The 177808-nt window shown below is 72.0% G+C and carries 129 protein-coding genes, 3 pseudogenes and 1 CRISPR repeat array (1 of these 133 cut by a window edge); of the genes and pseudogenes, 71 read left to right on the plus strand and 61 right to left on the minus strand.

What is annotated here, in order from left to right:
- On the plus strand, window positions 1-865 hold the 3' portion of the coding sequence (locus ACIBK8_RS18365; RefSeq protein WP_399042893.1) for an aldehyde dehydrogenase family protein. Its footprint begins 464 nt before the window's first position; only the last 865 of its 1329 coding nucleotides appear in the window; its start codon lies beyond the left edge, outside the window; it ends in the stop codon at window positions 863-865.
- Window positions 866-925: 60 nt separating this feature from the next.
- Here the strand turns inward: ACIBK8_RS18365 and ACIBK8_RS18370 are convergent, their stop codons facing one another.
- Complete coding sequence (locus tag ACIBK8_RS18370) at window positions 926-1300, minus strand: glyoxalase superfamily protein (RefSeq protein WP_399042894.1); 375 nt, start codon at window positions 1298-1300, stop codon at window positions 926-928.
- 45 nt (window positions 1301-1345) lie between these two features.
- The gene (locus ACIBK8_RS18375) at window positions 1346-1978 is read right to left on the minus strand and encodes a flavodoxin family protein (RefSeq protein ID WP_399042895.1); all 633 of its coding nucleotides are present in this window, start codon (window positions 1976-1978) and stop codon (window positions 1346-1348) included.
- A gap of 58 nt (window positions 1979-2036) precedes the next feature.
- Here ACIBK8_RS18375 and ACIBK8_RS18380 point away from each other — a divergent pair, with 58 nt between their 5' ends.
- Window positions 2037-2381, plus strand: a complete 345-nt coding sequence (locus ACIBK8_RS18380) for a MerR family transcriptional regulator (protein WP_393681878.1) — start codon at window positions 2037-2039, stop codon at window positions 2379-2381.
- Window positions 2382-2394: 13 nt separating this feature from the next.
- On the opposite strand, the gene ACIBK8_RS18385 is transcribed toward ACIBK8_RS18380, so the two are convergent.
- Window positions 2395-2928, minus strand: a complete 534-nt coding sequence (locus ACIBK8_RS18385) for a GNAT family N-acetyltransferase (RefSeq protein ID WP_399042896.1) — start codon at window positions 2926-2928, stop codon at window positions 2395-2397.
- Window positions 2929-3025: 97 nt separating this feature from the next.
- Window positions 3026-4465: a CoA transferase gene (locus tag ACIBK8_RS18390; protein ID WP_399042897.1), complete on the minus strand. Its 1440-nt coding sequence runs from the start codon at window positions 4463-4465 to the stop codon at window positions 3026-3028.
- 344 nt (window positions 4466-4809) lie between these two features.
- Between ACIBK8_RS18390 and ACIBK8_RS18395 the strand changes: the two genes are divergently transcribed.
- Window positions 4810-5997, plus strand: a complete 1188-nt coding sequence (locus ACIBK8_RS18395; protein ID WP_399042898.1) for a cytochrome P450 — start codon at window positions 4810-4812, stop codon at window positions 5995-5997.
- A 68-nt stretch (window positions 5998-6065) separates the two neighbouring features.
- Entirely contained in the window at window positions 6066-6260 is a 195-nt protein-coding gene (locus tag ACIBK8_RS18400; RefSeq protein WP_393681885.1) for a ferredoxin, read from the plus strand.
- A gap of 21 nt (window positions 6261-6281) precedes the next feature.
- Here ACIBK8_RS18400 and ACIBK8_RS18405 read toward each other — a convergent pair whose 3' ends face one another.
- The 7 genes from ACIBK8_RS18405 to ACIBK8_RS18435 form a co-directional block, all read right to left on the minus strand.
- Entirely contained in the window at window positions 6282-8171 is a 1890-nt protein-coding gene (locus tag ACIBK8_RS18405) for a CocE/NonD family hydrolase (protein ID WP_399042901.1), read from the minus strand.
- A 117-nt stretch (window positions 8172-8288) separates the two neighbouring features.
- On the minus strand, window positions 8289-9215 hold the full coding sequence (locus ACIBK8_RS18410) for an LD-carboxypeptidase (protein ID WP_399043013.1): 927 nt from the start codon (window positions 9213-9215) through the stop codon (window positions 8289-8291).
- A 2-nt stretch (window positions 9216-9217) separates the two neighbouring features.
- Window positions 9218-11260, minus strand: a complete 2043-nt coding sequence (locus tag ACIBK8_RS18415) for a prolyl oligopeptidase family serine peptidase (RefSeq protein ID WP_399042902.1) — start codon at window positions 11258-11260, stop codon at window positions 9218-9220.
- A gap of 72 nt (window positions 11261-11332) precedes the next feature.
- The gene (locus ACIBK8_RS18420; RefSeq protein WP_399042903.1) at window positions 11333-12667 is read right to left on the minus strand and encodes a M20/M25/M40 family metallo-hydrolase; all 1335 of its coding nucleotides are present in this window, start codon (window positions 12665-12667) and stop codon (window positions 11333-11335) included.
- Complete coding sequence (locus ACIBK8_RS18425) at window positions 12660-13493, minus strand: M55 family metallopeptidase (RefSeq protein ID WP_399042904.1); 834 nt, start codon at window positions 13491-13493, stop codon at window positions 12660-12662. The genes ACIBK8_RS18420 and ACIBK8_RS18425 overlap by 8 nt, the downstream gene beginning before the upstream one ends.
- Before the next feature lie 163 nt (window positions 13494-13656).
- The gene (locus ACIBK8_RS18430; RefSeq protein WP_399042905.1) at window positions 13657-14640 is read right to left on the minus strand and encodes a helix-turn-helix domain-containing protein; all 984 of its coding nucleotides are present in this window, start codon (window positions 14638-14640) and stop codon (window positions 13657-13659) included.
- Between the two features lie 315 nt (window positions 14641-14955).
- The gene (locus ACIBK8_RS18435) at window positions 14956-15552 is read right to left on the minus strand and encodes an HAD family acid phosphatase (RefSeq protein ID WP_399042906.1); all 597 of its coding nucleotides are present in this window, start codon (window positions 15550-15552) and stop codon (window positions 14956-14958) included.
- Between the two features lie 598 nt (window positions 15553-16150).
- Here ACIBK8_RS18435 and ACIBK8_RS18440 point away from each other — a divergent pair.
- The 3 genes from ACIBK8_RS18440 (at window position 16151) to ACIBK8_RS18450 (ending at window position 23095) form a co-directional block, all read left to right on the plus strand.
- Window positions 16151-16933 (plus strand): sigma-70 family RNA polymerase sigma factor, encoded by a 783-nt coding sequence (locus tag ACIBK8_RS18440; RefSeq protein ID WP_399042907.1) that lies wholly within the window; start codon window positions 16151-16153, stop codon window positions 16931-16933.
- On the plus strand, window positions 16930-18366 hold the full coding sequence (locus ACIBK8_RS18445) for a hypothetical protein (RefSeq protein ID WP_399042908.1): 1437 nt from the start codon (window positions 16930-16932) through the stop codon (window positions 18364-18366). Before ACIBK8_RS18440 ends, ACIBK8_RS18445 begins: the two co-directional genes overlap by 4 nt.
- Window positions 18367-18457: 91 nt before the next feature.
- Window positions 18458-23095, plus strand: coding sequence for an FtsK/SpoIIIE domain-containing protein (locus ACIBK8_RS18450; RefSeq protein ID WP_399042909.1), 4638 nt, complete (start codon window positions 18458-18460; stop codon window positions 23093-23095).
- Between the two features lie 75 nt (window positions 23096-23170).
- Here ACIBK8_RS18450 and ACIBK8_RS18455 read toward each other — a convergent pair whose 3' ends face one another.
- From ACIBK8_RS18455 to ACIBK8_RS18465, 3 genes are all read right to left on the minus strand, one after another.
- The gene (locus ACIBK8_RS18455; protein ID WP_399042910.1) at window positions 23171-23482 is read right to left on the minus strand and encodes a hypothetical protein; all 312 of its coding nucleotides are present in this window, start codon (window positions 23480-23482) and stop codon (window positions 23171-23173) included.
- Between the two features lie 60 nt (window positions 23483-23542).
- Window positions 23543-23851 (minus strand): hypothetical protein, encoded by a 309-nt coding sequence (locus ACIBK8_RS18460; protein WP_393681901.1) that lies wholly within the window; start codon window positions 23849-23851, stop codon window positions 23543-23545.
- Window positions 23852-23942: 91 nt separating this feature from the next.
- On the minus strand, window positions 23943-24884 hold the full coding sequence (locus ACIBK8_RS18465; protein WP_399042911.1) for a serine/arginine repetitive matrix protein 2: 942 nt from the start codon (window positions 24882-24884) through the stop codon (window positions 23943-23945).
- Between the two features lie 288 nt (window positions 24885-25172).
- Here ACIBK8_RS18465 and ACIBK8_RS18470 point away from each other — a divergent pair, with 288 nt between their 5' ends.
- The 6 genes from ACIBK8_RS18470 (at window position 25173) to tpx (ending at window position 42709) form a co-directional block, all read left to right on the plus strand.
- Window positions 25173-36386, plus strand: coding sequence for a hypothetical protein (locus ACIBK8_RS18470; protein WP_399042912.1), 11214 nt, complete (start codon window positions 25173-25175; stop codon window positions 36384-36386).
- Window positions 36383-39049: a right-handed parallel beta-helix repeat-containing protein gene (locus ACIBK8_RS18475; protein ID WP_399042913.1), complete on the plus strand. Its 2667-nt coding sequence runs from the start codon at window positions 36383-36385 to the stop codon at window positions 39047-39049. Before ACIBK8_RS18470 ends, ACIBK8_RS18475 begins: the two co-directional genes overlap by 4 nt.
- A 79-nt stretch (window positions 39050-39128) precedes the next feature.
- Window positions 39129-39998: a ricin-type beta-trefoil lectin domain protein gene (locus ACIBK8_RS18480; protein WP_399042914.1), complete on the plus strand. Its 870-nt coding sequence runs from the start codon at window positions 39129-39131 to the stop codon at window positions 39996-39998.
- A gap of 254 nt (window positions 39999-40252) precedes the next feature.
- Entirely contained in the window at window positions 40253-41131 is an 879-nt protein-coding gene (locus ACIBK8_RS18485) for an AraC family transcriptional regulator (protein ID WP_399043014.1), read from the plus strand.
- A 268-nt stretch (window positions 41132-41399) separates the two neighbouring features.
- On the plus strand, window positions 41400-42083 hold the full coding sequence (locus ACIBK8_RS18490; RefSeq protein WP_399042915.1) for a dioxygenase: 684 nt from the start codon (window positions 41400-41402) through the stop codon (window positions 42081-42083).
- Between the two features lie 125 nt (window positions 42084-42208).
- Entirely contained in the window at window positions 42209-42709 is a 501-nt protein-coding gene (tpx, locus tag ACIBK8_RS18495; RefSeq protein WP_399042916.1) for a thiol peroxidase, read from the plus strand.
- A gap of 98 nt (window positions 42710-42807) precedes the next feature.
- On the opposite strand, the gene ACIBK8_RS18500 is transcribed toward tpx, so the two are convergent.
- Window positions 42808-43251: an SRPBCC family protein gene (locus tag ACIBK8_RS18500; RefSeq protein ID WP_399042917.1), complete on the minus strand. Its 444-nt coding sequence runs from the start codon at window positions 43249-43251 to the stop codon at window positions 42808-42810.
- A 196-nt stretch (window positions 43252-43447) separates the two neighbouring features.
- Between ACIBK8_RS18500 and ACIBK8_RS18505 the strand changes: the two genes are divergently transcribed.
- The 4 genes and pseudogenes from ACIBK8_RS18505 to ACIBK8_RS18520 all read left to right on the plus strand — a co-directional run bounded on the left by ACIBK8_RS18505 (window position 43448) and on the right by ACIBK8_RS18520 (window position 47021).
- Window positions 43448-44011 carry a DUF4352 domain-containing protein gene (locus tag ACIBK8_RS18505; protein WP_399042918.1) on the plus strand — a complete coding sequence of 188 codons (564 nt, stop codon included), beginning with the start codon at window positions 43448-43450 and terminating at the stop codon, window positions 44009-44011.
- Between the two features lie 203 nt (window positions 44012-44214).
- Window positions 44215-44334: pseudogene (locus ACIBK8_RS18510) on the plus strand (short-chain dehydrogenase); the annotation flags it as partial.
- Between the two features lie 146 nt (window positions 44335-44480).
- Entirely contained in the window at window positions 44481-45248 is a 768-nt protein-coding gene (locus tag ACIBK8_RS18515; RefSeq protein WP_399042919.1) for a S1 family peptidase, read from the plus strand.
- Between the two features lie 285 nt (window positions 45249-45533).
- On the plus strand, window positions 45534-47021 hold the full coding sequence (locus ACIBK8_RS18520) for a M1 family metallopeptidase (RefSeq protein ID WP_399042920.1): 1488 nt from the start codon (window positions 45534-45536) through the stop codon (window positions 47019-47021).
- Here ACIBK8_RS18520 and ACIBK8_RS18525 read toward each other — a convergent pair.
- The gene (locus ACIBK8_RS18525; RefSeq protein ID WP_399042921.1) at window positions 46982-47329 is read right to left on the minus strand and encodes a hypothetical protein; all 348 of its coding nucleotides are present in this window, start codon (window positions 47327-47329) and stop codon (window positions 46982-46984) included. The genes ACIBK8_RS18520 and ACIBK8_RS18525 overlap by 40 nt on opposite strands.
- Before the next feature lie 87 nt (window positions 47330-47416).
- Window positions 47417-48367, minus strand: coding sequence for a RimK family alpha-L-glutamate ligase (locus tag ACIBK8_RS18530; protein WP_399042922.1), 951 nt, complete (start codon window positions 48365-48367; stop codon window positions 47417-47419).
- A 179-nt stretch (window positions 48368-48546) separates the two neighbouring features.
- On the opposite strand from ACIBK8_RS18530, the gene ACIBK8_RS18535 reads away from it, so the two are divergent.
- Window positions 48547-49113, plus strand: a complete 567-nt coding sequence (locus ACIBK8_RS18535; RefSeq protein WP_399042923.1) for a GNAT family N-acetyltransferase — start codon at window positions 48547-48549, stop codon at window positions 49111-49113.
- 40 nt (window positions 49114-49153) lie between these two features.
- On the opposite strand, the gene ACIBK8_RS18540 is transcribed toward ACIBK8_RS18535, so the two are convergent.
- A complete protein-coding gene (locus ACIBK8_RS18540) occupies window positions 49154-49765 on the minus strand; it encodes a HEAT repeat domain-containing protein (RefSeq protein WP_227047577.1) in 612 nt (203 codons plus the stop codon).
- 380 nt (window positions 49766-50145) lie between these two features.
- Between ACIBK8_RS18540 and ACIBK8_RS18545 the strand changes: the two genes are divergently transcribed.
- The 9 genes from ACIBK8_RS18545 to pssA all read left to right on the plus strand — a co-directional run bounded on the left by ACIBK8_RS18545 (window position 50146) and on the right by pssA (window position 61147).
- Complete coding sequence (locus tag ACIBK8_RS18545; protein WP_399042924.1) at window positions 50146-51966, plus strand: 3-hydroxyacyl-CoA dehydrogenase family protein; 1821 nt, start codon at window positions 50146-50148, stop codon at window positions 51964-51966.
- A 115-nt stretch (window positions 51967-52081) separates the two neighbouring features.
- A complete protein-coding gene (locus ACIBK8_RS18550) occupies window positions 52082-52882 on the plus strand; it encodes a TetR family transcriptional regulator (RefSeq protein ID WP_399042925.1) in 801 nt (266 codons plus the stop codon).
- A 521-nt stretch (window positions 52883-53403) separates the two neighbouring features.
- On the plus strand, window positions 53404-54741 hold the full coding sequence (ccrA, locus tag ACIBK8_RS18555; RefSeq protein WP_399042926.1) for a crotonyl-CoA carboxylase/reductase: 1338 nt from the start codon (window positions 53404-53406) through the stop codon (window positions 54739-54741).
- 39 nt (window positions 54742-54780) lie between these two features.
- Window positions 54781-56793, plus strand: coding sequence for a protein meaA (locus ACIBK8_RS18560; RefSeq protein WP_399042927.1), 2013 nt, complete (start codon window positions 54781-54783; stop codon window positions 56791-56793).
- Window positions 56790-57755, plus strand: coding sequence for an HpcH/HpaI aldolase/citrate lyase family protein (locus ACIBK8_RS18565; RefSeq protein WP_399042928.1), 966 nt, complete (start codon window positions 56790-56792; stop codon window positions 57753-57755). The genes ACIBK8_RS18560 and ACIBK8_RS18565 overlap by 4 nt, the downstream gene beginning before the upstream one ends.
- 5 nt (window positions 57756-57760) lie before the next feature.
- Window positions 57761-58285 (plus strand): MaoC family dehydratase, encoded by a 525-nt coding sequence (locus ACIBK8_RS18570; protein ID WP_399043015.1) that lies wholly within the window; start codon window positions 57761-57763, stop codon window positions 58283-58285.
- Window positions 58286-58288: 3 nt separating this feature from the next.
- Window positions 58289-59494 (plus strand): acyl-CoA dehydrogenase family protein, encoded by a 1206-nt coding sequence (locus ACIBK8_RS18575; RefSeq protein WP_399042929.1) that lies wholly within the window; start codon window positions 58289-58291, stop codon window positions 59492-59494.
- 170 nt (window positions 59495-59664) lie between these two features.
- Window positions 59665-60312: a phosphatidylserine decarboxylase gene (locus ACIBK8_RS18580; RefSeq protein WP_227047570.1), complete on the plus strand. Its 648-nt coding sequence runs from the start codon at window positions 59665-59667 to the stop codon at window positions 60310-60312.
- Entirely contained in the window at window positions 60299-61147 is an 849-nt protein-coding gene (pssA, locus tag ACIBK8_RS18585) for a CDP-diacylglycerol--serine O-phosphatidyltransferase (RefSeq protein ID WP_393681935.1), read from the plus strand. The genes ACIBK8_RS18580 and pssA overlap by 14 nt, the downstream gene beginning before the upstream one ends.
- A 103-nt stretch (window positions 61148-61250) precedes the next feature.
- On the opposite strand, the gene ACIBK8_RS18590 is transcribed toward pssA, so the two are convergent.
- Window positions 61251-62375, minus strand: a complete 1125-nt coding sequence (locus tag ACIBK8_RS18590; protein ID WP_399043016.1) for a glycerate kinase — start codon at window positions 62373-62375, stop codon at window positions 61251-61253.
- A gap of 171 nt (window positions 62376-62546) precedes the next feature.
- On the opposite strand from ACIBK8_RS18590, the gene ACIBK8_RS18595 reads away from it, so the two are divergent.
- From ACIBK8_RS18595 to ACIBK8_RS18605, 3 genes are all read left to right on the plus strand, one after another.
- A complete protein-coding gene (locus ACIBK8_RS18595) occupies window positions 62547-63059 on the plus strand; it encodes an NUDIX domain-containing protein (protein ID WP_399042930.1) in 513 nt (170 codons plus the stop codon).
- A gap of 84 nt (window positions 63060-63143) precedes the next feature.
- Entirely contained in the window at window positions 63144-63626 is a 483-nt protein-coding gene (locus ACIBK8_RS18600) for a GNAT family N-acetyltransferase (protein ID WP_399042931.1), read from the plus strand.
- Between the two features lie 53 nt (window positions 63627-63679).
- Window positions 63680-64489 carry a nucleotidyltransferase domain-containing protein gene (locus ACIBK8_RS18605; protein ID WP_399042932.1) on the plus strand — a complete coding sequence of 270 codons (810 nt, stop codon included), beginning with the start codon at window positions 63680-63682 and terminating at the stop codon, window positions 64487-64489.
- A 54-nt stretch (window positions 64490-64543) separates the two neighbouring features.
- Here ACIBK8_RS18605 and ACIBK8_RS18610 read toward each other — a convergent pair.
- From ACIBK8_RS18610 to ACIBK8_RS18630, 5 genes and pseudogenes are all read right to left on the minus strand, one after another.
- Window positions 64544-65065: pseudogene (locus ACIBK8_RS18610) on the minus strand (methylated-DNA--[protein]-cysteine S-methyltransferase); the annotation flags it as partial.
- 10 nt (window positions 65066-65075) lie between these two features.
- Window positions 65076-66548 (minus strand): AlkA N-terminal domain-containing protein, encoded by a 1473-nt coding sequence (locus tag ACIBK8_RS18615; protein ID WP_399042933.1) that lies wholly within the window; start codon window positions 66546-66548, stop codon window positions 65076-65078.
- A 113-nt stretch (window positions 66549-66661) separates the two neighbouring features.
- On the minus strand, window positions 66662-67633 hold the full coding sequence (gene pip / locus ACIBK8_RS18620; protein ID WP_399042934.1) for a prolyl aminopeptidase: 972 nt from the start codon (window positions 67631-67633) through the stop codon (window positions 66662-66664).
- 46 nt (window positions 67634-67679) lie between these two features.
- Window positions 67680-68066, minus strand: coding sequence for a 5-carboxymethyl-2-hydroxymuconate Delta-isomerase (locus ACIBK8_RS18625; RefSeq protein WP_399042935.1), 387 nt, complete (start codon window positions 68064-68066; stop codon window positions 67680-67682).
- Between the two features lie 84 nt (window positions 68067-68150).
- Window positions 68151-69215, minus strand: a complete 1065-nt coding sequence (locus ACIBK8_RS18630; protein WP_399042936.1) for a hypothetical protein — start codon at window positions 69213-69215, stop codon at window positions 68151-68153.
- A 258-nt stretch (window positions 69216-69473) separates the two neighbouring features.
- Between ACIBK8_RS18630 and ACIBK8_RS18635 the strand changes: the two genes are divergently transcribed.
- Complete coding sequence (locus ACIBK8_RS18635; protein WP_399042937.1) at window positions 69474-70118, plus strand: response regulator; 645 nt, start codon at window positions 69474-69476, stop codon at window positions 70116-70118.
- A gap of 10 nt (window positions 70119-70128) precedes the next feature.
- Here ACIBK8_RS18635 and ACIBK8_RS18640 read toward each other — a convergent pair whose 3' ends face one another.
- Window positions 70129-71436 carry a sensor histidine kinase gene (locus ACIBK8_RS18640; RefSeq protein WP_399042938.1) on the minus strand — a complete coding sequence of 436 codons (1308 nt, stop codon included), beginning with the start codon at window positions 71434-71436 and terminating at the stop codon, window positions 70129-70131.
- 282 nt (window positions 71437-71718) lie between these two features.
- Between ACIBK8_RS18640 and ACIBK8_RS18645 the strand changes: the two genes are divergently transcribed.
- On the plus strand, window positions 71719-71988 hold the full coding sequence (locus ACIBK8_RS18645) for a PLD nuclease N-terminal domain-containing protein (protein WP_399042939.1): 270 nt from the start codon (window positions 71719-71721) through the stop codon (window positions 71986-71988).
- A 26-nt stretch (window positions 71989-72014) separates the two neighbouring features.
- On the opposite strand, the gene ACIBK8_RS18650 is transcribed toward ACIBK8_RS18645, so the two are convergent.
- The 5 genes from ACIBK8_RS18650 to ACIBK8_RS18670 all read right to left on the minus strand — a co-directional run bounded on the left by ACIBK8_RS18650 (window position 72015) and on the right by ACIBK8_RS18670 (window position 82942).
- On the minus strand, window positions 72015-72551 hold the full coding sequence (locus ACIBK8_RS18650) for an O-acetyl-ADP-ribose deacetylase (protein ID WP_399042940.1): 537 nt from the start codon (window positions 72549-72551) through the stop codon (window positions 72015-72017).
- Between the two features lie 44 nt (window positions 72552-72595).
- Window positions 72596-74017, minus strand: coding sequence for a phytoene desaturase family protein (locus ACIBK8_RS18655; RefSeq protein WP_399042941.1), 1422 nt, complete (start codon window positions 74015-74017; stop codon window positions 72596-72598).
- Window positions 74018-74057: 40 nt separating this feature from the next.
- Window positions 74058-74975 (minus strand): inositol monophosphatase family protein, encoded by a 918-nt coding sequence (locus tag ACIBK8_RS18660; protein WP_399042942.1) that lies wholly within the window; start codon window positions 74973-74975, stop codon window positions 74058-74060.
- A gap of 126 nt (window positions 74976-75101) precedes the next feature.
- Entirely contained in the window at window positions 75102-76961 is a 1860-nt protein-coding gene (locus tag ACIBK8_RS18665) for a gamma-glutamyltransferase family protein (RefSeq protein WP_399042943.1), read from the minus strand.
- Between the two features lie 146 nt (window positions 76962-77107).
- The gene (locus ACIBK8_RS18670; protein ID WP_399042944.1) at window positions 77108-82942 is read right to left on the minus strand and encodes a TIR domain-containing protein; all 5835 of its coding nucleotides are present in this window, start codon (window positions 82940-82942) and stop codon (window positions 77108-77110) included.
- A 153-nt stretch (window positions 82943-83095) separates the two neighbouring features.
- On the opposite strand from ACIBK8_RS18670, the gene ACIBK8_RS18675 reads away from it, so the two are divergent.
- The gene (locus tag ACIBK8_RS18675) at window positions 83096-84286 is read left to right on the plus strand and encodes an SLC13 family permease (RefSeq protein WP_393681957.1); all 1191 of its coding nucleotides are present in this window, start codon (window positions 83096-83098) and stop codon (window positions 84284-84286) included.
- 18 nt (window positions 84287-84304) lie between these two features.
- On the opposite strand, the gene ACIBK8_RS18680 is transcribed toward ACIBK8_RS18675, so the two are convergent.
- The 3 genes from ACIBK8_RS18680 to ACIBK8_RS18690 are packed head-to-tail and all read right to left on the minus strand — an operon-like array spanning window position 84305 to window position 86760.
- Window positions 84305-85147, minus strand: coding sequence for an inositol monophosphatase family protein (locus ACIBK8_RS18680; protein ID WP_399042945.1), 843 nt, complete (start codon window positions 85145-85147; stop codon window positions 84305-84307).
- The gene (locus tag ACIBK8_RS18685; RefSeq protein ID WP_399042946.1) at window positions 85128-85790 is read right to left on the minus strand and encodes a hypothetical protein; all 663 of its coding nucleotides are present in this window, start codon (window positions 85788-85790) and stop codon (window positions 85128-85130) included. The genes ACIBK8_RS18680 and ACIBK8_RS18685 overlap by 20 nt, the downstream gene beginning before the upstream one ends.
- A gap of 19 nt (window positions 85791-85809) precedes the next feature.
- Complete coding sequence (locus ACIBK8_RS18690; RefSeq protein ID WP_399042947.1) at window positions 85810-86760, minus strand: hypothetical protein; 951 nt, start codon at window positions 86758-86760, stop codon at window positions 85810-85812.
- 200 nt (window positions 86761-86960) lie between these two features.
- On the opposite strand from ACIBK8_RS18690, the gene ACIBK8_RS18695 reads away from it, so the two are divergent.
- The 3 genes from ACIBK8_RS18695 (at window position 86961) to ACIBK8_RS18705 (ending at window position 90275) form a co-directional block, all read left to right on the plus strand.
- Complete coding sequence (locus ACIBK8_RS18695; RefSeq protein WP_399042948.1) at window positions 86961-88022, plus strand: biotin/lipoate A/B protein ligase family protein; 1062 nt, start codon at window positions 86961-86963, stop codon at window positions 88020-88022.
- 88 nt (window positions 88023-88110) lie between these two features.
- Window positions 88111-89385: a VWA domain-containing protein gene (locus ACIBK8_RS18700; RefSeq protein WP_399042949.1), complete on the plus strand. Its 1275-nt coding sequence runs from the start codon at window positions 88111-88113 to the stop codon at window positions 89383-89385.
- Window positions 89385-90275 carry a hypothetical protein gene (locus ACIBK8_RS18705; protein WP_399042950.1) on the plus strand — a complete coding sequence of 297 codons (891 nt, stop codon included), beginning with the start codon at window positions 89385-89387 and terminating at the stop codon, window positions 90273-90275. Before ACIBK8_RS18700 ends, ACIBK8_RS18705 begins: the two co-directional genes overlap by 1 nt.
- A gap of 82 nt (window positions 90276-90357) precedes the next feature.
- Here the strand turns inward: ACIBK8_RS18705 and ACIBK8_RS18710 are convergent, their stop codons facing one another.
- Both ACIBK8_RS18710 and ACIBK8_RS18715 read right to left on the minus strand, forming a co-directional pair.
- Window positions 90358-91359 carry a TIGR03842 family LLM class F420-dependent oxidoreductase gene (locus ACIBK8_RS18710; protein ID WP_399042951.1) on the minus strand — a complete coding sequence of 334 codons (1002 nt, stop codon included), beginning with the start codon at window positions 91357-91359 and terminating at the stop codon, window positions 90358-90360.
- A gap of 451 nt (window positions 91360-91810) precedes the next feature.
- Window positions 91811-92575: an NDP-sugar synthase gene (locus ACIBK8_RS18715; protein WP_399042952.1), complete on the minus strand. Its 765-nt coding sequence runs from the start codon at window positions 92573-92575 to the stop codon at window positions 91811-91813.
- Window positions 92576-92749: 174 nt separating this feature from the next.
- On the opposite strand from ACIBK8_RS18715, the gene ACIBK8_RS18720 reads away from it, so the two are divergent.
- Window positions 92750-93970, plus strand: a complete 1221-nt coding sequence (locus tag ACIBK8_RS18720) for a S8 family serine peptidase (protein WP_399042953.1) — start codon at window positions 92750-92752, stop codon at window positions 93968-93970.
- 115 nt (window positions 93971-94085) lie between these two features.
- On the opposite strand, the gene eccCa is transcribed toward ACIBK8_RS18720, so the two are convergent.
- A complete protein-coding gene (eccCa, locus tag ACIBK8_RS18725) occupies window positions 94086-98054 on the minus strand; it encodes a type VII secretion protein EccCa (protein WP_399042954.1) in 3969 nt (1322 codons plus the stop codon).
- Between the two features lie 451 nt (window positions 98055-98505).
- Here eccCa and eccD point away from each other — a divergent pair, with 451 nt between their 5' ends.
- The 11 genes from eccD to ACIBK8_RS18780 all read left to right on the plus strand — a co-directional run bounded on the left by eccD (window position 98506) and on the right by ACIBK8_RS18780 (window position 124885).
- Window positions 98506-99900 carry a type VII secretion integral membrane protein EccD gene (gene eccD, locus ACIBK8_RS18730; protein WP_399042955.1) on the plus strand — a complete coding sequence of 465 codons (1395 nt, stop codon included), beginning with the start codon at window positions 98506-98508 and terminating at the stop codon, window positions 99898-99900.
- A gap of 120 nt (window positions 99901-100020) precedes the next feature.
- The gene (eccB, locus tag ACIBK8_RS18735) at window positions 100021-101541 is read left to right on the plus strand and encodes a type VII secretion protein EccB (RefSeq protein ID WP_399042956.1); all 1521 of its coding nucleotides are present in this window, start codon (window positions 100021-100023) and stop codon (window positions 101539-101541) included.
- A 105-nt stretch (window positions 101542-101646) separates the two neighbouring features.
- Complete coding sequence (locus tag ACIBK8_RS18740) at window positions 101647-101952, plus strand: WXG100 family type VII secretion target (RefSeq protein ID WP_393681973.1); 306 nt, start codon at window positions 101647-101649, stop codon at window positions 101950-101952.
- 75 nt (window positions 101953-102027) lie between these two features.
- Window positions 102028-102339: a WXG100 family type VII secretion target gene (locus ACIBK8_RS18745; protein WP_393681974.1), complete on the plus strand. Its 312-nt coding sequence runs from the start codon at window positions 102028-102030 to the stop codon at window positions 102337-102339.
- Between the two features lie 156 nt (window positions 102340-102495).
- Window positions 102496-102951 carry a hypothetical protein gene (locus ACIBK8_RS18750; RefSeq protein WP_399042957.1) on the plus strand — a complete coding sequence of 152 codons (456 nt, stop codon included), beginning with the start codon at window positions 102496-102498 and terminating at the stop codon, window positions 102949-102951.
- A gap of 82 nt (window positions 102952-103033) precedes the next feature.
- Complete coding sequence (locus tag ACIBK8_RS18755; RefSeq protein WP_399042958.1) at window positions 103034-105136, plus strand: WXG100 family type VII secretion target; 2103 nt, start codon at window positions 103034-103036, stop codon at window positions 105134-105136.
- Complete coding sequence (locus ACIBK8_RS18760) at window positions 105093-105389, plus strand: YbaB/EbfC family nucleoid-associated protein (protein ID WP_393681979.1); 297 nt, start codon at window positions 105093-105095, stop codon at window positions 105387-105389. Before ACIBK8_RS18755 ends, ACIBK8_RS18760 begins: the two co-directional genes overlap by 44 nt.
- Before the next feature lie 134 nt (window positions 105390-105523).
- On the plus strand, window positions 105524-105853 hold the full coding sequence (locus ACIBK8_RS18765; RefSeq protein ID WP_399042959.1) for a hypothetical protein: 330 nt from the start codon (window positions 105524-105526) through the stop codon (window positions 105851-105853).
- Window positions 105854-105857: 4 nt separating this feature from the next.
- Window positions 105858-119696, plus strand: coding sequence for a hypothetical protein (locus tag ACIBK8_RS18770; protein WP_399042960.1), 13839 nt, complete (start codon window positions 105858-105860; stop codon window positions 119694-119696).
- A 46-nt stretch (window positions 119697-119742) separates the two neighbouring features.
- On the plus strand, window positions 119743-121332 hold the full coding sequence (locus ACIBK8_RS18775) for a hypothetical protein (RefSeq protein WP_399042961.1): 1590 nt from the start codon (window positions 119743-119745) through the stop codon (window positions 121330-121332).
- A 55-nt stretch (window positions 121333-121387) separates the two neighbouring features.
- Entirely contained in the window at window positions 121388-124885 is a 3498-nt protein-coding gene (locus tag ACIBK8_RS18780; protein ID WP_399042962.1) for a right-handed parallel beta-helix repeat-containing protein, read from the plus strand.
- A gap of 61 nt (window positions 124886-124946) precedes the next feature.
- On the opposite strand, the gene ACIBK8_RS18785 is transcribed toward ACIBK8_RS18780, so the two are convergent.
- Entirely contained in the window at window positions 124947-125138 is a 192-nt protein-coding gene (locus tag ACIBK8_RS18785) for a DUF1059 domain-containing protein (RefSeq protein ID WP_399042963.1), read from the minus strand.
- A gap of 98 nt (window positions 125139-125236) precedes the next feature.
- Window positions 125237-126643, minus strand: a complete 1407-nt coding sequence (gene hydA, locus ACIBK8_RS18790) for a dihydropyrimidinase (protein WP_399042964.1) — start codon at window positions 126641-126643, stop codon at window positions 125237-125239.
- Window positions 126644-127129: 486 nt separating this feature from the next.
- Between hydA and ACIBK8_RS18795 the strand changes: the two genes are divergently transcribed.
- Window positions 127130-128008 carry an ABC transporter substrate-binding protein gene (locus tag ACIBK8_RS18795; protein WP_399042965.1) on the plus strand — a complete coding sequence of 293 codons (879 nt, stop codon included), beginning with the start codon at window positions 127130-127132 and terminating at the stop codon, window positions 128006-128008.
- A gap of 64 nt (window positions 128009-128072) precedes the next feature.
- On the opposite strand, the gene ACIBK8_RS18800 is transcribed toward ACIBK8_RS18795, so the two are convergent.
- Window positions 128073-128984, minus strand: a complete 912-nt coding sequence (locus ACIBK8_RS18800) for a YceI family protein (protein ID WP_399042966.1) — start codon at window positions 128982-128984, stop codon at window positions 128073-128075.
- A gap of 322 nt (window positions 128985-129306) precedes the next feature.
- On the opposite strand from ACIBK8_RS18800, the gene ACIBK8_RS18805 reads away from it, so the two are divergent.
- From ACIBK8_RS18805 to ACIBK8_RS18825, 5 genes are all read left to right on the plus strand, one after another.
- Entirely contained in the window at window positions 129307-131115 is a 1809-nt protein-coding gene (locus ACIBK8_RS18805) for a helix-turn-helix domain-containing protein (protein WP_399042967.1), read from the plus strand.
- A 168-nt stretch (window positions 131116-131283) separates the two neighbouring features.
- Entirely contained in the window at window positions 131284-132123 is an 840-nt protein-coding gene (locus tag ACIBK8_RS18810; RefSeq protein WP_399042968.1) for a heparin lyase I family protein, read from the plus strand.
- Between the two features lie 220 nt (window positions 132124-132343).
- Window positions 132344-132658 (plus strand): hypothetical protein, encoded by a 315-nt coding sequence (locus tag ACIBK8_RS18815; protein ID WP_399042969.1) that lies wholly within the window; start codon window positions 132344-132346, stop codon window positions 132656-132658.
- Window positions 132655-133677 (plus strand): WXG100 family type VII secretion target, encoded by a 1023-nt coding sequence (locus tag ACIBK8_RS18820; protein WP_399042970.1) that lies wholly within the window; start codon window positions 132655-132657, stop codon window positions 133675-133677. The genes ACIBK8_RS18815 and ACIBK8_RS18820 overlap by 4 nt, the downstream gene beginning before the upstream one ends.
- Window positions 133674-134357 (plus strand): hypothetical protein, encoded by a 684-nt coding sequence (locus tag ACIBK8_RS18825; RefSeq protein WP_399042971.1) that lies wholly within the window; start codon window positions 133674-133676, stop codon window positions 134355-134357. The genes ACIBK8_RS18820 and ACIBK8_RS18825 overlap by 4 nt, the downstream gene beginning before the upstream one ends.
- 78 nt (window positions 134358-134435) lie before the next feature.
- On the opposite strand, the gene ACIBK8_RS18830 is transcribed toward ACIBK8_RS18825, so the two are convergent.
- Both ACIBK8_RS18830 and ACIBK8_RS18835 read right to left on the minus strand, forming a co-directional pair.
- Window positions 134436-135749 carry an aspartate aminotransferase family protein gene (locus tag ACIBK8_RS18830; RefSeq protein WP_399042972.1) on the minus strand — a complete coding sequence of 438 codons (1314 nt, stop codon included), beginning with the start codon at window positions 135747-135749 and terminating at the stop codon, window positions 134436-134438.
- Complete coding sequence (locus ACIBK8_RS18835) at window positions 135746-136588, minus strand: nitrilase-related carbon-nitrogen hydrolase (protein ID WP_399042973.1); 843 nt, start codon at window positions 136586-136588, stop codon at window positions 135746-135748. Before ACIBK8_RS18835 ends, ACIBK8_RS18830 begins: the two co-directional genes overlap by 4 nt.
- Window positions 136589-136782: 194 nt before the next feature.
- On the opposite strand from ACIBK8_RS18835, the gene ACIBK8_RS18840 reads away from it, so the two are divergent.
- The 3 genes from ACIBK8_RS18840 to ACIBK8_RS18850 all read left to right on the plus strand — a co-directional run bounded on the left by ACIBK8_RS18840 (window position 136783) and on the right by ACIBK8_RS18850 (window position 139270).
- The gene (locus ACIBK8_RS18840; RefSeq protein WP_399042974.1) at window positions 136783-137214 is read left to right on the plus strand and encodes a MarR family winged helix-turn-helix transcriptional regulator; all 432 of its coding nucleotides are present in this window, start codon (window positions 136783-136785) and stop codon (window positions 137212-137214) included.
- The gene (locus tag ACIBK8_RS18845; protein ID WP_399042975.1) at window positions 137211-138647 is read left to right on the plus strand and encodes an MFS transporter; all 1437 of its coding nucleotides are present in this window, start codon (window positions 137211-137213) and stop codon (window positions 138645-138647) included. The genes ACIBK8_RS18840 and ACIBK8_RS18845 overlap by 4 nt, the downstream gene beginning before the upstream one ends.
- A gap of 71 nt (window positions 138648-138718) precedes the next feature.
- On the plus strand, window positions 138719-139270 hold the full coding sequence (locus ACIBK8_RS18850) for an isochorismatase family protein (RefSeq protein WP_399042976.1): 552 nt from the start codon (window positions 138719-138721) through the stop codon (window positions 139268-139270).
- Here ACIBK8_RS18850 and ACIBK8_RS18855 read toward each other — a convergent pair.
- Together ACIBK8_RS18855 and ggt are read right to left on the minus strand one after the other, a co-directional pair.
- A complete protein-coding gene (locus ACIBK8_RS18855; protein WP_399042977.1) occupies window positions 139251-140756 on the minus strand; it encodes an amidase in 1506 nt (501 codons plus the stop codon). The genes ACIBK8_RS18850 and ACIBK8_RS18855 overlap by 20 nt on opposite strands.
- 130 nt (window positions 140757-140886) lie before the next feature.
- Entirely contained in the window at window positions 140887-142713 is a 1827-nt protein-coding gene (ggt, locus tag ACIBK8_RS18860) for a gamma-glutamyltransferase (RefSeq protein ID WP_399042978.1), read from the minus strand.
- 248 nt (window positions 142714-142961) lie between these two features.
- Between ggt and ACIBK8_RS18865 the strand changes: the two genes are divergently transcribed.
- The gene (locus ACIBK8_RS18865) at window positions 142962-143705 is read left to right on the plus strand and encodes a hypothetical protein (RefSeq protein ID WP_399042979.1); all 744 of its coding nucleotides are present in this window, start codon (window positions 142962-142964) and stop codon (window positions 143703-143705) included.
- Window positions 143706-143787: 82 nt separating this feature from the next.
- Window positions 143788-144888: a calcium:proton antiporter gene (locus ACIBK8_RS18870; protein ID WP_399042980.1), complete on the plus strand. Its 1101-nt coding sequence runs from the start codon at window positions 143788-143790 to the stop codon at window positions 144886-144888.
- A 227-nt stretch (window positions 144889-145115) separates the two neighbouring features.
- On the opposite strand, the gene ACIBK8_RS18875 is transcribed toward ACIBK8_RS18870, so the two are convergent.
- Entirely contained in the window at window positions 145116-145853 is a 738-nt protein-coding gene (locus tag ACIBK8_RS18875) for an SDR family NAD(P)-dependent oxidoreductase (protein ID WP_393682015.1), read from the minus strand.
- Between the two features lie 222 nt (window positions 145854-146075).
- On the minus strand, window positions 146076-147296 hold the full coding sequence (locus tag ACIBK8_RS18880) for a glycosyltransferase (RefSeq protein ID WP_399042981.1): 1221 nt from the start codon (window positions 147294-147296) through the stop codon (window positions 146076-146078).
- Window positions 147297-147615: 319 nt separating this feature from the next.
- On the opposite strand from ACIBK8_RS18880, the gene ACIBK8_RS18885 reads away from it, so the two are divergent.
- Together ACIBK8_RS18885 and ACIBK8_RS18890 are read left to right on the plus strand one after the other, a co-directional pair.
- Complete coding sequence (locus ACIBK8_RS18885) at window positions 147616-148062, plus strand: RrF2 family transcriptional regulator (RefSeq protein ID WP_393682018.1); 447 nt, start codon at window positions 147616-147618, stop codon at window positions 148060-148062.
- 133 nt (window positions 148063-148195) lie between these two features.
- Window positions 148196-149410 carry a globin domain-containing protein gene (locus tag ACIBK8_RS18890; protein WP_399042982.1) on the plus strand — a complete coding sequence of 405 codons (1215 nt, stop codon included), beginning with the start codon at window positions 148196-148198 and terminating at the stop codon, window positions 149408-149410.
- Here ACIBK8_RS18890 and ACIBK8_RS18895 read toward each other — a convergent pair.
- A complete protein-coding gene (locus ACIBK8_RS18895; RefSeq protein ID WP_399042983.1) occupies window positions 149398-150231 on the minus strand; it encodes a class I SAM-dependent methyltransferase in 834 nt (277 codons plus the stop codon). The genes ACIBK8_RS18890 and ACIBK8_RS18895 overlap by 13 nt on opposite strands.
- Window positions 150232-150539: 308 nt before the next feature.
- Between ACIBK8_RS18895 and ACIBK8_RS18900 the strand changes: the two genes are divergently transcribed.
- Complete coding sequence (locus tag ACIBK8_RS18900) at window positions 150540-152135, plus strand: CocE/NonD family hydrolase (RefSeq protein ID WP_399042984.1); 1596 nt, start codon at window positions 150540-150542, stop codon at window positions 152133-152135.
- A gap of 468 nt (window positions 152136-152603) precedes the next feature.
- Here the strand turns inward: ACIBK8_RS18900 and ACIBK8_RS18905 are convergent, their stop codons facing one another.
- Complete coding sequence (locus ACIBK8_RS18905; RefSeq protein WP_399042985.1) at window positions 152604-153197, minus strand: TetR/AcrR family transcriptional regulator; 594 nt, start codon at window positions 153195-153197, stop codon at window positions 152604-152606.
- 217 nt (window positions 153198-153414) lie between these two features.
- On the opposite strand from ACIBK8_RS18905, the gene ACIBK8_RS18910 reads away from it, so the two are divergent.
- Together ACIBK8_RS18910 and ACIBK8_RS18915 are read left to right on the plus strand one after the other, a co-directional pair.
- Window positions 153415-154197 carry a DUF998 domain-containing protein gene (locus ACIBK8_RS18910; RefSeq protein ID WP_399042986.1) on the plus strand — a complete coding sequence of 261 codons (783 nt, stop codon included), beginning with the start codon at window positions 153415-153417 and terminating at the stop codon, window positions 154195-154197.
- Between the two features lie 69 nt (window positions 154198-154266).
- Window positions 154267-155481: a GDSL-type esterase/lipase family protein gene (locus ACIBK8_RS18915; protein WP_399042987.1), complete on the plus strand. Its 1215-nt coding sequence runs from the start codon at window positions 154267-154269 to the stop codon at window positions 155479-155481.
- A gap of 408 nt (window positions 155482-155889) precedes the next feature.
- Here ACIBK8_RS18915 and ACIBK8_RS18920 read toward each other — a convergent pair whose 3' ends face one another.
- Together ACIBK8_RS18920 and ACIBK8_RS18925 are read right to left on the minus strand one after the other, a co-directional pair.
- Complete coding sequence (locus ACIBK8_RS18920; protein ID WP_399042988.1) at window positions 155890-156312, minus strand: hypothetical protein; 423 nt, start codon at window positions 156310-156312, stop codon at window positions 155890-155892.
- Window positions 156309-156832 (minus strand): annotated as a pseudogene (locus tag ACIBK8_RS18925) (transposase); the annotation flags it as partial. The gene ACIBK8_RS18920 and the pseudogene ACIBK8_RS18925, both read right to left, overlap by 4 nt.
- A gap of 329 nt (window positions 156833-157161) precedes the next feature.
- Here ACIBK8_RS18925 and ACIBK8_RS18930 point away from each other — a divergent pair.
- From ACIBK8_RS18930 to ACIBK8_RS18940, 3 genes are all read left to right on the plus strand, one after another.
- On the plus strand, window positions 157162-157899 hold the full coding sequence (locus ACIBK8_RS18930) for a TetR/AcrR family transcriptional regulator (protein ID WP_399042989.1): 738 nt from the start codon (window positions 157162-157164) through the stop codon (window positions 157897-157899).
- A 25-nt stretch (window positions 157900-157924) separates the two neighbouring features.
- Window positions 157925-159229: a cytochrome P450 gene (locus tag ACIBK8_RS18935; RefSeq protein WP_399042990.1), complete on the plus strand. Its 1305-nt coding sequence runs from the start codon at window positions 157925-157927 to the stop codon at window positions 159227-159229.
- 77 nt (window positions 159230-159306) lie between these two features.
- Window positions 159307-159759 carry a hypothetical protein gene (locus ACIBK8_RS18940; protein ID WP_399042991.1) on the plus strand — a complete coding sequence of 151 codons (453 nt, stop codon included), beginning with the start codon at window positions 159307-159309 and terminating at the stop codon, window positions 159757-159759.
- A gap of 22 nt (window positions 159760-159781) precedes the next feature.
- Here the strand turns inward: ACIBK8_RS18940 and ACIBK8_RS18945 are convergent, their stop codons facing one another.
- The 12 genes from ACIBK8_RS18945 to ACIBK8_RS19000 all read right to left on the minus strand — a co-directional run bounded on the left by ACIBK8_RS18945 (window position 159782) and on the right by ACIBK8_RS19000 (window position 169613).
- Window positions 159782-160660: an amino acid ABC transporter permease gene (locus ACIBK8_RS18945; RefSeq protein ID WP_399042992.1), complete on the minus strand. Its 879-nt coding sequence runs from the start codon at window positions 160658-160660 to the stop codon at window positions 159782-159784.
- Window positions 160657-161301 (minus strand): amino acid ABC transporter permease, encoded by a 645-nt coding sequence (locus ACIBK8_RS18950; protein ID WP_399042993.1) that lies wholly within the window; start codon window positions 161299-161301, stop codon window positions 160657-160659. Before ACIBK8_RS18950 ends, ACIBK8_RS18945 begins: the two co-directional genes overlap by 4 nt.
- Before the next feature lie 19 nt (window positions 161302-161320).
- Window positions 161321-162250, minus strand: a complete 930-nt coding sequence (locus ACIBK8_RS18955; RefSeq protein ID WP_399042994.1) for a glutamate ABC transporter substrate-binding protein — start codon at window positions 162248-162250, stop codon at window positions 161321-161323.
- 14 nt (window positions 162251-162264) lie between these two features.
- Window positions 162265-163008: an amino acid ABC transporter ATP-binding protein gene (locus ACIBK8_RS18960; RefSeq protein ID WP_393682033.1), complete on the minus strand. Its 744-nt coding sequence runs from the start codon at window positions 163006-163008 to the stop codon at window positions 162265-162267.
- A gap of 204 nt (window positions 163009-163212) precedes the next feature.
- Window positions 163213-163653, minus strand: a complete 441-nt coding sequence (locus ACIBK8_RS18965) for a DUF6278 family protein (RefSeq protein WP_393682034.1) — start codon at window positions 163651-163653, stop codon at window positions 163213-163215.
- 263 nt (window positions 163654-163916) lie between these two features.
- A complete protein-coding gene (locus tag ACIBK8_RS18970; RefSeq protein WP_399042995.1) occupies window positions 163917-164696 on the minus strand; it encodes an exodeoxyribonuclease III in 780 nt (259 codons plus the stop codon).
- Window positions 164697-164739: 43 nt separating this feature from the next.
- Entirely contained in the window at window positions 164740-165378 is a 639-nt protein-coding gene (locus ACIBK8_RS18975; RefSeq protein ID WP_399042996.1) for an MBL fold metallo-hydrolase, read from the minus strand.
- 300 nt (window positions 165379-165678) lie between these two features.
- Window positions 165679-166956, minus strand: a complete 1278-nt coding sequence (gene pcaD / locus ACIBK8_RS18980) for a 3-oxoadipate enol-lactonase (protein ID WP_399043017.1) — start codon at window positions 166954-166956, stop codon at window positions 165679-165681.
- Between the two features lie 34 nt (window positions 166957-166990).
- Window positions 166991-168133 (minus strand): tyrosine-type recombinase/integrase, encoded by a 1143-nt coding sequence (locus tag ACIBK8_RS18985; RefSeq protein ID WP_399042997.1) that lies wholly within the window; start codon window positions 168131-168133, stop codon window positions 166991-166993.
- Between the two features lie 343 nt (window positions 168134-168476).
- Window positions 168477-168656, minus strand: a complete 180-nt coding sequence (locus ACIBK8_RS18990; protein ID WP_399042998.1) for a MarR family transcriptional regulator — start codon at window positions 168654-168656, stop codon at window positions 168477-168479.
- Between the two features lie 419 nt (window positions 168657-169075).
- Window positions 169076-169306, minus strand: a complete 231-nt coding sequence (locus tag ACIBK8_RS18995) for a hypothetical protein (RefSeq protein ID WP_399042999.1) — start codon at window positions 169304-169306, stop codon at window positions 169076-169078.
- Window positions 169281-169613, minus strand: coding sequence for a hypothetical protein (locus ACIBK8_RS19000; RefSeq protein WP_399043000.1), 333 nt, complete (start codon window positions 169611-169613; stop codon window positions 169281-169283). Before ACIBK8_RS19000 ends, ACIBK8_RS18995 begins: the two co-directional genes overlap by 26 nt.
- Window positions 169614-170036: 423 nt before the next feature.
- Here ACIBK8_RS19000 and cas7u point away from each other — a divergent pair, with 423 nt between their 5' ends.
- Genes cas7u through ACIBK8_RS19020 form a run of 4 tightly spaced genes read left to right on the plus strand, consistent with a single transcriptional unit; the run spans window position 170037 to window position 176868 of the window.
- Window positions 170037-171230 carry a type I-U CRISPR-associated RAMP protein Csb1/Cas7u gene (cas7u, locus tag ACIBK8_RS19005; RefSeq protein WP_399043001.1) on the plus strand — a complete coding sequence of 398 codons (1194 nt, stop codon included), beginning with the start codon at window positions 170037-170039 and terminating at the stop codon, window positions 171228-171230.
- A 4-nt stretch (window positions 171231-171234) separates the two neighbouring features.
- On the plus strand, window positions 171235-172761 hold the full coding sequence (gene csb2 / locus ACIBK8_RS19010; protein WP_399043002.1) for a type I-U CRISPR-associated protein Csb2: 1527 nt from the start codon (window positions 171235-171237) through the stop codon (window positions 172759-172761).
- Window positions 172758-175811: a type I-U CRISPR-associated helicase/endonuclease Cas3 gene (gene cas3u, locus ACIBK8_RS19015; protein WP_399043003.1), complete on the plus strand. Its 3054-nt coding sequence runs from the start codon at window positions 172758-172760 to the stop codon at window positions 175809-175811. The genes csb2 and cas3u overlap by 4 nt, the downstream gene beginning before the upstream one ends.
- Before the next feature lies 1 nt (window position 175812).
- Window positions 175813-176868, plus strand: coding sequence for a hypothetical protein (locus tag ACIBK8_RS19020; RefSeq protein WP_399043004.1), 1056 nt, complete (start codon window positions 175813-175815; stop codon window positions 176866-176868).
- 112 nt (window positions 176869-176980) lie between these two features.
- Window positions 176981-177748: a CRISPR direct-repeat array (repeat unit 36 nt; unit sequence GCATCTCTGCGACTACGAGTCGCAGCACCATTGCGG).
- The last annotated feature ends 60 nt before the right edge of the window (window positions 177749-177808 follow it).

Genomic DNA, 177808 nt, shown 5'->3' on the forward strand with positions numbered 1-177808 from the left:
GGCGGCGCTCGCCAGGCTGCTGCCGCGCCATCTGGACGACGCGGCGGTGGCCGTCGTCGAGGGCGCGGTCCCGGAGACCACCGCCCTCCTGGAGCAGCGCTTCGACCACATCTTCTACACCGGCAACGGCACCGTGGGACGGATCGTGATGACCGCGGCGGCCCGCCATCTGACGCCGGTCACCCTGGAGTTGGGCGGCAAGAGCCCCGCTGTCGTGGACGAGGGCACCGACCTGGCGACGGTGGCCCGGCGGATCGTCGCCGGCAAGTTCCAGAACGCCGGCCAGACCTGCGTCGCCCCCGACTACGTCCTGGCCGTCGGCGACACCGCCGGCGCCATCGAACCGCATCTCGCCGCGGCGGTGACCGACGCCTACGGCACCGATCCGGCGGCCACCGCGGAGTACGGACGGATCGTCAACGAACGGCACTTCGACCGGCTCACCGGCCTCCTCGGCAGCGGCCGTACGGTCATCGGCGGCGGCCACGACCGCGCCGCCCGCTACCTGGCGCCCACCGTGCTCGCCGATGTCACCGCCGATGCCCCCGTGATGCAGGAGGAGATCTTCGGCCCGATCCTGCCGATCGTGTCCGTACCCGACCTGGACGCGGCGATCGCCTTCATCAACGCACGCGACAAGCCGCTGGCGCTGTACGCCTTCACCGGATCCGACGAGACCAAGCGCCGGCTGCTGGCCGAGACCTCGTCCGGCGCGCTCGGCTTCGGCCTGCCGGTCGCCCATCTCGCGGCGCCCGGCCTGCCGTTCGGCGGCGTCGGCGAGAGCGGCATGGGGCGGTACCACGGCGAGTACTCGCTCGACACCTTCAGCCACACCAAGGCGGTGCTCGACAAGCCGCTGGGCTGACGGGCGTCCGGCCTTCCGCCCCGGCGGACCGGCGCGGAAGGCCGCGGGCCCGCCCGGCCGTCATGCGCCGCCGTCGGGTTCGGTGAAGCGCAGCCGGTTGCCGAACGGGTCAGTCAGGGTCAGCGTGGTCCCGGTCTCGTCGTGGTCCAGCCCCGGCCTGAGGTACGGGTAGTTCTTGGCCGCCAGTTCGGCGTGGAGTTCGCGGACGCCGGTCAGCTCCAGGTACAGCCCGGAGCCCGGCGTGGCGTCCCCGTGGTGCTCGGACAGATGCAGCACGAGGCCGCCGCGCGAGACCTGGGTGTACAGCGGCATGCCGGGCTCGAAGCGGTGTTCCCAGTCGACGGCGCAGCCCAGGTAGCCGACGTAGAACTCGTGCGCCGTGGCCACGTCGAAGATGCGCAGGACGGGCACGGTGCGGTGAAAGACGATTGCCATGCGTCCACTGTGCTGCACCGGCGCGCACCGCCCCCGGCCGGTCGGCTACCGCGCACCCTCCCCCGCCTCGTGCGGGAACCGGGCGAACGGCGCCTCCTGCTGGAAGAAGGTCTTGGCGCGCAGCTCCGCGCGCTGGTCGTCCCGCACCTGTCCCGGCCGGGAGCCGTTGCCGAACAGCACCCCGCCGAAGCGCATCCCCAGGTACGCGGCCGTGTGGCGGAGGGTGGTCACCAGCCCGTCGGCGACGGCCTCGTCGTGGTCCGCCATGACCGTCACCCCCCACAGGGTCCGGCCCGCCATCCGCTCCTTGAAGTCCGAGCCCGGCACCGTCAGCCAGCCCGACCAGTAGTCGAGGTAGCGCTTGGTCTGCGCGGAGAGCGTGTACCAGTACAGGGGCGAGGCGATGACGATGTCGGTGGCCTCGCGGGTGGCCTGCCGCAGCACCTCCTCGTTCTCCCCGCCCGGCGTGGCGTCCCTCTCGTGCCGTCCGTCCTGGAAGTCGGGCAGCGGCAGCCCGGCCAGGTCCACCCAGCGCTGCGGTATCCCGGTGGGCAGTTGCCCGGCGGCGGCCCGTGCGAGGGTCTCGGTGTTGCCGTCGGCGCGTGAGCTGCCGAGGACGAAGAGGAACGAGCGGGTGTCGGCCGGCGGCGCGCCGTCGACCTGGAATGTTTCGGTCATGACGCGACGTTAAAGGTTCACATCGGTGGGAAGGTCAAGCTCGGATGGGGGCGGTCGGATGCTGATCGGTGAGTTGTCCCGGCGCAGCGGAGTCAGTCCGCGGCTGCTGCGGTACTACGAGGAACAGGGGCTGCTCGACACCCGGCGCGGCCCGAACGGCTACCGCACCTACGACGAGGACTCGCTGGTCAGGGTGCGGCAGGTGCGTGCCCTGCTGGAGGCGGGGCTGCCCACCGCGGTGATCCGTTCGGTGCTGCCCTGCGTCCGGGGCGAGGGGCCGTGGTTCGAGTGGTGCCCCGACCTGCGGGCCACCCTGGAGCGGGAGTTGCGGGCCGCGGACGAGCGGATCGACGGCCTCCGGCGCAGCCGCAGCGCCCTCGCCGGCTACCTGGCGCAGCCCTGAACCAGCCCCGGCGTCAGAGCATTTCGCTGGTGAGCGCCCAGCGCTCGTGATCGCGCCAGGTCCCGTCGATGAAGAGGAAGTCGGGCGAGAAGCCCTCAAGGCGGAAGCCGGCGCGCCGGACCAGAGCGAGGGAACGCTCGTTGCCCGGCTGGATGTTGGCCTCCAGGCGGTGCAGCCCGAGCACGTCGAAGGCGTGCCGCAGGACGAGGTGCAGGCCCTCGGTCATCAGACCGCGCCCGGCGGCGTGCGCGAAGGCGCCGTAGCCGATCGCGCCGCACCGGAAGCCGCCGTGCACGATGTTGTTGATCGTGAGGTAGCCGGCCAGCGCGCCGTCGTCGCACGCGCAGATCAGGTAGCCCTCGCGCACCGGCTCCTGGAGTTTCGCCAGGTAGGCGTCGTACCCGGCGGTGTCGGACGGCGGGAACAGCCACGGCCGGTGCAGGGCGGCGCTCTCCTGTGCCCGCCGGGTGAACTCTTCCCGGTCCTCCGGGGTGAACGGCCTGATGCCCGCCCGGGGGCCCTGCGCGAGGTAGCGATCGGTGATCATCGGCCGATCGTACGGAGATCCGTACGCCGCTGACCAGGTCCTGGTGCGGTCCGGCCGGGTCGCGCCGCCGGTCCGCACGGCCGTGCGGCGCGGGCGGTCAGCGCCACACAGGAGTGTCCGAGCCGCAGCGTCCCGGCGGTGTGGCCCAGGTGGCGGGCCCGCCGTCGAACGCGACCGGTGACAGGGCGTGGCGCAGCCGGCCGGCCGGGCTGCCGACGGTGCTCAGGTGGCGGTCGGCGTCGTAGGGCGCCGCGGTGGCGCGGTCGTCCGGCGCGTGGCCCTGTTCGTGGTCCGTGCCGCCGGGCTCGTGGTCGGCGATGCCGTGCAGGAGCCAGTGTGCGGTGCGGGCCAGGGCGAGGGTGGTGAGCGTCGAACCGCCGTGCCCGGCCTGTTCGGTGAGGGAGCGCAGGACCGCGGCGGCCAGCAGGTAGCCCGTGCCGTGGTCGAGTGCTTGGGCGGGCAGCGCGCCGGGGGTGCCGTCCTCGTGCGCTTCGACGGCGGCGATTCCGCAGGCCACCTGCACCAGGCTGTCGAAGCCGCGGCGTCCGCCCCACGGGCCGTCGTCGCCCCAGGCGGAGAGCCGCGCGATGACGAGCCCCGGGCGGCGTTCGGCGAGCGCTTCGGGCGCCAGGCCGAACCGGTCGAGGCAGCCGGGACGGTAGCCGGTCACGACCACGTCCGCGTCGGCCAGCAGGTCGTCGAAGGTGGCGCGGCCGGAGCGGGCGGCGAGGTCGAGAGTGGTCGAGCGCTTCCCGAAACCCGTGTCGTTGTGCGCGTCCTGGCTCTCCGGCAGCTGCGGCGCGTCGATGCGCAGCACATCGGCGCCGAGCAGCGCGAGCGTGCGGGTGGCGACAGGACCCGCGATCACCCGGGTCAGGTCGAGCACCCGCAGGCCCTGTGCGGGCAGCAGCGGATCGCCTGCCAGGGCGGGCAGCGGGCGCGGCGGGGCGCTCGGGCCGATGTGCTGGCGGGTGAGCAGCGGGTGGGTTGCCACCGTGGCGCCCTGTCCGTGTGCGGCCCACTCCTCCGGGCTGCGGGCGGCGACCGCGAGCCCGCCCGCCGCGTACACGGTCTCCTGGATCTCCTCGGCCCTGCGCCCCGCGAACTCGGCCTCGACGTCGGCGGGTTGGACGGTGGGTGGCAGGCCGAGCGCGTGCAGCAGCCGGTCGCGGTGGTGCGGGTAGTTGGCGTGGGTGCGCACCCAGCCGTCGGCGGTGCGCCAGAAGCGGGAGAGGGGAGCGAAGCTGGACGGGGCGCGGCCGTCGATCCGCAGGTGGCGTTCGCTGACGAAGGCGGTGGCGACCGCGCCCTCGTCGACCCGCACCGTGGGCAGCGGCCGGCCGGTGCGCAGGGCGGCCAGTTCGGCGGCGGCCAGCGCGCAGCCGGCGACGGTGGCGCGGGCCAGCGCCCGCACCGGCAGCCGGGCCGGGAGCAGTCCTGGCGGCCCGCCGTACACGATCCGCTCCGTCAGCTCCGGTGCGCCGCCGAGCGCCGCCCAGACCTGATCCGTTCCCCCGTTGCCGTGTCGTTGCGCCATGTGCGCAGTGTGGCACCGGGTGCCGGGCGGTGGGTAGCAGGGGCCACCGGGGCGGGCCTGGCCGTTCGGCCGCCGTCGCGCCGGGGCGGATGCCGCGCGGCCGGATCCGTACCCCTTTTCGTGGACGCGTCCGCCCCAACAGGGCGGTACATGGCCGGACATGCCGCACGGTGGCCGAAGATGGCCGAACTGCGGGTAGACGATCGAGGTGCGCGCGGCATGGAGTGGAGATCGGCACGGCGGGGCCACGCCGCAGCGGCCCGCCACCGGATCCCCCCACCCGCAGCACGCCCGGACTCCCCCCACCACCGAGCACACCGGGCCCTTCACCAGGGAGGCACCTCTTGTCCGAAGCCGTTTCCTTCCCGCAGGACCGGACCTGCCCCTATCACCCGCCGGCCTCCTACCAGCCGCTGCGCGAGCAGGGCCCGCTGGCCAAGGTCACCTTTTACGACGGACGTGCGGTATGGGCGGTAACCGGCCACGCCGAAGCGCGGACGCTGCTCGTCGACCCGCGTCTGTCGTCGGACCGGCAGAACCCGGCGTTCCCCGTCCCGATCGAGCGGTTCGCCGCGATCCGCCGGGTCAGGTCGCCGCTGGTCGGGGTGGACGACCCCGAGCACAACACCCAGCGGCGGATGCTGATACCGAGCTTCAGCGTCAAGCGGATCGCCGCGATGCGGCCGGAGATCCAGCGGATCGTCGACGAGCTGATCGACCGGATGCTCGCGCAGGGGCCGCCGGCCGAACTGGTCTCCGCCTTCGCGCTGCCCGTTCCCTCCATGGTGATCTGCGCGCTGCTCGGTGTGCCCTACGGCGATCACGAGTTCTTCGAGGAGGAGTCCCGCCGGATGCTGCGCGGCCGTACGGCGGAGGAAGTGACGGACGCCCGGCTGCGGTTGGAGGCGTACTTCGACGAGCTGCTCGCCCGCAAGGAGAAGGACCGGGGCGAGGGGCTGCTGGACGACCTGGTCACCGAGCGGCTGCAGAACGGCGATCTGGAGCGCGAGGAACTCGTCAGGATGGCGATGATCCTGCTGATCGCCGGGCACGAGACGACCGCGAACATGATCTCGCTCGGCACCTTCGCGCTGCTCGAACACCCGGACCAGCTGGCGCAGTTGAGGTCCGACGACAGTCTGATGCCGACCGCGGTCGAGGAGTTGCTGCGCTTCCTGTCCATCGTCGACGGGCTGCTGCGGGTGGCGACCGATGACGTCGAGATTGCCGGGCGGACCATCCGGGCAGGTGACGGCGTGATGCTGGCCACCTCCCTGATCAACCGCGACGAGGCGGCCTACGCGGACCCGGACGCACTGGACCTGAACCGTTCGGCCCGGCACCACGTGGCCTTCGGGTTCGGCATCCACCAGTGCCTGGGCCAGAACCTCGCCCGCGCGGAGATGGAGATCGCGCTCCGCTCGCTCTTCCGCCGGATACCGGAGCTGCGGCTCGCGGTACCCGCGGCGGAGATCCCGTTCAAGCCGGGCGACACCCTCCAGGGCATGGTGGAGCTTCCGCTGGCCTGGTGAGCGCGGCGGAACCTGTTGACGAGACCCGGTGGTTCACCGGGAGACCGACCGAAAGAAAGGGGTCCGGGATGCGGATCACCATCGACAAGGACGTCTGTATCGGCGCCGGGCAGTGCGCCCTGACGGCGCCCGGCGTGTTCACCCAGGACGACGACGGCTTCAGCGCGCTGCTGCCGGGGCGCGAGGACGGCGCGGGCGACCCGCTGCTGCGGGAGGCCGCCCGCGCCTGCCCGGTGCAGGCGATCGAGGTCGCCGAGGGCTGACGGGCCCTGCGCTCCGGCGCCCTACCCCACCGTCCCCTGAGTGACGGGGAGTTCGATGACGCCGGTGTCGTCGGGCGCGCTGGTGACCGTCACCGGCTTGATGCCGCGGTTGCCGGTGTAGGCGGCGTCGCTCGCGGCGATGACGAAGCGCAGCCGGTGCCCCGGCAGGTAGCGGTGCACGAGACCCGGGAGCTGCACGGTGAACTTCCGGGTCACGTCGGGCACCCTTGCCGGGGCCACCAGCCGGTGCACCAGCGTCTTGCTGCCGTCCGGCGCGATGTCGTAGAGCTTGGCGAACAGCACCAGCCGGTTGGCCGCGTCCGGGGAGTTCTGCACCTGCTCGGTCTTCGGCGAGACGACCTTCAGGGTCGCCTTGGGGGTGCCCACCACGTCCAGCGGCTTGCCGGTCACCGGCTCGGACGTCCAGTCCAGGTACGTGCCCTTGATGTCGTAGGGCGCCGGGTCGGGCAGTTTGAGCAGGCCGGCCAGCGAACTCTCCGAATGGCTGGTGGGCACCAGCCAGTTGCGGTATTCGCGGCTGCCGCGGGCGACCTTCTTGCGGTTGTCGACGAGCTTGCCGTCGCCGGAGAGGTACAGCTTGCGGCTGCCGCCCGCGGGGAAGGCGGGCGCGGTGCCGTACGCCGGGCCGTCGCTCGCCCAGTCGCGGTAGTAGGCGAAGGCGGGCCCGGTGTCGGTGCCGGTCTTGTGGTGCAGGTAGCGGTCGAACCAGGCGAGGATCCGCTGTCCGACGTAGCTGGTGTCCAAGTTGCCCTTGCCCAGGTCGAGTTCGCCGGGTGCCGGGTCGGCCATGCCGCCGCTGTGGCCCCAGGACTGCCAGATCATCTTGGCCTCGGTGCCCTGGGCGGTGAGCGTGCGGTAGGTGGCGGCTGCCTCGTTGAGGTTGAAGAGGGTGTCGGCCTGCCCCTGGACGAGCAGGGTCGGCGCCTTCACCGACTTCAGGTACGAGACCGGCGAGACGCTGCGCGCGTAGCGCTGCATCTTCGCGGTGCGGTCCGCGGGGTAGCGCCCGGAGTCCAGCAGCCGCTTGGTCCGGCAGGCGTCGGCGACGAAGTGCAGACAGCCGGCGCCGCCGATCCTGGAGGGGTCAAGGCTCGGGTTGAGCAGCCCCTGCGCCTCGCCTATCAGGAAGAACCCGCCCGTCCACTCCTTCTTGTACGCGCCGGGCAGCGGTCCGCTCACCCCGTGCGTGCGGCCCGCGTTGTTGGGGTCGAGGGAGTAGGAGAGGTCGTTCCAGGTGATGAGCGGGACCAGCGCGTCGACGCGGTGGTCGACGGCGGCGGTGGCCATCTGGATCGCGCCGCCGTAGGAGCCGCCGATCATGCCGACGCGGGGGTCGCGCGGGGCGTCCTTGGTGACGAAGTCGACGCGGGTGCCGTCGTCGGCGGTGCGGGTTCCGGCGAGGAAGTCGATGAGCCCGCTCGCCGCCTTGCCGTCGATCTGCGGGTCGTCCAGGGAGATCGGGCAGCCGCTCTTGCCGAAGCCGAGCCCGGAGTAGGACAGGGCGACATAGCCGCGGGCGGCGAACGCGCCGGCGGTGGCCGCGGTGGAGCCGTCGTCCTTGCTGCCGCCGAAGCCGTTGGTGGTCAGCACGGCGGGCGCCGGGTGGGCGGCGTCGACGCCTGCGGGGCGGTAGAGGTCCGCGTCGACGGTGCAGTCGCGGTCGCCTGCCCGCACCGTCACTTTCAGCGCGGTGACGGTGAACTGCCCGGCCTCGGCGGCTGCCGGAGTGGCCGTCAGGAGCGGCGCGGCGAGGGCTGTGGTGGCCAGCAGGGTCAGGGACGTGCGGAGAGCGGAGCGGGATACGACGCGGGACACTGCGCGGGACACGCTGGGCACGAAGACCTCCACAAGGACATGTCGTACCGACCAGTCGGTAACGGGCGGGCTCATGGTGTGTCCTGGTCAACAGTCGTGTCAACGACGCGGACACGAGTTGTTACGCCGATTGGGCGGGGTGCAGCGGACACACACGGGAGGCGCCCCGGGAGCGTCCGCCGCGCTCCCGGCTCAGCTCAGCGCCGGCCCGTCCAGGGTCAGCGTTCCCGCGTCGGCGTCCAGCGTGGCGGCGACGCCCAGCGGGACGGTCAGCGCACGGTCGCCGTGCCCGAAGCCGAACTCCTCGACGACCGGCACCCCCAGACCGCCAAGACGGTCCGCCAGCACCTCACGCACCTTGGGGTACGGGCCGCAGCGGGCCCAGGAGCCGAGGACGATGCCCGCGACGCCGTCCAGCCAGCCCGCGCGCAGCAGTTGGGTCAGCGCCCGGTCGATGCGGTACGGCGGCTCCGCCACGTCCTCCAGGAGCAGCAGCCCGCCCGCCGCGCCGGGGCGGGCCTGCGGGGTGCCCAGTTCGGAGGCGAGCATCGCCAGGCAGCCGCCGAGGGTGACGCCACGGGCCCGCCCCGGCACCAGCGCGGTGGTGGACCCGGGCGCCAGGGTGCGTACCGTCTCCGGCGCGAAGAGCGTGCGCCGCAACTGCTCGCGGGTCGGCTCGTCCTTGAGGAACACCTCGCCCGCGACGGCCGGGCCGTAGAAGGAGACCACTCCCGCGCGGACCGCGAACGCCTCCTGAAGGACCGTCACATCGCTGAAGCCGATGAGGGGCTTGGGGGCGGCGGCCCGGATGGCGTCCCAGTCGAGCAGGTCGACCATCCGCTGGGCGCCGTAACCGCCGCGGGCGGCGAACACCGCGGCGACGCCCGGATCGCACCAGGCGCGCTGGAGGTCGGCGGCCCGCCGGGTGTCGTCCGCCGCGAGGTGGTGCAGGGTGGCGTGCCTCCCGGCGGCGTGCGGCCCGGCGACCGGGTCGAGACCCCAGCCGCGCAGGATGTCGAGGCCGCCGTCCAGGCGTTCGGGGGCGATCGGGCCGCTGGGGGCGATCACCGCGACCCGGTCGCCCGGCCGCAGCCGGGGCGGCCGGGCGAGGCCGGTCACGGTCACGAGCGCAGCTCCAGGGGGACGACGTCGGGGCGGCTGATGCCGAAGGTGTGGGCGTAGAGGGCGAGTTCGGCCTCCATCGTGCGCACCAGGGTCGCCTCCTGGCGGAAGCCGTGGCCCTCGCCCGCGAACGAGAGGTAGGCGTGCGGCACGCCGCGCCCGGCGACCTCGGCGAGGAAACGCTCGCACTGCGCGGGCGGGCAGATCACGTCGTCCAGGCCCTGGAGCAGCAGGAACGGCGCGGTGATCCGGTCGGCGCGGTGCAGCGGCGAACGGTCGCGGTAGCGCTCGGGCACCTCCGCGAGCGGGCCGACGAGCGACTCCAGATACTGCGACTCGAAGTCGTGGGTCTCGCCGGTCGCCCACCCGGCGAGGTCCAGGATCGGGTAGCTGATCGTGCCGCAGGCGTAGAGGTCGGTGGAGGTCAGCGAGGCGGCGGTGGTCCAGCCGCCCGCGCTGCCGCCGCGGATGGCCAGCCGGGCGCGGTCGGCGGTGCCTTCGTCGGCGAGCGCACCGGCGACGGCCGCGCAGTCCTCGACGTCCACCACGCCCCACTGGCCGCGCAGCCGCTCGCGGTACGCGCGGCCGTAGCCGGTCGAGCCGCCGTAGTTGACCTCGGCGACGCCGATGCCGCGGGAGGTGAAGTAGGCGATCTCCAGGTCGAGTACGAGCGGGGCGTGGCCGGTGGGGCCGCCGTGCGCCCAGATGACGTAGGGCGGCAGTTCGCCTTCGGGGGCGGCGTGGTCGGGGTTGTGCGGCGGGTAGAGGTGCGCGTGGATGTCCCGGCCGTCCGGCCCGGTGAACGTACGGGCCAGGGGCCTGGGGTAGTAGGCCGGGTCCAGGACGTCGACGTGCCGGGAGGCGATGACGCGGGTGCGGCCCGTGCAGGTGTCCAGTTCGGCGATTTCGTATCCGCTGTGCGGGCCGGCGGCGACGCCGACGACCCGGCTGCCGTGCACGGCGAGGGTGGGTGCCCACTCCGTCCACGGGCCCACCGCGTCGACCAGTTCGCCGGTGACCGGGTCGAGGATGCCCAGGGCGGTGGCGCCGCGGCCGTGGATCACGGCGATCGTGCCGCTTTCCAGGGGCAGGAACCAGCGCTGGCCGACGTTCCACAGCGGGCCGCCGAACTCCTCCTGCCGGGCGGTGCACAGGGCCCGGCCGCGCGCCGCGCCGCCGGCCGCCGCGTCCGGGTCGATGCTGTGCAGCTGCCACCAGCCGCTGAGGTCGGATGCGTACAACAGCGAGCCGTCCGGGGCCCATTCGATCTGGGCGACCGATTCGCCGGTGCCGTCGCGGGGCGCGGTGGTACCGGGGTCGTCGGGGTCGCCGGAGCCGCCGAGAAGCGGCCGGATGCCGGTGAAGGCGCCGTCGGCCGTGATCCCCGCGGTCATCACGAGGGTGTGGTCCCACGGCATCTGGGGGTGGTCCCAGGCGATCCAGGCCGCGCGGGTGCCGTCCGGCGAGATCCGCGGGCCGGTGACGAAGCGGTGCCGGTCGTCGCTCAACTCCCTTACGGCGCCACGGTTCTGGGCCGCGGAGCCGTCGAGCGGTACGGCGGCGATCACCCGCCGCACGTCGGTGGGCCGCTCGCCGGTGAACTCCTCCAGGACGCACCACACCTCGCCCCGCTCGGGGCACAGCACCGGGTCCACCCAGCGAAGCCCCTCGCCGACCTCGGACAGCGGGGTGAGAGGGCGGGGGGACGCGCCGCCGTCCGGTTCGCAGGCGTAGAGCCGCTGGTCGGCGAAGTCGCTGAAGACGACCAGCGGGCCGCGGTCGGTGACCGTGCCGGCCCAGGGCTGGCCGCCGTATTCCAGGACCCGGCTGCGGACGTTCCACGGCGCGGGCAGCACGGATTCCTCGGTGCCGTCGGGGCGCCTGCGGATGAGGGCCCGCCGGCCGCCCTCGGCGGGCCGCGGCGCGGTCCACCAGACCTCGTCGCCGACCACGCCGACGAAGGCCGGGCGACCGTCGTGGGCGGCGACGGTCCGTGCGTCTATCGGGGAGCGCCAGGCGCCGTAGGGAGCCGTCGTCACCATGCGGGGTGTTCCTCCTTCACCGGGCGGGGCCGGGTCCTTGGGGTGCTGCGCGGGGGCGGTCACGGTCGCTCCCTACGCCTGTCGCAGGAAGTGGTCGAGCACGCGGACGCCGAAGTGCAGGGCGTCGACGGGCACGCGTTCGTCCACGCCGTGGAAGAGCGCCTGGTAGTCGAAGCCCGGGGGGAGCTTGAGCGGGGAGAAACCGTATCCGGTGATGCCGAGACGGGAGAACTGCTTGGCGTCGGTGCCGCCCGACATGCAGTACGGCACGACGTGGCCGTCGGGATCGAAGCGTTCGAGCGCGGCCCGCATCCCGGCGAACACCGGGGAGTCGACCGGGGCTTGCAGGGCGACCTCGCTGTGCTGGAACTTCCAGGTCACGTCGGGTCCGGTGAGCCGGTCCATGGTGGCGTGGAACTCCGCCTCGCCGCCGGGCACGACCCTGCCGTCCACGTGGGCGACGGCGCTGCCCGGGATCACGTTGACCTTGTAACCGGCGGCCAGCATCGTCGGGTTGGCGCTGTTGCGGACCGTCGGCTCGACCAGGTGAGCGGCGGTGCCGAGCCGGGCCAGCAGGGCGTCGACGTCGAAGCCGGGCGCTTCGGGGTCGACGGATTCGCCGTGCAGCGCGGCCAGTTCGCGCAGGGCGGCGACCACGGTCGGGGTGAGCCGGAGGGGCCACTCGTGCGCGCCGATCCGGGCGACGGCGGCGGCGAGGCGGCTGACGGCGTTGGCGCGGTTGACCTTCGAGCCGTGCCCGGCCCGGCCGTGGGCGGTCAATTCCAGCCAGGCCGTGCCGCGTTCGCCCGCGGCGACCGGGTACAGCTGGAGTCCGCTGTCGGTGTGGAAGGAGAAGGCGCCGGATTCGCTGATGCCTTCCGTGCAGCCGTCGAACAGCGCGGCGTGCCGGTCGGCGAGGAAGCCGGAGCCGTCATCGGCGCTGGCCTCTTCGTCGGCGGTGAAGGCCAGCACGATGTCCCTGCGGGGCCGCACACCGGCCCGCGCCCACCTGCGGACGGTGGCGAGCACCATCGCGTCCATGTTCTTCATGTCGATGGCGCCGCGGCCCCAGACGACGCCGTCGCGTACCTCGCCGGAGAAGGGGTGCACGGTCCAGTCCGCCGGTTCGGCGGGCACCACGTCCAGGTGGCCGTGCACGAGCAGGGCGTCGGCTCCGGGGTCGCTGCCCTCGATCCTGGCGACGACGTTCGTACGGCCCTTGCTGCGCTCCAGCAGGGCCGGTTCGAGTCCGGCGCCGGCCAGCCGCTCGGCGACGTACTCGGCGGCCGGGCGCTCCTGGCACTCGCCGTCGCCGCGGTTGGTGGTGTCGATGCGGATGAGGTCGGAGGTGAACTGCACGACCTCGTCGAGTGCCTGCGCGTCGACCGGGCCTTTCCCCTCAGCCATACTGCTCCTCCACGGCGGACGAGACGAGGGTGGTGACCGCCTTGAAGCAGCGGATCCCTTCGTACATGTCGTCGGTCGTATAGGCGACGCGGCGCTCTCCGCAGCGCTCCACTCCCGGCACGCAGGTGGCGGCGCCGACCAGATGCTCGGCGTCGAACTCCATCTCCACCCGGAACGGGCCGCCGCGGGCCGCTTCCTTGCGGACGGCCAGGGGTGCCGCCTCGCGGGCCGCGGCGCGGATGGCCGCAGCGGTGCGGGCCGGCGGGCGGCAGACGGCGGCGTAGCGCGACACGTAGTCCTTGACGGCCACCCCGAGGGCCTGCGGCGCGTAGGTCAGGGCGTCCTGGCAGGTGCGGTCGTCGCCGGTGACCAGCACCACGGGGACGCCGTACTCGGCCACGACGAGGGAGTTGAGGTGCCCCTCGCTGGCGCGGGCGCCGTTGACCCACACGCCGGTCAGGGTGTTGGCGAGGTAGGTGTGCGCGAGGACGCCTTCGGTGCCGGCTCCGGTGTGGTAGCCGACGAAGGCGATGCCGTCGACGTCGCCGTGCTGGACGCCTTCGACCATGCTCAGCGACTTGTGCCGGCCGGTGAGCAGCTGTGCGCGTTCGTCGAGCTTTTCCAGCAGGAGGTTGCGCATCGTCCAGTGCGCCTCGTTGACGAGGACCTCGTCGGCGCCGCCGTCGAAGAATCCGGCGATCGCCGCGTTGACGTCGGAGGTGAACATGTGGCGGCAGCGTTCCCACTGGGGAGTGCCGGGCAGCACATCGGCGGGCCAGGTCACGCCGGTGGCGCCCTCCATGTCCGCGCTGATAAGGATCTTCATGCCCGGCACGGTACGCGCTCGGCAGCGTGCCGGACAGACCTGTGGATAAGTCCAGAGGTCTACTCCACCGAAGGGGTGGACCGGCTCGCCCATCCGCCCTCCACCAGCGGGTTCCCGCGGGAGTCCGGGCACGCTGCGGGACGCGCCGGGTGGTGGCCGCCGGTCAGATCCATCCCTTGTGCGCGGCGTGCAGGGCGAGTTGGAAGCGGTTGGTGGCGCCGGTGCGCTGGTAGAGCTGGGCCAGGTGGCGTGACAGGGTGCGGCGGCTGATGCCGAGCAGTTGCGCGATGGTGTCGTCGGTGACGCCGGTGCCCAGCAGTTCCAGGATGCGGCGGTGCGTGGGGCGCAGGGTGGGCGGGATCTGGTCGCCGAGGTGCATGGGGTAGGCGGAGCGCCAGGAGGACTCGAAGAATCCCAGGAGGGCGGAGAGCAGGCTGGAGGGGTGCACCAGCAGCAGCGAGTCGTTGGCCTCGGTCTCGACCGATGACATCGAGACGATGGCCAGGCGCTTGTCGAAGACGGTGAGTTTGACCGGGACGGTGGTCAGCACCCGCGCCTGCTCGCCCGCCGCGATGCACGGCTGGATGTTGGCGGCGTAGTAGGCGGCGTTCTGCACCGCGGCGGCGGAGTACACCACGCGGTAGCCGACGCCGCGTTCGAGGTTGCGGATCTCCAGCGGGTTGGCGCTGCCCCTGATGTGGTACGGCGGGGAGTCGAAGCGGACGATCTCGTGCTCGGCCGCGCCCTCGAACTGGCGGATGCGGTCGGCGATCCGGGGCCCGCTGACGACCTCGACGAGGTCGCCCGTGGCCTGCCGGTGCACCGCGCGCCGGTGGTCGCGGTAGGCGTTGGCGGCGGCCAGGCGGGCCTGCTGGAGTTCCGCGGCCCGCGCGTGGGAGAGCTGGTCGAGCGCGAGGGTCGGCTCCACCGGGGCGAGGCAGGCGTGGTCGGGGCAGCCGGTGGCGGCGAGGCCGCGTTCGATGAGGCGCTCGGCGGCCCGTTTCACCTCGTCGGGGGTCCGGTCCGTCCGGTGGGCCAGTTCCTCGACGGTGCGGTGGCCGTCTTCGAGCAGCCGCAGCCACACCTCGGCCTCGGTGGGTGTCAGTCCGAGACGCCGCAGCGATGCCGTCATGTCCGATGCAGCCACAGAGGTCCCCAGCTCCCGGTGCGGCCCGCGGCTGCGGGCGGGCAGGAACGCGACGCCGGACCGGCCGGCTGTCGCGGAGGGGACACATGTTGCCATGGGCACGCCATCGGGCAAAGGTTCCGTCGGCGGGGAACCGGCCCGCCGCCCACGGCGTTCCGGAAGGCCGACGCGGCGGCGGCCCCGGCCCGACGCGAGTGCGCGGGGCCGGGGACGCCGCCGGGTCGCGGGGCGCCGGGACACCGGTGGCCGCGAGCTGCGGTGGCACTCGGTGGTGGGGGTTCCCGGACACCCCCGCTCAGCGGCGCGTGCGCGCCGTCAGCTCAAACCCCCGTCGTAGTCGGGGAGCTTGAAGCCCTTCTCGTAGTGGCCGCCTTCGAAGTCGGTGCTGCGGTTACCCACGTTGGCGACGAGCGTGTAGCCCTGGCCCTCGAAGGTCTTCCGGCACCCGAGCTTGACCGCGGCCTTTCCGGGGCTGTCACCGTGCGGCTTGAGGCAGAGGCCGTCCACGGTGTACCCCGCCGAGGTGAGCCGCTCGGTGGTGGAGTCCTGCGAGCTGGCGCTGCGGTAGGAGGCGAAGAGGACCGCCGCACCGTGGTCGTGGGCGTACCGCGTGGCCTCCAGGACCGCCTCGATCGGCTGCCCCTTGTCGTAGTGGGTGGCCAGCGAGGTGTTGTCGATGTCCAGGACGACGGCGGGCCGTTCGGTGGCGCCCGCGTCGCCGAGGCGCTGTTCCAGATAGCTGCGCAGCGAGGCGGCGACCGGCGCCACGTCGTCGAGCCACCGGCTCTCGCTCGGCAGCGACCCCGCCGCCGTGGTGGCGGGAGTGGCCGCGGCGACCACCGGTGCCGGGGCGGCGGCGACGGCGCACAGCACGGCACCGACGACGAGGGCGGACTTCCTACCGTGGGCCATGCCGGCTCCTCCCGAGACGAACTGAGGCGGCGGGTCGGCGGGATGCGGGAGCCGCGGCTACTGTCCCGCTTCCGGGGCAGGCGTCGGCGCTCCCGCGGTTCCGTGCTTCCCCGGTTCCGCGGGAAACGTTGTACCCGAGCGGCCCGCCCCGTTGTGGCCAGTTGGTGCCAGTGGCGTCAACGGGCGGCGAAGGGAAGGATTCCGGCCAGGCCGTACGGCGCCGTACACGGTGGCTGCCTCCGGGTCGCAGGGGTGAACTTCTCGTTAACCTCGTGACGTTCACGTCGCGCACGGGCCGGGGAGCGGCAGGCTGCGGCGTTCCGAGGCACGTCACAAGGCCGGAAGTGGGCAGAACACGATTACCCATTTCACGTATTCTCTGAGAAGTTCAGAGGGTCTCTTGAGGTTGCCGGGGCGGTCTGTGCGTCAAGCTCGCGCAGAGGCCCGCGCTCGCCCCGGGTGACCCGCGCGCATGACGGAGTGTCCGAAAGCCGACCGAGGCCGAGGGGCTTCCCTCCTGCTGCGGCGAACGACACGAACTGACGGCGCGGAGAAGACCCTTCACCGATTCGTCCATGTCCGAGGAGGAGTGCCCGTTTTGCCAACGGCTCGCCCGTCCACACCTCGCGCAGTCTGCGGGCGCCCCGGCGCCGCCAGGCCCCCGTCCCTCGCCGCCCCACGACCCGACGGGCAGCGCGGTGCCGACACCCCCGCCAGGAGGGCGGGCGCGAACCCGCAGGACACCAGGGCGCGCCCGCCGGCCGACACCGAAACGCTGCTCCGCCGCGTCGTCGAGCGCTACCGCCCGTCCCTGCTGCGCTACGCGGGCCGTCTCACGTCCGGCGACCCGTACCGCGCCGAGGACATCGTCCAGGAGACGTTCCTGCGCGCCTGGCTCGCCGCCGACCGGCTCGACCTCAGCGAGGGCGCGGGCCAGGACGGCGGCGAACCCCGGCTCGGGTCCTGGCTGTTCACGGTGGCGCACAATCTCGCCGTGGACGCGCACCGCCGCGAGCGGGCCGTACCGGTGGGCCCGACACCCACCGAGGTGCTGCTGCGCCCGGCCGGCGCGGACATGGCCGACGCCGTCATCGACCGCTGCGTCCTGACCCAGGCACTGCACCGGCTCTCCCCCGAACACCGCGATGTGCTCGTCCACGTCCACCTGATGGGCCGCTCCGGCGCCGAAGCGGCGCAGGCCATGGGGATACCGCGTGGCACGGTCAAGTCCAGGACGCACTACGCTCTGCTCGCGATGCGACGTGAACTCGCCAAGCCCCCGAGGCAACCCGTTCCGCCCCCCGGTGCCCCGGGACCGACCACGAGGACAGCCACGAACGCGACGCCCCCTCACCCCGCCGCCGAAAGCGCCGCCGCATGAACCGCAACAGCGATCCGTTCGCCTTCATCACCGCCCACCAGAACCTCATCTTCACCATCCTCGGCGTGCTGGGGATGCTCCTGCTGCTGTTCCTGCTCATCCGGATTCCGGTGCGGCGGGCCGGCGGCTGGAAGGCGTCCTGGGCCGCCGTACGCCGGGAGGCCGCGGCCACCGCCCACGCCTTCGTCGCGCCCCTGGCCGCGCTGCGCGCACACCGCAGGGCGCTGCGCCTGCTGCTCCGTCACCTGCGCTCCCCGCACAGCTGGCGGGACGCCGAACGCGCCGTGACCGCCGCCCGCCTGGCCGCCGCCCACCGGGCGCCCGCCGACCGTGCCCCCCGGCCGTACGCGGCGCTGGTCGACGACGAATCGGTCACCGTGCTGCTCGCCGGCACCGCGGCCGACGCGCCGGACGCGCCCTGGACCGAGGACCTCGACGACCCGTCCCGCTGGACGGTGCGCCGCCAGGACCTGCCCGCGGTCACGCCGTATCCGGACGACGGCCCGCCGGTGCTCGTCGCGACCGGCTCGGCCGACGGCAGCTGCGTCTTCGTCGACCTGGCCTGCGGCCCCGCCACCACGGCGGTGGAGGGCGACACCAGGACCGCGCAGGCGCTGGTGCGGGTCATCGCGGCACAGCTCGACACCAGGCTGCCCGACGGTCTGGTGACCGTCGCCGAAGGGGTGCACCCGCGGCACCCCGGCGCTCCGGTGCGCGAGGCGTTCCGGGCCGCGCGGGACACCGAACCGCGGCACGGCATCGCCCCGGTGCTGGTCGCGGCCGAGCTGCCCGACCCGCTGCCCGAGGACTTCGCGACCAGCCCGTCAGGGCCGCCCCGGCCGCGGATCCTGGTGCCAGGCCGCGCCCGCGGGCACACCAGGCGCCTGGTGACCGACCGGCACGGCCAGGTGCTGCTCGCCGGCTCCGGCCTGCTGACCGCGGCGAACGCGCTGGGCCGCGCGGTGGCCAAGGCGCTGCCGCACATCCCGCCGGTACTGCCGCCGCCGCCCGCCGGGCAGACGTCCGACCCGGGCGCCGCTTCCCTCTTCGACGAGTTCGACGAGGAGGCGTACGCGGGTCCGGCCGCGGTGAGCGGCAGGGCCGCGACCGGCGCCGCGGAGCCGGCCCCGGCCCCGGCCCGCACGGCGCCGGGCCTGCCGCGGCAGAGCCGGGCCGCCGCGTCCGACGAGCCGTCGGTCCCGGTGGCATCGGCCCGCGCCGGCGGCACCGCGGCCGGTCCCGCCGCTTCGGCCGCTTCGGGTGCCGCGGACGGTTCCGCCGCACCCGGTGACGGCGGCGCGCAGGCGCCCCCCGACGGCGTCCCCGGGAAGTCGGCCGCCCCCGGGGACGACACCCCCGGGAGCGCCGCGCCCCCGGCCCGTGGTGACGCGGCGGACCCCGCAGGGGGACCGCTGTCCGCGCCACGCTCCTGAAGCGCCCGACGCGCCGCGAGGGGCCCGCCGCACCGGCCGGCCCCTCGCCCCGCTCCCCCGCCCCTGACGGCACCGATCAGTTGGATCCCCCGTGAAACTGACCCTCACCACCTCCGACGCCGGACGCCTGACGGACCATCTGCTCGATGTGCCCGAGCAGGCGACCGTCGCCGACCTCGCCGCCTCCCTCACCCCGCCACCGCCCGACGCGGCCGACTCCCCCGCCCCGCCCCCGCAGGTCTTCCTCGGCGACCGTGCCCTGGACGGCGGGCTGCCGCTGCGCAGTTCGGGCATCCGCGACGGCGCGGTCATCGGCCTGGGAGCGCCCTGTACCGCCGAACGCCGGGCGCGGGCCTGGGATCCGGCGCCCGGCGACCCCGTCCTGGTGGAGATCAGGCATGTCGGCGGCCCCGGGGCCGGCCGGGTCTGGCGGCTCGGCGCGGGCAGCCACGAGATCGGGACGGAGCGCGGCTGCGCCCTGCGGCTGACCGGCGGCGGCGCGCCGGAGCGCGGCGTGTGGATCACCGTGGGCCCGGAAGGATCGGTTTCGTACCTGCTGCCCGACGACGCGGACGAGGACAGCTGCGGGCTGCGCAGCCTGACTCCCCCGCCGCCGGTGGACCCGGAGACCGGCACGCCGCTCACCGCCGAGGAACCCGCGGGGCTGCGGGACGGCGGCACCGGCGGGCATTCCGTGGCGCCAGGACCCGACGGCCTGCCGCCGGCGGAGCCCGAGCGGCCCCCGGGTCACCGGCCGCCGCCCGACGACGGTTCCCAGGAGTGGCCCGACTTCGCCGACCTCTCCCTGGGCGAGCATCTGCTGCGCCGTACCCCGCCGTTCCAGCCGGACGCCGCGGTCAACCCGTCGGCCGACGGGATGGCCGTCGAGTACAACAGGCCGCCGCGGATCGCCCCGCATCTGGACGCCGAGACGATGCGGATGCAGGGCCCGCCCGCCCGGCCGGGCCCGCGCGCCTTCCCGCTGCTCTTCGTGCTGGCGCCGCTGATGATGGGCCTGGTCATGATGGGCCTGTTCCGGTCCTTCTACTTCATGATCTTTATCTTCTTCAGCCCGATGATGGCGGTCAGCAACTGGATCATCGGGCGCCGCACCGGACGCAAGCAGTACGAGGAGTCCCTGCGGCTCTACCGGCTGCGCAGGGCCGCGCTCGAACTCGAACTGCGCGAAGCGGCCGTCGACGAGCGGGAGTTGCGGAACACGACGTTCCCCGACCCGGCGACGGTGCTGCTGACCGCCACCGGCCCGTCCGGCACCCTCTGGGAGCGGCGCAGGCGCGACCCCGACCGGCTGACGGTCCGCCTCGGCACCCTGACCCGCCCCTCGCTGCGGCGCATCGAGGACCAGGCGCGGGAGAGCAACCACCGCACCGTCCACTGGCGGCTCGCCGACGTGCCCTACGGCCTGGAGATGGCCGACCTCGGCGTCGTCGGCCTGGTCGGGCCCGGCGCCACCACCCGTTCCGTCGCGGCCTGGACGGTGGCCCAGAGCGCGGTGCTGCACAGCCCGCGTGACCTGCGCATCGTGGTCCTGACCAGCGACGAGAACGCCGAGTCCTGGGCGTGGGTGCGCTGGCTGCCGCATCTGAACACCGGCCGGGCGACCAGTGTCGTGGCGCTCGGCAACGACCCGGAGAGCACCGCGCACCGCGTCAACGAACTCGTCTCCGACATCCAGGCCCGCACCGCAGCCGCCGCGTCCGCGCTGGGCCGGACCCTGCTGGACGAGCCCGACGTGCTGGTCATCGCGGACGGCGCCCGCCGGCTGCGCGACGTGCCCGGCATGGTGCAGGTGCTCAAGGCGGGGCCCGCCGTGCACATCTACAGCCTCTGCGTCGACGAGAAGGAGCGGCTGCTGCCCGAGGAGTGCACCTCCGTCATCACCGCGACGGGCAACCGGCTCGCGGTGCACACCACCGGCTCCCCCAAGGTCAGCGGCGTGCGCGCGGACCTCGTCGAGCCCGCCTGGTGCGAGGAGGTGGCGCGGGCGCTGGCACCGGTGCGCGACGTCACGCTGGACGGCGACTCGGGCCTGCCGGACGGCGTCAAGCTGCTCGGCCTGATCGGTCAGGAGCCGCCCAGCGCCGAGGCGCTGCTGCGGTCCTGGGCCAAGCGCCCGGCGTCGACGACGTTCGTCCTGGGCGCCGGATACGACGGGCCGCTCCGGCTCGACCTGGTGCGCGACGGGCCGCACGGTCTGGTGGCCGGCACCACAGGAGCGGGCAAGTCCGAACTGCTCCAGACGATGATCGCCTCGCTCGCCGCCGTCAACCGGCCCGACGAGCTGACGTTCGTCCTGATCGACTACAAGGGCGGCAGCGCGTTCCGCGAATGCGCCGAACTCCCGCACACCCTGGGCATGGTCACCGACCTCGACGGCCACCTCGTGCAGCGGGCGCTGGCCTCGCTCGACGCGGAACTGCGGCGCCGCGAGCAGCTGCTCGCCGACACCGAAGCCAAGGACCACGCCGACTACCGCGCCAAGCGGGCCAGGAACGGCGAACTGCCCGCACTGCCCCGGCTGCTGATCGTCATCGACGAGTTCGCCACCCTGGTGCGCGAGGTCCCCGACTTTGTGCCGGGGCTGATCAGCCTGGCGCAGCGGGGCCGTTCGCTCGGCCTGCACCTGATCCTCGCCACCCAGCGGCCCGGCGGTTCGGTCAGCACCGACATCAAGGCCAACACCAACCTGCGGATCGCGCTGCGGGTCACCGACAAGACCGAGAGCCAGGACATCATCAACTCCGGTGACGCGGTGAGCATTTCCTCCGCGACCCCCGGACGCGCCCTGGTGCGCCGCGGCGAGCACGCGCCGACACCGTTCCAGACCGCCTGGGTGGGCGCCGCCCGCGCCTCCCAGGACCGTACGGGCGAGGACGCCGCCCCGGCGGAGCCCGGTGTGGCCGCGGCGCCGCGTCCGGTGCGCGGTGTGGAACTGTCCTGGAACCGCCTGGGACGGCCGGTGGACCTGTTCGACGAGGAGGACGGCGAGCCGGAGCCGTCCGGCGAGGAGGCCGTCACCGACCTGCTCGCGCTGGTCGAGACGGTCAAGGAGGCCACCGCCGCGCTGGAGGACCACAGCGAACAGCCCAGCCCCTGGCTGCCCGCGCTGCCCGACACCGTCACCCTCGACGACCTGCCGGCCACCGTCCCCACCCCTCCCGGCCGTCCGGCCGCCGTCCCGTACGCGCTGCTCGACCTGCCCAGCCTCCAGGAACGCCGGGTGTGCAGCATCGACTTCGCCACCTTCGGCCACCTGTACGTCATCGGCGCCCCGCGCTCCGGACGCACCCAGGTGCTGCGCACCCTCGCGGGCTCGGCCGCCCGCACCCTGCCCAGCAGCGAACTGCACCTGTACGCGATCGACGCGGCGGGCGGCGGCCTGTCGTCCCTGGAGGCGCTGCCGCACTGCGGCGCGGTGGTCTCCCGCTTCGACATCGAGCGGCTGGCGCGCCTCATCGGCCACATCACCCGGGAGTTGACTGAGCGTCAGGAGAAGATGTCCGCGCACGACTGCGCGGGACTGACGGAGCTGCGGGCCGCGCTGCCCGCGGCCGAACGCCCGGCCCACGTGCTGCTGCTGATCGACGGCTGGGACGGCATCGCGTCGATGCTCGACGAGTACGACGGCGGGCGGCTGTTCGACGAGATCACCCGGCTGCTGCGGGAGGGCGCAGCGGCGGGCATCCACCTCGTGGCCTCGTCCGAACGCGGGCTGCTCGGCGGCCGGCTCTCCGCGCACAACGACTTCCGGCTGCTGCTGCGCCAGTCCGACAAGGGCGACTACTACCTGGCGGGAATGTCCCCGAACCGGGTGCCGAGCCACATCCCGCCGGGCCGTGGCTGGCACACCCCGGCATCCGTCGAGACGCAGATCGCGCTGCTGCCCACCGGGGCGGCGGACGGCAACGGCGGCCAGGGCAGCGTCGACCAGGCCGACGCGCTGCGGGAGATCGGCCGGATGGCCACCGAACGCGACGCCCATCTCCCGGTGCAGCGCAGGCCGTTCCGGGTCGCGGAGATGCCGAAGGTGATCGGCTTCCAGGAGGCCATGGACCAGGTGCCCGAGGAGTCAAGGCGGCCGATGTGGGCGCTGCTCGGCATCGGCGGGGACGAAGTACGGCCGCTGGGCTTCGACTTCCTCTCCGGGGGCGGCAGCTTCGCGGTCGTCGGCCCGCCCGGGTCGGGCCGCAGCACCACGCTCGCCGCGATGTCCGTCTCGCTGATCACGGGCGGTACCGCCCTGGTGGTGCTCGCGCCGCGCGAGTCGCCGCTGCGCAGGCTCGCCGACCACGGTCTGGCCCAGGTCATCACCGACACCGACCCGTCGGCCGACACACTCACCGAAGCGCTCCGCGCGGTCGGCGACCGGCCGGTGGTCGTGGTGGTCGACGACAGCGACCTGGTCGCCAACTGCGGCGCGGACCAGGTGCTGCGGCAGATCGCCTCGTCGGGCCGTGACCGCAACCAGGGCATCCTGATCGGCGGTCCTTCCGAGGGGATGAGCGCCATCGGGTGGATCGGTATGGTCCGCAGGGCGCGGCGCGGTCTGCTGCTCGGCGCCCGCGCGATCGGCGACGGCGACGTCATCGGCGCGCGCATCAACGCCGAGCACATCCGCACCCGGCTGACCGTCGGCCGCGCCTGGACGGCGGGCCCCGCGGGGACGGCGGTGCCGGTACAGGTACCGCTGACGGTCCTGGAGAGCTGAGGTTCCAGGAGCCGCTACGGGTTCGGGCCCGGCACCCACGAAGGGTGCCGGGCCCGAACCCGTACAGCGGGGTGCTCAGTGCTGGCCGGAGTTGCGGACACCCGCCGCGATCTTGCCGTCCGAGTCGGTCATCGTCTTGACGATGTCGGTGAAGGAGTGGGCGAACACCTTGATGTTCGCCGACGACTCCTTCATCTGCTTGCTGAACGCCTGGTACGCCTGCTCCAGGGCGGGGCTCGACTGCTCGAAGACCAGGCCGTCCTTGAGCAGCGTGCTCACCGTGGTCTCCAGCTGGCTCAGCTCGCTGGCGATGTCGGTGAACTTGTTTTCCATCGTGGTGGCGACGCGCTTGATGTCGTCGTAGTCGAGAAGTACGTCCTGCGCCATCGTTCCTCCGGGGTGTGCGTGCGTCGGTGCGTGCGGGGGCCGCCGGTGGCGGCGCGGGTATCAGCCGCTGGAGCGGATCTTGTTCGCCATCTCGTCGTCCATTTCCTTCATGGACTGGACGATCTTCTGGAACTGGTCCGCGAAGTCCTTGATGCTCTGCGTGGCATCGGTCAGGGACTTCGTCAGCTTCTCGTAGGACTGCTGGAGCGCCGGGCTGGAGTTGTTGAACTTCAGCGTCGAGTTCAGCATCGTGTCGACCTCGTTCTTGGCCTCCGTCATCCGGGGCACGAGGGTGTTGTCGGCACTGTTGTTGAGGACGTTCGACACACGGTCGATCTCCGCGAAGTCCAGGCTGATGTTGGCGGGCAAGGGGTCTCCTTCGGGTGTGCGGGGGGATGTTGCGGGTCAGGGGCGGGACGGCGGCCGGACGCCGCGGCGCGCGGGTGGGCGGGGACGCGGCTCAGTCGTCGTCGCCGCCCTCCTTGTCCCATGGCTTGTCGGGGCCGGAGCGCGTGTACTTCGTCTCCTTGCCGTCGCTGTCCGTGACGGTCTGCGTTCCCGTGCCGTCGTCCTCGATGACGTAGCGGCTGGTGGTCTTCGAACCGTCGGGTCCTGTCGTCACCGTCGTGTAGTCCCGGGCGTCGAACGTCTTGCCGCCTTCCGGGGTGATGGGCCGCGGCGCGGTGTCGTACGTCGTCTTGCTGGTGTACTTCTGCTCGTCCGCGCCCTTGCCGATGGTGACGGTGCTCTCCTCGGTCATGACGTTGTTGTCGTCGTCGAGGGTCACCTTGACGTGGGTGCTCCCGGAGTCCGAGGTGATCGTCTTCTCCGTGGGCGGGGTGTCGCCGGGCCGTTCGCCCTCCGGGTGGGGGCCGGGCGGCGATGGCACGTCCTTGGCGTTGTTGTACGTCTCGCACCAGCCGGGCGCGCCGTCCGCCGAGCAGACGTCGTTGATGTCGGCGTCCGGGTGCTCCTTGAAGTAGCCGGACGCGCCGATCTTGTCCAGGTAGGCGTTCCAGTCCTTGGTGTCCTGGTCCCAGGCGTCCCACTTGGCCTTGTTGTTCTTCCACTCGTCCAGGCCGAGGCTGGTGCCCATCACACCGGCGCTGTCCGCCATCCCGGCATCGACCTGGAAGTAGTTGTCGGAGACCGACTTGAAGATGTCGGCGAGCTTGTTGAGGCCGTCCTTCGCGTCCTTGGCCCGGCTGCTGGACCGCTGCGAGAAGCCCCACATGGCGGTGCCGAGGTCGCTGAACCCCATCACGCTCTTCGCGTCGTCGGTGGAGGACGACAGTTCCTTCAGCGCGCCCTTGGCGCCTCCGGAGTCGGCGGTGTCGGCGAGTTCGCGCATCCGCGTCTGCACCTGGTTCAGCAACTCGTAGTCGATGGAGAAGTCGGGCATGGGCACCTCTCGGGCCTGCGGCCGGGCGGCGTAGCGGCAAATCCTTGCACTGTGTCCACGCACGGCCGGGCCGGATGGTTCACACCGTTTCGGAATTCTTGTCGATCTTTTTGAACCCCACTGCCCTGTGGCGCGTGTATTCCAGTACAGCCCGCTGTACCGACCCCGCACGCACCCACCACCGCACGATCCGGCCACGGCCCCTGTTCACCCCTCCCCCGCACATCACCCCCGCCCCACACACCCCTGCCGCGCCGCCCCGCGCCGGCAGTCGACCAAGGAAGGCCGGTGCCGGCGTTGCCTCGCGAAACGGACTGGAGCGCTCTGGGCCTCGACGCCGACCCCACCCCGGGTGACCCTGCCCGGATCCGGGAGGTCATCTCGGCCCAGGACGAACTGGTGCGGCTGGCCGACACCATCGACTCCGGGCTCACGGAGGTCAAGAACACCTCGGGCGGCGCCTTCGTCGGCAAGACCGGCGACGCGCTGCGCGAGGTCATCGACGGCCATCTGCGCAAGTTCGTCTCGTCGTTCCGCGAGGCGCAGGAGGACGTGCAGGGCGCGCTGCGCACCTACAAGGCGGTCATGGAGGAGCAGCAGGGCCGCGCGGACACCGCGCTCCAGCAGGCCAAGGCGCTGGCCGATGACGACGACGAGGGACGCGAGTCGCTGAAGTCGACGGCCAAGGACGCCGGGGACACCCAGCGCAGCGCGTCGAAGACGGCGGCCAGTACGGTCCGGGCGGCCGGCCAGAAGATCGCCTCGCCGATCGACGCCTGCGACGAGATCATGAAGGCGCTCAGCTGGCTGGCCATCATCCTGATCATCCCCGCCATCATCTTCGGCGGCCCGATCGCGCTGTTCGCCATCGCCCTGAACGTCGCCATCTTCATCAAGACCGCGGTGGACTTCGCCAACGGCGACGCCAGCGCGCTCGATCTGCTGCTGTCCGGGCTCGGCATGATCGCCCCCAGCACCCGCGGCATCCAGCTCACCAAGGTCTTCCAGGGGCTGCGCGGCCTCGGCGCCAAGGGCATCACCGGCATCAAGACGGCGTTCGACTCGTTCAAGAACGTCTTCACCGGGCGCAACTTCCTCAACCTGTCGATCCGGCTGTTCTTCGGCACGGCGGACTTCGCGCGCGGCGCGGCGAGCTGGAGCCGCGGCCTCAACGGCCTCTTCACGCACACCCCGTTCTCACACATCCCGGGATTCGGCGGCCGGGTCTTCACCGGCGGGCTGAACGGCGGCATCCACATCGTCGCGCCGTTCAAGGCGCTCCCGATGATGCTCCCCCAGGGCCTGACCGGCCTGCACTTCGCGGGCGCGCTGGCGTACGGAGCGGTGAAGGGCATCGGCAACGGCGCCAAGTGGATCGGCTCGGGCCTGGCCGCGGCCGGCCGGGGGGTGTGGAACGGGCTGTCCGGGTTCAAGGCCCTGCGGCTGGTGCTGCCCGTGGACGCCGCCGAGATCCAGGCGCTCGGCATCGGCAAGGCCCTGAAGATCGGCTTCATCGACCGTGGTGTGTTCGGCAAGTTCCGCTACGGCGCGCTCGACGCGAGCGGGCGGCTGCTGGGCGGCGCCGGGCCGATCCACCATCTCGCCGGCATCGGCGGCGGCCCGCCCTCGGTGCACATCGACCCGATGAACGACCTGGCGATGGTGCGCTCCGGCGGTTTCGCCGGGCCCGGCACGTTCACGCCGTCGCTCTCGACGCACGGCACGATGACGCCGCCCGCGATGCACTTCGACGGCTCGATCTCGGGCCTCGGCTCCACCAACCTGTCCCTGAACGGTCTCGGCGGCGGGCTCCCCGGCGGGCTCGACCTGCCCGCGGTGCACATCGGCGGCCTGGACGGCGCCCTCGGCGGACTGCCGTCACTCGGCCACCCCGGCGGGCTCGGCCAGTTGCCGACCATGGGTCCGGTCACCCACCTCTCGCCGCCGGCCGGCCTGCACGGCTCGCTGACCGGATCGCTGCCGTCCGGCGTGTCCGCGCCCGTGGCACCCGGCGGTGTGACCGACCTCGGCACCCACGGCCTCGGCTCGGTGTCGGCCGGCCACTTCGGCGTCCCGAGCGGCCTCGGCGACCTGGGCAACATCGGTTCCGGCGCGCGGATCGCGGACGTGCCGGCGATGCGGATGGACGTCGCAGCGCCGACGTCCGCGGTCCCGCACGCACCGGCCGCGGGCCTGGTCGACCTCGGTCACGTCGAGGCGCCGGCCCACGGCATCGGCACCCCCGGCTCGCTCGACCTGCACGCCGGGTCGCTCGCCCCGCCGCCCGCGGTGAGCCGCATCGACCTGCCGGCCACCGGCGGCCAGGCGTCCATCACGCCGCCGGCCGTCGGCCGCATCGAGATGCCCACCACCGGGACGGTCGCATCCGACCTGACCGCACCCGGCCAACTGCACCTGCCCTCCCACGGTTCGGTGACACCGGGCCCGGTGCACGGCATCGGCACCGTCGACCTCGGCGCGGGCGCGGGCGCCGGCCGGGTCGTCGACGTGAACACGGGCCGGCAGTTCGGCGCGGGTCTGGACACCCACGGCGTCACGCCCCCGGCCACGCAGGGCATCACCCCGCCGGCCACCGGCGGCCACGGCATCACACCGCCCGCCGCCACCGAAGGCATCACACCCCCGGCCGTCGCCACCCACGGCATCACGCCGCCCGCCGTCCAGCACGGCGTCACCCCGCCGCCCGCCACCCACGGCATCACCCCGCCCGCCACCGGCGACCGGCTCGCGCCGCCGCCCGCCGTGGGCAGGACGGGCAGCCAGGTGGAGGTGCCAGGGGCCGGGACCACACCGCACGTCCCGCAGCCCGCGGCGGGCGGCACCGACCTGGCCGGGCTCAGCGAACGGCCGGTGCCCACACCTGCCCCCGCCCACAACGCCCACCACGCGCTCGACGCTCCAACAGGCGCTCCCGGCCACCCCGTTGACACCCCTGCCACCGGCGCAGGGGCCTCCGTCCTGGAACCGCCGAAGCTGCCTGACCTGCCCGGAACCGGCGCGCCCGGACACGGCACCCCCGCGCTCGACGGCGCGACGGCCCCGGCCGTACCGCACGCCGTCGGCGGGGTGGAGGCACCCGTCGCCAGGGCCGTCGCCCCGCACACACCCGCCCCGCACACTCCGCAACCGGGCGGCGCGGGCGGCCACGGCCCCGGTGTCGGCTCGGGCGGGGACGTCAAGGGCAAGGCCCCGGTCCGCACCCTGGACACCTTCGCGCAGTGGCGCGAGGACGCGCTCGCCAAGGCCGACGTGTTCCGCAAGCCGGGCGACACCCCCACGGCGTTCGAGGCGCGCAGGGATGCCTGGACGCGGGTGCAGCAGGCCCGGATCGACCACCGCCTGGCGCAGGACCAACTGGACCTGGCGGGCGCCCGTGTGGACGGCCCGTCCACCGGTCCTTCCGTCGGCGAACAGGCCCTGAACGACTTCAAGGCCGCCGAGCAGAACCTGGCCGACGCCAAGGACGCCTTCCGCGCCCACGGCATGGACCCCGACGACATCGGCAAGAAGCTGGCGGCGCTGGACGACGCCTCGCTGAAGGCCCGCCCGAGGCTGCCGGGCGGCACCGGAGGCAGGCCCCCCGTCACCACGGAACTGCCGGGCCAGGGCGGTGTGCTGCTGACGGTGTCGAGGACCGATCCCCCGAAGGTCATGAACGCCGCCGACGAGAGCCTCTTCAAGGTGCACGGCACCCCGCAGGGCTCGAAGTTCACGGTGGAGAAGCTGGACGCGCCGGACGGCAACACGGTCCGCAGCTGGCACTACGTCCGGCTCGGCGGGCTGCGGCCGGCCGGCGAGGACTTCGTCCTCCAGGGCGGCCTCTTCGACGGCTCGCTGCTCAAGACGAGCAAGTCTGGCGGCTCCCTGCTCGACTCGGCGGGCCGCAGCTGGCCGGCCAGGATCGACGGCGACCACGTCATCGTCGCCTCGCCCGGAGGCCCGCAGCGCTACCACTGGTCCGGCGCCTTCGACGAGGCTCCCCCGGCCCCCGCCCCGCACACCGACCCGCCGCCGGCCGCCGCCGGACTCAGCGGCGAGGCCGCCGCGAACTGGGGCAAACACGTCGACCTGGCCCGTATCCACCTGGACCAGGCCGTCAAGAACAGCGAGATCGCCGCCACGATGCGGGACGTCATCGGGGGCGCCTTCACCTCCAAGCGCGGCTTCGGCGGATTCGTCGACCCGATGGCGCTGGAGCGGGGCGACCTGGTGGGCAAGACGCAGAAGTTCCACCAAGTCACCCAGGACCTGCTGTTCACGGGCCCCAACGAGCGGATCACCGTCTACCGCGGGGTGTCCATGGACCCGGCGAGCCAGCAGGCCGACGTCTTCGTCGAGCGGCTGCCGATCTCGACGTCCAACACCTTCGAGTTCCAGCCCGAGTGGGCGAAGAACGGCGTGCTGAGCAACCGCGTCGTCTTCGAGATCGACGTACCGGCCGAGCACGGCAAGCTGTCCATGTCCTACCCGCCGCACTACAAGCCGGGCGCGGGCGAACCGCCCATCATGAGCCCCGACCAGTGGGAGGTCACCCTCCCCCCGACCACTCTGGTCCGCACCGGCGAACCCCGCGTCGAGGGCGGCCTGACGGTCGTTCCGGTCCGCGCCGAACAGATCACGCCCGACCGCTTCGCCTCGGTGATCGGCGAGAAGTGGCCAGGGCTGCCGTCGGGCACCGCCTTCGACGACTTCGGCCGGGCCTTCGCACCGGAGTCGCTGGGCCGCTGGGGCAGCGACTTCGAGAACGTCACCGCGCATGCCACGTTCAGCGAGGACGGACTGGTCCACACGACCACGGTCAGCAAGCCCGGCTACGCGGACGACCTCACCATCACCGTCACCCACCAGCCGGAGAAGAACACCGTCTCGGTCACCTTCACCGACACGGGCGGCACCAAGCTGCTCAACAAGAGCTGGAGCGGCGACGGATTCCGCTACATCGCCGCCGACCTCCAGGGCAACGTCCTGCACAACGCGGAGGAGTTCGCGAAGCTCCCCACACCGGCGAGCTGGAAGGGACAGCCCGACGCACCCACCCCCGGCGGCGGCCACGGCTCCCGCCCCACCGGCGCGGAGCTGGACGCGATCTGGGCCAGGGAATCCGCAGCCAGAGCCGACGTCTTCCGCAACCCCGGCGACACCGACGACATCGTCGACGCCCGCATGAACGCCTGGAACGACGTCCAACACGCGCAGTCCCAACTCGACGACGCCCAGCTCCGCTTCGACACCGAAGGCACCCGGATCGACGGCTCCTCCCGCGGACCTGCCGTCGGCGACCAGGCACACACCGACCTCACCAACGCCCAGGCCAACCTCGACGACGCCAAGGACGCCTTCCGCGCCCACGGCATGGACCCCGACGACATCGGCACCAAACTCGACGACCTCCTCACCACCTCACTCAAGGAACGACCCCGCCTGCTGGGCGGAGCCTCCGGCGCAGGCCGCAGCCTCGGCCGCTTCGACAAGGAAATCCCGGACCTCAACGGCGCGATCGTGCACGCACCGCGCGGCGAAGCCCCTCAGATCCTGGACGCCGCCGACACCGACCACCTCGTGGTCCACGGCGGACCCACCGACCGCCAATTCACCATCCAGCAACTGGATGTGCCCGGCGGCAACCCCGTCCGAAGCTGGCATTACTCCCGCGGCCTCGGACTCAATCTCACCGGACAGGACATCGTCCTGCACGGCGGACCCTTCGACGGATCGACGATCGGCGCGCAGGCCAAGCTCGGCCGGTACACCGCCGGTCCCCTCGACTCGGCCGGCCACAGCTGGCCCGTCAAGATCGACGGCGACAGCATCACCATCGCCTCGCCCGGAGGGCCGCAGCGCTACCACTGGTCCGGCGCCTTCGGCGACGCGCCGTCGGCTCCCGCCCCGCACACCACACCGCCGCCCCCCGCTGCCGGGCTCACCGGAAGGGCCGCCGAGAACTGGGGGTCGCTCATCGACGTGGCCCGCATCCATCTGGGGCACGCGGTCGCCGAGCCCGAGGTCGCCGCCCTGATGCGGGATGTCATCGGGGGCGCCTTCACCTCCAAGCGCGGCTTCGGCGGGTTCGTCAACCCGAGTGCGCTGGAGGGCGGCACTCTCCTCGGGAAGGTCCAGGAGTTCCACCGCATCACCCAGGACCTCCAGTTCGGGGGCCCCAACAAGCAGCTCACCGTCTACCGCGGGGTCTCCATGGACCCGGCGAGCCAGCAGGCCGACCGCTTCATCGAACGGCTGCCGATCTCGACGTCCAACACCTTCGACTTCCAGCCCGAGTGGGCGAAGAACGGCGTGCTGAGCAACCGCGTCGTCTTCGAGATCGACGTGCCCGCCGACCACGGCAAGCTGGCCATGGCCTACCCGCCGCACTACGAGATCAGCCCGCACGATCCGGTGCCGCGCAGCCCCGACCAGTGGGAGATCACGCTCTCCCCCACCACCCTGGTCCGCACCGGGCCCGCCAGGGTCGAGAGCGGCCTGACGGTCGTCCCGGTGCGTGCCGAGGCCATCTCGCCGGACGACTTCGCCGCCGTGCTGAAGGAGGAGTGGCCTGGACTGCCGTCGGGCACCGCCTTCGACGACTTCGGCCGGGCCTTCGAAGCGGATTCACTGGTCCGCTGGAGCGGCTTCGACGATGTCACGGCGCGCTCGGCGTTCAGTGAGGACGGGCTGGTCCACACGGTCACGGTCAACAAGCCGGGATACGCGGACGACCTCACCATCACCGTCACCCACCAGCCCGACCACAACACCGTCGGCCTGGCCTTCACCGATCCGGCCGGCACGAAACTGCTCGACAAGAGCTGGAGCGGCACCGGATTCACCCACATCGCCGCCGACCTGCGCGGCAACGTCCTGCACAACGCGGAGGAGTTCGCGAACCTCCCCACACCGGCAAGCTGGAAGGGACAGCCCGACGCACCCGCCCCCGGCGGCGGCCACGGCTCCCGCCCCACCGGCGCGGAGCTGGACGCCATCTGGGCCAGGGAATCCGCAGCCAGAGCAGACGTGTTCCGCAACCCCGGCGACACCGACGCGATCGTCGACGCCCGCATGGACGCCTGGAACGACGTCCAGCGCGCACAGTCCCAACTCGACGACGCCCAGCTGCGATTCGACACCGAAGGCGCCCGCATCGACGGCTCCTCCCGCGGGCCCAGCGTCGGCGAACAGACACGCACCGACCTCACCAACGCCCAAACCAACCTCGACGACGCCAAGGACGCCTTCCGCGCCCACGGCATGGACCCCGACGAGGTCGGCACCAAACTCGACGACCTCCTCAACACCTCCCTCAAGGAACGGCCCCGACTCCTCGGTGGCGCATCGCACCACCGGCCCCGGCCTGCCGGCGGCCCGTCGTACGAGATGCAGCCGCTGGATCAGGCGGGTGTCCCCGCCCCCCACGAGACGCCCGGCCTGCCGCACGGCACCACACTCGACCCGGCCGTCACCCCGCACCCGCCCCAGGAGACCGCCCCCGCCGCCGGGCACGCAGGCAACGGCCTGCGGCTGACCGGGCCGGACGGCATGACGCAGTTCCGGTTCGTGCACACGGCGCCCGACGGCACCTTCGGTGACGGGGCGCGGGTCGTCTCGACCGACGGTTCCCCGGTGCCGGGCGCGTCCGTCTCCCCGTACGGCGACGGCTTCCGCGTCGAGACGGCCGGCGGGCACCAGGTCTTCGACGCCACCGGGCGTCACACGGCCGACGCCTTCCGGCTGGCCGACGGCCAGGAGACCGTCGGCTTCCTGCACTCGCCCCCGGCCGGCCACGGCGGCGCCCCCGCCGCCCCCACCGGCACCCTGCACGGCCCGGACGGGCACGTCGTCGCGGGTACCGAAGTGGCCGTGCACGGCGACGGGTTCCGCGTGACGGACAACGGCTCGGTGCGGGTCTTCGACGGCTCCGGCGCCCTCGACTTCCGGGCGCTGCGCCTCCAGGACGCGCCGGGCGCCGCCGGCCGGTCCCTGCGGGTGTACGAGCACGGCGCGCTGGACGTCCTGGACTCCGGTCTCCAGCGGGTCGACGGCCTCAAGACGGCCACCCGGCCCGGCGGCGGCTTCCGGGTCGAGGACGCCGACGGCGGCTTCCGGCTCTTCGACGAGAACGGCGCGGTGACCCACGGCGTCACCGTCGACGGCACCACCTTCCATGTGTCCGCGGGCGACGGCAGTCACCTGTACGACGCCGTGCAGCTCTCCGACGCGGTGGGCACCCGCTTCCTGCCGGACAACTCCGCGCAGTTGGTGGACGCGAACCTGTCGGGGACCGGCACCGTCGTCACCCGGCAGGCCGACGGCGGCTTCCGCGTCGACGGCTCCGGGCCGCTGCGCCAGGGCGAGTTCACCACGTACCGGGCCGACGGCAGCCTGCACTCGATGCGGATCAACGTCATCGAGAACGGCGCGGTGAAGCCGGGGCACACCTTCGATGTGGACTTCCCCGCCGCGGCTGCCGACGACGCCGCCGGGGCGACCTGGCGCCGGATCACCCCGCCGCGCGGCGACGCGACGGCCAGCACGTCCGGTGCCACCACCCCCTGGTTCGACTCCGGCACCGTCGGCGACAAGGGCCTGGGCAACGGCCGGATCCAGCTGCTGAGCCACAGCGGCGCCGAGGTCTTCGAGCGCAGGCCACTGCCGGGCGGCGGCTTCCTCGACGCCCAACGCCCCACCGGAAAGGCCACGTTCGGGCGCTTCACGCACCAGCGCACCGACTGGAACGAGGTGCTGCCCGACGGCACCGCAGGCCGCCACGGCAGCCGGCACTTCGGCGAGAGCGGCCGGAGCTGGTTCGACACGGCCGACGGTGTCCGGGTGCGGCACTGGCGGGAGAACCCCGACGGCGGCCATGTGCTGGCCGACCTGGACCGCAGCCCGCTCGCCCAGGGCCTCGGCGGGGACGCCACCACCTGGCACCGCTACGACGCGGACTACCAGCACCTCGCCCAGGGCTCGCGCAGCTGGAGCCCCGGCCGCGGCTGGACCGACACCATGACCAACCCCCGTACCGGCGCGAGCGACCTGGTCCACGAGAAGTTCGGCCGCTTCCACCTGCCCGACGACAACCGCCGCTACCTCCAGTTCGGGATGGACGCCGACGGGACGCTCAAGCGGGACTGGGTGTCGCACTCCGCGCACGGCAAGGAGAACGGCTCGGGCAAGGTCATCGAGGACGGCGGATTCCTGGAGACGCACCGCGTCACCGAGCAGCGACCGCCCGTCTGGACCCGGCGACTGCTGTCCAGCGTCGACGGGCACACCTTCGACCACACCGCCTGGCTGAAGTCCGACAGCGGCTTCCAGCTGCACACCTGGAAGCACACCCCGGCCGGCGGCACCGCGCCGACCAGCAGCGGACTGCGGCTCGTCGGACGGGACTCCTCCACCCTGGACATCGCCATGGACGGCAGCGTCGTCCGCGGCACCCACCCGCTGTCCAACGGCGCGACGCTGACCGTGGGCGATGTGCCGCTGCCCACGAACGTACGGGCACAGGACGGCTATCTGCCCTGGTCGGAAGGGGAGGACGGGCTCCAGGGGCACCGTACGTTCCACTCCGGTGACTTCCAGGAAACCCCCGCGGGCACCGGGCACGGGGAGCTGCGCTGGCAGGACCGGCACACCGTCGACCCGCCCGGCGGCGACTGGTACACGCCGCACCCGGCGGGCACCGGCGGCGGGCAGGAATGGCACGTCATCCGGGAGGGGTTCGCGGACGGCACGGTCGTCGAGTACCGCAACCCGCCGCGCCCTGCCGTGGCCGCGGACGACGCCGGTGCGGCGCTCGGCCGGGCCGACATCAGGACCGGCGGCGACTGGACCCGCTTCGACCACCAGGGCGCGATCGTCGGCCGCAAGGACAGCTGGCCGAGCGGCGCCGACGGCACGTTCGACAGGACCGTCACCGCGGAAGGGCCCGCCGGTTCGGCGAAGGTCACCTGGGTGGACGACGTCACCGGGGATGAGGGTGTCCGCGTGCAGTCGGCGGGCGGCGGCACCGGGCGCTACTGGGACGCGGCGTCCTACCAGGACTTCGACGCGGCGGGCCAACTGGTCCGCGACCACCGCCTGTTGGGCGACGGTACGCACGTGGACGCCTGGCGGGTGGCGGGCGAGGACGGCGCGCCGCCCACCTGGCACTGGAACAAGGTCGACAAGGACGGCCACGTCATGGAGTTCGGCGGCGGGCCCGGCGACCGGGTGCGCACCTGGAGCGACGCGGCGGGCAACCGCCTCGACGACTGGCGGGCGGGGGCGCGCTGGAGCGACCACGTCGGCGGCGCCGAAGGCCGGGTGGTCCAGGAGATCCCCGCCGCCCCGAGGTCGGGCTCCGCCTTCCAGGACCTGCTCGGTGACACCCCGGTACGGGTGCGCGAGTACCAGGAGACGCCCACCGGGACGCACACCTCAGGTGAGTGGAAGGAGTTCGAGGCCGGCGGCGCCGTCCGCACCAGGACGCGGCTCGATGACGGCACGTTCCTGGAGTCCGACGAGTGGAACAAGCAGTGGCGGCGCTTCGGCGGCTCCGACGGGCACACGCTGCTCTCCGAGCGGACCATGTCCGGGTACGTGTGGGAGCGCGACAGCTTCGGCAGGATGACGCTGGTCGGCCGGGAGAACGACTTCCGCGGCTGGTTCACGGAGTTCCGCGGCAACAGCAGGATGCTGCGCGAGCCGAACCGTTCCCAGTGGTCGGGGCACGCGGCGGGCGAGTCGCTGTACACGCCGTTCGTGCAGAAGGCCGGCACCCAGATGCTGGTGGAGTTCGCCCAGGAGTTCACCCTGGACTTCGTCGTCGGCCTGATCGTCAACGCGATCGCGGCGGAGATCTCCGGCCGCGAGTTCACCTGGACCGACGTCGCCAAGGCCGCGTTCGGCGCCGCCATCGGCTCCACCGTCAAGATCGGGGTGACCGGGATGCACGACATGGCGGGCCGTGGCGGCGCCCTCAAGACCGGTGCGGGCAACGTCGATTCGGGCCGTCCCTTCGCCCGGCCGCCGCAGAGCGACGACACCTGGTCGTCGGAGTGGGCGGGCAACGAGAAGGTCACCCGCTGGCGGGCCGGCACGTACGATTTCAGTGTGGGCATCACCTCGGGTCTGGTCTCCGGCCTCATCGTCGGGGCCGCGGGATCCGCCATCTTCGGCGTGTACGACGCCAACGGCAATGTCGTCCACCTCTCCGGCACGGACGCGCTCACCGAGGGCGGCATCGGCATGGCGTCGGGGCTGGTGGGCGGCATCAGCATGGGCGCGGCGAAGACCGTGCTCCAGCACAGTATGGCGGGCCGGTTCTACCACCGGCAGGGCTTCGCCGACATCTTCCTGGTGGGCGGCGTCAGCAAGTTCGCCGACAAGATGCTCGGCGGCCTGATCATCACGCCCACGCTGCGCGCCGACGACCCGCCGGACTGGCAGCACCCGGACCCCGCGCCCACCGAGGACCCGCACCACCCGCAGGAGAGCACAGGATGACGAACCCCGCCGTGTACCGCGTCGCCGCCCGGGGGCGGGGGACCTACCGGACGATCTCCGACGCGGTCGCCGCCGTCCCCGCGGGCGCCGCCGTCACCGTCGCACCGGGCGAGTACCCGGAGCACGTACGCCTGGAGCGCCGGGTGGTGCTGGTGCCCGAGCAGGGGCCTGGGACCGTCGTCATCCGGCCGTCGCAGGGGCCCGCGCTGAGCGTCGCGGCGCCCGACTGCGCGGTGCGGCAACTGACGCTGCACGGCGCCGATCCCGCCCAGGCGCTGGTGCGCGTCGAGGACGCGGCGGGCCTGGTCCTGGAGGACTGCGCGCTGACCCACGGCCGGGTCGAGGTGCTGGGCCGGCCGGACGGCGCGGACCAGGCCGCGGGCGGCGACACCCCGGACGCGGACGCCGGGGCGCTCGACGCGCTGCGCGGCGACCTCGCCGCCGACCTGGTGGAGGACCTGCGGGATCCCACCACGGGCGGCGTGCTGGTGTGGCGGCGTACCCGGCTGCACGGTGCGCGGCACGCGGCGCTGCACGTCAGCGGCGACGCCAGGGCCCGCATCGAGGACGGCGTGATCGACGCCGTCGACGGCATCGGCGTGGTGCTGTCAGGGACCGCCCGGGTGGTGGCCGACGGGCTGCGGATCACCGCGAGTTCGGGGTCGGCGCTGCGGTCCCGCGGCGCCTCCCGGCTGGCGGTGCGCGACGCGCGGCTGATCAGGCCGGGACGCAACGGGCTGCTGGCCCAGGACCACTCCCAGGTCGTCCTGGACGACTGCCGGATCGAGGGCGCGGCGGCCACCGGCGTGCAGGCCGAGCACGAGGCGCGGGTCGATCTCACCGGGTGCCGGGTGGTGGCCGCGGGCGGCAGCGCGCTGGCGTCGGGCGGCGCGGCCCGGCTGACCGCGCACGACTGCCGCGTCGTGTCGCCCGCGGCCAACGGCGCGCTGGCGCTGGGCGACAGCGCGCTGCGGATGGCCGACTGCTCGGTGTCGGGGTCCGGGTTCAGCGCCCTGCACCTCGGCGAGCGGGCGCACGGCACCTTCACCGGTTGCCGGGTGTCGGGCACCGACGAGCACGCGCTGGCCGTGGTGGACGAGGCCCGCGCGCACGCCGCCGACACCACGCTGGGCGGCGCCGCGATGTGCGGTGTCCAGGTGGCGATGGGCGGCGCGGCGGTGCTCAAGGGCTGCCGCGTGGACGGCGGTGACAGTGGCGTGCGCCTGCTGTCGGCCGAGGAGTCGGAGCTGTCCGAGACCACCGTCACCGGGCAGCGCAGGACCGGCGTCGAGCTGGGCCCCGGCGCCCGCGCCCGGCTGACCGGCACCCGCGTCGCGGACGTGGGCAGCGCCGGGGTGACGGTCGCCACCGGCGCCCGGCTGCGGATGGACGGCGGCGGCGTGTTCCGGGCGGGCGGCACCGCGCTGGTTCTGTGGAAGGACACCGACTGCCAGGTCAGCGGCGTACGGATCGACACCACGGGCAAGAACGGCATCCTCGTCGGCGAGGACGCGGGCGGCACCTTCGAGTACTGCGACGTCCGCGGCAGCACCTTCCCCGCCCTGCACATCGGCGAGCGGGCCGATCCGCTCTTCCGCGGCTGCCGGATCTTCGACTGCGCGCAGGACGTGGGCACCGCGGAGGGAGCGGCGGCGGTCTTCGAGGACTGTGCGGCCCACCGTGTGGAGACGGCGGTGCTGCCGTCCGTGGCCAACGCCGGAGCCGGGGCGCCCGGCAGGCCCGGTGCCGCCGGAGCCCCGGTGGCCGCGACGGGCGGCGGGGACGGCGGCGAGGCGTCCGACGAGGCGGAGCTCGCCGATGAGGGCGCCCCCGAGGAGGAGCCCGAGACCCTGGACGACCTGCTGACCGAGCTGGGCGAACTGGTCGGCCTGGAACGGGTCAAGAGCGATGTCGGCGGCATGGTCAAGCTGATGCAGACGGTCCGCAGGCGGCGCGAGGCCGGGCTGCCCGCGCCGCCGCTCAGCCGCCACCTGGTGTTCGCGGGCAACCCTGGCACCGGCAAGACCACCGTCGCCCGGCTGTACGGCAGGCTCCTCAAGGCGCTCGGGCTGCTGGCCGTCGGGCATCTGGTGGAGGTGGACCGCAGCGCCCTGGTCGGCGAGTACGTCGGGCACACCGGTCCGAAGACCATCGAGGCGTTCAACCGGGCCCGCGGCGGCGTGCTGTTCATCGACGAGGCGTACTCGCTGGCGCCCGCGGTGGCGGGCAACGACTTCGGTACCGAGGCCATCGCGACGCTGGTCAAGCTGATGGAGGACCAGCGCGACGAGGTGGTGGTCATCGCGGCCGGCTACCCGGACGACATGGACCGCTTCATCGGCTCCAACCCCGGCCTGTCCTCCCGCTTCTCGCGCACGCTGCTGTTCGAGGACTACACGTCCGACGAGCTGGTGCACATCGTGGAGCACCACGCCGAGCGCCACGCCTACCGGCTCAGTGAGGACGCCAGGCAGGCACTGTCCGGGCACTTCGCCTCGATTCCGCGCAACGTCAGGTTCGGCAACGGCCGTACCGCGCGCCAGGTGTTCCAGGAGATGACCGAACGCCAGGCGATGCGGGTGTCCGAACTGACCTCGCCGGACGCCGACGCCCTGATGCGGCTGTCCGAACACGACATGCCGGACCGGGCCCCCGCCCCCTGACCCGCGGTCGCCACCCCGACCGCCCCGATCCGTTCACCACTTCCCCGCCCGCCATCCGTCCCGACCGTCGGAGGACCCCGTGCCACCGGACACCCCCAACTCCCCCCAGCCACCCGGGAAATCACCGGACGGCTTCTCCCGCACCTTCGCCCGCGACCCCGGCAGGGCGCGCATCGGCCTGCTCCCCGAGCGGCGGGTGTGGGTCGCCCTCGGCTCGGCCGCCGGTCTTGTCGCCGCCGTCGCGCTGCTCGCCCCGCTGGCCCAGCAGGGCCTGAAGATGAGCGCCGACGACACCCGGGTCGCCGCGGCCGATGTGCAGAGCCCGTCGCCCGAGCCCGTCGCGTCGAAGTCGGCGGGCGCCTCCCCGTCCGCCTCGCCCGAGCACACCAAGGCGTCCCCGAAGCCGGAGAAGAAGGCCACCCAGGAGCCGGCCGAACAGCCGGCCGCGCCGCCCGCGCAGCCGAAGCACAAGGACCCCGCCCCGCCCCCGAAGAGCACGCACAACGACTCCGCGCCCAAGGGCGGCGCCAAGGGGAACCCGCCGCACCCCGCCAAGATCAGTGGCCCGTCCGGCGCCATCACCGGCATGAACGGCACCTGCCTGGACGTGGCCTACGGCAGGTCGGCCAACGGCACCCAGGTCCAGGTGCACGGCTGCAACGGCGCGCCCGCCCAGAAGTTCACCATGGCGTCGGACGGCACCGTGCGCGCCGTCGGCAAGTGCATGGACGTCGTGAACGGTGCCACGTCCGACGGTTCGCTCATCCACCTGTGGGACTGCAACGGCAGCCCCTCGCAGCAGTGGGTGTTCTCCCCGGCCAACGACCTGGTGAACAGGCAGGCCGACAAGTGCCTGGACATCCGTGCCGCCAACACGTCGGACGGCACCCGGGTCCAGATCGCCAACTGCTCGGGGAACCCCGCGCAGAAGTGGAACGGACCGGCCTGACCGTCCGCGCGCCGGGCCGGCCCACCGGCCGGCCCGGCCGCCACGCGCCACCGCTGCCGCCTCCGTGGCCGCCTCCGTGGCCGCCTCCGTGGCCGAGAAGACGGCCTTGCGCCCGCTCGTAGGGTGAGCCCGTGCCCAGACGGAGCGAACAGACCAGGCCCCCGCGCGGCGGACGCGTAGCGGGCCCCGCACCGGACGTCTTCGTGCCGCGCGGCTGTTCCAACGACGAAGGACCGGCGGACGACCCGGTACCGCTGCACCGGCTCGACGTGCCGGCCCCGCATCTCCTCCCGTTCGCCGTCGGCTCGTTCGACACCATCGGCCCGCTCTCCCGCGCCGACTTCCCGCACCGGCACACGTTCTACGAGATCGCGTACGTCACCGGCGGCTCGGGTCACCACGTCATCGACCTGGCCCGGTGGCCGTTACGCCCGCCGCAGTTGAGCTTCATCGTGCCGGGGCAGGTCCACCACTGGGACCGGGTCCGTGACCTGCGCGGCTGGGTGATCCTGTTCACCGAGGACTTCCTGCTGGCGCACCCCGGCGACCGGTACACGCTGGCGAAGCTCGGCGAACGGCCCCCGCTCCAGGTCGATCCCGCCGCGGCGCTGCGGCTGACCGGGCTGGTGCGGGAGATGGTCCAGGAGTGCGCCGAGCGGGCCGACGCGTTCACCTCGGTGCTCCAGGCGCAGGTGCACATCCTGGCGGCACGGGCCCTGCGGCTGCCGGGCGCGTCCCGCCCCGAGCCCGCCACGGGCCGTCAGGCGCCGGTGGCCAGGGAGTTCACCCGGCTGCTCGCCCGACCCGGCTCCGCGGGCAGGACCGTGCAGTCGTACGCCGATGAACTGGGCGTATCGGTGGGGCACTTGGCGGATGTGGTCAAGCGCAGCACCGGCCGCACGCCGGGCCGGATCATCCGGCACGCACAGACGGTGGAGGCCAAGCGGCTGCTCTCCAGCACCCGCCTGAGCGTGGCCCAGGTGGCCCGCCGGGTGGGCTTCGCCGACCCCGCCTACTTCTGCCGCTTCTTCCGCCGCGAAACCGGCGTGAGCCCCGGCGACTTCCGCCGCACGGCGGGCGGGGACGGACCTGACGAAGCGGCGGGCGGGGGCGGCGCGATGTGCCCGGCGTGACCCGTCCGGCTCCCGGCGGAACGGGCACTGCCGTACGGGCTGCCGTACGGGCACTTCCGTACGGGCACTTCGCGCGGCCTCCGGAACGGCCGCCGCGGAATTCACCATGACCCCCGAGGGAAGTCCATGGCCCGGCCCGCGGCGCCGCCCTAGCGTGTGACCTCGTCAGCAAGCGTCATCGGCAGGGACGGCCGGACGTCCGGTGTCCCCGGTGTCCTGCCCCCATGGGCCGGCCCTGCCCCCTCCCCTCGCCCCACAGGAGCGTGTGATGGACGACGAAAGCCGCCGCAGTCAGGACGCCGGGGCGGACCGCCCCAAGAGCCTGATCAGCCGCAAGAACGTGCTCAGGGCCGCCGTCGCGGCCGTGCCGCTGCCGATGCTGCTCGGCGGGGTCGCGCTGGCCCGCGACAACCGGCCCGCCGGCCGCCCGCTCACCCCCACGCCGTACTGCGACGACGGCGACGACCCGACGCCGCCGCAGATCGAGGGCCCGTACTTCAAGCCGGACTCGCCACTGCGGTCCTCGCTCGTCGAGCCCGGCACCGTCGGGACGCCGCTCACGGTGAGCGGCTTCGTCTTCGGACTGACCTGCCGCCCGCTGCCCGACGTGCTCCTCGACTGGTGGCAGGCGGACGACAGCGGCGCATACGACAACGAGGGATTCGGCTTCCGCGGCCACCAGTTCACCGACGAGCGCGGCGCCTTCACCCTCACCACGATCGTGCCCGGCCTGTACCCGGGACGCACCCGGCACCTGCACGTGAAGGTCCAGGCTCCGGGCAACCCGATCCTCACCACCCAGCTGTACTTCCCCGGCGAGCCGCGCAACGAGACCGACCCGATCTTCGATCCCGACCTGCTGATGAACGTGCGCCAGGCGGGCCCGGGGAAGGAGGCCACGTTCGACTTCGTCCTGAAGACGGACGAGGCCGCCGCCCCGCGGCGCCGCTGACCGGGCGGAAGCGCCCGGGGCGCTGCGGGCGGTACCGGTGAGGGTCCGGAGCCCCGGGCCGCCGCTTCCGCAGTAGGATCGACGGCGTTGCTCTGACGATGAACATCGCTGGTAGGAGGCTCTTGATGGCTCAGGTCACGTTGAAGGGAAACCCGGTTCAGGTCGACGGGCAGCTGCCCGAGGCCGGTGCCGAGGCACCGGCGTTCAGCCTGGTCGGCGAGGGGCTGGCGGACAAGTCGCTGAAGGACTTCGCCGGTCTGCGCAAGGTCTTGAACATCTTCCCGAGCGTCGACACCCCGACCTGCGCGAATTCCGTCCGCGCGTTCAACGCGAAGGCCGGCGAGCTGGACAACACCGTGGTGCTGTGCATCTCCGCCGACCTGCCGTTCGCCCAGGGCCGGTTCTGCGGTGCCGAGGGTCTGGAGCAGGTCAAGACCCTGTCCACGCTGCGAGGCCGCGAGTTCCACGAGACGTACGGCGTGGCCATCGCGGACGGCCCGCTGGCCGGCCTGACCGCGCGTGCCGTGATCGTGCTCGACGAGAACGACAAGGTGCTCCACTCGCAGCTGGTCGGCGAGATCTCGGAGGAGCCGAACTACGACGCCGCGCTCGCGGTCCTGGCCTGACACCCGGCCGACAGCCCGCAACGGAGCCCCGCTCCGGCCGGATCCACCGGCCGGAGCGGGGCTCCGTGCTGCGCTGCGTTTCCGCTGTCGCCCGGCGGTCACTTCTCCATGTGGGCGGCGAGGTTGGCGAGAATCTCGTCATAGATCCGGCCAAGGCCCTTGGGCGCGAAGGTCCGCTCGAAGAAGCCGCCGATGCCGCCGGCGCCCTGCCAGACCGTGGTGACGGCGACCTGGGCACGCTTCTCGCCCGCCGGGGTGACCACCCAGGTCGTGACCATGGAGGAGTTGCGGTCCTTCTCGACGAGCTGGCCGTCGGTCGGCTCGTCGACCTCCAGCAGGCAGTCCCGCACCCGCTTGCTGGTGGCCTGGAGCTTCCAGTGGACGAGCGTGCCCTTGCCGTCGCCGCCCTCGCGGACCTCGAACTCGCTGAACTGTCCGGGCAGCAGCTGTCGGCGCGTGCCGCTGTAGTCGGCGAGCGCGTCGAACACGTCCTCCGGGTCCGCCGCGATCTCGCGCTGCGTGGTGGCCTCGACCTGACCCATGTGTGTCTTCCTCCAGTATTCGGCGCCGGTCCTGCGATGCGACGCCAAGCCAACCACCACTGGGCTGCGCGCCCAAATTGGGGGCGTGACACCCGGCTTGCGGTCGCGGGCCCGCGCGGAAGACCCGCCTCCGGCATGCCGTAACCTGGCGCTCACTCGTGGGCAGGTGAGCCCGCCATGAACCTCGGGAACGCCCATGCGCCCATCCGCTCGCGTCGCCGCACTCGCCGCAGGCGCGCTGGTAACCGCCGTGCTCGCAACGGGTTGTTCGTCATCGGACGACACCCCTGACGCCGCCCACCCGGCCTCGGGGAAGGCGGCGGACAAGCCCGCGAAGACACCCGATGTCACCGTCGGCGAATCCGGCACCTACACGGCCGTCGACAGCGCCACGGGGACGGAGAAGAAGATGTCCGTCACGTTCAAGGACCTGCGGGCCGTGACACCGTCGGAGATCCACGCCACGAAGCAGCCCAAGGGCCAGTACGTCGTCCTCACACTCACCGTGAAGAACGTCGGGAGCAAGGACGGCGGTTTCCATCCGCAGGGCGTGCTGAAGTGGTCGGACGGCCAGGCAGCCGAGCAGGACGTCTCCACCCGGCAGAAGTCCGGCACCGGCGACAACCTCGACGCGACGTACCGGCCGGGCCAGAGCGTCACGGGCGATGTCGTCCTGGACATCCCGGGAGCGGGCGGCAAGGTGAACCTCTACGACGGCTCGAAGAGCCCGGCGGTCACCTTCGAGCTGCCGGCGGACTAGGTCCTGTCCGGAGTTGTGATCCTCGGGTTCCCGGCCCGTCCGGGCCGGGAACCCGGTAGGAACGTGGTGTGACGCGAGCGCAACTGACGGATGCTGAAGGGGAGTTCGCCTCGCCCTTCCCGCCGGTGTGTTCGCCGCGGTCCTCCACGGCGTGATCAACGGGGCCGCCCTGCGGGCCTGACCGGCCGGAAAGCAGCCGGGACACCCTGCTGCGCCGCGTCGGCACCGAGAAGGAGGTCGCCGAGGCGGCGGTCTTCCTCTTCCTCAACACGTACATGACGGGTTCGACGCTGATCCCGGATGGGGGATACGCGTGGCGTTGACGGGCACTCGTGCACGCGAGGCCGTCCCCGCGTGCGGTGGCGGGGACGGCGGAGATCTCTGACGCGGGTGCTGCTGGAGTCCCCCGTTACGAACCGCTCACATCGCGCGAGTCCGGCCATCACATCCCTTGCCCACGCTTGCGCACATGACACGGCTCAAGCGCGGCGCCCTGTGCGCCTTTCTGGCCTCCGCGACGGCATTACTCGTGGCGGCCCCTCCGGCCCAGGCCATCATCAATGGCGAAAAGGCCACGGAGAGCTACCCCTTCATGGGGTCGCTGCAGAACCCCCAATCACCCCGCCCCGACGGACATGCCTGCGGCGCGACCCTCGTGGACAAGGAATGGATGGTCACCGCCCGCCACTGTGTGGACGGGCGCGGCGGGTTCGACACCATGAAGGTGCGGATCGGTTCTCCGCGTGTGGACCGGGGTGGTGAAGTGATCGGTGTCGAGAAGGCCGTCTGGCCTTCCGGCGGCATCCACGGCGACGACATCGCTCTGATCAAGCTCAAGAGGCCCGCCGCGGCCACGCCGGCGCCCATCGCCACCGATGTTCCCGGACACCATGCCCCGGTGCGCATCCTCGGCTGGGGGCTGACCGGACCGAAGATGATTCCCGCCAACTGGCCCAAGGATCTGCGTCAACTCGACACCGAGCGGCTGCCCGACGGGAAGTGTGACGACTCGGGGATCGTCCACGGCAAGGAGATATGCATCGCCGCCGTCAACGGCCGCGGCGCGGCCACCATGGACTCCGGTGGCCCCGCCCTCATCAAGACCAAGGGCGCCTGGACCCTGGTCGGCGTCACCTCCGGCAGCGGAGCCGACCCCAACGTCGAGCCCGTCGACCCCACCGTCTACACCAACGTGACCATCAGGGCCGACTGGATCAAGTCCGTCATCAACTCCTGATCCCCGTCAACGGGAACGGGAACGAGACCGAGCGCGCGGCCGTCGGCGCCGTACGCCCGACCGCCGCGGCGCCCGTCCACGCCCCTTCATCCCGCCCGCTTCACCCGTCTCCGACGAGGCGCTCGGTGCCACGGGCGACCACAGTCCAGTCGCATTTCGCGATCACTCTCACCACGAAGGAAGACGCTCATGCACGTCGGAACACGTAAACGTACAACCCCTCGCACGGGAGTGTGCCGGGTCGGCCTCTGCTCGTTCACCGCTGCCGCAGCGGCTTTGGCCGTCGTGGTGACGGTAACCGGCGCGGGGAGCGCCGCGGCCACGGAGGACACGGCGAAGCCCGGTGCGCGGAGCATAGGCGACCGGCTGTTCTCCTATGTCGGCAATGGCGGCTACCACGTGCGGTCCTACGACGTGGCATACGACTACCGGCCGGACACCACGAAGATGGCGTCGTCCGTGCGGGTGGACGCGGTGGCCACGCAGGATCTTTCCGAGTTCAGCCTGGACGCGGCCGGGATGACGTTCACCTCGGTCACGGTCGACGGCAAGGCGGCCGCCTTCCGCAGCAAGGGCGAGAAACTCATCATCACCCCCGCACACGCCCTGCCGAACGGGCAGACGTTCCGCGTCGAGGTCGCTTACACCGCCGACCGTTCAGCTCAGCCCCCGTCCCCGGCCACCCCGTCCCCGGCCACCTCGGACCGGACACGCTCCACGCTCCTGTCCCCGGCCACCCCGCCCTCGTCCGAACCGCAGCCGTCGCACCACCCCCTCTCCGGCTGGTGGGACTCCTCGGACAAGGGCAAGGGGTTCGCGGTGCTGGGCCAGCCCGACCGGGCCCACCTGTTCTTCCCGATGAACGACCATCCCAGCGACAAAGCACGTGTCACCTTCCGTATCACCGTTCCCAAGAACCTGACGGCGGTGGCGAACGGCACGCTGCGCCGGACCACCACGAAGGGGGACCGCACCACGTACGTGTACGGCACGCGCGACCCGATCCCCACCGAGGTCGTCCAAGTGGCGGTCGGCCATTACAAGAAGATCTCCGCAACCGGCCCCGGCGGTCTCCCGCTGCGCAGCTACGTGCCCGCGGAAAAGATCGACAAGGCCAGGCCGTACGTGGACCAGATCGGCAAGCAGATCGCCTGGGTACAGAAAAAGATCGGCAGTGCCTACCCCTACGAGACCTACGGTGTCCTGGTTCCCGAGGGGGACTACCCGGGAGCAGCCCTGGAAACAGCGACACGGCCGACCATGGCGCTGGGCGGACCGAACGATGCGCCGACCATGGTCCATGAGCTGGTCCACCAGTACTTCGGCAACGCCGTCTCGCTCAAGAGTTGGGACGACATGTGGATCAGCGAAGGTCACGCCTCCTACTACACGTTGCGCTACATGGACGAAACGAAGGACACCCCGCTGAAGGAGAGCATGGACCGCACCTACGAGTTCGACCAGGAGAAGCGCCCGGTGGCCGGGCCGCCCGGTCGGCTCAAGGACCCCGGTGAGGTCCTTGGCGCTACCAACGCGCCTGGCGTCCTCATGCTCCACGGCCTCGACCTCCAGGTCGGCGACGCGACGTTCCAGAAGATCGAGAAGACCTTCTTCGAGCGTTTCCGCAACAAGACCGCCTCGACCCAGGACTACATCAACGTCGCCAACGAAGTCTCCGGACGAGACTTCAGCGCCTACATCAAGAGCTGGATCTACGGCGCGAAAACACCGCCCTACCCCGCCTCGACACCCGCTTCGACGCAGACCGGGTGACACAAGGTTCCAGCAGCCGGCCCACCGTCCCGAACCTGACCCACCACGACACCTGGGAGCACCACCGGAAACTCGTCCATGACGGCGTGCGCCACGACGTGGAGCTGCACGCCCGGCTGGTCGGTGATCTCGCTCCTCGGGTGTCCGGTGTGATGCAGGCCGGGCGGTAGGTCAGCAGGACGTTGCCGGAACGCGGCCATGTGCGCGTACCCCGCCCGGCCGAACAGCACGGTGTCGATAGAGGCGTTGCCCTGGTTGGCGAACTCGAAGTACTCGGCGCCGATGTCCGGCCGGTGATGGCGATGCACGAGCACGGTGAAGCCGGCAGGAATGCTCGGTCTCCGACATCTTCGGCGACCGGCGGACCTTGAGCGGGCAGGGCGGGCCCGCGAAGCTCAGGGAGACAGGTCCGGGCTCCCGTCGTCCGGGCCGTCGTGCAGCCGGCGGTCGATGCAGTCGATGATGGCGGGGACGACCGCCGTCATCTGCGGGCGCCAGCCCGGGACCGCGTTGACCTCGCAGATGGTGTGGGCGCCGGTGGCGGTGAAGAGGAGGTCGACGCCGGCGATGGTGAGGCCCAGCGCCCGCGCGGCCAGGACCGCGAGGGCTTCGGCCTCCGGGTAGCGGCCGGCGCAGAGGCCGGCGGAGCCGCCTCTGGTGACGTTCGAGGCGAGGGCGCCGTCGCGAGAAGTGCGTACCGCGGCGGCGACGGGTTCACCGTCCACGATGACGACGCGCAGGTCGCGCCCGTGGGAGGAGGCCACGTACTGCTGGAAGAGCAGGGGCACGTCGTGGGCGGCACCGTCAGCCGTCCCCCGCAGCGTGGGGAGGTCCGGCGCGAGGAACACGTCCGTGCCCCCGAAACCGTTGACGGACTTGACCACGCAGGGCACGTCGAGACCGGGGGTGCGGACGACACGGTCCAACGGCGTGGTGGCGTAGGAGAGCGACGCGGGGACCGGTAAGCCGGCCACGGCCAGTTCTTGCAGCTGCCAGAACTTGTTCCGGCAAGTGGCATGCGATTCCTGCGAGTTGATGAGCGTGCTGCCCATGCGTTCCAGGTGGCGCAGGAGCGTCACTTCGTGGTCGTGGCGCGTCGAGCCGGGTACCTGTCGTACGCAGATGACCTTCGGGGCGGGCAGGTCATCGCCGGCCGGTGTGCGCAGGATCAGCCGCCCGTCCTGGACGCCGATGAGCAGCTCGTCCGTGTGCCGGACGGCGAAGCGGGAGCCGTACGCCGCCGCGAGCGCGTCGGCCAGCACACGTGTCGATGCCAACGGCACGGCCGGACGGCTGCGCACCAGCAGCCAGACGTCGGGAACCGACCGCTTCAACGACGCCGCCATGTATCCACCTTCATCTCGGCAAACCCCACCGGAACCGGCGGGACTCTTCCCCGGCCTGCGCCCTGTCCGGTCCGTACGGCGGGCACGCGGGCCACGTGGAGTGTGTCCGGCAGCCGCTCCGCCCCGCCCCGTCGACAAACCACGTGCCGTATCTCCGCCCGCCCCCTAGCCTGCCGCACATGGACGCAGCACGGGAGCGGGCGCCGCAGTGCGTACGCGAGTTGGCCGAAGCCGATATCGACGCGGTCGCCGTCCTGCGGGTGTGCGGGTGGCGGGCGGCGTACGCCGGTCTGATGCCGCAGACGTATCTGGACTCGATGAGCGCGGCGGAGGACGCCGAGCGGCACCGGGCGCGCTTCCGGCGCCGGCCGCCCGGGGTGTCCGAACTGGTCGCGGAACGCGCCGGGCAGGTCATCGGCTGGGCCGCCGTCGGACCCGCGCGCGATCCCGATCTGGCCGCGCCCGGCGGCGGGGCGCCCGACGCCGGTGAGCTGCTGGCCCTCTACGTCGCGCCCGCCCTGATCGGCACGGGTGCCGGGCGCACACTCCTGGCGGCGGCGGAGGAACGGGCGCGGGCCGCCGGCTTCGGCCTGCTCTGCCTGTGGGTGGTGCGCGGCAACGCACGTGCCCGCCGGTTCTACGAACGGGCCGGATTCACACCGGACGGCGCCGAGGAGGCGTCCGATGCGGGCGGCGTGCGCGTCCCCGAACTGCGGTACCGCAGGCCGGTGGTGGCGGCGCCGTAGGGCGGGCCCGTGGGTTCCGCGGCCACCCGCCGCCGCGCCGTCAGCCGCCCCCCTCGTGGACCCCGAGCCGGGCCAGCGAGGCGGCGGCTGCCGCGGCCAGCCGGGGATGGGCCGCGGCGGCGCTCAGGGCGGGCACCGCGCGGCGGTCGCCCAGGGCGCCGAGCCCTTCGACGCAGGCGAGCGCGACCCGCCAGTACGGGTTGTACGGGGTCAGCAGCCGCTCCAGGGTGGCGATCAGCGCCGGGACCGACTGCGGGGCGCGCAGCTCGGCGAGCAGCCGTACGGGGTGCAGCGCGTAGGCGGTGCGCAGCGGGTTGGTGGCGAGCGCGGCGGCGGCGCGGGCGGTGCGCGGGTCGCCGAGCCTGGCCAGGGCGTAGGCGGCGGTGGCGCAGCGCACCGGATCGCGGTAGTTCAGCAGCAGCACCAGCGTCTCGAAGGCCCGCTTGTCCCCGGCGCAGCCGAGGACGAAGGCGGCGATCTCGCGGGTCCACAGCGGGCGTTCGACGGCGACCAGCAGTCCGGCCAGTTCCTCGCGCCCCGCCGGGCTTCCCTTACGGGCCAGCCCGAGCAGCCGTTCGTACGCCAACAGATCCTGTGGGGAGCGGAGTTCGGTCCGCACCCGGTCGGTCAACTCGTGGAATTCCTCTTCCATATGACGCATACCCTCCCGCCTGCCCCCCGGTTCGCGTGATGTGGCCCGCACCACGCCTTCATGCCCCGCACTACCCCTGGACCTTCGGTTACCCACCGGTTAACCTGCTGGAACGAGCAGCACCCCTGCTCCGGGCGGCCTGGTGACGCAGCCGCCACAGCGTGAAGTCGGTTCGGTACACCCAGCACGACACCTGTACGGAGAACACGGCACGGCCCCGGGACAGGGCCCGCCGCCTCTCCTTCCCCGCGCAGCGCTGCCCGCAGTGCTCCGGCCTCCCGTGGCGCCCGCCGCGGACCGGCCGCCGTGCGCCGCCGCGCGGACACACCCCAGTCGTCACCTCTCCCCTGTCGCAGGGGAACACCCTCTGGAGTCTCGCGATGGACCGTCAGTCCACCTCAGACCACTCTTCCGACGCCGCATCCCCGTCCCTCGCCACCGTGGCCGTCGTCGGCCTCGGCACCATGGGCACCCAGATCGCCGAAGTGCTCACCCGCGCGGGGCGCGAGGTCATCGGCATCGACACCGATGACGCGGCGGCCCGTGCCGCCGTCGAAGCCCTCGGCGCCGCCACCGCCCGCGCCGTGCGGCGCGAGCGGATCACCGAGCGGGAGCGGCAGGCCGTCCTGTCCCGTTTCCGTACCTTCTCCGGCCTTGAGGCGGCGGCGGACGCCGACCTCGTCATCGAGGTGGTGCCCGAGGACTACGAGCTGAAGCGGCGGGTCTTCACGGCGCTGGACGGCATCGTGCGCCCCGACACGATCCTGGCGACCGGCACCAACGCCCTGTCGGTGACCCGGCTCGCGGCCGATTCGCTGCGCCCCGAGCGGGTGCTCGGCGTGCACTTCTTCAACCCGGCGCCCGCCATGAAACTGGTCGAGGTGGTCTCGTCGGTGCTGACCGCGCCGACCGCCGTCACTGCGGTCACCGCGCTCGCCCGCGACCTGGGCAAGGACCCGATCGCGGTCGGCGACCGCCCCGGCTTCGTCGCCGACGGCCTGCTCTTCGGCTACCTCAACCAGGCCGCGGCGATGTACGAGTCCAAGTACGCCACCCGTGAGGACATCGACGCGGCGATGCGGCTCGGCTGCGGGCTGCCGATGGGGCCGCTGGCGCTGCTCGACCTGATCGGCGTGGACACCGCGCGCACGGTCCTGGAGGCGATGTACGCGCAGTCCCACGACCGGCTGCACGCCCCGGCGCCGGTACTCGGCCAACTCGCCGAGGCCGGGCTGACCGGCCGCAAGGCGGGCCGCGGCTTCTACACGTACGAGGCGCCGGGCAGCGCCACGGTCGTGCCGGACCCGCAGAGCCCCGACGGGTCGGGCGCGGGCGGCGCGGGCCGTCCGGTGCGCCGCGTCGGTGTCGCCGGTTCGGGGACGATGGCGGGCGGCATCGCCGAGGTCTTCGCGAAGGCGGGCTACGAGGTGGTGCTGGCCGGCCGCAGCGCCGAGAAGGCGGAGCGGGCGAAGGCCGGGATCGCGAAGTCGCTGGGCCGCTCGGTGGACAAGGGCAGGCTGACCGCCGAAGCGCGCGACGCCGCGCTGGCCACGATCACCACGGCCGGTTCCCTGGACGCGTTCGCCGACGTCGATCTGGCCGTCGAGGCGGTGGCCGAGGACCTGGCGGTCAAGCAGGAGCTGTTCGCGGCCCTGGACAAGGTCTGCAAGCCCGGCGCCGTGCTGGCCACCACCACCTCGTCGCTGCCGGTCGTCGCCTGTGCCCGCGCCACCTCCCGGCCGCAGGACGTCATCGGGATGCACTTCTTCAACCCCGCGCCCGCCATGAAGCTGGTGGAGGTGGTGCGGACGGTGCTGACCGCCGACGACGTGCACGCCACCGTGCGGGAGGTCTGCGCCGCGGTCCGCAAGCACCCGGTGGACTGCGGCGACCGGGCCGGGTTCATCGTGAACGCGCTGCTGTTCCCGTACCTGAACAACGCGATCAAGATGGTCCAGGAGCACTACGCGACGCTGGACGACATCGACGCCGCCATGAAGCTCGGCGGCGGCTACCCGATGGGGCCCTTCGAACTCCTCGACGTGGTCGGCCTGGACGTCTCGCTGGCCATCGAGAAGGTGCTGCACGCCGAGTTCCGCGACCCGGGGCTCGCCCCCGCGCCGCTGCTGGAGCACCTCGTCGCGGCGGGCTGCCTCGGCCGCAAGACCGGCCGCGGCTTCCGTGAGTACGCCCGGCGCTGACCGGTGGGGCGGATGGGGCGGGCTGCTGGAGCCTTCCGGCAGCCCGCCCCAGGCCATGGGGCCGCGGGCGGCACCGAATGCCACAGGCCGGATGAATATGCAGTACCGTCCCCACATGTCCCAGCCCGCTCGCCCGCAGTCATCCGACGCACCGGAATCCGCCACTCCCGGTACCCGCCGCGCAGCCGCCCAGCGGCTCAAAATGCGCCGCGAACTCTCGGCTGCGGCTATGGAGTTGTTCGCGACCAAGGGCTACGAAGCGACCACGGTCGACGAGATCGCGGCCACCGCCGGCGTCGCCCGGCGCACGTTCTTCCGCCACTTCCGCTCCAAGGAAGAGGCGATCTTCCCCGACCACGACGACACCCTGGTCCGCGCCGAGGCCGTCCTGGACGCCGCCCCGCCGCACGAGAACCCGCTCGACACGGTCTGCCGCGGCATCAAGGAAGTCATGCGGATGTACGCGGCGTCACCCGCCGTGTCCGTGGCCCGGTACCACCTCACCCGTGAGGTGCCCACGCTCCGGGAGGCCGAGATCGCCTCGGTGGCCCGTTACGAGCGGCTGTTCACCCGCTACCTCCTGGGCCACTTCGACGAGGGCGCGCACCACGAGGGCGACGACGATCCGCTGCTCGCCGAGGTCGCCGCGTCGGCGGTGGTCACCGCGCACAACCACGTGCTGCGGCGCTGGCTGCGGGCCGGTGCCCGGGGGGACGTCGAGACCCAGCTCGACCACGCCTTCGAGATCGTCAGGGAGACCTTCGGCACCGGGATCGGCGCGGGCCGTGCGGCGTCCGGGGAGGCGGCGCCCGCGACCGTCTCGCGCGAGGGCGAGGTGCTGGTGACGGTGGCCCGTACGGACGCCCCGCTGGACGAGATCATGCGCACCATCGAGCGGGCGCTGAAGAAGCGCTGAACGACGGGCGCCAGGACGCCCGTGACGACCCACGCCCCCGGAGGCCGCGCGACCGCGGCCCCGGGGGCGCCGTCTTTCCGGTGCGCGCCGCCCCGCCGGCGACCCCATCTCCCGCCCCGGCAGGGCGATATGAACGATCATCCATCGCTCCGGACCCTCCTTTGAACGATCATCGCTCAGATGTGACGACTTTCTTTCAATTGAGAGAAAGTCATGGCACTCAGTGTCTTGTCGCCTGGCACGCGGTGTCATAGCGTGAAGCCGTCCGGGCGACCGGCGCGCGGCACCTTTCGCGGGCCGGCTGTCCCAGCAGCCCTGCGCGGCTGCCCGCCCGGACGCCTGCGTCACAGGCAACCCCCGCGCCCACCCGCGCTGCCAGGCCCCGCGCCCCGCGCCGCCGCGACCCCGCAGCGGCAACGGAAACGGAGCCACCCCGGCCGAACCGACGGCACCACGCCCCGATCCACCCCCGACGTTCCCTCAAGCCGTTCCCCGAAGACGAGCTTCGCCGGAGGCACACCATGAACGAAATCCTGGACGCGATCCTCGCGCCCGACAGCACCAGCGACGACTTCGCCGCCCTGCCGCTCCCCGAGTCCTACCGCGCGGTCACCGTGCACAAGGACGAGGCCGAGATGTTCGCCGGGCTCGCCACCAAGGACAAGGACCCCCGCAAGTCCCTGCACGTCGACGACGTGGCGGTGCCCGAACTGGGGCCGGGCGAGGCGCTGGTCGCCGTCATGGCCTCCTCGGTCAACTACAACTCCGTGTGGACGTCGATCTTCGAGCCGATGTCGACCTTCGGCTTCCTGGAGCGCTACGGCAAGCTCTCCCCGCTCACCAAGCGGCACGACCTGCCGTACCACGTCATCGGCTCCGACCTCGCCGGCGTGGTGCTGCGCACCGGCCCCGGCGTCAACTCCTGGGGGCCTGGCGACGAGGTCGTCGCGCACTGCCTCTCCGTCGAGCTGGAGTCGTCCGACGGGCACAACGACACGATGCTCGACCCCGAGCAGCGGATCTGGGGCTTCGAGACCAACTTCGGCGGACTCGCCGAGATCGCCCTGGTCAAGTCCAACCAGCTGATGCCCAAGCCGAAGCACCTGAGCTGGGAGGAGGCGGCGGCGCCAGGACTGGTCAACTCGACCGCCTACCGCCAGCTCGTCTCCCGCAACGGCGCCGGCATGAAGCAGGGCGACAACGTGCTGATCTGGGGCGCGAGCGGCGGACTCGGCAGCTACGCCACCCAGTTCGCGCTGGCCGGCGGCGCCAACCCGATCTGTGTGGTCTCCAGCGACCAGAAGGCGGAGATCTGCCGGAAGATGGGCGCCCAGGCGATCATCGACCGCAACGCCGAGGGCTACCGGTTCTGGAAGGACGAGCAGAACCAGGACCCGCGCGAGTGGAAGCGCTTCGGCAAGCGGATCCGCGAACTGACCGGCGGCGAGGACGTGGACATCGTCTTCGAGCACCCGGGCCGCGAGACCTTCGGCGCCTCCGTGTACGTCACGCGCAAGGGCGGCACCATCGTCACCTGCGCCTCGACCTCCGGCTACACCCACGAGTACGACAACCGCTACCTGTGGATGTCGCTGAAGCGGATCGTCGGCTCGCACTTCGCCAACTACCGGGAGGCGTGGGAGGCCAACCGCCTGATCGCCAAGGGCAAGATCCACCCGACGCTGTCGAAGACGTACTCCCTGGAGGAGACCGGGCAGGCGGCGTACGACGTGCACCGCAACCTCCACCAGGGCAAGGTCGGCGTGCTGGCGCTGGCGCCCGAGGAGGGCATGGGCGTGCGCGACCAGGAGATGCGTGAGCGGCACCTCGACGCCATCAACCGGTTCCGGGACGCCTGAGCCCGCCGGGAACCTGAACCACGAGGATACGGGTCAGATATGACTGAGCGTCAGAAGGACCGTCCGTGGCTGATGCGGACATACGCCGGGCACTCCACGGCCGAGGCGTCCAACGAGCTGTACCGGCGCAACCTCGCCAAGGGCCAGACCGGCCTGTCGGTCGCGTTCGACCTGCCGACGCAGACCGGCTACGACCCCGATCACGTCCTCGCCCGCGGCGAGGTCGGCCGGGTCGGGGTGCCGGTCTCCCATCTCGGTGACATGCGGCGGCTGTTCCAGGACATCCCGCTGGACCGGATGAACACCTCGATGACCATCAACGCGACGGCCATGTGGCTGCTGGCGATGTACCAGGTGGTGGCCGAGGAGCAGGGCGCCGACATCACCAAGCTGTCGGGGACGACGCAGAACGACATCGTCAAGGAATACCTCTCGCGCGGGACGCACGTCTTCCCGCCCGGACCCTCGCTGCGGCTGACCACCGACATGATCACGTACACGGTCAACCACATCCCGAAGTGGAACCCGATCAACATCTGCAGCTACCACCTCCAGGAGGCGGGGGCCACTCCGGTCCAGGAGATCTCGTACGCGATGTCCACCGCGATCGCCGTGCTCGACGCGGTGTTCGCGTCAGGACAGGTCCCCGACGACCGCAAGGGCGACGTGGTGGCCCGCATCTCGTTCTTCGTGAACGCGGGCGTCAGGTTCGTCGAGGAGATGTGCAAGATGCGGGCGTTCTCCCGCATCTGGGACCAGGTCACCCGCGAGCGCTACGGCATCGAGAACGCCAAGCAGCGCCGCTTCCGCTACGGCGTCCAGGTCAACTCGCTCGGCCTGACCGAGGCACAGCCCGAGAACAACGTCCAGCGCATCGTGCTGGAGATGCTGGCCGTGACGCTCTCCAAGGACGCCCGCGCGCGTGCCGTGCAACTGCCCGCCTGGAACGAGGCGCTGGGCCTGCCCAGGCCCTGGGACCAGCAGTGGTCGCTGCGCATCCAGCAGGTGCTGGCCCACGAGTCGGACCTGCTGGAGTACGAGGACATCTTCGCCGGCTCGCACGTCATCGAGGCCAAGGTGGACGCGCTGGTCGACGAGTGCCTGGCCGAGATCGACCGCATCCAGGAGATGGGCGGCGCGATGGCGGCCGTCGAGTCCGGCTACCTCAAGTCGCAGCTGGTGTCCTCGCACGCCGAGCGGCGGGCCAGGATCGAGGCGGGCGAGGAGAAGATCGTCGGCGTCAACTGCTTCGAGGGCACCGAACCGAACCCGCTGACCGCCGACCTCGACACCGCGATCATGACGGTCGACCCGGCCAACGAGGCGCGCGTGGTGCGGGCGTTGCACGAGTGGCGCGACAACCGCGACGAGACCCGCGCCCAGGAGTCGCTGTCCGCCCTGAAGAAGACCGCTGCGGGTGACGGCAACCTCTTCGCCGCCACCCTGGAGTGCGCCCGCGCCGGCGTGACGACCGGCGAGTGGGCCTGGGCGCTGCGCGACGTGTTCGGCGAGTTCCGGGCGCCGACGGGGGTATCCGGCGCGCCGCTCGCCGTCACCGCCGAGGCCGGCACTCCGCTCGCCCGGGTCCGCGACAAGGTCGCCAAGACCGCCGCCGACCTCGGCAGCGGCAAACTGCGGCTGCTGGTCGGCAAGCCGGGACTCGACGGTCACAGCAACGGCGCCGAGCAGATCGCCGTACGGGCCAGGGACGCCGGGTTCGAGGTGGTCTACCAGGGCATCAGGCTCACCCCCGAGCAGATCGTCTCGGCCGCCGTCGCCGAGGACGTGCACTGCGTGGGCCTGTCGATCCTGTCCGGTTCGCACGCCGAACTCGTCCCCGACGTGCTGGACCGGCTGCGCCGCACCGGCGTCGACGACCTGCCGGTCATCGTCGGCGGCATCATCCCCTCCGCCGACGCAGCCGCGCTCCGGGAAGCCGGGGTCGCCGCCGTGTTCACCCCGAAGGACTTCGGCATCACGGAGATCATCGGCCGGATCGTCGACGAGATCCGCGCAGCGAACAAGCTCGATCCCCTGGAGGTCACCGCATGACTGCCGCTGTCGGCCGGTTGCGACCGCGCCGCTCCTGTCTCGCGGTCCCCGGCAGCAACCCGCGCTTCCTGGAGAAGGCCCAGGGCCTGCCGGCGGACCAGGTCTTCCTCGACCTGGAGGACGCCTGCGCTCCGCTCGCCAAGGAGGGCGCACGGCACACCATCGTGGACGCGCTCAACAAGGGCGACTGGACGGGCAAGACCCGCGTCGTCCGGGTCAACGACTGGACCACGCAGTGGACCTACCGCGACGTCGTCACGGTCGTCGAGGGCGCGGGCCACCACCTCGACTGCCTCATGCTGCCGAAGGTCCAGGACGCCCACCAGGTCATCGCGCTCGACCTGCTGCTGACGCAGATCGAGAAGACCATGGGCCTCGACGTGGGCCGGATCGGCATCGAGGCGCAGATCGAGAACGCCAAGGGCCTGGTGAACATCGACGCCATCGCCGGCGCCTCGCCCCGCCTGGAGACCCTCATCTTCGGCCCGGCCGACTTCATGGCGTCGATCAACATGAAGACCCTGGTGGTCGGCGAGCAGCCGCCCGGCTACGGCGCGGACGCCTACCACTACATCCTGATGCGCATCCTGATGGCGGCCCGTACCCACGGCCTCCAGGCGATCGACGGCCCCTACCTCCAGATCAAGAACGTCGACGGCTACCGCGAGGTCGCCGGGCGGGCCGCGGCCCTCGGCTTCGACGGCAAGTGGGTGCTGCACCCCGGCCAGGTGGAGGCCGCCAACGAGGCCTTCTCGCCGTCGCAGGACGACTACGACCACGCCGAGCTGATCCTCGACGCCTACGAGTGGTGCACGTCGGAAGCCGGCGGCACGAAGGGCTCGGCGATGCTCGGCGACGAGATGATCGACGAGGCCAGCCGCAAGATGGCGCTGGTCGTCGCAGGCAAGGGACGGGCAGCCGGTCTGACCCGTACGTCCACGTTCGAAGCCCCGGAGGCGTGAGCACCATGCAGTTCGGCCGTACCTACGAAGAGTTCACCGTCGGCGACGTGTACAAGCACTGGCCGGGAAAGACCGTCACCGAATACGACGACCACCTCTTCTGCCTGCTCACCATGAATCATCACCCGCTGCACATGGACAGCAACTACGCGGAGCGGACCACCGACTTCGGAAAGAACGTCGTCGTCGGCAATTACATCTACTCGCTGCTGCTCGGCATGTCGGTGCCGGACGTCTCAGGAAAGGCCATCGCCAATCTGGAGGTGGAATCCCTCAAGCACGTGGCGCCGACCTTCCACGGCGACACGCTCTACGGCGAGACGACGGTGCTCGACAAGACGCCGTCCCGGTCCAAGACGGACCGCGGCGTCGTGTACGTCGAGACCAAGGGCTACAACCAGGACGGCAACCTCGTCTGCATCTTCCGGCGCAAGGTCATGGTGCCCACCGCAACGTACATCCAGGAGCGCGGCGGCGAGCAGCCGGGCCGCCCCGAGCTGAAGGCCCCCGCGGCCAAGAAGGAGAAGTAGCCCATGCCCCGTCTTGCGCAGACCGACGGCCTGACCGACATCCAGCGGGAAATCCTCTCCACCGTCCGCGGATTCGTCGACAAGGAGATCCTCCCGGTCGCCACCGAGCTGGAACACAAGGACGAATACCCCACGCAGATCGTCGAGGGACTGAAGGAACTCGGCGTCTTCGGACTGATGATTCCCGAGGAGTACGGCGGTCTCGGCGAGTCCCTTCTCACCTACGCGCTGACCGTCGAGGAGATCGCCCGCGGCTGGATGAGCGTGTCGGGCATCATCAACACCCACTTCATCGTGGCGTACATGCTCAAGCAGCACGGCACGCAGGAACAAAAGGACTATTTCCTGCCGAAGATGGCGGCCGGTGAGATCCGCGGCGCCTTCTCGATGTCGGAGCCCGCACTGGGCTCGGACGTGTCGGCCATCTCCTCCAAGGGCGTGCGGGACGGCGACAGCTACGTCCTCAACGGCCAGAAGATGTGGCTCACCAACGGCGGCTCGTCCACGCTGGTCGCGGTGTTGTGCCGGACCGACGAGGGCCACCCCGACGGCACCGCGCCGCACAAGTCGATGACGACCTTCCTGGTGGAGAAGGAAGCCGGCTTCGGCGAGGTCAGGCCAGGGCTCACCATCCCCGGCAAGATCGACAAGATGGGCTACAAGGGGGTGGACACCACCGAGCTGATCATGGACGGCCTGCGCATCCCGGCCGACCGGGTGCTCGGCGGCGAGAGCGGGCGTGGCTTCTATCACATGATGGACGGCGTCGAGGTGGGCCGCGTCAATGTCGCCGCGCGCGGCTGCGGCGTCGCCCAGCGCGCGTTCGAGCTGGGAGTGGACTACGCGCAGCAGCGTCACACCTTCGGGAAGCCCATCGCGCAGCACCAGGCCATCCAGTTCAAATTGGCCGAAATGGCAACAAAGGTCGAAGCGGCCCATGCAATGATGGTGAACGCCGCTCGCAAAAAGGATTCGGGTCAGCGAAACGACCTGGAGGCGGGCATGGCGAAGTACCTGGCCTCCGAATACTGCAAGGAGGTGGTCGAGGACGCGTTCCGCATCCACGGCGGCTACGGCTTCTCCAAGGAGTACGAGATCGAGCGCCTCTACCGTGAGGCCCCGATGCTGCTGATCGGTGAAGGTACCGCCGAGATCCAGAAAATGATCATCGGCCGGCGGCTACTTGAGGAGTACCGAATCCAGGGGTGAATATCCCCTTTAGGCCGATTTCATCTAGACGAAGATCACACCGCGTCATCGTTCTTCGGCCATGGATTGGCTCTGGCTCTTGGCCAGTTGCCGCTCGCAACCGATAGCATCCCCGGAAAGCCGCCGTCCCCCGTATCCATACGCGGCATCCTCCGCTACGAAGGTCATCCATGCCCCACAGCCAATCCTCTGCACCACGCGGTCGCGTCCGCCTCGCGCGCGGAGCGTCGCCGTGGCTCCTCCCGACCGTGGCAACGGCAGCGGTCAGCCTGGCCCGTTCCCGTCGCTCGGGACGCTGGGCTGCCGTCGCCGTGCCCACCACCGCACTCGCGGCGGGCATGCTGTGGTTCTTCCGCGACCCCGAGCGCGACATCACCCAGGGCCGCGTCATCTCTCCGGCCGACGGTGTGGTGCAGAGCATCATGCCGTGGAAGGACGGGCGCACCCGCGTCGCGATCTTCATGAGCCCGTTGAACGTCCACGTCAACCGCGCGCCGCTGGCCGGCACCGTGACGTCCGTGGAGCACATCCCCGGCGGCTTCGTCCCGGCGTTCAACAAGGAGAGCGAGAACAACGAGCGGGTCGTCTGGCACTTCGACACCGAGATCGGTGACGTCGAGATGATCCAGATCGCAGGTGCGGTGGCCCGCCGCATCGTTCCCTACGTGCCCGAGGGCACCAAGGTCGAGCAGGGCGAACGTATCGGTCTGATCCGCTTCGGCTCGCGCGTCGACGTCTACCTTCCGGAGGGCGTCGAGGCAGCGGTCGAGGTCGGCCAGGCCACCACCGCGGGGGTGACTCGTCTTGACCGTGATTGATCCCGAGACCCAGGCGAGCTGGGCGCCCGAGACCGAGGAGGACGTCGACGACATGCCGCTGTCCACGCGGCTGTCGATAGCGGACACCCTCACGCTCGGTAACGCCATCTGCGGCTTCATGGCCGTGTACTTCACCACCACCGGCGTCCTCATCCCGCATCTGACGGGCATGGACGACGGCGGGATGGCCCGGCACAGCGCGGCGATGGCCGTGATCCTGATGCTGCTCGCCTCGGTCTTCGACCTCTTCGACGGACTCGTCGCGCGCAAGCTGCGGGCCTCCGCGATGGGCGCCGAGCTGGACAACCTCTCCGACCTGATCAGCTTCGGCCTGGCCCCCGCCTACTTCGTCGTCACCTGGGGCATGGTCGCCCAGGACGCGAACCAGCGGGTGTCGGTGGTGGCCGCGGTCGTGGTGCTGCTGGCCGTGGTGCTGCGGCTCGCGCGGTTCTCGTGCGTGCCGATGCGCGACGGCATGTTCCAGGGCATGCCAGGACCCTTCGGCGCACTGACCGTCGTCGCCATCGTGCTGCTCGAGCTGCCGTTCCTGCCGACGCTGCTGGCGATCATCGGCGTGGCCTGGCTGATGGTGAGCCGGGTCGAGTACCCCAAGCCGCGTGGCCGGCTGGCCGTGGCAATGCTCAGCTGGATCGTGCTCAGCATGGGCATGCTCGCCGCCTGGGCGCTGGACGCCCCCGGAGGCCAGCTGCTGCTGCAGACCGGCTGCGCCCTCCAGGTGGTCCTCGGCGCGATGATCCCGCTGTTCGCGACGGCCCGGAGGGTCAACACCTTCCGCGACAACCGCCGCGAGGCCCGCGCCGCCCAGCTTCCGTAACACCCCGTACGACCCGCCGAGAGCCCCTGGTGCACGATGCACCCGGGGCTCTCGGCATTCCGCTGCCGGGCGGCCCGCGGGGTGCGGGCCGCCCGGATCCGGCTCAGACCAGGAAGTCGCGGGCCAGCCGCTCGGCCGCCCGCTCCAGCAGCGGACCCGCCTCGGCCATACAGCGCGCCGGATCGCTCTCCAGGTCCGTCAGCGCGTACGCCCGCCGGATGCCGGCCGCGCCGAGCGCCTCCGGGGTGAGCTGGAGCCGGCCGCAGACCGCGGCCACGTCGATGCCGGCCGCGCGGGCGGCGGCTGCGACCCCGGCGGGCGCCTTGCCGTGCAGCGTCTGCCCGTCGAGGGAGCCTTCGCCTGTGATGACGAAGGTGGCCTTCGCCAGCGCGGGCGCGAAGCCCAGGACGTCCAGCATCACGTCGATGCCGGGCCGGAAGGCGGCGTTCAGGCCGACCAGCGCGCCATAGCCGATGCCGCCTGCCGCGCCCGCGCCGGGCGCCGACGCGTGCTCGGCGGCCCGCGCGCCGACGGACCGCTCCAGCACCTCGGCGTAGTGCGCGAGCGCCGCGTCCAGCGCGGCCACGTCCGCCTCGGTCGCGCCCTTCTGCGGGCCGTAGACCGCCGGGGCGCCCTTCGGGCCTGTCAGCGGGTTGTCGACGTCGCTGGCCAGCACGATGGCGGTGTCCGCGAGCCGGGGGTCGAGGCCCGACAGGTCGGCCGTGGCGAGGTCGCGCAGCGGGCCGCCGCCCGGTGCCACCGGTGCGCCGTCCGCGTCGAGGAAGCGGGCGCCGAGCGCCGCGAGCATCCCGGCGCCGCCGTCGGTCGTGGCGCTGCCGCCGACGCCGAAGACGATCGAGGTCGCCCCCGCGTCCAGCGCGGCCAGCAGCAGCTCGCCGGTGCCGTAGGTACTGGCCGTCAACGGCGCGAAGACGCCGTCCGGGAGGTGCTGGAGTCCCGACGCCTCCGCCATCTCGACCACCGCGGTGCCGTCGCCGCGCAGGGCGAAGGTGGCGGTCACGGGCGTGCCGGTGGGGCCGCTGACGCGGGCCTCGTGGCGGGTGAATCCGGCGGCCAGCGCCGCGGCGACCGTGCCGTCACCGCCGTCCGCGACCGGGAGGGCCACGACGTCCAGCTCCGGGACGACGCGGTGCAGACCGGCCGTGACGTGCTCGGCGACCTCGACGGCCGTGAGCGAACCCTTGAATTTGTCCGCGGCGATCAGCACCCGTGCCGACCGTGTCCTTGCTGCGTCCGCCACCGTGTTTCCCCTTGCTTTCGAACTGGCAGTCGCGCCGCTGCGACCCTATCCGGCGAGGGGCCGGGCGAACAGAGCACCGGGGAGCGGGCGTGGGCGTCCGCGGGCCGGGCGGGGCTGCGCCGCCTCTACACTCCCGCAATGACGACCAAGGACTACGCCACGTACATCGCGGGTCTCCCCCGGGTGCTCGCCGCGGCCGGCACCGTCTTCCGTGACGGGAGCGGACGGATCCTGCTCGTGGAGCCCGACTACCGCGACACCTGGCTGATCCCCGGCGGCACCGTCGAGTCGGACCGCGGCGAGTCGCCCCGGCAGGCCGCCCGCCGTGAGACCGCGGAGGAGATCGGCCTGGACATCGCGCCGGGCGCGCTGCTCGCCGTCGACTGGGTCCGCAGCGAGCGTCGGCCCCCGCTGGTGTCGTACCTCTTCGACGGCGGGGTGCTGGACGCGGCGCAGCTCGGCGCGGTCCGGTTGCCGGAGGACGAGCTGCTGTCCTGGCGTCTGGTGGCGTGGGACGAGGCCGAGCGGCTCGTCGATGGACGGATGGCGCTGCGGCTGCGGGCCGCGCTGGACGCGCTCGCACGGGGCGCGGGCCCGGCTGAGCTGGAGGACGGGCTGCCGCCCAACGGGGGTGGTGGCGGGCCGGGTTGAGGCTGCTGTAGCCCGCCGGTGTGCGGTGCCGGGCCGCCGGTTTATTCCGTCGAGTTCCCTGAACTCCGCCTGTAGGGTGCCGCCATGCCGCCGTCGCTCCGTCTGGAAGAGATCACGCCTGACACCGTGGAGGCCGCGTGCCGGCTGACGGTCAGGCCCGAGCAGCAGGAGTTCGTCAAGCCGGTCGCCTGGTCGCTCGCCGAGGCGTATGTGCAACCCGGCGTCGCCTGGCCGCGGCTGATCTTCGACGGTACGCAGCTCGTGGGTTTCGTGATGGCCTTCTTCGACGTGCGCTTCGACCCCGACGATCCGCAGGACCGGCTGCGCAGCGGCCTGTGGCGGCTGAACATCGCCGCCGGGCGGCAGGGGCGCGGCTACGGCCGGTTCGCCGTGGAGTCGGTGTGCGCGGAGATCAGGCGGCGCGGCGGGTCACGTGCCACGGTCTCCTGGGGCGTGGGCGAGCACGGCCCCGAGCGGTTCTACCTGCGGCTCGGGTTCCGGCCCACCGGCGAGCTGAGCGGGGACCAGACCGTCGGCGAGCGGGAGTTGGCGCCCGAAGGCCCCTGACCGCGGACGCACCCGTTCGCCCTGACCCTCAACTACCGCACGGAGTACAGGACATGGAAGAGATCGCCGCACGGATCGCCCGGGTGCCGGGAGTGACCGGGGTGATGCTCGGCGGGAGCCGGGCGCGCGGCACGCACCGGCCGGACTCCGACTGGGATCTGGGGGTGTACTACCGCGGCACACCTGACCTGCGCGAGCTGGAGCGGTTGGCGGGCGAGGTCACCGGCGGCCCGGTCGAGGTGTTCGCGCCGGGTGCCTGGGGCGAGTGGGTCAACGGCGGTGCCTGGCTGGTGCTGCCGGACGGCAGCCATGTGGACTGGATCCTGCGGGACGTCGACCGGGTGCGTCGGGTGTGGGATGAGTGCCGGGAGGGACGTTTCGAGATCGGCGCCCAGACCGGCCATCCGCTCGGCTTCTGGTCCCCCGCCTACCCGGGCGAGGTGGCGCTGGGGCAGGTACTCGCCGACCCCGCAGGGGAGTTGGGCCGCCTCAAGGACGCGGCACGCCACTATCCGGAGGCGCTGCGGGCCGCGCTGACCGGCCGGGCCGTCTGGGACGCGGAGTTCTCGGCGGCGATGGCGGGGAAGTCGCAGTCCACCGGCGATGTGCTGCACGCCTCGCTGTGCCTGTCCCGGTCCGTCGGGGATCTCGTCCAGGCGCTGCACGCGCACCACCGCGTCTGGTGCCTCAACGAGAAGGGCGCGCTCGCGGCAGCCGCCGCCCTGCCGGAGACGCCGCCGGGTTTCGGTGCGGACGCCGCCGCCCTGCTGGGTGAACTCGGCCGCACCGGCGTGGAGTTGGGGAATTCACTGAAGCTGGCGGGGCGGCTCGTCGCGGACGTGCGCGCTGTGGTCGGCGGGTAGGCGGCCCGCTCGGGGTCTCCCCCGCCGCCAGCCGGCCTCGGGCGCCGGGAAGAGTGCCGCGTCGGCGCTCTCGAAGGCGAGCAGCCTGCGCTTGCGGTCGAGGCCGCCGCCGTAGCCCGTCAGGCTGCCGTCGGCGCCGACGACGCGGTGGCAGGGCACGATGATGCTGACCGGGTTGCGGCCGTTGGCGAGACCGACGGCACGGGCGGCGGACGGCACACCCAACTGCTCGGCGAGCCGCCCGTAGCTCAGGGTCCGCCCGTACGGGATGGTGCACAGCGCCGCCCAGACGCGGCGTTGGAAGGAGGTGCCGCTCAGGGCGAGCGGCACGTCGAAGACGGTCAACTCGCCGCGGAAATAGGCGTGCAGCTGCTCGACGACCGTGGCGAACGGCGCGGAGTCCTGGCCTGCGAGGTCGCCGAAGGTGTCCAGCGGCGGACGGTGGCGGTGGTCGGTCATGTACAGGCCGGACAGGGCGCCGTCCGTGGCGACGAGGGTGAGCGGGCCCACCGGGGTGCCCTCGATGACGGTGTGCGTGCGGCCGGTGGCCGGGGCTGCGGATGCGTGCGAGGTCATGGCTGGGGGCTCAGTTCGTGGGGAGGAGGTTGATGGGGTGGTCGTCGGTCGCCCAGAGGTACTGGACGGCGTAGGCGCGCCAGGGGCGCCAGGCGGCGGAGTGCCGGATGAGGGCCGCCGGGGTGCCGGGCAGGCCGAGCCGGGTGGCGGCGCGGCGCAGGCCGAGGTCGGTGGGGGTGAAGGCGTCGGGGTCGCCGAGTGCGCGCATGGCGATGCATTCGACGGTCCAGGGGCCGATGCCGGGCAGCTCGGCGAGGCGGGCGCGGGCCTCCTCCCGGTCGTCGCCGACACCCAGCCGGAGCGCGCCGGACGCGAGCGCGGCGATCAGGCCGGTGAGGGTGGCGCGCCGGGTCCTGGGCATCGCCAGCGTCCCGGGGTCGAGTCCGGCCAGCGTCCGCGGGTCGGGGAAGAGGTGGGTGAGGCCGCCCTCCGGGTCGTCGACCGGCTCGCCGTGTGCGGTGACCAGGCGGCCGGCGTGGGTCCTGGCGGCGGCGGTGGAGACCTGCTGGCCGAGTACCGCGCGGACGGCGAACTCGTCGGCGTCGGCGGTGCGCGGGACGCGGCGGCCCGGCGCCTTGCCGACCAGCGGGGCCAGCAGCGGATCGGTGCGGAGCTGGGCGTCCACCGCCTCCGGGTCGGCGTCGAGGTCGAGCATCCGGCGGCACCGTGCAATGGCGCCCGCGAGGTCCCGCAGGTCCGTCAGCGCGAGCCGGCACTCGATGTGCTCGGGGCGGGGTGACAGCGCGACGATGGCGTGCCCGTAGGGGAGGCGCAGGGTGCGGCGGTAGGCGCCGTCGCGCCACTCCTCGACGCCGGGGACCGCGGTGGCCGCGAGGTGTCCGAAGAGGTTGTCGGGGCACAGCGGGCGGCGGAACGGGAGGCGCAGGGTGAGGGTGCCCGGCAGGGCGGCGCGCGGGCCGGGGCGGGCCCGCTGCCGCAGCTCGCCCGGTACCAGCGCGAAGACCTCCCGCACCGTTTCGTTGAAGGTGCGGATGCTGGCGAACCCGGCGGCGAAGGCGACCTCGGCCATCGGCAGGGCGGTCGTCTCGATCAACAGCCGTGCGGTCTGGGCGCGTTGGGCTCGGGCCAGGGCGAGCGGCCCGGCGCCCAGTTCGGCCAGCAGCTGGCGTTCGACCTGCCGGGTGCTGTACCCGAGCGCTCCGGCGAGTCCGGGGACGCCGTCGCGGTCCACGACGCCGTCGGCGATCAGCCGCATCGCGCGGGCGGTGAGGTCGGCCCGCGCGTCCCACTGCGGCGATCCCGGGCTGGCGTCGGGCCGGCAGCGCTTGCAGGCGCGGAATCCGGCCTGCTGAGCGGCGGCGGCGCTGGGGTAGAACCGCATGTTCTGCGGCTTGGGCGGCACCACGGGGCAGCTGGGGCGGCAGTAGATGCGGGTGGTGACGACGGCGGTGTAGAACCAGCCGTCGAAGCGGGCATCCTTGGACTGCACGGCGCGCAGACAGCGCTCGGTGTCGGTGTGCATGCCTCCAGGATTCCGCAGCCGCCGCTCCCCCGCTGGCGGAAATCCGACATCAACGTGCGCCTGCCGGGGCACCCGCGATTCCCCTCCCCGCGCAGGTCCCCCACGCGACGGGCTCAGCTCCGCCCGCCGGCCGCCGCGAACCGGTCCAGGGCGCCGATCTCCGCCTCCCGCATCGCCTCGCTGCCCTTGTGCCCGGCGTCGTCGATGACGATGAGCCGGGCGTCCGGCCAGGCGCGGGACAGTTCCCAGGCGGTCTCCAGCGGGGAGCTGAGGTCCAGCCTGCCGTGGATGAGGACCCCCGGGATCCCGGCCAGCCGGCCCGCGTCGCGCAGCAGGGCGCCCTCCTCCAGCCAGGCGCCGTGCGCGAAGTAGTGCGTGCAGATGCGGACGAGGGCGAGCCGGGCGGCGGACGGCCGTCCCGCGTACGGGTCGGGCGCGCCGTTCGGCTCCATGGACAGCACGGTGTCCTCCCAGGCGCACCAGTCCGCCGTGGCCCGCTCCCGCACCGCGGGATCCGGGTGCCCGGTCAGCTCCGCGTACGCCCCGATGAGGCTCCCGTCCCCCTCCGCCGCGCGGGCACCGTCCCGGAAGCGCGCCCACTGCTCGGGGAAGAACCTGCCGACGCCCCGGTAGAGCCAGTCGATCTCGCGGCGCCTGGTCGTGGTGACGCTCGGGATGACGATCTCCGAGACCCGCTGCGGATGGCGCTCGGCGTACGCCAGGATCAGCGTCGAGCCCCAGGATCCGCCGAACAGCAGCCAGCGGTCGATGCCGAGGTGTTCGCGCAACTGCTCCATGTCGGCGAGCAGGTGGGCGGTGGTGTTGTGCCGCAGGTCGGTCGCGGGGTCGGCGGCGTGCGGGGTGCTCCGGCCGCATCCGCGCTGGTCGAACAGGACGATGCGGTAGCGCTCGGGGGCGAAGTGGCGCCGCGCCCAGGTGCCGCACCCCGACCCGGGGCCGCCGTGCACGACCACCGCGGGCTTGCCCCGCGGGTTGCCGCACACCTCCCAGTGCACGAGGTTGCCGTCGCCCACGTCCAGCATCCCCTGGTCGTACGGCTCGATCGGCGGGTACCTGTCGGTCATCGTCGGCTCCTAGGGTCGGTGCGGAGCGGGCAGCGGGTCCGTCACCTCACGGGCGTCCGGTGCCGCCGCCCCGTTCCACGTGCTTGGTGTAGGCCGCGTCGAGATCGGTCACGTCGACGGACGTGTGCACCACCAGCGTGTCGGGGGCGGCGGCGGTGTGCTGTCGCAGCAGTGCCAGGACCGCGCGGCTCAGCTCGGTCTTGACCTGCGTCGAGCGGCCGGGGAGTACCGCGAACTCCAGGTGGATCAGGGCCGCTCCCGGCTCGTCGTCGGCGATGACGGTCTCGTCGACGCGGCAGAAGCGGGTCTTGCAGCTCTCGACGGTGATGTCGTCGACCGTCCTCGCGGCCAGCGCGTGCAGTTCGCGGGCGAAGCCGCGGCGGTCGATGACGTCGTGCAGGGACGCGTCGTAGGAAACGAGGATGTGGGGCATGGCGTACTCCTGATGCGGACGGGCACTGCGTCCACCCTCTCGTACCGGCGGGCGCGGGACCGGCCCGGGTGCGGGAACCGGCGCTCAGCCCAGCAGCATGAAGACCGCCTTGACCGCCGCCGCGAGACCGATGGCCGCGGCGGTCAGCAGCGCGACGCGGCGGGCCGAAGGCAGTGGCAGGACCCGGCATCCCGCGCTCTCGGGGAAGGCGTAGAAGACCAGGCCCGGCTCCCCTGAGACGGCCACCCGCGCTATCGGCAGGTGGCGGAGCCTGGCCCGCCTGGCCAGTTCGCCCGGCCGCTTGACGATGCCGCGTTCGACGGCGGCGCAATGGGTGTCGGACAGGTCGGCGGGCAGCCGGTCGCCGTAGCCGCAGTCCGCGGTGCGCCACTGGCCGGCTCCCGACGCGATCAGCCGGACGAGGACGGGCGGCTGCGTGGTCGGCATCGGCACCTCGCTCTTCACGCTGCGGTGCTCGATGGTGCCCTCGGTCCAGGTGGTGGTCCGGCCGGCGCCGCCGCACGCCTTGTGGCCGACGCTGCCCTCGCCCTCGCACCCCGGGCAGGCGACCTTTCCGCTGCCGTCGCAGTCGGTGCACCGGACGCGTCCCGCGCCACGGCAGGCGGGGCAGGCGGCTTCGGGCGCCCCGCACTTGACGCAGGTTTCCCGCTCGTCCCGCGCGGGGGCGGCGGCGCTGTGGTGGCCGCGCTGTCCGCTGCCGCCGCACCTGGCGCAGGAGCCGGCGCCGGCGCAGCCCGTGCAGGCGCGCAGCGGCTCGCAGACCAACTCCCCGTGCCCCGTGCACCGGTCGCAGGGCACCCGGCCGTTGCCGCAGACGCAGTGGTGCGCACGTACCGAGTCCTCGCGCACCAGCGTCCACTCCTGCTGGGTATCCGGGTCGGACGGTTCGGGGACCGGGTGGGCCGACAGGTCCTGGTAGGTGGCGTACTTGGAGAGGTCGATGTGCCCGTGCTGTTCCCTTTCCGCTTCCCTGCGGGTCTCGATGCACCGGGTGACGTGGCAGTCGAGCAGCGACCGCCAGGTGACGTCCGCTGCGCCCGGTGCCCGCAGGTCCGTCGGTCCCCTGCGCGCGGCCAGCCGGGCGGTCACCGCGTCGAGAAGGGCTTTCTCGTCCTGCTGCCTGCTCATGCCCGCTCCTCGACTCCGCTCACGCTGCTCGCCGCCCCGTCGGCGGGCCGAGTATCACACCTCAACCCGGCCTCCTCATAGGCCCGTTGGCGGGTAGGTTCCGTCGACTTCCGGCCATCCGGCGGGAGACAGTGCGGACGGCCGCGGGGTGGTGGGGCGGCGGCGGCGACCGCGTGGTGGTCGGCGATGTCCCGGTCTGCGGGCGGCCGATACCGTGGTCACGGTTGTCTGTCCCTTGCACATGGATGAGGTACACGGGTGAGCGTTCGGGTCGTTCTGCTGGAGGACGAAGAGCTGGTGCGGAGCGGGATCCGGCTGATCCTGGACGCCGACCCGGACATCGAGGTCGTCGCCGAAGGACGCGACGGCTCGCAGGCCATGGAGCTGGTGGCCGCGCACCGCCCGGACGTGGTGCTGACCGACATTCAGATGCCGGGTGTCGGCGGCCTGGAGGTCGTCAAGCGCCTCACGGCCCTGCCGGAGCCGCCGGCCGTGGCCGTCCTCACCACGTTCGACCTGGACGAGTACGTGCACGCGGCGCTGCGGGACGGCGCGTCGGGCTTCCTCCTCAAGGACACCCCGCCGCGTGAGCTGGCCGGTGCGGTGCGCACCGTCGCCCGGGGCGAGGCGATGCTGTCGCCGCGGATCACGAAGCGGCTGCTGCGGGCGTTCGCCACGGACGGTACGGCGGAGGAGGCCAGGGCCCGGGTGAAGGTGCTGACGTCGAGGGAGAGCGAGGTCGCCGCGGCGGTGGCGCGCGGGCTGAGCAACGCCGAGATCGCGGCCGGGCTCTTCCTGAGCGCGTCCACGGTCAAGGTCCACATCGGGCGGATCATGACCAAGCTCGGCGCCGCCAACCGCACCCAGGTCGCCATCGTGGCGCACGACGCCGGGCTCGCCTGAGCGGTCCGCCCTACGCGGAGTCCTCCTGGGCGTGCAGGGGGAAGACCGCCCGCACCCAGTACTTCCCGTCGTCCTCCCAGCCGGTGCCCAGGGCGCCGCCGGCCAGCGTGATGCGCTCCCGCATGCCGATCAGGCCGTAGCCCGACCCCGGCACGCCGCCGGAGTCCGGGCCGCCCCCGCGCTCGTTGGCGACGCTGATCATGAGGTCGCTGTCCTCGGCCGTGACCGTGACGTCCACCGTGGCGTGCGGGGCGTGCTTGGCCGCGTTCGTCAGCGCTTCCTGGACGACGCGGTAGGCCGCGCGGTCCACCGCTCCGGAGGGCTGCGGCAGGTCGTCGGGCATCTCCAGCCGGATGGTGGCACCGGAGGCGATCACGTCGTCGACGAGGGTCTTGATGCCGCGGACGGTGACCTCGCCGACGGCGTCGTCACCGTCCTGCGCCGCCGTGCCGTCCTTGTCGTCGCGCAACACCCGTAGCATGCCGCGCAGTTCGGACAGGGCCGTCGCGCCGGTCCTGCGGATCACCTCGGCGACCTCGCCGGTACGGGCGTCGGGCGCGGTCACCGACAGCCCGCCGGCCTGGATCGTGATGATGCTGACGCGGTGCGCGACGACATCGTGCATCTCCCGGGCGATACGGCGGCGCTCGGCGGCCACCGCCCGTTCGGCGAGCAGGTCCCGTTCGCGTTCCGCCTGTTCGGCCCGTCCGTGCAGGGTGGCCAGCAGCACCCTGCGCTGGAAGACCCACTGCCCCGCCAGCATCGCTCCGGCGACGGCGGCCACCGCGAATCCGACGAGGTAGCTGGCGGTGTGGGTCAGGCCGAGGGTGTGGGCGGTGTGGCAGAAGGCCACCGTGCAGGTGAGGCCGCCCGCGACCCACGACCGCTGCTGCGGGCCCCACTTCATGCCCGCGGTATAGGCGGCGATCATGGCGGGGCCCGTCGGCTGGGTCAGGAAGGCCACCGGCACGGTCACGAGGACGGCCGCCCACGGGAACCGTCTGCGCACGAGGAACGCCGGTGCCACCAGCACGCATGCCCAGACCGTGGGGACGGTGTCCGAGCTGGAACCGGTCCACACCGCGAGGGCGGTGACGAGCAGATCCCATCCCAGCGAGCGGAATTTCCCGTTCCACCACGACAGCCAGTGCCGCCGGTTGTCCAAAAATCTCACCGCACGACGGTACCGGCCGCCCGGCCCGGCCCCCGGCCCCACCTGCCGTACCCGCTGCCCTGACCTGCCCGCTTTGGCCGCCGCCCTGCGCAGGTGGTGGTGTGCGCTGCGGGCCGGGTGCCTCAGCCCTGCTGCGCTGATCATGCCTCTCCTCCAGGGTCGGGACGGCGGGACGGCGGATGACCGCCCGTCGGCCCCTCCACGGTCGGCCACCCGGGCCCTCCCCCACATCCCCATTCCGGGCAGCCCCGCATACGACTTTCGGGCAACGGGGACGAGCGGGAAGCGTGATGCGGTCGCCGGAGGTGCGCGGCGAAGGTGGAGCACGTGGCCGGCGAACACGCCCCACGCACCGCTCCGTTCACACGCATGCGGCCGGGCACCGCCGCTCAACGGCAGCGCCCGGCACGAAGGGAAGACCGCACCATGCACGCTCCGCTCGTCCAGCAGATCACCGTGGCCGCCGCAGCATCGGACCCGGGCGCCCTCCGCCTCGGCGCGGCGCTCCTCGTCCTGGTGCTGCTGTGCTACGTGGCCTTCGTCATCGGGGCCCTGGTCGGCATCGTCAGGTCCCGTCTCACCGGCGGCATGAAGGCGGCCTGGGTGGTGTTCACGTGCGTCGCGCCGTTCCTCGGCAGCCTCGTCTGGTTCCTCGTCGGCCGCCGCGACGCGGCCCGCCGCCCGGCCGTGGGCTGAACGCCGGCCGCCGGCGCCCCCGTTCGCTACCCGGCCTGCGCCGTGAAGGCCGCGTACGTGCGCGCGTCGAAGAGGACGAACCTGGCCTCCTCCACCGCCGTTCCGGTCTCGCGCACCGTCTCGACGGCGATCCGCGCGGCGTCGTCGACGGGCCAGCCGTAGGCGCCGGTGGAGATGGCGGGGAAGGCGACCGTCCTGGCCCCGAGTTCGTCGGCGACGCGCAGCGACTCGCGGTAGCAGGAGGCGAGGAGAGCCGCGTCGCCCGAGGCGAAGACCGGGCCGACGGTGTGGATCACCCAGCGGGCCGGCAGGCGGCCCGCCGTGGTCGCGACGGCCTGGCCGGTGGGCAGTCCGCGGCCGTGGTGCGAGGCGCGCAACTCGCGGCAGGCGGCCAGGATTTCCGGGCCGCCGCGGCGGTGGATGGCGCCGTCCACGCCGCCGCCACCGAGCAGCGAGGAGTTGGCGGCGTTGACGACGGCGTCCACGTCCTGCTCGGTGATGTCGCCGCGGACGAACGTCAGGGCCGGGCCGGACGGGGCAGGTGTGGGGCGTGTGGGGCTCATGGGCCGGAGCTTAGAGCCTGTGTCCGCATCCCGGCCGAGGAACGTCAGCGTGCGGTGGCCCGCAGCCTGCGCCAGACCTGCTTCGCGGCGTAGTGACCCGACATGCCGTGCACTCCGGGGCCGGGCGGGGTGGCCTGGGAGCAGAGGAAGACGGCGGGGTGGGCGGTGGTGTAGGGGACGCGGGTGAGCTTGGGGCGGATGAGCAGGCGCAGGCCGGCCGCGGAGCCGGTGGCGGTGTCGCCGCCCACGTAGTTGGCGTTGCGGGCGGCGATCCGAGGCGGTCCTGCGATCGCGCGGGCCAGGACGAGATCGCGGAAGCCGGGGGCGAAGCGTTCGATCTGCCGCTCGATGACCTCCGTCGCGTCGCCATCCCAGCCGTTGGGGACGTGGCCGTACACCCAGAACGTGTGCCGGCCTTCGGGGGCACGGGTGGGGTCGATCAGGCTGGGCTGGGAGGTGATCAGGAAGGGTACGGAGGGGTCCTGGCCCTGCGCGGCGGCGTTCAGCGCGGCGGAGATCTCGCCGCTGGTGGGGCCGATGTGGACGGTACCGGCCTGTCGCGCCTCGGGGGCCGTCCACGGCACCGGGGCCGACATCGCGTAGTCGATCTTGAAGACGCTGGGGCCGTACTTGACGTTGCGGTAGGCGTTGCCGAGGCCCGCGATCCGGGCGAGCGCGGTCGGCGAGGTGTCGAAGACGTAGGCGCGGGCGGGCGGCAGGTCGTCGAGCCGCTTGACCTCGAAGTCGGTGTGCAGGGCGCCGCCGTGGGCACGCAGCAGGCCCGCCAGCGCGTCGCAGATCGCCTGCGAGCCGCCGCGGGGCACCGGCCAGCCCCGTGCGTGCGCGGCCAGCGCGAACATCAGGGCGAGCCCGGAGGTGCCGAAGCCGCCGAGCGGGGCGATGGCGTGCGCCGCGATCCCGGCCAGCAGGCCGGGGGCCTTCTCGTCGTGGAAGCGGCGGTTGAGGAGGGTGACCGGCTGCATGGCGGTGAGCCCGAAGCGGGCGTACGTCACCGGGTCCTGCGGCAGGCCGAGCCACTGGGTGCGCAGGAAGTCGTGGGCCATGCTGTCCCACTTGCCGAGGAACGGCGCGACGAGCCTGCGGTACGTCCCCGCGTCGCGCGGGCCGAAGGACATCGCGGTCTCGCCGACGGAATGGGCGAGCACGGCGGCCGTGCCGTCCGGGAAGGGGTGCGCCATCGGGATCTCGGGGTGCAGCCACTCCAGGCCGTGCCGTGCGAGCGGCATGGTGGCGAAGGCGGGTGAGCCGATGCCGAAGGGGTGCACGGCCGAGCAGGGGTCGTGCCGGAAGCCGGGGAGGGTCAGCTCTTCGGTGCGGGCGCCGCCGCCGATGGTGTCGCGGGCCTCGAAGACCTCGACGGACATGCCGCGGCGGGCCAGTTCGACGGCCGCCGTCAGGCCGTTGGGCCCCGCCCCGATCACCACGGCATCGAGCATCCTCGGCACCTGCGCCACTCCCCTCGTGTCCGGTCCTCGTCGTTGAGGATCAGTTGGCGGCTGCCAGTAGTCCGAGGATACGCCGCGCGGTGTCGGCGTCCCGCGCCGCGGTGAAGGGCAGCGCATTGCCGCCCGCGATACGGAACGGCTCGCCCGCGACGGTGCCGCTCGCGCCGCCGGTCTCCTGCACGAGGAGCAGCCCGGCCGCGTGGTCCCAGGCGTTCTCCCAGCTGAAGGCCACGGCGTCGATCTGGCCCCTGGCTATGTGCAGGTACTCCAGGCCCGCCGAGCCGCAGGGGCGCGGGGCGATGCCGCCGGTGTCCAGGGCGGCGAGCACCCGCTTCTGCTCGTCGGTGGTGAAGTCGTAGTGCGAGATGGCGACGTCGATGCCCGCGGTGGACGCGGCGGGGCCCGGCATCAGCGGTTCGCCGTTGAGCGTGGCGCCGGCGCCGCGGCGGGCGACGGCCATCAGGTCGAGCGCGGGCGCGTACGTCCAGGAGGCCAGCAGTTCGCCGCGGTGGGCGAGGGTGACCAGCGTCGCGAAGCCGGGGTCGCCGTGGACGAACTGGCGGGTGCCGTCGACCGGGTCGACGATCCAGACCGGGGCGTCGCCGCGCAGGGCGTCGAGTATGGCGGGGTCGGCGTGCACGGCTTCCTCGCCGACCACCACGGAACCGGGCAGCAGGGCGGTGAGCGCGGCGGTGAGGTGCTCCTCGGCGCGGCGGTCGGCGACCGTGACGAGGTCGTGCGGGCCGTTCTTCTCGACGATCTCGTCCGCCGCGAGCTGCCGGAACCGCGGCAGGATCTCCTCGGCCGCCGCCCGGCGGACGGCCTCCTCGACGGCGGCGAGGTCGAGCGCCGACAGGTCGGGCGCCGGGGCCGCCGCGGCGTCGGCCGCGCTCGCGTCCGGCGCGGCTTCGGTGCTGTGCGTGAGGTCTCCCTGATGCGTACTGAGTGCTTCGATCATGTATCCATCGAACCACGCCCCACTGACACGGCGCCTGGACCAGAGGTGAATTCCGGATGCCCCGGGGGCCAATCGCAGGTGCGGCGGGGCGGCCCTCCACACCTGCGCGCCCGGTATCGCCGCAGGTCAGCGGCCCACCGCGTAGCCCTGCATGCCGCGCGGGTTCGCGGCCGACGACAGCACTCCGGTCTCCGGGTCACGGGCCACCGCGCACAGCCGCCCCTCCGACCAGGGGCCGCCGACGGTGACGCGGTGCCCGCGGCGGCGCAGCTCCTCGACGGTCCCGGTGCCGATCCGTGATTCGACGGTCACGGCGCCCGGCTGCATCGCCCGGGGGAAGAAGGAGCCGGGGAACGCGTCGTTGTGCCAGTTCGGGGCGTCGATCGCGCCCTGGAGGTCGAGACCGCCGCGTACCTCGGGGCGCAGGGTGACGGCGAGGAAGAAGTGCAGCTGCCACTGGTCCTGCTGGTCGCCGCCCGGGGTGCCGAAGGCCATCACCGGGACGCCGTCGCGCAGCGCCAGCGACGGGGTCAGGGTGGTGCGCGGCCGGCGGCCCGGGGTCAGCGAGTTGGGCAGCCCCTCCTCCAGCCAGGCCATCTGGAGCCGGCTGCCGAGCGGGAAGCCCAGGCCGGGCACGACGGGGTTGGACTGGAGCCAGCCGCCGGACGGGGTGGCGGAGACGAGGTTGCCCCAGCGGTCGACGATGTCGATGTGGCAGGTGTCCCCGCGGGTGGCGCCGCTGCGGTCGACCTCGGGCGCGACGCTCTGCGCGGGCAGGTCGTCCGCGTCGGCGGCGCTGGGCGCGACGGTCGGCTCGCCGATGCCCCCGGTCCGCCCGCCGCCGCCCGCTGCTCCCGCCCGCCCCGCGGCGACGGCCAGCGCGTGCCGGCTCAGCCGCGGGGTGCGGCCGTCCGGGCTGCCCGGCCGCAGCGCGTACGAGGCGTGCTCGCCGATCAGCTGCCGGCGCTCGGCGTTGTACGCGTCGCCGAGCAGGGTGCCGAGCGGGACGTCGGCCGCGTCGCCGTACCACGCCTCGCGGTCGGCCATCGCGAGTTTGCAGCCCTCGATGAGGGTGTGCACGTACTCGGGGCTGCCGTAGGCGGGCAACTCGTCGGGGAGCAGGGCGAGTTGCTGGAGAAAGACCGGGCCCTGGGACCAGCCGCCGGCCTTGGCGACGGTCCAGCCGTGCCGGTCGTAGGTGACGGGGTCCTCGTAGGACGCCGCGTAACCGGCGAGGTCGTCGCCGGTGAGGGTGCCGGCGTGCCGTTCGCCCGAGGTGTCCATGGCGGGGCGGGCCGCGGCCTCGGCGAGTGCGGTGCCGATGAAGCCCTCGCGCCAGATCCTGCGGGCCGCGTCGATCTGTCCGTCGCGGGAGGCCGAAGCGGCCTGTGCCTCGGTGGTGAGGCGGCGCCAGGTGGCGGCCAGCGGGCGGTTGCGCAGCAGGCCGCCCGGGGCGACGGACCTGCCGCCCGGCAGGTACACCTCGGCGGACGAGGTCCACTCCGTCGTGAAGAGTTCCCTGACCGTCTCGATGGTCTCGCCGATCCGCTCGACGGCCGGATGCCCGTGTTCCGCGTAGCCGATCGCGTACCGCAGCACCTCCGCGAGGGTCTTGGTGCCGTGGTCGCGCAGCAGCAGCATCCAGGCGTCGAAGGCGCCGGGCACGGCGGCGGCCAGCGGTCCGGTGCCCGGCACCAGGTCGAGGCCGAGCCCGGTGTAGTGCGCCACGCTCGCCCCGGCCGGCGCAGGACCCTGCCCGCACAGCACGCGCACGGGGCCGCCCGCGGGCGCCAGGATGATCGGGACCTCGCCCGCCGGGCCGTTCAGGTGCGGCTCGACGACATGCAGCACGAAGCCGGCGGCGACGGCCGCGTCGTAGGCGTTGCCGCCGTCCTCCAGGACCGCCATCGCGGACTGGGACGCCAGCCAGTGCGTGGTGGATGCCATCCCGAAGGTGCCGTGCAGGGTCGGGCGGGTGGTGAACACGGGCGGGCTCCTTGTGCGCTGCGGCGGTGCGGACGGGACCGATCAAGGAACCCAGCAGACCGCATGCCGCATCCGGGGGCAAGGGTGCCCGGCAGGCGGGACGGGCCCGCCCCCGGTGGAAACCGCCGCCCGCCCCTACAAATCCGCTACAACTCCGCGTCCAGGGACAGCCGGTGGACGCCGGGGAGATAGTCGTCCAGTTCTCCCGGGGTGAAGCGGGCCATGCCGACGACGTGCCAGAACTCGCCCGCCACATCGCCCTCGTACTTGTAGCCGCCCTCGGGGGTGAGCGCCGCCCAGCCGTCCGGCACGCCGATCAGCGTGGCGCGCAGGGACGGTTCGGGCGCGCTGCCCGCGCCGTCCGGTGCGGGGACGTCCCAGAGGCGGATCGTGCCGTCCTCGCCGCAGCTGGCCAGGCGCGAGCCGTCGGGGTGGAAGGCGAGCGAGAAGATGCGCCCGGTGTGGCCGGTGAGGCGGGCGATGCGGGTGCCGGTGACGGTGTCCCAGAGGCAGACGGTGCGGTCGTCGCCCGCGGTCGCCAGGAGCGGGCGGTACGGGTGCGCGACGGCCGCCCACAGCCGGCCGTGGTGGCCGCGCAGGACGTGCCGGAGCACGCCGTCCTGCCAGATGGCGGCCGTGCCGTCCCAGGATGCGCTGCCGACCCACTCGCCGCCGGCGCCGAAGGTGACCGCGTACACCCGGTCGGTGTGGCCTTCGAGTTCGGTCACCAGGAGGCTGCCCGCGACGTTCCAGAGGCGGACGCGGCCGTCGTCGCAGCCGGTGGCGAGGAGTTCGCCGTCGCCGCGGAAGGCGATGGAGCGCACCCGGCCGTGGTGCTCGTTCAGGGTGGCGACATGGGCGCCGGTGCTGCGCCACCACAGGCGGACCGAGTCGTCGTCGTTGGCGGTGGCGAGCAGTTCGCCGTCCGCGCTGAACGCCTCGGCCCAGGTGTGGTCGGTCTCCACGTCGATCTCGCGGAGGTACTCGCCGTTCGCGGCGTTCCACAGGTAGACGTCGCCGTCGTTGCTCGCCGTGCCCAGGACCGGTCCCGCCGGGCTGAAGACGGCGGAGATCAACCGGTCGCCGCGGCCGGAGAGTTCGGCGGCCCGGCGGCCGGTGCGCGCGTCCCAGAGCCGGACGATGCCGTCGTTGCCGCAGCTGGCGAGACGGCTGCCGTCGGAGTTGAAGGCGACGGTGTTCACCCGGCGGCCGTGGCCGCGCAGGATCCGCTTGCCCTGGCCCGTGTCGGCGTCCCAGATCTGGGCGCCGCCGTCGTTGCCGACGGTGACGAGCTGGCTGTCCTGCGGGCGGAAGCGGCAGGCCCAGGCGGAGCCGCGGTGTTCGACGGGCTGCTGGCGCAGCAGGGTGACGTTGCGGTGGCCGCCGCCCGACGCGACCCGCCACAGCCGGACCGTGCCGTCGCTGTCACAGGCGGCGAGCAGCCTGCCTTCGTTGCCGAACATCACTTGGTAGACCGCGCCGGTGCAGCACTCCAGGGTGCCGGCCGGTGCGCCGACCACCGGATCCCACAGCCGGACCTGGCCGTCGGTGTCGCCGCTGACCAGCAGATTGCCGTCGGGGTGGAAGTCGAGGGTGTAGACGCGTCCGGTGTGTCCGGTGAACTCGTGCAGCAGGCGCGCGTCCGAGAGCCGCCAGACGCGGACCGTGCCCTGCCCTTCGGCGCCCTGGTCCCCGGTGGCCAGCAACGTGCCGTCGGGGCTGAACCGGGCGCGGTAGACGGCCCCTTGGTGGCCGGGCAGGCGGCCGGTGCACGTTCCGGTGCGGGTGTCCCAGATGCGCAGTCCCGCCGCCGCGTCGCCGGTGACCAGGGTGCGGCCGTCCGGGCTGAACACCGCGGTGTAGACGGGCGCGGTGTGGCCGGGCAGGTGGTGCAGCGGCATGCCGCTCGCGGTGTCCCAGAGCGTCACCATGCCGTCGGCGTCACCGGTGGCGACGACGGTGCCGTCCTCGTCGAGCGAGACCGGCCAGACGCCGCCGGGGTGGACGTCGATGCGGTGCAGGCAGCTGCCCGACACCGGATCCCACAGGCGTACCGTGCCGTCGGCGCCGCCGGTGGCGAGCACCCGGGAGCGGAACTTGACGGCGTAGACCCGCCCTTCGTGCCCGTGCAGGGTGCGCAGCGCGCGGCCGGTGTCCGCGGCGCAGACCAGGACCCCGCCGTCCTCACTGCCCACCGCGAGGAGTTCACCTGCGGGGCTGTACGAGATGGGCTCGGGCAGCCGGCTGGTGCGCATGTCGAAGCCGTACGGGACGCCGACGGCCGCCGGGCGGAAACCGGCCTCCACCGGCATGCCGGGCGCGAGGGCCGCGGTGCTCAGTTCGGGGGCCGCGCGGACCTGCGCGTCGAGTACCGGGTCGATGAGGGCGGCGCGGTTCCAGCGGCTGCCGGTGAGGCGGGCGCCGCGCAGGTCGGCGCGGGTGAGGCGGGCGCCGCGCAGGTCGGCGCCGGTGAAGTCGGCGCCGCTGAGGTCGGCGTGGTCGAGGCGGGCGCCGTTCAGCCGGGCGTCCTTGAGCACGGCGCCGGAGAGGTTGGCGCCGATCAGCCGGGTGTCGGTGAGGTCGGCGCCGGTGAGGTCGACGCCGGAGAAGTCCCGCCCGGAGAGGTCCTCGCCGGACAGCCGGGCGGCGCGCAGGTCGGCGTTGGCCGGCACCCGCAGCCGGTCGATGATCCGGACGGCGTTGGCGCGGGCCGCGTCACTGGTGCCGGGGCCCGGGGCGTTGAGGACCGTACGGACCCACTCGGTGCACAGGCCGTGGTCGGCGAGGTCGCAGAAGAACTCGACGGCGAGCGGGCTGAAGGGGCGGGCGGACAGCAGGGTGCCGTCCCCGTGGGCCAGTTGAGCCGCGGCCTCGCGGGCGACGAGCCATTCGACGACGGAGCCGTGGATGAACTGGAAGAGCCCGTCGTCGGTGCGGACCAGGAGGCTGCCCGCGCCGACGGCCTGGGCGCGTTCCTGGGTGGACAGCGTGCCGGCCGACAGTTCGCTGAGCGCGGCGGAGACGGTGTCGGTCAGCTCGTCGAGGCGCAGGCCGCTGCGCCCGCTCTCCCACAGGCGCCTGGCGAGTGCGGTGACCGCGGTCCAGAGGTGGTCGATGCCCAGGCCGGGAGCGGCGCCGGGGCCGCCCTGGCCGCGGCGTTCCTCGTGGGCGAGCCAGGCGGTGAACACGTCCTCGTAGAGCCGGGCGGGGCTCAGCGCGCGGCCGGCTCCGGCGACCGCGCGCAGCTGGTCCTGGTCGAGGTCGGCGACGAAGCTGAGCAGCCGGGGGTTGGCGCACAGGGCGAGCAGGTCGGGGATGTTCTGGAGGAGCTGGAAGCGGCGGTCGGCGGCCTCCTCGTCGGCGTAGCGGTTGACGAGGTAGGCGCGGATCTGGGCCGGGACGAACCCTTCGAGGGAGAGGATGCGGCGCTGCGGGAGCAGGCCGACGCGTTCGCCGAGCGCGGTGAGGATCTGGTCGCGTGACTTGAAGTGCTGGGTGCGGCTGCTCACCACGATCTTGGCGTTGTCGACGGCGGCGTTCAGGAGCACCTGGAGGTGGTCGGCGGCCCGGTCGTAGCTGACGCGGTTGACGAGTTCGTCGAAACCGTCGAAGAGCAGCACGACGCGGCCCTGTCCGAGCATGTAGCGCAGCGCGCGCAGGTCGATGGTGTCGACGTCGTGCCCGGCGAGGTGGGCGGCGACCAGACCTTCGAGGCTGTGCGCGCGGTCGAGGGTGTTGAGCGGGATGAGCAGGGGCGTGAGGTGCGGGAGCCGTTCGGGGATGCGGCGGGCCAGCTCGCGCAGGGCGAAGGTCTTGCCGTGGCCGAAGTCGCCGAGCAGCAGCATGAAGCGGCCGTGGTCGGTCTCCAGGAGTTGCAGCATGGCCTCGACGAGACCCTCGCGTTCCTCGCCGTCGGGGCGTTCGGCGTCGCGGTAGCGCTGCGGGAGGTAGAGGTCGGGTGCGTACCTGTCGTCGTTGCCGAGCCTGGCGGTCTGGGCCGTGACGTAGGCCCGCAGGTCGAGCAGGCCCTGGAATTCGAGAAAGCTGCGCACCCGGATGCCGCGGCGGCCCGCCCGTTCGCGGAGCGCGGGCTCCGGTGGCGGCCCGGCGTGGATCAGTTCGGCGTCGGAGCCGGTGTCGGTGGCGTGCGCCTGGGCGAGGAAACGGTCGAGTTCGCCGTCGGTGGGGGTGCCGGGGTGGACGGCGATCCGCTGCTGCCGTACGACTCCCTCGTCGTTCCAGGTGACCATGATCTGGGTCAGGTCGTCGGGGGCGCCGCGCGGTACGTCCCGCAGGCGTACGCCCTCCTGCCGGGCCCGGCAGACCTCCTTGACGCGTTCGGCGAGCGAGTCGGCGGGCTCATCGACCGAGCGGTTGTCGGCGGGCGCGGCGGCGGGCGGCGGGGCGGCGGGCTCGCCGGGCGGCGTGAAGATGCGGTGGGCGCTGCGCCAGGAGACGGGGAACTCGGCGGGTGCGGTGGGTTCTTCGCCGGTCCAGCGGGTGACCTTGTCTGCGGTGACCCGCAGCAGCTCGAACCTGGCGGGGGCCGCGGAGCCGAACAGCGGCAGCTCGCCCCCGGTGAGCGGCAGCAGGTCGTGCGCGGGCTCGGCGGTGCTGGTGCGGGGGCCGCCGCTGGGGCCGTGCAGCAGGAAGTGCAGCCGGGGTGCGGTGAGGCGGGTGAAGGTGTCGACGTCGCGCAGCGGTCCTGGGCCGCCGGGTGCGTCGCCCGGTCGCCTGCGGCCGGTGAGCGGGTGCCGGAGCGCGCCGATGCGCAGCCAGCCCTCGTCCTCGTAGCCGCGCAGTGCCTCGGCGAACCAGGTGGCCTGGTCGCGTCCGAGGTAGCCGTACTGGTCGTCGGGGCGGTGGCTGTAGGCGATGGAGGAGTTGAACCCGGCGATGACGGTGTGGAGTTCGGGCACCGGGAACAGCGTCCAGGGCTGGTCGCTGTCGAAGACCGTGTCGAGACCTTCGTAGAGGCCGCGGAAGAGCCGGGTGTAGTGGCGCCACTTGGGCCAGTACGGGGGCTGCGGCGGGATCTCGTCCGCCTCGCAGGTGTGGAAGTAGCCGAGGCAGGCGGCCTGGCTGACGTCCTGGTTGCCCGGCACGACGATGACGCGCTGGGGCGGCAGGTCGAGCTGGGAGCGCAGGCCGGTGAGGAAGCTGAGGGCCTGGTCGCACTCGCGGGGGCTGCCGGACGCCGTCAGGTCGCCGGTGACGACGAGGAGGTCGGGGGACGGTGCGCCGGCGTCCTTCAGCTCGACGAGGTCGCTGCGGATCTCCCGGCGCAGGGCGTCGGGTTCCCGGCCGCGGCCGAAGTCGGGGCCCGCGAGGTGCAACACGGTCAGGGCGTCGGGCGGGCCCGCCGCGCCCGGCGCCTGCGGGTACTGGGGCGCCCTGGCCGGGCGGCGGCGCCCCGACCAGCCGGTGCGGCCGAGCGGGCGCTGGCGTTCGTCGGAGTGCCCGTTGGGCGCCGGAATCCTGGGGCGTCCGGTGGCGGTGAGGCTGCCGGGGTAGCCGGGGCGCTGTCCCGGGCGGGCGTGGCCTTCGACGGCCTGTCCGACGCGGGTGAGCAGCATGCCGCGCGCCGTCTCCGGGTCGGCGACACCGACGAGGTCGACGTAGGTGATGGTGGCGAGCAGCCCCTCGATCGGGATGTCCTCGACGCGGACGGTGAGCAGCTTGCGCTCCGGCTCCTCGGGCTCGGCGCGCAGCGCGGCCTGCCATTCCATGCGGCCGTAGGTGGAGCGTCCGTAGTGTCCGGAGAGTACGGCGATGACGGCGACGGACTCGCTGACGCCGCGGTCCATGAAGTCGATGAAGTTGGTGCCCGCGACAAAGTCCCACGCCTGGATCACCGTGCGGTATCCGGCTTCCTCCAGGGTCCAGGCGATCCAGGAGGCCCACTGTTCGTCCGCAGGCGAGTAGCTGATGAAGAAGTCCAAGTCACGTGCGTGGTCCATCAGTTCCCGGTCTGTCGCCATGGCCCCCATCGTAGGAGTTGTGGCCGCGGCTGGGCAGGCCCTTTACGGATCATCAGCACATCGCGACGGCGCGGTGGCGGTGGCACGGGCGGTGCGGGGCGGGCGGCTGCCTCCCACCGTGCCGCCTGTGGCCGGTGTGCGACCCTGTCTGCCGTGCGATTTCTCAAGCGTCTGCATCCCCTGGACTGGCTGGCCGCCGGGCTGCTCGCGTGCGGCCTGGTCTTCGTCGCCACGGGCCTGCTGCCGACCGGCCCCGCCGGGGACGCGATGACGCGCATCGGGCCGCTGCTGGTGTTCCTGGCCACGGTCATCGTCATGGCGGAACTGACCGGCAAGGCCCAGGTGTTCGACGCGGTGGCGTCCTGGGTGTCCCGCGCCGCCAAGGGGAACTATCTGCTCCTGTTCGGGCTCTGTGTCCTGTTCGCCTCGGTCACCACCATCGCGCTGAACCTCGACACCACGGCGGTCCTGCTGACGCCGGTGATGCTGGCGCTGGCCACCCGGGTCGGCATCGCGCCGGTGCCGCTGGCGATGACGACGGTGTGGCTGGCGAACACCGCGAGCCTGCTGCTGCCGGTGTCGAACCTGACGAATCTGCTGGCGTCGGACCGCGTCGGCCTGACCCCCACCGAGATGGCCGCCAGGATGGGGCTGCCGCAACTGGCCGCCATCGTCGTGACCATGGCCTGCCTGTGGGGCTTCTACTGGCGGCGCGGACGCCGCGGAGCCGCGGTGTACGTGCCGCCGCCCCCGCTGAAGCCCGCCGACCCGGTGCTGTTCCGGATCTGCGCCGTGGCCTGTGCGGGGTTCCTGGTGGCGATCCTCGTCGCCGACGTGCCCCTGTGGTCGGCCTCGCTGACCACGATGCTGGTCGTCGTGCTGGCCTTCGCGTTCCGGCGCCGGGCCGACCTGCGGCTCTCGCTGGTCCCCTGGCGGCTGCTGGTGCTGGTGCCGGGGATGTTCCTGGTCGTGGAGACGGTCAACACGCACGGCCTGCACGAGCTGTTGACGGCCGCGGTGGGCCCGGACGGCGGTCTGCTCGGCATGCTGCGCTCGGCGGGGGTCGGCGCCGGGCTCTCCAACGTCCTCAACAACCTGCCGGTCTACATGGCGGGCGAGGCGGCGGTCCCGGTCGGCAACCACGACCAGCTGCTGTCCCTGCTCATCGGCACCAACGTCGGCCCGCTCGTGACCCCTTGGGCCTCGCTGGCGACGCTGCTCTGGTTCGAACGCTGCCGGGGGCACGGCACCGCCATCCCGCTGCGGCGCTTCATGGGGACCGGCTTCGTCCTCGCCGTGACGGCGACGCTGGCGGCCACGGCGGCACTGGCCGTCACCGCCTGACCCGGGCCCGCCCGCCGCTCAGGACACCTCCGCCGCCGCGACCACGTCCAGCAGGTACGCCAGGGTGTCCGCGCGCGCCGCGACGAAACTGCGGTCCGCGTCGGGCCCTGCGAATCCCACACGGAAGTCGCCGCCCGTCAGCGTGCGGAAGGCGACACCCGACTCGGACGCCAGGAGCGCGCCGGGCGGGAAGTCGATGCCCTCGGCGCAGTAGCCGACGAAGCCGTCGATGGTGCCGCGGGCCAGCATGCTCCAGCCCAGCAGCGGTGCCCACAGCTGGAGCACCCGCCGGGAGCGGCGCTCCAGTTGGCGGCGCAGGCCCGCGGCGACGGTGTCGTCCCGGCCGACGGCGTGCCCCTGGGTCCAGGCCACCACAGGCCCTGCCTGCGGCACCCGCCCGGCGGGCCCCGGCAGCCCGCCGCCCGCGCCGTACGCGCCCTGCCCGGCCACCGCGCGCCAGGTGCTGCCGGTGACGGGCTCGTGCACCACCCCGACCACGGGCTCGCCGTCGACGCACAGGCCGATGCCGACGGCGTACGAGGGCAGCCCGATCGCGACGTTGTTGCTGCCGTCGAGCGGGTCCACCAGCCAGGTCCGCCGGCCGACCGCGTCGAAGAGCCCGGCTTCCTCCGACAGGATCCGGTCGTGCGGGAAGTGCGTCTGGAGCCGGGCCAGGACGATTTTCTCGGCGGCCAGGTCGAGGTCGGTGACGACGTCGCCCGCGGCGTCCTTCACGCCCACCGCCTGCGCTCCGGTGAAGCGGGCGCGCAGCATCGCGCCCGCCTCCTCGGCGGCAGCGACGGCCACCCGCTGTTCGCGGGCGTACGGCGCGCCGCCCGGGTCACTCTCGCTGCTCGGCATGGATCCTCCTGAGTGCGGTGCGCACGGTCCGTTCGGTGTGTTCCGCCGCGCACAGCCGGCGCACCGTGCGGTGCCTGCGGCCGTGCACGGGCCCGAGGGAGAGATCGGTGTGGCCCGGCAGTGACCTGCCGAGCACCAGGGTCGCGGTGGGTTCGCCCTCGGCGACGACGGTGGCGTGGAATTCGCCGGCCGGCAGCGCGTAGGTCTCACCGCTGACGCTGGAGTGGGCGGGGCCTGGCTCGCAGCGCACCAGGCGGGACGTGGGCCGCAGTTCGTCGACGCCGGACGGCGCGCTGACGACTTCGAAGACCCGGTGGGTGGCGCCTTCGCCGCCGTCGGTCACCCGCACCGGGAGGTTGCCGACCCGGCCGTAGAGCACGTAGCTGCGCAGCTCCCAGCTGTGGGCGTGCATGGGTGCCGCGGTGGGTTGGGCGTCGGCTGCGCCGCTCTCGAAGAGGTGGACGCAGACGCCGCGGGCGCCGTCGCGGTGGAGCGGCAGGCAGAGGAAGCCGAGCGGGTGCCGCACGGCGCGCAACTCCCGTTTGCCTGCGGCGATGTCCTCCAGTACGCCGGTGACGCGCTCGCGTGGAGCGCCCCGTTCACCGCCGGGCCGGAGAAGGTGATCGAGCGTGTCGTAGTCCATGGGTCGCGCCCGAGGCGTCTCACCTCCGGTAGGGGTCCTCGGCGTGCAGGGCCTTTTCGATGATCTCGCCGACGTCGGCGTCGGTGAAGACCGTCGGGAGCGGGAGGCCCACGTCGTCGAAGACCGTGCGGACCTCGTCGACGGTCGGCTCCTCGCCGAGCGGTGCGATGCCGCGCAGGTCGAGCTTGACGGCCTGTTCCCTGCTCTGGTGCAGCTCGGTGACGTAGTAGTCGTAGAGCGGCTGGTCGCGGGCGACCAGGAGGTTGACGCGGCTGGGGTCGTCCTGGGTGATGATCAGGCAGGATTCGGACAGGTCGAAGCGGAGGGTCGGCACCCCCGAGGAGAGGTGCACGCTGATCTCCAGGGTGTCGAGGCGCTGCCGGAACCAGCAGGCGGCCAGCACGGTGGCGTAGGACTCCTTGCGCGTCCGGTCCGTCGTCCAGGCGTTGGCCGCGGCGACGTTGCGCTGGCGCGCGAACGTCTGGCGGAAGCGGGCGTATGCCGAACAGGTCCGCTCGTCACCGGGGTTGATGATGTCGATCTTGACGCTGAGCTGGGCGCGCTGGCGGGTGGCGGTCTCCACGCAGCGGGGCAGCGTCACGGCCCGCAGGTAGGTGCCCGTGCCGCCCTTGAAGTACCACCGGTTCGTCTGCTGTCTGGCCTTCTCCAGCGCCTCGCCGACCTGGTCGCCGGAGAGCGAGCGGACCATGGCGAGGTCCTCCAGGGCCCGGCGGGTCTCGCCGTTCGCCTCCTGGATGTCGGACTTGCGCCGCAGGCGCTCGGTCATCGAGCCGACCGCCAGGGTGCCGAGTACCAGCAAGGTCGCGCCGGACGAGACGTCGTCGCTGATGACGTCGCCGAAGACGTCCATCATGCCGATGGTCAGACCGAGCCCGACGGCGATGACCACGTCCAGGTTCTTGATCACCCAGGCCACGCCGGTCTCCACACGTCCCACTTGCTGTGCCACGTGTTCATCCCTCCCCGTGATGACGGCATCGTAGGAGCTTCGGGTTCCCGCTGGCCAGGGGCGACGGGCGGGCCCCTGGCCGCGGATGCACCCGGGTCCGCGCGGGGACGCCGGGAATGTCCCGTCCCGCATTACCGTTGGTGACGACCGCGGGGCACCGGCCGGCCGCGGGACGACGTGCGACTTCAGGAGGATGTGCCGTGCAGGGCAAGCACCACGGTGAGTACAAGGTGCCGGGCGGCAAGCTCGTCGTCGTCGATCTGGACGTGGCGGGCGGCGCGTTGCGCGGCGTACGGGTCGCCGGGGACTTCTTCCTGGAGCCGGACGAGGCGCTGGACGCCATCAACGGCGCCTTGGAGGGCGCCCCTTCGGACACCGACGCGCGGGGGCTCGCGGCCCGGATCGACGCGGCGCTGCCGGCCGGCGCGGTGCTGTTCGGGTTCAGCAGCGAGGCGGTGGGCATCGCGGTACGGCGGGCCGTGGCGGACGCGGCCGACTGGACCGACTTTGACTGGCAGATCATCCACGAGGCCCCGCAGCCCCCGGCGCTGCACATGGCGCTCGACGAGGTGCTCACCCAGGAGGTCGCGGCGGGCCGCCGGCAGCCGACGCTGCGGGTGTGGGAGTGGGACCGTCCCGCCGTGATCATCGGCAGTTTCCAGTCGCTGAGCAACGAGGTCGACCCCGAGGGCGCCGCCCGGCACGGCGTGAGCGTGGTGCGGCGGATCAGCGGCGGCGGCGCGATGTTCGTCGAGCCGGGCAACACCATCACGTACTCACTGTGCGTACCCGACGCCCTGGTGCAGGGACTCTCGTTCGCGGAGAGCTACGCGTACCTGGACGACTGGGTGCTGGCCGCGCTCGGCGACATGGGCATCAACGCCTGGTACAAGCCGCTCAACGACATCGCGACCGACGCCGGGAAGATCGCCGGCGCCGCGCAGAAGCGGGTGGCGTCCGGCGCGGTGCTGCACCACGTGACGATGTCGTACGACATCGACGCGGACAAGATGGTCGAGGTGCTGCGGATCGGGCAGGAGAAGCTGTCGGACAAGGGCACCACCAGCGCGAAGAAGCGGGTGGATCCGCTGCGCCGGCAGACCGGGCTGCCGCGTGCCGAGGTCATCGACCGGATGATCGCGTCGTTCCGGTCGCGTTACGGCGGCACGGACGGCGCGGTGAGCCCGTCGGAGCTGGCCCGCGCCCAGGAACTGGCGGCGGGCAAGTTCAGCTCGCCGGAGTGGCTCGGCCGGGTGCCGTAGGGCGGCGGCTGCCGGGAACTGCGGGCCGGTGTCCGGCATCTGACGCCCCGTTTTGGCTTGGCGGGCCGATCCTCCATACGATCCGTCGATGATCATAAGAAAGCGGCTGGCGGCCGGGGTGTGCGGCCTGCTCGCCACCTTGGCCATCGGCCTGCTCCCCACACCCGCAGCGGCCGGTGAGCCGGACGCGAAACCCGCCCCGAAGGTGGAACTGGTCCTCGACGTCAGCGGCTCCATGCGAGCCCGCGACCTCGACGGGCGCAGCCGGATGGCCGCCGCGAAGACCGCGTTCAACGAGGTGCTGGACGCGGTGCCGGACGAGGTACAGCTCGGCATCCGCACCCTCGGCGCGAACTACCCGGGGCAGGACCGCAAGGTGGGCTGCAAGGACACCAAGCTCCTCTACCCCGTCGGCCCCCTCGACCGTACCGAGGCCAAGACGGCGGTCGGGACGCTGGCCCCCACGGGCTGGACGCCGATCGGCCCGGCGCTGCTCGGCGCCGCCGACGACCTCAAGGGCGGCGACGCGACCCGGCGGATCGTCCTCATCACCGACGGCGAGGACACCTGCCAGCCGCTCGACCCCTGCGAGGTGGCCAGGGACATCGCCGCCAAGGGCATCCACCTGACCGTCGACACGCTGGGCCTGCTGCCGGACGACAAGACCCGCAAGCAGCTCAGCTGCATCGCCGAGGCGACCGGCGGCACCTACACCTCGGTGCAGCACACCGACCAGCTGCGGGACCGGGTGCACCAGTTGGTGGACCGGGCGGCTGATCCCGTCGTCACGCCGGTGGCGACGCGGGGCGCGCAGGAGTGCAGCACGGCGCCCGAACTCAAGCCGGGCCTGTACAACGACCGGGAGAAGTTCGCCGAGCACCGCTGGTACCGGGTCGGCGTCCGTCCCGGCCAGGAGCTGCGGGCGTCGGTGAGCATCGGCGCCGACCGCGCCGTGGACAACGACTACGGCGTGCTGCTGCGGGCGGTGTCCACGCACGGCCGGGAGATCGTCCGCGGTTCGGAGGCGGGCGACGGGCGGACCGATGTCGTCTCCACCGGTCTGCGCTATCCCCTGCCGGATGCGGACGCGCCCGACGGCGGCGGTGAGCCGCCGGCCCAGATGATCTGCCTCCAGGTCAGCAACTCCTTCTCGGCTCCCGCGTCGGTGAAGCGGGATCCGGGCCTGCCCGTCGAGCTGGCCGTCGACGTCGTCGACGCGCCCCACGACGCCGCCGACCCGGCCTCCTTCGGTCTCGGCCGCGGCTGGTGGCTGCTGATCACCCTGGCACTCGCCGGTCTGGTGGGCGGCCTGGTGTGGGGCTGGATCTCCCGCTGGCGCATCTCCGTCTGGAGGACCAACTGATGCGGACCCTGCGCACCGTGACGGCCGCCCTGCTCGCCGCCGGCGGCCTGCTCGCCACGGCGGGGCCCGCCCTCGCCGACGACCCGACCCCGGCGTCCGGCAGCGCCACGCCGAGCTCCGGTTCCGACCCGGACGCCCCGCCCGCGCCGACCGAGGCGGGCACCTCGTTCCGTACCGCCACCCTGCTCGCGGCCGGGCAGCGGGCCACCGCCGACGGTTCCACCGGCGACTACCTGTACTGGGCCGTCCCGCTCGACCAGGGGCAGGACGCGACGGTACGGGCGAAGGTGAAGCTGCCGGAGACCGCCGGGCACTCCGCCGCCACCTGGCAGCTCGACGTGTACGACGGGCTGCGCCGCCGCCAGTCGTGCCGCTACGGGATGCAGGCCCGCAAGGTCGCGGCGGACGCCGGTTCGGTGGAGCTGGCGTGCACCCTGCGCACCGTCCGCTCCTGGGCGGAGCCGTGGTCCAACGACCCGCTGCCCGGCCGGTATTACCTGCGCCTGACGGCCACCGACCTGGCGCCGCAGGACCTGGGCCAGCCGGTGCACGCCGAGGTGGAGGCCACCGTCTCCGACGCGGGCGGCGCGCACGCCGTGGACGGTGCGCTGGCCGCACCGCTGGTCCCGGGGGCGGGCACCGCCGACGCCGCGGACGACGACAGCTCGCCCGCGGCGGACGACGACGGTTCGCCTTCCGCGACGGCGAGCGCGTCCCCCGGCCCGCAGGCGGCGGCCGGTGAACCGGACGGCGGCTGGTCGTCGGGCCGCTGGTCCGACCGCTGGATCTGGACCGCGGCCGGCGGCGTGCTGGCCGCGCTCGGCGGCATCGCGGGCTACCGCCTCACCCGGGGCCGCGGGCGCCCGTCCCGGGTGCCTCCTGGCGTCTGAGGCCGGACGCGTACGTCCCGCGCCGCGGCGGTCACGGTGCCTCGCACCGTGACCGCCGCGGCGTTCCCGGTGGCGCCCCGGCTCAGCCGTCCAGCGCCGGGATGATCCGCTCCCCGTAGCTGTCGATGGTGGCTTCCTTCGCGTCGTGCATGGCGTACAGCGCGAACTGGTCGACACCCAGATCCCGCAGCCGTCGCAGCTTGTCGATGTGGGCCTCGGCGGGACCGAGCAGGCAGAAGCGGTCGACGATCGCGTCCGGCACGAACGCGGTGTCGGGGTTGTCCGCCCTGCCGTGGTGCGCGTAGTCGTAGCCGCTGCGGTCCTTGATGTACGCGGTCAGCTCCTCCGGCACCATTCCGGAGTGCTCGCCGTAGCGGCCGACGAGATCGGCGACGTGGTTGCCGACCATCCCGCCGAACCAGCGGCACTGCTCACGGGCGTGCGCCAGGTCATCGCCCACGTAGGCGGGCGCGGCGACACAGATGGTGATCTCGTCCGGGTCGCGCCCGGCTTCGGCCGCCGCGTCCCGTACCGCCTTGATCATCCACTCCGTCAGGAACGGATCGGCGAGCTGGAGGATGAAACCGTCGGCCAGCCGGCCCGTCATGGCCAGCGCCTTGGGGCCGTAGGCGCCCATCCAGACCGGCAGCCGGCCGTCCTTGACCCAGGGAATGCGCAGCATGTGGCCGCCGACGTCGGTCTCCCTGCCCTCGGCGAGGTCCCGGATGGCGGTGATCGCCTCGCCCAGCCTGGCAAGGGTGTTGGGTGGCCGTCCCGCCACCCGCATCGCGGAGTCGCCGCGGCCGATGCCGCAGACGGTGCGGTTGCCGTACATGTCGTTGAGGGTGGCGAAGGTCGACGCGGTGACCTCCGGGGTGCGGGTGGAGGGGTTGGTCACCATCGGCCCGACGATCAGCCGTTCGGTGTGCTCCAGGATGCGGCTGTAGAGGACGAACGGCTCCTGCCACAGCACGGATGAGTCAAAGGTCCAGCCGTAGCGGAAGCCGTTGTGCTCGGCACGGCGCATCAGGCTCACGACGGCCGATGCGGGCGGGTCGGCCTGTAGGACAACTCCGAAGTCCACGCTGCGCTCCTTGGTCGGGGTACGGGCGGGTGCCGCGCGGGAGGGACCGGCCGCCCGCGCGCCCGGCGACATCGCGTCGGTCGATCGCGTCGGTCGCACGCATGACATCCCCGGGACACCTTTCCTTATCAGGCCGTGCCGAGCCGTGCGCAACGACGCTCTGACGCGAGTCGCGAAGGGACAATCCTGGACCGCTTTCCGGAATTTGGGAAGGGCCTTATCGGACGGCCGGGACGCGAAATCCTGACCGTTTCCGAGGGGCAGGACCGGGTAGTTCGCTGATTCGGCTGCTTATTGCCGCCGCCTTTACGGAGCGATTTCCGGGGCCGTCGCGCACTCTTCGGAGTTCCCGTTCCTCACCTCCAATTCCCCCGTCCGGATGTGCCTTACCTGGCCTTTGCATTGGCCGTCTGAATTTCTGGTGGCGGTGTCTCCCGCGGGCCGATGGCCCTCACTGCGGTGCGGCGAGTTCACGCTCGATGTCCGCCAGATCGTGCGGGGTGTTGAGCGCCCGCCAGGGCCCGTCGAACGGGTAGCCCATCAGCTGGCGGGTGCGGACCAGGTGGGCGAGTGCGCTGTGCTCGTGGTCGCCCTCGTCGGGGAGCAGTTCGATGACCTGGGGCTCGAAGACGTAGATGCCGGCGTTGACCCGTAACTGCGGTGGCACCGTCGAGGCGAGGGCCGACACCCGGCCGTGCTCGTCGCAGTCGACGCTGCCCCGGGGCAGCCAGGGGCGGGCGAGGGCGACGGTGGCCAGCGGTGCGTACCGCAGGTGGTGGGCGTACATGTCGGTGAGCGGGAACCGCGTCCAGATGTCGCCGTACGCGGCGAGCCACGGTTCGTCCGGGTGCGGCAGCGTCCCGGCGGCCCGTTTGAGTGCTCCGCCGCGGCCCAGCGGCCGTTCCTCGGCCACGACTTCGGTGCGCAGCGGCAGGTGACGGGAGGCGAGGTAGTCCTTGATCACTTGCGCGCGGTAGCCGGCCGAGACGACGATCTGCTCCACACCGCACTCGGCGAACCAGTCGATCTGGTGCCGCAGGATCGGCGTCCCGTGCACCTCGACCATCGGCTTGGGCCGACTGCGGGTGAGCGGCCACATCCGCCGCCCGAAGCCGCCCGCCAGCACGACGGCCTGGCGTACGACCCGGCACCCGCTCTCCGCGGCCCGGCCCGCTCGGTACCCGCCGGCCTCGTCAACCTCCGTTAAATGCCCCACACTTGCGCACAGTAGATCACGCCCGCTGCGGCTCTCTACGGTGCCTGGAGGGTGTGACCGCCGTGATCCACCTGGCCGTTCTCGCGCCGGTGTGTTCTGCGTATGATCCCGGCATACCGAGGCCGGCCGTCCTGTGACGGCGGCTGTTCGACGACTGCTCCAGGAGGCACCTTCGTGTCCGACCGACGGCGGAAGCTTCCCCTGCGGGCCACGACGGTGGGCTGCGTACTGCTCGTCGGCCTGGGACCGGCCACGGCGGCCGGTGCCGCCCCGCTCGCCGATTCCGCCGTGCTGCCGCAGGTCGTCCCGTCGCTCGACGGGACGCAGTGCGTCAAGCACAGTTCCCGCACGGCCAAGGCGACGCCGTGGCCGCAGAAGCTCATCGGCATCGAGCGGGCGCACCCGCTCAGCGAGGGCGGCGGCGTGGCCGTCGGCGTGGTGGACGGCGGGCTCGACGGCGACGTGCCGGCCCTGTCGGGACGGGTGTCGGGCGCGCACACGGACTGTTCCGGGCACGGGACCTTCCTGGCCGGTGTGGTGGCTGCGGCCCACACCCCGGGCGTCGGCTTCGAGGGCGTCGCGCCGCGGGCCCGCGTCATCGGGGCGACGGCGAAACCCGATGGCTACGGCGGCGACGCCGACCCCGACTCGGTGGCCGCCGGCATCCGCTCGACGATCGACCGCGGGGCGCAGGTGGTCCTGGTGGGCGCGAGCGCCGTCCGCTCCAGCGGCGCCCTGAAGTCGGCCGTCGCGTACGCGCAGGAGAAGAACGTCGTCGTGGTCGCCGGCGCGACCGACTCGGGCAACCGCAAGGTGGCCTACCCCGCCGCGTATCCGAAGGTGGTGAGCGTGGCCGCCGTCGACGTGGAGGGTGCCCCGCTCGGCGCGGGCGGCAACACCGGCCGGAGCGCGGCGGACGGCGGTGCGGTGGCGCGGGTGGATCTGACGGCGCCCGGTGACCGGGTGCTGAGCGTGGGGCCGGGCGGCGGGCACTTCACCGGGAGCGGGGATGCGGTGGCGGCGGCGTTCGTCGCGGGCACCGCTGCGCTGGTCCGCGCGCGCGACCCGCACCTGTCGTCGGACGCGGTACGGGAACGGCTGCGGGCCACCGCGGTGCGCAGCGCAGGCGCGGTACCCGACCCGGTGACGGGCTACGGGACGGTCGATCCGGAGGGCGCCGTGGGCGCGTTGCGGGCCGGTGACGCGGCCGGTGGCGGCACGTCCGCGGGCGGGCGGGACGAGACCGCCGCCTACCGGGCGGACCCGGCGCCCGAGAAGGTCGCGTCCGGGCCGGTGTGGGCGCTGGTGGGCGGTGTCGCCGCGGTGGCGGCCGTGGTGGCGATGCTGGCGGTGCTGATCCCCCGGGGCCGGGCACGGGGCTGGCGCGCGCCGTAGCCGGGTGTCGTACCGGGGACGGACCAGCGTCTGAGCCGAACGAGCCGGGCCCTCCCTCGCAGGCGGGCCCGGCTCGCGCCTCGTCCTCGTCGGCGGCGACAGAGGACACCCGGCGCTACCGCCCCTCGCCCTCCCCCAACAGCGCCGTCTGCACCTGGACGTTGCGGCGGCGGGAGATCCACTGGGCGCGGCCCGGCGGGAGGGTGCGGGGCTTGATGTCGCCGAAGAGGACGCCTTCCGACGGCGGGCAGGACAGCAGGATGCGGTTGGTGTTCGCTTCGACGAGGCGGCGCATCAGCGGGTCGGTCATGGCGCGGCTGATGCCGCCTGCGGAGCGCGCGATGATCAGGTGGAAGCCGATCTCCGCGCCCTGGCTGAGGAGTTCGAGCAGCGGCTCGAACGGCGACTGCGCGCCGATTCCGCCCCCGCCGACGAGGTCGTAGTCGTCCGCGATGAGGAAGACCTGCGGGCCGTTCCACCAGTCGCGCTTGCGCAGCCGGTCGGGGGTGATGTCAGGTCCCGGGACGCGGGGCCGCATCGACGCGGCGGCGTTGCGCACCATTTCGCGGACCGCGTCGAGGGAGACGGCGTAGTCGAGGCGGTAGTCGTCGGGCACCGCGTCGTACAGCTCGCGCCGCAGGTCGACGAAGGCGAACTTGGCCTGGGCGCTGGTGTGGGTGCGGACGATGGAGTCCGCGACGAGGCGGAGCAGGTTGGTCTTGCCGCTCTCGGTGTCGCCGATGACGATCAGGTGCGGGCTGGTGTCGAAGTCCTGCCGGAAGACGGCCAGTTCGTTCTCCTCCAGGCCGAGCGCCACGGCGCGGCCATCGGGCTCGGGGAGTTCGGCGGCCGGCACCAGGTGGGGCAGCATCCGCACGGCGGGGGCGCCCGGCCTCTCGCCCCAGGCGTCGCGCACCGACCTGACGAGTTCCTGGGTGCCGTCGGTGAGTCCGGCGGGGTTGCCGTCGCCGTCGGCGCGGGGCAGCGCGGTGAGGAAGTGGTAGGTGTCCTCGGTCAGCCCACGGCCGGGGATGCGCGGGACCTCCTTGGCCTTGCGCATGTTGACGACGGAGTCCACCGGGTCGCCGAGGCGCAGCTCGAAGCGGCTGCCGATCTGGTCGCGGAGTGCGGACTGGATGTCGGCCCAGCGCGGCGAGGCGATCATCAGGTGGATGCCGTAGTTCAGTCCGCGCGCCCCGAGTTGGGCGATGTCCTGGCTGAGGTCGAAGAAATCGTTGCGGAGCGTCGACCAGCCGTCGACGACGAGGAAGACGTCCCCCCAGGGGTCGTCGGCGAACTCACCGGCGGCGCGGCGCCTGCGGTAGTCGGCGATGCCGTCGATGTTCGCTTCGGCGAACTGTTCCTCCCTGCGGGTCAGCAGCGTGTGCAGCTCGCCGACGGTGCGGTTGACGCGCTCGGTGTGGACGCGGCTGCTGATGGTGCCCACGTGCGGCAGCCCTGACAGCACGTTGAAGTTGCCGCCGCCGAAGTCGAAGACGTGGAACTGCACTTCGCGGGGGGTGTGGGTGAGGGCGAGGGCGGCGATGACGGTGCGCAGCAGGGTGCTCTTGCCGGTCTGCGGCCCGCCGGCCACGCCGAGGTGGCCGCCGGTGCCCGACAGGTCGGCGATCAGCGGGTCGCGGCGCTGGTCGAAGGGCCGGTCGATGACGCCGACGGGCACGCTGAGGGGCCCTGCCTGCTTGCGCTCGGGGTCGTAGAGGCGTGCCACGTCATCGGACTGGGCGGGCAGCATCTCGTCGAGGGTGGGCGGTACGTCCAGCGGGGGCAGCCAGATGCGGCGGGCGTGCGGGCCGCTGCCCAGCAGGCGCCGGTTGGCGGCCTCCAGGAGGGTGAGCTTCTCCTGTTCCCCCTCGGTCTCGGGTTCGACGGGCACGACGGGCCGGGTGGGCGGGACGTAGCCGGAGCGGTACGGCACGGCCACGCCGCCGCCCTGCGCGCTCGGGGCGTTGCGGCGCCTGGCCTCGTAGGGCCCGGAGACGTACGCGGCCTTGAAGCGGGTGAGGGTGGCGGTGTCACTCTTGAGGTAGCCGTTGCCGGGGGCGGGCGGCAGTTGGTGGGCGTCGGGGACGCCGAGGACGCCGCGGCTCTCCATGGCGGAGAAGGTGCGCAGTCCGACGCGGTAGGACAGGTGCGATTCGAGTTGGTGGACGCGGCCCTCGTCGAGGCGCTGGGAGGCGAGGAGCAGGTGCACGCCCAGGCTCCGGCCGAGCCGTCCGATCATGACGAAGAGGTCCATGAACGAGGGGTGGGCGGCGAGCAGTTCGCTGAACTCGTCGACGATGATGACGAGGGACGGCATGGGCGCGAGCGGGGTGCCGGCCAGGCGGGCCTTCTCGTACTCCAGGTTGTTGGTGTAGTTGCCCGCGCTGCGCAGCAGTTCCTGGCGGCGGATCAGTTCGCCGTGCACGGCGTCGTGCATACGGGTCACCAGGGCCGCCTCGTCGGCGAGGTTGGTGATGACGGCGGAGGTGTGCGGCAGGTCCTCCAGGCCGAGGAAGGTGGCGCCGCCCTTGAAGTCGACGAGGACGAGGTTGAGGATCTCGGACGAGTGGGTGAGGGCGAGCGAGGTGACCAGCGTGCGCAGCAGTTCGCTCTTTCCGGAGCCGGTGGCGCCGATGAGCATGCCGTGCGGGCCCATGCCGTTGTGCGCGGATTCCTTGAGGTCGAGTTCGACGGGCGAGCCGTCGGCGGCGACGCCGATGGGGGCGCGCAGCCGGTCGCGTTCGCCGGGGCCGCGGTGCTCGTGGAGCCGTTCCAGCTCGTGGGTGTGCAGGTCCGATATGCCCAGCAGGGTGGTGAGCTGGAAGTTGGACTCCAGCGGCTCGGCGACCTCGGTGGTGACGCTCATGCGGTACGGCGCGATCAGGTGCGCGAGGGCGCGGGACCTGACGATGCTGAGGCTGTCGGGGCTGCCGAGCCGGGAGAGGGTCTCGCGTCCGTTGCGGTCGCGGCCCACGACGCGCAGGTGGCCCGGCTCGACTTCGAGGCCGAGGGTGTGCGGGCCGCCGTTGCTGTCGATGCTGCCTGCGATGTCGATGACGACGCTGTTGCGGTAGCCGCCGCCGGCCAGCCGGTCGTCGGCCGGTACGTGCGCGCCGTCGAGGACGATGACGGTGAACGGGTCTTCCTTGCCCGGTGTGGCCTGGGGGTCGAAGCGCGGGCGGTCGCCGAGGACGCTGCCGAGCAGTTCGGTGAACTCGGTGGTGTCGTCGGTCACCAGACGGCGCTGGCCGGCGCCGTCGTGTTCGGTGGGGTGGAGGGCGTGCGGCAGCCACTTGAGCCATTCCCAGTGCTCGATGCCGCCTTCGTCCGCGCAGACCGCGATGCGGAGTTCCTCGGGGGCGTGGAAGACGGCGAGTTGGCCCAGCACCGCCCGGATCATGGCGCGTGCCGCCTCGTCGTCCCCGCGGATCTGGACGCGTGCGTAGCCGCGCAGGTAGAGGGCGATGGGCTGGTCGGCGACCGAGGTGTAGGCGCGGATGAAGCGGCGCAGGGCGTGGGCCGCCAGCGGTTCCAGGTCCTCGACCGGCTTGGTCTCCATGGGGGCGACGCGCATGCCGAGCCGCTGGTCGCCGACGGCGAGCCTGACCTCGGCGAAGTCCTCGTGGCTGGTGCGCCGTTCCCACAGCCGGGATGTTCGCACGAGCGAACGCAGGGCGTCCGGGTCGGGGTTGCGCCAGGAGTGGGCGTCGCGCTGGCCGACGACGGCCTCCCGGACGCGCCGCCGGTTCTGCGACAGGTAGCGCAGGTAGTCGCGGCGGTCACCGCTGAGGCGCTGCTTGCGTTCCCCCGCCGTGCGCACGAGTTGGCCGATGAGCATGGCGAGCGTGCTGATCAGCATCATGCCGCCGACCATGTACGTGAAGACGCCGCTGCCGCCCCCGGGACGCAGGAAGATCAGCACCATGCCGGTGGAGGCGATGGCCATCGGCAGATACGTGAACAGCGCGGACATGCTGCTGACCCGCTCGGGCAGGACGGGGGGCTCCTGCAACTCCAGCTCGCCGCCGGGGACTTCGGGTCCTGGCCGGCGCGGGGGACGGCGGAAGAGGATGAGGCTCACACAGGTCCTCTCGGTGCGTACGGGGTGCGACCGCCCCCGTGACCGGCCGGCCGTACGGGAGACATACGGGCAGGGGCCGGCCGCTCAAGACGGTCGGAGGGTGGCGCGTCGAGCTAGTGGGCCCCGATGATGCCATGGCGCCTCACGGGCCCCAGTGGCCCCGCTCTCACGAAGATCACACAACTTTCCGTGCAACCGGCCAATACCCGTGCGACTTGTGTTAACTTCCTCTCCACCCGGGCGCCCTCCCCGCAGGCAGAGCGATGCTGTCGCGCCGAGAGCGTGACGTTCCGCGGCCTGTGCAGGGGTTCCCGCTCGACGACGAGGGCACCGGCACAGCCTCCGAATGTCCACTCCTTCCGCATCGTTGCGTCCGAAGCAACTGTTGCCTCGGCACGGAGGGCGTCCCGACCGACGCCCCTCAACGTCGAGGCGGAAGGCGGGAACTGACGTGAGCAGCACCATCGTTGCCGACATCTGCAAGGTCGTCGTCAAGGCACCTGAGCGCTCCTTCGACATCGGTCTGCCGGCCGACATGCCCCTTGCCGAGCTGCTGCCCTCCCTGCTGGAACACGGCTCGGTGCCGGGCGGCGACCTGGACGAGACCGGTCTTGAGCACGGCGGTTGGGTGCTCCAGCGGCTCGGCCACCCGGCGTTCGACGAGGATGCGACACCCGCCGACCTGGGGCTGCGCGACGGCGAAACGCTTCATCTGCGCCCGCGCCGCGAGCAGTTGCCTCCCGTGCACTTCGACGACCTCGTCGACGGGGTCGCCACCGGCATCCGGGAGCGCGCCGACCAGTGGGGCCCCCAGGGCACCCGCAGGCTGGCACTCGGCTTCGGCTCCGCCGTACTCCTCGCCGGACTCGTCCCGTTGGCCACCGGCGACCTGCCCCTGCTGCGCTCAGGCGGCACCGCGGTCGTCGCCCTGCTGCTGCTCCTCGGCGCGGTCTGCGCCTCCCGGGCGGTGGGCGACGCCGTCGCGGGGACCGTGCTCGGCCTGCTGGCCGTGCCGTTCCTCTTCGTGGCCGGCTGGTTCATACCCGCGGGACCGCCGGGCGACGCCCTGTCGGGGGCGCGGCTGCTGGCCGGCTGCGCGGCCGGGTCGGGCGGCGCGATCCTGGCCCTGGCCGCCGCGGCGTCCGCGGCACCGCTGTTCACCGCCGTACTGCTCGCGTTCCTCCTCGGAGCGGTGGGCGGCGTCCTCGGCCTGACGGCCGGTCTCGCGCCGTCGGATGCGGCAGGTCCGGTCGCCGCCGTCACCGTGGTGCTCGGCACCTTCGTCCCGCTGCTGTCCTTCCGCCTCTCCGGACTTCGGCTGCCGCCCCTCCCCACCAACGCCCAGGAACTCCAGGAGGGGATCGACCCCGTCCCCTCGTCCGACGTCCTGGAGCGGACCCGCGTCGCCGACCGCTACATGACCGCGCTCTACGCCGCCTGCGGCCTGATCTGCGCCGGGTGCCTGATCGCGCTGTCCACCGGGCACGGCTGGGAACCGGTCGCGCTCGGCGCCGTGTTGAGCGTGCTGCTCATCCTGCACGCCCGCGCGATGGCCGGCACCCGGCAGCGTCTTTCGGTGGCGCTGCCCGGCTGCCTCGGGCTGCTGCTGCCCGCCTTCGGCTTCGCCTGGGACGGCTCCCCGGGCGCCCGCGCCCTGGTGCTGCTGGCCCTGCTCGTCGTCGGCACCGGCCTGGTCATCGCCTCGTGGTCGCTGCCAGGCCGCCGTCTCGTCCCGTACTGGGGGCGCGCCGCCGACCTGCTCCACTCGGCCTGCGCCATCGCGCTGCTGCCGCTCGTCCTCGTCGACCTGGGCGCGCTCGGTGCGCTGCGCAGCTGGCTGAGCTGACGTCCGCGGCGCGCGGCGGACGACCGGCCCCGCTGCGCGACTCACGCACCCCCGCGTCACCGCGCCCCGCGGGCGACGCCGACCGGTCACCGACGGCACGGCACGGTAGTAGGAGAGCACATGCAGTCACGGCGGGACCAGGTCCAGGCGTACTCCTTCGTGGTGGGACGCCTGACCTCCAGCATGCTCTCCGCCGACCCCGACGCCGTCGACACACACCTGGGCCGCACCAAGCGCGGCACCGTGATCGGCCTGGTCATCGGCCTGTTGCTGTGCGTCGGCTTCGCCCTGTCAGGGCTCCTCTTCCCCGGCGCCTCCACCGCCTGGCGCCAGGCCAACGCGATCATCGTGGAGAAGGAGACGGGCGCCAGGTACCTGTACGGCGACGGTGAGCTGCGTCCGGTGCTCAACTACGCGTCCGCCAAGCTGGCCGCCGGTGAGAAGGGCCTGGTGCAGGAGGTGTCGCGGGACTCGCTCGACGGGGTGCCGCGCGGCACCCCCATCGGCATCCCCGACGCACCCGACTCGCTGCCCGCGGGCGACGCCCTCTCGCAGGGCACCTGGCAGGTGTGCGCCACCAGCAGGCCGGGCGACGACGGCGGCGATCTGGCGACCACTTCGGTCGGCGTCGGCGTCAGCGCCGGCAGCCCGCCGCTGCCCGACGGCAAGGCGGTGCTCGTCCAGGACGCCAAGGAGAACACCTACCTGCTGTGGCACGGCCAGCGGCTGCGCCTGGACGGCAAGAGCGGCGCCGTGCAGGCGCTCGGCTACGGCACCACCGACCCGGTGTCCGTCGACGAATCCTTCCTGGCCGCGGTACCCGCGGGCCCCGACCTGAGCGCGCCCGACGTTCCAGGGCGCGGATCGGCGGGTCCGGTGATCGCCGGCCACAAGCGGCTGGTGGGCCAGTTCTTCGTGGTGCACACGCCCAGCTCGGCCGACCAGTACTACCTGCTGACCAAGTCGGGTCTCGTCCCCTTCACCCTCACCGGCACCCAGCTCCTGCGCGGTGACGCGGCCACCCGCAGCAAGGCGTACGGCGGGGCCGCGCCCACCGCGGTCGAGCTGACCCCCGACCAGGTCAAGTCGGCGCTGGCGAAGGGCAAGCAGCCGGACGTGACCGCCGGGCTGCCGGCCGCGCCGCCCCGCGCGGTCACGGTGGGCGGCGCCGTCCCCTGTCTGACCGTGGCCCCGCACGGCGGCTCCCCGCGGCAGCAGATCACCCTGACCGACCGGAAGCTGGCCGGCGGGCGGCAGATCGTGCCGCGGCAGAGCATCGCGCCCGGCTGCCCGCAGCCTGGTCTGGTGACCGCGCAGCCGGGCACGGCGGTGCTGGCACGGCCGGTGCCCGGCCGTGGCGGCGACGGCAGCGGCGCGGGCGCCGGTGCCCCGTACCTGGTCACCGGGGACGGAACCAAATATCCGCTGGCCGACGACTCGGTGCTGAAGAAGCTGTCGTACACCGAGCAGGAGGCCGTTCGACTGCCGTCAGCGCTGCTGCGACTGCTTCCGACGGGCCCCGTGCTCGATCCGTCGGCCGCCGCGCGGCCCGCGCTGACGGCTCCGCAGGCGCCGCAGGACCCCGAGTGCCGCGCCTCCGGAAGCTCCACCGCAGGTCCAGGGAAGGGAGCGGCCGGATGACCAGCCACCACCGGCCGGGCCCTGACCCGGCACCGTTCACCGATTCACGCTGCCGAGGCACGGACCCCCGTTCCGCGTCCGGCACCAACCTCAAGGAGTGATCGCATGGTTGCCCAGTTCACGAGTACGGAGCACGCCCTCCAGGTCGCGGCCCGCGCCATCGAGAACGTGCATCACAGCTGCGACAACATCCAGACCAACGTCACCAACAGCAAGATGACGCTGGCCGGGGGCTGGACGGGCAACGCGTCGAACGGGTTCGGCGGTGCGCTGGAGACCTGGCAGACGCAGCTCAAGTCGCTGATGGACTCCCTGGAGCAGATGGGGCTGCAACTCGGCGCCACGCACAAGGACTTCGTGACCAACGAAGAGCAGGCCGCGGCGGAAGGCAAGGGCTGGCCGGGCGTCTGACCCGGCGGCCCGCCCCCGAGCCGCCGGCCGGCGGCTGCTCTCTCCCCACCACCCCATCGAATCGAGGATGTCCCCATGGGCGGAAGCTTCGCGGATTTCAGTGCCAACCACGGCGTCATGGACAACACGCGCCAGGAGTTGGTCAACTACACCATTCAGATCGAGAACTACCTGGAGGAGCTGTCCCGCCAGGTCATGACCGTGCGGGGCGAGATGGACGGTCTGACCATCGAGGCGTACAACAACGCGCACCAACAGTGGATGGCCAAGGTCGATGACATGCGCGAGACCCTGGGCATGGGCCACAAGACGCTGACGCGCGTGGCGCAGAACTACCAGCAGGTGGACGGCGACCAGAACAAGCAGTGGCAGAACACCACGGTCTGACCTCCCCCGCGACCGGCGTGCGGGCCACCCCGGTTCCGCACGCCGGCCCGCACCCGGCCCCCGTTCCGTTACGGGCCCTGTCCCCTTACTCTTCGTACTCCGCGCTGATCACCGCGGCCCGCGCCGCGTGCGCGCTCTCACCCCGCAGGAGCGAAAATGGCGGATGACCACGGCACCATCACGTTCTCGAAGGAGACCCTGGAGGGTTTCCGGACGAACGAGCTGACGAACCTGCGCGACGCGGCCGACCAGGCACGCGTCACCCTGAAGGCATTCCAGGGCGCCAACAAGCTGCTGCCCGGCGGGGACAACTACCAGCCGGCCGTCGATCTGAAGACGCGTTTCAACGAGGCGGCGAACGCGCTGCTGACCGAGCTGAACACCGCCTACACCCTCTCGGACAAGATGATGGTGCAGCTGATGAACACCAGCGCCGCCATGAGCAACATCGAGGACGAGAACACCGAGCTGACGGCCCAGCAGCTGCAGAGCATCATCGGCAGCGCACTGGCCACGGGCGGCAAGGGAAGCTCGGGTTCGGGCACCAACTCCGGTGGCACCTCGGGCAACAACTCCGGTCAGACGAACCCCGAGGGCCAGAGCACTCCCTGACCGCCCGTCACGACCGCAGGACCGGTAACGGTGCCTGGTCCGCGTTCCGCTTCCCGCCCGCAACTCACTCAGGAGCAGACCCTTGGCTGACCCCATGGACTGGGCCGACCTGCTGAACAAGTTCGTCAAGGACGGGCAGTCGGCCGGCGCGACCGCGGGACAGATCCCGAAGGCGACCGACGTGACGGCGCCGCGCTGGACCCATGCCTACTGGAACTACGCCCTCGGGCAGGACCCGTGGAAGGGCCAGTGGGTCACGCGGTACGACGACGGGCGCGGCCTCTCGCGCACCGCGGGGATCGCCATGCTCGACGGGGACGAGGGGCCGGACGGCAAGGACGCGGCCTGGCCCAAGTTCAACATGGGCGCGTACCACATCCTCCAGGCGCTGGCCGGCTCGGGGACCGACGTGACCTCGCAGCCCAGCTTCACCAACGCCGAGCAGCAACTCAAGGCCGCCATCCAGTACTTCGACAACTTCCACATCGGCATCGACCAGTGGCGGGCCAAGCTGGACTCCCCCGAGAGCGGCTGGAAGGGCTCGGCGTCCTCCGCGTTCGCCGATGTCCTGCTGCGCCTGTCCCGGGCCTTCGAGGAGATCAACACCCTCACCGGCGGCCCCGGCGGTTCCGGCGGCTACCTGGGCGGCATCGCCCAGGCGCGCGACGGGCTGCGGGCCGCCGTGAACGAGATGCAGAACATCTACAGCACCTGGGGATCCCAGCCGACGTGGTCGCCCGCCGGGGCCCTGCAACAAGTACTGTCCGGCCTGAACGTGGACCACAAGGACAATCCCGGTGGCGGCCTGGGCACCACCAAGCTCACCCTCGACGGGCAGGACATCGGCTACGTCGACCAGCAGGGCACCTGGGACCTGATCGAGCAGAAGGCCAAGGACCTGTGGCTGAAGACCGCCCAGCAGTACCTCGACGGCATGGTGGGTGACGTCCACGTCAAGCTGTCGCAGGCGTACAACGGGGCGGTGCTCTCGCTCAAGCCCGTACCGACGAGCATCGAGAACGCCATCAACGGCGGTGGCTACGGCGGCAATCCGCCGGGCGGCAACGACCAGCCGCCGGGCTCGGGCGACAAGGACCTGCCACCGGGCTCGGATGACAAGGACCTGCCGCCCGGCTCCGACGACAAGGACCAGCCACCGGGCTCGAACGACCAGGACCTGCCGCCGGGATCGAGCGACCTGGACAAGGACCAGCCGCCCGGTTCGAGCGACCTCGACAAGGACCAGCCGCCGGGTTCGAGCGACCTCGACAAGGGTCAGACCGGGGACGGCAACGGACTCGGCGAAGGCCAAACTGGCGACGGCAACGGACTCGGCGAGGGACAGACCGGCAACGGCGACGGCAACGCGCTGAAGAACCTGTTGAACCACGGCTCCGGCGACAACGGCACCGGTGGCACGGGCGACCTCGACAAGCAGGACCTGCCCCCGGGCCAGACCGACACCAAGAACGACCAGAACCACTACGTACCGCCGTACCTGCGCAACCTGAACCCCGGCAACAACGACATCAACCGGCGGAACCCCAACAGCGGCCTCACCAACCCCAACAGGGGCACGGGCAACGGCAACAAGACCATCACCTACAAGCCGCCACGCCCCGGGCAGACCGACCTGAAGCGGTGGACGCCGCACGACATCAAGAACTACACGCCGCCACCGCTCTCCTCCGGCCGCACCGGGACCGGCGCCGGTACGGGGACAGGAACGGGATCCGGTGCCCTGCCGACCACCTCCAGCGGCAACAGCGGCTCCGGGACGAACGGTTCCAACGGCGTCCGCGGGCCGATGTCCACCTCGTCGACCGGCAAGAGCGGCTCGGGCGTCCCGCTGTTCCCGCCGATGGCCAACGGGATGGGCGGGAAGGGCCAGGAGAACCAGGAGCGCGAGCGCACGACCTGGCTCGCCGAGGACGCCTCCGTGTGGGGCACCGACCCGGAACTCGCCCCCACCGTGCTGGGCCGGCCAGGCACCGGCGCCGAACTGTATGCCGACACCTCGTACCTGGGAGAGACCGATGAGTGGCAATCCGCTCCAGGCCCGTATGGAGGACGCCCTGGAACGTCTGGAGGCGGCTCGCGTGCAGGCGAAGGAGGCACGGGAGAGTCTCGGCCGGGTCAGCGTGACGGCCACGGCCAAGGATCATCTGCTCAGCGTCACGGCTGACGCCAGGGGACGGGTGACGGGCATCAAGCTGCACAGCACCCGCTACCGGTCGATGGCCGCCGCTGAGCTGTCGAAGGCGCTGCTGGAGACGGTCCAGCGGGCGCAGGAGGAAGCCTCCGAAGCGGCGCAGCGGACCATGGCGCCGCACATGCCCGAGGGACTCGACCTGCGGGCGGCGGCCGAGGGGCGTTCCACGCTTGACGACGTGATCGCGGCGTTCACCCGAGGGGCTCTGCCGGGCCAGCAGGGATAGCACACCGGTGGCCGCGCCCCGGCCCCGGAAGAGACAGCGGCCGTGCCGCGCGGGCGGCACCCGCGCGGCACGGCGGACCGGCATCCGGATGCCGGACGTACGAGTGGATGTGATGTGGACGAAGGGAGACGGTCATGGCCGATTACATGGCAGCCGATCTGGGCGGCATGGCGCACGGCGCCTTCCAGACGGACGAGTTGTCCCGCATCACCGGCGACATCCTCACCCAGGCGAAGGCGGCCAACCGCCTGACCGGCGCCGCCTGCGGCTACGGCGACGACACCGCGGACCAGCTCAGGAAGACGCTCGTCCCGGCCGCCGACGCGTGCGAGGAACTGCTGACGAACCTGTCCATCGCCTTCCAGCAGACCGCCGAACAGACCCTCGGCACGCAGAAGTCGCTCGTCAACGCCGAGGACCTCAACCTGGCCGAGGCCAACCGCATGAAGCATCGGATGCGGTGACCCCATGACCATCCATGTGTCCGACGCGTTCCGTGGCATCGCCCTCGTCCTGACGGGCTCCCCGCTCCCCAACGCGGACGAGGACGCCCTGAACGCGATGGGCGAGATCTACGGGCACACCCGTCGGCTCCTGGAACAGCTGCCGCACGACGTGGTGCGGGTCACCCAGTCCGTCCGCGACAGCTTCGAGATGGACACCGCCAACGCGTACGCGGAGTCCGTCGCGCAGTTCACCTCGGGCGGCCAGAATTACGTCAAGGCCGGTCAGGAGATCACCGGCGGCCTGGAGAAGATGGCGAAGACCACCGCGGTCAACGTCGAGTACATGAAGATCATGGCGATTCTCCAGATCACCGAGATGCTGATCGAGATCCTGGTCGCGATCGTCACGTTCCAGTACGAGCGGATCCCGGAGATCAAGGCGAAGGCCGGCTTCAGTCTGCAACAGCTGATGCGCACCCTGTTCCAGCAGCTGGTCATGCACGTCGTCATCAACGAGACCATCGGCGTCGCCCTGGACGGCCTGGCGCAGCGCATCCAGATGGGCAAGGGCACCCGCCACGTCTGGGACAAGAGCCTGACCAAGGACGCGGCGCTGGGCGGACTGCTCGACGGCCTTCTGGAGGGGCCGCTGTCGATGTTCGGCGGGAAGGTCGGCAACAAGCTGGCCGACCTGTTCGGCGGCACGGTGGCCAAGGACGTAGCCCAGCAGATCACCAAGGACCTGTCCCACACCATCGACACGGCGAAGGACGCCACCGTCAAGTCGCTGACACACGGCATCCAGGACGTCATCACGAAGAACGCCGACGACCTGCTCCGGCCCCTCGGCGGCTCAGGCCAGGGCAAGCATCTCGGCGCGGCGGCGACGAAGAAGCTCAGCGACGACTTCGGGGACGCCTTCGCCCACGCGTTCAAGGACACGCTGGGCGAGCAGAGCGCCCGCGGTCTCGGCAACGCTTACGGGAACGCGTTCGCCAAGAGCTGGGGCACCGAGAGCCGGCAGACGCTGCGCGACACCCTCAAGAACAACGGCGGCGGGCACATCGACCCCGCGGTGCACCACTCGCTCGCGAAGCTGCCCGAGACCACGCTCAAGAGCATTCAGCAGCACCACGACAACGTCATCACCAAGAGCAGTCACTTCGCCGGGATGAGCGCCGCGGTGGCCGGCCAGGGCTACCTCTCCGAGGGCTTCTACAACCTGCTCTTCTCCGACGAGCACAGCTTCAAGGTCTCCCCGATGACCGGCGCATCGGCCGCCTTCGCCGAGGGGGCCACGCACGGCGCGACCATCGGCGGCATCGCCGCGGCGTCCAAACTGACCGGCGCCGTCAACGGCACGGCGATACCGGCGCCGGTTCCCACCGCATCCGCAGAGGCCGTCTCCGACACCCGCAACCTGGCCACGACCACCGACCAGAACACCTACCCCGCCCAGGACACCGCCGGCGACGGGCAGCAGAACACCACGCCGGACCCCTCGGGCTCGGGCAACGAGCAACAGCAGACCTCCGGCACGCACTCGGGCTCCGGCGCCTCCGGGACGAACAGCCACACCACGCCCACGCAGTCCAACTCCTCGCAGCACAACGGCAGCGGCAACAACAACAGCAGCAGTGGCGGCAGCGACGGCAACGGGAACGGGAACGGCGGGAACGATCCGGGCCGCGGGCACTACGCCGAGGACGAGGACAGCGCGTCCACGCACAGCAGTGAGAGCGAGAAGAGCGAGGGCGGCAGCAGCGAGGAGAGCACGAATCTCCAGCACACGGCCACCGCTCACGCCGCGTCCCTGACCGGACAGCAGACGGCCCCCACGCCGACCCACACGAGCACGACGAACACGGCGAGCACGACGAACGCAGCAAGCACGGCGAGCACGGCGAACACCCCGAACACGTCCCAGAATCAGGACAGTTCAAAGACGGAGTCCACGACCGGTCCGGAACCGGCCACGAGCGAAACCGGTGAGCCGAAGAAGGTCGTGACGTCCTCGTCCCCGGAATCCGACAACAACCGGCCCACGGACCACGAGGACAGCCGGACCCCACAGCAGACCTCGACGACGTCGACCGCATCAACGACGTCAACGACGTCAACGGCATCGACGACGTCCGAGAAGACCTCCGATGAGCAAACGCAAGACCCGCAGTCGCATCCACAGCCGCAGCCGCAGCCGCAGCAGGAGTCGCATCCGCAGCAGGAGACGGCACCACCGCCCGGCAACAAGTGGAGTGATCTGAACCCGCCCGTTGCTGCCACGGAGCAGCACTCCCCGAACGTCCCGCACACGCCGGACCCGCTCCCGCCGCACCCGGTAGCCACCGAGGAGCGCCGCGTCGTCACCGAGCACATGGTGGCGGGCGACGCGTACCACGTGCTGCGGGTGCCGGGGAACGGCGACTGCCTGTTCACGTCCGTCCTGGTGAGCGCGCACCGGCAGAACGTGCTGCCCGACATCCGGCACCTCTCCGTCCAGGATCTGCGCGACCGCGTGGCCACGCACACGAAGGGTGAGACGGATGCGGCCGGGTTCCTCGGTGAGGATCCCGTCGATGTCGTGCTGCACGACCTGTTCCCGGACCAGGGGCAGGAGCGGCAGGCGGCTCGTCAGCTTCTGGACCACGGCGGCGGCGCAAGCCCTGCCGCGCGGCGGACGTGGCAGGAGCTGCTTTCCGGCAGCAACTACGCGCACCTGCTGCAGCTGGCGCCGACCCCGCAGGCGGCGCAGCGGCTGGGAACCAGGCGGCTCATCGTTGAGGCCGCCGCGGAAACCAGGCTGTGGAACTCCCCGTTCGCCGACAACCTCCCGCAGCTCGTGGCCAACGCGCTCGACGTCAACCTCACGGTCGTCGAGAAGGGGCAGCCGATCTACGCGACGGCCCCCGACGCCACGAACGGCCCGCTGTACGTGTTCTTCGAGCGCGGCGGCTCGCACTATCAGGCCATGACCAGGACCGTGTCCGATACGCCGTCGGATGACACACCCCATGAGCTGCCAGGCCCGCAGCAGCAGGCGCAGGTGCCGCAGGTACAGCAGGACGAACAGCACACCGAGCACGACGACGCCACGGACGGCGACCAGACTTCCCAGCACACCCACCCCACCGACGAGGACGGCGACGGCACCCCCGGTGGCGGGCAGCAGGAATCCGCCCCGAAGTCCTTCGAGGTCCCGTACGGCTTCGGGCGTGACGGGCGTTATCCGCTGGGGCAGTTCGGGCACGTGCTGCGCTTCGGGGACATCGCCTTCGGTGGGGGCGGTGAGCGTCCGGCCGGGCTCCACTCGCTGGTCAAGTCGGCGATCGACGGCCGGCCGGGGCGTCTGTCGGCCAAGAACCGCGAGCGGCTGGCGAACCAGCTGTCCGACCGGCTGTGGCGGGAGCTGTCCGGCGACGACGGGCAGGAGCTAGCCAGGCAGCTCTTCGACGAGGGCGGGGTGACGCTGACCGCGCCGGTGGGCCGGTTCAGCAACCCGTACTCGGTCACCCTGCGGCTGTCCGACGTGGACCGCAACACGGCGGAGCACCTCAACGCGCCGCCGCAGCACGCCGCGTCGGCCACCCCGGCGACGGGCGCGGCCACGCACACGAAGGCGACCCAGCAGCTGCTGCACGGCGAGCGCGACAAGGGCCAGCGGGAGGCGTCGGTCAACTACAACTCCGGCGACAGCACGACGGTGAGCAACAGCCGCAGCGTGTCGGTCACCACCACGCACGCCTCGCCCGCGGACGCCGTGGCGGTGAAGCCGAAGGTCACCCTGACCGGCTCCGCCAGCGCGTCGAAGGGGCACAGCAACCTCACCAACACCTATGTGCGCCCGGAGCTGAACTTCGCCGGCACCCGCGAGCACTTCGGCTTCGACGGCGCTTCGCTCTCCGTCGACATCCGCCGCACCGCAGGCGGCCCCACCTGGACGGGCACCACGGAAGGCACCCTGGAGGTGTCGTTCCCGACCGAGCTGACCGACCCGGAGGCGAACCGCACCGACCGCCCCTGGGGCGTGGAGAGCGGCGGCACCCAGGAGGCGCGGCGCAAGCTCGCGGAGGCCGTGCAGAGCACCTTCTTCATCGCCCAGGACAGCTACGGCCAGGCGCCGTTGGCCGCCGAACTGACGAAGCCGTACGCGTCGATGGGGCCGGAATCGGGGCCGCGGCGGCTGCTGGACAACTGGCTCAGCGAGCAGTCGACGCTGTGGAACGTCCACCGCATGCTCAGCGGCACGTCACTGCCGTCCTTCGCCCACAAGGGCACCCACTACACCTCGGAAGTGCGCAGCGGCGTCACGTCCGTACGGCGCCTCGGCGATGCCACCGACGTGGGGGTGGCAGGCAACACCCGCGACTGGAACTCGGTGTTCCACACCACCTCCAAGGGCGGCGGCAAGTCGGTCGACGGCACGGTCGTCCTCGGGCCCGACATGCTGCCGCTGTCGTTCTCGGCAGGATTCAGCCTCGGTACCAGCAACTCGGCCTCGCTGACCGAGGGTTACACCGGCGGCATGGTCAACACGACCCGCTTCAACGGCCGCAGCGTCCCGTACGAGCTGACCTTGAACGTGCAGGCCGGCCTGAACCCGGTGGGCCGCGGGGACTTCTCCCACACCCGGGAGGCCGTCGTCGTCATCCGTGTCCCCGAGCACCTCGCCGACCACTTCGAGCAGCAGTTGGCGACCGTGGCGCAGGAGGGCGGCGGCCGGGTCACCCAGGAGCACGACGCCGGAGGCGAGCACTCCACCGACGGGCAGCAGCACACCCCGCCGCCCACACCCCCGTCCCGCGGGCTCTTCGGCGTCTTCGGCCTCAAGGGGCTCGCCGACCTGCCGCAGACCTTCCTCCACGCCGGCCGGCGCGCCGAGACGCTCCTGAAGTTCGAGCACAGCAGCGTCAGGACGGAACGCGAGTCCCGGCAGGCACTCAAGGAGTTCCTGAACACCCAGTTCCACCCGGACCAGGTCTCCCACCTGGCGCCCGACGTACTCAACGACGGCGTCCAGCGCACCTTCCGCGGCCCGAAGGGCAAGAAGGGCCAACTCCTGCTGCACTTCGGCGTCACGGCACGCCCCGCCGGGCCCGGCGAGGAGGCACACGCGCACGCCTGGCGGCTGCCGGTCAAGGACGCCACCGTGCAGAAGTGGCCGACGAACTGGGCCTGGCTGTCCGACTCGCAGAGCCGGACCAGCAGCCAGTCGTTCACGATCGGCACGACGCTGTCCGGCGACATCACCGACGGCATCACCCTCACCCCGGCCGACGCGTTCTTCTCCCGGGGCCGCGAGCACACCCAGTCCGACGGCATCACCACCTACGGCTTCTCCCACATGGGCGCCAACACCTCCGGGGAGATGTGGCACGACTCCTACCCGGTGGTCTTCGAACTGAGCGTGGACGCCGAGCACGTGTCGGGCACCACGGTGCTGGACGAGAAGCAGGTGCTGAAGAAGCAGGTGGACGGCCGCGCCGACTACCTGGTGCCGAAGTCGCTCACCGTCGAGGAGGACCATGCCTCCCCCACGGCGGACGAGCACCGGGTCACCTCCGTGGACGTGGCGCCCGAAGCGTTCGGCAGGGACAAGAAGTACCCGCCGCTCAAGCCGCCGCAGGACGCGACGGAGAACCGCATCCGGCCCCAGGACCGGATCGACCACGTCCACGGTGCGCGCCGGCTCCAGCGCGAGGCGGCGGAGATGTTCCGGAAGATGGGCATCCCCCGGCAGGACGCGGTCCCTTACGTGGAGAAGCTGCTCACACCCGACCAGCTCAAGGGCATACTCAACCGCGACGCGCAGGCGTCGTCCGGACGTCTGGTGCGCGAGAAGCGGTTCACCGACAACAACGTGCAGTTCGTCGTCCAAGCGATCACCGTCAACGACAGGACCTTCGGCACCACCCAGGAACTGTCGAACTTCACGCTGGACGAAGGCATGAGCCGCTTCACCAGCACCGACAAGACCGTACGCACCAACTCCCACGGGCTCGGCATCTCACTGAGCGGCACGGGCGAGGACGGTGACAAGTCAGGTGGCGGCTCGGGCGACGCGTCCGGAAGCAAGGCCGTCTCGCACGGCAAGGCCACCGTCACGGTGACCGACATCCACCCCGGCCAGTTCGTCGACCAGACGCTGCCGCACCGCCAGCACGAGGCGGACGTCATCTGGCGGCTGAGCGTCATCCAGCGCGACACCAACATGCTCGGCTCGTGGGGAGAGCCGCAGACCCTGGTCAAGGACGTGCACGTCGAGGGCGGCGTCTCGTATCTGCGCCCCGAGTTCACCCACCTGACGGCCGATCAGGCCAAGGTCCCCGAGCGGCTGCCCCACCTCCCGCTGACGGCCATGACCGTGGATCTCGCCCCCCGCACCACCGACGGCGACGGCGACGGCCACGAGAGCCGGGAGGACCTGGAGGAACGGGAGGACGGGAGTGAGCACGAGGGCCGGGAACCGCGCCCCCGGCAGGACGACGTACTCCCCCGGCCCCTGACCGGCACCATCCTGCACAACCTGGGGCAGCTCCTCCAGAAGAACTCACCCAGCGCCCTCGGCCCCGCGCACCACCTGGATTCGCCCGGCACCACGCTGACGAGCATGGGCGACACCCTCTTCGACTCCCGCACCCTGCAAAGCCTCAGCAGCGTGCTGCGCGGTACGGGAGTGCACGTCCGCATGCGGACGGACGGCTTCGGCCACCACACCTACACCAACGTCATCGCCCAGCTGACCCGGGACGACAGCGGCGCGCGCTTCACCGGCAAGACGTCGAAGGGCATGATCTCCCGCTATACGCAGTCCCATACGCGCAGCGAGGAAGCGACCGTCCACTCCGTCAAGAACTCCGGCACGGCGGGCGGCAGCGGCTCCGGCGGTCTCGGCAGCGACGGCGCTTCGCCTTCCCTCTCCTTCGGCAAGTCCACGAGCACCAGCCTCTCGAACAGCGACGCCATCATGATCCGTCGCCACGACGCCTACTCGACCGGCGAGGAAGAGCTGTACGTCTACGAGGTCGACGGCACGATCGACCTCACCGTCGAAAGCGCCCACCACGCCTCCCAGTTGGTCAACACTCTCCTCCTCGGCCAGGCCGCCTCGCTCAAGAGCGGCGCCGATTCGCTGTGGCAGTACGTGACGGCGCACGACGACGGGGCGCACACCCTCTCCCTCCCCGTACGGGAAGAAGTCGTGGTCGCCCGCTCCGAACTGCCCCCGGCCCTCCTCAAGCAAGCCGAGCAGCAGCCCCAGCCACAGCCGCAGCCCCAGACCCCGATGTCCATCGGCAAGGACGAATTCCGCCACCACGGCGTGCTGGTGGACATGAACGAGTCCGCGTCGCGGAAGCTCTTCGACGACCTGATGAAGAAGCTGAGCGAGCACGACGGCGCGCCGCAGAAGTTCGCGGAGAAGGGGCAGGCCGGCCGCGAACAGCTCCGCCAGCTCCTCAACTCCCGCGAACTCGCCTGGCACCTGCACCGCTCCGGTCTCGGCGGCGCCACCAACGAGGACAGCACCCTCGCCCCGCGCCTGACCACCGAAGGCGGTGTCACGACGCTCACCTACGGGAAGCTGCGGGTCACCTTCACCCAGCTCGGGCTCGGTTCGTCGGACGGCTGGATCAAGGGCACCGCCGAACGTTCCGACTACCGGTACCAGTACAACACCCAGTCGTACGCGACCGGGAAGGACGCCGGCATCGGCGGCGGCGTCACCTCCAACTTCACCGCCGCCACGGGAAAGATGACCCAGGGCCTGTCGGGGAAGTTCCGCCAGGGCCGCACCGAGTCCCACGACAGCGGCGGCTTCACCTCGCGCCCCACCATGTCCGTCGACCGCACCGTGCACTGGCTGCGGCACAGCCCCACCGCGGTCAAGGTGGACGTGCACCTGTCGGCCGACAGCAACCTCGACCGCTTCGACCTGGGATCCTTCACCCACAACGACGTCTACCAGGACAGCTTCGTCCTCGACGACATGCTCCAACTGCGGTACTCGCCCGAGGCGGTGCTGCGCGAGGTCGGCGGCATCACCGAGGCGGCGATCCGGGTCGACTCGGGCTGGTACCTCGCACCGCACCACGCGAACGAGCAGCACAACGCCACCATGCTCGAAGCCCTCCATACCGCCCAGGAGACGTCGGCCACGGAGAGCGGCAGCACCTGGCACGTCACCGGCGCGGGCGAAGGCAACGTCCGGGTACGCGATCAGCTTCTCAGCCGGCAGGACTTCATCGACCGGTACGTACGCCCGCACCTGACGCCGGAGCAGTACGCGCATCTGGGCGAACTGTCCCGGTGGGAGGGCGCGGACACCGACGGCTCACCGCTCCGGTTCCATGTCGACGGCCGCGACGGCCACGACGACCGCGACGGCCGCGACGGCCGCGACGAGCACGATGAGCACGCCGGTCACGAGGAGCGGGAGCAGGATCAAGACCAGGACCAAGAGCGGGGCCAGGACCAGGACGACCAGGGCCAGGACCAGCAACAGGAGAGCCCCCACTCCGACCCCGACCCCGACCCCACCCCCGATCCGGACCCTGACCCCAACCCCCGCTCCACCCCCGACCAGAACTCCTCCCTCACCCCCCACACCCCGCAGGTACCCTCCGGTTTCGGGCACGAAGGGCACTACCCGTTGGGGCAGTTCGGCCGGGTGCTGCGGGTCGGGGAGATTCCCTTCGGTTCCCCCGGCCGGCGTCCCGACGCGCTCAAGGCCCTGGTCAAGTCCGCGGTCGTGCGGTCGGGTACGACGCTGAAGGACGGCAGCCAGGAGGCGTTGGCCAACAAGCTGGCCGACGACGTGTGGCGGCAGATATCCGGTACGGACGGCCCGCTGCTGGCCCGCAAGCTCCTGTCGAAGGAGGGGCTGAAGCTCGACCTGGGCGACGACCGGCAGACGAAGTACCGGGCGACGCTGCGGCTCGGCGGACTGTCCCGGGAGCACGTCTCCCCTCTGCCCCGCCGGGCCCCGGGCAACGGCACGGGGGCCGGCCAACCGCTGCCGTACGGCGCGAAGATCAAGGGGCACCGCGAGGCGATCCTCAACCGCCAGGCGGGCGGCACCCATACGACCGGCGAGGCGCGCTCCCTGACCAGCAGCACGACGGTCGCCCCGCCCGCCCTGTCCGCCGCGGTGAAGCTGGCGCTGAAGATCACGGGCTCGTCGAGCGCGTCCCAGGGGCAGAGTTTCCTCACCAACTCCTACGACCGCCCGGAAGTGGTGCTCGGCGGCGACCACGAGCACTTCGCGTTCCAGGACGCCGCCCTGAAGCTGGAGTTGCACGGCGTCCCGAAGGCCGAGCGGCCGGGCAGGAGCGAGCAGACCGTACCGGTGGAGGTGTCCTTCCCGCGCGAGCTGACCGGGCACGAGGCCAACCACACCGACCACGCATGGGAGGTCACCCCCAGGAACGCGGCCGAGCGGCGCAAGGTGAACCGCGCGCTCCAGGACCTCTTCTTCCTCCCCCGGGAGAGCAGCGGACAGGACGCCCTGGTACCGCAGTTGACCGGCCCGTATCCAGGGATGGGGCCCGGCACGCGGGCGCGCGTCTTCCTGGACAGCTGGTTCGGCGAGATGGCCACGATCGCCAACTTCTCCCGCATGCTCAGCTCGACCAAGCTGCCCGCCGTCTACAGCCAGGGGCACCACTACGCGTCGGAGGTCCGGGTCGACGTGCTGTCCGTCAAACGGAGCGGCGATCCGGTCGACGTGGGTCTGGCGAACAACGTCCGGATGTGGAAGTCGGTGTTCCACAGCACGTCGAAGGGCGGCGGCAAGGCGTTCGAGCTGGACCTCAGCGTCGGCCCCGACCTGTCGGACGAGAGCCCGGCGCTCTCGTTCCCGTTCTCCTTCGGGCTGAGCAGCAACGACTCCATGTCGCTGACGGAGGGCAACACCGGTGGCACGCTGAGCACCGTCTGCTTCAACGGGAAGAGCGTCCCGTACGAGGTGAGGGTCACCATGGAGGCCGGTCTGACCCCGGTCGGTGCACCGGCGATGCCGTCGCAGTCCGTCCCGGTGCGGGTGGTCGTCCACGTCCCCGAGCACCTGGCGAGCCTCTTCGAGTACCGCCTGGCGCACGCCATGGGGCACGACGGCGCGCAGCCGCCCCGGGAGCTGACGACGCCGCCGCCGAGCCCGCCGGCGTTCGGTCTGTACGAGGGATTCGGGGTTTCCGGCCTCACGCACCTCGTGGACCACTTCCGGCACAGCGCGGTCACGGCCGAGAAGAACGTCGGCTTCACCCACAGGTCCCACCGGCACCGGACGCAGCACCTGGAACAGCTCAACCGCTTCCTGGAGGTCAACTTCCATGTGAACGAGCTGTCCCGCAACACCACGGAGCTGTTCGACGACGGCATCCACCTCACCTTCCTCGGCCCGCGCGGCGACGACGGCACGCAGCTGCTGCTGCACTTCGAGGTGAAGGGGACGCGCCACCCCGGCGGGGACGGCGACCACTCCGCCTGGCGCCTGCCGGTCGGCAACGCCACCGTGCAGAACTGGCCGACCCACTGGAACTGGCTGGCCATGGCCTCGTCCATGGGCAACGGACAGTCCCTCTCGGTGGGCTTCGGGCTGTCCGAGTCCGGTGGCGGGCTGACGTTCACACCTGCCGACCTGTCCCTCTCCCGCGGGCGGGACGTCTCGCTGATGAACAGCATCACGACGTACGCGTTCGCGCACAACGGCACCAACGCGTCCGGGCCGATGTGGCACGACTCCTACCCGGCGAGCTACGACATCTCGGTGTACGCCGAAAAGGTCACCGGATCCGGCTCGTCGAAGGGCGCGCCGCTCCTCGACACCCGGCACGGCGGCGTGCAGTACCTGGTGCCGAAGTCGCTGTCCGAGCTGCCGCCCGCGCAGGACGGGCGGGGCCAGGACGACGCGGGCACACCGCCGCCGGTCCCGCAGCGGGCGCCGGCGCCGACGTGGAACGGCAGGACGCTGACCTTCGCCCCGGTCGAACTGCCCGCGCACTTCGTGCAGGAGCGCCTCCGGCCGAGCGACCGCGTCGACCACGCGTACCACGCACGCGCCCTGCGCGAATCCGCCGCCCAGCTCATGGCCGAGCTGAACGTGCCCCCGTACGTCGCCTCGTACCTCCAGCACCTGGTGACGACGGACCAGCTCAAGGGGGCGCTCCACAGCGAGTCGAACGCGCTGCCCGGCCGCTTCGTCGTGGGCCACGAGTTCGCCGACACCCACGTGTACCTGGTGGCGCAGGCCGTCACCGGCAACCGGAAGCAGCTCGCCGACGGGACGCAGGAGCTGTCCACCTTCGGCCTGAACGAGTACATGCTCCGCTACACCCAGAAGACGCAGGTGACCACCGTCAACGGCCAGAGCGCGGGCACGAGCTTGGCGTACGAGGGGAAGAACGGCGACACCACGGGCGACGGGTCGCTGGGCTTCACGGCGTCGCGCAGCCGCTCCACCGGGCGGGCCGGCATCGAGGTGGACGACACCCACCCCGGCCAGTTCTTCGAGATGACGCTGCCGAACAAGCACTACGCCATGGACGTCGTCTGGCAGCTGAACGTCGCCGTCACGCAGCACAACATGCTGGGCACCTGGCAGGCGAAGGGGCTCAGCAGCACGCTGCACCTGCCGGGCGGTGCGACGTTCCAGCGCCCCGAGATGACGGTGCGGACGGCCGAAGAGGCCGGCGTGCCACCGACGTTGCGGCGCCTGCCGGTCATGTCGATGACGACGGGACTCGCCCCCGTCACCGACCGGGACCGGGGCGGGCAGGAGGAGAGCACGCAGGACCTCTCCGGCACCGAACTGTCCCAGGACGAGCGGCACACCGCGCTGCCACCGACCCTCACCCACCAGGTGATCAGCAATCTCGTCACGCTGCTGACCGAGGCCGCCCCGGGAACGCTCGGCCCCGTCCACTCCCTCAACGAGCCGGGCAGCGCGCTCTCGTCCATGGGGGACAGCATCCTGGACGGCGGATCGCTGCGGACGCTGTCCAGCCTGCTGCTGGACACCGGGCTGACCGTGCGGGTGCGCACCGACGGCGTCGGCCGCCACACCTACGTCGACGTCTCCATCCGGATGGACCGCGACCCGGCGGACGCCCGCTTCGCGGACCGGACCGCGCCCGGCGTCCTCTCCCGCTACCTCCAGTCGAACACCCGGGTCGAGGAACAGTTCACGCACGGCAGCACCAGCGCCAAGGGCGTCTCGCTCGGCGGGTCGGGCACGAAGTCGCTGGGCGGATCCGGTTCGGCCGCCCTGACGTTCAGCAAGTCCACGAGCAGCTCCAACAACAGCAGCGTCATGATCCGCAGGCACGACGGGTACACGACATCCGAAGAGGACCTGTGCCTGTACCAGGCCGACGGGACACTCACGCTGTCCGTGGAAACCTCCTCGCACGCCTCGCAGTTGGTCAACGCCCTGCTGCTGGGCAAGGCGCACGTCGTCAAGGCGGGCATCGCCAAGGCCGCCGACTGGCTCTCGCCCGGCAAGGACGCCCCGCACGAGATCACCCTGCCGGTGCGGGAGGACGTCCTCGTACCGCGGTCCGAGCTGCCGGACCCGCTGGTCGAGGAGCGCGCGCCGCTGTCCCCCATCGGCACACGGGAGTTCCAGCGCCACGACGTGCTGGTGGACATGGACGAGACGGCCGCGCCCGCGCTGTTCACCGAGCTGATGGCACGGCTCGCCCGGCACCGGGGCGGCCCCGGGCTCTTCGCCGACCCCGCGCACGGCGGTCACACACAGCTCAAGTACCTGATGGGCGCCCGCGAGATGGCCCGTCACGTGGCCAGGGCGGGCCTCGGCACCCCGACGACGCAGACCTCGACGTTCCGGGTGCGCCTGTCGGCCGAGGGCGGCGTGGCCACGTTCACGCACGGGCAGCTCAGCGTCTCGTTCGTCCCCAGGTACCAGGGCTACGCGGACGGCTGGCACAAGGGAACCGGCGAGCGGGCCGACTACGACTTCCAGAACGACATCGACGCGTCCGTCGACAGCCGCGGCACGAAGGTGAGCGGCGGCGCCACCGGCAACTTCGGCGGTCCCGTCACCCAGGGCCTGTCGTTCTCCTCGGCGCTGACCCGCTCCCTGGAGCACGACTCCGGCGGCCAGCTCGCGCTGCAGAAGAACTCCGTCGACCGCACCGTGCACTGGCTGCGGCACGAGCCGGCCTCCGTCGACCTGGTCGTGAAGCTGGCCACCTACGACACCTTCGACACGTTCGGGCTGCCGAAGATCTCCGGCAAGGATGTCTTCGAGGAGACCTTCACCCTCACGTACGCCCTGCAACTGCGCTTCTCCCCGGAGGCGGTGCTGCGCGGCACCGGCGGCGTGCGGGAGGGCGCGGTCCGCGTCGACTCCGGCTGGTACTTCCCGCCGCACCGCCCCGAGGAGGCGGACCCGGCCCAGCTCGACACCATGCTCGACGCCCTGCTGACGGCCCAGGAGACGGAGGTGACGGACGGCCGGCAGACCTGGCACCTGACCGCCACCGACGACGACGGCGTCCTGGTGCACGGCGAGCGCCTGTCCCGGCAGGAGTTCGCCGACCGCTACGTCAGACCGCAGCTCTCCCCCGAACAGGCCGACGCGATGGGCGAGTTGGTCCACTGGGAGGGCGGCGGGGCGGGCGCTGCGCTGCTCCTCCACCTCGACGTGCCGACGGACGCGATCGGCCGGCACGGGCCGCGTCCGCAGCACCCCGATGACGTCCCCCACGACGCCACCGGACAGCAGGCCGGCCAAACCGGTCAGCAGACCGGCCAGCCGGACGCCGGCCAGGAGTCGGACGGCCTCAAGAAATGGGCCGACGCACTCAACGTGGACCTGGACCAGGTGCTCCAGAAGTACTCCTGAGCGGCGACCTACCCCCCAACACCCGACGAGTGAAGCGGAACTCACCATGACCGACGAGACGGCGAACTCCCGAGGCGCGAAAGAAGCCGGTGGCGCCGGTGCCACCGGCGAGGCGTCCGCGCCCGTGACCGACGCGTCCGCATCCGCCGCGCCGCGGCAGGAACAGGACCGGCACACCGCCGCCACGGGCGCGCGCACGTCGTCCGCGTCCGCGGACACCGTGAAGGGGTCGGCCGACGGCCTGACCCTGCGCCCGGAACAGCAGCCGGAGACGGAGGCGCCTGCGGGCACGGGCCCCGACGCGCCCGCGGACGGCCCGGAGGGCGGGCCGACGGCCACCGGTTCCCGTTCCGGCTCCGATACCACCGTGCTGCGCCCCGACGCGCCCCTGCCCGGCGCGGCGGAGGAGACGGAGTCAGCGGAAACAGCGGAAACAGCAGAATCGGCAGCGGAGTTGGAGGCTCCGGCAGCCGCGCGGGACGCCGGGGGCGATGCCGCCCAGGCGTCGGCCGTGCCTGCCGCGTCCGACGATTCCGCGGCGGCGGCATCCGACGCGTCTCCGCAGCGGGCCGGGAAAGGGGCGGGCAAGCAGGGCGGCGCGGCAGCCGCGGGCGGGCGGCGCGGCCTCGGGCTGTTCCGCCGTACCGATGCCGCGGCGGGGGCGGACGCCAAGGCCGACGGCAGCCGGGTCTCCCCCGGCGTGGTGGCGGGCGCGGCGCTGGCCGGTGTGGTCCTGCTGGCCTCCCCGTTCGCCATCTCCGCGCTGAGCAACGCCTTCGCCTCCTCGCACGCGGGCGCCGGCGGCAACGCGGCCCTGCCGATGCCCGACAACGGCGGCGACGGCGGCAGGGGCTTCGTGCCGGTCCCCGGCGCCGCCCAGAACGACAGCGGCAGGGCACCCCGGGCGGGCGACCACACCTCAGGGAACGGCGCCGGGGACGGCAGCGGCGGCACCGGCGGCACCAGCGGCGGCGGGAGCGGGAGCGGCCCGCACACCGATGGCAACGCGGGCGCCCACGCGGCCACCGGCGGGGACGGCCACGGGAAGAAGGCGGACGCGCCGGACGACAAGGGCACCCACGCCGAGACCCGCTCGCAGACCACGGCGGCCCACACGTTCACCGCGTACGCGGGGCCGACCTGCGGCGCGAGCGGCAGCAGTTCGTACCACGAGATCGGCGCGTACGGCGACGGCAAGGACGGCTGGCTGACGCGGACCGGGGGTTCGTCGGCCGGGAGCTGCCAGGGCGGGGTGCGGGCGCTGCCGATGTCCGGTGACGCGGACAAGCCGGACTCGGACGTGACCGCGTACTGGCAGTTCAATTCCGGGATGAAATCTGCCAGTTGCCGCATCTCGGTCTACATACCCCAGGGCAAGAGCCCGCTGGAGGTGGGGGGCTCTTCCGCGCGATACTCGGTGCACAAGGGCACCAAGGCGTACGGCGGCGACCTCGCCGGCTTCCACATCGACCAGCCGCACAACAAGGGAACCTGGGTGCCCGGCACCACGGTCCACGTGGAGGGCGGCCGGTTCACCCTCCGCCTGACCAACGCCGGGCAGGACTGGGACGATGACGGGCCGACGCAGGCACACGTCGCCGCCTCCCAGGTGAAGGCCGAATGCCGCGCAGAGTGAGCACGTTCGGGCCCGGCGCCGCCACGGCGCCGGGCCCTGGAGGGAGTTAGCGGCGATGAGCCGTCAGGTGCTGGCCGTGGGGCCAGACGGGTCCGGGGATTTCACGACCATCGCGGAGGCGGTGCAGGCGGCGCCGAACGGCGCGCTGATCACCGTCGCTCCGGGCCGGTACGCCGAGGCGCTGGTCTTCACCGGTGTGGTGACCGTCATCGCCGCACAGGGCCGCGGCACGGTGCGGATCACTCCGCGGACCGGGTCGGCGGTCACCGTGGCCGCCGAGGCCGTGAAGCTGACCGGTCTCGTCGTGCACGGCAGCGACGAGGAACGCCCGGCCGTGGACGTGGCCGACGGCCAACTGGAGCTGGACGGCTGCGAGATCAGCGGCACGGCCTGGTCCACCGTCCTGGCCAGGGACGCGGGCACGCTCGCCATGCGCGACTGCGACGTGACCAACCCGAAGGGCGCCGGCATCGTCATCACGAGCGAGGCCGAGAGCGTCGTCGAGGACTGCCGGCTGGCCGACCTGGGCGCGTCCGGCATCGTCATCGGGGAGCACGGCGATCCGCTGGTGCGCCGGTGCACCGTGCGCGACGCCCGCGGCAACGGCCTGTTCGTCAGCGGCCACGGCCAGGGCACCATCGAGGACTGCGACTTCTCCGGCACCGCTCAGCCGGCCGTCGCCCTGGAGGACGACAGCTCGACCCGCCTGCTGCGCTGCCGCATCCACCGCACGAAGGCCGTCGGCCTGCACATAGCCAGCCGCAACCAGGTGCTGATCGAGGACTGCCACGTCGAGGAGACCGGCAAGGAGGGTGTGACGGTCACCGAGCACGCCGACCCGCTCGTGCGGCGGCTGCGGGTGGCGCGCACCGCGGGGCGCGGCCTGAAGGTCACCGACTCGGCGCGCGGCAGGTTCGAGGACTGCCAGGTCGACGCCAGCGAGGACACCGGCCTGTGGGTGGGCGGCGCGGCCCGGCCGGTCTTCGTGGACCTGCGGGTCGCCGATGTCCGCGGAACCGGCGTGGAGCTGACCCAGGACTGCACACCGGAGCTGGACCGGCTGACGGTGACCGAGCCCCTGGGCGTCGGGCTGCGGGTGGCCGAGGACGCCCGGCCGACGCTGCGCCGCGCGGTGCTGACGGGCGGCGGCGCACACGGCCTTGAGGCGTGCGACACCAGCGAGGGGCGGTTCGACGATGTGGAGATCACCGGTACCCGGCGGGGCGGCGTGCAGGTGTCGGGCGAGGCCCGCGCCCGCCTGAACCTCATCGTCGTACGGCAGAGCGGGGCGGCCGGGATCGCCGTCACGGGGAAGGCGTCGGTGCGGCTGCGGGACTGCGATGTCGCCGGGACCGGCGGCGACGGCCTGTCGGTCGGCTCCGGCGCGCACGTCGTGGTGGCCCGCTCGCGCTTCCACGACGGGGACCGCAACGGCATCCTGGTGGCGGCCGGCGGCTCGGGCACGTTCACCGGCTGCGAGGTCTTCGGCAACCGCGGGGACGGCGTCCTGACGCACACGGGCGAGCAGTTCGCGCTGCGGGACGTGTCGACGTGGGAGAACGGCCGGGCCGGTGTGCACCGCACGGTGGTGAGCGAGAACGCCGTGCTGGAGCAGGTCATGTCGCGCGGCAACGGCGTGCCGGACATCCACGGCGACGCCGGGCTCGCGGCGGCGCACGGCACGGACCGGGACGACACCCGGGACGAGGCGCCGCGCGCCGGGCGCGGGGACGACGACAACGCCGGGGCGGACGTGCCCGGCGCGGGCAGCGCCGCCTGGGACGAGGCGACGAGGGCCACGGGGAGTGCGGACGAACAGCGGCCCGCGGCGACCGGTCAGGACGCGAAGGACGCGCAGGACACGAAGGGCGCGGGTGGCAAGGAGGCGCCGCCCTCCCCTCTGGACGAGCTGGCGGAGCTGGTCGGCCTGGCGTCCGTCAAGCACGAGGTGACCACGCTGGTCAGCCTCAACCGCATGGCCAGGCGCCGCGAGGAGATGGGCATGACGGTGCCGCCGATGAGCAGGCACCTGGTGTTCGCGGGACCGCCGGGCACCGGCAAGACCACCGTGGCCCGCCTGTACGGCACGATCCTGGCCGAGCTGGAGGTCCTGCGGTACGGGCATTTGGTGGAGGTGGCGCGCCAGGACCTGGTGGCGCAGGTCGTCGGCGGTACGGCGATCAAGACGACGGAGGCGTTCACCAAGGCGCTGGGCGGGGTGCTGTTCATCGACGAGGCGTACACCCTCACCGCCCAGTCCGGCTCCGGCGGCCCCGACTTCGGGCAGGAGGCGGTGGACACCCTGGTCAAGCTGATGGAGGACCACCGCGACGACGTCGTCGTCATCGCCGCCGGCTACTCCTCGCAGATGCGCAGCTTCCTGTCGTCGAACCCGGGCATGGCCTCGCGGTTCAACCGGACCGTGGAGTTCCCCAATTACACGGTGGAGGAGCTGGTGACCATCGTCGAGACCATCTGCGCCCGGCACCAGTACGCCCTCGACCCGGCCGCCAAGGACGGTCTGTCGGCGCTCTTCCGGCAGATGACGCGGGACGAGACCTTCGGCAACGCGCGGGCCGCCCGCGGTGTGTTCGAGGAGATGGTGGACCGGCAGGCGTTCCGTCTGGCGAACGAGCCCGACGCCTCCCCCGCCGACATGGTCCGCCTGCTGGCGCAGGACCTGGGCGAGGTGGCGGGGCCCGGCGTCGGGGCGCACGCGGCGGGCGGTGATGAAGGCCAACTGGAGGTACTGCTGGGCGAGTTGGAGCAGATGGTCGGTCTCGCCGAGGCCAAGCGCTCGGTCTCCGACCTGGTGCACCTGCTGGCCAACGCGCGGCAGAGGGAGGCCGCCGGACTGCCGTCCCCCTCCCTGAGCCGGCACCTGGTGTTCGTCGGCCCTCCCGGTACGGGCAAGACGACCGTCGCCCGGCTCTACGCGAAGCTGCTCAAGGCGCTGGGTGTGCTGGCCGGCGGGCAGGTGGTGGAGGTGGCCCGCGCGGACCTGGTCGGCCGGTACGTGGGGCACACGGCGCAGATGACCACGGAGGCGTTCGACAAGGCGCGCGGCGGGGTGCTGTTCATCGACGAGGCGTACACCCTGACGCCGTCCGAACGCGGCGGCTCCGACTTCGGGCAGGAGGCGGTGGACACCCTGGTCAAGCTGATGGAGGACCACCGCGACGACGTCGTCGTCATCGCCGCCGGCTACGAGGAGGAGATGGGGTCCTTCCTCGCCTCCAACCCGGGGCTCACCTCCCGCTTCTCGCAGCGGGTCGAGTTCGGGAACTACGACGCCGACGAACTGGTGGTGATCATCAACCGGCAGGCCAAGGCGGGGGGTTACACCTGCGCTCCGGAGCTGGAGGCGCTGCTGCACGAGCACTTCGCCTCGGTCCCGCGCGACCGTTCCTTCGGCAACGCCCGTTACGCCCGTAAGGTCTTCGAGTCCCTCGTGACGCGCCAGGCAGGGCGCCTGAGCCGGCATGCCGCGCCCAGCCGCGAGGAGCTGCTGCAACTGGTCCCTGATGACTTCAGGGCGACGTCGCTGACCTGAGACGCGGCGCCGGCCGCCGGAGCGGTGTCCACCGCTGCGGCGGCCGGCGCGGGCCGCTGGCTCAGGCGTGCTGCGGCATCTCGTTCTTGAGCGCGCCCCTGATCTGCTCCCGCAGATCCCTGCTCGCCGTGTGTCCGTGGACGGACACCGCGTGTTCAGTGGCGGCGCGGACCACTTCCTCCTCCTCACCGGAAATGGTGAGCGTGCATCCCGATTCGCTGGGGAAATCCCGGCAGTCGATGACCTTGCGCATGAGGCACCTCCTCATGTTCCAGTGTCGTCCTCCCGCGCCCGCCCGTCGAGGACGGGAATCCGCACGGAACGCGGCGGCCCGGCGGCGTCACGGAACCCTCACCCCACGTATTGGCAGATTCCCCGCGGCACATACGCCCCGTGTCCGGCGTGGCCGACGTATTCGCGGCGGTCGATCACCGGAATTCCGCGGGAGAGCACCGTCTCCACCCGCCCGGTCACCCGCTTTCCCTCATAGGCCGAGTAGTCGACGTTCATGTGATGCGTCTCGGCGGACATGACCTGTTCGGCGTGCGGGTCGTAGATGACGATGTCGGCGTCGGATCCGGGGGCGATCGTGCCCTTTTTCGGGTACAGGCCGAACATCCGGGCCGGTGCCGCGCAGGCGATCTCGATCCAGCGGCGGCGGCCGATGTGCCCGTCGACGACGGCCTGATGGAGCAGGTCCATGCGGTTCTCGACGCCCGGCATGCCGTTCGGGATTTTCGAGAAGTCGCCCCGGCCCAATTCCTTCTGTCCTGTGAAACAGAAGGGGCAGTGGTCCGTGGACACCACCTGGAGGTCGTTGGTGCGCAGCCCGCGCCAGAGCGCCGCCTGGTGCTCGGCAGGGCGCAGCGGGGTGGAGCACACGTACTTCGCGCCCTCGAATTCCGGCTCCGCCAGATTGTCGGTCGACAGGAAAAGGTACTGGGGGCAGGTCTCGCCGAACACCGGAAGTCCGTCGTCCCTGGCGCGCGTCAATTCGGCCAGGGCTTCCTGGGCGGAGACGTGGACGACGTAGAGCGGGGCGCCCGCCACCTGGCTGAGCCGGATCACCCGATGTGTGGCCTCCGCTTCGAGGAGCGCCTTCCGGACTTCGCCGTGATACCGCGGATCCCGCTCACCGCGCGCCAGTGCCTGTTCCACGAGCACGTCGATGGCGGGGCCGTTTTCCGCGTGCGTCATCACCAGGCCGCCGTTCGACGCGGCGCGCTGCATCGCCCGGAGAATCTGCCCGTCGTCGGAGAGAAAGACCCCTGGATACGCGGTGAAGAGTTTGAAGGAACTGACGCCGGATTCGACGAGCCGGTCCATTTCCCTGAGCGAAGAGGCATTCACGTCGGACATGATCATGTGGAAGGCGTAATCGATCGCGCACGTGCCTTCCGCCTTCGCGTGCCAGGTGTCGATTCCCGCCATGAGGGAACCGCCCTTGGACTGGATGGCGAAATCGATGATGGTCGTCGTGCCGCCCCAGGCAGCGGCCCGGGTTCCCGTTTCGAAGGTGTCCGACGCCTGGGTGCCGCCGAAGGGCATTTCCATGTGCGTATGGGCGTCGACGCCGCCGGGGATCACGTACTTCTGCGCGGCGTCGATGACGTGGTCGGCCGACCCGCTCCAGCCGGCGGCTGCCTGGCTGCCGTGGGCGGCGAGCGCGGCGACCCTGCCGTCCTCCACCAGGACATCGGCATGGATCTCGTCGGCGGCGGTGATGACAAGTCCACCCAGGATGACCGTACGGCTCATAGTCCCTGCTCCCTTCCACACCGGCGTCACCGGGCGGCGCCGGAAGGCGGAGTCCGCCGTGCGCCGTCTCCCGGACACGCCCGCCTGTCTGACGTCACGTCACATTCCGTCCGCACCGGGCGATTCCGGCGAAGAAGGAGACCGTAGAAGCATGTCACCCACGGCGGCAAGACCGTGACTGCTGTTTCGTCAGGTGCCCGTGTTGCGTCGGCGATCAGTCGGCCGGTGCAACCGCGGGGTGGCGCACACGGTGCGCGGTGCGGAGCGTGACACCGCGCACCGGACCGGTGCACGCCGGCGTACTGGGCGGTACGTACCAAGGCGGCAACAGAGGGGTGCGGGAGCCACGGGCTGGGCAGGTAACCGACGCCGCCCGGACGCACCCCTCACACCTCGGTGACGTCCCCGCCCGACCGGCGGGACCGCGCGGCAAGGGACAGCGCACGGCAGCAATCAGGGCAGATCAGTACAGAAAGGCGGCACGTCATGGAACGGAGCACACCGTGGGAGTTCTCCGACGACCGCGGGCGCCTGGTGGTGGCCGGGGCCCGCCCGTCTCGGATCGTCGCGTACATACCGGCCGGGGCGACGCTGTGGGATCACGGCATCCGCCCCGTCGGGCTCTTCGGCTCCCAGCACGACGGCCCGGCTCCCGACCGGACGAAGAGCGGCGAACTGCCGCTCGGCGAGATCCCGTACCTGGGCGCGGGGAGCGCCCTGCACCCGGACGCCGTCCTGGAGGCGGCGCCGGATCTGGTGGTGGCCGTCACCTACGACGGCGAGGCGGTGTACGGCCTGGAGTCGAAGACCGCGCAGGAACTGGAGGCGCACGTCCCGGTGGTGGCGCTCGGCGTCGGCCCGGGGCGCGGCCTTGCGGCGGTGCGCGAGCGGTTCGCCGCGCTCGCCGGCTCGCTCGGCGCGGGCGAACCGGCGTCGGCGGCCGTGGAGTTGGACGCGGCGGAGGACGCGGTGCGGGAGAGCGCGGGCGGCCGGGGCGGGCCCCGGGTGCTGGCGCTGTCCGCCGCCGGGCCCGGGCAGGCGCATCTGGCGCGGCCCGGCGCCTGGCCCGATCTGCGGACGCTGGCCGAGCACGGCGTGGACCTGGTGGAGCCGGCCGCAGGGCCAGGCGCGAACTGGTGCACGGTCGGCTGGGCCGAGGCCGCTTCCCTGGGGGCCGACATCGTCCTGACGGACGTCCGCGCCAATGCCGCGCCCGTCGGCACGCTGCGCACCAACGCCCACTGGCGCGACCTGGAGTCCACGGCCCGGCTGGTGCCGTGGAACCCCGAGGCCCCGTCCAGCAAGCACGCGCACACCCGCTTCTTCCGTGAGGTCGCGGACGCGCTGCGGGCCGCGGCGGGATGACGCCCGGCGGCCCGGCGGCCCGGGACGGCGGCCGAAGCGCGCGCCGTCCCGGGCCGCGGCGGGGTCACTCGGGCGGCGTCGGGGTGTCGTGGCTGCGGTACATCGCCTGGACGTCCAGCTCCAGCTTCACGGTCGGGCCGACGACGGCGATGCCGCGGGCGAGCATGCTGCGCCAGTTCAACGTGTAGTCCTCGCGGTGCAGTTCGGCCTTGGCCAGGGCGGCGCAGCGCAGCTCCTGGCCGTATCCGCCGTTCACCACTCCCAGGTAGGTGGTGTCCAGCGCGACCGACCGGCTGACGCCGTGCATGGTCAGCGAGCCCTGCACCGACCATTTGGCGCCGCCGCGTGAGAGGAAGCGGTTGCTGGAGAAGTGCAGGTAGGGGTAGGTGTCGACGTCGAGGAAGTCGGCCGACCGCAGATGGTCGTCGCGGGTCTTGTTCCCCGTGGTCAGGCTGGACGCGTCGATCCGCACCTCGACGTGCGAGTGCTCGATGTCGGCGCCGACCCGGATGCCGCCCTCGAAGCGCGTGAAGCGGCCGTGCACGTTCGCCATGCCGACGTGCCGGGCGATGAAGCGGATGGCGGTGTGCGGCGGGTCGAACAGCCAGGTGCCGGCCGGCGGCAGCTCCAGCGGCCGGGCGGTGGTGAGTTGGACGTGGACGGGCGGCCGGGTCTGGCCCGCGACGACCTCCAGCGTCTCGTGGTGCGGCTGGAGGCCGTCCACGGAGACCATCAGGCTGTAGCTGCCCGGCGGCAGGGCCGCACAGAACAGCCCGAACGGATCGGTGCTGCCGCGCTGCACGACCCGCTGGGTGGCGGTCGATGTGACCGTGACGTCGGCGCCGCCGAGCGGCTGCCCCATGGGGTCGGCCACCGTACGGCTGACACCGTCCGCCCCCACCGGGAGGGGAAGCCGGAAGCCCGCTCCGCCGCGTGAGCCGTGGGCCCGGCTGCGCCGGAACAATGCGAGGGCCATGGTGTGTGCAACCTTTCATCGGCATGCGTGCTTCGTGGTCGTGCTGCGGCGGACTGCCGGGCGGCCGGTGGCCGGGGCCGGATTCCGTGGCCGGGGTGTCCCGCTCCGCCGGGTACCGCGTACCCGGCCCCCGTACCTCGGGTGCGTGCCGCCCTGCCGGGTCTCCGGTCGCAGGGCACGGACAACTAATGATCTTGGAACACGCGCCGGATGTGTGGGTGTCTCATTTCGAGACACCCGGACACACCGACGGCCCGCCCGGCGACCGACGGCCGCCCCTCCGTGCCCCGCCGGTCGGCCGCCCCACTACGGTGGTGAGGTCGTGACCAGTACCGATTCCTTCCGCGTACCACCGCAGCTGTCCCGGATCCGGCAGGCCCGCGCGCACTTCCTCGCGGGCCTGCCGCTGCCGGACGGCGTCCCCGGCGATCTCGTCTCCGCCTGGCGCCGCGCCTCCTTCTTCGGCGTACGGCCCGACCTGGCCGCGGTGTCCGCCGCGCCGACGGGTGCGGACGCACCGCTGCCCGCCGCCGCCCGCCCCGTACTGGAGCGCCTGGCGCCCGCGCTGGAGGCCGGTGACCGTTCCGTGGTCGTCGCCGACGAGCGGTGCCGGGTGCTGTGCTGGCTCGGCCGCGGGTCCGCGCGCACCCTGCGGCGCGACCTGTCGGAGGAGGCGGTCGGGCACAACAGCGCCGCGCTTGCCCTGCGGCGGGGGCGGCGGGCCGAGGTGCACGGGCCCGAGCACTTCCTGGATCTGTGGCAGGACGTGTCGGCCGTCAGCGTGCCACTGTCGGTGCCCGGAGCGGCGCGGGCGGCGGGCACCGTGACGGTGGTGTCCGGCCTGTGCCAGGGCCCAGGACCGCATCCGGACGCGGCGCTCGCCGAGGCGACGGCGGCGGCCATCGAGGCCGGGCTCGCGGGCCGGTCGCCGCATCCGCCGGAGCGGCTGATGCTGGACGCGTTCCTGCGGGCGGGCGCGGGCGGACAGCCTGCGATCGCCCTCGACGGACGCAGCCGGCTGGTCAGCGAGGAGGCCGCGCGGCTGCTGTCCCCCGAGGCGCTGCGCGGGCTGGAGCGGTATGCGGCGGCCCTGCTGAACGGCGACGCTCCGGAGGCGCACGCGGCGGGCGACCCCGGGTGTCCTGAATCCGGCCCGGAGATCCGGCTGGGCGAGGGGCTGGTGGCCAGGACGGTGCCGGTGCGGCGGGCGGCGTCCGTCGTCGGTGTCGTGGCGGTGGCGCGGGCGGCTGCGCCCGGCCGGGCGGCGCGGCGTCCGGTGGCGGCCGGGCCCGCGGGCGCGCTGGCCGGCGACTCGGTGCCGTGGCGGCACGCGGTGGACCGGGCGGTGGGCCTGGCGCGCACGCCGGGTCCGCTGCTGCTGACCGGCGAGCGCGGTACCGGCAAGACGGCGCTCGGCCGCGCCGTGCTCCGCGGTCCCGACGGGGCGACGGAACCGTTGACCGTGGACGCCGCGAGCGCCCCGGACGGTGAACTGGCGGAACTCAAGCCGTACTTGACGGCTCATCACGACCCGCACGGACAGCGTCCTGGCGACCGGATCGCCCGGCCGCTGCTGCTGCGGCACGTCGAACGGCTGGGCCAGCGGGACGTGGCCGCGCTGATCGCGCTGCTGGAGGCCCGCCCTGAGCTGCCGCTGGTCGTCACCCGCGCGCCCGGCACCGAGATCGGCCCGTGCCTGGCGCGGCTGCTGGACACCATGGCCGCGCGTTCCGTCGCCCTCCCCCCGCTGCGGGAGCGCCCGGAAGACATCACGGCGCTGCTGTCGCACCTGGCTCCGGCGCCGGCCCCCGGCCACCCCCCGCTGACCTGGACCCTGGACGCCGTGCAGGCGCTGGAGCGGCACCCCTGGCCCGGCAACGTCACCCAACTCGCCCACCTCGTACGGGAGATGGCCCGGGGACGGCGGGCGGCAGGCCCGGTACGGCGGGACGAACTGCCGGACGCCGTACGGGAGCAGCCCGCCTCCCCGCAGCTCGGCACCATCGAGCACGCCGAGCGCGAGACCATACTCGAAGCGCTGCGCACCCACGGCGGCAACAAGGCGCGCGCCGCCGCCGCGCTCGGCATCGCGCGGGCCACCCTCTACCGCAAACTCCGCGGCTACCGCTGACCGCTCCCCGGCCTGCGACGACTCCCCGAGCATCCGGTTTCCGCCCCGCGGCGGGGCCCGCCGCCGACCCGCGCGGCGGCAGAACCTCCCCCTGCCGCACCCCTTGACGTCAACTGGAAACAAACCTAACTTTCACTCGCATCCCACCCCCCACACCGGGAGCCTGTGATGAAACGAGCCTCAACCAGCCCTGTTTTATGGGGAGTTGCTCTTCTGGCCAGCGCCACACTGGCCGGCACCTGGGCGGCCACCGCCAACGGACAGACCACGCGGGACACCACCGGCCACCACACCCCCCTCGCCACGCACCAGCACCGCGCGGCACCCCTGTGGCGCGCCGACCCCGCCAAGGGCACCAAGTCCTTCGAAGGCACCGAGACCAAGCCCGGATCCGTCACAACCGTCGACGACCCCACCGGCCGCCACGGCGCGACGTACGCGCTGCACACCTCGGGCGACAAGACCGACGACGCGGAACGGGTACGCGTCGAGACCCGCGGACACCGCACCGGCGACGGCGGCCGGCTGCGCTTCTCGAAGGAGGGCGACGTCTTCTACATCGGCTGGCGGTCGATGTGGGGCCCGCTGCCCACGGCCAAGGGCGACTGGGTCGTCCTGTGGCAGCTCAAGGACTACGGATCGGGCGCCGCCACCCCGCCGCTGTCGCTGCGCGCACGCGGCGACGGCACCGTCGACCTCGACTACTGCGACCCGGACCTGAAGACCACGTACCTGTGGCACACCGACCTCACCCTGAACACCTGGCACGACTTCGTCGTCGGCATCAAGGTCTCCAAGGATCCCGCCAAGGGCTGGGTCAAGCTCTGGCACAACGGCACCGCCCAGAAACTGGCCGGCAGCACCGCCCCGTACAAGGCGGCCACCCTGCGCGCCGACTGGGTGACCGACAAGTGGGGCGTCTACCGCTCCGACGGCGTCAAGGGACCGGCCACCGCCTACCTCAACAGCGCCGCGGTCGGCCGCTCGTACGAGGACGTCGCGCCCTGACCCACGGCGGCGGCGCGGACCGCACGGCACCCGCGCCGCCGCCCGCGGGGCGCCGCCCAACCTGTGCATCGGGCAAAGAAATCCCCGCCCGGTGCCAACAGCGCCTCATTTTCCGCCCCGCACCCGGCAATCGAACCCCCACATCGGGTCATGTCCCCGCACCCGGCCCCTAGGTTGACGCAGGCACTGTGAACTCACGCGCGCCGACCGGGGGACAACCATGCAATCCGGGTACCGCGTCCATCCCGACGCGCTGCACACCTACGCCGCGGCCATCGACCGGGCCGCGGACCGCGTCTCGCAGATCATGAGCAGCGTCGGCACGATCCGCGTCCCGGCGGACGCGTTCGGCAAACTGCCCGACGCCGACGGCCTCGCCCGCTCCTACGAGGACCACGCCGACACCGACGTCCAGAACTGCAAGGACCTCGCCGACATCCTGCGGCACACCGCAGACGGCCTCAGCCACTCCGCCCGGCACTACGAGGACAGCGAACAGGTCACCCTGGCGAGCCTCCAGGACATCCGGCGATGAGCGGCACGGGCGGGCCGGGCGCCGCGTACGCCTGGACGGGACGGCCCGACCACCGCGAGTTCCCCGCCGTACCCCGGGCCGAGAGCCCGGACCGGGGCGCCATCAGCGGGGCGATGGACGAGGCCGTCCAGTGGACCCTGGAGAAGACCGGCGCGCTGGACTGCCTGGACAAGGTCACCGGCGCCCCCGCCGAACTGACCGCAGCGGCCGAGAGCTGGCGCGCGCGGGCCACGGACCTGCGCGAGGTGGCCAACGGCCTGCGGACCGGCGCAGGGGAACTCGCCGAACACTGGCACGGCCGGTCGTCCGAAGGCTTCGGCACGCACATGGGCCACGTCGTCACCGCGATCGACGACACCGCGTACGACATGGCGCAGACCGCGAAGATCCTCGGGCAGGCGGCGAAGGAGTGCGCGCTCGCCGAAGAGACCGTCATCGAGCTGCTCAGCGACCTGATCCAGATGCTGATCGCCGAACTGGCCACCAGCTTCATCCTCGACCTGGTCACCGCGGGCCTGGCCACCGTCGTCGACGCCCTGGTCAGCGGTGCCGAGGTGACCGCGGCCGTGGCACGGATCGCCCGGATCTCCGAGAAGCTCGCCGAGACGCTGCGCAAGCTCCAGCAGGCCGTCAAGGAACTCAAGGAGGCCGTGCGCAGCGGAAAGTCCGTCAAGGAAGTGCTGGCCGAGGCCCGCAAGGTCCGGCAGGCCGCCTCCCGCGTCCGCACCACCGCCAAGGCGCTCAGCGGCAAGGAAGGCAAGGAGGACGGTCTGAGCCTGTTGCAGCGCCAGGCCGTCGGACAGCCCTACAAGCAGGCCGCGAAGCTGGTGGACAAGGCCGGGGAGAGCGCCGGCCTGGAACCGAAGTGGAAGAAACCGCTGGAGGAGTACGCCAAGAGCGACACCGGGCAGCGCTCGGTACTCCAGGACGGGTCCGAGGCCCCCGCCCCCTACCGCGTGGACACCGGCGGCCTCGACGACCACGGCGATCCGGGCAGCATCGAGAGGACTTTCGGTTGAACGGCTACGAACCGGCGTTCGGCGGCACGCCACTGCACCACGTACCCGCCGCGATCGGCCCGCCGGAGCTGCTGCACGAGGCCGGGGCCCACCTCGGCCCCGGCGAACGGCTGCTCGCGGCGCTCCCCGCGGCCGTGGACGACCTGCTGCCGCCGCGACTGCCCAGGAAGCACCGCGCCAGGAAGGGCACCGACGCCGGAGCAGGCACCGTGGTGCGGGTGGTGGCCGGCTGGTTCTTCCCGTCGTCCTGGGGCTGGATCTTCGCGGGCGACAGCCTCTTCACCCTGTTGGGACGCGGATACCGCCGCCTCTACCGCGCACTGCGCCGCCCGACCCACGGCGGCTCCTGGTCAGGCGGCTATCCGGGCTCCGCGGGCGGCCTGCTCGTCGCGGTCCGCAACAACACACCGGAGATGCCGCTCAGCGGCGAGAACGACGACTTCGTGCTGGCGGTCACCACGCACCGGCTGCTGGTGCTGAGCGAACCGTGGGGCATCCACGAGCGCGTCCCGGCCCGGCAGCTCGCCGCGTACCCACGCGGTACCTGCGGCAGGCGCCGCGAGGCCCACCCGGCCCGTCAGAAGTACCGCACCGACCTGGAGTTCGCCGACGCCACGTGGATCGCGCTCCGGATGAAGACCCCCCAGGACGCGGCGGCGCTGACGGCCGTACTGGGCTGACGCGGCCCGCCCGACGACGGAAAGGGAGGGCCAACCGGGGCCTTCGCGCCCGCAGTTGCCCTCCCGGCCGTCACCCGCTCAGGACGTCGCGAGCCGCCCCTGGGCCTCCGCCAGCGCGTCGGCGAGGAGGGCGGCCCCCTCTTCCGCCTCGGCGACGGTGAGCGTCATCGGGGGCGCGATGCGCAGCGAGGCGCCGCCCTGGCCGCCCTTGCCGATCAGCAGCCCGCGTGTACGGGCGGCCTCCAGGACCAGGGACGCGGCCCGCGCCGACCGTTCGTCGGTACCGGGGCTGACCAGTTCGACGCCGATCATCAGGCCACGCCCGCGCACCTCGCGCACCATGTCGAGACCTGCCGTGACCGCCCGCAGCCGCTCGATCAGCAGTCCGCCGACGCGCCTGGCGTTGCCCTGGAGGTCGTGCTCCAGGAGGTAGGTGAGGTTGGCGAGGCCGGCGGCCATGGTGACGGGGCTGCCGCCGAAGGTCGAAATGGAGTTGGCGGGCAGCGAGTTCATCACCTCGGCACGCGCCACCACACCGCCGATGGACATGCCGTTGCCGATGCCCTTGGCGAAGGTGAGCAGGTCGGGCGGCCCGTTGCCGGCATGCGCCTGCCAGCCCCAGAAGTGGTCACCGGTACGGCCCCAGGCGGTCTGCACCTCGTCGCTGATCCAGAGGATGCCGTGCCGGGCGAGCACCGCGCGGAAGGCGGCGTAGAGGCCGTCCGGTGGCGCGGTGAAGCCGCCGACCCCCTGGACGGGCTCGGCGATCAGCGCGGCGACACCGCCCGCCGCCTGCTGGAGCACGTCCTCCAGATCGGCGACACAGGCCGCGATGTAGGCGTCGTCGGACAGCTGGGCGTACGGGCCGCGGGTGCGCACCCCGCCGTGCACGTACAGCGTCTGGAGCGGCGAGAGGCTGGTCGGCGACCAATCGGCGTTGCCGGTGACGCCGATGGTGGAGAAGGACCGCCCGTGGTAGCTGTTGCGCATCGCCAGGATCTGGTTGGAACGGCGGTACGTGGTGGCCAGCAGCAGCGCGGCGTCGTTGGCCTCGGTGCCCGACGAGGTGAAGAAGACCCGGGCGTCGGGAATGCCGGAGAGCGCGGCGATGCGCTCCGCCAACTCCACCATGGGACGGGAGAGATAGAGCGTCGACGAGTGGATGAGCCGGCCGGCCTGCGCGCTGACGGCCTCGGCCACCTCGGGCAGCGCGTGCGCCGTCATGGTGGTGAGGATGCCGCCGAAGAAGTCGAGGTAGCGGTTGCCCTCCGCGTCCCAGACGTACCGGCCCTCGCCGTGGGTCAGCTCGATGGGCCGCTCGTAGAGGAGGCTGAGCCAGGACGGCAGGACGGCGCGGTGGCGTTCGTGCAGGCCCGCGGATCCCTGCGTCACGGCTGCACCAGCCCCTCGTACGCGTCGGGGCGCCGGTCGCGGTAGAAGGCCCACTGCTGACGCACCGTGTCGATCATCCCGAAGTCGAGGTCGCGGACGACCAGTTCCTCCTTGGTGTCGCTGGCGACCTCACCGACGAACCGGCCGAGCGGGTCGACGAAGTAGCTGGTGCCGTAGAAGTCGTTGTCGCCGTACTCCTCCACGCCGACGCGGTTGATCGCCGCGACGAAGTACTCGTTGGCGACCGCGGCGGCCGGCTGCTCCAGCTGCCAGAGGTAGCCGGACAGACCGCGGGAGGTCGCGGACGGGTTGTAGACGAGCTGCGCGCCGTTGAGCCCCAACTGGCGCCAGCCTTCCGGGAAGTGCCGGTCATAGCAGATGTAGACGCCGATCTTCCCGACGGCGGTGTCGAAGACCGGCCACCCGGCGTTCCCCGGCTTGAAGTAGTACTTCTCCCAGAAGCCCTTCACCTGCGGAATGTGATGCTTGCGGTAGCTGCCGAGCACGGCGCCGTCGGCGTCGATGACGGCCGCGGTGTTGTAGTAGAAGCCGGGCTGCTCGATCTCGAAGACGGGCACCACGATGACCATGCCCGTCTCGCGCGCCAGGGCCTGCATACGGCGCACGGTCGGCCCGTCGGGCACCGGCTCGGCCCAGCGGTAGTGCTCCGGCTCCTGGACCTGGCAGAAGTACGGGGCGTTGAAGACCTCCTGGAAACCGATGATCTTCGCGCCCTGCGCAGCCGCCGCCCGAGCGTGCTCCTCGTGCTTCGCGATCATCGATTCGGTGTCGCCTGTCCAGGTCGCCTGGACCAGTGCGGCACGCACAACATCGGCCATGAGCTGCTCCTTTGTCGGTGCGTCAGCCTGCGTCCCACGCGCTTGCACGCGTGAGGAAGCGACCGTAAGCCCGGCCACGGGCGGTGGCAAGACCATCTCGGGTACGGCGCGCCCGGCCCCGGGCGCCCCGCACTCCCAAGCAAACAACAGGCAAACTTGCAAGTTTCCCTGTCGAAAAAAGCTACAGTGGCAGCATGCCGGACAAGGAACAGGAGCGCCTGGCGAACGATCTCGGCGCGACCGTGTCACAACTGATGCGCCACCTGCGCGCCGCGTCGCCGCAGGGCGCGCTGACCCCCACCCAGCGGGCCGTGATCGCCCGTGTCGACAGCGGCGGCCCCGCCACCACCGCCGCGCTGGCCCGCGCGGAGCGGGTGCGCCCGCAGTCCATGCGGCTGACCATCGGCGCCCTGGAGGAGAACGGCATCCTCGCCCGCAGCCCGCATCCCACGGACGGACGGCAGGTCGTCTTCTCGCTCACCGACGCGGGCCACCGGGTGCTCGCGGAGGTGCGCCGGGCCAAGCAGGACTGGCTCGCGGTGGCCATCGCCGACCGGCTGACCGCCGACGAGCAGCGCACCCTCGCCGCCGCGACGGAACTCATACAGCGGCTGATGCCGTCATGAAGGAGCCCGCGCGGGCCACCGCCGCGCCCGCCACGCACCGGCCGGACACCGCCGCCGCCGACCCCGGCCGGGCCTTCGGCGCGCGCCTGATGACGCCGCTGCTGCTCGGCTCGCTGCTCAACCCCATCAACTCGACGATGATCGCCACCTCGCTGGTGGCCATCGGCCAGGACTTCCACGTCGGCGCCGCCGACACCGCCTGGCTGATCTCCGCGATGTACCTCGCCAGCGCCGTCGGACAGCCGTCCATGGGGCGCCTCGCCGACCGTCTCGGGCCGCGCCGGGTCTTCGTCGCCGGGGTCCTGCTGGTGTGCGCGGCGGGCCTGGTCGGGACGTTCGCGCCCACCTTCGCCGTGCTGATCGTCTCGCGGGTGCTCCTCGGTATCGGCACCTCCGCCGCCTACCCCGCGGCGATGGCGATGCTGCGCGCCGAGTCGCGGCGGACCGGACTGCCCACGCCGCGCGCGGTGCTGGGCCGGATCTCGCTCGCCGCGCTGGCCAGCGCCGCCGTCGGCCCGACGCTCGGCGGACTGCTCGCCGCGACGACCGGCTGGCGCGGGGTGTTCGCCGTGAACGTACCGCTCGCGCTGCTCGCCCTGCTCTGCGGGCAGCTATGGCTGCCCGCCGACGCCCGGCGAACGCGTACGGACGGCGATGCGGCGCCCGGCGGCTCCCTCGACCCGTTCGGCATCGCCCTGTTCACCGCGACGCTGACCTGCGCGATGTTCTTCCTGCTCCGCCTCGACCAGCCGCGCTGGCCGCTGCTCGCGCCGGTGGCCGCCCTCGCCGCCGTCCTGGTGTGGTGGCAGCTGCGGCACCCGGAGCCCTTCATCGACCTGCGGATGCTCGCCCGCAACGGCGCGCTCTCCCGCACCTACCTCCGCCACGGCCTGGCCTATCTCGTCATCTACTGCATCCTCTACGGCTTCAGCCAGTGGCTCGAAGAGGCCCACGGCGCCTCGTCCTTCCACGCCGGCCTGATCATGCTGCCGATGTCCTGCGCAGCCGCCGTCTGCTCGGTCGCGGGCGCCCGCACGAAGAGCGTCCGGGGCCCGCTGACCGTGGCGGCGCTCTGCCTCGCCGCGGGCAGCGCGGCCTGTCTGCTGCTGACCGGCGCCAGCCCGCTGATCGCCCTGCTGTGCGCCGGAGCCCTCTTCGGCATCCCGCAGGGCCTGGCGTCGACCGGCAACACCGCCGCCGTCTACGTCCAGGCCCCGGCCGACGGCGTGGGCGCGGCGGCCGGACTCCAGCGCACCGCCCAGTACCTCGGGGCGATCATCGCCGCCGGCCTGATCGGCGTGCTGTACGGCCACCGTGCCACCGACGCCGGTCTGCACGGGATCGCGGTGATCTGCGGGGTGCTCGGCGTACTGCTGCTGGCACTCACACTGGCCGACCGCGGGCTGCGCACCCGCGGGACGGAGCCCCGGTGACCCGTACGGCCGCGCAGCCGCCCGGCCTTTGCCCCTTCCCTCCCACCCATCCGCACGTGAAGGAGACACCCATGACCGCCACCACACTCGACGCGAAGACCGCGCTGGTCCTGATCGATCTGCAGAAGGGCATCACAGGACTGCCCTGCGCCCACCCCACGGACGAGGTCGTCGAGCGGGGCGCCCGGCTGGCCGCCGCGTTCCGCGCGCGGGAGCTGCCCGTCGTGCTGGTGAACGTCACCGGCGGCGCGCCGGGCCGTACCGAGGCCGCCCGGCCGGGCGGCACCCCGCCCGCCGACTGGGCCGAGCTGGTGCCCGAGCTGGACCGGCAGCCCGCCGACATCCTCGTCACCAAGCAGCAGTGGGGCGCCTTCCACGGCACCGGCCTGGACCTGGAGCTGCGCCGCCGCGGTGTGACGCAGGTGGTGTTCGCCGGGATCGCCACCAGCATCGGCGTCGAGTCCAGCGCCCGTGCCGCGCACGAGCACGGCTACCACGTCACCGTCGTGACCGACGCGGTGACCGACATGGACGAGGCGGCGCACCGCAACAGCCTGGAGAAGATCTTCCCGCGGCTCGGCGAGACCGGCACCACCGAGGCGGTCATCGAGCTCCTCGGCTGACACCCTCGGGCGGCGGCTCCGCGCCGGGGCCGCCGCCCGCGCGTGCCGGGTGTCCCGCGGGGTGCCGCTCGTGCCAGCGCACGGCGTCCTGGAGCTGTGCGGCGAGCGAGATCAGCCGCGGTTCGCTGTGCCCGGGGCCGAGCAGCTGCGCGCCCAACGGCAGGCGGTCGGCGCTGAATCCGGCGGGGACGCTCACGCCGGGCCAGCCCAGGACGTTCCACGGCCAGGCATACGGGCAGGCCGCGATCATGGCCTGGTCGGTGCGGGTGCCGCTGAGCCCGGCGAGGGCGCCGATCCGTGGCGGCGGCGTGGCGGTGGTCGGCGTCAGCAGCACGTCGTACCTGCCGAACAGGGCGCCGATACGCCGCCGTTGGCGCCCTTCGACGGCCCGTGCCCGGCGCAGCGCCGGCCCGCCGAGCAGCCGTCCCAGACGTGCCGCCCCGCGGGTCCTGGGGTCCAGCAGGCGCCGGTCGGGGACGCGGGCCGCCCAGCCGCCGACCCCGGCCGTGGCCCGCGGGACGAAGGCCAGGCCGATCAGCCCGTAGTCGGGGTCGGCTTCCTCCACGAAGTGGCCGAGGCCGGCGAGGGTGCGGGCCAGTGCGGTGACCGCGGCCCGTACGTCCGGGTGCAGCGGGGTGGGCAGGGCGGTGAACGGCGGCTTCCAGGACAGGGCGATCCGCAGCCTGCCCGGGTCGCGTCCGGCGGCCTCGCGTGCCGCGACCGGCGGCGGCCGGTGCAGGTCGCCCGGGTGGCTGCCGCTCGCCGCGTCCAGCAGCAGGGCCGCGTCCTCGACCGTGCGGGCCAGCGGTCCGATGGCCGTGATGCCCTCGAAGGACTCCGCGTCCGGCCAGGTGGAGATCCGGCCGCGCTGCGGTTTGATGCCGACGAGGTGGGACCAGGCGGCGGGGATGCGGACCGAGCCCGCGCCGTCGGTGCCGAGTGCCGCGGGCACGAGTCCGGCGGCGACGGCCGCGGCCGAACCGCCCGACGAGCCGCCGGGGGTGTGGCCGAGGTGCCAGGGGTTGCGGGTGTCGCCGAAGGCGGGCCCTTCGGTGAACGGCCACTGGCCCAGTTCGCAGGCGTTGGTCTTGCCGACGACGATGGCGCCCGCCGCGCGCAGCCGCCGTACGGCCTCCGCGTCGCGGGTCTTGGGCGGGAAGTCGCCCGCACAGCCGAACGCGGTCGGCTCGCCCGCCACGTCGGTGTCGTCCTTGACGGCGACCGGGACGCCCAGCAGCGGCAGCCGTTCGCCGGCCGCGAGCCTGCGGTCGGCGTCATCGGCCTCGGCCGTTGCGGCCTCGGCGCGTACCCGCCGGAAGGCGTTGACGGTGGGTCCGGTGGCTTCGATGCGTGCCAGGGAGCGGCTGACCAGTGCGGCGGACGACACCTGGCCCGCCGCGAGTGCCGCGGCCTGCTCGGCGAGCCCTTCCCACTGTCCGTCAGCTGCCGGTGCGGCGCGGCGTTCACTGCTCTCGTCGATGCTCACGGTGCGGGTGCCTCCCTGGGCCCGTTCGTTCGAACAGACAGCCCCAGGAGGCTATGTGCCGCTGCCGCCGCCCGGCAACGACGCGCCCCGGTGGGTCGCGTCGGTACCGGGCGGCGGCGGGAGATGTCCGTTACGAGTGCCGGACCACCATCGCCGAGCCGCCGCCGCGGCGCACCTTTTCGGCCGCCGCGAGCCAGCGACCGCCGGGCAGCGGCTGCACGCCGGTCGCCGCGCCGATCTCCGGGTTCTGGCTGAACTTGTGGCCGATGGCTTCGAGTTGACCGCGCAGCGGGCTGTTCCACAGTCCCGGTTCGAGTTCGGTCGTCGCGGCGTTGCGCTGGCTGGCGCGCGGCGCGGCGATGGCGTCGACCAGCGGCATCCCGCGGTCCAGGTGGTTGATGAGGGTCTGGAGCACGGTGGTGATGATGGTCGCGCCGCCCGGTGAGCCGAGCGCCACCACGGGCTTGCCGTGCCGCAGCACGATCGTCGGCGAGATGGACGAGCGGGGCCGCTTGCCCGGCCCCGGCAGGTTCGGGTCGTGCACGCCGGGGGTGATCGGCGCGAACGAGAAGTCCGTCAGCTCGTTGTTGAGCAGGAACCCGCGGCCGGGGACGACGATGCCGCTGCCGCCGGTCTGCTCGATGGTGAGGGTGTAGGCGACGATGTTGCCCCACTTGTCGGCGACGGTGAGGTGGGTGGTGTTCTCCCCCTCGTACGTCGTCGGGGACGCCTTGCCCGCAGAGCCGCAGCGGCGGGGGTGGCGCGGGTCGCCGGGTGCGAGCGGGCTGGGGAGCACCGCGTCGTCCTTGATCAGGCACTCGCGTGTGTCGGCGAACCGCTGCGAGGTGAGGCCCTTGACCGGGACGTCCTCCTGGGCCGGGTCGCCGACCCAGCGTCCGCGGTCGGCGAAGGCGATCCGGCTCGCCTCGATGTAGCGGTGCAGGTACTGCTTCTCGCTGAGCCGCGAGAGGTCGGTCTTCTCCAGGATGTTGAGGGCTTCGGCGATGCTGGTGCCGCCGGACGAGGTCGGCGCCATGCCGTAGACGTCGAGGCCGCGGTAGGAGGTGCGGGTGGGTGCCTGGCTGAGCGCCTCGTACCTGCGCAGGTCGTTCCTGGTGAGGTCGCCGGGGCGGACCGTGCGGTCGGCGCCGGGGCGTACCGGGGGTGTGCGGACCGTGCGGACGACGTCCTTGCCCAGCGCGCCGTGGTAGAGCGCGCCGACGCCCTTCCTGGCCAACTCGCCGTAGGTGCGGGCCAGATCGGGGTTCTTGAACGTCGAGCCGACCGCGGGCAGCTTGCCGCCCGGCAGGAACAGGTCGGCGGTGGCGGGGAAGTCACGGAAGCGCGCTTCGTTGTCCGCGGTCTGCTGCCGGAAGGTCTTGTCGACGGTGAAGCCGTGCGCGGCGAGCTTCTGCGCGGGCCGCAGCACCTGTCCGAGCGAGCGGCTGCCCCACTTGTGGAGGGCGGTGTCCCAGGTGGCGGGGGTGCCGGGGGTGCCGACGCTCAGGCCGCTGGTGACGACGTCGTCGAAGGGCAGCGGCTTGCCGTTCTCCAGGAAGAGGTCCTTGCCCGCGGAGCGCGGCGCCGTCTCCCGGCCGTCGAGGGTGCGTACCGACTTGGTCCTGGCGTCGTAGTACACGAAGTATCCGCCGCCGCCGACACCCGCGGAGTACGGTTCGGTGACGCCGAGGGCGGCGGCGGTGGCGACCGCGGCGTCCACGGCGTTGCCGCCCTTCTTCAGCACGGCGATACCGGCGGCCGACGCGTCGGCGTCGACGCTGGAGACCGCGCCGCCCGAGCCCACGGCGACGGGGGTCTTGGCCGGTGTGCCGGTGGATATGCCCTGGGTGGCGGGGTGTTGTGGTGGTGCTGACTGGGCGGCGGCCGGGACCGCCGCCAGGGAGCCGGCCAGCGCGGCCACGGTTCCCAGGACGGTGAGGCGTCGGGCGTGGGACATACGGAAATTTCCTCCAAGCGCGCGGTACGCGGGTGGCCGGAGCCTACTCGTGGTGTCCGTGTGATGACAGAGGGGTGGACCGTATGGACATCTACCGGACACACAAGGCATCTGCCTGCCTTTGGGGCCGCACATCCCGCCCGTGCGGCTTGTCTCGGCCATCCATAGGACGCCGGACCGGGACAAGGCCGCCCATCCACCCCACCGCGCTCGAACACACACCCGGACAGCCGCTACGCTCCCCCGCCATGGACGACACCCTGCTCCTTCTGGCCTCCGCGGCCGGCGCGCTCGTCATCGGCCTGGCGGCCGGCTGGGCCGCGCAATCGGCGGCGGCCCGCCGGAAGCTGACCCGTGAACAGAGCTTCTTCGGGCTGCCCGACGGCTCGGAGTGCGTCCTGGTCACGCACCGGGACAGCGCGTCGGCCCACTGGAGCATCCCGCGCCACGACGCGCTGGCGCTGCTGGGCCTGGCCGCGGTGATCGAGAACTGCGGGGCACACCCGGAGGTCGCCCCGCACGACACCGGGCTCCAGGGCTTCGGCGCCCGCACCGAGTTCTGCGTCGGCGACCCGACGGCGCACCGCAGGCTCGCCGCCCACCTGGCCAGCCTGCTGCCGGGGGTCGCGGTGCACCCGGGCGACGCGACCGGTTCGGGCCGCGGCACGTTCAGCATCGGCGGCACGGCGTACCCGGTGGAGCCGGGCGCGGTCGAGTACGTCCTGCTGGCGCGGCTGACCGCGGGCGAAGGCGACCGGCCGGTGTTCCTGGCGGCGGGGCAGCGTCCTGTCACCCACCGGGCGGCCGTCCGCCACCTGGTCAGGAACCGCGCGCGGCTGGCCCGCAGGCACGGCGCCGACGGGCAGTTCTGCGTCCTGCTGAAGGTCGTCAACTCGCAGGCGTACGGCCCTGACGTGGTCGAGGTCGTCGCGGACGTCACCAAGGCGGCGCTGTCTCCGGCCGAGCCGAAGGGGCACCGGGCGACGGCCTGACCGCCGAAGCGCCGTCACCGCGCCGCCCCGGTCGGGCCGTCACGGCGGGCAGGCCATCCGGGCTTCTGCCAAGCTCGATGTCATGATCGCTCAGCTCCGCTCGACCGTGCTGCGCTGGACCGGTGCACTGCCGGTTCTCTCGGTCATCCTGCTGGCCCTGACCTGGGGCAGATCGCTGCCGGCCGCGCTGGTCGCCGTGGTGTCCTGCTTCCTGGCGGGTGCGGTGCTGGCGGCCGTGCACCACGCGGAGGTGATCGCGCACCGGGTGGGCGAGCCGTTCGGCTCCCTGGTCCTGGCGGTGGCGGTGACGATCATCGAAGTGGCGCTGATCGTCACCCTGATGGCCGACGGCGGGGCCAACAGCAGCGCGCTGGCCAGGGACACCGTCTTCGCCGCCGTGATGATCACCTGCAACGGCATCGTCGGGCTGAGCCTGCTGGTCGGCGCGCTCAAGCGGCGGGTCGCGGTCTTCAACGCCGAGGGCACCGGCGCCGCACTGGCGACGGTCACCACCCTGGCCGGCCTGAGCCTGGTCCTGCCGCGGTTCACCACCAGCAGTGCGGAGGCGCAGTTCTCGCCCCCGCAGCTGATCTTCGCGGCGCTGGCCGCGCTGGTGCTGTACGGCATGTTCGTGACGACCCAGACCGTCAGGCACCGGGACTACTTCCTGCCGGTGACGGCGTCGGGCCGGGTGATCGACACCGAGGACCACGCCGATCCGCCGTCGTCACGGGTCGCGATGATCAGCCTGGTGCTGCTGTCGCTTGCCCTGATCGCGGTGGTCGGTCTCGCCAAGGCGGTGTCGCCGACGATCGAGTCGGGGGTGGCCGCCGCCGGGCTGCCGTCCTCCGTCGTCGGGATCGTGATCGCGCTGCTGGTGCTGCTGCCCGAGACCATCGCGGCGGTCCGCGCGGCCCGCCGCGACCGGGTGCAGACCAGCCTCAACCTCGGCCTCGGCTCGGCGATGGCGAGCATCGGCCTGACCATCCCCGCGGTCGCCGCCGCCTCCGTCTGGCTGGCCGGGCCGCTGGAACTCGGGCTGGGGCCGACCCATATGGTCCTGCTCACGCTGACCGTCGTGGTCGGCACCCTGACGGTGGTCCCTGGCCGCGCCACGCCCCTTCAGGGCGGCATCCATCTCGCCCTGCTGGCCGCCTACATCGTCCTCGCGGTCAGCCCCTGAACCCGCCGTACGCGGGACGGCTCGCGGCGGCCGTACGCACCGGGCCGCACACCCGCGGGGCATGCGTGACAGTTGTCACGTAAAGCCCTGATTGCCCCCGGGATGGTTTATCGTTCAATTGGAAGCGGACCTGTCCGTCTCCCCCAGAGCCGCCCCGGCCGGATTCCCCCGTCCGGCCGGGGCTTCCCCTTTCCCGGTGCCTGCCGCGTGGATCAGACCGGGCCCGCTCACCTCAGATGCGAGGCCCCGTTCACGTCCAGGACCGTGCCCGACGTCCACACCGCGCCGGGCGAGGCCAGATAGTGCACCGCCGACGCCACCTCGTCCGGCGTCGCGACCCGGCCGAACGGGCTCTGCGCCCGCACCTCGTCCGTCAGCCGGTCGGCGACCCGCTCGGTCGCGACGAATCCCGGCGCCACCGAGGCGACCGCGATGCCGTACGGCGCCAGATGCACCGCGAGCGACTGCCCCATGGAGTGCAACGCGGCCTTGGACGCCCCGTAGGCGGGGTGGTCGGGTTCGCCGCGGAACGCGCCGCGCGAGCCGACGTTGACGATCCGCCCCTGCACCGCCCGGTCGATCATGTTCCGCGCCGCGCAGTGGCTGACGTGCGCCGCCCCCAGCAGATTCACGTCGACGATCCGCCGCCAGGCGGCCTGCCAGTCGTCGAACGAGGTCTCGGCCAGCGGGTGCGGGCTGTTCGCCGCCGCGTTGTTGACCAGGACGTCGACCCCGCCGAGGCCGTCCACCGCAGCCGCCACCACGGCCGCCGCACCGTCCGGGGAACTCACATCGCCCTGCACCAGCACATGCCCGGTGCCCGCCAGCGCCGCGAACGCCTCCCGGGCGGCCTCCTGGCGCGAGGCGTAGTGCAGCGCGACCCGGTCGCCCTGCGCGGCGAAGCGCTCCGCGACCGCCCGCCCGATGCCGCGCGACGCCCCGGTCACCAACACCGCACGGCTCACCGGGAGTTCACCCGCTCCGTGGATACCCGCCGGGAACGCCGCGTCGAAGGCTGCATGCCCACGTCCTCACCTCGTCTCTTCCCGGCCGCCTGTGGCTCCGGGCGACCGTAAGGGATCGTAAAGGATCATCGTGGGCCCGCCACGGGCGAGGCGAGGCACAGCTGGACGGCAGCGGCGCCCCGGGGCGGCCCGGGGCGCACGGTGCCGGCGTGGGCCGCGGCCTCAGCCGATGAGCTTTTGCAGGTCGGCCGATACCTGCCCGACGTCAGGGAGGGCGAGGGCGGCGCGCTGCGCCCGGCGGATCCGGGTGGCGGTGTCGCGGTCCGCCAGGATGTCCCGGCAGGCCGCCGCGAAGGCCTCGGGCGCGGTGTCGGCGTCCGTCACGTGCCGCCCCAGGCCGAGTTCCTGCACCCGCTCGGCGTTGTGCGGCTGGTCACCGAAGTTCGGCAGCACCGCCATCGGCGTGCCCGTACGCACCGCCTCCCGGATGCTGTTGTAGCCGCCGTGCGTGACGAACAGGTCGACGCACTCCAGCAGCAGCGGCTGCGCGATCCGGTCGGTGAGGTGGACGTGCGGGGCGGGCTCGATGCCGTCGAGCGGGATGCCCGCGGTCGCCACGATCGCCGTGCAGTCCAGCTGCGAAAGACCGGCGACGGCCGCCCGCAGCATCACCGCGGGATCGGTCACGCCCTCCGGGACCTGCCCGCCCTTGGCCAGCAGGGTCTGGAACATCGGCAGTGCGGTGCCGACGGCGGCGAACACCAGCGGCCGGTCAGCGGGCAGCCCGGCCACCCAGTCCGGGAGGCCCGCGGTGCGGTCCACCAGGGTGGTCTGGCGGTAGGCCAGCGTGGTGGCCGGATGGCGGCCGAAGGAGTACTCGGCGGGCAGGTAGTCGAACCGGCCGTAGGGGTACAGCGCGAGCGGCTCGTCCCTGACGGGCAGCCCCAGGCCCTCCCGCAGCCGGTTCATGCCGGGCAGCAGAACCGCCGGGTCGAGGAGGTTGACCAGGCCGGACGGAATGGGCAGGTGCGGTATGCCGAGCTGCTCGGCGAGCAGACAGGCGGCCACGTCCATGCCGTCCCGGATGATGACGTCCGGGCGCACCTCGCGGGCGACCCGCGTCAGCACCTCGTGCGACGCGAGCGCCTGAGGGCCGGTCAGCACGCCGAGCAGGTTGCGTATGTGCGGTTCCATGCCCTCGGTCGCGGCCACCTCATCGGCGGTGGGCTCGGGGGCCGTGGGGGGCGGGACGGGGGCGCCGGACGAAGGGACCATCGAGGGCAGGCAGATGTTCACCGTGACGTCGTCGGCGCCGAATACCGGGGCGACTTCGGCCGTCGCGGCCACCGTGACCTGATGTCCGGCCGCGGCCAGTGCGCGGGCCAGCGGGAGCAGGGCCCGGCCGTGGGACGGCGAGCCGGTCGAGGTGCACAGGACACGCATGGGTTCCTCATTCTCTGAGCGATGGCCGTCCCGGCCGGGGGCCGCCATGGCCGGAAACCCCCCACTGCCGCCGGGCACGGGCGCCGCACGGCGTCCAAGTGCCGACGAGCGGCGTCGCCGCAGTCCCCTCCGCCGACCCCCGCACCGTGTCGGACCGGTGACCTGATCACGGTAAGGAGGGCCTGGTCAACGCGTCAACGCTCGGTGACGGCACCCGGCGATATCGAGCCAAGGACAACCGGGCGCACCACCTTGCGGCCGGACGGCGGGGCGCCGACATAAATTGGCATTCCACATGCCACTTCTATAGAGTGAAGCCGTGCGACTGACCAAGAGCACCGACATCGCGCTGCGCATCGCCATGCGCCTGGCCGTACTCGGTGACACCGCGGACGCGCCGACCACCCGCGAGGTGGCCGGCGCGGTCCAGGTGCCCTACACACACGCCGCCAAGGTGGTCAGCAAGCTCCAGCACCTCGGCGCCGTCGAGGCGCGGCGCGGGCGGGGCGGCGGGCTGACCTTGACCGACGCCGGCCGCACGGGCTCGCTCGGCCGGCTCGTCCGGCAACTCGAAGGCGTCGGCGACGTGGTGGGCTGCGAGGACGACCCGCCGTGCCCGCTGCGCGGCGACTGCCGGCTGCGCGGCGCCCTGCACGTGGCACAGGAGGCGTTCTTCGCCGCACTCGACCCGCTGTCGGTCGACGACCTGGTGGCACCCCCCACCGGCCCTCTCCTGCTCGGCCTGACCTCCCGCCCGCCGGACTGACCCCGGCACCCGCCACCCCCTCAGCCGTCACCACCCTCCCCCACCCCACCCCGCACACCCTTAAATACGCATCTTGCATGCACATTTTGCGTGCCGCGATCCAGGTGTCCACCTCACAAGTCCGGAGTCACCGTTGCTGTCACCGAAATCGGCCGAGACCGTCCGCGCCACCCTCCCCGTCGTCGCCGCCGCCATCGGCGACATCACCCCGCTCTTCTACGACCGGCTGTTCGCGGACCGGCCCGCCCTGCTGCGCGACCTGTTCAACCGCGCCAACCAGGCCAACGGCAGCCAGCGGCAGGCACTCGCCGGCTCCGTCGCCGCCTTCGCGGGACACCTCCTGGAACACCCGGACGAGCTGCCCGACGCGCTGCTCACCCGGATCGCGCACAAACACGCCTCCCTGGGGATACGCGAGGACCAGTACCCCCTGGTGCACACCCACCTGTTCGCCGCCTTCGCCGATGTCCTCGGCGAAGCCCTGACCGAGGAGGTCACCGCGGCCTGGGACGAGGTGTACTGGCTGATGGCCCACGGGCTGATCGCGGCGGAACGGCAGTTGTACGCCGCGGCCGGCGCGCCGGACGGCCGGACCTGGCGCACGTACCGGGTGGCCGGCCGCGTCCGCGAGACGGACGACGTCGTCACCTTCCTGCTGCGCCCGCTCGACGGCACCGAGCCGCCCGCGGCCCGGCCGGGCCAGTACCTGTCCGTGCAGGTCGAACTCCCGGACGGGGCACGCCAGATACGCCAGTACAGCCTCACCGGGCAGCCGGACGGCGCGCTCCGCTTCGCCGTGAAGCGGATACCGGGCGGCCCGGACGGCGGCCCGGCGGGCGAGGTCTCCGGCTTTCTGCACGATCACGTCCACGAAGGTGACCAGCTGCGGGCGAGCGCCCCGTTCGGTGCCGTGGTGCTCGACGACAGCGAACGGCCGCTGCTGTTCGCGACCGCGGGCATCGGCTGCACACCGGCCATCGGCATGCTCACCCACCTGGCCGCCACCGGCTCACGCCGCCGGATCATCGCCGCACACGCCGACCGCACCCCCGGCAGCCACCCCTACCGCGCCGAACTCCAGCGCCTCATCGGCAGGTTGACGCACGCGGAGGCGGCGGTCTGGTACGAGCGGCCTGACGACGGGACCACCGCCGCCGACCAGGACGGCGGCCCGGTCGTGCACTCCGGCCTGATGGACCTCACCCGCCTGCGGATTCCGTCCGGCACCGTCGCCCACCTCTGCGGCCCGGTACCGTTCATGCGCTCCGTCCGCTCCCAACTGCTGGCGTCCGGCGTGCGCGCGGCCGACATCCACCACGAGGTCTTCGGCCCCGATCAGGGACTGTGAGGACGGACCGGCACCCGCCCCGAGGCCAGCAGCGCCCGGTGCGGCAGCACCAGCACCCCCGACGCGTCGGCGAACTCCGCCGCCAGCAGCTCGAACCGGCGCCTGATGCGGTCGGCCACCACGGGCCCCCGACTGTTCACCGTCCGGCCGATGGTGGCCACCCCCGCGGCGGGCCCGCGCCACCACTCGTCCGGCGTCGCACGGTGATTCCAGGACAGCGTCCGGCAACCGGCCGCCACCAGCCCCGCCGCGCCCAGCAGGCCGGTCAGCCCGTCCTCGGTCCGCGGGAAGTCCTCGTCGGGCGTGAGGGCGGGCAGGGACGCGGGACGGCTGACACCGGCGGCATGGACGGCGCGGCCCAACAGCGCCTGGCCCGCCGCGGCGGGGGACGCCCACACGGTCAGCGCGATCCGCCCGCCCGGACGGGTCACCCGGCACAGCTCGGCCAGCGCGCGGCGCGGCCTGCCGACGTGGTTGAGCACGAAGTTGCCGACAACCGCGTCGAACTCGCCGTCGGGATACGGGAGATGAGGCAGTACGCCGATACGGACGTCCGCGGCGGGGACGGCACCGGCCGCCAGCCTGACCATGTCCGGCTCGGCGTCCACGGCGCTCACCCGCGCACCGCACGCCACCGCAGCCGCCGCGGCCACTCCGGTCCCGGTGCCCACATCGAGCACCCGCACACCCGCGCCGACCCCGGCCGCCACCAGCAACGCGGGCACCGGGTGAGCACAGAGCCGCCCGAAGCCCGCCGCGTACGCCTCGCCCCGGCCGGCCCAGGCCAGACGCTCACTCGCGTCGAACGGCGTCTGCGACACCCGCACCCTCCTCACACCATCTCGCCCCACTCCCCCAACTCCCCACACCGCCGGGAAGGTTCCGCACGCCCGGATCCGTCACCCCTCGCCCCGCACGGACGGGACAGCCGCGCACCCACGACGTTACTCACCCGTAACCTACCAACGGGTTACTTGCGGTAAGCATCGGACCTTACTCTCCAATCACCTCGAACCCCGGCCGCCCCTCCTGTCAGCGGACGCCTCCGGCATGCGCCGGGACGCCCTGGAGGCTCCCCCGAGCCCTCCGGACAGCGGCCGACGGTTCGCATCACGATCTGGAGCAGAAGATGACGCCCTCCCGCACGACGCTGCGCGCCGCGATCGGCACCGTCTCCGCCGCGGTGCTCGCCACCACCGTCCTCGCCGGTGCGCCGGCCGCCACCGGCGCCGAGGCCCGCACCGGCCGTACCGCGGCGGCCACTTCGTCCGCCGTGAAGTTCGTCGACATCACCGGCGACGGCGGCGTCACGCTCAAGGCCAACGTCTTCACCCCGTCCGGCGCCGACGGCACCCGGCGCTTCCCGCTCATCGTGCTGCCCACCAGCTGGGCGATGCCGCAGATCGAGTACGTGGCGCAGGCGAAGAAGCTGGCCGACGCCGGGTACGTCGTCATCGGCTACAACGTGCGCGGCTTCTGGCAGTCCGGCGGGAAGATCGAGACGGCGGGGCCGCAGGACATCGCCGACGCCTCCAAGGTCATCGACTGGGCGCTCGCCCACACACCGGCCGACCCGCAGAAGGTCGGCATGGGCGGGGTCTCCTACGGTGCGGGGATCAGCCTGCTGGTCTCCGCGCAGGACCGGCGGATCAAGGCGGTCACCGCCCTCAGCGGCTGGGCCGACCTGATCGGTTCGATCTACAGCGGCCGGACCCAGCACCTCCAGGCCGGGGCGATGCTCGGTGCGGCCGGCGCCCTCACCGGCCGTCCCAGCGCCGAACTCCAGGGCGTGCTCAAGGACTTCCTCGGCTCGAATCTGGCCAAGGAGAAGGACATGATCGCCTGGGGCAGGAAGCGCTCACCCGCCACCTACCTCGACAGGATCAACGCGAACGGCGCGGCCATCATGCTCGGCAACGCCTGGGGCGACTCGCTCTTCCCGCCCAACCAGTACGCCGACTTCTTCGAGAAGCTCAAGGGCCCCAAGCGTCTTGAGTTCCGTCCGGGCGATCACGCGACGGCCGAGGCCACCGGCCTGTTCGGGCTGCCCAACGACACCTGGACCAGCGCCGAGCGGTGGTTCGACCACTACCTCAAGGGCGCCGACAACGGCGTCGACCACGAGTCGCCGGTCCAGCTCAAGTCCCGTTCCACCGGCGCCTACGAGGGCTACAGGAGCTGGCGGGACGTACCGTCCGCGCACCGGATGATCGCCCTCGGCGGCACCCACAAGACCGCCACCAACCTCGACTCGGGCGCCGACGGCGGGCTGATCTTCCTCTCCAGCATGCTGGACCAGTTCCTCAAGGCGCCGCCGATGGCCTCGATCCCGCTGCTGCCGCGCTCCCTGGCCGCCGTCTGGCAGTCCGACCGGTACGCGACCCAGCAGCGCGTCCGCGGCACCGCGCGCCTGCACACCACGCTGACCAGCACGGCGGAGAGCGGCACCGCCATCGCCTACCTCTACGACGTCGGCCCGCTCGGCGTCGGCAAGCTCGTCACGCACGCGCCGTTCACCTTCCACGGCAAGACCCCGAACCGGCCGTTCGGCGTGGATCTGGATCTCTTCTCGACGGCGTACGACGTTCCGGCAGGACACCGCCTGGCCGTGGTCGTGGACACCGTCGACCCGCTCTACATCGAGCACAACCCGCACGGCGCCACGCTGACCTTCTCCTCGCCGGACGCCGACCCGTCCTATCTGTCGGTGCCGGTGCGCGACTGAGAGGGCGGTATGAGACCTGATGCCCGATTCTTCGTTTCGCGACTGTTCTTGAGTTCGCTCGGGAGCGGTTGACGAGATCCCGCCGATCTTCATCATCGGTCGGGATCTTTGTCGTTTCCGGGGTCTGTTCGACCGTGTTCGGGGCGGGAGATTGGGTTCCGTGGCAGGCGCGGTCGGTGCGACTGGGGCTGTGGTGGGTTATGTGCTCATACAGGGCTGCCGCCACCACGACGTCCCACCCACCACTGAGCTCGCACAACCGCAGACGATCACCATCAGCCCCGGCACCCTGGGGCACCCGGCCCTGCAGAGCAAAGTCATCGACTGTGCAGAAGGGAACCTGATCACACCGGGGCGGACGTCGGGCTGGTATGCCTTCGGGCAGTTCCGCGACCGCCTGCCCGACTCCTCTCACTGACCCCTCTTCGGTTGGTCGGGCGACCACCAGCGCGTCCAAGCCGTACGGAACTAGTAGCGCCGGCCCTCGCTGTGGTGCGCCCAGCCCTGGTCAAGGAACCGGAAACCGGCAGCCACGGACGATTCCGGGTCCGCCTCACGCGTAGCCATGAGCTGGATCTGCAGCGCGAAGCGTACGTAGAAACGGATCTCCTCACTCGGCCCGTCGAGCCCGAACTCCTCGGTGAGCGTGGCGATCAGCGCGTCCTCGTGACGCAGCCACATCTTCTCCGCGTAGTCGATCAGGGACGGCGTGCCGTTCATCAGCGCAAGGATCTGGCTCTGCGGCTCGGTCGTCAGCGCGGCGATCTCGGCGAGGTAATGCGCCTTCAGCGCGTCAGAGACCGAGGTCCCCGGCGCGCGGTCCCGCACCGCGGCGATGAGCCGCTCGTGCCGTTCACCCTCGTCACTGAAGACGAGCGCTTCCTTGCGCGGGAAGTGCGTGAAGACCGTCTTGGGTGTCACATCCGCCTTGTCGGCGATCTCGCGCACCGTCACGGCGTCGAAGCCGCGGTCGAGGAAGAGTGCCGTCGCCGCGTCCAGGATCGCCGTCCGCGTAGCGGCCTTCTTGCGCTCACGCCGCCCCACGGGCACTGAATCCACCATGCCCTCACTCTACCCTCGGCCGCTATCTCCACCGGTTGTAAAACTACACTCGATATAGTTAGAGTCCGAGTGAAGCGAAAGTGCCTAGTGGTGGACGTCTCGACGGCAGACCGCCATGTCGCCACCCGTCATCCCCGAGGCCGGAGCGTCCGCCTGCCGTCAGCCGGCACGAACGCCGCGCGTCAGCGCCCGGCCCTGCACCAGAAAGACGACGCCGATGACCAAAGACACGACCGTGCGCTCCACCGTGCGGCGCGCGAAGCCACCGACGAACGCGCAGGAGCACAGCAACGCGGACGGACCCCAGCCTCAGCGCCGCGTGGCGGGAGCGCTGCTGATCGCCGGACCAGTGATCTTCCTGCTGGGGGAGTTCATCTCCGCCGCCGCGTGGACCGATCCCGCCTACAGCTACACCTACGACTTCATCAGCAACCTGGGCGTCCACGGGCCGTCGACCCTGTTCGGCCAGTACATGTACTCGCCGCTGGCCTGGGTGATGAACGCCGGATTCTTCCTCTTCGGGATCGCCATCCTGGCCGGAGTGGCCACTTTGCGGGACCTGGCACACGGGCGCCGGTGGGCCGTGCTCGTCCCCGCTGCGCTGCTGGCTGTCGGCGGCGTGCTGCTCGCGCTGTATCCCGGATCGGGCGAGGCTCTCAAGGACGGCACCGGTGAGTACCACAGCATGGGCGCCTTCGCCGGGTTCACCGGCGGCAACGTGCTGGCCATCGTCCTCGGGCGCCGCCGGCAGCGCATCGGCGTCTCCGCCCGCGTGGGCCGAGCGTTGATCACCGTCGGCGTGATCGGTCTGATCTCGATGCTGCTCTACCTCGCCATGATCATCACTTCTGGCGACAACGTCATCGGGATCATCGGCCTCATCGAACGCGGCGCCGTCCACCCGTTCCTCATCGGCCTCGCGTGCGCCGGAGCAGCGATCTGGAAGCGCGACAACATCTCCGCCGAACCGCCGTCCATCACAGCAGGCACGGCGAGCTGACCTCGCCCCTGGCGAACACCATCGACGCAAAGCATCAGCCGTGAACTCCGCACCCCAAGGACCACGACCATGAACAACACCCTCACCACCCCCGCGAGCCTGGACGAGCCCGCCCCCGCCGCAGCTGCGTGGGTGCGCACCTGGGGCGCAGCCCCGCAGGCCCCGGACAACTCCGTCAGCTCCCTCGAGCCCTTCGAGAACGCGACCCTGCGGCAAGTCGTCCGCATCAGCGGCGGCGGACACCACGTGCGTATCCGCATCAGCAACGAGTACGCCACCGCGCCACTGACCGTCGGCGCCGCCCGCGTCGCCCTCGCGGACGCCGACGGCGCGATCCAGGACAGCAGCAGCCGAGCGATCACGTTCGGCCGCCAGCCGACCGTCACCGTACCGGCGGGCGCACCAGCCCTCAGCGACCCCGTCGACCTGACCGTCCCCGCACTGTCACGGCTGGCCATCAGCCTCTACCTGCCCGGCCGCGTGGACACCGCCACGTGCCACGGCACCTTCCACACGCTCGGCCGGCTCATACCCGGCGACGCGACCACGCGCGCCGCGCTGCCCACGGAAGCCGCTCCGCTGCCGGCGCAAGCCCTGATCACCGCGGTGGAAGTACAGCCCGACACCCCTACCCGGGCCATCGCCGTGCTCGGCGACTCCCGCGTCGACGGCATCGGATCCACCCCCGGCACCGACCGGCGCTGGACCGACCTGCTCGCCGAACGCCTGCACGCGCACGGCAGTCGGACCCGCTGCGTGGTCAACCAGGGCATCGGCGGCAACCGCCTGCTCACCGACGGCATCGGCGCCGCCGCCCTCGCACGCTTCGACCGCGACATCCTCGCCACCCCCGGCCTGGGTCATGTGGTGATCGCCGTGGGCAACGACCTCGTCTTCTCCTTCGCCCCGCGCAACGAGGAGACCGCCGCCTTCCTCGCGATGTTCCCCGGCGAGCCCGTCGGCGTGGACGACATCATCGCCGCCCACCTCCAGGCCGCCGCTCGCGCCCGCGCCCACGGCGCGAAGGTCCACGCCGCGACCATCGCACCCTATGGCGGCTCGGACATGTACACCCCCAAGGGCGACAAGGCGCGCGAGCAGATCAACGACTGGATCCGCACGAGCGGAGCCTTCGACGCAGTCCTCGACTTCGACGCCGTCTGGCGCGACTCCGCCGACCCCAGTCGCATCCACGACGACCTGCACATGGGAGACCACCTCCACGGCAACGACGCCGGTTACGCCGCCCTCGCAGAATCCATCGACCTGTCCCTGTTCGACTGACCCCACGTTTCGTTCGAGCCGTTGCCTCTGTCCCCGGACGTGCAGCCGGCTGTAAGCCGTCAGCCCGTCCTGTCGCAGAAGGAGCCCGGGAGCGGAGTACCAGCGGACCGGAGAATCGTCGGCGCCCGTCCACATGGGGTAATCCGGGAGAGCGACTCACTCGAAGAGCTCCACACACGCAAGCGAGACCCTGTTCGCTGAGGTCGGCCAGGCGAGCGACCCGCCCGTAGGTCGTCCAGTCGCGGGACGGCTGGCGGTCTTTCATGGACGCTCCGCTGATGAGGCGGGAAGCGATCACGGTGGTGCTGGGAAAGGACCACCAACCGAGCTGTTGCGCTGCTGGTCAGCGGTACTCGTGAACGCCCTTTCATGCGGGACAAGCGGGCAGGTTGTGGCGACGTCGGTCGACTACGGCCGGGGCTGGGTGAACAAGCCTGGGTCGGTCTCGGCCAGGATCCCGCGGTCGGCCAGCCGCTTGAGCTTTAGGCGGACGTTGTTGATGTTGTTGGGCGCGACCGTCAGGTCCATCGCCTCGCACACCTGCCGGGCTCGCAGCGGGTGGTCGGCCGCGGTGAACACCGCCATGATCTGCTGGTAGGCCGGATGATCCGGTAGCTTCGGTGCCGGCGGCGCGGGCGGCCCGGGGTCGGGCAGCTCCAGCAGTGTCTTGCGGGTGATCCGGACTTCCTCGGCGGCCCGGCCGAGTTCGTCGAGCTGTGTGGTCAGCTGCGTGATCTGTTCCCGCATCGTCTCGGCCTGCGCGGTGATCTCCCGTTCCCGCTCCTCCAGCCGCACCAGTACCGCGCCGAGCGTCAGCTCCCCGCCGGTCATGCGGTGCGCCAGGCCGGCACGGTCGCCCCGGTCAGCCGGCGCAGTATCACCGCGGTCATCGCCCAGTACACCCGCGACTCCGAACTGCGGGGCAGATGCTCGTAGTCACGCACCAGCCTGCGGTGCAGCATCAAGATCCCATACGCGCGCTCCACCACCCACCGCTTGGCCTGGGGAACGAACCCGGTCTGCGCGGGGTTGCGCTCCACGACCTCCACCTCGATGCCTGCCTTCTGACCGTGCGCGACGACGGCGTTCTTGAAGCCCTGGTCGACCGGGGCCTTCTCCACGGTGTCGGTGTCGGCGGCGACCTTGTCCAGCAGCGCGATGCCGATGGCGTTCTCGTGCGCCGACGCGGCCGCCACGACCACCGCGATCAGCAGCCCCAACACGTCAACGGCCAGGCCGCGCTTGCCGCCCGGTACTTTTTTGCCGCGTCACGCCCTGTCGTCTGCGCGGGCACTCCGGCCGCCGCGTGCCCGCTCTGGGTATCGAGCACCACCAGGCTCGGGTCGGTGATCACCGGCTCGACCAGCGCCCACTGCTCGTCGCTCACGTCGGTCTTGCTAGGGCTTGCGCTCGCTCACGGCGACCAGCCCAACATGCCAATGACCACCGACCGGCCGGGATGCCCCACCACCACACATTCAGGTGACGACAAAACTCTTATGTACTCTCATTCCGCCCTCTGAGGGCTGTTGACGGGACCGGGCGCCGGTCGGCACGGCCGGAACTTCTTCCCCATCCGTGCCCGTTGTCCGGATACCGCCTACTGAACTCGCCCTTCACGCCCTAACGTTGACCCCGTGACCGGATTCGATATCTGGTCACGGAGGCTAGGGGGAGGCCGTGGAACGGGACGGGCGCGGCGTGCGGATTCTGCGGGCGGCCGGTGAGCTGCTGGTGGCCTGGGGGTACCGGCGGGTGACGATCGAGGAGATCGCCCGTCGCGCGGGAGTCGGCAAGGGCACCGTCTACCTGCACTGGAAGACCAAGGACGCGCTGCTGCTCGCCGTCGTGCTCGACAGCAAACAGGGCGCCATGGAGCGGCAGTTGGCGCGGATGCGCGCCGATCCGCTGGAGGTGCTGCCGAGCGCGGTGGCGAGCAGCTACTACCTCGACGCCCTGGACGACCCGGTGCTGCGCGCCGTCCACACCGACGACTCCGGCATCCTCGGGCGCCTGGACGAGATCGCCGCCGTGGAGCTGGCGGAACTGGTGGCACACGGCGACCAGGCGCTGTGCCGGCACCTCGGCGCGCTGCGCGCCTGCGGACTGGTCCGCGACGACATGTCCGTCACGGACCAGCGCTACACCCTCATGGCGGTGCTCACCGGCTTCTTCACGACCGAGGCACTGCTCGACGGCCGCGCCCCGGCCACCACCGAGCCCCGGGCCCGTCTGCTCGCCCGTACGGTGCAGGCCGCGCTGGAGACCCCGGCCGGCCCCGCCACCGCGCCCGATGGGCGGCCGGGCGCCGACCGCGTACGCGAAGCGGCGGCCCTGGCCGCGCCCGGGATCATCACCCTGTACGAGCACATCGCCCAGCTCAGCGCGGAGGAAATGCGCCGCCAGCTGCGTCCTTGACTCCCGATCCGGAGGAGAACCGACGATGTCCGCACCCACCGACCAGACCCCGGCAACACCTTCCGCCACGCTGACCACCCACGTCGGCAAGCACCCGGGCGAGCCGAACGTGATGGATCCCGCTCTGATCACCGACCCGTTCCGCGGCTACGGCGCGCTGCGCGAGCAGGGCCCGGTCGTCAGGGGCCGGTTCGTCGACGACTCGCCGCTGTGGTTCGTCACCCGCTTCGACGAGGTCCGCGAGGTGCTGCGGGACGCCCGCTTCGCCAACAACCGGGCGCACTCGGGAGGCGGCGCGGGCGAGGACCCGCTGGCCCGGATGCTGGAGATGTTCGGCGTCCCCAAGGAGCTGGACGTCTACTTCCTCGGCTCCATCCTCAACCAGGACGCCCCCGACCACTCCCGCCTGCGCCGCCTGGTGTCCCGCGCCTTCACCGCACGGAAGATCACCGACCTGCGCCCGCGCGTGACGGAGATCGCCGACGCGCTGCTCGACCGGCTCCCCGAGTACGCCGAAAACGGCGCCGTCGACCTCATCGAGCACTTCGCCTACCCGCTGCCGATCACGGTGATCTGCGAACTGGTCGGCATCCCGGAGGAGGACCGTCCGCAGTGGCGCGTCTGGGGCGCCGACCTCGTCTCGCTGGAGCCCGGACGGCTGGCCAGGTCGATGCCCCCGATGATCGAGCACATCCACGAGCTGATCGGCCGCCGCCGTGCCGCGCTCACCGACGACCTGCTCAGCGACCTGATCAGGGCGCAGGACGACGACGGCAGCAGGCTCAGCGACGTCGAGATGGTCACGATGGTCCTCACGCTGGTCCTGGCCGGGCACGAAACCACCGCCCACCTGATCGGCAACGGCACCGCGGCGCTGCTCACCCACCCCGACCAGCTCCGCCTGCTGCGGGACGACCCGGCGCTGGCGCCGCGCGCCGTCCACGAGCTGATGCGGTGGTGCGGCCCGGTGCAGGGGACGCAGCTGCGGTACGCCACCGAGGACGTCGAGCTGGCCGGCACCCGCATCGCCCGCGGCGACGCCGTCCAACTCATCCTGGTGGCGGCCAACTTCGACCCGCGGCACTACGACGACCCCGAGCGCCTGGACCTCACCCGGCACCCCGCCGGGCACGCCGAGAACCACGTCGGCTTCGGTCACGGCATGCACTACTGTCTGGGCGCCACCCTCGCCCGTCAGGAAGGCGAGGTCGCCTTCGACCGGCTGTTTTCCCGCTATCCCGACGTCCGGCTTGCCGTCGCCCCCGAGGAGCTCAAGCGCGACCCGCTGCCCGGCAGCTGGCGGCTGTCGTCGCTGCCGCTGTACCTGTAGCGGCCCTGCCGGGCGCGACGCACCCCGTCGCGTCGCGCCCGGCGCGGCTTCGCCGCCCGTCCGGCAGTATCGGGCGCATGGGACACCCGCAGCTGCCGACCACCGAGTCCGCCGTCCTCGCGATCCGGGAGATCGCCGACGCGTACCGGCTGGAGATGAAGGTCACCGACGACATCGGCGCCGATCAGACCTCCCGGCGCACCGCGGCCGGGGCGTTCACGGTGCTCGACCCGGACGGTTCGCTGCCGCACGAGGCGTACATCGAGCTGGGCGGCAGTCCCGCCGTCAGCGTGCAGCTGTTCCCCGAGGACGACGCGAAGATCACCGTTGACGAGGTGGAGTTCCCTGACGTTCCCCGCGCGTCGGTCCCCGCGTTCCTGCGGTCCGTGTACGGCGGGACGGCCTGGGTGAAGGCGCGGTTCTTCCCGCCGGGCCAGTGGCTGATCGTGCCGCTGCCGGGCGACGAGACGTACAAGGAGCTGATCCTGCGCGGGGCGCTCACGCCGTGGCTCGCGCGCAGCATCCGCTGAGCGGGCGGCGCCGGGGCCGGGTTCAGGCGTGCGGCGGCTTCGGGTGGCCTGACCCGGCGCCGGGCAGCAGCGTGCCGGGCTCCGCGGCGCCGATCTCCGCGGTCTCCACCTTCGGATTGCGCCGCTGCCGCCGGGAGACCCAGTTGGCGAACCAGGACAGCAGCATGCACATCCCGATGTAGATCGGCGAGATGATCATGACGACGGGGATGAACGGCAGGTCGTAGTCGAGGTTGGACGCGATCAGCTTCCCGGCGTGCAGGAACTCCTCGTAGGTGATCAGGAAGCCGAGCGAGGTGTCCTTCAGGGCGACGACCAGCTGGCTGATGATCGTGGGCAGCATCGCGCGGACCGCCTGCGGCACCAGGACGTGCGTCATCACCTGCGTCTTGCCCAGGCCCAGCGCGTACGCGGCTTCGCCCTGCCCGCGCTCGACGGAGTTCACGCCGGTGCGGAAGACCTCGGCGAGCACCGAGCCGTTGTACAGCGTCAGCCCGGTGACCAGGGCGGGCAACGGCTCGACCTTCAGCGCCACATACACGAAGAAGATCATGACCAGGACGGGCATCGCGCGGAAGAACTCGACCAGCAGGGTGCCGGCCCAGCGCACCACCCGGTGGTCGGAGAGCCGCGCGCAGGCGAGCACCCCGCCGAGCGCCAGCGAGAGTACCGCCGCGCAGCCGAACGCCTTGAGGGTGTTGCCCAGGCCGGTGAGCAGCAGTTCCTGAATTCCCTTGTAGGTGAAGGGAGTCCACTTCTGCGCGGTGAACTGGCCGGTGTCGAAGAGCAGATAGATGATCCACCCGATCAGGGCCAGGAGGATCAGGGTCGCGCCGGTGCCGTAGAGCAGATGCCGCCGCCGGGTACTCGGCCCGGGGACGTCGTAGAGTGCGGTGGTCATCGGGCGACTCCCCAGCGCTTCTCCAGCACGTTGAACAGCGCGCTGATGGACAGGGTCACGATCAGATAGCCGACGGCGATCCAGATGAAGGTCCAGATGATGCTGTAGCCCAGCTCGTTGAGGGTCTTGTAGGTGCCGAGCAGTTCGACGACGCTGAAGGACCCGGCGATGGCGGAGTTCTTGGCGAGGGCGATCAGGGTGGAGCCGATCGGCGGGATGACCGAGCGGAACGCCTGCGGCAGCACCACGTCGCCGAGGGTCTGCGGGAAGGTCATGCCCAGGCTGCGGGCCGCCTCGCCCTGTCCGACGGGCACGGTGTTGATGCCGGAGCGCACCGCCTCGCAGATGAACGCCGAGGTGTAGCAGCCGAGCGCGAGCACCGCGAACAGCTTGAACGGCAGCACGAGCCCGAACCGCGGCAGCCCCAGCAGCACCGCGAAGAACAGCAGCGTCAGCGGGGTGTTGCGCAGCACAGTGACCCAGACCGTGCCGAACGCCCGGAGCGAGCCGACCGGCGCGACGCGGAACGCCGCCATGAGGAAGCCGAGTGCGAGCGCCAGCAGCGAGGCGTAGACGGTGAGTTCGACGGTGCCGAGCAGGCCGTCGCCGTAGAGGGAGAGGTTGTCGAGGAGAACGTTCATCGGTCGGTTCCTTCTCTCCTCAGCCCGCCGGGTAGCGGTCGATCGGCGGCGGCTTCGGCGCGGGCGCCCCGGACAGGCCGAGGGTCGCCTCGTACGCCTTCTTCCAGTTGCCGTTCTTCTCCTGGGCGGCCAGGGCGTCGTCGAGCGCGAGGCGCAGCGCGGTGTCCCGGCGCGGTACGCCGATGCCGTACGGCTCCTGCGAGAAGGGCTTGCCGACGACCTTCAGTTCGTCGGGGACCTTCGCCGCGTAGCCGAGCAGGATCGCGTCGTCGGTGGTGACCGCGTCGACCTGATAGGTGAGCAGGTTGTCCACGCACACGGAGTAGGTGTCGTACGCGATCAGGTCGGCCTCGGGGTGGTCGGCCTGGATGCGCTGGTACGGCGTCGAACCGGCCGCGGAGCAGACGCGTTTGCCCGCGAGGTCCTGCGGCCCGTTGATGTCCTTCTCGTCGGTGCGCACCAGCAGGCCCTGCCCCGCCATGTAGTACGGACCGGCGAAGCCGACCTGCTTCTTGCGCTTCGCGTTGATGGTGTACGTGCCGACGTACAGGTCGATCTGGCCGTTCTGGAGGGCCGTTTCGCGGTTGGCCGACGCGATCGTCCTGAAGTCGACGGTGTCGGGGGCGAAGCCGAGCGAGGCGGACATCATCTTCGCGATCTCGATGTCGAAGCCGGTGTACCGGCCGGACGAGGGGTCGCGTTCGCCGAGGTAGGGCTGGTCCTCCTTGACCCCGATGACGAGGTGTCCGCGGCGCTTCGCCTTCGTCCAGGTGGGAGAGGCGGGCAGCCGGAAGCCGGAGGCGACGGTGTAGTGGGGCAGTTGGTCGGCGCTTGGGCCCTTGGCCGGCGGGCTGCCTTCCCGGCCACAGGCGGTGGCGGCCAGCGCGAGGACGGCCAGGAGGAGGGCCGCGAGGGGGCGGCGCAGGCGCCAGGAGTGCAGATGCGTCATCTCAGCGCCCCCGTTCAGTGCTTGAGGATCTTGGACAGGAAGTCCTTGGCGCGTTCGCTCCTCGGCGACGTGAAGAAGTCCTCCGGGGTGCGGTCCTCGACGATCCGGCCGTCGGCCATGAAGACGACGCGGTTGGCGGCGGACCGCGCGAAGCCCATCTCGTGGGTGACGACGACCATGGTCATCCCGTCGGCGGCGAGCTGCTGCATCACTTCCAGCACCTCGTTGATCATCTCCGGGTCCAGGGCCGAGGTCGGCTCGTCGAAGAGCAGCGCGAGGGGTTCCATGGCCAGCGCGCGGGCGATGGCGACGCGCTGCTGCTGTCCGCCGGAGAGCTGGGCGGGGTACTTCTCGGCCTGCGAGGCGAGCCCGACCCGCTCCAGGAGTTCGCGGGCGCGGGCGGCGGCCTGCTCCTTGCTCTTCTTGCGGACCTTGACCGGCGCCAGCATGACGTTGGCCAGTACGGTCTTGTGCGCGAACAGGTTGAAGGACTGGAAGACCATGCCGACTTCGGCCCGCAGTTGGGCGAGGGCGCGGCCCTCTTCGGGCAGTGGTTTCCCGTCGAGGGTGATGGTGCCGGACTCGATCGTCTCCAGGCGGTTGATGGCCCGGCACAGGGTGGACTTCCCTGACCCGGAGGGGCCGATGACCACCACCACCTCGCCGCGGCCGACGGTGAGATCGATGTCCTGGAGGACATGAAGTTTCCCGTAGTGCTTGTTGACCCCGCGCAGTTCAATCAGCGCATCACCGGCCATATGCAGACCTGCCCACTCTCATCCGTACAGCGGAGATTGTGCAACTTACCCGGACAAATCCGGCACTTCTCCGCTGACACGCACGACGGTCCTGACGAGAGTGGAGAAAGCGGGCGGCCACCGGCGGCGCCGTGCGGACCGCCCGCACTCAGAGCCCGCACCCTGAACTCCGGTCGCAACCGGCCCGGGTTCGGACACGGACGCTCAGCTCTCCGCGACCTCCGCGTACACCTGGGACAGCTCCGGCGCCCCGACATCGGCCCATTCATGGCCGGCCGACACCACATCGATCTCCCGGCCCGACTCCAGCCGCACCACCGGCTGTCCGTCCGGCCACACCTGCCACACCGCACCGCGCACCGTACGCACCAGGACCGTACCGAGGTACAGGCCCGCGTCGTTGCCGAGCCAGGGCAGCACCTCCGGGTCGTCCCGCCACACCGGCTGCAACTGGTCCAGCGCCTCCAACGACCGTACGGAATCATCGAGTTCCACACCGGCGACCGCCGCCTGGGCCCGCAACAGCTCGCACTCGGACAGCAGCTCGGCGACGCTGTCGGGGTCGTCGCGCACCGCGTCCGCGAGCGGCACGGGACGGTCCGCGTCCGGGCGCTTGCGCCACTTGTCCAGGAAAGACAGGTTCATGGTGTGCAGGGTCGCATCCACGCCCGGGGCAGAGCCACAGGCGCGCGGCGCAACGGGCCCTCGTTCGACGGGTTGACGCCTGGCCGTTGACGCCTGCCCGTTGGCGCTTCCCGGCGCGGGAGCCCCGTCGTCGCCGGGCGTCAACGGCCGTCCGTACGCGTGCAGTACGGACGCCGCGACGACACCGCCCCTGGGCGCCGCCGCTCACGCCACGGCCACGGCCACCACACGCGGCGCTCCCCCCGTGCCGCCCGGCGGTCGCCCTAGATCTCCAGGTCGACGACGACCGGCGCGTGGTCGGACGCGCCCTTGCCCTTGCGCTCCTCGCGGTCCACGTAGGAGTCCGAAACGGCCTTGGTGAACGGGGCGTTGCCGTAGACCAGGTCGATGCGCATGCCGCGGTTCTTGGGGAAGCCCAGGGCGCGGTAGTCCCAGAACGTGAACGGGCGGTCGTACTTGAGGGCGCGGGGCAGCACGTCGCTCAGGCCCGTGCCGCGCAGGTCGGCCAGTGCCTCGCGCTCGGCCGGGGTGACATGGGTCTGGCCCACGAACGCGGCCGGATCCCAGAGGTCCTCGTCCGTCGGCGCGACGTTGAAGTCGCCGAGTACCGCGAACGGGCGGTCACCCGCCGCGTCCTCGGCGACCGCGCCGCGCAGCGCCTGCAACCAGTTCAGCTTGTACGCGTAGTGCGCGTGCTCGACCTCGCGGCCGTTGGGGACGTACACCGACCAGACGCGGACCGGGCCGCAGGTCGCCGCGACGGCACGGGGCTCCTCCGCGCCGTCGTACTCCGGGCCGCCCGGCAGGCCGAGCACGACGTCCTCCAGGCCGGCCTTCGAGATCAGGGCCACGCCGTTCCAGCGGCCGTTGGCGTTGACCGCGGACTCGTAGCCGAGCTCCCGGAGCTGGTCGGCGGGGAACTGCTCCAGGGCGCACTTGGTCTCCTGGATGCACAGCACGTCCGTGCCGGTGCTCTCCAGCCAGGCCAGCAGCCTCGGGAGGCGGGCGGTGATCGAGTTGACGTTCCAGGTCGCGATGCGCATGTCCGTAAACCTACAGCGAGGGACTGACAGTCGGCGGGGGCGGTCAGCCCACGTCGGTGCTGTGGCCGGCGACGAGGCGGCTGTGATCGGTGCCGGTGAGGTTGTCGATCATGCCGTCGTAGACCGGCCGCGCGTGGTCCTGGAGCAGGCTGTCGTGGATGTCGATGGCCTGCCGCGGTGCGACCTCCCTGACGTAGTCGATGACCTCCGACACCTTGTTCCAGGGCGCGTGGACCGGCAGCAGCAGCGTGTCGACCGTACGGCCCTCCGGGACGGTGAGCGCGTCGCCGGGGTGGAAGACCGTGCCGTCGACGAGGAAGCCGACGTTGGTGATGCGCGGGATGTCGGGGTGGATGACGGCGTGCAGCTGGCCGTGGACCTCGACGTCGAAACCGGCGGCGGAGAACGTGTCGCCCTCGCCGACGGTGTGCACCCGGCCGGGGAACGCCGCGGACAGCTGGTCGGCGACGCTGGCCAGGGTCCAGATCTCGGCGGCCGGATTGGCCTCCATGCCCGCGCGCAGCCGGTCCTCGTTGAAGTGGTCCATGTGCTCGTGGGTCACGAGGATGGCGTCGGCGCCGACGGCCGCGTCCTGCTCGGTGAACAGCCCCGGGTCGATGACGAGCACCTGCCCGTCCTTCGCCAGCCGGACACAGGCATGGGTCTTCTTCGTGAGTTCCATACCTGCCATCCTGCCGCGCGGCAGCGGGCGGGGGCATGTTGGGGTGCGGGGGGGGGAGGCGGGGGCGGGAAACCGCGTCACTACACCCGCCCACCCCCCGAAGGGGGGTGGGCGGAGGGGAAAAAACCACAGGGGCAAAGCGCAGGCACAAAGCGCAGGCGCAAGGCGCAAGGCGCAAGGCGCAAGGCGCAAGGCGCAAGGCGCAAGGCGCAAGGCGCAAGCGGCGAACGGCGAACGGCGAACGGCAAGGGACAAACCACAGGAAGAGCCCCGCCCCCACCCCTCCGTCCCCCCTCCCCCTCACCCCTCCGGCGTCGTCTCCTCGCGGATGACGCGCTGGGCGACGGTGAACGCGGCGTTCGCGGCCGGGACGCCGCAGTAGACCGCGGTGTGCAGCAGGATTTCCTTGATCTCGGACGGGGTGAGGCCGTTGCGCAGCGCGGCCCTGGTGTGCAGGGCCAGGTCGTCCCGGTGGCCGCCGGCGACGAGTGCGGAGAGCGTGACGATGCTGCGGGTGCGCCGGTCGAGACCGGGACGGGTCCAGGTCTCGCCCCAGGAGTAGCGCGTGATGAAGTCCTGGAACTCGCTGGAGAAGTCGTCGGTGTTCGCCTCGACCTCGTCGACGTGCGCGTCGCCGAGTACCTCGCGCCGGACCTTGATGCCCCGCTCGTACGCGCTGCCGCGCACCAGCTCCGGCTGCGCGAGGCCGGACTCGATGGCGGCGGGTGCCGCCTGCGGGGGCGGCGGGGGTGCGAGTACCGGCTTGGGTGCGGCGGCCGATATCGCCGCCTGGCCGCCCGGACCCGGCTTGTCGTGCCAGCTGGTGGTGAAGTGCCGGATGAGGAGTTCGGTGACGGCCGCGGGCTGCTCCACGGGCGCGAGGTGCGAGGTGCCGGGTACCAGGGCGAGGCCGGCGTCCGGGATCCCGGCGACCAGGGTGCGGGCGTCGGTGGTCGGGGTGACCTGGTCCTCGGAGCCGACGATGACGAGGGTCGGCGCGCCGACTCTGTTCAGGGACGATCTGACGTCGTACGCGGCCAGCGCCTCACAGGCGGCGATGTAGCAGCCGGGGTCGGTGGTCCGCACCATCTGCACGGCCCATTCGACGATGGCCGGCTGCGCGCCCGCGAAACCGGGGGTGAACCAGCGCTCGGGCGCGGTGCGGGCGATCGGGTCGAGCCCGTTCGTCCGGATGACCACGCCGCGCTGGCGCCAGGAATCCGCGGTGCCGTAGCGCGGCGACGAGGAGACCAGCGCGAGCGACGTGACCCGCTGCGGGCGGGTCAGTGCCAGCTGCGTGCCGATGGCTCCACCGATGGAGCAGCCCGCGTAACCGAACCGGTCCACGCCCAGCGCGTCGAGGGTGGCGACCACGCGGTCGGCCAGCTCGGCGATGGAAGACGCGGGGTGGGCGGGCGAGCCGCCGTGACCGGGTAGGTCGAAGCGGATGACGCGCCAGTGGCGGGTCAGCTCCGGGATCTGCCGGTCCCACATGTGCCATGTGGTACCCAGTGAGGCACCCATGACCAAGACTGGAGCGTCTTCTGGCCCGTCAGAGCGGTACTGCAGGGTGTGCATCGGTATCTCACTCACGCCCGCACGCTCTCACATCTCACGATTTCTCACACGCTTGGGTCGGATCCTCGTGCAGGCCGTGCCACGTTGTGGCGGCTTCACGAAGATCCTCCACGTCCGGTTTGATGTACCACCGCTTGGTGGTCTTCACGTTCGAGTGTCCGGCCCATCGCGCAAGGATATGGTCCGGCACACCCTGGTTGGCCAAGTATGTGAGGCACGCCGCACGAGCGTCGGAGAGGCGAACACGACGCAGTCCTAGGCTCGCCATGAGCCGGTACACGAAACGGCGGAGCTGCTTGATCGTGAAGGGTTCTCCGGCCTCATGCACCAGGATGTAGCCCGAGAGCATGTAAGCCTCACCCAGAGCTGTCTGCTCCTTGGCCTGGAGAGCCTTGAATGCCTTGAGAGCAGCCAGCACCGGAGCGGGCAGCGGGAGGTCCCGCTCGCCAGCCATGGATTTCGTGTCCTTCTCCACCACGTAGCGGTTGCCCATCATCGTGCGCGTGTTGGCAATGGTGATGGTGGCATTTTCCAGGTCAACATCTTCCCACCGGAGTCCGCAGACTTCAGCCGGGCGTAGGCCCATGAGGGACAGCAGGAGCGGAGCGTAAATCCTTTCTTCCTTGACGCCATGGACGAACGTCCGAACCTCCTGAACGTTCCAGGGCTTCACTTCCTGCTTGGTCTTCCGCTCTTCCTTGCGTGCCCTACGCGGAATACTCACGTGCGCGGCCACGTTCACGGACACCAGTCGACGCGTGACAGCTCGGTTAAGAGCTTCCTTCAGCCGGGCGAGGCTCATATCCACACTGGTCACTCCGAGCGGAGTACCGGCCCTTCTGCCACGTACACGCCCGTACTGAAGAGACCAGTGCATCCACGCTTCTACGTCCTCTTCAGTAAGTTCCTGAAGACGGATATGACCCAGCTTCCCCCGTACTCGGTCCAGGGTGATCCGGTAGTTGTAGATGGTGGTTTCTTCCAGGTCTTCGGCCTTCATGGCCAACCACCGGTCAAGCCACTCGTTCACGGTGATCTTGTTGGGTGGTATGAACGTGCCTTCGTGGCGGCGGTTAGTGATGCGTGCGTACTCGGCCTTCGCTTCCTTCAGCGTGTCAAATGTGCGGGTCAACTGCTTGCGCTTCTTCGTGACGGGGTCTATCCCTACATCGACCACAAAGCGGTACCGCACCTTCCCATTCGCATTCGGGGGGAGCTTCTTTATGGGAACGGACAGGGGTGCTCACTCTCCTTCAAGGCGTGGAGAATCCGCATAGGCGGAGGCTCCATTACTTCTCAGCCATAGGTGCCGACTTCATCAGGGCAGCAAGTGACCGTTCTTCGCTTCCTCCTCGCGGACTACCGTGCTGCCTACTGCATCCGCCGCGGCTCCACCGCCAAGCACAGCCGCGCGAACGACTTAAATGCTCCGGACGATCCCCGGTTTGGCTAACCGGGGATCGTCGGCTATGTAGCGGGGTGCAGCATGAAATGCGCTGCCGAGTGCCGGATCGAGCGCGTCAGACGGCGGGGTGACCGGAGCCGAGGCTGTACGTCGCGCTGTCGGCGGCCGAGCAGATGAGGCCGTCGTCGGTGAGGCGGCCGAGAGCGCGGGCAATTACCGGCTCGCGCATGCCGAGGGCGCGCGCGATCTGTTGTGCCGTCAGGCCGGGGTGGACGGCGACGTGGGCGAGGACCACTCGGTCACGTCGGTAGTCCTGTTGCGACAGGCCCTCAGCGAAGAGCCCTGCTGCGCAGACGCACAGGCACAGGGCGGTGGCGAGGGCGCCGTGGTCCTGCCCGCGCTGTGCGGTCCAGGCGTTGATGCTTCCGAGGGTGAAGAGGATCAGCGCAGAAAAGCGCAGGGAGAATCGAGTGGCATCGTGCAGGTGGACTCCTTGGGTCGGTGCTTCGGGCGAGGCGGGTCAGCGAAGGGGCCAGTTTCTGTGCATGCATGGCAGGCGCGGGTAATTTCCGGTTGGGCTGGACCCCAGGCCCCTTCGCTGACCTGGTGTTTCGGGGACGTTGTACGTTGACATGGTCTCGGGGACGTATTCCAGTCCCTTGGGGCTTTTTCTCGTCTGCCGTGGGCGAATGCGCTCTACCGAGTAACTGATCGTTACCCGGTGCCGAGGAGATCTCCGGCTCCTCGGTCGTGCAGTTGCTGGGCAACGCGGATGATGACGGCTGGGTTGTCGCCAACCTGCTGAACAACCGTCGCGCCCGCCGGGTGCTCGCCGTCCGGAGTGAGTACGGACGCCTCGACGCGTACGTGGGTGCCGGATTCGGCGAAGGCGGCGTGTACAGAGCAGGCGGTGTGGCAGTCACCGGCGTGGTGTTCGACGAACACGAACTCGGCATCGGTGGCGGCAGGAAGGCGTCGGCGGGAGGTTGTCAGCTGCGCGGTCAGCGAGTCCGATGCGTTGCGCGCCGGCGTAGGAGACGACGAGGGCGTCGAGGCGTGGGATCGCGTCGGGCGCGTCGCACTGCGCGATCCGGCTGTCGAGGTTGCCGCGCATCAGCGAGATGGTCAGGCAAGGTGGCGGACGCGGAGTTGGGCGGCCCCCTGGAAAGCAGTAGTTCCGATGACGGTGCCGGTGCCGGTGGGAGTACCGCAAGAGGTGTCGGCTGTCTTCCGGTCGGCAGGGCCAGGGCATGGCTTGGCATGCGGCGAAGCCTGGAGCGTGCTACCCGTCACCGCGCCCCGTAATGCATCCCACACCACGCGGAGGTCCGCCCGTGGCCAGCCGTCTCCGTTCCGAACGTCTTCAGTCATCTCCGGCCGCTCTCGTTAGCGGGCCCACCTGTCTTGCGACGCTCACGGGAGGCTGCCGGAGGTAGCGCTGTCAAGGGGTATTGACCGACCGTCAACCGAGGCTGCCGCGAGAGCCCGTCAGTCTTGTGCGTGCATTGGCGCGCCGGACCTTACGCGACCCCTCTGACAACGCTCACTTCAAGCCAGAGGGAAATTGCGCCAGTCCGGGAGCGCTGCTTGCATGGCGCCACCTCGCCGTAGTGACCTGCCCGTTCCGCGGGTCCGGCCAGCGATTCGGTATTCGGCGCGAGAGAGGGAGCTTGTCGTGAAGGACGTCTACGAGCGGCTGTTGGCTGCGGTGAATCAGCAGTCGGAGGACGGTGCGGTGCGGATCGTTGCGCAGTACGAGCCGATAGGCGGCCCTGGCGAGAAGGTGTTCCCGCCGACGGCGACAGAAAAGGGCAGCAAGGTGCCCCGCTACCTGGTCGAGCCCCGCTACGTGGATGGCGAAGCCGTCGACGTGGTGCATCTGGACCAGGTGCAGTCCCAGGCGAACCGCTGCGAGACGGCGCTGCTCGATGCGGTCCGCAGCGGCCAGATCTTCCTTCCGCACCTTGAGCTGTCGGCTGTCTCCCATGGCATGCCGGTACGGATGACGAGCCTGGAGGCGCCCCACCGTTCGCGGGATGCCTACTTCCGCGACTGCGAAGACAGCAGCGGCACGGCGTTCGATGACACCGCGGACGGTGCGGCGTTGCGTGATGCGCGGGACCGCGATGCCGGTCCGTATCTGCGTCTGTCGCCGGCTGATCTGGCGTACGGGGTGTGGGACTCGCACCGTAAGCGCCGTATCCAGGTGAAGGTCGCCCGTGCTTACCAGTCGTCGATGTTCGGGGTGGCGCCGCTGGTCGGTGTCCGGGCGGCGGGTCGTGCTGACCCGCTGAACCTGCCGGGTACGGACTTGGTCGAGATCTCGGGCTCTGGCTGGTCTCCCTCCAAGGCCGGCAAGGCGGCCAAGGTCAAGGGGGTCGTGCAGTTGAACGAGCTGGGCCACGGCATGATTCCGCCGTCTGAGGGGCTGGGCGGGGTGTCGGTCAAGAGCGTGCACCGCACGGCGACGCTCAGTCTGGCGAAGCTGGCGGGGATGCGGTTCGGGGAGTCGAGTGAGGAGTTCGCCGGGGCGGCTCGGGCTCTGGTGGCGGCGCTCGCGCTGCTGGGCGACCGGCTGGCGTTCGCCGCGCCGGCGCTGAGCCTGCGTTCCGGTTGTGATCTGGTGCAGGTGTCCGAGCGCGTCGAGTGGGTCCGCCGCGGTTCCGAAGGCCGGCCCGGGGGTGAGCCGCTGGAGCTGTCGACCGCGCGGGAGGCGCTGGAGCTGTTCGGTATCGCTGAGGGGCGTGCCCGGGAAGCGGGCCTGGAGTGGGCTTGTCAGCCGCTGGCGCTGCGGCCGAAGCAGGCGCTGCAGCAGGCGATCGACAAGTCCTTCGCGTTCGCCGGGGCCGGCGCTCCCGAGGGCGAGTGATGTCGTGTCCTTCCGTATCACTGTCCATCTGCTGGAGCAGCTCTACCAGGCGTCGACGCTGGACCGGAGCGGGGCCGAGTGGCCGCCTCACCCGGCGCGGGTGTTCTGTTCTTTGGTGTCGGTCGCCGATCCGCAGGATCCGGTGCATGAGGCGGCGTTGCAGTGGTTGGAGCGGCAGCCGGCTCCGCGGGTGCGGGTTGCGGCGCGTACCGCCGAGGCGGCTCTTCCCAGGTCGGCGTGGGTGCCCACCAACGCCACGGCGGAGAGCCCGGGCCACGCGGTGCTGCCCGGAAGGACGAACGGCCGGGCTCCGAAGGTGTGGCCTCAACGAGCGCTGGCGCAGCCGGAGATGCAGTTCCAGTGGGCTGCGGCTCCGCCGCCGGGGGTGCTTGCGGTGCTGGAGACGCTGGCCAAGGCGGTTCCGTACTTCGGGCGGGCCACCGGTCACGCGTTCGTGCATGCCGCGGTCACCGACGACGCGCTGGACGGAAACGATCCGGAGTGGGAGGTGTGGGAGCCGGCCGAACCGTCGAGCAAGGCCGGTGGGCAGTGTCAGCTGCGTACGCCGTATCCCGGGTATCTGGAGCGGCTGCGCTGGGCACACGCTCAGCAGGAGGCGTCCTGGCAGCAGGCCCGGTCCGCCCCCTACATCCGCGCCGGACAGGCCGGGGAGACGGGCGACGTTGCGGCCCAGCCGGTGCCGGGCCTCTACGCCGACTTGTTGACGTTTGCCTTCCCGGCCCGGTTCTCCCTGCCCGCGGAGCTGACGGTGCAGGTGGCCGCGGCCCTGCGTAGCGCGGTGATGTCGCGGCTCGATGACGCGGGCCACGACGTGAAGTCGATGCCTGCGGTGCACGGCCACAAGCAACCGGCCCGCAAAGGGAAGCCGGAGAAGGAATCGGAGGGCCGCACGGGGTCCGGCGGCGCGACGGTGGCGTGTGCGTATCTGGCGCTGCCGTTCGTGGGGCGTGACCATGCCGACGGGCGCCTGCGCGGAGTTGGGGTGGCACTTCCGCACGGGCTCGATCCCGCACACCGGCGCGCGTTGCTGGCCGTCCTGCTGCGGGCGGGCGGCGGGCTGCGCCAACTGTCCCTCCCCGCCCAGGAAACTTCGGTATCGCTGACGTACGTCGGTGATGCGCACACCCAGGTCGATGCGCTGCTCGCGGTGCGGCCAGAGCGCTGGAGCCGTCCGTCGCGCGAGTGGGCGACGGCGCTGCCGATGGTTCTCGACCACTTCCCCAAGCGCCACGGGCGCCTGATCGAGGAGTCGGTGGCGACCAGCTGCCAAATGGCCGGACTGCCGCTGCCCGAGGGCGTCGGGGTGCTGCGCACCGGCTCCTACCTGTCCGGCGGTGCGGACCTCCCCGCATGGGCCCTGCGCCGCAAGGAGGGTGAGCCTCCGCTGCCTTCGCGGCATGTGCGGGTGCGCTTTCGTGAGCCGGTAACCGGACCGGTGGTGCTGGGGAGCAAGAAGAACTTCGGTCTGGGGCTCTGCCTGCCCCTCGACTCCGGCGAGGACACGGTATGACGACGCCACGACTTCGCGTGGAGGACTTCGACGCCTTCTACCGCGCCGTACACGGCTACGCACCGTTCCCCTGGCAGAGCGCCTACGTGCGATCCGTCGCCGAGGGCGGTCAGTGGCGGGACCTGGACGTGCCGACGGGCCTGGGCAAGACCAGCCTGATTGATGGCTGGGTGTTCCTGCTGGCCTGGCAGACCGCCGGCGGGGGGCCGCGGACCGTTCCGCTGCGACTGTTCTCCGTCGTCGACCGTCGCCTGATCGTCGACCAGGCGTACGAGCACGCCCGCACTCTCCAGCGCGCCCTCACCCACGCTCCGTCCGACTCGGTCCCGGGCCGCGTCGCCCAGGCCCTGACGCGTCTGGGCGGGGAGGAGCTGCCGCTGGAGGTGGTGCGGATGCGCGGCGGGGTGGACTGGGCCTCGCGGTGGCTGCGCTCCCCCGCCCAGCCGGCTGTCGTCATCTCCACCGTCGACCAGTACGGCAGCCGCCTGCTGTTCCGCGGCTACCACAGCACACCCCGCATGCGGCCGATCGACGCCGCCCTGTGCGGCATGGACGCGCTCCTGGCCATCGACGAGGCCCACCTGTCCCTGCCGCTGCTGACCACCGCTCTCGACTGCGCCGCCTACCAGCGCACCGCCACCGACCCCGTGCTGGCCGGCCGTGGCGTCCAGGTCGTCAGCCTCTCGGCCACCGCCGCCACCGATGCGGACCGGCCGCGCCACCACATCACCGATGCCGACCGCGCGCACCCGGTTGCCGGCCCCCGGCTCAACGCCCAGCGCCGCGTCACGGCGCTGGACGCCCGCGCCCTCGCACCGAAGAAGCCCGCCGCCGCCTTCGCCCAGGCTGCCGAACGCGCCCTGCAAGCCCTGCTGCCGCTCATCAAGCGGCCGGTGATCGGGGTGGTCGCCAACACCATCCACACCGCCCGCACCACGCACCAGGCTCTGGCCGCACGCGAGGACCTCGACGTGGTCCTGCTCGTCGGCCGCTCGCGCACCACCGACCGCGACCTCCTCCTGGCCGGCCCGCTGCTGCGCGAACTCCTCGACGGGCCCAGCCCCGAGCGCACCCGCCCGCTCGTCGTCGTCGCCACGCAGACCGTGGAAGTCGGCCTCGATATCTCCCTGGGCGGTCTCATCACCGAAAACGCCTCCCTCGCCGCCCTGATCCAGCGCCTGGGCCGCCTGGACCGCACCGGTGCTCATCCCCTGGCCCCCGCCGTCGTCATCCGCGCCGGCGACCAGGAGCCCGACGACATCCCCGTCTACGGCAGCGCCGCCGACGCCACCTGGCAATGGCTCACCCACCACACCCCCGCCCTCGACATCACCGAACAGTCCCACACCACGCTGCACGACCACTTCGCCGCGGGCCTGCTGGTCAACCCCACGACCCTGCCCACCCTTCTCGGCGGCGTGGACACCGACCCCCTGAACACCGCCGCTCCCCTGACGCCGGTCGTCCACCGCACCCTCGTGGACTCCTGGGCCCGCACGAGCCCCACCCCCGTCCCCGACCAGGAACCCGGCCCCTTCCTGCACGGGCTGGACACCTCCCCCCAGGACGTGCACGTCCTGTGGCGCGCCGACCTGACCACCACCCCGGACGGGCAACTCGACTGGGAGCACTGGGTGCGGCACATGGCGCAGGTTCCGCCGCACCCGGCCGAGACGGTCGCCGTCCCCGCCCGGCAGCTGCGCCGGTTCCTCACCCAGCCCACCGCGGCGGACACCACCAGCGACCTGGAAGGCGCGCCCGAAGCGCCTGCCGTCCCGGATACGAAGGGCCCGCCGGCCATGGCTCCGGTCCTGCGCTTCGACGAATCCGACGGCACATGGGCGCCCGCAACCCGTCCGGGAGACATCCGGCCGGGCGACACCGTGGTCCTGCCCAGCCACTACAGCGGCCACGACGCCTACGGATGGTCGGGAGCCCCCGGCGCACCCGTCGCCGATCTCGGCGACTTCCCGCCCCGTACCCACACCGCGCCGATGCGCCTCGACGACCGCGTCCTGACACTGCTCGGCGGCTTCGACGAAGCCACCGCCGAGGCGGTCGAGAGCCTGCTGCGCAGCGCCTGCGCCCGGACGGCCGACGATGACGAGGAGCCCACCGCCATCGTCCACGGCCTCCTCGATCAGCTCCTGCGCCGCCTTCCCACCGCCCAGGACAGCGCGAACGCCTACGTTCCCGCGTTGCGCGAGCGGCTCAACGCACTGCGGAGCGTGCGGCGTTGGGGCCTGGCCACCACGTCCCGGGCCGCGGGCACCGGGCACGTCATCCTCGATCCCGACCAGCCCACCCGCCTCATCCTGGCCCCGGCCCACCGCGCCACCGGCCGCATCGAACACACCCCCGGCATCGAGGACGACAGCGCCGACGCCAGCTCCCTGTCCCGGCCCGCACCGGGTGCCCAGGGTCTGCCCGTGGATCTCGATCAGCATGGCAAGGCCGTCGCCGCACGCGCCGCCGCCTTCGCCGAACGCCTGGGTCTGCCCAGCCCGTTGGTCGCGGTCGTGGAAGTGAGCGCTCACGCTCACGACTGCGGAAAAGCGCACGAACGGTTCCAGTGCATGCTGTGTGCCGGCGACCGGCTGCTGGCTGAATCCCTGCCCGCGCCGCTGGCCAAGTCCGGCATGGACCCCGCCGATCAGGCCGGCCGGCGACGCGCCGCGCGGCTGGCCAACTGGGACCGCTCGCTGCGCCACGAAGCCCTCAGCGCCCTGCTCGTCCAATCCTGGCTGGCCACCGGCCCCGCGCACACCCGCGGTCTCGACCACGACCTACTCGTTCACCTCGTGGCCTCACACCACGGCTACGCACGCCCCCTCATGCCGCTGGCCAGCGACCCCGAACCGACCGACGTCACCGCCACGATGCCTGACCAGCAGCGCGTCACCGTGAGCAGCGCCGGCATGGGGGTCACCGACTGGGAGGCACCCAACCGCTTCGCCGACCTCAACCGCCAGTACGGGCCCTGGGGTCTGGCCCTCCTGGAAACCCTCGTCCGCCTCGCCGACATGGCCTGCTCCGAGGAAGGAAGCTGACATGCCCCAGCACGAACTCGAACTCCCCGCCCTCCTCAGCGACACCCCCCTGGGCTTCCTTGCCGCCATCGGCGTCCTCCACCTCACCGCACCCGCCCTCGACCAACCACCCCGGCTCTCCTGGCGCGGCCCGGCCGCCCCCGCCGTCCTCCACACCCACCGGCCCCTCACCCACGACGAGCTCACCGACATCCTGATCGCCCAGCTGCCCGACGCACCCGAAGACGAGCCGCTGCCCCAAGCACCTGGCATCCTCTCGCTGAAACGCCACTCCCCTTCCGGACCGTCCGACCCGCTGCGCATGCCCATCGAACTAGCTCTCCAGCACCTGCGCGGGCATGCGCGGGCAGAACGCGACCAGGGCCTGGACACCGCGCACTGGTTCGCCGCACTCACCAACCAGCTCCACATGGACCGCGGCAAAGAACGGGGCAAGAAGAAGGAGTCGCAGCCGGCCAAGGACACCACCTGGTACGCAACGACCACCCCCCTCTTCGGCCGCACAGGCGGCAGCACCATCGCCAACAGCTGGGCACTGGCGATCAAGAATCTCGGCTGGACCAAATCCGCCCGCAAGAAAGAAACAACACCCCAGCGAGTCCGTGACTCACTACTCGGCGCTCTGACCCTCTGGGAGCGTGTGGACGGCTACGCCGGCGCCAACCTCGACCACTTCTCCACCGGCGACGCCCACATGGTCAGCACCGGCGAAGCCTCCCAAAGCGGCGTCCCCGGAGCCACCTGGCTCGCCCTCCACGGCTTCAGCGCCTTCCGGCTCACCGGAAGCACACGAACCTCCCGCACCACCGGCTGGGACCACACCACACCCAACGGCGCACTCACCTGGCCCGTCTGGTCACCTCCCCTGACCGCCACCGCCCTCACCACCCTCCTCGAACACCCCCTCGCCCGTGCCCCCAACCCCGACCCCGCCCAACTCCACAACCTCGGCGTCACCGCCATCTACGCTGCCCACCGCACCCGCCTCTCCCAAGGCTTCGGCCCTCTCCAACCCGGACAACCCATCCACCAAGCACCACTTCGGAACCTCAGGTGACCCACGAAATCCCGGACCGCACCCAAGCAAAATGACCGCTATGCGCCAGATCACGCCATCAGAACCACGCTCCCCGCTCTCACCCACAGTGATACGCCCAGGCCAGACAGGGGCATCTCTGCGACTACGAGTCGCAGCACCATTGCGGCACGGCGGGCCGCTCGACGGCCTCCTCCTGGACGTCGCATCTCTGCGACTACGAGTCGCAGCACCATTGCGGCCCACTGACCGGACCCGTCACGGCGCAGATAGCTCTTGCATCTCTGCGACTACGAGTCGCAGCACCATTGCGGCCTGATGAAGCAGGAGAAGGGCAGCACCGCCGCCGTCGCATCTCTGCGACTACGAGTCGCAGCACCATTGCGGCATCAGGAGGCCGCGGCGGACGAACTGCCGGACGGTGGCATCTCTGCGACTACGAGTCGCAGCACCATTGCGGCTTCGTCGTGGTGGGGCCTTGGCGGCTCCCCGGCCCGCGGCATCTCTGCGACTACGAGTCGCAGCACCATTGCGGCATCTGATGGCCACCCGTGCCCGCCGCGAGCGGACCGGGCATCTCTGCGACTACGAGTCGCAGCACCATTGCGGCCTCCAGGCCCTGGCGGATGGGGTGCTGAGGTGACCGGGCATCTCTGCGACTACGAGTCGCAGCACCATTGCGGCGCCTCGGTGATGCTGGCCCACGCCCTCGCCTTCGAGGCATCTCTGCGACTACGAGTCGCAGCACCATTGCGGGGTCCTCATCGGGAGGGAGCGAGCAACCGTCCTCAGGGCATCTCTGCGACTACGAGTCGCAGCACCATTGCGGGTCCTCCGCCGTCAGGACCTGATGCTCAGCACCGAGGCATCTCTGCGACTACGAGTCGCAGCACCATTGCGGGTCCTCCGCCGTCAGGACCTGATGCTCAGCACCGAGGCATCTCTGCGACTACGAGTCGCA

The organism is Streptomyces sp. NPDC050161, assembly GCF_044460025.1.
GTDB lineage: Bacteria > Actinomycetota > Actinomycetes > Streptomycetales > Streptomycetaceae > Streptomyces.

Coding starts and splice junctions, on each gene's coding strand:
- ACIBK8_RS18370 (WP_399042894.1), bottom strand. CDS start 1,300: ATGGCAATCGTCTTTCACCGCACCGTGCCCGTCCTGCGCATCTTCGAC.
- ACIBK8_RS18375 (WP_399042895.1), bottom strand. CDS start 1,978: ATGACCGAAACATTCCAGGTCGACGGCGCGCCGCCGGCCGACACCCGC.
- ACIBK8_RS18380 (WP_393681878.1), top strand. CDS start 2,037: ATGCTGATCGGTGAGTTGTCCCGGCGCAGCGGAGTCAGTCCGCGGCTG.
- ACIBK8_RS18385 (WP_399042896.1), bottom strand. CDS start 2,928: ATGATCACCGATCGCTACCTCGCGCAGGGCCCCCGGGCGGGCATCAGG.
- ACIBK8_RS18390 (WP_399042897.1), bottom strand. CDS start 4,465: ATGGCGCAACGACACGGCAACGGGGGAACGGATCAGGTCTGGGCGGCG.
- ACIBK8_RS18400 (WP_393681885.1), top strand. CDS start 6,066: ATGCGGATCACCATCGACAAGGACGTCTGTATCGGCGCCGGGCAGTGC.
- ACIBK8_RS18405 (WP_399042901.1), bottom strand. CDS start 8,171: ATGAGCCCGCCCGTTACCGACTGGTCGGTACGACATGTCCTTGTGGAG.
- ACIBK8_RS18415 (WP_399042902.1), bottom strand. CDS start 11,260: ATGGTGACGACGGCTCCCTACGGCGCCTGGCGCTCCCCGATAGACGCA.
- ACIBK8_RS18420 (WP_399042903.1), bottom strand. CDS start 12,667: ATGGCTGAGGGGAAAGGCCCGGTCGACGCGCAGGCACTCGACGAGGTC.
- ACIBK8_RS18425 (WP_399042904.1), bottom strand. CDS start 13,493: ATGAAGATCCTTATCAGCGCGGACATGGAGGGCGCCACCGGCGTGACC.
- ACIBK8_RS18435 (WP_399042906.1), bottom strand. CDS start 15,552: ATGGCCCACGGTAGGAAGTCCGCCCTCGTCGTCGGTGCCGTGCTGTGC.
- ACIBK8_RS18445 (WP_399042908.1), top strand. CDS start 16,930: ATGAACCGCAACAGCGATCCGTTCGCCTTCATCACCGCCCACCAGAAC.
- ACIBK8_RS18455 (WP_399042910.1), bottom strand. CDS start 23,482: ATGGCGCAGGACGTACTTCTCGACTACGACGACATCAAGCGCGTCGCC.
- ACIBK8_RS18465 (WP_399042911.1), bottom strand. CDS start 24,884: ATGCCCGACTTCTCCATCGACTACGAGTTGCTGAACCAGGTGCAGACG.
- ACIBK8_RS18475 (WP_399042913.1), top strand. CDS start 36,383: ATGACGAACCCCGCCGTGTACCGCGTCGCCGCCCGGGGGCGGGGGACC.
- ACIBK8_RS18490 (WP_399042915.1), top strand. CDS start 41,400: ATGGACGACGAAAGCCGCCGCAGTCAGGACGCCGGGGCGGACCGCCCC.
- tpx (WP_399042916.1), top strand. CDS start 42,209: ATGGCTCAGGTCACGTTGAAGGGAAACCCGGTTCAGGTCGACGGGCAG.
- ACIBK8_RS18500 (WP_399042917.1), bottom strand. CDS start 43,251: ATGGGTCAGGTCGAGGCCACCACGCAGCGCGAGATCGCGGCGGACCCG.
- ACIBK8_RS18505 (WP_399042918.1), top strand. CDS start 43,448: ATGCGCCCATCCGCTCGCGTCGCCGCACTCGCCGCAGGCGCGCTGGTA.
- ACIBK8_RS18515 (WP_399042919.1), top strand. CDS start 44,481: ATGACACGGCTCAAGCGCGGCGCCCTGTGCGCCTTTCTGGCCTCCGCG.
- ACIBK8_RS18530 (WP_399042922.1), bottom strand. CDS start 48,367: ATGGCGGCGTCGTTGAAGCGGTCGGTTCCCGACGTCTGGCTGCTGGTG.
- ACIBK8_RS18535 (WP_399042923.1), top strand. CDS start 48,547: ATGGACGCAGCACGGGAGCGGGCGCCGCAGTGCGTACGCGAGTTGGCC.
- ACIBK8_RS18540 (WP_227047577.1), bottom strand. CDS start 49,765: ATGGAAGAGGAATTCCACGAGTTGACCGACCGGGTGCGGACCGAACTC.
- ACIBK8_RS18545 (WP_399042924.1), top strand. CDS start 50,146: ATGGACCGTCAGTCCACCTCAGACCACTCTTCCGACGCCGCATCCCCG.
- ACIBK8_RS18550 (WP_399042925.1), top strand. CDS start 52,082: ATGTCCCAGCCCGCTCGCCCGCAGTCATCCGACGCACCGGAATCCGCC.
- ccrA (WP_399042926.1), top strand. CDS start 53,404: ATGAACGAAATCCTGGACGCGATCCTCGCGCCCGACAGCACCAGCGAC.
- ACIBK8_RS18560 (WP_399042927.1), top strand. CDS start 54,781: ATGACTGAGCGTCAGAAGGACCGTCCGTGGCTGATGCGGACATACGCC.
- ACIBK8_RS18565 (WP_399042928.1), top strand. CDS start 56,790: ATGACTGCCGCTGTCGGCCGGTTGCGACCGCGCCGCTCCTGTCTCGCG.
- ACIBK8_RS18570 (WP_399043015.1), top strand. CDS start 57,761: ATGCAGTTCGGCCGTACCTACGAAGAGTTCACCGTCGGCGACGTGTAC.
- ACIBK8_RS18575 (WP_399042929.1), top strand. CDS start 58,289: ATGCCCCGTCTTGCGCAGACCGACGGCCTGACCGACATCCAGCGGGAA.
- ACIBK8_RS18580 (WP_227047570.1), top strand. CDS start 59,665: ATGCCCCACAGCCAATCCTCTGCACCACGCGGTCGCGTCCGCCTCGCG.
- ACIBK8_RS18595 (WP_399042930.1), top strand. CDS start 62,547: ATGACGACCAAGGACTACGCCACGTACATCGCGGGTCTCCCCCGGGTG.
- ACIBK8_RS18600 (WP_399042931.1), top strand. CDS start 63,144: ATGCCGCCGTCGCTCCGTCTGGAAGAGATCACGCCTGACACCGTGGAG.
- ACIBK8_RS18605 (WP_399042932.1), top strand. CDS start 63,680: ATGGAAGAGATCGCCGCACGGATCGCCCGGGTGCCGGGAGTGACCGGG.
- ACIBK8_RS18615 (WP_399042933.1), bottom strand. CDS start 66,548: ATGCACACCGACACCGAGCGCTGTCTGCGCGCCGTGCAGTCCAAGGAT.
- pip (WP_399042934.1), bottom strand. CDS start 67,633: ATGACCGACAGGTACCCGCCGATCGAGCCGTACGACCAGGGGATGCTG.
- ACIBK8_RS18625 (WP_399042935.1), bottom strand. CDS start 68,066: ATGCCCCACATCCTCGTTTCCTACGACGCGTCCCTGCACGACGTCATC.
- ACIBK8_RS18630 (WP_399042936.1), bottom strand. CDS start 69,215: ATGAGCAGGCAGCAGGACGAGAAAGCCCTTCTCGACGCGGTGACCGCC.
- ACIBK8_RS18640 (WP_399042938.1), bottom strand. CDS start 71,436: ATGATCAGCGCAGCAGGGCTGAGGCACCCGGCCCGCAGCGCACACCAC.
- ACIBK8_RS18645 (WP_399042939.1), top strand. CDS start 71,719: ATGCACGCTCCGCTCGTCCAGCAGATCACCGTGGCCGCCGCAGCATCG.
- ACIBK8_RS18650 (WP_399042940.1), bottom strand. CDS start 72,551: ATGAGCCCCACACGCCCCACACCTGCCCCGTCCGGCCCGGCCCTGACG.
- ACIBK8_RS18660 (WP_399042942.1), bottom strand. CDS start 74,975: ATGATCGAAGCACTCAGTACGCATCAGGGAGACCTCACGCACAGCACC.
- ACIBK8_RS18670 (WP_399042944.1), bottom strand. CDS start 82,942: ATGGCGACAGACCGGGAACTGATGGACCACGCACGTGACTTGGACTTC.
- ACIBK8_RS18680 (WP_399042945.1), bottom strand. CDS start 85,147: ATGCCGAGCAGCGAGAGTGACCCGGGCGGCGCGCCGTACGCCCGCGAA.
- ACIBK8_RS18685 (WP_399042946.1), bottom strand. CDS start 85,790: ATGGACTACGACACGCTCGATCACCTTCTCCGGCCCGGCGGTGAACGG.
- ACIBK8_RS18700 (WP_399042949.1), top strand. CDS start 88,111: ATGATCATAAGAAAGCGGCTGGCGGCCGGGGTGTGCGGCCTGCTCGCC.
- ACIBK8_RS18705 (WP_399042950.1), top strand. CDS start 89,385: ATGCGGACCCTGCGCACCGTGACGGCCGCCCTGCTCGCCGCCGGCGGC.
- eccB (WP_399042956.1), top strand. CDS start 100,021: ATGCAGTCACGGCGGGACCAGGTCCAGGCGTACTCCTTCGTGGTGGGA.
- ACIBK8_RS18740 (WP_393681973.1), top strand. CDS start 101,647: ATGGTTGCCCAGTTCACGAGTACGGAGCACGCCCTCCAGGTCGCGGCC.
- ACIBK8_RS18745 (WP_393681974.1), top strand. CDS start 102,028: ATGGGCGGAAGCTTCGCGGATTTCAGTGCCAACCACGGCGTCATGGAC.
- ACIBK8_RS18750 (WP_399042957.1), top strand. CDS start 102,496: ATGGCGGATGACCACGGCACCATCACGTTCTCGAAGGAGACCCTGGAG.
- ACIBK8_RS18765 (WP_399042959.1), top strand. CDS start 105,524: ATGGCCGATTACATGGCAGCCGATCTGGGCGGCATGGCGCACGGCGCC.
- ACIBK8_RS18770 (WP_399042960.1), top strand. CDS start 105,858: ATGACCATCCATGTGTCCGACGCGTTCCGTGGCATCGCCCTCGTCCTG.
- ACIBK8_RS18775 (WP_399042961.1), top strand. CDS start 119,743: ATGACCGACGAGACGGCGAACTCCCGAGGCGCGAAAGAAGCCGGTGGC.
- ACIBK8_RS18780 (WP_399042962.1), top strand. CDS start 121,388: ATGAGCCGTCAGGTGCTGGCCGTGGGGCCAGACGGGTCCGGGGATTTC.
- ACIBK8_RS18785 (WP_399042963.1), bottom strand. CDS start 125,138: ATGCGCAAGGTCATCGACTGCCGGGATTTCCCCAGCGAATCGGGATGC.
- hydA (WP_399042964.1), bottom strand. CDS start 126,643: ATGAGCCGTACGGTCATCCTGGGTGGACTTGTCATCACCGCCGCCGAC.
- ACIBK8_RS18795 (WP_399042965.1), top strand. CDS start 127,130: ATGGAACGGAGCACACCGTGGGAGTTCTCCGACGACCGCGGGCGCCTG.
- ACIBK8_RS18800 (WP_399042966.1), bottom strand. CDS start 128,984: ATGGCCCTCGCATTGTTCCGGCGCAGCCGGGCCCACGGCTCACGCGGC.
- ACIBK8_RS18810 (WP_399042968.1), top strand. CDS start 131,284: ATGAAACGAGCCTCAACCAGCCCTGTTTTATGGGGAGTTGCTCTTCTG.
- ACIBK8_RS18815 (WP_399042969.1), top strand. CDS start 132,344: ATGCAATCCGGGTACCGCGTCCATCCCGACGCGCTGCACACCTACGCC.
- ACIBK8_RS18820 (WP_399042970.1), top strand. CDS start 132,655: ATGAGCGGCACGGGCGGGCCGGGCGCCGCGTACGCCTGGACGGGACGG.
- ACIBK8_RS18835 (WP_399042973.1), bottom strand. CDS start 136,588: ATGGCCGATGTTGTGCGTGCCGCACTGGTCCAGGCGACCTGGACAGGC.
- ACIBK8_RS18840 (WP_399042974.1), top strand. CDS start 136,783: ATGCCGGACAAGGAACAGGAGCGCCTGGCGAACGATCTCGGCGCGACC.
- ACIBK8_RS18845 (WP_399042975.1), top strand. CDS start 137,211: ATGAAGGAGCCCGCGCGGGCCACCGCCGCGCCCGCCACGCACCGGCCG.
- ACIBK8_RS18850 (WP_399042976.1), top strand. CDS start 138,719: ATGACCGCCACCACACTCGACGCGAAGACCGCGCTGGTCCTGATCGAT.
- ggt (WP_399042978.1), bottom strand. CDS start 142,713: ATGTCCCACGCCCGACGCCTCACCGTCCTGGGAACCGTGGCCGCGCTG.
- ACIBK8_RS18865 (WP_399042979.1), top strand. CDS start 142,962: ATGGACGACACCCTGCTCCTTCTGGCCTCCGCGGCCGGCGCGCTCGTC.
- ACIBK8_RS18870 (WP_399042980.1), top strand. CDS start 143,788: ATGATCGCTCAGCTCCGCTCGACCGTGCTGCGCTGGACCGGTGCACTG.
- ACIBK8_RS18880 (WP_399042981.1), bottom strand. CDS start 147,296: ATGCGTGTCCTGTGCACCTCGACCGGCTCGCCGTCCCACGGCCGGGCC.
- ACIBK8_RS18900 (WP_399042984.1), top strand. CDS start 150,540: ATGACGCCCTCCCGCACGACGCTGCGCGCCGCGATCGGCACCGTCTCC.
- ACIBK8_RS18905 (WP_399042985.1), bottom strand. CDS start 153,197: ATGGTGGATTCAGTGCCCGTGGGGCGGCGTGAGCGCAAGAAGGCCGCT.
- ACIBK8_RS18910 (WP_399042986.1), top strand. CDS start 153,415: ATGACCAAAGACACGACCGTGCGCTCCACCGTGCGGCGCGCGAAGCCA.
- ACIBK8_RS18915 (WP_399042987.1), top strand. CDS start 154,267: ATGAACAACACCCTCACCACCCCCGCGAGCCTGGACGAGCCCGCCCCC.
- ACIBK8_RS18920 (WP_399042988.1), bottom strand. CDS start 156,312: ATGACCGGCGGGGAGCTGACGCTCGGCGCGGTACTGGTGCGGCTGGAG.
- ACIBK8_RS18935 (WP_399042990.1), top strand. CDS start 157,925: ATGTCCGCACCCACCGACCAGACCCCGGCAACACCTTCCGCCACGCTG.
- ACIBK8_RS18940 (WP_399042991.1), top strand. CDS start 159,307: ATGGGACACCCGCAGCTGCCGACCACCGAGTCCGCCGTCCTCGCGATC.
- ACIBK8_RS18945 (WP_399042992.1), bottom strand. CDS start 160,660: ATGACCACCGCACTCTACGACGTCCCCGGGCCGAGTACCCGGCGGCGG.
- ACIBK8_RS18950 (WP_399042993.1), bottom strand. CDS start 161,301: ATGAACGTTCTCCTCGACAACCTCTCCCTCTACGGCGACGGCCTGCTC.
- ACIBK8_RS18955 (WP_399042994.1), bottom strand. CDS start 162,250: ATGACGCATCTGCACTCCTGGCGCCTGCGCCGCCCCCTCGCGGCCCTC.
- ACIBK8_RS18960 (WP_393682033.1), bottom strand. CDS start 163,008: ATGGCCGGTGATGCGCTGATTGAACTGCGCGGGGTCAACAAGCACTAC.
- ACIBK8_RS18965 (WP_393682034.1), bottom strand. CDS start 163,653: ATGAACCTGTCTTTCCTGGACAAGTGGCGCAAGCGCCCGGACGCGGAC.
- ACIBK8_RS18970 (WP_399042995.1), bottom strand. CDS start 164,696: ATGCGCATCGCGACCTGGAACGTCAACTCGATCACCGCCCGCCTCCCG.
- ACIBK8_RS18975 (WP_399042996.1), bottom strand. CDS start 165,378: ATGGAACTCACGAAGAAGACCCATGCCTGTGTCCGGCTGGCGAAGGAC.
- pcaD (WP_399043017.1), bottom strand. CDS start 166,956: ATGCACACCCTGCAGTACCGCTCTGACGGGCCAGAAGACGCTCCAGTC.
- ACIBK8_RS19000 (WP_399043000.1), bottom strand. CDS start 169,613: ATGCCCTGGCCCTGCCGACCGGAAGACAGCCGACACCTCTTGCGGTAC.
- cas3u (WP_399043003.1), top strand. CDS start 172,758: ATGACGACGCCACGACTTCGCGTGGAGGACTTCGACGCCTTCTACCGC.
- ACIBK8_RS19020 (WP_399043004.1), top strand. CDS start 175,813: ATGCCCCAGCACGAACTCGAACTCCCCGCCCTCCTCAGCGACACCCCC.